Source organism: Peribacillus loiseleuriae (assembly GCF_001183985.1).
In the GTDB taxonomy this organism is placed as follows: Bacteria; Bacillota; Bacilli; order Bacillales; family DSM-1321; genus Peribacillus; species Peribacillus loiseleuriae.
This window is the reverse complement of sequence record NZ_LFZW01000001.1, coordinates 4,533,168-4,763,853: the sequence shown is the minus strand read 5'-3', so window position 1 is coordinate 4,763,853 and position 230,686 is coordinate 4,533,168. Positions and strand designations below refer to the sequence as shown.

At 38.7% G+C, this 230,686-nt stretch carries 198 protein-coding genes, 1 tRNA gene, 1 other RNA gene, 8 pseudogenes and 5 riboswitches (1 of these 213 running past the window's edge); of the genes and pseudogenes, 168 read left to right on the top strand and 40 right to left on the bottom strand.

Annotation, left to right across the window (positions count from 1 at the left end; all coding sequences use genetic code 11):
• Positions 1-220 precede the first annotated feature (220 nt).
• Complete coding sequence (locus AC625_RS22050; protein ID WP_049683230.1) at positions 221-3,631, bottom strand: chitobiase/beta-hexosaminidase C-terminal domain-containing protein; 3,411 nt, start codon at positions 3,629-3,631, stop codon at positions 221-223.
• Positions 3,632-4,143: 512 nt separating this feature from the next.
• Here AC625_RS22050 and AC625_RS22045 point away from each other — a divergent pair.
• The 6 genes from AC625_RS22045 to AC625_RS22025 all read left to right on the top strand — a co-directional run bounded on the left by AC625_RS22045 (position 4,144) and on the right by AC625_RS22025 (position 9,212).
• Positions 4,144-5,088, top strand: a complete 945-nt coding sequence (locus AC625_RS22045) for a phosphoenolpyruvate carboxykinase (ATP) (protein ID WP_049683229.1) — start codon at positions 4,144-4,146, stop codon at positions 5,086-5,088.
• Positions 5,075-5,380 carry a lasso peptide biosynthesis PqqD family chaperone gene (locus AC625_RS22040; protein WP_049683228.1) on the top strand — a complete coding sequence of 102 codons (306 nt, stop codon included), beginning with the start codon at positions 5,075-5,077 and terminating at the stop codon, positions 5,378-5,380. The genes AC625_RS22045 and AC625_RS22040 overlap by 14 nt, the downstream gene beginning before the upstream one ends.
• 22 nt (positions 5,381-5,402) lie before the next feature.
• The gene (locus AC625_RS22035; protein ID WP_049683227.1) at positions 5,403-5,882 is read left to right on the top strand and encodes a lasso peptide biosynthesis B2 protein; all 480 of its coding nucleotides are present in this window, start codon (positions 5,403-5,405) and stop codon (positions 5,880-5,882) included.
• A gap of 499 nt (positions 5,883-6,381) precedes the next feature.
• Positions 6,382-8,178: an ABC transporter ATP-binding protein gene (locus AC625_RS22030; RefSeq protein ID WP_049683226.1), complete on the top strand. Its 1,797-nt coding sequence runs from the start codon at positions 6,382-6,384 to the stop codon at positions 8,176-8,178.
• 153 nt (positions 8,179-8,331) lie between these two features.
• Entirely contained in the window at positions 8,332-8,463 is a 132-nt protein-coding gene (locus AC625_RS27060) for a paeninodin family lasso peptide (RefSeq protein WP_156187615.1), read from the top strand.
• 104 nt (positions 8,464-8,567) lie between these two features.
• A complete protein-coding gene (locus tag AC625_RS22025; RefSeq protein ID WP_156187614.1) occupies positions 8,568-9,212 on the top strand; it encodes a hypothetical protein in 645 nt (214 codons plus the stop codon).
• A gap of 145 nt (positions 9,213-9,357) precedes the next feature.
• Here AC625_RS22025 and AC625_RS22020 read toward each other — a convergent pair whose 3' ends face one another.
• Positions 9,358-10,536, bottom strand: a complete 1,179-nt coding sequence (locus tag AC625_RS22020) for a copper amine oxidase N-terminal domain-containing protein (RefSeq protein ID WP_049683224.1) — start codon at positions 10,534-10,536, stop codon at positions 9,358-9,360.
• A gap of 355 nt (positions 10,537-10,891) precedes the next feature.
• Between AC625_RS22020 and AC625_RS22015 the strand changes: the two genes are divergently transcribed.
• Positions 10,892-12,169, top strand: coding sequence for an S-layer homology domain-containing protein (locus tag AC625_RS22015; protein WP_049683223.1), 1,278 nt, complete (start codon positions 10,892-10,894; stop codon positions 12,167-12,169).
• Between the two features lie 115 nt (positions 12,170-12,284).
• Complete coding sequence (locus tag AC625_RS22010; RefSeq protein WP_049683222.1) at positions 12,285-12,470, top strand: hypothetical protein; 186 nt, start codon at positions 12,285-12,287, stop codon at positions 12,468-12,470.
• 190 nt (positions 12,471-12,660) lie between these two features.
• Here the strand turns inward: AC625_RS22010 and AC625_RS22005 are convergent, their stop codons facing one another.
• Complete coding sequence (locus AC625_RS22005; RefSeq protein ID WP_049683221.1) at positions 12,661-13,398, bottom strand: hypothetical protein; 738 nt, start codon at positions 13,396-13,398, stop codon at positions 12,661-12,663.
• Positions 13,399-13,651: 253 nt separating this feature from the next.
• Between AC625_RS22005 and AC625_RS22000 the strand changes: the two genes are divergently transcribed.
• From AC625_RS22000 to AC625_RS21985, 4 genes are all read left to right on the top strand, one after another.
• Positions 13,652-15,874 (top strand): S-layer homology domain-containing protein, encoded by a 2,223-nt coding sequence (locus AC625_RS22000; RefSeq protein WP_049683220.1) that lies wholly within the window; start codon positions 13,652-13,654, stop codon positions 15,872-15,874.
• A gap of 334 nt (positions 15,875-16,208) precedes the next feature.
• Positions 16,209-18,035, top strand: coding sequence for a bifunctional metallophosphatase/5'-nucleotidase (locus AC625_RS21995; protein ID WP_049683219.1), 1,827 nt, complete (start codon positions 16,209-16,211; stop codon positions 18,033-18,035).
• Positions 18,036-18,122: 87 nt separating this feature from the next.
• A complete protein-coding gene (locus AC625_RS21990; protein ID WP_049683218.1) occupies positions 18,123-22,907 on the top strand; it encodes an endonuclease in 4,785 nt (1,594 codons plus the stop codon).
• A gap of 133 nt (positions 22,908-23,040) precedes the next feature.
• Complete coding sequence (locus AC625_RS21985) at positions 23,041-24,564, top strand: S-layer homology domain-containing protein (RefSeq protein WP_049683217.1); 1,524 nt, start codon at positions 23,041-23,043, stop codon at positions 24,562-24,564.
• A gap of 1,080 nt (positions 24,565-25,644) precedes the next feature.
• Here the strand turns inward: AC625_RS21985 and AC625_RS21980 are convergent.
• Positions 25,645-28,143, bottom strand: coding sequence for an S-layer homology domain-containing protein (locus tag AC625_RS21980; RefSeq protein ID WP_049683216.1), 2,499 nt, complete (start codon positions 28,141-28,143; stop codon positions 25,645-25,647).
• Positions 28,144-28,627: 484 nt separating this feature from the next.
• Complete coding sequence (locus AC625_RS21975; protein ID WP_049683215.1) at positions 28,628-29,632, bottom strand: LCP family protein; 1,005 nt, start codon at positions 29,630-29,632, stop codon at positions 28,628-28,630.
• 239 nt (positions 29,633-29,871) lie between these two features.
• Between AC625_RS21975 and AC625_RS21970 the strand changes: the two genes are divergently transcribed.
• The gene (locus AC625_RS21970; RefSeq protein ID WP_049683214.1) at positions 29,872-33,393 is read left to right on the top strand and encodes a S8 family peptidase; all 3,522 of its coding nucleotides are present in this window, start codon (positions 29,872-29,874) and stop codon (positions 33,391-33,393) included.
• Between the two features lie 195 nt (positions 33,394-33,588).
• Here the strand turns inward: AC625_RS21970 and AC625_RS21965 are convergent, their stop codons facing one another.
• Together AC625_RS21965 and secA2 are read right to left on the bottom strand one after the other, a co-directional pair.
• Positions 33,589-34,473, bottom strand: coding sequence for an accessory Sec system S-layer assembly protein (locus AC625_RS21965; RefSeq protein ID WP_049683213.1), 885 nt, complete (start codon positions 34,471-34,473; stop codon positions 33,589-33,591).
• Positions 34,474-34,641: 168 nt separating this feature from the next.
• A complete protein-coding gene (secA2, locus tag AC625_RS21960; protein WP_049683212.1) occupies positions 34,642-36,996 on the bottom strand; it encodes an accessory Sec system translocase SecA2 in 2,355 nt (784 codons plus the stop codon).
• Between the two features lie 346 nt (positions 36,997-37,342).
• Here secA2 and AC625_RS21955 point away from each other — a divergent pair, with 346 nt between their 5' ends.
• Entirely contained in the window at positions 37,343-38,398 is a 1,056-nt protein-coding gene (locus AC625_RS21955; RefSeq protein WP_049683211.1) for a glycosyltransferase family 4 protein, read from the top strand.
• A gap of 202 nt (positions 38,399-38,600) precedes the next feature.
• On the opposite strand, the gene AC625_RS21950 is transcribed toward AC625_RS21955, so the two are convergent.
• Together AC625_RS21950 and AC625_RS21945 are read right to left on the bottom strand one after the other, a co-directional pair.
• Complete coding sequence (locus tag AC625_RS21950) at positions 38,601-39,605, bottom strand: LCP family protein (RefSeq protein WP_049683210.1); 1,005 nt, start codon at positions 39,603-39,605, stop codon at positions 38,601-38,603.
• 129 nt (positions 39,606-39,734) lie between these two features.
• The gene (locus AC625_RS21945; protein WP_049683209.1) at positions 39,735-40,367 is read right to left on the bottom strand and encodes a YigZ family protein; all 633 of its coding nucleotides are present in this window, start codon (positions 40,365-40,367) and stop codon (positions 39,735-39,737) included.
• Between the two features lie 675 nt (positions 40,368-41,042).
• Between AC625_RS21945 and AC625_RS21940 the strand changes: the two genes are divergently transcribed.
• From AC625_RS21940 to AC625_RS27050, 19 genes and pseudogenes are all read left to right on the top strand, one after another.
• Entirely contained in the window at positions 41,043-42,185 is a 1,143-nt protein-coding gene (locus AC625_RS21940; protein WP_049683208.1) for a sensor histidine kinase, read from the top strand.
• 53 nt (positions 42,186-42,238) lie between these two features.
• The gene (locus AC625_RS21935; protein ID WP_049683207.1) at positions 42,239-42,925 is read left to right on the top strand and encodes a response regulator; all 687 of its coding nucleotides are present in this window, start codon (positions 42,239-42,241) and stop codon (positions 42,923-42,925) included.
• A 363-nt stretch (positions 42,926-43,288) separates the two neighbouring features.
• On the top strand, positions 43,289-44,131 hold the full coding sequence (locus AC625_RS21930) for a DegV family protein (RefSeq protein ID WP_049683206.1): 843 nt from the start codon (positions 43,289-43,291) through the stop codon (positions 44,129-44,131).
• A 705-nt stretch (positions 44,132-44,836) separates the two neighbouring features.
• A riboswitch (cyclic di-GMP riboswitch) is annotated at positions 44,837-44,925 on the top strand.
• 156 nt (positions 44,926-45,081) lie between these two features.
• On the top strand, positions 45,082-46,791 hold the full coding sequence (locus AC625_RS21925; protein ID WP_049683205.1) for a methyl-accepting chemotaxis protein: 1,710 nt from the start codon (positions 45,082-45,084) through the stop codon (positions 46,789-46,791).
• Positions 46,792-47,178: 387 nt separating this feature from the next.
• Positions 47,179-49,665, top strand: coding sequence for an EAL domain-containing protein (locus AC625_RS21920; protein WP_218971227.1), 2,487 nt, complete (start codon positions 47,179-47,181; stop codon positions 49,663-49,665).
• A gap of 172 nt (positions 49,666-49,837) precedes the next feature.
• Positions 49,838-51,238 carry an ATP-dependent helicase ComFA gene (locus AC625_RS21915; RefSeq protein ID WP_156187613.1) on the top strand — a complete coding sequence of 467 codons (1,401 nt, stop codon included), beginning with the start codon at positions 49,838-49,840 and terminating at the stop codon, positions 51,236-51,238.
• Positions 51,231-51,947, top strand: a complete 717-nt coding sequence (locus tag AC625_RS21910; RefSeq protein WP_049683203.1) for a ComFC family protein — start codon at positions 51,231-51,233, stop codon at positions 51,945-51,947. The genes AC625_RS21915 and AC625_RS21910 overlap by 8 nt, the downstream gene beginning before the upstream one ends.
• Before the next feature lie 182 nt (positions 51,948-52,129).
• On the top strand, positions 52,130-52,543 hold the full coding sequence (locus AC625_RS21905; RefSeq protein ID WP_049683202.1) for a TIGR03826 family flagellar region protein: 414 nt from the start codon (positions 52,130-52,132) through the stop codon (positions 52,541-52,543).
• A gap of 153 nt (positions 52,544-52,696) precedes the next feature.
• The gene (gene flgM, locus AC625_RS21900) at positions 52,697-52,966 is read left to right on the top strand and encodes a flagellar biosynthesis anti-sigma factor FlgM (RefSeq protein ID WP_049683201.1); all 270 of its coding nucleotides are present in this window, start codon (positions 52,697-52,699) and stop codon (positions 52,964-52,966) included.
• Between the two features lie 35 nt (positions 52,967-53,001).
• The gene (locus AC625_RS21895) at positions 53,002-53,490 is read left to right on the top strand and encodes a flagellar protein FlgN (RefSeq protein ID WP_049683200.1); all 489 of its coding nucleotides are present in this window, start codon (positions 53,002-53,004) and stop codon (positions 53,488-53,490) included.
• Between the two features lie 36 nt (positions 53,491-53,526).
• Entirely contained in the window at positions 53,527-55,152 is a 1,626-nt protein-coding gene (flgK, locus tag AC625_RS21890; RefSeq protein WP_049683199.1) for a flagellar hook-associated protein FlgK, read from the top strand.
• Positions 55,153-55,165: 13 nt separating this feature from the next.
• Complete coding sequence (gene flgL, locus AC625_RS21885) at positions 55,166-56,071, top strand: flagellar hook-associated protein FlgL (RefSeq protein WP_049683198.1); 906 nt, start codon at positions 55,166-55,168, stop codon at positions 56,069-56,071.
• Positions 56,072-56,211: 140 nt separating this feature from the next.
• Positions 56,212-56,787, top strand: coding sequence for a DUF6470 family protein (locus AC625_RS21880; RefSeq protein WP_049683197.1), 576 nt, complete (start codon positions 56,212-56,214; stop codon positions 56,785-56,787).
• Between the two features lie 6 nt (positions 56,788-56,793).
• Positions 56,794-57,234 carry a flagellar assembly protein FliW gene (gene fliW, locus AC625_RS21875; RefSeq protein WP_049683196.1) on the top strand — a complete coding sequence of 147 codons (441 nt, stop codon included), beginning with the start codon at positions 56,794-56,796 and terminating at the stop codon, positions 57,232-57,234.
• A complete protein-coding gene (gene csrA / locus AC625_RS21870; RefSeq protein WP_049683195.1) occupies positions 57,234-57,464 on the top strand; it encodes a carbon storage regulator CsrA in 231 nt (76 codons plus the stop codon). Before fliW ends, csrA begins: the two co-directional genes overlap by 1 nt.
• Positions 57,465-57,615: 151 nt before the next feature.
• Positions 57,616-59,364: a flagellin N-terminal helical domain-containing protein gene (locus AC625_RS28270; protein WP_082191199.1), complete on the top strand. Its 1,749-nt coding sequence runs from the start codon at positions 57,616-57,618 to the stop codon at positions 59,362-59,364.
• A gap of 347 nt (positions 59,365-59,711) precedes the next feature.
• A pseudogene (locus AC625_RS21860) lies at positions 59,712-59,825 on the top strand (flagellin); the annotation flags it as partial.
• Positions 59,826-60,270: 445 nt separating this feature from the next.
• Entirely contained in the window at positions 60,271-60,510 is a 240-nt protein-coding gene (locus tag AC625_RS21855) for a hypothetical protein (protein ID WP_049683193.1), read from the top strand.
• A gap of 12 nt (positions 60,511-60,522) precedes the next feature.
• Positions 60,523-60,702 (top strand): hypothetical protein, encoded by a 180-nt coding sequence (locus AC625_RS27050; protein ID WP_156187612.1) that lies wholly within the window; start codon positions 60,523-60,525, stop codon positions 60,700-60,702.
• A gap of 206 nt (positions 60,703-60,908) precedes the next feature.
• Here AC625_RS27050 and AC625_RS21850 read toward each other — a convergent pair whose 3' ends face one another.
• A complete protein-coding gene (locus AC625_RS21850) occupies positions 60,909-61,760 on the bottom strand; it encodes a DNA endonuclease (protein ID WP_049683192.1) in 852 nt (283 codons plus the stop codon).
• A 209-nt stretch (positions 61,761-61,969) separates the two neighbouring features.
• Here AC625_RS21850 and AC625_RS26185 point away from each other — a divergent pair, with 209 nt between their 5' ends.
• Positions 61,970-62,185: an ATP-binding protein gene (locus AC625_RS26185; RefSeq protein WP_245645066.1), complete on the top strand. Its 216-nt coding sequence runs from the start codon at positions 61,970-61,972 to the stop codon at positions 62,183-62,185.
• A gap of 171 nt (positions 62,186-62,356) precedes the next feature.
• Here AC625_RS26185 and AC625_RS21845 read toward each other — a convergent pair whose 3' ends face one another.
• The 8 genes from AC625_RS21845 to AC625_RS21810 form a co-directional block, all read right to left on the bottom strand.
• Positions 62,357-63,283, bottom strand: coding sequence for an aminopeptidase (locus tag AC625_RS21845; protein WP_049683191.1), 927 nt, complete (start codon positions 63,281-63,283; stop codon positions 62,357-62,359).
• An 81-nt stretch (positions 63,284-63,364) separates the two neighbouring features.
• Positions 63,365-64,132 (bottom strand): IclR family transcriptional regulator, encoded by a 768-nt coding sequence (locus AC625_RS21840; RefSeq protein ID WP_049683190.1) that lies wholly within the window; start codon positions 64,130-64,132, stop codon positions 63,365-63,367.
• Between the two features lie 99 nt (positions 64,133-64,231).
• Positions 64,232-65,500 carry a M20 family metallopeptidase gene (locus tag AC625_RS21835; protein WP_049683189.1) on the bottom strand — a complete coding sequence of 423 codons (1,269 nt, stop codon included), beginning with the start codon at positions 65,498-65,500 and terminating at the stop codon, positions 64,232-64,234.
• Complete coding sequence (locus tag AC625_RS21830) at positions 65,501-66,451, bottom strand: DUF1177 domain-containing protein (protein ID WP_049683188.1); 951 nt, start codon at positions 66,449-66,451, stop codon at positions 65,501-65,503.
• Positions 66,452-66,463: 12 nt separating this feature from the next.
• Complete coding sequence (locus AC625_RS21825) at positions 66,464-67,441, bottom strand: ABC transporter ATP-binding protein (RefSeq protein WP_049683187.1); 978 nt, start codon at positions 67,439-67,441, stop codon at positions 66,464-66,466.
• The gene (locus AC625_RS21820) at positions 67,416-68,447 is read right to left on the bottom strand and encodes an ABC transporter ATP-binding protein (RefSeq protein ID WP_049683186.1); all 1,032 of its coding nucleotides are present in this window, start codon (positions 68,445-68,447) and stop codon (positions 67,416-67,418) included. Before AC625_RS21820 ends, AC625_RS21825 begins: the two co-directional genes overlap by 26 nt.
• An 18-nt stretch (positions 68,448-68,465) precedes the next feature.
• Complete coding sequence (locus AC625_RS21815; RefSeq protein ID WP_049683185.1) at positions 68,466-69,350, bottom strand: ABC transporter permease; 885 nt, start codon at positions 69,348-69,350, stop codon at positions 68,466-68,468.
• Positions 69,350-70,315 (bottom strand): ABC transporter permease, encoded by a 966-nt coding sequence (locus AC625_RS21810; protein ID WP_049683184.1) that lies wholly within the window; start codon positions 70,313-70,315, stop codon positions 69,350-69,352. Before AC625_RS21810 ends, AC625_RS21815 begins: the two co-directional genes overlap by 1 nt.
• A gap of 416 nt (positions 70,316-70,731) precedes the next feature.
• Between AC625_RS21810 and AC625_RS21805 the strand changes: the two genes are divergently transcribed.
• The 8 genes from AC625_RS21805 (at position 70,732) to fliT (ending at position 78,742) form a co-directional block, all read left to right on the top strand.
• Positions 70,732-72,324, top strand: coding sequence for an ABC transporter substrate-binding protein (locus AC625_RS21805; protein ID WP_049683871.1), 1,593 nt, complete (start codon positions 70,732-70,734; stop codon positions 72,322-72,324).
• 869 nt (positions 72,325-73,193) lie between these two features.
• Positions 73,194-75,182 carry a hypothetical protein gene (locus AC625_RS21800; protein WP_049683183.1) on the top strand — a complete coding sequence of 663 codons (1,989 nt, stop codon included), beginning with the start codon at positions 73,194-73,196 and terminating at the stop codon, positions 75,180-75,182.
• Between the two features lie 38 nt (positions 75,183-75,220).
• Positions 75,221-75,478, top strand: coding sequence for an EscU/YscU/HrcU family type III secretion system export apparatus switch protein (locus AC625_RS21795; RefSeq protein WP_425415464.1), 258 nt, complete (start codon positions 75,221-75,223; stop codon positions 75,476-75,478).
• Positions 75,479-75,517: 39 nt separating this feature from the next.
• Entirely contained in the window at positions 75,518-75,955 is a 438-nt protein-coding gene (locus AC625_RS21790) for a YaaR family protein (RefSeq protein ID WP_049683181.1), read from the top strand.
• A 116-nt stretch (positions 75,956-76,071) separates the two neighbouring features.
• Positions 76,072-76,434, top strand: a complete 363-nt coding sequence (flaG, locus tag AC625_RS21785; protein WP_049683180.1) for a flagellar protein FlaG — start codon at positions 76,072-76,074, stop codon at positions 76,432-76,434.
• A gap of 14 nt (positions 76,435-76,448) precedes the next feature.
• Positions 76,449-77,969, top strand: a complete 1,521-nt coding sequence (locus AC625_RS21780; RefSeq protein ID WP_049683179.1) for a flagellar hook-associated protein 2 — start codon at positions 76,449-76,451, stop codon at positions 77,967-77,969.
• Between the two features lie 27 nt (positions 77,970-77,996).
• Positions 77,997-78,398, top strand: a complete 402-nt coding sequence (gene fliS, locus AC625_RS21775; RefSeq protein WP_049683178.1) for a flagellar export chaperone FliS — start codon at positions 77,997-77,999, stop codon at positions 78,396-78,398.
• Positions 78,398-78,742, top strand: coding sequence for a flagellar protein FliT (gene fliT, locus AC625_RS21770; RefSeq protein WP_049683177.1), 345 nt, complete (start codon positions 78,398-78,400; stop codon positions 78,740-78,742). Before fliS ends, fliT begins: the two co-directional genes overlap by 1 nt.
• Positions 78,743-79,094: 352 nt before the next feature.
• Here fliT and AC625_RS21765 read toward each other — a convergent pair whose 3' ends face one another.
• Complete coding sequence (locus AC625_RS21765; protein WP_049683176.1) at positions 79,095-79,319, bottom strand: hypothetical protein; 225 nt, start codon at positions 79,317-79,319, stop codon at positions 79,095-79,097.
• 5 nt (positions 79,320-79,324) lie between these two features.
• Positions 79,325-79,645: a YbjQ family protein gene (locus AC625_RS21760; protein ID WP_049683175.1), complete on the bottom strand. Its 321-nt coding sequence runs from the start codon at positions 79,643-79,645 to the stop codon at positions 79,325-79,327.
• A 341-nt stretch (positions 79,646-79,986) separates the two neighbouring features.
• On the opposite strand from AC625_RS21760, the gene AC625_RS21755 reads away from it, so the two are divergent.
• Positions 79,987-80,364 carry a cytochrome-c oxidase gene (locus tag AC625_RS21755; protein WP_049683174.1) on the top strand — a complete coding sequence of 126 codons (378 nt, stop codon included), beginning with the start codon at positions 79,987-79,989 and terminating at the stop codon, positions 80,362-80,364.
• A 183-nt stretch (positions 80,365-80,547) separates the two neighbouring features.
• Here AC625_RS21755 and mscL read toward each other — a convergent pair whose 3' ends face one another.
• Complete coding sequence (gene mscL / locus AC625_RS21750) at positions 80,548-80,925, bottom strand: large conductance mechanosensitive channel protein MscL (protein ID WP_049683173.1); 378 nt, start codon at positions 80,923-80,925, stop codon at positions 80,548-80,550.
• 678 nt (positions 80,926-81,603) lie between these two features.
• Positions 81,604-81,825 carry a hypothetical protein gene (locus AC625_RS21745; protein WP_049683172.1) on the bottom strand — a complete coding sequence of 74 codons (222 nt, stop codon included), beginning with the start codon at positions 81,823-81,825 and terminating at the stop codon, positions 81,604-81,606.
• Positions 81,826-82,201: 376 nt separating this feature from the next.
• Between AC625_RS21745 and hpf the strand changes: the two genes are divergently transcribed.
• The 4 genes from hpf to AC625_RS27045 all read left to right on the top strand — a co-directional run bounded on the left by hpf (position 82,202) and on the right by AC625_RS27045 (position 85,025).
• Positions 82,202-82,756 carry a ribosome hibernation-promoting factor, HPF/YfiA family gene (hpf, locus tag AC625_RS21740; RefSeq protein WP_049683171.1) on the top strand — a complete coding sequence of 185 codons (555 nt, stop codon included), beginning with the start codon at positions 82,202-82,204 and terminating at the stop codon, positions 82,754-82,756.
• 510 nt (positions 82,757-83,266) lie between these two features.
• A complete protein-coding gene (locus AC625_RS21735; protein WP_049683870.1) occupies positions 83,267-83,836 on the top strand; it encodes a chromate transporter in 570 nt (189 codons plus the stop codon).
• The gene (locus tag AC625_RS21730) at positions 83,833-84,363 is read left to right on the top strand and encodes a chromate transporter (RefSeq protein ID WP_049683170.1); all 531 of its coding nucleotides are present in this window, start codon (positions 83,833-83,835) and stop codon (positions 84,361-84,363) included. The genes AC625_RS21735 and AC625_RS21730 overlap by 4 nt, the downstream gene beginning before the upstream one ends.
• A gap of 409 nt (positions 84,364-84,772) precedes the next feature.
• Positions 84,773-84,856, top strand: a riboswitch (cyclic di-GMP riboswitch).
• A gap of 28 nt (positions 84,857-84,884) precedes the next feature.
• Entirely contained in the window at positions 84,885-85,025 is a 141-nt protein-coding gene (locus tag AC625_RS27045) for an anti-repressor SinI family protein (protein WP_245645065.1), read from the top strand.
• Between the two features lie 300 nt (positions 85,026-85,325).
• Here AC625_RS27045 and AC625_RS21725 read toward each other — a convergent pair whose 3' ends face one another.
• Positions 85,326-85,649 carry a helix-turn-helix domain-containing protein gene (locus AC625_RS21725; protein ID WP_049683169.1) on the bottom strand — a complete coding sequence of 108 codons (324 nt, stop codon included), beginning with the start codon at positions 85,647-85,649 and terminating at the stop codon, positions 85,326-85,328.
• A gap of 262 nt (positions 85,650-85,911) precedes the next feature.
• Here AC625_RS21725 and secA point away from each other — a divergent pair, with 262 nt between their 5' ends.
• From secA to AC625_RS21640, 16 genes and pseudogenes are all read left to right on the top strand, one after another.
• Positions 85,912-88,422 carry a preprotein translocase subunit SecA gene (gene secA / locus AC625_RS21720; protein ID WP_049683168.1) on the top strand — a complete coding sequence of 837 codons (2,511 nt, stop codon included), beginning with the start codon at positions 85,912-85,914 and terminating at the stop codon, positions 88,420-88,422.
• A 171-nt stretch (positions 88,423-88,593) separates the two neighbouring features.
• A protein-coding gene (gene prfB, locus AC625_RS21715) for a peptide chain release factor 2 (RefSeq protein WP_245645064.1) occupies positions 88,594-89,692 on the top strand; the annotation gives its coding sequence in 2 pieces (ribosomal slippage) (positions 88,594-88,656 and positions 88,658-89,692; 1,098 coding nt in all).
• Positions 89,693-90,516: 824 nt separating this feature from the next.
• Positions 90,517-91,380, top strand: a complete 864-nt coding sequence (locus AC625_RS21710) for a YitT family protein (protein WP_049683166.1) — start codon at positions 90,517-90,519, stop codon at positions 91,378-91,380.
• A 49-nt stretch (positions 91,381-91,429) separates the two neighbouring features.
• Positions 91,430-91,768, top strand: coding sequence for a cytochrome c551 (gene cccB / locus AC625_RS21705; RefSeq protein WP_049683165.1), 339 nt, complete (start codon positions 91,430-91,432; stop codon positions 91,766-91,768).
• 479 nt (positions 91,769-92,247) lie between these two features.
• Positions 92,248-92,934 (top strand): cell division ATP-binding protein FtsE, encoded by a 687-nt coding sequence (gene ftsE, locus AC625_RS21700; protein WP_049683164.1) that lies wholly within the window; start codon positions 92,248-92,250, stop codon positions 92,932-92,934.
• Positions 92,924-93,817: a permease-like cell division protein FtsX gene (gene ftsX, locus AC625_RS21695; protein ID WP_049683163.1), complete on the top strand. Its 894-nt coding sequence runs from the start codon at positions 92,924-92,926 to the stop codon at positions 93,815-93,817. Before ftsE ends, ftsX begins: the two co-directional genes overlap by 11 nt.
• 218 nt (positions 93,818-94,035) lie before the next feature.
• Positions 94,036-95,364 carry a murein hydrolase activator EnvC family protein gene (locus AC625_RS21690; RefSeq protein ID WP_245645063.1) on the top strand — a complete coding sequence of 443 codons (1,329 nt, stop codon included), beginning with the start codon at positions 94,036-94,038 and terminating at the stop codon, positions 95,362-95,364.
• A 196-nt stretch (positions 95,365-95,560) separates the two neighbouring features.
• Positions 95,561-97,030 (top strand): S41 family peptidase, encoded by a 1,470-nt coding sequence (locus AC625_RS21685; RefSeq protein ID WP_245645062.1) that lies wholly within the window; start codon positions 95,561-95,563, stop codon positions 97,028-97,030.
• Between the two features lie 270 nt (positions 97,031-97,300).
• Positions 97,301-98,491 (top strand): PDZ domain-containing protein, encoded by a 1,191-nt coding sequence (locus tag AC625_RS21680; RefSeq protein WP_245645121.1) that lies wholly within the window; start codon positions 97,301-97,303, stop codon positions 98,489-98,491.
• Positions 98,492-99,090: 599 nt separating this feature from the next.
• Complete coding sequence (locus AC625_RS21675; protein ID WP_049683162.1) at positions 99,091-99,291, top strand: hypothetical protein; 201 nt, start codon at positions 99,091-99,093, stop codon at positions 99,289-99,291.
• Positions 99,292-99,310: 19 nt separating this feature from the next.
• A complete protein-coding gene (locus AC625_RS21670) occupies positions 99,311-100,528 on the top strand; it encodes an efflux RND transporter periplasmic adaptor subunit (RefSeq protein WP_053178164.1) in 1,218 nt (405 codons plus the stop codon).
• On the top strand, positions 100,528-101,256 hold the full coding sequence (locus tag AC625_RS21665) for an ABC transporter ATP-binding protein (RefSeq protein ID WP_049683161.1): 729 nt from the start codon (positions 100,528-100,530) through the stop codon (positions 101,254-101,256). The genes AC625_RS21670 and AC625_RS21665 overlap by 1 nt, the downstream gene beginning before the upstream one ends.
• A complete protein-coding gene (locus AC625_RS21660) occupies positions 101,213-102,376 on the top strand; it encodes an ABC transporter permease (RefSeq protein ID WP_425415463.1) in 1,164 nt (387 codons plus the stop codon). The genes AC625_RS21665 and AC625_RS21660 overlap by 44 nt, the downstream gene beginning before the upstream one ends.
• Positions 102,377-102,444: 68 nt before the next feature.
• On the top strand, positions 102,445-103,116 hold the full coding sequence (locus AC625_RS21655; RefSeq protein WP_049683160.1) for a response regulator transcription factor: 672 nt from the start codon (positions 102,445-102,447) through the stop codon (positions 103,114-103,116).
• A gap of 10 nt (positions 103,117-103,126) precedes the next feature.
• Positions 103,127-104,366: pseudogene (locus tag AC625_RS21645) on the top strand (sensor histidine kinase).
• 261 nt (positions 104,367-104,627) lie between these two features.
• Positions 104,628-105,368, top strand: a complete 741-nt coding sequence (locus AC625_RS21640; RefSeq protein WP_049683864.1) for a GTP pyrophosphokinase — start codon at positions 104,628-104,630, stop codon at positions 105,366-105,368.
• Positions 105,369-105,489: 121 nt separating this feature from the next.
• Here AC625_RS21640 and AC625_RS21635 read toward each other — a convergent pair.
• Positions 105,490-106,358 (bottom strand): annotated as a pseudogene (locus AC625_RS21635) (DNA-3-methyladenine glycosylase family protein).
• A 184-nt stretch (positions 106,359-106,542) separates the two neighbouring features.
• On the opposite strand from AC625_RS21635, the gene AC625_RS21630 reads away from it, so the two are divergent.
• The 3 genes from AC625_RS21630 (at position 106,543) to AC625_RS27035 (ending at position 107,963) form a co-directional block, all read left to right on the top strand.
• Positions 106,543-107,142, top strand: a complete 600-nt coding sequence (locus AC625_RS21630) for a bifunctional transcriptional activator/DNA repair enzyme AdaA (protein WP_425415492.1) — start codon at positions 106,543-106,545, stop codon at positions 107,140-107,142.
• Position 107,143: 1 nt separating this feature from the next.
• On the top strand, positions 107,144-107,677 hold the full coding sequence (locus tag AC625_RS21625) for a methylated-DNA--[protein]-cysteine S-methyltransferase (protein WP_049683156.1): 534 nt from the start codon (positions 107,144-107,146) through the stop codon (positions 107,675-107,677).
• Between the two features lie 145 nt (positions 107,678-107,822).
• Positions 107,823-107,963, top strand: a complete 141-nt coding sequence (locus tag AC625_RS27035) for a hypothetical protein (RefSeq protein WP_156187607.1) — start codon at positions 107,823-107,825, stop codon at positions 107,961-107,963.
• Positions 107,964-108,372: 409 nt separating this feature from the next.
• Here the strand turns inward: AC625_RS27035 and AC625_RS21620 are convergent, their stop codons facing one another.
• The gene (locus AC625_RS21620; RefSeq protein WP_049683155.1) at positions 108,373-109,041 is read right to left on the bottom strand and encodes an FHA domain-containing protein; all 669 of its coding nucleotides are present in this window, start codon (positions 109,039-109,041) and stop codon (positions 108,373-108,375) included.
• A 527-nt stretch (positions 109,042-109,568) separates the two neighbouring features.
• Here AC625_RS21620 and AC625_RS27030 point away from each other — a divergent pair.
• Positions 109,569-109,718, top strand: a complete 150-nt coding sequence (locus tag AC625_RS27030) for a hypothetical protein (RefSeq protein WP_180320131.1) — start codon at positions 109,569-109,571, stop codon at positions 109,716-109,718.
• Between the two features lie 403 nt (positions 109,719-110,121).
• Positions 110,122-111,936, top strand: a complete 1,815-nt coding sequence (gene pepF, locus AC625_RS21615; protein ID WP_049683154.1) for an oligoendopeptidase F — start codon at positions 110,122-110,124, stop codon at positions 111,934-111,936.
• 224 nt (positions 111,937-112,160) lie between these two features.
• Here the strand turns inward: pepF and AC625_RS21610 are convergent, their stop codons facing one another.
• Positions 112,161-112,694, bottom strand: coding sequence for a YceI family protein (locus AC625_RS21610; protein ID WP_049683153.1), 534 nt, complete (start codon positions 112,692-112,694; stop codon positions 112,161-112,163).
• A 206-nt stretch (positions 112,695-112,900) separates the two neighbouring features.
• Between AC625_RS21610 and AC625_RS21605 the strand changes: the two genes are divergently transcribed.
• From AC625_RS21605 to AC625_RS21485, 25 genes are all read left to right on the top strand, one after another.
• A complete protein-coding gene (locus AC625_RS21605; RefSeq protein WP_049683152.1) occupies positions 112,901-114,490 on the top strand; it encodes a catalase in 1,590 nt (529 codons plus the stop codon).
• 484 nt (positions 114,491-114,974) lie between these two features.
• Positions 114,975-115,193 carry a CsbA family protein gene (locus AC625_RS21600; RefSeq protein ID WP_049683151.1) on the top strand — a complete coding sequence of 73 codons (219 nt, stop codon included), beginning with the start codon at positions 114,975-114,977 and terminating at the stop codon, positions 115,191-115,193.
• A gap of 581 nt (positions 115,194-115,774) precedes the next feature.
• Positions 115,775-117,754 carry an excinuclease ABC subunit UvrB gene (gene uvrB / locus AC625_RS21595; protein WP_049683150.1) on the top strand — a complete coding sequence of 660 codons (1,980 nt, stop codon included), beginning with the start codon at positions 115,775-115,777 and terminating at the stop codon, positions 117,752-117,754.
• A 7-nt stretch (positions 117,755-117,761) separates the two neighbouring features.
• Entirely contained in the window at positions 117,762-120,635 is a 2,874-nt protein-coding gene (gene uvrA / locus AC625_RS21590) for an excinuclease ABC subunit UvrA (protein WP_049683149.1), read from the top strand.
• Positions 120,636-121,258: 623 nt separating this feature from the next.
• Complete coding sequence (locus AC625_RS21585; RefSeq protein WP_049683148.1) at positions 121,259-122,362, top strand: DUF4097 family beta strand repeat-containing protein; 1,104 nt, start codon at positions 121,259-121,261, stop codon at positions 122,360-122,362.
• 295 nt (positions 122,363-122,657) lie between these two features.
• Positions 122,658-123,593 (top strand): HPr(Ser) kinase/phosphatase, encoded by a 936-nt coding sequence (gene hprK / locus AC625_RS21580; protein WP_049683147.1) that lies wholly within the window; start codon positions 122,658-122,660, stop codon positions 123,591-123,593.
• 309 nt (positions 123,594-123,902) lie between these two features.
• Positions 123,903-124,715, top strand: a complete 813-nt coding sequence (lgt, locus tag AC625_RS21575) for a prolipoprotein diacylglyceryl transferase (protein WP_049683146.1) — start codon at positions 123,903-123,905, stop codon at positions 124,713-124,715.
• A 27-nt stretch (positions 124,716-124,742) separates the two neighbouring features.
• Positions 124,743-125,684 (top strand): nucleoside recognition domain-containing protein, encoded by a 942-nt coding sequence (locus AC625_RS21570; RefSeq protein ID WP_180320157.1) that lies wholly within the window; start codon positions 124,743-124,745, stop codon positions 125,682-125,684.
• Positions 125,674-126,318 (top strand): pyrophosphatase PpaX, encoded by a 645-nt coding sequence (gene ppaX, locus AC625_RS21565; RefSeq protein ID WP_049683144.1) that lies wholly within the window; start codon positions 125,674-125,676, stop codon positions 126,316-126,318. The genes AC625_RS21570 and ppaX overlap by 11 nt, the downstream gene beginning before the upstream one ends.
• Before the next feature lie 5 nt (positions 126,319-126,323).
• Positions 126,324-126,833 carry an acyltransferase gene (locus AC625_RS21560; RefSeq protein ID WP_049683143.1) on the top strand — a complete coding sequence of 170 codons (510 nt, stop codon included), beginning with the start codon at positions 126,324-126,326 and terminating at the stop codon, positions 126,831-126,833.
• 397 nt (positions 126,834-127,230) lie between these two features.
• On the top strand, positions 127,231-128,412 hold the full coding sequence (locus tag AC625_RS21555) for an ATP phosphoribosyltransferase regulatory subunit (protein WP_049683142.1): 1,182 nt from the start codon (positions 127,231-127,233) through the stop codon (positions 128,410-128,412).
• Positions 128,405-129,034: an ATP phosphoribosyltransferase gene (hisG, locus tag AC625_RS21550; protein WP_049683141.1), complete on the top strand. Its 630-nt coding sequence runs from the start codon at positions 128,405-128,407 to the stop codon at positions 129,032-129,034. The genes AC625_RS21555 and hisG overlap by 8 nt, the downstream gene beginning before the upstream one ends.
• Positions 129,035-129,045: 11 nt before the next feature.
• Positions 129,046-130,311 (top strand): histidinol dehydrogenase, encoded by a 1,266-nt coding sequence (gene hisD, locus AC625_RS21545; protein ID WP_049683140.1) that lies wholly within the window; start codon positions 129,046-129,048, stop codon positions 130,309-130,311.
• Between the two features lie 103 nt (positions 130,312-130,414).
• Positions 130,415-131,002: an imidazoleglycerol-phosphate dehydratase HisB gene (hisB, locus tag AC625_RS21540; protein ID WP_049683139.1), complete on the top strand. Its 588-nt coding sequence runs from the start codon at positions 130,415-130,417 to the stop codon at positions 131,000-131,002.
• Positions 131,003-131,629 (top strand): imidazole glycerol phosphate synthase subunit HisH, encoded by a 627-nt coding sequence (gene hisH / locus AC625_RS21535; protein WP_049683138.1) that lies wholly within the window; start codon positions 131,003-131,005, stop codon positions 131,627-131,629. It begins immediately after the preceding gene.
• 4 nt (positions 131,630-131,633) lie between these two features.
• On the top strand, positions 131,634-132,368 hold the full coding sequence (hisA, locus tag AC625_RS21530) for a 1-(5-phosphoribosyl)-5-[(5-phosphoribosylamino)methylideneamino]imidazole-4-carboxamide isomerase (RefSeq protein ID WP_049683137.1): 735 nt from the start codon (positions 131,634-131,636) through the stop codon (positions 132,366-132,368).
• Complete coding sequence (gene hisF, locus AC625_RS21525; RefSeq protein WP_049683136.1) at positions 132,369-133,127, top strand: imidazole glycerol phosphate synthase subunit HisF; 759 nt, start codon at positions 132,369-132,371, stop codon at positions 133,125-133,127.
• A complete protein-coding gene (gene hisIE, locus AC625_RS21520) occupies positions 133,124-133,759 on the top strand; it encodes a bifunctional phosphoribosyl-AMP cyclohydrolase/phosphoribosyl-ATP diphosphatase HisIE (RefSeq protein WP_049683135.1) in 636 nt (211 codons plus the stop codon). Before hisF ends, hisIE begins: the two co-directional genes overlap by 4 nt.
• Positions 133,760-134,074: 315 nt before the next feature.
• Positions 134,075-135,577, top strand: a complete 1,503-nt coding sequence (locus AC625_RS21515; RefSeq protein WP_049683134.1) for a tetratricopeptide repeat protein — start codon at positions 134,075-134,077, stop codon at positions 135,575-135,577.
• Positions 135,578-135,664: 87 nt separating this feature from the next.
• Positions 135,665-136,615 carry a thioredoxin-disulfide reductase gene (trxB, locus tag AC625_RS21510; RefSeq protein ID WP_049683133.1) on the top strand — a complete coding sequence of 317 codons (951 nt, stop codon included), beginning with the start codon at positions 135,665-135,667 and terminating at the stop codon, positions 136,613-136,615.
• A 352-nt stretch (positions 136,616-136,967) separates the two neighbouring features.
• Entirely contained in the window at positions 136,968-137,426 is a 459-nt protein-coding gene (locus tag AC625_RS21505; protein WP_049683863.1) for an NUDIX hydrolase, read from the top strand.
• A 28-nt stretch (positions 137,427-137,454) separates the two neighbouring features.
• Positions 137,455-138,357, top strand: coding sequence for an RNase adapter RapZ (gene rapZ / locus AC625_RS21500; RefSeq protein ID WP_049683132.1), 903 nt, complete (start codon positions 137,455-137,457; stop codon positions 138,355-138,357).
• Positions 138,347-139,333 carry a gluconeogenesis factor YvcK family protein gene (locus AC625_RS21495; RefSeq protein ID WP_049683131.1) on the top strand — a complete coding sequence of 329 codons (987 nt, stop codon included), beginning with the start codon at positions 138,347-138,349 and terminating at the stop codon, positions 139,331-139,333. The genes rapZ and AC625_RS21495 overlap by 11 nt, the downstream gene beginning before the upstream one ends.
• Before the next feature lie 128 nt (positions 139,334-139,461).
• Positions 139,462-140,418 carry a DNA-binding protein WhiA gene (whiA, locus tag AC625_RS21490; RefSeq protein ID WP_049683130.1) on the top strand — a complete coding sequence of 319 codons (957 nt, stop codon included), beginning with the start codon at positions 139,462-139,464 and terminating at the stop codon, positions 140,416-140,418.
• A 16-nt stretch (positions 140,419-140,434) separates the two neighbouring features.
• Positions 140,435-140,692: an HPr family phosphocarrier protein gene (locus AC625_RS21485; protein ID WP_049683129.1), complete on the top strand. Its 258-nt coding sequence runs from the start codon at positions 140,435-140,437 to the stop codon at positions 140,690-140,692.
• Positions 140,693-141,172: 480 nt separating this feature from the next.
• On the opposite strand, the gene clpP is transcribed toward AC625_RS21485, so the two are convergent.
• Positions 141,173-141,781 carry an ATP-dependent Clp endopeptidase proteolytic subunit ClpP gene (clpP, locus tag AC625_RS21475; RefSeq protein WP_049683127.1) on the bottom strand — a complete coding sequence of 203 codons (609 nt, stop codon included), beginning with the start codon at positions 141,779-141,781 and terminating at the stop codon, positions 141,173-141,175.
• 293 nt (positions 141,782-142,074) lie between these two features.
• Between clpP and AC625_RS21470 the strand changes: the two genes are divergently transcribed.
• The 12 genes from AC625_RS21470 to eno all read left to right on the top strand — a co-directional run bounded on the left by AC625_RS21470 (position 142,075) and on the right by eno (position 153,695).
• Positions 142,075-142,146 (top strand) — tRNA-Arg (locus AC625_RS21470).
• 341 nt (positions 142,147-142,487) lie between these two features.
• Positions 142,488-142,712 (top strand): phage integrase SAM-like domain-containing protein, encoded by a 225-nt coding sequence (locus tag AC625_RS28665; protein WP_425415462.1) that lies wholly within the window; start codon positions 142,488-142,490, stop codon positions 142,710-142,712.
• Positions 142,713-142,978: 266 nt separating this feature from the next.
• Complete coding sequence (locus AC625_RS28660; protein ID WP_049683126.1) at positions 142,979-143,257, top strand: tyrosine-type recombinase/integrase; 279 nt, start codon at positions 142,979-142,981, stop codon at positions 143,255-143,257.
• Between the two features lie 167 nt (positions 143,258-143,424).
• Positions 143,425-143,697 (top strand): hypothetical protein, encoded by a 273-nt coding sequence (locus tag AC625_RS21460; protein ID WP_049683125.1) that lies wholly within the window; start codon positions 143,425-143,427, stop codon positions 143,695-143,697.
• A gap of 685 nt (positions 143,698-144,382) precedes the next feature.
• The gene (gene rpoN / locus AC625_RS21450) at positions 144,383-145,699 is read left to right on the top strand and encodes an RNA polymerase factor sigma-54 (protein ID WP_245645119.1); all 1,317 of its coding nucleotides are present in this window, start codon (positions 144,383-144,385) and stop codon (positions 145,697-145,699) included.
• 224 nt (positions 145,700-145,923) lie between these two features.
• Entirely contained in the window at positions 145,924-146,187 is a 264-nt protein-coding gene (locus tag AC625_RS21445; protein ID WP_049683123.1) for a glutaredoxin family protein, read from the top strand.
• A gap of 317 nt (positions 146,188-146,504) precedes the next feature.
• Entirely contained in the window at positions 146,505-147,527 is a 1,023-nt protein-coding gene (locus tag AC625_RS21440; RefSeq protein ID WP_049683122.1) for a sugar-binding transcriptional regulator, read from the top strand.
• A 61-nt stretch (positions 147,528-147,588) separates the two neighbouring features.
• Positions 147,589-148,596 carry a type I glyceraldehyde-3-phosphate dehydrogenase gene (gap, locus tag AC625_RS21435; protein WP_049683121.1) on the top strand — a complete coding sequence of 336 codons (1,008 nt, stop codon included), beginning with the start codon at positions 147,589-147,591 and terminating at the stop codon, positions 148,594-148,596.
• 275 nt (positions 148,597-148,871) lie between these two features.
• Entirely contained in the window at positions 148,872-150,053 is a 1,182-nt protein-coding gene (locus AC625_RS21430; protein WP_049683120.1) for a phosphoglycerate kinase, read from the top strand.
• Between the two features lie 26 nt (positions 150,054-150,079).
• Positions 150,080-150,841 carry a triose-phosphate isomerase gene (gene tpiA / locus AC625_RS21425; RefSeq protein ID WP_049683119.1) on the top strand — a complete coding sequence of 254 codons (762 nt, stop codon included), beginning with the start codon at positions 150,080-150,082 and terminating at the stop codon, positions 150,839-150,841.
• Positions 150,834-152,369 carry a 2,3-bisphosphoglycerate-independent phosphoglycerate mutase gene (gene gpmI, locus AC625_RS21420; protein ID WP_049683118.1) on the top strand — a complete coding sequence of 512 codons (1,536 nt, stop codon included), beginning with the start codon at positions 150,834-150,836 and terminating at the stop codon, positions 152,367-152,369. Before tpiA ends, gpmI begins: the two co-directional genes overlap by 8 nt.
• 30 nt (positions 152,370-152,399) lie before the next feature.
• Positions 152,400-153,695: a phosphopyruvate hydratase gene (gene eno, locus AC625_RS21415; RefSeq protein WP_049683117.1), complete on the top strand. Its 1,296-nt coding sequence runs from the start codon at positions 152,400-152,402 to the stop codon at positions 153,693-153,695.
• A 467-nt stretch (positions 153,696-154,162) separates the two neighbouring features.
• Here the strand turns inward: eno and AC625_RS21410 are convergent, their stop codons facing one another.
• Together AC625_RS21410 and AC625_RS21405 are read right to left on the bottom strand one after the other, a co-directional pair.
• A complete protein-coding gene (locus tag AC625_RS21410; RefSeq protein ID WP_082191196.1) occupies positions 154,163-154,945 on the bottom strand; it encodes a M15 family metallopeptidase in 783 nt (260 codons plus the stop codon).
• 79 nt (positions 154,946-155,024) lie between these two features.
• The gene (locus AC625_RS21405) at positions 155,025-155,576 is read right to left on the bottom strand and encodes a hypothetical protein (RefSeq protein ID WP_049683115.1); all 552 of its coding nucleotides are present in this window, start codon (positions 155,574-155,576) and stop codon (positions 155,025-155,027) included.
• Between the two features lie 258 nt (positions 155,577-155,834).
• Between AC625_RS21405 and secG the strand changes: the two genes are divergently transcribed.
• The 15 genes from secG to AC625_RS21335 all read left to right on the top strand — a co-directional run bounded on the left by secG (position 155,835) and on the right by AC625_RS21335 (position 171,734).
• On the top strand, positions 155,835-156,068 hold the full coding sequence (gene secG / locus AC625_RS21400; protein ID WP_049683862.1) for a preprotein translocase subunit SecG: 234 nt from the start codon (positions 155,835-155,837) through the stop codon (positions 156,066-156,068).
• 438 nt (positions 156,069-156,506) lie between these two features.
• Positions 156,507-157,253: an alpha/beta hydrolase gene (locus AC625_RS21395; RefSeq protein WP_049683114.1), complete on the top strand. Its 747-nt coding sequence runs from the start codon at positions 156,507-156,509 to the stop codon at positions 157,251-157,253.
• A gap of 178 nt (positions 157,254-157,431) precedes the next feature.
• A complete protein-coding gene (gene rnr / locus AC625_RS21390; protein WP_049683113.1) occupies positions 157,432-159,822 on the top strand; it encodes a ribonuclease R in 2,391 nt (796 codons plus the stop codon).
• Positions 159,823-159,958: 136 nt separating this feature from the next.
• Positions 159,959-160,426 carry an SsrA-binding protein SmpB gene (gene smpB / locus AC625_RS21385; protein ID WP_049683112.1) on the top strand — a complete coding sequence of 156 codons (468 nt, stop codon included), beginning with the start codon at positions 159,959-159,961 and terminating at the stop codon, positions 160,424-160,426.
• 128 nt (positions 160,427-160,554) lie between these two features.
• Positions 160,555-160,916: a transfer-messenger RNA gene (ssrA, locus tag AC625_RS26175) on the top strand.
• Positions 160,917-161,523: 607 nt separating this feature from the next.
• Positions 161,524-161,994 carry a flavodoxin gene (locus AC625_RS21380; RefSeq protein ID WP_049683111.1) on the top strand — a complete coding sequence of 157 codons (471 nt, stop codon included), beginning with the start codon at positions 161,524-161,526 and terminating at the stop codon, positions 161,992-161,994.
• Positions 161,995-161,998: 4 nt separating this feature from the next.
• Positions 161,999-162,787 carry a hypothetical protein gene (locus AC625_RS21375; protein WP_049683110.1) on the top strand — a complete coding sequence of 263 codons (789 nt, stop codon included), beginning with the start codon at positions 161,999-162,001 and terminating at the stop codon, positions 162,785-162,787.
• A gap of 92 nt (positions 162,788-162,879) precedes the next feature.
• Complete coding sequence (locus AC625_RS21370) at positions 162,880-163,278, top strand: IDEAL domain-containing protein (RefSeq protein WP_049683109.1); 399 nt, start codon at positions 162,880-162,882, stop codon at positions 163,276-163,278.
• Between the two features lie 311 nt (positions 163,279-163,589).
• Entirely contained in the window at positions 163,590-163,745 is a 156-nt protein-coding gene (locus AC625_RS26170) for a DUF1540 domain-containing protein (protein WP_082191195.1), read from the top strand.
• Between the two features lie 702 nt (positions 163,746-164,447).
• Positions 164,448-165,191 (top strand): metal ABC transporter ATP-binding protein, encoded by a 744-nt coding sequence (locus tag AC625_RS21360; RefSeq protein ID WP_049683107.1) that lies wholly within the window; start codon positions 164,448-164,450, stop codon positions 165,189-165,191.
• On the top strand, positions 165,191-166,066 hold the full coding sequence (locus AC625_RS21355; RefSeq protein WP_049683106.1) for a metal ABC transporter permease: 876 nt from the start codon (positions 165,191-165,193) through the stop codon (positions 166,064-166,066). The genes AC625_RS21360 and AC625_RS21355 overlap by 1 nt, the downstream gene beginning before the upstream one ends.
• Before the next feature lie 25 nt (positions 166,067-166,091).
• Positions 166,092-167,018 carry a metal ABC transporter substrate-binding protein gene (locus AC625_RS21350; protein WP_049683105.1) on the top strand — a complete coding sequence of 309 codons (927 nt, stop codon included), beginning with the start codon at positions 166,092-166,094 and terminating at the stop codon, positions 167,016-167,018.
• 790 nt (positions 167,019-167,808) lie between these two features.
• Complete coding sequence (efeO, locus tag AC625_RS21345; protein ID WP_049683104.1) at positions 167,809-168,654, top strand: iron uptake system protein EfeO; 846 nt, start codon at positions 167,809-167,811, stop codon at positions 168,652-168,654.
• Positions 168,655-168,656: 2 nt separating this feature from the next.
• On the top strand, positions 168,657-169,958 hold the full coding sequence (gene efeB, locus AC625_RS21340; RefSeq protein WP_049683103.1) for an iron uptake transporter deferrochelatase/peroxidase subunit: 1,302 nt from the start codon (positions 168,657-168,659) through the stop codon (positions 169,956-169,958).
• Between the two features lie 30 nt (positions 169,959-169,988).
• On the top strand, positions 169,989-171,734 hold the full coding sequence (locus tag AC625_RS21335) for an FTR1 family iron permease (RefSeq protein ID WP_049683861.1): 1,746 nt from the start codon (positions 169,989-169,991) through the stop codon (positions 171,732-171,734).
• 128 nt (positions 171,735-171,862) lie between these two features.
• Here the strand turns inward: AC625_RS21335 and AC625_RS21330 are convergent, their stop codons facing one another.
• Positions 171,863-172,834, bottom strand: a complete 972-nt coding sequence (locus tag AC625_RS21330) for a YpdA family putative bacillithiol disulfide reductase (RefSeq protein WP_049683102.1) — start codon at positions 172,832-172,834, stop codon at positions 171,863-171,865.
• 929 nt (positions 172,835-173,763) lie between these two features.
• Here AC625_RS21330 and AC625_RS21325 point away from each other — a divergent pair.
• The 19 genes and pseudogenes from AC625_RS21325 to trpB all read left to right on the top strand — a co-directional run bounded on the left by AC625_RS21325 (position 173,764) and on the right by trpB (position 192,523).
• Entirely contained in the window at positions 173,764-174,732 is a 969-nt protein-coding gene (locus tag AC625_RS21325; RefSeq protein ID WP_049683101.1) for an ABC transporter permease, read from the top strand.
• Complete coding sequence (locus AC625_RS21320) at positions 174,729-175,559, top strand: ABC transporter permease (RefSeq protein WP_049683100.1); 831 nt, start codon at positions 174,729-174,731, stop codon at positions 175,557-175,559. The genes AC625_RS21325 and AC625_RS21320 overlap by 4 nt, the downstream gene beginning before the upstream one ends.
• Entirely contained in the window at positions 175,559-177,181 is a 1,623-nt protein-coding gene (gene nikE, locus AC625_RS21315; RefSeq protein WP_049683099.1) for a nickel ABC transporter ATP-binding protein NikE, read from the top strand. The genes AC625_RS21320 and nikE overlap by 1 nt, the downstream gene beginning before the upstream one ends.
• On the top strand, positions 177,162-178,754 hold the full coding sequence (locus AC625_RS21310; RefSeq protein ID WP_049683098.1) for an ABC transporter substrate-binding protein: 1,593 nt from the start codon (positions 177,162-177,164) through the stop codon (positions 178,752-178,754). The genes nikE and AC625_RS21310 overlap by 20 nt, the downstream gene beginning before the upstream one ends.
• A gap of 12 nt (positions 178,755-178,766) precedes the next feature.
• Entirely contained in the window at positions 178,767-179,186 is a 420-nt protein-coding gene (gene nikR / locus AC625_RS21305; protein WP_049683860.1) for a nickel-responsive transcriptional regulator NikR, read from the top strand.
• A 130-nt stretch (positions 179,187-179,316) separates the two neighbouring features.
• Positions 179,317-180,336: a HoxN/HupN/NixA family nickel/cobalt transporter gene (locus tag AC625_RS21300; protein WP_049683097.1), complete on the top strand. Its 1,020-nt coding sequence runs from the start codon at positions 179,317-179,319 to the stop codon at positions 180,334-180,336.
• A 389-nt stretch (positions 180,337-180,725) separates the two neighbouring features.
• Positions 180,726-181,298, top strand: a complete 573-nt coding sequence (locus AC625_RS21295) for a DeoR family transcriptional regulator (protein ID WP_049683096.1) — start codon at positions 180,726-180,728, stop codon at positions 181,296-181,298.
• Between the two features lies 1 nt (position 181,299).
• A complete protein-coding gene (locus AC625_RS21290; protein WP_049683095.1) occupies positions 181,300-182,883 on the top strand; it encodes a copper resistance CopC/CopD family protein in 1,584 nt (527 codons plus the stop codon).
• 29 nt (positions 182,884-182,912) lie between these two features.
• The gene (locus AC625_RS21285; RefSeq protein ID WP_049683094.1) at positions 182,913-183,569 is read left to right on the top strand and encodes a YcnI family copper-binding membrane protein; all 657 of its coding nucleotides are present in this window, start codon (positions 182,913-182,915) and stop codon (positions 183,567-183,569) included.
• Between the two features lie 366 nt (positions 183,570-183,935).
• A pseudogene (locus AC625_RS21280) lies at positions 183,936-184,272 on the top strand (metal-sensing transcriptional repressor).
• Positions 184,273-184,288: 16 nt separating this feature from the next.
• Positions 184,289-184,495 (top strand): copper chaperone CopZ, encoded by a 207-nt coding sequence (gene copZ / locus AC625_RS21275; protein WP_049683093.1) that lies wholly within the window; start codon positions 184,289-184,291, stop codon positions 184,493-184,495.
• Between the two features lie 304 nt (positions 184,496-184,799).
• Positions 184,800-185,414 (top strand): PH domain-containing protein, encoded by a 615-nt coding sequence (locus tag AC625_RS21265; protein ID WP_049683091.1) that lies wholly within the window; start codon positions 184,800-184,802, stop codon positions 185,412-185,414.
• Positions 185,415-185,898: 484 nt separating this feature from the next.
• The gene (gene desA, locus AC625_RS21260) at positions 185,899-186,951 is read left to right on the top strand and encodes a Delta(5) desaturase DesA (protein WP_049683090.1); all 1,053 of its coding nucleotides are present in this window, start codon (positions 185,899-185,901) and stop codon (positions 186,949-186,951) included.
• 93 nt (positions 186,952-187,044) lie between these two features.
• The gene (locus tag AC625_RS21255; RefSeq protein ID WP_049683089.1) at positions 187,045-188,178 is read left to right on the top strand and encodes a sensor histidine kinase; all 1,134 of its coding nucleotides are present in this window, start codon (positions 187,045-187,047) and stop codon (positions 188,176-188,178) included.
• The gene (locus tag AC625_RS21250) at positions 188,175-188,774 is read left to right on the top strand and encodes a response regulator transcription factor (protein ID WP_049683088.1); all 600 of its coding nucleotides are present in this window, start codon (positions 188,175-188,177) and stop codon (positions 188,772-188,774) included. The genes AC625_RS21255 and AC625_RS21250 overlap by 4 nt, the downstream gene beginning before the upstream one ends.
• Positions 188,775-188,943: 169 nt before the next feature.
• Complete coding sequence (locus tag AC625_RS21245; RefSeq protein WP_049683087.1) at positions 188,944-189,237, top strand: antibiotic biosynthesis monooxygenase family protein; 294 nt, start codon at positions 188,944-188,946, stop codon at positions 189,235-189,237.
• 108 nt (positions 189,238-189,345) lie between these two features.
• Positions 189,346-189,867: a peptide-methionine (S)-S-oxide reductase MsrA gene (msrA, locus tag AC625_RS21240; RefSeq protein WP_049683086.1), complete on the top strand. Its 522-nt coding sequence runs from the start codon at positions 189,346-189,348 to the stop codon at positions 189,865-189,867.
• Between the two features lie 287 nt (positions 189,868-190,154).
• On the top strand, positions 190,155-191,108 hold the full coding sequence (locus AC625_RS21235) for an LCP family protein (protein WP_049683085.1): 954 nt from the start codon (positions 190,155-190,157) through the stop codon (positions 191,106-191,108).
• A gap of 245 nt (positions 191,109-191,353) precedes the next feature.
• Positions 191,354-192,523, top strand: a complete 1,170-nt coding sequence (gene trpB, locus AC625_RS21230) for a tryptophan synthase subunit beta (protein WP_049683084.1) — start codon at positions 191,354-191,356, stop codon at positions 192,521-192,523.
• A gap of 127 nt (positions 192,524-192,650) precedes the next feature.
• Here trpB and shc read toward each other — a convergent pair whose 3' ends face one another.
• From shc to AC625_RS25200, 3 genes and pseudogenes are all read right to left on the bottom strand, one after another.
• On the bottom strand, positions 192,651-194,534 hold the full coding sequence (gene shc, locus AC625_RS21225) for a squalene--hopene cyclase (RefSeq protein WP_049683083.1): 1,884 nt from the start codon (positions 194,532-194,534) through the stop codon (positions 192,651-192,653).
• A gap of 332 nt (positions 194,535-194,866) precedes the next feature.
• Positions 194,867-195,145 carry a DUF1450 domain-containing protein gene (locus AC625_RS21220; protein ID WP_049683082.1) on the bottom strand — a complete coding sequence of 93 codons (279 nt, stop codon included), beginning with the start codon at positions 195,143-195,145 and terminating at the stop codon, positions 194,867-194,869.
• A gap of 180 nt (positions 195,146-195,325) precedes the next feature.
• A pseudogene (locus tag AC625_RS25200) lies at positions 195,326-195,791 on the bottom strand (iron chelate uptake ABC transporter family permease subunit); the annotation flags it as partial.
• Positions 195,792-196,272: 481 nt separating this feature from the next.
• Here AC625_RS25200 and AC625_RS21210 point away from each other — a divergent pair.
• The 5 genes from AC625_RS21210 to AC625_RS21190 all read left to right on the top strand — a co-directional run bounded on the left by AC625_RS21210 (position 196,273) and on the right by AC625_RS21190 (position 200,490).
• Positions 196,273-197,229: an ABC transporter permease gene (locus AC625_RS21210; RefSeq protein WP_049683081.1), complete on the top strand. Its 957-nt coding sequence runs from the start codon at positions 196,273-196,275 to the stop codon at positions 197,227-197,229.
• Complete coding sequence (locus tag AC625_RS21205; RefSeq protein ID WP_049683080.1) at positions 197,216-198,172, top strand: iron chelate uptake ABC transporter family permease subunit; 957 nt, start codon at positions 197,216-197,218, stop codon at positions 198,170-198,172. The genes AC625_RS21210 and AC625_RS21205 overlap by 14 nt, the downstream gene beginning before the upstream one ends.
• Positions 198,169-198,936 carry an iron ABC transporter ATP-binding protein gene (locus tag AC625_RS21200; RefSeq protein WP_049683079.1) on the top strand — a complete coding sequence of 256 codons (768 nt, stop codon included), beginning with the start codon at positions 198,169-198,171 and terminating at the stop codon, positions 198,934-198,936. Before AC625_RS21205 ends, AC625_RS21200 begins: the two co-directional genes overlap by 4 nt.
• Before the next feature lie 104 nt (positions 198,937-199,040).
• On the top strand, positions 199,041-200,075 hold the full coding sequence (locus tag AC625_RS21195; protein ID WP_049683078.1) for a siderophore ABC transporter substrate-binding protein: 1,035 nt from the start codon (positions 199,041-199,043) through the stop codon (positions 200,073-200,075).
• A gap of 82 nt (positions 200,076-200,157) precedes the next feature.
• Positions 200,158-200,490 (top strand): antibiotic biosynthesis monooxygenase family protein, encoded by a 333-nt coding sequence (locus tag AC625_RS21190; RefSeq protein ID WP_049683077.1) that lies wholly within the window; start codon positions 200,158-200,160, stop codon positions 200,488-200,490.
• Positions 200,491-200,576: 86 nt separating this feature from the next.
• Here AC625_RS21190 and AC625_RS26165 read toward each other — a convergent pair.
• The 3 genes and pseudogenes from AC625_RS26165 to AC625_RS27980 form a co-directional block, all read right to left on the bottom strand.
• A pseudogene (locus tag AC625_RS26165) lies at positions 200,577-200,880 on the bottom strand (IS4 family transposase); the annotation flags it as partial.
• A gap of 181 nt (positions 200,881-201,061) precedes the next feature.
• Positions 201,062-201,325: an NADPH-dependent FMN reductase gene (locus AC625_RS27985; protein ID WP_245645061.1), complete on the bottom strand. Its 264-nt coding sequence runs from the start codon at positions 201,323-201,325 to the stop codon at positions 201,062-201,064.
• A 9-nt stretch (positions 201,326-201,334) separates the two neighbouring features.
• Positions 201,335-201,538, bottom strand: a complete 204-nt coding sequence (locus AC625_RS27980) for a hypothetical protein (RefSeq protein ID WP_245645060.1) — start codon at positions 201,536-201,538, stop codon at positions 201,335-201,337.
• Between the two features lie 102 nt (positions 201,539-201,640).
• Here AC625_RS27980 and AC625_RS27975 point away from each other — a divergent pair.
• The 3 genes and pseudogenes from AC625_RS27975 to AC625_RS21170 form a co-directional block, all read left to right on the top strand.
• Positions 201,641-201,876: pseudogene (locus tag AC625_RS27975) on the top strand (ABC transporter); the annotation flags it as partial.
• A 927-nt stretch (positions 201,877-202,803) separates the two neighbouring features.
• Positions 202,804-204,795 carry a lipoteichoic acid synthase gene (gene ltaS, locus AC625_RS21175; protein ID WP_049683075.1) on the top strand — a complete coding sequence of 664 codons (1,992 nt, stop codon included), beginning with the start codon at positions 202,804-202,806 and terminating at the stop codon, positions 204,793-204,795.
• 337 nt (positions 204,796-205,132) lie between these two features.
• Positions 205,133-205,699 carry a YhcN/YlaJ family sporulation lipoprotein gene (locus AC625_RS21170; protein WP_049683074.1) on the top strand — a complete coding sequence of 189 codons (567 nt, stop codon included), beginning with the start codon at positions 205,133-205,135 and terminating at the stop codon, positions 205,697-205,699.
• A gap of 58 nt (positions 205,700-205,757) precedes the next feature.
• Here AC625_RS21170 and AC625_RS21165 read toward each other — a convergent pair whose 3' ends face one another.
• Positions 205,758-207,206: an amino acid permease gene (locus AC625_RS21165; protein ID WP_245645059.1), complete on the bottom strand. Its 1,449-nt coding sequence runs from the start codon at positions 207,204-207,206 to the stop codon at positions 205,758-205,760.
• A 110-nt stretch (positions 207,207-207,316) separates the two neighbouring features.
• Positions 207,317-207,495: riboswitch (Lysine riboswitch) on the bottom strand.
• 142 nt (positions 207,496-207,637) lie between these two features.
• Here AC625_RS21165 and AC625_RS26155 point away from each other — a divergent pair.
• The 3 genes and pseudogenes from AC625_RS26155 (at position 207,638) to AC625_RS21150 (ending at position 209,974) form a co-directional block, all read left to right on the top strand.
• Positions 207,638-208,273: pseudogene (locus AC625_RS26155) on the top strand (metal ABC transporter permease).
• A gap of 149 nt (positions 208,274-208,422) precedes the next feature.
• Positions 208,423-209,607 carry a rod shape-determining protein RodA gene (gene rodA, locus AC625_RS21155; protein ID WP_049683073.1) on the top strand — a complete coding sequence of 395 codons (1,185 nt, stop codon included), beginning with the start codon at positions 208,423-208,425 and terminating at the stop codon, positions 209,605-209,607.
• A 112-nt stretch (positions 209,608-209,719) separates the two neighbouring features.
• Positions 209,720-209,974 (top strand): DUF2573 family protein, encoded by a 255-nt coding sequence (locus tag AC625_RS21150; RefSeq protein ID WP_049683072.1) that lies wholly within the window; start codon positions 209,720-209,722, stop codon positions 209,972-209,974.
• A gap of 26 nt (positions 209,975-210,000) precedes the next feature.
• Here the strand turns inward: AC625_RS21150 and AC625_RS21145 are convergent, their stop codons facing one another.
• From AC625_RS21145 to AC625_RS26150, 3 genes are all read right to left on the bottom strand, one after another.
• A complete protein-coding gene (locus tag AC625_RS21145) occupies positions 210,001-210,279 on the bottom strand; it encodes a spore coat protein (RefSeq protein WP_049683858.1) in 279 nt (92 codons plus the stop codon).
• Between the two features lie 81 nt (positions 210,280-210,360).
• Entirely contained in the window at positions 210,361-210,639 is a 279-nt protein-coding gene (locus AC625_RS21140) for a hypothetical protein (RefSeq protein ID WP_049683071.1), read from the bottom strand.
• Between the two features lie 212 nt (positions 210,640-210,851).
• The gene (locus AC625_RS26150; RefSeq protein WP_082191192.1) at positions 210,852-210,983 is read right to left on the bottom strand and encodes a YuzL family protein; all 132 of its coding nucleotides are present in this window, start codon (positions 210,981-210,983) and stop codon (positions 210,852-210,854) included.
• 209 nt (positions 210,984-211,192) lie between these two features.
• Between AC625_RS26150 and AC625_RS21135 the strand changes: the two genes are divergently transcribed.
• The 18 genes from AC625_RS21135 to AC625_RS21055 all read left to right on the top strand — a co-directional run.
• Positions 211,193-213,580: a 3-hydroxyacyl-CoA dehydrogenase/enoyl-CoA hydratase family protein gene (locus tag AC625_RS21135; RefSeq protein WP_049683070.1), complete on the top strand. Its 2,388-nt coding sequence runs from the start codon at positions 211,193-211,195 to the stop codon at positions 213,578-213,580.
• A gap of 144 nt (positions 213,581-213,724) precedes the next feature.
• A complete protein-coding gene (locus AC625_RS21130; RefSeq protein WP_049683069.1) occupies positions 213,725-214,903 on the top strand; it encodes an acetyl-CoA C-acetyltransferase in 1,179 nt (392 codons plus the stop codon).
• A gap of 59 nt (positions 214,904-214,962) precedes the next feature.
• Positions 214,963-216,747 carry an acyl-CoA dehydrogenase family protein gene (locus AC625_RS21125; RefSeq protein WP_049683068.1) on the top strand — a complete coding sequence of 595 codons (1,785 nt, stop codon included), beginning with the start codon at positions 214,963-214,965 and terminating at the stop codon, positions 216,745-216,747.
• Between the two features lie 175 nt (positions 216,748-216,922).
• Positions 216,923-217,279, top strand: a complete 357-nt coding sequence (locus tag AC625_RS21120) for an arsenate reductase family protein (protein ID WP_049683067.1) — start codon at positions 216,923-216,925, stop codon at positions 217,277-217,279.
• A gap of 77 nt (positions 217,280-217,356) precedes the next feature.
• A complete protein-coding gene (gene gcvH, locus AC625_RS21115) occupies positions 217,357-217,740 on the top strand; it encodes a glycine cleavage system protein GcvH (RefSeq protein ID WP_049683066.1) in 384 nt (127 codons plus the stop codon).
• Between the two features lie 120 nt (positions 217,741-217,860).
• Complete coding sequence (locus tag AC625_RS21110) at positions 217,861-218,211, top strand: toprim domain-containing protein (RefSeq protein ID WP_425415461.1); 351 nt, start codon at positions 217,861-217,863, stop codon at positions 218,209-218,211.
• A gap of 15 nt (positions 218,212-218,226) precedes the next feature.
• A complete protein-coding gene (locus AC625_RS21105) occupies positions 218,227-218,538 on the top strand; it encodes a thioredoxin family protein (protein ID WP_049683064.1) in 312 nt (103 codons plus the stop codon).
• Positions 218,539-218,990: 452 nt separating this feature from the next.
• Positions 218,991-219,097: riboswitch (SAM riboswitch) on the top strand.
• A gap of 111 nt (positions 219,098-219,208) precedes the next feature.
• Positions 219,209-220,522 carry an O-acetylhomoserine aminocarboxypropyltransferase/cysteine synthase family protein gene (locus AC625_RS21100; protein ID WP_049683063.1) on the top strand — a complete coding sequence of 438 codons (1,314 nt, stop codon included), beginning with the start codon at positions 219,209-219,211 and terminating at the stop codon, positions 220,520-220,522.
• Positions 220,523-220,675: 153 nt separating this feature from the next.
• A riboswitch (SAM riboswitch) is annotated at positions 220,676-220,787 on the top strand.
• A 174-nt stretch (positions 220,788-220,961) separates the two neighbouring features.
• Complete coding sequence (locus AC625_RS21095; protein WP_049683062.1) at positions 220,962-221,999, top strand: methionine ABC transporter ATP-binding protein; 1,038 nt, start codon at positions 220,962-220,964, stop codon at positions 221,997-221,999.
• On the top strand, positions 221,989-222,657 hold the full coding sequence (locus AC625_RS21090) for a methionine ABC transporter permease (protein WP_049683061.1): 669 nt from the start codon (positions 221,989-221,991) through the stop codon (positions 222,655-222,657). Before AC625_RS21095 ends, AC625_RS21090 begins: the two co-directional genes overlap by 11 nt.
• Before the next feature lie 22 nt (positions 222,658-222,679).
• Entirely contained in the window at positions 222,680-223,531 is an 852-nt protein-coding gene (locus tag AC625_RS21085; protein ID WP_049683857.1) for a MetQ/NlpA family ABC transporter substrate-binding protein, read from the top strand.
• Positions 223,532-223,955: 424 nt separating this feature from the next.
• A complete protein-coding gene (locus AC625_RS28760; protein WP_483824111.1) occupies positions 223,956-224,108 on the top strand; it encodes a YuzK family famiily protein in 153 nt (50 codons plus the stop codon).
• A 783-nt stretch (positions 224,109-224,891) separates the two neighbouring features.
• Positions 224,892-225,677 (top strand): Fe-S cluster assembly ATPase SufC, encoded by a 786-nt coding sequence (gene sufC / locus AC625_RS21080; RefSeq protein WP_049683060.1) that lies wholly within the window; start codon positions 224,892-224,894, stop codon positions 225,675-225,677.
• Between the two features lie 15 nt (positions 225,678-225,692).
• Positions 225,693-227,000, top strand: a complete 1,308-nt coding sequence (gene sufD / locus AC625_RS21075) for a Fe-S cluster assembly protein SufD (RefSeq protein ID WP_049683059.1) — start codon at positions 225,693-225,695, stop codon at positions 226,998-227,000.
• The gene (locus AC625_RS21070; protein WP_049683058.1) at positions 227,000-228,229 is read left to right on the top strand and encodes a cysteine desulfurase; all 1,230 of its coding nucleotides are present in this window, start codon (positions 227,000-227,002) and stop codon (positions 228,227-228,229) included. Before sufD ends, AC625_RS21070 begins: the two co-directional genes overlap by 1 nt.
• A complete protein-coding gene (gene sufU / locus AC625_RS21065) occupies positions 228,219-228,647 on the top strand; it encodes a Fe-S cluster assembly sulfur transfer protein SufU (RefSeq protein ID WP_028393690.1) in 429 nt (142 codons plus the stop codon). Before AC625_RS21070 ends, sufU begins: the two co-directional genes overlap by 11 nt.
• Positions 228,648-228,815: 168 nt before the next feature.
• Positions 228,816-230,213: a Fe-S cluster assembly protein SufB gene (sufB, locus tag AC625_RS21060; RefSeq protein WP_049683057.1), complete on the top strand. Its 1,398-nt coding sequence runs from the start codon at positions 228,816-228,818 to the stop codon at positions 230,211-230,213.
• Between the two features lie 98 nt (positions 230,214-230,311).
• Positions 230,312-230,686 carry the beginning of a DUF72 domain-containing protein gene (locus tag AC625_RS21055; RefSeq protein WP_049683056.1) on the top strand. 474 nt of this gene lie beyond the right edge of the window, so the window shows 375 of its 849 coding nt (coding positions 1-375); its start codon is at positions 230,312-230,314; its stop codon lies off the right edge, out of view.

The following is a 230,686-nucleotide window of genomic DNA, read 5'->3' as shown; positions in this document are numbered from 1 at the left end:
TTATATTGGGGGATAGTTTTTTTGCTGTCACTTTATTGAGAGCCCTGCCTAAATTTGCACACTTGTAACAAGTTGGTGAAAAATAACCTGAATAATCATATAGATCGATTCACCTTTTATTTAAGAATTAGTGGGTGAGGTTAGGTGAAATAACTTAATATCTACAAGCCCATCATGAATGTGGATTTCCTAGTATTTTACATAGTTCCAATATTAATTGTTAATTGATAAATGTATTATCAATAGTATGAACTTTATATTTTGCGTCTGGATGCTGTATTCCTGGGGTAAACGGAGGTAGCCCTTTTAGTATGTTCCTCGCAAAGACAGAGTCACCTTGTGTAGATAAGCTTGGGCTTGTTGCTCCTGCTTTTTGGTTAAACATATTATTAAAGACCCTCCAGTTTTGTGTCCTGCCCCATACCGTTAAAGCAGACCTGTTAAACGTGTTATTACATGCAGCTAAACTACCACCTGCACTAAAGATCACGCCAATTGGAGAATTAAATGTGTTATGTTTTAATACATCGCCAACCATGTGCTCCCATCCATCTTCCCAGTCGATGTCGCACCCAGGCATTCTTCCTCTGTTATTTGAAAATGTATTATTTTCTATAAACCAACCCTGACCACCGCACATCGCAAGACCTGTACTAAAGTTATCTTCAAACGTACAGTTTTTAATAAATCCATTTCTAGGCATACCGAATGTTCTCATAAAAGCAACTGCACCGCCAAAATCTGTATCTCCTGATGTTGGTGGTGCTTCTTGGTAGATAACCATTTTTGCATATTTGGCATTAGCAGGTTTGTCATAATTATAAAACTGTAAATTAAACATTTGTGCTTCTATGAAGTGATAGTTTTCATCATAAAAGTACATGGAGTATAATCTAGATCTTAAATACGGATAACCGTGGTATCCCTGTGTATAACCAACTAGGTAATATTCACCTAATCCTGAGATGTCCATATATTGATTATATCTGTAATAATTGGCGGTAACACTATTGTCAATATTTCCGTTTTTATCGATATTTCCTAGTTCAAAATTAAATTTACTGATCGAAATACTTTTAGTCGGAGTACCCATATTCATATTTCTTCTGGTGCCAGTGATGAAATTAAACCCGGGTGATTTACTAAACGTACAGGATTCAACGCCTGTATGAAGACAATCCTCCATGAGAACAGTTATACAGCCTTCAACGGAGGCTTGAACAGTTGTTGAATCCCTTTCACCGTATACATGGGCCCTCACCAATTTAGTATGGGTTACATTATTAAAATAGAACATCTTATAACCTGTGGTTGTCAATTTACTAGGCTCAATATTAAGAATAGAGTCGCTAAAATCTATCGTCATTTCGGTTGGAGGGTAGATGGTTCTAACGGCTGGACTAATTAAATACGTGCCATATGGAAAGATAATTTTCTTATATCTATTAGCTGAAGCATAATCTAAAGCTCTTTGGATTCCATTTGTCGTGTTTTGCGAATCTGCATTATTGGATTTAATGGAATACCCATTTAAGGGGACATAGTATGTCTCCCCAGGCGTTATCGCATCTTCCGGTGGTTTTACAACCGTAAGATCGAAACTTTTAGAGTATGTTCTTGTTGCATCAAACGCAGTAAGGGTAGCATGCCCTTCCGCTACCCCTTCGACAACTCCATATTGTACTTTGGCTATACTAGGGTTAGAACTTTCCCAAAGGACAATATTATCATTGAAGATATCATAGGGAAGGGAGCTCGATAAAGCTGTAGCCATCACAACAAAATTTTCCCCTACTTTAATCGAATCTGTTTTTCGATTAATCGACATACCGTCAATGACCCTAGTAGAAGTAGGTGGAGTTGCGACTTGTCCTCCAACTTTTACATTCACGTATTCTGTAAAAGTTTGATTTTGGAAAGTAGCTGTTATAGAAATATTTGTTTCTCCATCCGCAACCCCTGATAACACTCCATTTTCATCTACAGTCACATAGCCTTCATTTCCACTTTGGAAGGTGATGTTTAATAAATCCGTATATCTATTTGGTAAAGCTTGTACGGAAAGAAATTGGCTTTCTCCAGCATTCAATTTTACAACAGAAGGATTGGTTGATATACCCACTAGTGACTCTTCATTTCTATAATAATGATAATTGCTTCTTACTTCATCGTCTGTAAGTGTTCGATTGTAGATGATAAAAGCAACCAATGTTTCGGGAGAGGAGTTGAGTACAGTGTAATCGCGTCTTAACTGAAGAGGGGACTTTGCCATGGTATTATTAAACGATGCAAAATCATTTGGAACAGGTATGCGACCATTTTCATTTATAGCATCATTAATGAATAGATTTACCGTATTTTCAGAATTGACTCTTAGTGTAAATATGTTAATGGCATTAGAGCCAATCGGATTTACAAAATCAGCATAGCTTTGTTTGTACCCTGTAGCATCAATAAACCAATATGAATTAAATCCTTTAGTACCTTCACTTTCATCACTTCTTTTATAACGAATAAATGTATCGGACTTAGCAGCAGTAAATTTACCATCCTCTGTCTTCCAATGCACACCATTCGTATCATAACTAATCATTTGAATCGTTAAACCACCATTTAAGTCAATTAGTTGATTTAAAGGACTTGTGTTCGTTGGAATCTGTACATAACCTTGTTTTTGTAATAATAGTCCTTTATTATCTACATATCCATCAGTAGTGCCATTATGGGCAACACCGACTAAAGTAGCTACAACATTGTTTACTTTATCGACAATGGTATTAGAGGTCGTTTTAGCTCTATTGGTAAAGTCATAATGTAAAATAAGTCCATCCGTAATGATTCCTGCTGTAGGCTTTATGATTTTTTTTGTATAACTTACTGTTTGAATGACGCATTCATTACCAGCTAGATCTTTCGCAAAAGCTTTTATGGTTGCTGTATCCGTTAACGTTAGCGGCGCTGAGTAAATAGGGCTTGAAGAAGTTGGATTAGTGCCATCTAACGTATAGTAGATGGTAGCTGTTTCATTTGTCGTCATGGTGACTGTTTGAGTATCGGTAAAAGTTCCGCCTGGAGTAATCGTTAATACAGGTGGTGTTGTATCTTTAATCACTGTTTCAAGGGTAGTAATTGTGAGATCTGTTCCACTTGATATATGATTGGCGCCATCTTTCGCATAAACACTAAATGTATACGCTGTTAATGGAGTTAATCCGGTAACTTCATAACTTGTATTCGCAACAGATGTTAGGAATGTCCCATTCATATATATATCATATGCTACCACGTCATTTGAATGGGAGGCTGTCCAAGATAAAGTTAAAGTGGTGGCTTTCACATTGCTTGCGGATAAATTTGTTACTTCATTTGGTGGGGGAGGTGTTATCGTCCCATCAAAAGGGGCTAAAACGGTAGCGCGATATGGAACAGTCGTGTTAATGGTAATAGACTTGAAAGGCGCAAACCTACCACTAAAGGTCTCCAAAGCCTTGACCAAAATGGTTATGCCATTTATCGTAAAGGTTAGTTTCGTTGTATCATGATCATTTGCAATTTTAAATCCAATCATGTCCTCTTGATAGGACTTTATAACATTTGAACTTCCCTCAAAATAATCCTTAATGACTAACATCAATTTGCATCCCCTTCTTTTTTACGATTAAAGAGTTTCGAATATCAAATATCTCATCCTTTTTTCAAAGTAATTATTAAATTTATAAGCTAGTATATGTTCATTTTCATCAATTTGTTAAATTGCAATTAGCACATTTTATTGCAGATTGGCGGGTGTGGAATTGCTTTAGCGAAAAAGACTTTGGCGGAAGGTGAAATTAAGGATAAACTAACTAAATCTTGTTGTGATACTTGGGGACTCGTATCATAGAACTCTGTCAAGAAGATTAAAGAACTATATTAATAAAAAAGGCATTGACAAGACATCCTTAAAATGATAATTTTTAGTCATATAGTTCTATATAAAGAATTTAATTAAAGTTTAATCGCAGGATTATTGGCTGTTTAACCTTTGTGTAAATTCTATTTTTTTACACTTATAATTCTTTATAACGAACGAAAAGCTGCTCTGCTTACAATTTAATAGATGCGATAATGAAATGAATACAACATATCATGGAGAGGTGCTAGATGACTGCAACGATGAAAAAAGTCGTATACAAAGCTTTTGGGCTACATATTTCTAGTGAAATAGACCTACCAGAAACACAGAAAATAAAGCTAGAAAATAAAGACATTGATATCGTAGTTGAAATCGCTGACCTGACAAAAAGATGGGAAGTAGAGGCTGAATCCAATAGATATTTTCTAATAAAAGAAAACGTTTGTATGTTCATGGTTCAGGGGGTAGCTATTTATTTAATTCAAGATGGCAATCGGATTATCGTTTCGCCTATGGTGAATGCCCAAGAAGATCAAATCCGTCTTTACCTCCTCGGTACATGCATGGGAGCTGCATTAATGCAAAGAAAAATCCTACCATTACACGGTAGTGCGATTGCCATAGATGGAAAGGCATATGCCATCGTAGGAGACTCTGGTGCTGGTAAATCTACTTTAGCTTCCGCCTTTTTAAACAGAGGGTATCAACTTCTTAGTGATGATGTTATTCCAGTAACCCTTTCATCAGATTGTATCCCAATTGTAACGCCAGCTTATCCGCAACAAAAACTGTGGATGGAAAGTTTAGATCAGTTTGGAATGGACTCCAGAAATTATCAGCCAATTATTAAAAGGGAAAACAAGTTTGCGATTCCTGTCGCTGCCCAATTTGCAAGTGAGCCTATGCCACTTGCAGGTATTTTTGAAATCGTTAAAGTAGAAGACCAGAAAGTCACACTTCATCCGATAAAAAAAATGGAACGATTCTTGACCTTGTACCGCCATACTTATCGCAATTTTTTTATTGGGGATTCAGGATTGATGGATTGGCACTTTAACACTTCAGCCAAAATAGTGAATAAAATGAACCTTTATCAATTAAGACGACCAATTTCCCGTTTTACCGCTCATGAATTAGCAGAGTTAATGTTAATGACTATTAAGAAGGAGGATATACTCTATGAATCAAATTGAAATAATCTCAATAAATCAAATGGTGAGCCAAGGGCAAGGGAATATTGTAAGTGATATGGACGGGGAAAAAGTAATGCTAAGTATACAAAATGGGAAGTACTATAATCTGGGTGAAATGGGAGGAGAAATTTGGGAGTTAATGAAGGAGCCTATTTCGATTCAAAGTTTGGTATCAACCCTTTGCTCTATTTACGATGTAGACCAAACGGTGTGTGAAGAACAAGTTATTGCGTTTATTGCTAAGTTGCAAGATGAAGATTTAATTCAAATGGAAGATATGGACCGTTCATGATTTTTCAATCTAGGTGGTAAAAATGAAGATGTTGAGGAAAGTTCTCTCGTTCTACCATGTCAATGGTCAAACAAAATGGATGTTGATCGAAGCTTATCTGTATTTAGCTTGGGCTCGGTATCTTAAACGTTTAGCGTTTTCAAAGGTAGCGCCATCATTAGGTGAACAGATGGTTGAAACACCCTTTATAAAGAATGAATTGAATAAGGAAATTTTACAAAGCGTGTCTGATGCAATTCATATGATGAGTCGCTATACCTTTTGGGAGAGTGAGTGCTTTGTGAAAGCAATCGCAGGAATGAAAATGTTGGAGAAGAGGAAGATTGAGAGTACATTGTACCTAGGTACTTCCAAAGATGAAACCGGGTTAATTGCCCATGCCTGGCTTCGCAGCGGAACTTTCTACATATCTGGATCAGAAGGGATGTCTAAGTTTACAGTAGTTGCTAAATTCGCCAAAGAAATGAACGATAATAAGGTGGAAGAAAAAAGTGGTGGCTAGCTTTCTATCTATTAAATTTCCAGTTGAAGTCTATTTCCTTTGAAGAAAATGGCGATCGTGTCCAAAAAAAACAAGGTATTTAATATATGGAAGATGATTGGGAATTATTTATGAAGTTTGCCATGTATTATCTTGTCTATTTGGATTTACCTGCAAAACCTAAATGGCGTTAAAACGCTACCAGTTACTATGAAGGAAATACCATTTATCACACTACACTCGCCTAATCAAAATGGTGGCGGTACGGAGCCAGAATTTCGGATGCTTTCTCGATAAAATAAGTATACCCGCTAAGTAGATTGGCTATATTAATAAGTCACGTAGACCTGTCCCCATGTCCTTCATACAAAGAAAATAGCTGGGTGAAATGTTTATTCCTTACTGAGGAAACTAGGAAATACCATTATCAAAAGCCCTTTCCTTATTTTTCTTTATGGCTTGTATGGATGGATTTAGCGAAAGACAAGGAAAACCAGCGTTACCTTAGGGGGATTCAATCTTGAAAGATATTTTATACTTTTTAAAACAAATACATTCATACGCTGGGAAAGTTCTCTATATAAACCTTGTAGCGATGACGGTGGTCGGATTATTGGATGGTATCGGCATTTTATTATTAATCCCAATGATTAGTATGAGTGGCATTGTAAATTTGGGATTAGAGGGATCATCTATTGCAAATGTGTTTGGCTTCTTGCAAGATATCCCTGCTTCCGTAGGTTTACCACTTATTCTGGGATTTTATATCTTAATCGTCATTTCTCATAATCTTGTGGAAAGGAAAATCACGATTCGAAATGCGATAATTCAAAATGGTTTTTTAAGGCATGTTCGTGTAGAAACGTATGGGGCTGTGCTTCATTCAAATTGGGATTTCTTCATTAAAAATAGAAAATCAGATCTTATTAACCTATTATTAACAGAAGTAACCCGTACGAGTGGAGGGACAAGTGCTTTTTTACAATTTATGTCTTCACTCATTTTTACTCTCATCCAGATAGGTCTCGCTTTTTGGTTATCATCTAGTATCACGGCCTTTGTTTTACTGTGTGGTGTATTTATCGTTTTTTTAAATCGTAATTTTCTAAAGAAGTCGCTAGCGCTTGGAAGCAGAAACTTTGAATTAGGTAGAAGCTATCTTGCTGGGATTACGGATCAAATAAACGGGATTAAAGATATTAAAAGCAATACGCTAGAAGAGTCAAGAGTGGGATGGTTCCAATCTATAACGAAGAAAATGGAGCAAGAGCAAGTAGAATATACGAAATTGAAGACAACCTCGCAATTATATTATAAAATCGCATCTGCTCTATTAATGGCTCTTTTCATTCTAATCGCGGTAAAGATGTTCCATGCTCAAGCTGGTCAACTAATGCTAATTATTGTAATATTCTCACGACTGTGGCCGAGAGTAGCCGGTATTCAGGCTTCCTTGGAACAAATTGCGACAACACTGCCGTCATTTAAAGCTGTGAAGTCCCTTCAAACGAAATGTTTAAATTCTACAGAATTTGAAAAGCAAGTGGATGAAATGATTAAACCGATTGAGATGGTAAAAAGCCTTGAATGTAGAAATGTCTCTTTTCGCTATAACAAAGACGGCCCAACATATGCTTTGAAAGATATCAATGTGAGCATTCCTGTGAATCAGATGACGGCCTTTGTTGGGCGATCGGGTGCAGGGAAAAGTACCTTAATTGATTTGCTTATGGGTCTGAACCAACCGGAGGAAGGTCAGGTTTTCATCGATGAAACCCCGCTAACGAAAGATAATTTACTATCATTAAGGCGGGCCATCAGCTATGTTCCACAAGATCCTTTTTTGTTTAATGCCAGTATACGTGAAAATTTGCTGTTAGTTATGCCGGATGCAAGTGAAGAAAAGATATGGGAAGCATTAGAATTTGCCTCGGCTGCCGAATTTGTAAGCAGGCTCCCTAATGGTCTCGATTCCCTTATAGGTGATCGTGGAATCAAGCTTTCTGGGGGAGAAAGACAGCGGCTCGTATTGGCAAGGGCTATCTTGAGAAAGCCGTCTATCCTTGTGCTGGATGAAGCAACTAGTGCGCTTGATACAGAAAGTGAAGGCAAAATACAAGAAGCATTAGATCGATTAAAAGGGAAGATGACCATTCTTGTCATTGCGCACCGTTTATCGACCATCCGGAATGCGGACCAAGTAATTGTTCTAGAACAAGGTGAAATCATTCAACAAGGTGGATTCAACCAGCTTTCACAGGAAAAAAGTAAGATGTTTAGTAAGCTTTTAGGGAGGCAGATGGAGGTTATTCGATGAAACCGTACTGTTTCTTTCATATCATTCATGAACTGAGGGAGGTGCTACTATTTAAATTTGAAAAGGGGATATTGATCTACGTGTAGTCAATGTGTTCCTAAAACAAATCAAAGTCAGTAAAACTAAAAATCTATAAGAGGAGATAAAGAGACTATGAAAAAAGAATGGAAAAAGCCTGAATTAGAAGTACTTACTATCAGTATGACGATGAAGGGGTGGAAGCCACCTGAACAAGAAAAACCAGGTCAGGGAGATTCAGGTCTGGGTTCAGATTTGGGGAGCTAATGAAGATAAATAAATGGCCCTTATGCGAGAAATATAGTATAGGGGTTTTCTAATAATTTCGTGAAAATTAGCAAACACATGGCAGTATAGGGTGGTCTGAAATGATGTTTAAAATAGTAAAGTCATCTCGTCAACAAAAAGAATTTGAAGATACTTGGGAATATTTTTGTGACATGTATGGGTGGTACAATGACCCGTATGCGAAAAGTGGTATCCGATACAATTTATTATTGCCTAATAAGCAAAAAAAGGTGATTGGAACAATCGAATTCATCCCATATGACCCAACAAATCCAGACAGTACCGTAGAAGGCCGTTTTCCTTTTTCATTCGACGAAGAGATAGCGGTAAACCAAAATCGAATTTGGGAAATTGATAAACTATGCCTTCATAAAGACTATCATCGCCAAGGGTATTTCGAGAACTTTATGCATGTATTCTATGACCATGCTAAAAGGCATAGTCCTAAATATTATATCGCATTAATAGAAAAGCGATTTTTCAGGATGTTACGAATTTCCTTTGGTTTAGGTGTGGAGCAAAAAGGCGAAGCACTCATCGGATCTAGTACGGCTCTTATTCCAGTTGTTTTCGATGTAGAGAAGATTATGCAAGATGACGAAAACGTAAGAAGGTTGTTAGAGGCTAAATGGGCCCCTGATGAGTATAACGCTCAATTCCCCGCGAAGGTTCCCCTATTAAAAATGAATCTTACAAGTAATATCTGCAGAAAGTTGTTTGGTCGATAGAATGCCATCAAGCCATTTGCTTTGTTTAATCGCATTTTCCCTCATTCATTAGTTATGTGGAAAATAAATTATATGTTTCAATAGATTAGAAAAAAGACAGAAGGCTAAATGAATAGCCTCCTGCCTTTCATGAACTTCCAAACTTCTATTCAAGCTCTGGGTAAATTTCCTTAAATGGAACGGCTTTATCAATGACTTCTTGTGGAATGGTAATAGCTTTTAGTTTGTTGATGTTTGAGTAGGAGTATTCTACTTCTTGAACAATGTTCATCTTCTCTCCATCAACAGCCAACGTCATATCAGACTCCATTGAACCTGACAATGGGTAAAGGGTTTTTTTATCAAGGATCGTAACCATCTCCATCTTTTTAATTGACATCTCAATGCCCGCAAAGAGGTCTTCCCCAATTCCTAATCCAGATAAGTTTAAAATTTCATTCAGTAATTCTTGGAATCCCTCGCCTGATAGAGAGGCATGCAATTCGTACGTATTGTTCTTCTCAATTACTTTCACATCTTTATAATAACGTTGCATGACTTCAAACTGTGCAGTTGGATTCATTTGATAGTCTGATAGATTGAGTAACTCATTCACCATCTGATCATCATATTTTATCCATTGATCATTAGCCGAATCATGGACATAAAATCCATCCTTTGTGAGATATGATTTTGTCGTTATTTTTTCATCACCAAGTTCATCAATCGCCATGGACATCACTTGATAGATTCCAAGAGGATCAAGAACCATATCCATATCGAGATTCATATCAGCATTGATCTTTTCACCTAAAAAGTTCATAGACTGTTTAATTTTCATGTTCGTAGATAAGCTATTGATCTTTGTTTGAGCAACTTTACTCAAGAATGCTTTTGTTGCTGCTTCCTTAGCAGAGTTTGTTGTTACATATACCGTTTGATCGGCTTGACTCCACTTTACGTTAGCTCCAGAATTCTCAATAACAAAACGGACGGGAACAAACAATCTGTTTTCCTTAATAGACACAGCTGTATCTATTTTAGTCGTTTTTCCATTGACTTGAACGTCCTTCTTACCAAGCGTCATCATAATGGTTGTATCATCACTTTTAATCGTTGCGGTCTTAGCTGATTGATTCCAGTTTACTTTCAGACCAAGTTTTTCAAATACACCGCGAATTGGAACAAGCACGCGATTATCCTTCATATATGGTGTAGCATCCAGTTTCAAAACTTCACCATCGATGACAACCTTCACCTTTTGGCTTGCTGCAGATGCCTGAAAAGGTGAAATAAGCATCAAAATACAAGCTACCAATAATGTCCATACGACTACACGTTTCAAAAAATCTCCTCCTACTATTTTGTTTACTCTACTTATATATTTCGGCAAATTTTAACAAATACCTGCAAGGAATTGACGGAAAAAAGGTTTAAGCAGAATCAGGTACCAAGCGTCGTGACTATTGTTTTTTAAGAAAATATGATTTTCTATATTTTATGTAAAAATTATCTAATTAAATATTAAAAACTTTATAGTACCCTGTCCAATTGGGTTTACTGTGGAGATTAAATAGATATACGGGGTTATTTGTTTTAAAATTCACAATTTACAAACATGTAATTTTCATATAAAGTAAAGATTTAGATTTACATATAATTTTAGATTACAAAATGAAAAGGGGAGTGAGAGTACATCGATGAAAAATTTTAAAAAGAGAGCATGGAGTTTAGTCTTTGTTTTTACTTTATTAATGGGATTGGTGGTTCCTTCGGCATCAGCAAATAGCGTTGAACCGATACAGTATTTAGCGTTAGGGGATTCATTAGCTGCTGGTATGACGCCTGAAAAAGGAATTAGTAGTGGATACGCTGATTTGACGGCCAAATATTTGAAAGAGCAAGGTTTACTTGCTGCATACTCAAAAGAATTTGCGATTCCTGGTTACACTACGCAAAATGTTTTGGGTGATCTAACAGCAAAATCAGAATTAAGAGAAGCGGTTAAACAGGCCAATCTAATCACCATATCTGCCGGAGCGAATGATTTATTGAAAATTGCGAAGGCTGACCCAGAGAACAATATTCTCATCCTAGATCCTGATGCTGCAAAGCTAACCCTTCAAACTCTTGCTAAAAACTACATGACGATTCTACAAACTATTAAAGAGCTTAACCCAAATGCAGCTGTTTATATCCTGGGTTATTATTTTCCATTCCCATACCTTTCTGATGAGCAAAAGCCACAACTTATTGAATTGACGAAAACACTTAATCAAACAATCCAATTAGCAACAGCCAAAGATGCCACATTTGTACCGCTCTATGATACATTTGGCGATGACACGAAGAAATATTTACCGAACCCTGAGAATATTCATCCGAACGAAGAGGGATATAAATTAATGAGTGATGCATTAATTGAGACAATGGCCAAATCCAAGACAAAGGCAAATGATCTTCCTAAGGGACATTGGGCTGAAAAGGAATTAAATCTGCTTTTGGCCAATAAAGCCCTACATCTAGATGAAAAGGGAAATATCTATCCTGAATGGGCAATTACAAGAGCAGAGGTGGCGGCCATTCTATATAACAGTATCCCAATGACGAAATCAATCCCTGCGAATCCTGGATATAAGGATGTACCAGAAACTCATCCAGCTTATATGGCCGTTGCAAAACTTACAGAAGCAGGGATTTTTACAAAAAGTGAATCCTTTAATCCCAATGCACCGTTAACTCGTGCTCAATTGGCTAAGGTGATTGCTACTGCATTTCAATTAAAAAGTGACGGCCCAGTACCATTTTACAAGGACATCACTGCATCCTATTGGGGAACACCGTATATCAATGCCATTACAAAGAACAAAATTATGTTGGGATATACAAATGGTAAATTCGGTGTGAATGACTCAACGACTCGAGCACAGTTTGCTGTTGTACTGGCAAGAGTTCAAGCGAATACTGCCAACAAATAATTTTAATCGTTACGTTCTGACATAAACTTTAATAAGTCAAAATGCTCTGCAAAGAAATATCTTTGCAGAGCATTTTCTGCGTTTTGGCGCCTAGTAGAGAGATGAAGACTAAATAATGGAGCAGCATGGACGAGCGAGTGACCACGACCCAGTACTCATCCAAACAGATTTAAAAGGAAAAAAAGAGTCTGTACCAGAGATTTACACGATTGCAGGTTCTAAAACGAAGAAATTTGAAGTTGGCACAGAAGACTCCTTCGTTATTGTAGAAGCGGATGCAATTGTTAAAGATGGAATCTAGATTAAGAATTCAGCGACTTTACAAGGGGATAAAATTTCATCCCCTTTCGCTCCTAAAGTAAATAAGGCGCCCATTGTCTCGAAAAGCTTCGAAAATATTGAAGTGCAAGTAGGTTCAAAAGAAGAGCCACCGCCAATTTTGGCGGTAGCTCTGTCTTCCCTATTTCCATGAACATGCTTTGTTTTTGGTGCTATAGAGCTTCTTTCACTTTGTTTAGCAGAGCTGATTCTCTTGCTTTTTTAGTTGCTTCGTATTCCTCTTTGAAACTATTAGCTTCTGACGAGCTATAGCCATTTTTTTTCAAATCATTTTGTAATGCAGAAAAAATCGTATGAAAAGCGGCGTCTGTATTTCCTTCCAATACCTTACTTGCGGAGCTATATTTTTGATAGAAATAGGGAATTGATATTGATTCACCATTTTTCTTCTTTGTTTGATATTCTCCATAAGCTTGTGAGACGAGTGCATCGACTTTTCCGTTTGCTTGACTTTGTAAATATTCAAAAGAAGGACGATACTTTTGCTTTATGCTAGCAACGGTAACCTTAGTTGATTGATTGACACTTTTCTTATCTGTCCCTGAAGTATCATTATTAGTTGTGCTGCCAATATTCGTTTTTTGAGTTGAGCCATTAGAATGATTGGTGTCATCAGTTTTGGAATGACTTTGTGTTACGTTTGTTTCTATATTGTTAGTATCTGGATTGTTAGTAGTGGAGGGCTTATTTACTTCTGTTACCATTCCTGAGGCATCGTTCTTACCAGTTTCATTTGGAAGCAAAATGTCATACTTTGCATCGGTAATTTTTTCTACCTTTTCATCAGCTACATCATACGTTTTAAGTTTTAAAAAGTAATAGGCTGTGCCACCTCCGCCAATCAAGATAATTAGGATTAATGAAATAATTATTTTCCAGGACTTTCTCATACTTTTGAGTGTTCCCCTTTCATACTCTAGTTATTATAAATTCTACTATAAACAGAAGATATATTTCTAAAAAGTAATGAGTCATTAGAAATGTTTCTAAAGTAATAGTTATTTGTATAATATTACTATTGTCATTGATTTTGCCAAATTAATCAAGTATTATTATTCTATTACTGTAGATGCCAAAATTCGTTAATATTGGCTGAATAATGACAGGGGTCATTAGAATAATACATATGAGGTGAAGTAGAAAGTGAAAAAATATCCATTAAGTAAAAAGGGTTTACAAGCTATGTTAGCCACAACGATTGCAGTTGCTCCGATTGTGACGACAGGGGTAATAGTGCAACCAACTCAGGTAAAAGCTGCTACAACCATCGATCAAGAGATTAATACTCTCGCTGAAAGGTTCTTTATCTTTTATAAAGCTGCTAATTTTACACCTAGTATTCCCACACTTACATTTGATCAGATTAATTCTGCTGCTGGTGGAGTTATTAATCTGTCTTCAGAAAAAGAGAAAACGGCATTTACAAATCTATTAAATAATACAGCTGCTCTAATTTACACAAAATACAGTTCTTCTAACGCTTTAGCACAAGCTATTAAAGATTTTAGAGGTGAAAATGCAACAGACTTTAATACTGTATTTGATAATGATGGGAATGTTGTAGCAGATCAACTCATTTCATTTGTTAAAGATTTAGAAGGAAATCTTGAGACCGCTATTATTGCAGAGGCTTTAAAGGGAAGCATGTCGTATTCAGCGGTTATCAGTAATGCTGTAAGCACGACATTAAAATCCGGACAATATTCAAAACTTCAAGGGAAATTGTCGGATATTGACCTTTCTGTAGAGAAGTTATTTTTATTACAAGAAAATTTAAATAATTCTAAGATTGATCCTAACAAAGATTACAGATCAGCAATGATGCAAAGTGCTTTCAGTGAAAAAGGGGCAACGATAAGTAATAATAACAATAAATTTACTTTAAATGTACCTGTTAATAAGGCTGGAATTAGCACTACGGTTTCATTTACCACGAGCATTAAATGGGAGACTAGCAATCCAAACATTGCTACATTCTCAGGAAATACACTTCAACCTAAAGCAAATGGTACAGTTGACGTATACGCAACAATAGATGGAATTAAACTTAGCAAGTTAACGGATGTTAATGTTAAAGTTGGAAATTCAGGCGGAGGTGGCGGTGGACCAGTAACACCACCTATCCCAGAAAAACCAGGTAAAATTGAACTTCCTGCTGGTTCAACAGAAAAGGTAACGGAAAATGGTGCCGTTATAACTAAAATTTCAGCCGATAAGGTCCAAGGTATCGTTGATCTAATCACTTCTGAAAAAAGCGTTGTACCTTTGAAACTTGAAAAGGGAGCTGCAGGTGTTGAGGTAAAGGCAAGTGTTCCAGCTTCTTTATTTACCGAATTAGCTAAGAAAAATAAAAAAGCCATTGTAGAAGTTCTGACGGACGAGGCTAGCTACAAGCTTCCTGCAACAGAAATTAATGTGGCAGTACTTGCTAAGAAACTTGGTGTAAATGAAAGTGATGTTCAAATCATTGTATCGGTTAATGTTGTCGATGCGAAGGCTGTAGCGGATACAGTTGGCAAGAATAAATTGAAGCCTGTTTCTAAAGTGATCGAATTTACAGTAGAAGCAGTTTCAGGTGATAAGAAAGAATCTGTTGCCACATTCAGTACGTATGTAGAGCGTGATATTGTGAGTGAGAATAATTTTAACGCTGGAAGATCTGTAGCGGTTAAGCTGAATGAAGATGGTACTTTTTCTTCTCTTCCAACTCTTTTTAATGGAAAAACAGCAACAATTAAATCACTAACAAACTCGAAATATACCATCGTAGAAAACGATAAAACGTTTCCTGATGTCGATAAGAAGCACTGGGCTGAAAAATATATTGACACTCTAGCTTCTAAGTACATTATTGCCGGGAATGACAATGGGAAGTATGCTCCCCAAGAGGATATGACTCGTGCTCAATTTACTGTTCTTCTTGTACGTGCACTTGGGCTACCAGCTGCAAAATACGATAACCACTTTAAAGATGTAAAAGGAAATGAGTGGTTCAATGCAAAAGACGAAGTGATGGCTGCTGTTAACTATGGCATTATCTATGGTAAGGAAAATGGGCGTTTTGCACCGAATGATAAAATTACTCGTGCTGAAGCCGCTACTATGATTCATCGTGCAATGAACTTGGACTTTATTAACTTTGACGCTACTCAATTAGATAAGAAGAAGAAAATTGGAGATTTCAAAGATGCTAGCAAAGTAGGAGCTTGGGCGAAAGAAAGCGTAGAAGCGGTTTACCAAGCAGGAATCTTTGGTGGTAAAGATAATGGAACGTTTGATCCGAATGGCAACACGAAACGTGACCAAATGGCAAAAATTCTTGCTGAATTCCTAGTTTCAGCTAAATTAATGAATGACATAAAATAATATAGGAAGCAAGATAACTATCAAGACAGGTCAAAAAAGCCTACCCTTTTACTATAATCAATAGTAAAGGGTAGGTTTTTTGATGTGGTTAATTCGCCAAATAAAAGTATCTATGTAAATAATTTCAATGGTAATATTTACGTACTTTTACAAAGCCTTAATAAGATTTCCACATAATAATGTTATATTTTGATTGGGGAAATAAAAGGAAGATAGTGCTACTGATGGCACGCCGTATGCGATGAAAGTCGCCCGTACGGTGTAGGCCCGAACCGAAAACCACAAGAATGTGGTATAAGACGGGAATAGCAAAGAAAACTTTAAATTATCATTGATGCACACGAATGATACTCATGCACACTTAGACAATGTGGCTAAAAGAGTCACGGCTGTGAAGGAGGTTAGAACTAAGAAACCCAAAGCATTGCTAATCGATGCTGGAGATGTATTCTCAGGAACATTGTATTTCAATGAGTTTAAAGGACAAGCTGATCTTCAGTTTATGAATTTAATGGAATATGACTTGATGACTTTTGGTAATCATGAATTTGATTTAGGCTCAAGTCCTGAGGGGCATAAAGCATTAGCGGACTTTATTAAAGGAGCTAAATTCCCATTTGTTAGTTCGAATGTAGACTTTACAAAAGATGCTAATCTAAAAGGGCTATTCAGTGATCTAATTTCAAGTGAACCGGAAAAAGGGAAGATTTATAATGGAATTATTAAAGAAATTGATGGTGAAAAGGTTGGGTTCTTCGGGCTAACGACTGCAGAAACAGCCGATATTTCAAGTCCTGGAGATGTGAAATTTAAGGACTACATTGAGGAAGCTAACAAAGCAGTCAAAGCATTTGAAGGACAAGGTGTTAACAAGATCGTAGCTATCACGCACATTGGATATGATGATAATCCAGTATATGACAATGATTTAGAGTTAGCTGCTCAAGTTGATGGCATTGATGTCATTGTCGGTGGGCATAGCCATACGCAATTGAACAAACCTGTTGTCATTGATAAAGATAAAAATGGGATAAAGAAAGATCCAACAGTCATTGTTCAAGCCTATCAATACAGCGATTTCTTGGGAACACTTGATGTAGAATTTGACGAAAAAGGTAAAATCGTTGGACAAGCAGGTGAATTAATCAAGGTAGCGGATAAGAAAGAAGATCCTGAAGCTGCCGAAATGCTTAAAGAATACTCTTCTAAAATTGAAGAAGTAAAAACCAAACCAACTGGCGCAACTGCAGTCAAAGCATTAGAAAACCCACGCACAAGTACAGATAATCCAGTGTCAAGTGTACGTAAAAATGAAACACCATTAGGTAACTTAATCACGGATGGTATGCTTGAGAAAGCGAAAGATTACAATCCAGAAGTTGTAATGGCGTTCCAAAACGGTGGTGGAATTCGAGAAGCGATCAACGCAGGGCCAATTACAGTTGGTGAAGTAATCGCTGTTCTTCCATTCGGCAACACATTAGCAACGATGAGAGTAACAGGTGCTGAATTAAAAGAAGCCTTTGAAATTAGTTTCAAACCATTCCCAGTTGAAAATGGTGGTTTCCTTCATGTGTCAGGTGCAAAAGTAACCTTTGATTCTTCTAAACCTGCTGGACAACGTGTCGTATCGATCAAATACAAAAATGCTGATGGTACTTATACGGAAATCAAAGATAGTGAAGCATACACGATTGCAACAAATGCATTTACAGCTAAAGGTGGAGACGGATATGATGTCTTCAAAAAGGCTTATGAAGAGGGCCGTGTTACAGATTTAGGACTTTCAGATTGGGAAAACCTTGCTGAACACATGAAAGCTTTAGAAAATGTTAATCCAGAAGTAGAAGGTCGTATTATTGACGTTGCAGGCCAAGAAAATCCAGGTACTGAGCTTCCTGGTGGAAACATTGCGGGCAATGAATTCTCTGGTACAAAGGAAGCACCTAAGGTTTATAACGGTGATGTAACGGTTAGAGTGACAAATATTGCATCTTTAGGCTATGCAGTAGTAAAAGGTAATTTAACTATTACGGGTACTCTTGCAGACAATGTTTCATTTTCGAATATCACGGTTGAAGGTGACTTGGATATGTCAGGGCTTGATGTAGACAATTTTGAAATTGAAGGTATTACTGTAACAGGAGAAACAACTCTATAATTAACTTTTGCAAAGCCTTCAGCAAGTAGGTTGAAGGCTTGCGTTTTAACTAAATTGTAAACCCTTAATAGAAGGAGAATGGCTAAAATGAGTAAAAACAAATGGAAAAAACCATTAAATACTTTTTTGTCAGCAAGTTTAGTTGCAAGTTTAGTAGCACCTGCGCTCCCATCAGTAACACAAGCTGCCACGAATGCCACGGACTTAATTATTTCTGAATATGTCGAAGGAAGTAGTAATAACAAGGCGTTAGAACTTTACAATGGTACAGGAGTAACGATTGATTTAAGTCAGTATTCATTAGAATTATATGCAAACGGAAAAACAACTCCAACAAAATTGAATTTATCAGGTACATTGGAACATGGGAAGACATATGTAATTTATCATGGAAGTGCAAATGCAGATTTAAAAAGTAAGGGGGATTTAAGTAATTCCACTGTGACTGCTTTTAATGGTAATGATGCAATTGTTCTAAAGAAATCCGGAACAATTATCGATTCTATTGGAAAAGTTGGACAAGATCCAGGTGTTTCATGGGGAACGGATGTAAAGACTATAGATTCTACACTAATTCGAAAGGGTTCTATTATAACAGGTGATGCAAATCCAGATGATGATTTCGATCCAGCTATTGAATGGACGTCCTTCCCCATAGATACATTTACGAACTTAGGTTGGCATGAAATGGATGGTGAGGCAACAACACCTGTAGAAAATAAAGCTGAATCAGTAATGGTTTCTACACCATCATCAAGTGTCCCAAAAGGTACAGAAATCACATTATCAACAAACACTGGAGGAGCAACGATCTACTATACAATGGATGGATCAGAGCCTACGACGTCTAGTACGAAGTATACAGCACCAATTGTGATTGACAAAGATATGACACTTAAAGCATTTGCAGTTGCTGACGGTCTCGCTAATAGTGACATTAAATCGTTTGATTACAAACTAGTTAGTGAATCCGGAGTCCTTTCAATCTCGGAAGCACGTAATCTAGCGCCAGGAGAAACAGTTACTGTCAAAGGAATTGTAGCGGCAAATTTGAAAAATACCATTTCCATTCAAGATGCTACAGGTGGAATTGCCGTACGCCCTACTAGTTTAGATGCAACAGTAGGAGATGAAGTAACAGTAACGGGAAAATTAGCTGATTATCGCGGATTACTTCAATTAGATAGTGCAACCATTATTAAAAAGTCTGTAAATGTAGGTGCACCAACTTCTAAAAAAGTTACAGGTGCGGATGTTAATGAACAGAACGAGTCTCTTCTAGTTCAGGCTAGTCATGTTACATTGACAAATGTAGATGCGAACAATAACTATACAGCTACTGACGGTACAACAGAATTTATCGTTCGTGATGAAAATAATCTATTAGGTTTAGTTGTTGGTAACACATACGAGTCGATTACAGGGATTGTCCAACAATTCGATAATGCTTATCAAATCATTCCACGTTCACTACAAGACATTGTAGAAGATAGTTCTGTTATCCAACCTGTTTCTGCTAATCCAGGTAGTGGTACATTTGTAGGGGGTACGACTGTTACATTAACAACGAATACTAAAAATGCAGAAATCCTTTACACGTTAGATGGGAAAGATCCAATCAAGAACGGTATAAAATATGTAGCGCCAATCGAAATTAAGAAAAATGCAACCGTCAAAGCAGTTGTGAAAGCGGAAGATGGATCGATGAGCGAAGTTAAGGAATTTGAATATTCAATCACGGATAGCCTTCAAATTCATGACATTCAAGGGGCTAGCCACGTCTCTCCATTTGCAGGGAAATCAGTTGAAAACTTGCAGGGAATTGTTACTTATTCATTTCAGTTAAGTGGATCAACTTACTATCATATTCAAACGCCAGATGCATTAGTAGACAATGATACAAAGACATCTGAAGGGATTATCCTCTATAGCGGCAAAAATAATTGGCCGATTAAAGTTGGCGATTTAGTTTCTGTTTCAGGGACTGTAAGCGAATATGCCATCGATGGGTATGATGATCGTCAACAGACGGACATGAAAGTGACACAAATCAATGTTCGTAACGATCAGGGTGGAAAGGTTACTGTTGTTAAAAATAATGTAGAATTACCAAAGCCAATCATTATTGATGAGAACAACCTTCCTACACAACATATCGATAGCGATGAATTAAAAGTATTCAACCCTGAAACAGATGCTATTGATTTCTGGGAAAGCTTAGAGGGCATGCGTGTACAAGTGGGGAACGTTAAAGCAGTAGCACCTCAAGAAAACGGTGATCTTGTTACAGCTCTTGAAAACGCGCCAACAAATACATTACACGGTGGCCTATTACTAGAAGAAAATAATCAAAATCCTAACCGAATCCAATTTCGATTAGAGCCAAATGGTCCAGCACGTGATTTCGAAGTAGCAACAGGTGATACATTTAAAGGCCCGATTACAGGCGTTGTCGGTTATTCATTCCAAAACTATAAAATCTATGTTCCGTTAGATGAAATGAAAACAGCTCGTTCAAAAGGAACTGCAAAGCCTGAAAAAACTACGATTGTAAAAGCAGATGATAAGTTAACTATTGCTTCGTATAATTTGGAAAACTTCTCTAATAATACGAAATCTACAACAGTTGATAAAGCACAAAAGTTAGCAAGGGCTTTTGCATCTGACATGCAAAGTCCGGATATTATCGGTGTTACAGAAGTTCAAGATAATAATGGGGAAGATGCAGGTGACTCAAAGGCGGACCAAAGCTATGAAAGATTAATCAATGAGATTAGTAAGGCTGGCGGAGTAAAATATAAATATGTAAATATCGACCCAGCTAATAATCAAGATGGTGGAGCACCAAATGCGAATATCCGTGTTGGCTTCTTATACAATCCAGAACGGGTCACTTTAACTGAAGGTGTTTCACCTGGGAATGCAACAACGGCTGTTGGCTATGAGAATGGAAAATTAACGTATAATCCAGGCCGGATTGATCCAACGAACAGTGCATTTACTAGCAGTCGTAAGCCTTTGGCAGCACAGTTTGATTTCCGAGGGGAAAGTGTCATTGTGATTGCGAATCATTGGAATTCAAAATCAGGAGATACACCATTATTTGGATCAACGCAACCACCTGTATATGGAAGTGAAGTGCAACGTCACAAAATTGCAAATGTTGTCCATAGCTTTGTTCAAGATATTAAAATGAAAAATCCAGAAGCCAATATTGTTTCTCTTGGTGACTTTAACGATTACCAATTCTCTGAATCTCTGAAAATTCACGAGGGAAGCCTTATGACTAATATGATTAACAAAGTGGAACGTTCTGATCGTTACACATATGTGTATCAAGGGAACTCACAAGTATTAGATCATATTTTAGTATCCAATAATCTAGCTAAACAAACTGCAATCGATATTCTACATATTAATGCAGACTTCACTGATATGGCGGGACGAGCAAGTGACCATGATCCGGTACTCGCTCAGATTGACTTATCAAAAGATCATGTAGTAGCACCAATTGAAGCGGAGAAAATTTATAATCTTAAAAACCTTAAAACGAAGAAATTGACGATTACCAAACCAAGTGTATCTATTACTCTTGACGACGAATCTGTGATCACAGAAGGCATCTTATTCACAGGAGAGTATGCAGAATTCCACGGTGTCGGATTTGAGAACACAAAAGTGACCATCAAACCAGAAAAAGATGGGGCAATTATTGATTTTAAAGGGATCAAGGCTACTGAAGTTACGATTGACGGATCACATGTAAAAGAAATTAGGGGCGCTGAAAATATTCAAACCATTAACTATGAAAATGGTGCGAGTGCCAAAGACATTAAGATTACAAGTAAGGAAGGGGAGCCTATTGGCTCTCCTTCTTATCCTGATGAAAATAGGGCACCTATTCAAAAGAAAAACTTTACCAATCAAACCATTCAAACAGGAGAAGAGCTCTCGCTTCTATTAACGGATTACTTTTCTGATCCCGATAATGATCAACTAACTTTCACATCGACAAAAGGAACGATTAATCAAAATTCATCTACACTCACACTTCAATTAGCAGAAGGCAGTCACATCATTGCAGTAACAGCAACTGACGAAAAAAAGAGTGTAACAGGAAGCTTCACTGTTACTGTTAAGGCAACTGACGCGACACCCACTGATACTTATTACAAAGATGCAATGGGCAAAGAAGGTCAAGCGTTAAAAACAGCCTTACACGATATTATTAAAGAACAGACTGTACTTAGTTACGATCAAGTATGGGAAGCTTTGGAAGAAACCGATGAAGATCCGAACAATTCTAACAATGTGCTTCTGTTTTATTCTAAAATCTCACGGCCGAAAAGCAGTAGCGGTGGGAATGTAGGCCAATGGAATCGAGAGCATGTTTGGGCAAAGTCACATGGCGATTTTGGCACAACCAAAGGTCCCGGTACAGATATTCATCATTTACGCCCGACTGATGTTCAAGTGAATAGTTCAAGAGGAAATCTAGAATTTGCTAATGGTGGAAGTCCGGTCAGTGGTTGTGTTGGTTGTTACAAAACAACAAACTCTTTTGAGCCGCCTAATAGTGTAAAAGGGGATGTGGCGAGAATGTTGTTTTATATGGCAACTCGCTATGAAAAAGGTGATCGAGTTGATCTTGAATTAAATGATAAGCTGGATAATGGCAAGAATCCATACCATGGAAAGCTTTCTGTTCTATTAGAATGGAATAAACAAGATCCAGTAGACGAATTCGAAAAGAACAGAAACAATGTAATTGAAAAATGGCAAGGAAATCGCAATCCATTTATTGACCATCCAGAATGGGTTTATGAAATATGGGGTTCTGCGAAAAATCAGGGGTTAGAGAAGGCTAGTTAAAAGTTTGGTACCTATTGAAACTATTACGTCTGAATGAAAGCTCGAGAAACATGAAAGGGGTGATGCTCACTAAAAGGGCATATTTCACATTTGGTGTGAATTTCAGAAATATAAGATAATTGGAGGTATAATTTTGAAGAATACTAAGAAAATATTTATCTCTGCTCTTGCAGTTTCACTTGCAGGAGGATCAATGGTTTCTATTCAACCGGCGCAGGCAAGTGAGAATGATGCAAAAACTTTCTCTGATGTAAAACCCGGAAGCCTGTATTATGATGCAGTTTCAAGTTTATCTAAAAGTAAAATAATAACCGGGTACCCTGATGGGACATACAGACCTTTAGAAATGTTGAATCGGGGACAGGCTGCGATCTTACTGACAAGAGCATTGGGTCTTGATACAACACAAGTGAAGAATCCTGGTTTCAAGGATGTTAAATCAGGGTCAACTTATTATAACGCAGTGGCAGCACTAGCTCAGATGAATGTAATCAATGGGTATTCAGATGGAACATTTAAACCAGAACAACCTATTACAAGAGCTCAAATGGCGAAAATCATTGCTATTAGCTACAAACTTCAAGCAGAAGATTTAGTAGATAATCCATTTAAGGATGTTCAAGTGAAGGATTGGTATGCCTCATACATACCAGCACTAATTAAAAATAAAATAACAGTTGGGACAACATCAACATCTTTTTCTCCAAATGAAACAGTAAAACGCGGACAAATGGCTTTATTTATCTACAGAAGTGAACAAATGAAGCATACCATTGGGTCTAAGATAGTAAATATTACAGACGATTCCATTACTTTGGATGATAAAGTTTATAGATTGAATGCAGAACAGAAAAAATGGCTAAATGTAAGTAATCTGAATGCATTAAAGGGAGCGATCTTAAAGGCAACCGTTAACGGTAATGAACTGTCTGCCATTCAATCTATTCAACTTAATGCTAATGGTAAGGCTAGCGAGAACAGTTCTGAATATAAGAATCATGTTGTTCTTGATGGAGCGGGAGTAACTCTTGATACTAATGTGATCATTGACAGTGACTATGTATCTCTTGAAAACTTAACTATTAAAAAGAATTTAGAGATTACGAGTAACGTGAAAAATAGTTTTTATGCAAATAATCTAAAGGTAGATGGGAAAATATCGATCACCGATTCAGGAGTTGTTTCAGCATCCTTCGTTCATTTAGCAGCTCTAGACAATCAGGCCGAAAAATCTCCAACTGTGACTTTTAACAATACATCTATTCAAGCTTTGGAATCAGCACTTAATGGGTTTCATGTTAAATTTGCAGGCTCGACATCTGTTAGACAAATGACCGTTTCTGCAAATACGAAGATTGAAGGGGCAAAAGGAATTACCCTTCCATCTATAGCGCTTGCAACTGGTGCTTTACAGGTCACGATTGATGCAGAAGTATTACTGTTAGAACTTCAAGAAGCAAAAGGAAAACTAACTCTAGGTAATAATGCGAAAATTAGCAACCTTGTAATACCTAAAGGTTCCGATATAAAAACGATCATTCAAAATTATGAGCAAATCAAAAACTTAATCACTAAAGTTGATGGAAAAGATAACCCAGACGTTAGTGTTCCTTCAACAGGTGGATCTGGCGGCGGAAGCACTCCTGAACAAAAATAAACGAAACGTTGCTTTATAAGCCAGTTAACTGGTGAAATAAGCGGAATAATAATTCTAACTGTTATTTTGAATGAGAAGGTGAAAATCCTTCTATTGCAAACAGACAACTTGCAATTGCCTAATCCTCCTGCATCCAATGCGGCGCTAACAGGCCAAAGGGGTGAAGTCAGGTGAAGTCGTACTCATATACTCTGAGGCGGGGCTCCTTAAAAGGCAGCTATGGTTAGGAGACGAATCCATGTTTAAGCAGGGTGAGGTAGTGGTTGTTACGAATCAAGCTAGGAGTTTAGCAACCATCCTTGAATCTGAAATGGTTCAATGGCGATCGGACGAATTTGTCTGTTAACCCGGTCGTTCTCACATCTGAGCAGTGGAAACCTAAGGCTGTCAAAAGAGCAGTTGAAAGTGGAGGGGTTATAGTTTATAGAGGAAGGCGAGTTCTTCGTACTGTCAACTATCACTTGTACATGGTCAACTGTGTTGAGGGATAAAAATAACGGAACGTTTGAGGTCTTGTTGGAAGAGGCGGGTTAGCGCCGGTGAAGCCAGCAAGACGGCGGCGCATCCATAGTAGTGTTGATCATCTGCCGCTTGCAGCTCTATGGCAACATAGGGTGAGGATAAAACAGATGGAGCGAAGGGATGCAGTCAGTAGTACTTATCTAACGACTAATTTCCCCAAAATGAAGTCGTAAGTGAAGTAGAATTGGATAGTTTAAATTAGGTGATATAGTAAAATGTGTATAAATAATATCTCTTGTTCTCTGTTATCTTCTATATAATAGGAATCACTTTTGTTGACACTCAATAAGTTAAGTTTGTAATAATGCTTGGTAATCTTGGAAGGTGGATTCGCCCTCCATTACAGCATGAATAAATTACTTAATAGTAATTAAATATTTACCTAAATCGTTACATAATGATTAATGATCTTGTTTCTAGCATTCTGTTTTTTGATTAGGATAAAAGTAAGTTCTTCAATGAATATAAAGAAACCCCAATAGAGCGATTATTTCACTGCTTTATCGAGGTGTTCTCTAATCTTATAAAGTATGCAAGCTATAGTTGATAGAAAAATCGTTATCTTTGTAACATTCTATCTAAGAAAGTAACAAATTCTGCACGCGATATTTGTTGGGCTGGCTTATACGTATTGTCAGGAAAACCACCCGTCAAGTTATTGGCATAAAGAGTTTGAATGTCTGAATAAGCCCAGTGTTTCGGATCAACATCTGTAAATGGCAGTTTTTTTGTTCCGTTCAACTGATAAGCTCTCACGAGAATGGCAGCCATTTCTGCTCGAGTTAATTTTCCTTCAGGATCAAATTGACCTTTCTCCCGTCCGATAATAATGCCCTTTTCAGCTACTGCTGCGATGTTGTCATAGGCATAATGACTTTTCTTTACGTCTGTAAAACCAGAATCATGTGACGACTTTAGGTTCAAAGCGCGTGCTATGATCGCTGCTGTCTCAGCACGGGTAATCGAGTTGGTAGGTTTAAACGTCCCATCTAAGAACCCGTTAATCAGTCCTGCTCGATTCAAATTATTGATTGAACTATAAGCCCAGTTAGCTTTTGTTACATCGGTATACATCAATTCTTCATAGTCTACTGAATAGACTGCTTGCAATTTATCAAAGTACACTTGACCTTTATTTTGCAAGGATGCTGCAGGCTGTGTTACATAGATACGCTCGAATTTTAACGGGAGCTCAATATTCGCTGGAACCTCTGCTTTGACGTATTTCCAGCCTGTCCAATTGATCCCTTCTTTGGATGTGAAATCAATCGTCTGCTTCGTTCCTTTTCCATCTATTAAAACACCTCTTAACCAATGTTTCTTGTTATCTCCATATACCCAAACGCCAATATTATTGGGTCGGCCAAGAATAGAAATTGGTGTTTTGGCTACAGCATAGGCGGCTTTTGTCCCAGATTCTCCTACTGTAAAATCATAATCTAATTTTAAACTAGAAGTCCCTTGACGGAATGGGTCATATTTTGTACTCGTTGTGATTGTTGCATTTGCTTTAGCGGTCTGTGCTACCCAATCATTTGTGTTGTCAAAGGAATGAAGTAAAACAGGTTTTGCTGCCATATCGACGACTTTAACTGACAGCTCTGCACGAATACCGTCATACTCGCCAATGATTTTCCCTGTGCCACCAGCAGTAGCGGTGAATGTAGTTCCTTCCATCTTACCAATTGTTCCCTCAACAGACCATTTCATAGTAGCTGGGTCGATTGTAAGAGGATTCATATATGTATCCATTGCATTGGCAACTGTAACATTGAAAGAAGAACCTAGAGGAATTTCACCTGAGACGGTGTTTAATTTAATCGTTTGTGCTTTACCAACTGGAGCGGTACTTACCGCTTGTAATATGGCTGATACTTTTCTTTCATAGCCATCAGACGGTCGATTTACCATAACAGGGAGTAAACTTCCAGGCTGTCGAACTGCCATCGTTGTTGAACCACCCCCATCTAGATTAATCGCTGCACTTGCTCCTTTAGAGATCAAATAAGAAGCTAAATCTTGTAGGTTCGTTCCGTTACTATAACCACTTTGTCGGCCATCGACTGTTACTAAAAAGACACGATTTCCAGTAGCATCGACAGCAACGGCTGTTCGGGGATTTCGGTCAGTAACAAACGAAGAAGAGGTAGGCATCGAGATATTTACTTTGCCGTCTTTCACAAGCATCGGACCAGCAGCAAGAATAAATTGAGCATCTTGCCATTTTGCATCGATTGATATTTTTACTTCAATTGGCGAGCCTTCCTCGAGTTGACTTATTTCAGAAGCAAGCTCCTTATTTTGAATCGAAATAACAAATCCATCTGCTGGTATGGCCGAATTACCTGGCTCCCCATATTGCGTAACTTTTGCAACTATTCCTGTATACCGATCTCCAAAATGCAAAACATCCGTATTCTTTGAAGCGTTCGTGACGATGATTTCTGTTCCCCATTCATTCGTTCCGGTCGTTTTCTTGGAAGAGGTGTACAATACGTTCGTATTTTCTAATCGTGTATTGTTGATACGGTCGATATTGTAGCTCTTTCCATTCACTGTGAAAGTTAAATCGGCCTGATAATAGTCAGCGATTGCTTTTCCGGATTTCGTGATTCCAAAGGCAACGGCTTTTTGTGTAGGACTGTCGAAGTTATCTCCTAAGATACCATAATTAATAATTTGATTATTAATGGCTAATAGATTAGCAGGCGAACCATTTCCTAAAAAGTAGGAAGCATTTGTTGCTCCGATGACTCTATGTCCATTATAGCTATTTTCTTTTGCTAATGAAGTCGTTGTCTTTAACGAATTGATCGGGTTAGGTATACCGATTTCCATTTTCGTATATGGATCATTCAAGTTAATATTTAACAGATTAATAGCCTCATGAATTGAGCCTGTTTGATAGGCTGCCTGTTCATGAATGACTCCAGGTGAAACTTGTACTTTTTGTTCAGAAACTTTATGATCAAAAACTGCTGCTTCCCCATGGGTAAAGGCAGCAGAAAGCTGTAGAAGCACTAATAAACCAGTAATACTGAGTATCCTTTTCGACAATTCTCTTCACTCCTATTAATTTAAAATATGGTTTCCATGGTCGAATATACCATATATTAGTCTAATAGAGTCGGATAATGATAAAGTTTTTGTTACCAATTATTACGAGAAATAACTTTCCTTAGTAGATTAGTAAAGAGGGAGGTAGTGATTAATGATTTTTATGGGGAATTAATTTTCTATCATAATAAAAAATCGTGTTCGATTCTAGTAGATGAATAAGGATCATGAGAATTCGTATAACGAGGAGGAGATAGAGTAGCTTTCACCATATAAACGTCATCAACTTTAGGGCATATACAGACGCTAACGATCATTGGACTTACTAAGTGAAGGATGGAGCACAATTAACGAAAGAATCAGATCCCGCAACCACATTATACAGTTCAAATGAAGCGTAAGTCCCACTATATATTGCTAATAGAGTGCGAGGTCAGGCCCTTTTGTAACAAACGACTTTCCACGGAAAGTCGTTTGTTTTCTATTATTGGCTGGAGTCACCAATACTTGTGCTTGTAAGTTCAAGTTGTTGTTTCAAAACCTCTTGTAGTTGTTTCAGCTTATCTTCATCGAGTTTAAAGACGTAGGCCCCATTTTCTCTGCCATCCATTCCCTCAAGTTGAAGGTTTTCAATGGTTAGGCTATCACCAGAGGTTGCATATTCGATAAATGCCTTCATTTCTGAAAAAGTTAAATTGGTTTTCATATTATCACCGACAGCTTCGATGATATCTGGGTACTTCGTTACTGCCTTAACGGTTGCTGCTTTTTTGATAATCGCTTGAAGGATTTCTTGTTGTCGTTGTCCTCTGAAAAGATCACTATCTTTCTTACGTGTCCGTGCAAGTGCTAAAGCTTCTTCACCGTCCAAGTTCTGTAGACCAGCTTTTAGATGGATTGCTTCAGCCAAGTCATGTGAATCCTGTTCTTTAAATTCATAAGGAACATCGACTTCAATTCCGCCTAAAGCATCGACAACATCGATGAATGCGTAGAAGTTCATCCGAACATAATAATCGACTGGGATATCAAGAAGGTGCTCAACTGTATCAACGGTAACCTGAGGACCACCGTATGCATGTGCATGGGTAATCTTTGTATATCGGTCCTTTTTGGGAACATATACATAAGAATCACGTGGAATGCTTACTAGCTTAATAGATTTCTCTTTCTTATTAAATGTAGCAAGGATTAAGGCATCCGATCTTGCGGATTCTTTGTAATCCCTCTTTTCGCTATCATCTACTCCTATGAATAGGATCGATGTATTATCCACATCAGGGTCAACCTGTGTTCCACGTCTAGAGGAAGGGTCAATGGCCTCATAAGAATTATCAAGAGTGGAAGCAGCTTTACTATAAAGATACGCTCCGTAGGCAGTTCCGGTAATTGCCAGTAATAAAAGCGGCACCAAGAACCATGTAAGAAGTTTTTTGCGTTTTCGCTTGCGCTCTCTTTTGGTAACCCTGTATAAGCGTTGGTTTGACATTTTTCTTTCTCCTTCACGGATATAATCCAGTCTTAATGTGCGTCTAGGAAACTATGCTCTCCAACATTCTACAATTTTTTTACTGTTTCGTAAAATGAATTAAAGCAGAAAATTGAAGTCGGTCACCATTGCTTTGCTTAAAATGTCGAAACCAATCTTATTTTTATTATAGGTACTTATTTCCATAATAGGATAAATCATATATAATCATATAGAGTACATATAAAGGGGGAAATGGGTTGAAATTACTTTATAGAAAAATAGTGGCTATGGGCTTAAGTACGGCTCTACTAGTATCAGCCGCCACACCTGCAGTATTTGCAGCAGAAAGAAACTCTATTAAACCAGCAAGTATTACTTCAATAGGCAAAAATAAAGCAGCCACTGAACAGGAAAAAAAGAATTTATTCAGTGACGACCAGTTAATTATTAAATATACCAAACCATTAACAGCGACCGAACATCGAAATGCTGGAGCAACGGTTATTCAACAATTCTCGAATTTGAACTATGCGGTTGTGAAAGTGAAAGATAAGAAAAATATCCACAAAGTCATTCAACAGTATCAAAAAAATAATAACGTGCAATTAGTTACCCCGAGTGTATTATATAAGTCTTTCGGTATCAAAGATCCGAAAGCAATTGAGCAATACCATTTGTCTTTGCTGAATGTAGCAAAAGCGCAATCACTTGCAGGAAAACAACCTGTAACTGTTGCTGTTATTGACACGGGGATTGATAGGAAGCATCCTGATTTGAAAAATACATTATTACCTGGCTACAATACTACTGATCCTTTAAGCCAGCCTTTCGTGGATTCACATGGTACACATGTTGCGGGAATTATTGCTGCGAATAAAGACAACGGAATTGGCGGTTATGGAATCGCGCCGAACGTGAAAATTCTGCCGATAGATGTGTTTGACGGATGGTTTGCTAGCGACTACTCGATCGCTGAAGGAATCCTTTACGCTGTGGACCATGGGGCAAAAGTCATCAATATGAGTCTTGGAGGGCCATTCCCTTCGCCGTTAATTGAAGATGCAGTGAATACGGCTATTAACAAAGGGGTAGTCATTGTTGCTGCGGCAGGAAATGACGGAGAGGACTTTGTAAACTATCCAGCCGGTTATGAAGGGGTAATTAGTGTAGGGGCCGTTGATAAGAAATCGGAATTAACCTACTATTCCACATATGGAGCTTCTGTCGATCTCGTAGCGCCAGGAGATGAAGTATATAGTTCAGTCTATGATTATAGCAAAGGTTCAAGTTTTACTAAAATGAGCGGAACGTCCATGGCTTCTCCAGTTGTTGCGGGAGCTGCGGCTTTGTTGCTTTCTAAATATCCAGATTTAACGCCAACACAAGTGAAATATATTTTAAAACAAACAGCAACAGACCTTGGAGATAAAGGATTTGATATTAAATATGGCAGTGGCTTGGTGAATATTGTTTCTGCTTTGCAATATAATACGAAGAACATTACGCAGATTGTGAAAGAAAATTGGACAAAGAGTGAAATTATCAAATCAGCTAAAATGATCACTGCAACTGAGGAACCACAAGTAATAAAAGGAGAAATCACCAAACCGTTTGAACAAAAATGGATCCAATTCAAAGTGGAAGAAGGAGACTATATTCAAACCGTGCTAGATGGGGCAAAACAATATGATTATAAAATGATGATTCATTTTTATGGTGATCAAAATAAAACGGAAAAAATAGAAGTGAATAAAACGGGTGCAGGAAAGACGGAAGCGAAGATGGTCAAAGCGCCATTTAGCGGTACAATAGCTATTGGTGTAAAAGATGTAAACGGTAACTATGATTCTTCAGCTTCTAAACAATCAAACTATTCCTTATCCGTGCAAACGGCAAAAACATTGCCTGAGGATGATTCATCGATTGAAAATATGATTAAAATTGATGGTTTGCCATATCAATCAAGTGGCAAGCATACATTCACTGGTGACAAGGAAGATAATGACTACTTTACATTTGAGATTGATGGCGAAAAAGCAGTGAAAATTACTTTGTCAGGTATTCCTGGAATCAACCCAAATCTGAGCGTATATAAAGTGGATGATATCTTTCCTGCAAATGAAGAAAATCCTATAGCTGAAGAGGAAAAGACAGAAATACTGAAGAACTTAATGGAAGGCAAAGAATATAACGATCCATATGCGTATTCGTACGGTAAGGCAACAAGTGAACCAGTTGTATTAAGCTTTGTTGCAACTCCAGGTACGTATGTATTAAAAGCAAGCAATAAACCTTCGAATTACTTTGGGATCTTTGAATTGATCCAAATGTTATTTATGGGTGTAACCTCTGATGACTCTACAACAATCGAGCAATCTCTTATTCCGTATCATGTGAAAATTGATACGAAGGTACTTCCTCCGGATGAAGATAATTATCCAAACTTAGGTGGAGAGGGAACCGTCGAGGGAATAATGAAAGGACAATCGAAAGAAATTGGTGAAGTTGCTAATATCCGAGCTGCAGCCGAGTCAGTAGCAGACCCATTCGATGAAGAGAGAAACGCATATGTCAAAAGCCAATTGGATGCATCCATTCCATATGAACTTGGGAAATCGACGTCTGCTTATTTACAAAATGCTAGTGATATCGACTTGTTCTTAGTGAATCCGAAACAAACGGCTATTTATGAGCTAAACCTTAAGAACAAAGAAAATAAAATACCGTTAATGGAAATTTATCAAGTAAAAGAAGATACAACAAAGGATGGAGAAAAGCATCTAGATCTAAATTATTTCGGAGATAATCTGGACTGGAGCGGTTATAGCATTGGTGTTAAAGAGAAGAATTACACAGGATTGAAAAAAGGGGAAACCTATTTATTCATCGTTCAGAACAATTTCTTTAATGACATGTCAGGTATTTCATTTGATCCATATGAAATAAGTACCAAGTTGATTGTGAGCAATCCTGAAGATCCATATGAAGACAATGATTCCTTCGAAAATGTGAAAAATCTCCCGGGTGCAACTTTTAATGCGAACTTTGCGATGCCGAATGATATCGATGTATTCTATTATCAGGCTACACAAACTGGAATAAAGGGTGTAACCGTACAAACAAATCCAGCTGAAGTGAAGCAAACGTATCCTAAAGAATTATTAGGTCAATATGCTGGTGTTGTCACGATTATTGAAGATCGAAATAATAACCGAAAACTGGATGATGAAGAATTCAATAATGCGACCTATATTCAAAAAGGGAATTACGGCTACATTTATGGATCCATTAATGTGAAAAAAGGTCATAACTACTTTATCATCACAGAAGGCTATTTTAGGGACATGCTGCCATTCTCATTGATACCGTATACCTTTACCTTTAAGGATGCACCTACTAAAGATGAAGATGCAGGTTCAATTGTGAAGAATAATGTTCCTTCTAAACCATTGAAATTGACAAAGGATAAGAATTCTGCGCTTCAAAGTGCCAAAGGTTATTTTAATGCCGGCGTTCCGAACGGCGATTCGGACTGGTATGAATACGAAGCAACGAAAGATAGCTCTGGCGTCATAAAATTGGCTGGTGGGAAAGTCACAGACGGAATGATATCTGTCTACCAAAATGGTAAATTAATCGCACAGGCTGATTATTATGGTGCTGGTGATGAGGAGATCCTATACTTGAATCTTAAAAAAGGCAAGTATCATATCGAAGTGAAAGACAGTTATGGAAATGCAAGCGTTGATCCGTATTTACTTAGAGTGAATATGCAATAAACGCCAGTATCCATCCTTGAGCCAAGCGATAAAACTTCAGATGGTCCAGTCTTTAAATCGATAAAAGATGTAAGAAACGTGCCGGATTCGTCTCTCAGTATAAGCGGGAAACTGTCAGGTAAGGAATCATTGATTCTAAACCTGATAGCAGAAAAAAGCGTAAAGAAAGAAGGATGCCCTTCTTTCTTTACGCTTTTATTGAACGGGTTGAGCAGACCATGTCGATAAGTCCATGTCTTCTTTTAGAACCATGCTTGCTGGGAAAATAAATGTCCAAGGCTTTGATGTATTGGCCTTAATTTCTAAATCGTCTAATGAAAAGCCGCCTTTTGCAACCACTTCTTGAGAAGCGTCGATAATTTCTAAAGGCAGTTTTTCAATCTTAACGTTTTTGTCATGTCCATTACGAATTAAAATGGTGACATGGAGGTCGCCTTGTTCCGTTGTCTTCGCTTGTAGGCCAAGGAAATTCATTTCACCTGCGCGTGGTGGATCGATTTTATCTACATAATTTTCCAAGTTTTTGCGTTCGGCTTCAGGCAAACCCTTTTCCCAAGATTCAGCAAGATCAAGCCTATGTTTTGTTTTAAGTTCAAAAGCGATTGTCCAGTCCTTTGTAGAGAATTCCGTTTTCGAAACAGTGTCAGCAGGGAAGACGAACATCCATGGACGGCTGCTTCTAGCAGGAAGTTCTCCTAGTAGGCTCATATCAAAGGAATGTCTAGCAATGGTTTCTTTATTCTCATCCAAAAGCAATAGTGAAACTTCTTGAAATGTGATGTCTTTATTTAAGCTGTTACGAACAAACGCAATCGCTGTTGCTTCGTTATTTTCAAAACGCAATTCAATGCCTGCTAATGAAATTTGATTCGGTTTCAAAGGTTCAAGCTCATTGTTTAGGAAACGATATACATAGTTTTGTTCGCTTGACAGATTCCACTGAGGATGGACTGATAACTCGGTCATAATCTCTTCATCTGTTTGAACTTCCGTTTCATTTAGTAGATCACTAGAAGAAATGACTGTATCTTTTCCTTCTTTTTTAAGTTTATTCTTGTTTTTATTGAAAATTGAGGCCATGAATTGCCAACTCCTTTTAGTATAAAGAAATATAGAAAAGAGGATATTTTATATAGGTCAGGCCTCGCACACTAAATTAGTATGTAATGTTCCGTACGCTTATCTTATACTAGATTTAGTTTTTGCGGGATCTGACCTTTACTGTTGTTGGGATAGTCGTATCGGTTCTTATGCTTCCACTTGGTTGTTAGCCATTTGAATGAGACGACCAATTTGTTCAGCCATTTCTGTTTCAATGGTATTAAATGTATGTGTAAATAATTCAAGTCCTTCTTTTTGGTAGAGACGTAATGGATCTTCTTGTTGATATTGGCGTAACCCAATGCCTTCTTTCAGTCGAGCCATGCTTTCTAAATGTTGAATCCATTGGATATCAATCACATTTAATAACCAGGTTTTCAATGATTGTTGCAACTCTGGGTCGGCTTCAATCCTTTTAATGTATCTGTCCAGGTTAGTCTCTATGGCTTCTTCTATTTCTTTTCTACTTTGAATCGAGTCTGGCAGAGTAATAGGGTAGCCAGGCAGAAGTTCATTTACTTTTGAAATCAGTTCATCTATCCGCCATTCTTCAGGAGAGCTCTCCACAGGGCAATATTGCTCAATGACGTTATGAATGGCACTTCGAACATGCGAAGCAATTTGACTATCAACGCTATCTGTCTCCATAATACGGTCACGCAATTGATAAATAATATTTCGTTGTTCGTTGCTGACATCATCCAGCTTTAAATTGTATTCTCGCATGGAATAGTGGGAACCTTCGACAATTCGTTGAACACGATCGACGAATTCACCAATTTTTTTATAGGTGATAAGGCCCGTACTATCTGATGTAAGCTTTTTCTCAAGCTTTTCTAGGCCCTCTGCAGCAAATCGTCTAATCATATCGTCTTCTAATGAAATATAGAATTGGGAGGAACCAGGGTCACCTTGACGCCCAGCACGTCCACGCAATTGGTTGTCTACACGCCTACTCTCATGTCTTTCCGTGCCGATGACGTATAAACCACCGAGTTCGGCTACGCCCTCTCCAAGTAAAATATCGGTTCCACGACCGGCCATATTGGTAGCAATCGTAATTTGGCCCCGTTGTCCAGCCATCGCAATCATTTCTACTTCTTGCTCCACGCTTTTTGCGTTCAATAATTTATATGGCAACTGATCTTTTTCTAAATAGGTCGCCACTTTTTCTGATTGGAGGATAGAAGTCGTCCCAATTAAGATCGGTTGTCCAGTAGCATGGATCCGTTTCACTTCTTCAGCTACTTTTTTGTATTTATCGTCCAGTGTCAGATAGATCATATCGTTATAATCAACACGAATTTTGTCACGGTTTGTTGGAATCTGAATAACGTCCATGCCGTAAACATTTTGAAATTCTTTTTCCTCCGTTTTAGCTGTACCTGTCATTCCAGAGAGCATGGAATACATTCTAAAGTAGTTCTGAATCGTAACAGAAGCTTGCGTTTTATTTTCTTCTGTAATCTCAATTCCTTCTTTGGCTTCAATCGCTTGGTGCAAACCATCGCTTAAAGACCGACCTTCCATTACTCGACCAGTAAAGATGTCGACTAACAAAATCTCCCCATCTTTAATAATATAATCGACATCTTTTTCAAACATAACATGGGCACGAACTGCTTGAATGACATAATGGAAGAGTGTTTGATGCTCTAAGTCATAAAGATTGTCGATTCCAAATGCTTTTTCGACATTCTCTACGCCTTCATCTGTCAAGCTTGTTGCTTTCGTTTCCGGATCAAATGTATAATCTTCATCTATCTTGAAGCGTTTTGCAAGGCGAGAAGCAATATGCTGCAAATCGCTATTAGATTGTGTTTTACCAGCGATAATTAATGGAGTTTTTGCTTCGTCCACAAGTACGCTGTCCACTTCATCAATGATGGCATAATGAAGAGGTCTTTGACTTTTATCTGCGATACTTACAGCCATATTATCGCGTAAGTAATCAAAACCGAATTCCGTTCCCACTCCGTACGTGATGTCAGCAAGATAGGCCGCTTTCTTTTCATCGGGCTGCATATTTGGAACATTTAAACCGACCGTTAGTCCTAGGAATTCATGAATTTGGCCAATTTTCTCGCGATCTCGTGTCGCTAAGTAATCATTGACGGTAATGACATGGACACCTTTACCTTCAAGAGCACGCAAATAGCTTGGAAGAGAAGCAACAAGTGTTTTACCTTCCCCTGTCGCCATTTCCGCAATATTTCCTTCTGTTAATACAAGCCCACCGATCATTTGCACATCAAAGTGTCTCATTCCAAGTACACGCTTGGAAGCTTCTCTGACTACAGCAAAGGCATCCAATTTTATATCATCAATCGATTGCCCATTTGTTAAATCATCTTTAAATTGGGTTGTCATGTCTTTAAGCTGCTCATCGGAATATTGGATATATTTTGGCTCTAAAGCATTGATTTCATCCACCATTTTATAATATTTAGTAAGCCTTTTTTGATTGGTATCGCCAAAGGTGTTTTTCAGAAAGGACAACATGTAAAACGCTCCTTAATTATTAGGATTTAATCTTTCTTTCAATTAATAATCTTACCAAAAATAACAGGTATTTGCTATACATAGTAAAAAACTGTAAAAATTATACAATATTTTTTTGGGAATTTCCTCTGGAAAAAGTGTATAAATGGTATATTAAATAAAAAAAGTTTGTAAGTTTATTAGAATTCTAGTAATATATGTGGTGATATCAGTTTTTGTTGATTAGACTAGGAAAAAAGAGAATAACGTCAGGTAACAATTTCATAAACTGCCAAATAAATGAAATGTTCCTATGTACTCATTCTTTAATCTAAAATTGGATAAGATATTTTTAAGGAGGTACTCCATGGTTTACCTTACCTTGCTACTATGTTTTATTGCATCGTTAATTATTACACCTTTAGTTAAAAAATTTGCATTCAAGATTGGTGCAACAGACAAGCCCAATCAACGTAAGGTCCATCAAAAGATTATGCCGCGTCTTGGCGGTTTAGCAATTTATATTAGTTTTCTCATCGGCTGGGTATTCTTGAGACCAACGGACGAGTTGACGATTCCACTGTTAATCGGAAGTTTAATTATTATCGTTACTGGGATTATCGACGATATGCGCGAGCTTTCAGCTAAGGTTAAGCTACTCGGCCAAATTATCGCAGCGTTGATTGTTGTACTTGGCGGAGCTCAAGTCCATTTTATTAACTTGCCATTTGGTGGCGTAATTGAATTCGGCATTCTAAGCATTCCATTAACAATTGTCTGGATTGTTGGTATTACTAATGCTATTAACTTGATTGATGGTCTCGATGGTCTAGCTGCTGGTGTTTCATCGATTGCATTAATCACTATTTCTGGTATGGCGTTTTTAGAGGGGGATGTTTTTGTAAGCAGCGTAGCGTTCATCCTTTTAGGAAGCACTCTTGGGTTTTTAGCTTATAATTTTCATCCTGCAAAAATATTTATGGGTGATACGGGTGCACTGTTTTTAGGATTCATGATTGCTGTTCTTTCTTTGTTAGGATTTAAGAACGTTACAGCGATTTCCTTGATTGTACCTATTATTATTCTCGGAGTACCAATTTCTGATACGTTTTTTGCGATAATTCGTCGAATTAAGCATAAAAAGCCGTTATCAGCTCCGGATAAATCGCATCTGCATCATTGTTTATTGGAAATTGGCTTTTCACATAAACAAACTGTCTTGCTTATTTATGCAATGGCTGCTTGCTGTGGACTAGCTGCCTTTATATTCTCCATGGCTACAATGTGGGGAGCGTTATTCATGATCGCAGTGTTAGTGCTTGCTATCGAGATAATTGTTGAAAAAGTTGGTTTGATCGGAAAAGAATATCAGCCAATTTTACGATTCATTAGTTCTCGAAACAATGGTATGAAAAATCGATAATAAATAACTTCTCCTGAAGCAGAATATAGCTTGTAGACAAACTCCTGAAATACGGAATGAGTCTACAAGCTTTTTTAATCGATTAATAAATTAAAAAGAAGGCTGTTTCAAGGGTGACCTCACACTCTATACACCGCTTATTTCGATATATAGTAGATGTGGGTTATGAGACAGCCTTCTGTATTTATTCTGTTTTGTTTTCTTAGCGAGAATCACTAAGGCTCGTGCTTGTAAGGCCGAGGTGTTGTTTCAATCCATTTTTCAGATCTGTTAGCTTATCTTTATCCAGTTTAAAGACATACGCACCATCTTCTCTACCGTCCACTCCCTCAAGTTGAAGGTTTTCCATGGATAAGTTATTACCAGCAGTAGCATATTCGATAAATGCCTTCATTTCTGCAAAAGTTAAGTTTGTTTTCATATTATCACCGACAGCTTCGATGATATCTGGATACTTCGTTACAGCGTGAACAGTTGTTGCTTTTTTGACAATGGCTTGAAGAATCTCTTGCTGCCGTTGTCCTCTGAAAAGATCACTATCTTTCTTACGTGTCCGTGCAAGTGCTAACGCTTCTTCACCATCCAAGTTCTGTAGACCGGCTTTTAGATGGATCGCTGCAGCCGAGTCATGTGAATCCTGTTCTTTAAATTCATAAGGAACATCGACTTCAATTCCGCCTAGAGCATCGACGACATCGATGAACGCGTAGAAGTTCATCCGAACATAATAATCAACTGGAATATCAAGCAAGTGTTCAACTGTATCAACGGTAACTTGAGGACCACCATATGCATGTGCATGGGTAATTTTCGTATACCGGTCCTTTTTGGGAACATAAACATAGGAATCACGTGGAATACTTACTAGTTTAATAGATTTCTCTTTCTTGTTAAATGTAGCAAGGATTAAAGCATCCGATCTTGCGGACTCTTTGTAATCTCTCTTTTCGCTATCATCCACACCTATGAACAGGATCGATGTATTATCCACACCAGGATCGACCTTTGCTTCACGTTTAGAGGAGGGGGCAATTGACTCATAAGAATTATCAATGGTAGCAGCAGCTTTATTGTACAGATACGCGCCATAGGCAGTGCCAGTGACTGTTAGTAATAATAGTAGTGGCACCAAGAACCATGCAACCAGTTTTTTACGCTTGCGCTTGCGCCTTCTCTTGGTAACCCTGTATAAGCGTTGGTTCGACATATTTCTTCTCCTTCATGTGTAAAGTCAAATGTATTTCGGCAAACTATACTCTACAACATTCTACAATTTTTATACTGTTTCGTAAAATGAATTATAGCAGGAAATAGGAAGGCGTTGAAAAATATAGTGCTACTTTTCTCGCTCAAGGTACAGCTGTTCCCCCTCTTCCATCCGGCTCTGGCCATTGGTCAATTCTGTCATCCAAGTCATAAATGCTTCCTTGCCAGTCTCTTCGACATATGTTTCAATGATTACATTTTCAAGATAATGAATTTCTTTTACTTTATAAATAGAGGATCGGAGTTCATTTTCAAGTTTACCAAGCCAGGTATAGTCAATAAATGTGGCAATTACACGCATGAGTTTTCTTTCAACGACTCCAGTTGCATCAATGCCTTCAGATGTTGATTTACTGTAGGCGCGAATTAGGCCGCCTGCACCAAGCTTGATTCCGCCAAAATACCGAGTAACAACGACTGTGGTGTCTTTAAGTCCCTTTTTCTTCAATACTTCAAGAATTGGAACGCCAGCTGTACCGCTTGGTTCACCATCGTCGAGTGCCTTTTGAATTTGATCATGCTCGCCGATTAAATAGGCAGAACAGTTATGTGTAGCATCTTTGTGCAATTTTTTGATATGTTGAATGAAGGCCTGAGCTTCTTCTTCTGATTCGGTACGCGCAATATGAGAAATGAAGCGGGATTTTTCAATGATGATTTCATGTTCCCCTTTGCCTTTTACTGTTAGGTAGGATTGTAGCATTGTAGCTCCTTTCTTTGCTAAAAAATAGTAGTTTGCTTTTTCTTCATTATAAGGCTTTCGTCATGGTGCTGCAATTTTCGCTGGGCATGTGATTGTACGATAATGTGAGGGGAGTAGTTCATTTTTCTTAAAAGTCATAGGATAGTAAGGTATGTAAAGAAATTTTAATATTAGGCTGTTTTCTTCGTGGTATAATAAGGTCTATTGTTCTACAGCCTTTTTTAATATCTAGATAATAAGAATATGCTTAAAAGAATATTATGTATGAAAAAGCAAGCTTTAGTTTTCTAAAGGAAAGCTTGAGGAGCTTGAAGCTTAGAACTGTAAGGGGTCCCGTTACAACTCCTTATACGGCTCACCTATTTTTAGGTATAATGGAGTCATTCATAGTTTGCTTCTATTGTATAGGATGGATTAGGATAATAGATATAGTAAATTGGTATTTTTCTTTGATACAATGGGAAAGTCAAAACTGCTGTCTGGTTTAGAGAGCATATATAGGATAAGAATGAACAAGGCTTTTGGTAGCGTTGCATGTAATTTGCATGACAATCGACCTTGGCAATTACTACTAAGTATCAGCTAACTACTATTCAATTAAGTGAAAATCCGTCAATTGGCGTTACAGTACAGGATAAACCAACCAAAAGGCTGGATGTAATCGGAGGAATCTAAATGTCCCTGAAAAAAATGGATCTAAAAGATTTGGACATGATAGTTGAAACGATGATCACGACTGTTGGAGACAGCAAAGTTGAAATATTTGAAATAAAAGAGCAATGCCTTCGTGATTTTGAAGCGATAACGACGGAGCTTGGAGAAGTGAAAATCCAGGTCGCCATCGTGATAGAAGAATGCGATGTGCTCGAAAAAAAAGCTCGATTATCAAGAAAACGCCTTTCGGAAGTGAGCAAGTATTTCAATAATTATTCTGAACAACAAGTTCGCGATGCTTATGAGGTTGCACATAAACTTCAAGCGGATTTACAGTTGAATAGTCAAATTGAGAAACAATTGCGGCTACGCAGGGATGATTTAGAAAGAAGGTTGCGCGGGCTTGAACAGACCATTGATCGGGCCGAGCATCTTGTTTCACAAATTTCTGTTGTCTTAAATTACTTAACGAGTGATTTGAAACAAGTGGGTCCAGCGCTTGAAGATGCGAAGCGTAAACAGGACTTTGGGTTAAAAATCATTGAAGCTCAGGAAGAAGAGCGCAAGAAGCTTTCTCGTGAAATTCACGATGGACCGGCACAGATGCTGGCAAACGTCATGATGCGATCCGATTTAATTGACCGTATTTATCGGGAAAGAGGCGGCGACGAGGCCATCATAGAAATTCGGAACTTGAAGGTGATGGTCAGAAATGCGCTGTATGAAGTGCGCCGAATTATTTATGATCTACGTCCAATGGCACTCGATGATCTAGGGTTAATACCTACCCTAAGAAAATACCTACAAACGACTGAAGACTACAACCAAGGTATACGCATGACATTTATAAACTCAGGTGAAGAAAAAAGACTGCCGTCTGATATGGAGGTCGCACTATTCCGCCTCGTACAAGAATCCATTCAAAATGCGTTGAAGCATGCGAAACCGAAAAGCATCCAGGTCAAGTTATTGATGACGAAAGAAATGGTCATAGTGATGGTGAAGGATGATGGAATTGGCTTCGATTCTGATGTTCAAAAAGCAGGATCATTTGGATTAATGGGGATGAGGGAACGTGTCGAGCTACTAGAAGGTGAAGTGACGATTGATTCGCATCAAGGTGTAGGAACACTTGTATCAGTAACAGTTCCATTGAATGAATGATTTTATAGAATACTAAACTTAGGTATGGTAAGAGGACAGAGGGGGAAACACGATTGAAAACAAGTATTGTCATTATAGACGACCATCAGCTTTTTCGCGAAGGTGTAAAAAAAATCCTGGAATTTGAACCGATATTTGATGTAGTTGCAGAAGGTGACGACGGTTGTGAGGCGATGAGTTTAGTAGAAACGCACCGACCAGATGTGGTGATTATGGATATTAATATGCCACAAGTAAATGGTGTGGAGGCAACCAGATTACTCATTGAGCGCTATCCAGATATGAAGATTATCATTCTATCGATTCATGATGATGAAAATTATGTAACCCATGCACTTCAGACTGGGGCACAAGGGTATTTGTTAAAAGAAATGGACGCAGATGCTTTAGTAGAAGCCGTGAAAGTAGTGGCAGACGGCGGATCGTACTTGCATCCGAAAATCACTCACAATCTAGTTAAAGAATATCGTCGAATTGCTATTGAGCAGATGACAGAGAGAGAATCTTCCCTATATATTCCGGAAATTAGAAAACCGCTTCATCTTTTAACGCGCCGGGAATGTGAAGTGCTTCAGCTTCTAGCAGATGGCCAAAGTAATCGTGGAATCGGAGAAACACTATTTATCAGTGAAAAAACCGTAAAAAACCATGTCAGCAATATTTTGCAAAAAATGAATGTCAATGACCGTACACAAGCTGTCATTTCAGCGATAAAAAACGGTTGGGTTGAAGTGAAATAAAGAAATGATTGGACGTCGACCGCTGAATTGTTGGAGGAAGACAAAGGAAATCGTCTAGCTTAATCGAAGTTACACCGATTAAGGCTGGGCGATTTTTGTTTGTGGGTCTTGCGATCTGGAACTAGGATTTACCGAGGCGGAAATGAGGTCCTGCGATCTGAAATCAGAATTTTACTGCACCGGGATTGATGTCTCGCAACCCAATTCTAAGGGTTGGTGGTCTAAATGTAAAATTGTAGGCCCACGTTTATTTTGCGACTTTCAATTCAAGATACCACAACATTATGATGCAAATCATGGTATTTTATATAAAATGGTGATTAAGTATAAACGAGAATAATGAAATAAGGATGGTAGTGGTTTATGAAAACGGCAGTTGTTACGGATAGTACCACATATATCCCGGAAAATATACGTAACCAATTTCATATACATATGGTTCCGCTTCAGGTAGTAATCGGCAACGAGGCGTATCGTGAAGAAATTGATATAACGGCGGATGCGTTTTACAATGTGGTAAAAACGGAGGACAAGCTTCCGACAACCTCTCAACCACCAACAGGTTTATTTGTCGAGAAATATGAGGAATTAGCGAAAGAGTATGATGCAGTCGTGAGTATCCATCTATCGAGCGGAATTAGTGGAACGTATCAAGGTGCGATTAGTGCAGGAGATATGGTTGAGGGTCTGGATGTGTATACCTTTGATTCTGAAATCAGCTGCTATGTTCAGGGGTTTTATGTCCTTGAAGCAGCTAAACTGGCCTTAGCTGGAAAAGGGCCAGACGAAATTCTTGCTCGATTGGAAGTCATCAAGCAATCAGTACGCGCTTATTTTATGGTGGATGACTTGGCACATTTACAGCGTGGAGGACGTTTAAGCAGTGCACAGGCATTGATTGGCAGTCTTCTTCAAGTCAAACCAATCCTTCATTTCGCAGACAAAGTGATTGTTCCTTTTGAAAAGATCCGCACTCGAAAAAAAGCCATGAAGCGCATTGCAGATTTGATCGGTCAAGACGCAGCTCAAGGTGGCACGTATAAAGCAGTGATTATCCATGCAAAACGTGAAGAGGAAGCGAAAAAGTGGAAAAAAGAACTCGAAGCGATATATGCAAATGTTGAATTCGAGATCAGCTATTTCGGACCTGCTATTGGCACGCATCTTGGTGAAGGATCGATGGCGATGGGCTGGTATAAGGTATAAGTGAGACGTCTTACCTCGGAAATGGGGTGGGCGTTTTTTTTGTTGAGTTACGACCCGTCAGATCGGATTAATTCTTAATATACATCATGATGCATCGGGAAGGTGCTTACTCCCTAAGTTCTGTGCTTTTTATAACATTCGCCGGTTTACTCTTCAACTTTAAGGAATTACTCACCACTTCGACTCTATGACTAACCACCTATCCGAAATTCTCAGCTCCTTAACACGCTTACTCACCATCTATCCATTTTCACTCCCAAAGTCCCGGACTTTTTACCAAATTCAGTGGTTTCCCCATCAACTTTATGATGTGAGCCTGGTTTTATTCCTTTTTTTATAAATGAGTACATTTACCCAGTATGATGATTTAACATCAGTTATGCTGTTATTCAAACTAGTATGAAAGTATTACTTGCAAAACTGAGAGGGGGTTCTGTCTTTATTGGTAGTGACCATGTTATAATTTCGATGCACCAATCTATATGGGAAATTTATCCCGGCTTAATAGGTTGTAATACCCCACCTCCATTTTTGTGAGAAAATCAAGAAAAAGTAAGTTGAGGCTAAACAGCTTGTAAATCCCCGACTGGTTGAACCAATCGGGTTCGTAGTGTCGCTTTATCGAAGATTTAGAGACAGTAGAACGGGACTAACCATCAGTGGGCGATGAAGAAAGCCCCACTGATGAAAGTTTCACTTTATTATTCTAGAAAATAGCAAACTTCATCGAAAGGGGAGGACGCAAAGCCGTGGGTCTAAAGTCACTTGTGGACAAGGATCGCCAGGTTGCCGAGAGAATAGCCAAATAAATAGACTGTACAGAGTTTTCGCAATATTTTTCGGATAGAATATGAGACTATCCAAAATGTGTACAGGTATAATTAGACTCTTTCTTTGCTCAAATGAATAAGAAAAATAACGTTGAAAGTTACAGAAAAGGAGTAGGAATAATGGGATTACGTAATGCTGCAATTGGTAAGAAACTTTTCGTGCTAATACTTATTTCTATCATCATCTTTGGTGTGATCGGTGGTACTGGATTTTACCATATGAACCAAATGGATAAAAAATCAGATCAAATGTATAGGGAGGCTTTGCTTCCTATAAAATGGCAAAGTCAAATTCGCACTAACACACGGGCGATTGATAATAGTACATTGGAGTTGTTACTTACATCCAATACAAAAGAGGAACAGGGATTAAAAGATCAAATTGACGCGTTAAAGAAGGATAATGAAACGTTGATTCAGGCGTTAGATAAAAGTCTTTTATCTGATATCGAGGTGAAATACCTTTCTCAATTTAAGACCGAGTATCAGAGATATTTGAACGAGGTAGAGAGTGTATACAAATTGGCACTTGCAGGCGATAAGGATTTAGGTTATACAAAATATCAACAAGATGTAAAGCCGGCACGAGAAAAATCCAATTCATTAATGAATGAAATAGGCGTGTATTTGGAGCAGTATGCGGACGAACTAGCTAAAAGCATTACGGCAAGTAGTCATGACAGTAAGAATTTTATTATCACCATAATTCTTCTTTTTATTGTGTTAAAAGGCGTGATTGGATTTATTATTACTCGTATGATCGTCAATCCAGTTAAAGAAATTCAGGGACTTATGGAAAATGCGGAAAATGGTGATTTAACCGTTGAAGGAAGCTATCGCTCCAAAGATGAGATTGGTCAATTAACGCTTTCTTTTAATAAAATGATATTGAAGTTACGCGAGTTGATGGCGCAGGTAAATATCACTTCTGAACAAGTGGCTGCTGCCTCTGAAGAATTGACTGCGAGTTCAGAAGAGTCGAGTAAAGCGAGTGAACAAATTGCAAACACCATTCAGGAAGTGGCTTCGGGAGCAGAGCAGCAGGTGAGAAGTACAGAAGAGAGTTCGAAGGTCGTACAAGAAATGGCATTAAGTATTCAACAGATTGCTTCTCGTGCTCAAGATATATCTGCCAATTCGGTAGAAACTTCACAAAAAGCTGTGGAAGGTAATGAAGCGATTCAAACGACAATCGAACAAATGAATTCGATTAACTTGACCGTTACGCAATTATCACAAATTGTAAAAGGATTAGGTGAACGTTCAAAAGAGATTGGGAATATTATAGAGGCCATTACAAATATTGCCTCGCAGACGAATTTACTTGCATTAAATGCTGCGATCGAATCGGCAAGGGCGGGTGAACATGGCAGAGGGTTTGCTGTAGTAGCTGATGAAGTACGCAAACTAGCCGAACAATCCGCTGAATCGGCCCAGAATATTTCAGGGCTTATCACATTAATCCAAGATGAGACAAACCTTGCTGTTCAATCTATGGAACAAACAACAAGTGAAGTGACTGACGGAATCGGTGTAGTGAATAAAGCCGGGGAATCCTTTGCACAAATTCGCTATTCTGTTGATGAGATATCTGCGCAATTACAGGAAGTTTCTGCAGCTTCCCAACAGCTTTCAGCAGGGTCTGAACAAGTCCTCCAATCAGAAAAGCTATTAGCTGAAATTGCCGAAGAAGCGGCATCGGGCACACAAAATGTAGCGGCGGCAACGGAGGAACAACTAGCATCGATGGAAGAAATCACATCATCCGCAGCCACCCTCTCTCTCATGGCTGAAGAATTACAAGCGCAAATTGGGAGATTTAAAGTGTAATAAAAATTTTGTCGAGAGAGGCTGTCCCATAACGAGAGGTTCAGATCCCACATCTACTATATATCGTTTATATGGCGTGTAAATGACACAATAAACCGTGTATAGAGTGTGAGGTCAGACCCTTTTGGGACATCCTCTCAATTTTGCTTTTCCCAAGGAATCATTTAGTTCAAAGATGTGGTATTATTAGCAAATAAAAACATAAAAGGTAGATTCTATTTGTTGAGATATATATGATACTAACGTTGTAGGAACGTAAGGCCAAGATTAAACTATTTTTTCATGGAAATTGACATATAACTTTATTGAAAATCGTATGTCCACCTTTTTGGGGACCTTTCTTGTGGTAATCAATAATGAAATGCAAAAATGAGAGGGATTATTGAAATGAACGAGCCTTTTCGGGGGAAAACCAAGGGAAATAGCATGAATTCAATGACCAGGGAGGAAAACTATCATTCTCTAATTATCGATCACCTGAATGCTATTATTAAATTAGATGTCAATGGGAATGTCCTAACCTATAACGAAGTATTTCAAAAGCAGTATGGCTATACGGAACAGGGCTTTCATGAATCCTTTTTAGAAAACTTCATTAAAGATTATACAGATGAACAAAAACAATATTTTAAAGAAGCTTACTTAGGTAAAACAAAAAGGTTCCATGCTTTGGTTCTTTGTAAAAATGGGGACACGAACTTTTCGAATGTTAGCCTAGTTCCAATAGCGACAGCTGATGGCATGGAAGTGTATGTAATCATAAAAAATAGTAACGATTTAAAGGAGCATGATCGAGAGTTACTCCTATTCAAAGAAAACTTTAAAACGATTGAAAAAATCGGTAATATTGGCAGTTTCCATTACGACATGAGGAGTGATCAAACGTATTGCTCGAAACAAAATCGTTTAATTTTAGGCATTAGTGAAGAGGAGAACTTTTCTCCAACGCATCAGCAAATTCGTGAGTTTGTCCATCCGGATGATCACCCGAAGCTTGAACTTGCAATCCAGCAAACGTTATTGAATAATGGTAGTGCCCATTTTGAATGTAGAATCGTGAGAAGGGATCGCGCTATCCGTCAAGTTTATGTGCAAATCGAAGTCTTTTTTGATGAACAAGGCCAACCGGTTCGTGTCATCGGATTCGTTCAAGATATCACGAACAGTAAACATATTGAGTCCAAGCTCATGGAAAAGGAAAAGCAATTTTCTCAAATTTATAATAATCTTGATGTAGGGGTTTGGTCTATTGATATGCAGACTGGACAATTTATCCTTTGTTCTCAAGGGATTGAACAAATCTGTGGGTATGCAGTAGATGAAATGGAAAACAAGAAGGCGTGGTCATCTATCATTCATCCTGAGGATTTGCAGCAATATGTGGATTTACACGATGAGTTAGCAAAAGGGAACACCATTCGCCATCCATACCGTATCATTCATAAGAATGGTGACATTAAGTGGGTACAAGATTATATGATACCTACAATAGGTGCTAGCGGGACATTTATTCAATTAGATGGCCTCATTACAGATATTACAGAGCAACATCTGTTACATGAAAAAGTGAAGCATATTTCTTATCATGATCATTTAACAAAGCTACCAAATCGAAGGAAATTTAATAAAAAATTGCAGAAACTTGCGAATGAATACGCAAATAGCGATAGAAAATTTGCCGTCATGATCATCGATGTTGATCATTTCAAATATATCAATGATACAATCGGCTACCCAAGTGGTGATGAATTATTATGTCAAATCTCTGTCCGTCTTGCTTCACTATTACCATCAAAAAATATGCTTGCTCGTCTCGGAGGCGATGAATTCGGTGTATTAGTCGCGAACTTGGAATCGATTGAATCACTTGAAATGATTTCAAATCAAATGATCGATGGCTTAATTGAACCATTTTTGATAAACGGCTATGAATTATACGTCACTATCAGTATTGGGATTAGTATGTTTCCGGATAACGGAACAGATAGCTCAGACTTATTAAGCAATGCGGATATTGCGTTAAACAAAGCTGAGAAACAAGGAGAAAGTAAGTATCACATTATATCTCGTGCTAGCAGTATCGATTCCTATAAATCTTATAGCTTGGGACGAGACATAAGAAAGGCATTGGAAAATAACGAGATGACGTTGCATTTTCAGCCTCGAGTAGACACTTGTACCGGTGAAATAATGAGTGCTGAAGCGCTTATCCGTTGGGAACATCCAGAGTGGGGACTCGTATCTCCAATGGAATTTCTCCCTATTGCTGAAGAAAACGGTTTAATTGTCCATATCGATGATTGGGTCTTGAGCGAAGTATGTAAACAACTAAAAGAATGGAAAGAAGAACAACTATTTACTGTGCCGATTTCGATTAATATTTCCGCTGTCCATTTTATGAAACAAGATTGGCTTCACACAATAGAGAAAACGATTCAAGAAGCGGGTATTTATCCACAAGATCTCGAATTCGAAATGACCGAAAGCTCTTGCTTGAATAATAAAGAAATCGCGAAAAACACAATGAACGCATTAAAGGATATGGGAATCACCATTTCTTTAGACGACTTTGGTACAGGCTATTCTTCTCTTTCTTATTTAACTCAATTCCCATTTGATGTCATTAAAATTGACAAGTCATTCATTCAAAATATGATTCATAGTGATCAAGATATGTTTATCGCAAAATCGATTATTTATTTAGCAAAAGGTTTGCAAATAAAGGTGGTTGCTGAAGGAGTAGAGACGATTCAGCAATTAGACATCCTTAAAAAAGAAGAATGCCATCAAATTCAAGGGTATTTATTTAGTCGTCCGGTTCCAAATCAGGCGTTTAAAACACTGCTGCAAAAAAGAATACTCCAGCCAAATTAATGGAAAGGGTCTGACCTCGCACTCTAAATCAGTATGAAGTGTTTTATGCCTTATCTTATACTGTCTTTCATTATTGCGGGTTCTGACCCTTGCTTTCATTTTGTTGGCAGGGATCCATTTAACGTGTAGCGAATATAAAGATGACGAAAAAATAATAGGAGGTTTTCCCCTGATGATTCCCCCTCACATTACCACCCCATATTCCCCGGAACTGCAGCACCACTTATCAGGTCGACTATTACTAGCTGCTGAAATTCCCTTTTCCCCTGAACGATTGACAGAACATATCGAAGCAGGCTATGTCACCACAAAAGCAGGTGTCAGTCGTGAAAACGGCAAATATGACTGTTCGCGCTGTAGCAATCGAAATCAACAGCTGTTTTACACGTTTCCTTGTAAGATTTGTCAAAAAAATTGCACGTATTGTCGTTCCTGCATCATGATGGGGCGTGTAAGTGAATGTTCTAAGCTTTATTTATGGATTGGACCTGAACTCCATTTTCCTATTCCCCCTAGAGTAATGGCTTGGGCTGGAACGCTTTCTGATGGGCAAAAAACAGCGTCAGATCGAGTAGTTGCCGCAGTCGAACAAAATGAAGAAGTCCTGATTTGGGCGGTTTGCGGAGCCGGAAAAACTGAGGTGTTGTTCAAAGGAATGGAGACAGCGATTTCAAGTGATAAGCGAGTTTGTATCTGCACACCGCGAACCGATGTGGTACTCGAACTTACGCCACGACTTAAACGTGCTTTTCCAAATGTGGAAGTCGCAGCTCTGTATGGGGGCAGTGAAGATAGGCATTTAGCTGCACCACTCACTGTTTCAACAACACATCAGCTTTATCGTTTCTCTAATGCTTTTGATACGATTATTATCGATGAAGTCGACGCCTTTCCGTATTCCATGGACACTTCCCTTCAACAAGCCGTACAGAAAGCAAAAAAACAAACGTCTGCCACGATCTATTTAACCGCCACACCATCACGACAAATGCAGAATGCATATCGAAAAGGGACACTTCAAGCGGTAACGATTCCAGCACGCTACCACCGAAAGCCGATTCCCGTCCCCACGATGAAATGGAGCGGCAATTGGCAAAAGCAGTTTCAGAAAAAGCAAATTCCGCCACAAATCCAATCCTGGGTTCGTGACCGGATTGAATGCAATATCCCCATTCTCTTATTTTTTCCGAGCATTAAAGTGATGAAAGAAAGCCTGCCTCTGTTTCAGGAAATCGAACCCCGTCTGCTTGCTGTCTATTCGGAAGATCCTGAGCGGAAAGAAAAGGTCACGCTGCTTCGTAATGGAGAGATTCCTGGATTGCTAACAACGACGATTTTGGAACGGGGTGTGACGATTCCTAGATTGGATGTTGCGGTAATTGGCGCGGAGCATCAAGTGTTTGTAGAAAGTGCGCTTGTTCAGATTTCCGGTAGAGTAGGAAGAAGCGTGGACCATCCAATCGGAAATATTACTTTCTTTCATTACGGAAAAAGCGAGGAAATGGTGAAAGCAATTTTGCATATTGAAAACATGAACCGTGAAGCAAGCAAGCGAGGGTTGCTTGATGTTTGATTTGTCTATCCTAACACCGTATCTCTGTCTGCTTTGTGATCAAGGAATCACACAAAAGGTATCGTGGAAGAATTTGCTGATGAAGGAACAAGAGAGGTCAATCTGTGCGGAATGTTTCAGAAAGCTTGATCCAATAAGTGGAGAGTTGTGCCAAATCTGCTCACGAGTCTTGTCAGCTGAGTTCCGAAGAGATACGCTTTGCTTAGATTGCCATCGTTGGGAACAGAATCCGAATTGGCAAGGATTTCTAACGGCGAATCGATCGCTATTTCATTATAATGACTTTATGAAAGAACAGATTGCTAAATTCAAATACCGCGGTGACTATGCCATTGCTGAAGCATTTTCCCCTTTTATCAAGGATGCGCTACTTCCATTAACCTTTGATTCGATTGTGGTCATTCCTCTCAGTCATGAACGGTTACAAGAACGTGGCTTTAATCAAGCGGAAGCGTTGGCTGTTACAGCGGGGCAAGCATGTATCCAGCCACTTACGAGAATTCATTCAGAAAAGCAATCAAAGAAATCTCGCCGCGACCGAATTAATTTGCCACAAGTCTTTCAAATAACGGACCCCGAGATTATGTCAGGTCAAAGAATTCTCCTACTTGATGATATTTACACAACCGGATCAACACTAAGACACGCAGCTAAAGCGCTCAAGCTCGCGGGTGCTGCTGACATTCACTCACTCACACTTGCTAGATAGAAGCGTTTCTGTGAGGCTTCTCTCCTTATGAAGTTGTGCAATGTGTAAATCTGACCCTTTTTCCTCGTCGGATTGTCGAGCAGACACTCATAGCTGTTTTTTTATCAACCGCTTCATATTTATCCGGCTTTGGTCGATATAAGAGTCAAAGAGTTCGGGAATCTTGAAAGGGGAGCAACAAGATGGAGTTAACCAATTGTGCAAATTGCAATACGGTGTTTGTGAAATCAGCATTTCGTGACGTATGTAATGCATGCTATAAAGAAGAAGAAGTTCAATTTGATATTGTTTATAAATATATTCGTAAAGCCGTAAACCGTACTGCAACGATGCAACAAGTTGTGGACGCAACAGGTGTGACAGAAGAGTTGCTCATTAAATTTGTCAAAAAGGGTAGATTGCGTTTGTCTCAATTCCCGAATCTTGGATATCCATGTGAAAAATGCGGAACGCTGATCAAGGAAGGAAGGCTGTGCATGAATTGTACACATTCCATTCGCGCCGATTTGGCAGCGGTTGAAAAAGAAGAACAACGCCGACAAGAAATTGCAGAACGTGATCACAAAAACGCCTATTACAGTAGAATGGATGAATAAACATTCTTCTAAATGAATAGGGTAATGGAATGAGACGTCTAAATTCGACAAATGCATGAAAAGATTGTCAATCGAAAAAAATAAAAAAACCGAAATCTGAACCGATAATAGATAAAAGAAGTTACAAATAAGGTCGAAAGCGAGGATTGCGAGATGAAGATCAATCAGTTTGGACCATCGGGAGTGAACCCGTATAATCGTCAACAGCATAAAGTAGACAGCGTAAAGATATCTTCCGCTAAAGCAACGGATAAGATTGAAATATCCGCCACAGCAAAAGAACTTCAGCAAACATCCCAGATTCCAGCTCAAAGACAAGCGAAGGTCGATGAACTGAAAGCGCAGTACGAGGCTGGCAATTATAAAATGAATGCAGAAGATACTGCGAAAAGCATACTGGACTATTATTCGAAAAATAAATAACGCCTGAAGTAAGGGAGAGAGGGGGTTCTACTACAATGTCAATCGTCCATATCACTATAGCACTGGAAAAACTCATCAAGCTTCATCAAGGATTGAATGAACGAGCAGCAAAGAAAGCGGACATCATCAAGCGAAGCGACATGGACGCCCTCACTGCCTTGCTGAATGAAGAGCAGAAATATGTGAAAGCGATTGAGATGATTGAACGGGAAAGAATTGCTGCTGTCGGGAAGTTTTTGCAAGAGGGCAATTCTGAAATGACGAAAGCGACACTGACAGATATTATCGAATTGGTGGATATCTCTGAAAAGCAGGAATTAGAACGTTTAAGAGCCGTGCTTATGTCTGAAGCTACTGCATTGAAAGAAGCAAATACACTGAACCAGCAGCTAATCTATCAATCGTTACAGTTTGTTAATTTATCACTTGATATGTTCCGGCCACGTCCACAGGAATATAATTATGAAAAGCCTGTTCAGAATAAACAACGAAACGCAAAAAGCGTATTTGATTCACAAGCATAATCGATTGATATTTTAATAGAAATGGAGGTCTAGATCATGATCTCAACCTTTATGGGTCTTGAAACGGCTAAGAGGGGTTTAAATACTTCGCAAAGCGCTTTATATACGATGTCACAAAACGTCGCCAATGCAAATACACCTGGATACACCCGGCAGCGGGTTAATTTTGCCCAAACAACAGCTTTTCCTACACCAGGTATGAACAGCCCGATGGTAGCGGGGCAATTGGGTACCGGTGTTCAAGCGGAGTCGGTGCAACGCGTGCGTGAAAGCTTTCTTGATGTACAATTCCGTAATCAAGCGAACAAAGTAGGCTATTACGGTACGCTTAGTGAGTCTCTTGTAAAGATGGAAGAAATTATGAATGAACCGACAGACAGCGGATTGCAAGCTACGCTTGATAAATTCTGGAAATCTTTACAAGACTTATCGGCGAATACAGAAAACTCAGGGGCTCGTGCAGTTGTGGCGGCAAACGGACAGATGGTAGCTGACACTTTGAATTATTACTATAATTCTTTGACGAGTGTTCAAAAGGACATCGGCCGACAAATTGACGTTAAACAAAATGAAATTAACACGATCCTTGATAACATTCATAAAGTCAATGTACAGATAAGTGAAGTGGAGCCAAACGGTTATTTGCCAAACGACTTATATGACAAACGCGATGCGCTAGTAGACAGTCTGTCACAGTTGGTAAATATTAAAGTCACGAATGTCACTCCAACTGATTATGGGAATGCGAAGCCGATTGCAGAAGGACTTTATAATATTGAAATGATTACGAAGGACGGACAATCATATATCCCACCTGTGAATCTTGTTAGTGTGAATAAGTCAGGAATTCTGGGGATTGCCAAAGTGGAAGTTACTTACGACCAAACCACAACACCGAAGATGGTTGATGGTGTGAAGTTTGGCGATAGACTTGTAAAGGACACAAGTTTTTCAGGACAGCTTGCTGGATTGATAGAGAGTTATGGTTATATAAAGACTGATGGAGTCACTACTTCTGTAGTTGGACGCTATCCAGACATGCTTCAGAAGCTAAATAATATGACGGAAGCGTTTGTAAACGAGTTTAATAAAATTCATCGTGAGGGTTTTACTTTGAATGAAAAACTCGTTCAAGATCCTATAACAGGTGAAATGATAAAAGACCCTGATCCCAAATTTGCAAATGATTTTTTTGTTTTCGAACCAGGCAATGCTGCTCAAAGCATAAAAGTGAATGATGATATACGGAAAGATCCCGGTTTAATTGCTGCTGGAGGAAAGAGTGGGGCATCAGCAGACAATGAAAATGCGCAAAAATTAGCTGCGTTAAAGAAGCTTAATTTTAGTGAATATAGTTATTATCAAATGAATGGTAATACATTACCAGATGGGCTGACTGGCAGTCTTGATTCATTCTACTCAGGCCTGATTGGGGGAATGGGGGTAGATTCACAAGGAGCAGAAAAAAACTATACGAATTCGATAATCTTAGCCAATTCAGTGGATTATAATCGCCAATCAGTCAGTGCCGTTTCACTCGATGAAGAAATGACAGACATGATTCGATTCCAACAGGCCTATAATGCATCGTCCCGAGTGATTAATATGATGGATGAAATGCTTGATAAAATTGTTAATGGCTTAGGAACTGGCGGCAGATAAGGGGGGAACAATAATGCGCGTAACACAATCCATGCTTTCTAATAATATGCTTCGTAACTTAAGCTCAAGCTATGATCGATTAGGAAAGCTTCAGGAGCAAATTTCATCGCAAAAGAAATTTACGAAACCATCCGACGATCCTGTTGCTGCAATGATGGGGATGACTTATCGTACAGATGTAAGTCAAATTGAGCAGTTTACTCGTAACATTGGTGAAGCGGAAAACTGGATTGACAGTACGGATAAAGCTTTGGATCAGGCAGTTAGCGCCCTTCAGCGAATTCGGGAATTGACAGTCAAAGCGAGTAATGGAACCTATGAAGAGAAACAACGTGAAAGCATTGCAGCCGAAATTAAAGAATTAAAGGATCATCTTATTACGATTGGTGATACGCAAATTGGCGGGAAGTATATCTTTAATGGACAGAATACCAATATTAAGCCATCAGAGAGTGACGCAACTAAGAATGATCCGATCAATAATCCTAATGGGAATATTGTATACGGAAGTGCTGCTGTGGAGGTTGAAGTATTCTCGGGCATTAAAATTCAAATTAATACAGATGCATCAAGTACATTCGGAGATGCCCTTAAAAGTGATGGAAGCATTCAAAAAATTATTGACGCACTTGAAAATAATGATTCCAATATTGGCGATTTATTAGATGGTATAGATGGAACGATCGATTCGTTCTTAACCACTCGTTCACAAGTGGGAGCCAGACAAAATCGCATTGAACTAATGACAGAACGTTTAGGCCAACAAGAAATTTTTGCGAAAAAAGTCATGTCAAAAAATGAAGACATTGACATTGAAAAAGCAATCATGGACTTAACGACACAAGAAAGCATCCATAGTGCCGCATTAAGCGTAGGCTCAAGAGTTATTCAGCCATCGTTAATTGATTTTCTAAGATAAGGATGATTATAAAGGGTCCGACCTCGCACTTCATACACAGTCTATAGTGTTACCTACACTTAAATTATACTGTATAGAGTAGTTGCGAGATCTGGCCCTTTGCTTGTGGGCCATCTTTTTTCTTTTAAGGAGTAGAGACTATGCAACTACCACAGATCAGGTTACAGTCCCATTTTATTAGGACCGGTTTAGATATCAAGCAGGCTGTCCAAAAAATTGAACAGCCTTCCGCAATCCAATCGATTGAACAACCTAAGGCGATTCTCGAAATTCAAACAACTCCTGGAAACCTTTCCATTGACCAGACAAAAGCAAGAGAAGATATGGATTTAAAGAATTTATCAAAACGTGTGGAAGAATTTGCACAGCTTGGTTATCAAGATTGGCTGGATGGAATGGCAAGAAGATCAAGCCAAGGCCAAGAACTTAGACATATTGAAAAAGGTGGCAATGTGCTTGCCTCTCTTGCAAAGGAAAACGGTTCGAAGCCTCAGAAGCAATTTAATGTTGGTTGGATTCCATCACATTTTAGTGTGCAAATCGACTATCAGCCGGCAGAAGTGAATATTGAAGCAACCCCTCAAAAACCGATTATTCAAGCAGAGACCCAAAAACCAATTCATGAATATACACCTGGAGAAGTAAATGTTGAGGTACTAGAAAAAAATTCACTGGATATTGACTTTATCAATCTATTTCCAGAAGTGAAGGGGTGAAAGTAAATGAAAATACAAACAAAATTTCATGGTGAGGTAAAAATCGAGGAAAAAGATCTTTTTACATTTGAAGGTGGGATACCGGGATTTATTGATGAAAAACAGTTTGCCTTACTTCCGTTAGAGGGGTCTCCCTTTATCGTTTTACAATCAATGAAAACAAGGGAAGTAGCTTTTATCGTGAGCAGTCCATTTGAAATATTCCAGAACTATGAAGTAAAAGTATCACAAGATGTAATATCAGACTTATATATTGATTCAGAAAAAGATGTCTCTATATATGTAATATTAACGGTAAGAGATCCATTCAACGAAACAACAGCGAACCTTCAAGCGCCGATTGTTTTGAATATGAGCAATCAATTAGGAAAGCAGTTCATTATGAATTCTAGCAACTACTCCATCCGCGAATTACTTATTCCTTCTCCTGAACAGGAGGAGAGATAATGCTCGTTTTAACTAGGAAACTTAATGAATCGATTATGATTGGCAATGACATCGAAATCACAATCTTAGCAGTTGAAGGTGAACAAATTAAACTCGGTATTAACGCTCCAAAACAAGTAGAGATTCATCGGAAGGAAATTTATCTGGCCATTCAACAGGAAAATAATGAAGCGATTAACACGAAATCAACTCTGCTTTCAAATTTAAGTGACTATTTTAAGAAAAAGTAGTAAAAAAAGTTACAAATTCTATTAACTATTAAATTTAAGTGACGATATTACTAGTAGAGCATTGGAAGGTGACACAGGCGGCCGACTTGATTACCTTTCAAAGCCAAATCCCACAAGGACGTGGAACTTAACACTCAAGGAGGAAACAAACATGATTATCAATCATAATATCGCAGCACTTAACACACATCGTCAGTTGAACACAGCTACAACTAACCAATCAAAGTCTATGGAGAAACTAGCTTCAGGTCTTCGTATTAATAAAGCTGGGGACGATGCAGCTGGTCTTGCAATTTCCGAGAAAATGCGTGGACAGATTCGTGGATTGGACCAAGCTTCTAAAAACTCGCAAGACGCTATTTCTATGATTGCAACTGCTGAAGGTGCATTAAATGAGACACATGATATTCTTCAACGTATGCGTGAACTATCTAACCAATCAGCAAACGGAACTGCAACAGATGCAGACCGTACAGCTATGCAAGATGAATTAAACAATTTAACTTCTGAAATTAACCGTATTGGTAATACTACAGAGTTCAATACACAAAAGGTATTAAACGGGGGCATTGGTTCTAATGCTGGCGACAAGATAACGAAAGCTACACAAGCTTCTGTTACTGGTGCAGCTATCACTGCTACAGGTGAGTTATCTATTGCCAATGGGGCAAAAATTACTGTAGATGGAAAAACGTTTGATGTGGGTGCCCTTACAATTGGTGCTGATAAATCAGATGACTTCGACACTGCTACAACGGCTTTATCAGATGCAGAGGGTGCGCTTGCCCTTGATGACGGATTAGATGCTGATATTACTGCTGGGTTGGAGAAAGACGTTGCTGATGCAAAGGTAGCCCTTTCTAAAGAAACAGATGCAACTACTGCACCTCAAAATGCTGCAGAGCTAGCAACTAAATTGGGTGAACTCACTTCAGGTGGAGTTAAACTGTCTGAGTTGGTTGATATCAAAGTTGATGCAAACGATAAGCTTGTATTTACGGCAAAATCTTCAGGGACAACTAGCGAAGTTGCTATATCTGGAGATGCTACTGCAGCAACCGCATTAGGATTTACTGTTGGTGCTGCTACTGCTACTTCAACTGGTCAACCGTCTACGATTGAAAGAGCTGGAATTCAAGGTAGCACTGCATTAGGTGCAACTGCATCTAATACTGTTGTTGCTAATTCAACTTTCAAATTGACAGTGGGTAACGAAAGTGCAGTTACTGTGACGTTAAAAGAAGGTAAAGTATACGATACAAAAAACGCTGATGCAAACGTAGCGAAATCCGCTATGAACGATTTAGTTAAAGATTTAAATGCTTCATTACAAGAAGCTGGTATTTCTGACAAGGTTACTGTTTCTTTATCTGCAGATAACAAAGTTCAATTTGTTTCTGAAACGGGTAAGGATATCTCTTTAACTGAGGGAACAAACAATCCACTTGCAGCTTTAGGAGTTGCAGCGGCTACTGATACTGTTGGCAACATCGAGCAAGTTACAGGTCCGGGAGCACAAGGTTCTGGATTTAACACTAAGTTCCAAATTGGTGCTAACACTGGACAATCAATGTCACTAAATATTAACGACATGCGTTCTGCAGCTCTAGGTTTAACAGGGAATGCTGGTCAAGCTGGATTTACAACTTCTACTTCGGTAACAAACGGTACAAGTGATATTAAAGCTGAAGCAGCTTTAAATATCTCCAATAAAGAAGATGCTTCAAAATCAATTGCTGTTATTGATAAAGCAATTGCTAGTGTTTCTTCTGAACGTGGTAAACTTGGTGCTGTTCAAAACCGTTTAGAGCACACAATCAACAACTTAAACACATCTTCTGAAAACCTAACTGCTGCGGAATCTCGTATCCGTGACGTAGATTATGCTTTAGCTGCTTAAGAGCAGTGACAAGCACAGTCGTCCTAGCTGGTAACGGCTAGAGATTATTATCGGGTGAATTGCTGGAAACCCCTTAGAGCTTTTCTTACCACAACGTAGTTGGAAACGACAAGCGTGAAGGTTTGAAAAAAGAAAAGATTGGGCAATCAGCAGCCAAGCTCCTGTCTCGAAAGAGTGGAGAAGGTTCAACGACTAGGATAGACCATCTAAGGCGAAAGCTATGATGATGAAATCCATAGGTGAAACAATGTACATCAGCATTGTGAATCCGAAGTGCCCGACCCCTAACAAATCAAGTTGAGGGTGAAGATATAGTCTAGTCATTTATGAAAATAAATGTTCGCACGATGGCGAAAGAAATGATGAACCAAACTAAGAATTCTATTCTTTCTCAAGCAGCACAAGCAATGTTGGCTCAATCAAATCAAATGCCTCAGGGAGTTTTACAACTCTTGAGATAATGATTTAAGGGCGTCTTATCTGGTAACGGGTAAGAGTATAACTGGGTGAATTGCTGGAACTTCCTAAAGCTTCATCAACCACAACGTAACTGGAAACGGTCAGCGTGATGGTCTGAAAATGATGAGGATGGTACAATGGATAATCAGCAGCCAAGCTCCTGTGAGGAAACTCTGGAGAAGGTTCAACGACTAGAGAACACGGTCTAAGGCGAAGGCTATGACTATGAATCTCGTAGGGTGGCGATAGCCATTCGAAGTGCCCAGCCCCAACCAGTAAAATGATGGGTGAAGATATAGTCTATTCTGTAATCGAAAGATACAGTCGCAAAGCAAGCGAACCAACAACCACAAGGAGTTTTACAACTTCTTCGTTAATTTTAGATTTGAAAGAGGCTCTAGATTTTCTAGGGTCTCTTTTCATATAAAGTTGTTTGAGGAGGAACTCATGAATAAAGAAGAGCAGGAACGTAAACAGTTTCTGGAACAACAGCTTGAATGGTGTAAAAACCAAGATCATATTTTAGAAAATATAGAAATGAAGCTTCACGAAATGAAAAAGATAGCTCAATATACTCTCGATCATGAACTTACAGAGGCAGAGGTTGATCGGTTGAATGGTCAATTGAATGAATTAAAAAGCGAAGTTCATTTTTTAGAAAAACAACTAAATTCTTGTCCAGAGTAAGGTGATATTTTCGTGGATATTGCGTTAATGTCAACGGCAGGTACAGTAACAAGCTTCAATGTCAATCATGAAGATGGCATGGATGGCACAGGATGTAGAACAACAATGAGAAACTATCCAGAAGTTAATGAGTACAAGTGCCATAGTTGCTATCAAACAGGCTGCTCAACCACACTTAGGTGGGAGTTTTGATTTGAAAATATAAGAGAATTTTTGGAGCAGAAATTCAGGGACAGGTATCTTGTCTCAGTGATACCATACAGTATTTTGTAACAAGCTGATAAATAGTAGGATTCAAGATGAATCGATTCAAACAAGCTTAGAAAAAATCCATAGAACAACAGCTTTAATGGACTGAGGGATAAGTGTGCAAAAAGCTTTACATATCGTGGGGATCTTTATTGTGATTTATTAATGTCACTCCATTTAGCAGTAACAGACCAATAGCTTCTTTGCAAAACGTCGGCAATTTTTTGTGTTGTCCATCTTCTTTCTTTTAATTCTATTAGCCTTGTAATCTCTGCTTCGGAATATGGTTTTGAGCGCTCGGAGCTGCTTGCTATTAAGTGATAATCTGGTAGTTTAGATTGCCACTTTTTCTTTTCTTCAGCAAACCGGTATTCCCAAGATGTTTTATAATACATTGAATCACATGTTGTGGTAACGGTGGGGATTATGTCGAGAAATTGATAAGTTTCTTTAACAGAGGTGGTTTTTAGAATGAATCCTTGTCCATCATTTCTCGCACTTAAGTGTAATATTACGCCGAATGTTTCCTTGAAATGTTGTTTAAGAACCGTTAACTCTTCAAGCGAATAGCACTGTAAGTATAAATAGATATGCGGAATTAGGTAGATAAGCTGCTTTTGATGGTTTATACGGTGAGAGATACTTAATGAACCATCATCCATAAAAAGTATCGCTGGGAAGTGCGGTAAATTGCAAGATTTTAATAAGGATAACGGGATTTGCTTTGTTCCTTTCTCAGTATAAAAATGTGGATATAATGTAGTAAACAATGGCAATGAAGGGGAACGAACAGAACAGCTTCTAGGAGTTAAATACAATATTTCTTCAAAAAAAGAAATTTTCCACTTACGATAATCTTCTTGAGCAACTCCGTAATGTTCACGATAACTATGATTTTTTCTACGACTGTTTTTGTAAATTTTCGTAATTTCCCCATCACCCAAGATGCTGGCTATTAGAACATTAAATTGTATATCTGTTAAGGAGTACAAAATATTCACCTCATTATATAGGAATATACGTTCTTTAATTTTATCATATTTTAATCTAAAAATGTAAAAAACAAGAAATGTTGTTCGGTGTTAACACACTACTTTAAATTACAGAAGTTTTATAGAGGAAAGTGTAATAATTGATTGATAGTTTCGGAAGATAGGATTTACTTGGTCCCCTGTCAAGTGGCCATTTCTTCAGTAGAAAAAGAATCAAAGTGTCAGTCACCTTCCAATATTTCACCAAACAATATGAAAATGGGACTACAATCTTAACATCTAATAAATCATTTATTGCAATGGGGAAAGTATTTATGGATAACGTGTTAACTACTGTAATTCTAGATCGACCCCTTCATCACTCTGTTACTTTTAATATCAAAGGAGAATTCTATCACCTCCAAGAAAAGAGAAGGGCTGGGTTTCCCCGCTAAAATAGGTGAGTAACCGAAATAAATGGGGATTTTTATTCTGATGACAGAGGGAAAAATAAATCGAAGTTGATATGCATTATGAATTATCAGACAAGAAAACCCCAGGACAAACCTTATCCCAGGGCATCAACGTACTACTAAAATAATAAAAAGTATAATTAGAAATAAGTCCTAAAAAATCTGTTTACCATCTATATAAACAACAGGGTCTTTGATGACGCAGTCAATGTGAACGCCTGCTTCTGTAACTCCGCCAAAGGATTTGTTGCTGCCAAAGGCAATATGAACAGTGCCAAACACCTTTTCATCCTCTAACACATTGCCAGTTAGTCTGGCTTTTTTGTTCGTACCAATGCCGAATTCTGCAATGGTTCTGCCAGGGCCGTCTCCTAGCAGCTCCAACAGTTGTCTGCCCTTTTCACCATGTGCATTAATGAGTCTTCCATTTTCGATTTCTAGTGTCACAGGTTCAGTTAATACACCAATTCCTGCAATGGAGCCATCAATGTTGATCGTTCCATTTGCAGAGTTTTCTAGAGGTGCAATATAGCTTTCACCGGAAGGAAGGTTGCCGGATTCGCCCTTTTCACGGAAAACGCCTGTGCTTGGAATTGCTTTTCTGCCTTTGATTGAGAAGGAGATTGTTTGATTGTCTTTCATGATTTCTACTTGCTCGCCCTTTTCAAGGATGTCACAGTATTGTGCGGTTAGCTGTTCGATCTCTGAATAATCTGCCAAAATGGCACCTTCTTCAAGCATATCCAATGTGAGGCCAGGCATGGTGGCAACACGTGCGCCATTGGCTGAAGCTTCTTTTCTCGCCTTTGTATGGGTAAGGGAGTGTTCGGTAATACAAAGGACAATATCAGCTGCTTTCATCGCTTCACTGACGATTTTCGGTGGTTCTTCACCTGATTTTGATCGAGGTGTCATTTGGATTAACATTGTTTCATTCCCTAATGCGGTTCCAGCTCGGGAGAAGATTTCGCCAATTTCATGTAAGGAAGAATCGGTTACGATTAAAATCTGTTCATCTCGTTTTATATGTAAATTGTGAAGGAGAACAGATTTGGCTACGTCAATATATGTTTGCAAGATGGATCGATCTCCTTTTCAATGATCTGTTTATGACTCTAGTAAGAAGGGTTCTTTGCTATTAGATTACGTTCTTTTAAACTGTTAAGCTCTAATTTTCAATGGGAATTTGTAGATAACATCCGCTAATTTTACTTGTGCTTCTTCCAAAAGCGAGATAAATTCACTTCTTTTCTCTTCTGTCATTCTATAAATCGGTCCGGATATTGTTAAAGAGCCTATGATTTTGTGATGTTGGTCGAACACAGGGACGGCAATAGCAATGATATCTGGTGTGTATTCACCTTCACTGACTGCCCAACCCTGTTGTCTGATTTTATTTAAGTCTCTTTTTATCTCTTCAGGATTGGTCATTGTTTTTTCTGTATACTGCTTTAACTCACTCTTTGTTAAATAGCTGTTAATAAATTCCTCCGACATAAAGGCTAGAATGGAACGGTAGGAAGCACCAACATATAAGGGAGCTCGACTGCCAACTGTAACAGAGAACTTTACTTTGTTATCAGGCTCTATCGCCTCAAAAGTAACAGCCTCATCCTTATCTAGAAGAGTAAGGAACACAGATTCTTCGGTTTGCTGGAATAGTTCTTCTAGAATGGGCTGGATGAATTCTTTTACATTTAATCGATCATACACAGCCATGCCGAGCTCCCAAGCTGCAAAACCTAAGGAGTATTTTTTGGTGGTTGGGTCTTTTTGTAAAAAATTACGTGATTCAAAGGTTTCAAGAATGCGATAAATTTTCGCATGATCCAGGTTCATTTTATGAGCGAGTTCACTGCCGCTCCATTCTGGCTCGTCCTTTGTAAACATCTGAATAACTGTTAGTGCTACGTCAACTGTTTTTAGCATGGAATCCCCCTATCAATCATGAAACTCAGAACAATATCCTTATCATACCAAATATTTCTGATAGAAAGAGATTGCCTGAGTTTCAATTAAAAAGAAATGTTAATTTGAGTAGAGAAAATCAATGATTGCCGCAACGTACACTTTGGCGCAAGTAATGATTTGTTCTGTTTTTACTCTCTCATTATAGCCATGGATGGTCGGCAAGTAAGCTGGACCGTATTGGAGTACAGGGATATTGTATTCTCTGAAGTGACGGGCATCACTGCTTGCCCATTGCATCACGCCATATGCCTCATCTCCTGTTACGAACGTAATATTTTCTGTGATCGCTTTACATACAGGATCATTTGCATCTGTGAAATTGGCTTCACTTCTAAAACCAAATCGTCTTAATTCATATTGAATGCCTAGTGCATCTAATTTTTCTGTTAAAAAGGAAGTCACTTCTTGTTGAGTAATCCCAAATGGTAAACGACAGTCCACTTGAACTTTACAACTTTCAGGGATTACATTTGCTTTCGTGCCGCCTTCAATCGTGCCAATATTGCACGTGATTCTTTCGAAAACATCGATATATTGTAATCGTTCCGTTTCCACTTCACGCATATAACGGTGCGACACCTCGATTAATGGTTTCACTTCTTCAGGAAGCTCGATTTGGATATCCCACACTTTTTGAATTTCTAAAAGTGCCTTCACCATATCACTAATCGCGTTAGGACCAGCTAACGGAGATAAGCTTCCGTGTCCCGGTTGACCGTATACTTCAAGTTCAAACCAATAAGAACCTTTTTGACCAATCGTCGGATTTCTTGGAGAGGACGGCTCAGCAATTAAACAGCCATCACCTTTCACAAGTCCTTTTTCTAACAACCACGGTACACCAAATTCCCCGCCAGTTTCTTCATCAGGGACAATGACAAGCGATAATTGCCCAGGAAGCTCAATATTCATTCGCTTAAGCAGGGTAGTAGCGAAGATTAATCCTGAAAGACCAGCCTTCATGTCACTAGCACCTCGACCTAGCATCCAGCCATCTTTGATTTCTCCGCAGAACGGATCAAAATCCCATTTAGATCGATCTCCAGCAGGAACTACGTCCGTATGACCGCAGAAGATCAAGTTTTTACCTTGATCTTGATTGCCAATTGTTGAAATGAGATTGTACATTTTATCAGCTGATTCATGCCGATCTACAGCAATATCAAATTTAGTTAAATAATCTGTAATAAATTGGCTGATCTCTGTGGAATCACCTGGTGGGTTTTCACTTGGAATTTGGATGAGAGCACTGCACAATTCCAGTAATTCATCTTTTCTCGCTTCTACTTCATCAATTAATTGTTGTTTTAGTTGGATAGTATTCAATTATTTCTCAGCCCCTTGTTTTCCTAATGTTTGTAGATGGTCCATTTTTCCGTATAAGCTTTCTAATAGATTAAAATCTTCGTGATTATAAAAAGAACATTTATTGTCTCCATAACCTTTAGCCACTTCAATCACAAATCGGACAACCTGCTCAACGTCTGTTAAGTGAGTAGCGCCCGTTCCACAACCAGCAACGGCTGTCTGGGTCGTAATCGCTACGCCGACCACTGGACTAGAGGTGGCGACAGCAGGCTGAAGGATACTGTTGATGTGAAAAACACCATTTCCATATGGCGTAATATCCTGTGTTGTAATCGGCAATGTCACAGGTGGTGTGCCAGTAGATTGTGAATAGATATGCAATAAATCATCGCTTATTTTTAAAATATATCCTTCTTTAACAGTCGGTGTAATCGCAAATCCTTTGTGATTGAGGATCGCATTTCCTTTTGTTGTGTCGATAGATAGGATCGCGTCCATTTCCTTTGTGACTTCATGTTGATTCATCGTAAAAATGTCAACTGGTGAATTCATAAATGGTACTGGATCATGCGGTAAAGTCGGTGCTGTTGGACAAATATGTGTTGTAATAATGACATCGCCGATAAGTTGATCGCCTTTTTTCGTCATGTCCAATAGTTTAGCTGCAGCAGATACAGCAGAAAGGGCGCCATCTCCATCAGAAACAAACCCGATCATTTCCGGACGTGCACCAATTCCACCAAGGCGACCAATAATACCTAAAGTAGGGGCATGGCCACCTTTTGATTTCCCATCTTTTCCAGGGACCGTAACTTTAACGAAATCAGTAGAACCGAGTTCACCATGAACAGTCTCGACTGTGATGTTTCCATCACCCCCGATATTGCTTAAATAATGTTTAACATCTTCACCTGTTACGTATTGGCTATCTAATAATTCATAAAGTTCGATGACATGTTTGAATGACATTTTTTTCTCCTCCTAGTTTTCTTCAAGTAAATGACAAGATGCGATATGACCATTGCCTGTATCCATTAACTGAGGGATCTTCGTTGAACAAATATCCATCATGTATGGGCATCGTTCGTGGAAATGACATCCTGTTGGTGGATTAATTGGGTTTGGAACAGCGTCTTTTAAAATAATACGTTCTTTGTTATCGTGTGGACTTTCTTTCGGGATTGCAGATAATAAGGCTTTTGTATAAGGGTGTTTAGGGTTCTCATAAATTTCCTTATACGTACCCATTTCGACGATTTTACCCAAATACATAACGGCAATACGATCACACATATAACGGACGACATTTAAATCGTGTGAGATAAAAATATAGGTAAGGTTATAATCCCGTTGTAATTCTTTTAATAAGTTAATCACTTGGGCTTGAACGGAAACATCCAGGGCGGAAACCGGTTCATCGCAGATAATAATATCCGGATTCAGCACTAAAGCTCTTGCGATATTGATCCTTTGCCGCTGTCCGCCTGAAAATTCATAAGGATATCGTTTAGCATGATAATGGCTTAAACCAACAACCTCTAATAATTCTAGAACACGCTTTTTTTGAGAGGCTTTGTCACCGATACGATGTATAACTAAAGGCTCCGCAATCAGCTCGCCGACCGTTTTTCTTGGGTCTAATGAGGCGTACGGATCTTGGAATACCATTTGAATGGATTTACGAGTTTCCCGTAGCTTCTTCGCATCCATACCAACTAAATTTTCTCCCCGAAACTCAACCGTGCCGCTAGAAGGGGGAATAAGCTGATTCACTAGACGAGCCATTGTTGATTTTCCGCAACCAGATTCACCTACAACACCAAGTGTTTCACCAGGCATGACATCAAAGCTAACACCGTCAACAGCTTTGACACTTTGATTAGACCTTTTAAATGGAATAGGGCTGTCTATAGGAAAATACTTTCTAAGATCTCTAACTTTTAACAACGGCTCTGACATGAGTAGATCTCTCCTTTCTATTTAATCGGTTTTCTTTCGTTTGAAAATGGCATGCAACAAAATGCTTTTCTTTTACTTCAACCATTTCAGGAGCTTTGGAAAAACAGATGTCTTGAGTATAGGAACATCGTGGTGCAAATGGACATCCTTTAATCTCTTGTCTTAGATCTGGTGGACTACCTGGAATTGTTGTCAGCATTTCATGATCTTCAATATTTTCTGTTATTTGTGAATCGAGTAGACCCCATGTGTAAGGGTGCATTGGATGATCATGAATTTCTTCTACGGTTCCGTATTCAATCACATTTCCTGCATACATAACAAGTACTTTGTGACAGATTTCCCAAACGACTCCAAGGTCGTGAGTAATCATAATAATGGACGTGTTGAATTCATCCTGCAATTTCTTCATTAATTCTAATATTTGAGCTTGAACGGTTACATCCAATGCCGTTGTAGGTTCATCAGCAATTAATAGTTTTGGATTACATGAGAGAGCAATGGCAATCATTACTCGCTGGCGCATCCCACCGGAAAACTCATGCGGGTACATATTTAATCGTTTTTCTGGGGCAGGAATGCCAACTAACTGCAACATTTGAATTGCTTTTTGTTTCGCTTCTTTTTTAGAAACTTTTTGATGGAGTTTAATCGATTCCATAATTTGATCGCCAACTGTAAAAACAGGATTAAGACTTGTTAAAGGATCTTGGAAAATCATCGAAATATCATTTCCGCGAATATCTCTCATTTCTTTATCTGATAAAGTTAATAAATCCTTGCCTTCAAAAAGAATCTTTCCTCCGGATATATGTCCAGGAGGACTTGGGATTAATCGCAGTAAGGAAGTTGCCGTAACACTTTTACCGGATCCAGATTCGCCGACAATCCCAATGTTTTCTTTTCTATTTAATGTAAAGCTGACACCATTTACGGCCTTTGTCACAGTAGATCCAGATTTGAATTGGACTTCTAAATTCTCGACTTTTAGTAATTCATTGGACATAGGGGGCACCTCCTATAATTAAACTTTCATTTTTGGATCAAGAGCATCCCTTAGCCCATCACCAAAAAGATTAATACCAACAACGGTAATTAAGATAGCTAAACCAGGAATCGTAGCCATATGTGGATTTAATACGAGAAAATTCTTTCCGTCTTGAAGCATGCTACCCCAAGAGGCTGTCGGTGGCTGAACGCCTAAACCCAAGAAGCTTAATGAGGCTTCAGAAATAATGGCACCTGCAATGCTCATTGTGGCATAGACAATTAACGGTGCAATACTATTTGGTAGTACATGGTGGAAGATAATCCGGCCATGTTTCGCTCCTAGTGATCTAGTTACTTCGATATACTCAGATTGCTTCACACTTAGCACTTGGCCGCGAACCACTCTTGCAAATCCGGGGATGTTCCCAATACCAATGGCAATAATTACGTTCAATAATCCTTGTCCAAGAACACTCATCAATGTAATAGCTAGTAAGATAAACGGAAACGCAGAGAGTCCGTCCATAATGCGCATAATAATAGAATCGAATTTTCCGCCAAAATAACCAGCAATCACACCTAATAGCGAACCGATCACAGCTCCGAATAAAACAGCTCCGAGTCCAACTAAAATGGATATTCTAGCTCCATATACTAATCGACTAAAAATATCTCTCCCATAATTATCTGTTCCTAATAGATGCCCTTCTGCCCCTATTCCTAAAAGGGTTTTCGTTACATTCATTTTGTCAGGAGAATGTGTGGCAAGAATAGGGGCAAAGATAGCAGTTAAGATGAGCAAAAGCATTATGAACAGCCCAAAGGCAGCAAAACGATTTCGAATCAATTTTTTGAATAAAGAACGTTCATTTGTTTCAACCACATCTGACGCTTGTAAAATAGCTTGGCTTTCTGCCATTATTTCGTACCTCCTTTACCGGACGAATATTTGATTCTTGGATTGACCAATTTGTATGAGATATCAACAAGCAGGTTGACGACTACATAAATCAAAGCAATGAAGATGACCATGTTTTGGACAACAACAAAGTCTCTTTTTCCAATCGCATCAATAATTAATAATCCAATGCCAGGCCAACTAAAGATCGTCTCTGTTAAGACAGCTCCACCTAACATAGAAGAAATTTGAAGGCCTAAAACGGTAAGTAATGGAGTTAAGGCATTTTTAAAAGCATGCTTGCAAATGACAAAAAATTCATGTAACCCTTTTGAGCGTGCTGTCTTTACATAATCTTGTGAAATGACTTCTAACATGCTAGATCTTGTGATTCTAGCAAACTGTGCAGTTGGGATGGTGGCTAAGGCAATACTAGGCAAGATTAAATGGCTGATAAAATCACCTATCCCTTCATCCATTGATCCCATTCCTGTAGCAGGGAACCAGCCTAAATTGACACTAAAGAATAATACAAGCATGATTCCGAGCCAGAAAATCGGCATGGAAACACCCATTAGCGAAAACGTTGTAAAAGCATAATCGAAAATTGAATTTTGCTTTCTAGCTGCAATAATGCCAGCTGGCACGCCGACTAAAATGGCAATGAGCAGGGCGCTAACAGCTAGTATGACGGTATTAGGAAAACGTTCCATAATCAAATCGATAATTGGCATATTATAAGTTAGCGAGTTTCCTAAATTCCCTTGTAGTAAATTACCTATATAATCAAAAAATTGAATATATAATGGTTCGTTTAATCCTAATTTTTCTGTTAGAACTTCTATTTCTTCTGCGCTAGCTTGAGGTCCAAGCATTACAGCTGCAGGATTCCCCGGAAGCATTCGGGTGATTAAAAAAATAATAACCGCAACAATCAATAAAGTAGGTATCATATTAAGAATTCTACCTAGAATATATTTGCCCATTCACTCTACCTCCTTTTAATTTATTCACTATTTGAAATGTTAACTTAATATTTGAATAAAAATAGTGTATCATTTGATTATTTTTTTGTAAATAAGTGCGTATTAGCAATAATTTATATTTTCTAATTAATCACAAAATAGTATTTACATGATTGTAATATTTGTGATAGATTTGTATTCAATATATGAATGAATGATTCAATATTTAAAAAGACTTTCTTCGATAGGTACCATTTGATCTCACTTGAAGGAAAGTCATATTTTGGTTAATTGATTTTTCCTCTTGCCCCAAAGTCAGAAGAAAAATCTTTTTGCACTTATCGGATTGTGTGTCCATGAAAATGGGCTTATTGTTGAGCGGTCCGTTAAGTAAAAATCAATAAAAAATCTAAGGAGGTTTTACAATCGTGAAGAAAATGAAGCATGTAGTATTAGTACTTACTCTTATTTCAATTGCATTAGTGATTAGTGCTTGTGGTGGAGCGTCACAAGATAAAGGTTCAGAAGATAGTAAAAATACTAATACTGAACCTAAAAGTGGTGGAGTCCTGAAGGTTGGCCTTGCCTCAAATCCTAATACGTTAGATCCTATTAAATATACAGGGGCGTATGAGTCACAGATTATGAGATCGGTCGGTGACACTCTTGTTGTATATAACCAAGATTTAAGTGATTTCTCACCGTCATTAGCAACGGAATGGAAGCCTTCAGATGATATGAAGTCTTATACTTTTAAGCTAAGAGATGACGTCTATTTCCAACCAGGAAAATATCAAGAAGGTCGGAAAATGACGGCTGAAGATGTGAAATATAGCTTAGAACGCTCTGCTAAAGAATCTGCTCTAGGTCGTTTAGATGGAGTTGAAAGTGTTGAAGTAACAGGGGAATCCGAAGTAGTTATCCACTTAACAGCACCAAACGCTTCTTTTTTAGCCATGTTAACAGATGTTGGGAACATTATTATTCCTAAAGAGGAAGTAGACGGTTGGGGTGACCAATTTGGGGCTAATCTAGTAGGAACGGGTCCATTCCAATTTAAAAATTGGCAAACAGACCAAAAAGTAGAATTGGTTCGTCATGATAAATACTGGGGTGAAAAACCATATCTTGATGGTGTCACATACCAAATTATCAAAGACCCGAACATGATGACAAATGCTCTTCGTTCTGGCGATATTGATATAGCGACAGACATTAAAGGTCAAAACCGTCAAGTGATTGAACAAGATCAAAACCTTGAATTATTATCAGAACCAGGATTGTCTATTGATTACCTTGATTTAAATAATATGAGCGGTCCAACAGCAGATCCAAAAGTAAGAGAAGCGATCTATAAAGCAACAAATATAGAGGAAATTGTAAAAGGTGTAAACCAATGGGGCGGCGGTACAGTCTCTTATGCTCCAATTCCAAAAGGGTCTTGGGCATATAATGAAGAATTAGAAAAACTAAAGCCAGAATATAATCCTACAGAAGCGAAGAAGATTTTAGCGGAAACCGATTATGCGAATGGATTTAAAACAGAGCTTTACGTATTAGAATCACGCGTTCCTTATGCAACGATTTTCCAAGCACAAATGAAAGAAAACTTAAATATTAACGTTGATATTAAAGTGACAGAGTGGGGAACACTTAGTGATATTGCGGCTAAAGGAAAAGCGCCAATGTATATTGGAGGCTGGTCATGGTATCCAGATCCATTCTTCTTCCTAAATAAAACATTCCATTCGAATCAAATTGGTTCACTTGGTAATGGTAAAGGATACAATAATCCAGAAGTGGATGCGTTATTAGACCAAGCTCTTTCAGACACAGTCGAACAAGAAGAAAGAGCGAAGTTATACCAAGAAGCAATCAAAATTATTATGAGCCAATATCCTCGTGTTGAGCTTGATAATCTTGATCAAACAGCTGCGGTTACGAAACAAGTTAAAGGGTTTGCGGTATCTGCTGATGGTACCATCAATATTGTTAAACCGAATGGTACAAACGTATGGTTAAATAAATAAAATTAGAGAAGAGGGTGCCCCTAAAGCCAAGGAGTCAGACCCACAAGACTATATCTAGCCGGATTTGAGTTCCAAATAATCTAGATGTAGCGCTGCGTGTGGGAGTCGGACCCTTTATGTGGCCCCTCTTTTTGTATTCATTTTTTGGTAGCAATTAGATAATCAACAGACGTGGTAAAGGATATAATAAAAAAAAGCTAGGCTTTACAAAGAAGATGATTTCTGTAATGTACAGGGTCATCTTTTTTAATTCGATTGGTATTTATATTGAGTGTAGGGAGTCAAATAGTTTTTGAATTTCAAAAGGTTTGATCAATGGTTCGTCCTTGAAATGTCAGGAAAATGATATTTGTGGGGCATTAACCTAAAAATTCCTCCATCGTTTTTAAAACTTCGGATGTATGAAAAGCCTTGATCTCAATGGAGAAAGGCAGCTTTTACTAGCCCAATTTTCGTTTGTGGAACCATCCTTAATTGTTGATAAATTTGCTTACTTACTTTCCATAAAATAAATAAGTGATGTCTGTTAGTAATACTAACTTTGAAAATTTTATTTGAATTCACGACTCAATTGATTCGGTATACGCAATGTTCCTGCTTTGCTTTCGCCATTTTACGATATGACTTGGCCTTTCGAATTGGAAAAATTAGTGGGAAATCTAATCTATACCAAATGAGAAAAATGATATTTATTGTAAATTATCAAGCGCGTGTTTGGGCGAACTAAACAGGGTTCATGCACAAAAAGTGTTTCATAGAATGAAGACTTGATTATTTTTTAGGATGTCACCTCTGTTCAATTAGAGGTACAAATATTTTAATCTCTGCCGATACAATAAGTAAGTGAATGCGAGCGGAGAGTGAAAGACGTGCAAATTCTTCAGAATACAAATCTTCTATTACAAAAGATCAGTGGTCAATCTGGACAGTTAAATATCGGGGATACTTTACAAGTGACAATAAAAGAACGGTTAAATGACAAAGAAGCTATTATCTCTATGAATGGGAAACAGTTTACTGTGAAATTTGAAGGAGAGATCCCGAGTAAAGATCGTATTTCTATTGAAATTTCCGGACAGTCTCGTGAGGGTCAATTACTTGTAAAAGTTACAGATCGACATGCAAAGGAAACGGTTAACCAGCAAGGAAAGCCCGGAAATATCCAAGAACAACCTAAACAGCCAGTGAGTGAAGCTGTCAAAGAGTTTACAAACAAAGGAATTACAGTCACGAAAGAAAATCTGACTTCTATTAAAAAATATTTGAGAAGTGACAGTGGAACGATCGAACAGAAGATGGAGACTTTAAGGACAATGGCAGAAAAACAAATCCCATTAACGGATATGAATGTGAAATCTGTTCATGAGGCATTACATGGTGCGTCTATTTCAGATACAGTATTATCAATTTTGGGTGAAATGGATGCCTCAGTGCAAGGGAAGGTGCCTCAAACCAGGAAAGAAGATGTAAAGTCAGATGCTCCTTTAGAAAAGATTCTGTCAAAATTGTTGACCGCTACTCAAATTAATTCAACGCTTAATCAGGATCTTTCATCCAACATTCCGACTTCACTAAGTGAGCAAATGGAGACTTCTAACCGTAAAAATGAGGTTGAAATGAGTACGAAGATATTTCCAGAAACGTTGGAAATAGAGACGGGCACTCAACAAATTTCTAGCTTGGAAACAGAAAAATATTTAATAAATGAAGCTGTACAGAGTTTGAAATTGGATTCGAAGAATGTCATTGTCAAAGAAATAACGGAAAAATTATCGCAAATGGCCATTGACTTTAAAAAGATGCGCCAAGAGATTAGCAGAAACTTAGATAATATCACAAAGATCGTAAATCACCGAAGTAATCAACCAACGAATATCCAACAAATTTTGGAGTCGACCATTCATAAACTGGATAAAGCGATTTTACAGAGTGATTTCCTTTTATATGCTGATATGGGTACAGAAAAGAAGTTACTATCAGCGAGCTCTCAATTATCGGAAACAAAGAAGTTTCTTGAAAAAGGTGAATTTGCTAAGGCAAATCAAATAGTTAAAGAAGTGAAGGCAAATGTTGAATCGATAATTTTCAAACCTTCTGAAGTGAAAATGAAGCATTTTATTACAGAAAAACCTCAAGGTGAAAATCTAACTTCTGCCAAACAAGTATCTACATTGATGCAGCAAACTATTCAACCGTTTACTGAAGGATCGTCATCAAGAAATGTATATGAAATGGTTCGTAAGCTTGGGTTAACGCATGAAACAGAAACGTCTGTTTCGTTGATGACCAAATCCGATAATCAAGACCAGGGTCAAAATAATGAAAATTTGAAAGCGGCCTTGTTGCGTGTCATGCGGGGAGAAGATGTCAAACCGCATATTCAGCAGCAGGCAGAGCAGGCTGTTCATCAGATTACTGGGCAACAACTGCTTAATAAACAGGATTCTTCTGGACTACAAAATTTATTTTTTCAGCTGCCCTATTTAATGGATAAGCAAGTCGAGAATGTGAAGATTTATATTAATTCACGTAAAAATGGCGAGAAGGTAGATTGGGAGAATTGCAGTTTGATTTTTTCACTTGAAACGAAGAAGCTAGGGGAAATCGGTGTTGTTTTGACAGCGGCAAATCGAAATGTCAGTCTTACTTTTAAGAGTGATCAAGAAGAACTACAAACTATTATTGGAAGTATGACGGAGATCACGAAAGAACGTTTTGGGGAAATTGGGTATCAGCTGAATTCAATCGGAGTTAAACCAACCGGACTCAAGGAAGAAAACAAAGTGGTAAACCCGATTGTTAAAACGCAAAGCCATGAAGGGTTGCAGCCAGAGAAAGGTTTTGATTTTTCGATATGAGAAATGCCCATTATTTTAATCCGAAAAAAAGTCGGACAATGAATGGCCCAACAGCTGCGGTGATTAAATATGATACCAATCAGGATGCAGCTCCAACTGTCATTGCGCAAGGATCCGGTCAGGTTGCAAAAAAAATTATGGAGCTGGCACAACAAAATAATATTCAAATACAAGAAGATGAATCATTGATCAGCACGCTGCTGAATATCGATCTTGGGGAATCCGTTCCACCACAGCTTTATGCAGCCATCGCTGAGATTTTGATTCTATTAGAAGAAATAGAGAAAAAATATTAGATAGGCTTATGATACAATTAATTGAAAAAGGTGATATGTATGGAAGTTCAACGAGTGACAAGAACCTCGCCTTCTAAGCCGATATCAACGGAGGAAGTAGCGAAAGGTTCGATTCAGTTCCAATCTGTTATGGATAAGAGACGTACTGATATGAATTATGAACGGTTAACGAAGAAAGTTGCGGAGCTTGAAGTACAAGGGCAAAAGCTCGCAGAAAATAGCACAGTTGATAATCTTCGTAAATATAAAAGGATGATTAAAGATTTCATGGAAGATGCGGTTAAGAACGGGCTGGAGCTTCAGGAGCAGCGAGGTTTTAATCATAGAGGTTCGACGAAAGTTTATAAGCTTGTTAAAGAAGTGGATAAGAAAGTGATTGAACTTACAAACGAAGTGCTTGATAAAGAGAAAAATGGATCGAATATCCTGAACCTAGTCGGTGAAATTAAAGGAATGTTAATCAATATTTATACGTAACTCTGCTTTGAATAGAGCAGGGTTTTCTTTTGTTCATTATCTATCGATAAAACCTAAATTTTCTCAAGTTCTCTCCGATATATATGATAACTATACGAATATTGGAGGCAAATGCGATGTTGGAGAGCCTTTCTACGAATGTCCTTTCCTCGCAGCTTAGAACAGCCATCTCAGAAGGAGTCAGTTCTTATTATCAAAGAGAAATAGATACGATTGCTTATAGTGAAAAAGGGGCAAAAGAAGCAAATGCCCCGTCCAAAAAACAAGTATTGGACGTTGTAGAAAGCCTGAATACATTTCTGCAACCAACTCATACTTCTGTCCGGTTTGAGTTTCATGAACAATTAAATGAGTATTACGTCAAAGTTGTGGATGATGACACAGACGAAACCGTTCGTGAAATCCCATCAAAAAAACTATTGGACTTCTATGCGGCTATGACGGAATTTGTTGGTATTATGGTAGACGAAAAAATATAAGCAGGTGATGAATAATGGTACGAGTTAGTGGACTAGCAAGTGGAATGGATATTGATGAACTCGTTAAGAGTATGATGCAGGCGGCACGTGTGCCAATGGATAAATTAACACAAAAGAAAACATATTCAGAATGGCAACGGGATGACTACCGTTCGATGAATACAGCATTGCTTGAGCTTGATACGCTTATTCGTGATGGAATTGGTAAACAAGCTTCGTTTATTAAAAAGACGGTTACGGTTTCAAACCCTAATGCGTTATCAATTAAAAACGTGAATTCCACCTCTGATTTTTCAGGTACGATTATAGTGAAAAATTTAGCAACAGCTGCAACTATGCAAAGTAATGGTGAGACTGCAATATCTGACCCAACAGCAAAGCTATTGGCTGCAGACTCTACAGAAGAAATTATTAAGATCCAGTCCATCAATAAAGATGGTGTTTTAGGGAAAGAAATTGAAGTTAAAATTACTGCTGACGATACTTTGGATAGTATCATTCAAAAGATTAACTCGACAACAGATGTTACCGCCTTTTATGACAAGAATACTCAAAGGATGTCATTTACTGCAAAGTATAGTGGCAATGTCAAGGATAAGGAGAATAATGTTGAAATAAAATTATCAAGTACGGGTAGCTTTGTTTCAACTACTTTAAAGATGGATGCGGATAATGTTACAGCGAAGGATGCATCTAGAGGGACAACTGGAGAAGATGCGAAAGTCGTATATAACGGTTTGGAGATCAATCGAAACTCCAACACCTTCACACTCAATGGTGCAGAATTTACTTTAAAAGATGCAAAACCAAGTGAGACAATAACTTTCTCATCCAAAGCCGATGTCGATGCTATCCTAGACACTGTCACGAAATTTGTTGAAAAGTACAATGAATTGATTGAAAAGATTAAAGGGAAAACAAGTGAAACGAAGTATCGCTCGTTTGCTCCTTTGACCGCTGAACAAAGGAAGGGATTGTCTGAAGATGAAATCAAGCTTTGGGAAGAAAAAGCGAAAAGTGGGACATTAAAGAATGATTCTACCCTAAAGAGCTTGTTAACTACAATGAGGTCTTCCCTTTATACATCTGTTAGCAAATTGAATGGAGTGAATTCTTTAAGCAAGCTTGGAATTACAACTACAAGTAATTATCTAGATGGTGGGAAATTAACGATTGACGAAGATAAGCTTCGCGCTGCAATTTCTGAAGATCCAAATGCCATTTATGATTTGTTTATGAAGGAAGATAGTAAAAAGGACGGTAGTGAAACAGGAGAAATGGGTTTAGCTCGTCGATTAAGAGCTAATCTTAAGGCATCTATGGCAACAATTACTGAACAAGCGGGTAAAGCAGGTTCCCTAAATAATAATTTTACTATCGGTAAGTCACTTAATAGTTTAGAAACTAGAATCTCAGCATTTGAAGCGAAATTAACGAAATTAGAAACACGTTATTATAATCAATTCACTGCCATGGAAAAAGCAATTCAAAGAGCGAATAGTCAAAGTGCTTCGTTGATGCAATATTTTAGTTAAGAGAAGTAAGAAAGGAAGTTTGTAAACATGGCCATAAATAATCCATACCAATCCTATCAACAAAATTCTGTGAATACAGCGTCTCCAGGTGAACTGACTTTAATGTTGTATAATGGCTGCTTGAAGTTCATGATGCTTGGGAAGAAGGCTATTGAAGAAGGCAATATTGAAGAAAAAAATAAGAACCTCCTTAAGGCACAAAATATCATCCATGAATTAATGGTCACATTAAATATGGATGTTGCTGTTTCCAAGGATATGATGACTCTCTACGACTTCATGAATCGTCGCCTTGTTGAAGGGAATATGAAAAATGATCTTGTGGCGATAGAAGAAGTTGAGGGACTGGTTAAGGAATTCCGTGATACGTGGAAAGAAGCTATTCAAATGAATCGAAAAAAACAATTTACGCAAAGTGGGCAGGTTTAATGTCGCTTCAGAAATTCAGTGACATCACTGTCGAGCTGCTTGACGTATTGACTAATCGAACAACGGATGAGCGTAGTGATCGTATTAATAGAATTGTGGAGCTACTTGATCAGCGTGAAGAATTACTTCCTATCATTCAGCCTCCGTTCTCTGAGGAAGAACAGAAACTAGGTCGCCAGGTTGTTGAACTCAATCAGAAGGTGGATGAATGGTTACTGTTGCAAAAGAAAGACATTCAGCGAGACATCAAACAGTTGAATGAAAAGAAGCAGACTTCGAACAAGTATACAAATCCTTATGATAAGCTCTCAATTGATGGAGTTTTTTATGATAAAAAAAATTAAGAAATTATAGAGAAAAGGTCTTCGGTTAGCCGAAGACCCTTTCATTGTATCGAGGCGTCAGGCACCATCCAGAAAAAAGTGATATGGTTTTTTTGAGTAAATAGGTAGTAACTTGATGGATAGTGGTTTTGATACTGGATCTAGAATTAGATGTGTTGAATGTAATCTCAGTAAAAAATTCAAAATAGGTAAACTTAAATATTAAGGAAGAAAGAAGAATCGTAGTATTTGCTAAACAAGAAGCAAGGATTATTGATGTAAGAGAGACTGTATTAGAGGCAATGCACAGTCATTCTACGATTTTGAAAGCACATCTGGCTCTTGCGGAAGAATAAACGAAATGTATGTATAGTCATTCTTCCTTATAAAATCGTTCCCCAGTTTCCGGATGATAGTACACGACCAGCCTTTTTTTCGTTGTTGGATCTATGGACACTTCTTTCGTGCGGATAAAGCCGTCAGGGACCTTATTTCCGTGTTTTGTTTTGAAGCGGCGATCCCAGATGAACCAGGAGCCAATAATGATAATCATGGTAATGATTAATTGCACACCATAAAAGCCGAGAACCCATTCCATTTGCTTTATTCCCGTTCTGCGATTACGGCTGTTCCGTAAGCAACAATTTCACTCATGTTTTGGCCGATTTCACCAGAATCAAAGCGCATCATAACAATGGCATTTGCCCCCATCACTTTTGCATTTTCCACCATCCGATCCATCGCCTGCTTTCGAGCATCTTCAAGCATTTCTGTATATTGGCTAATTTCTCCGCCCACGAGTCCTTTCAAAGAAGCGACGATATCTTTTCCAAGGCCTCGAGCTCTTACTGTTAATCCGAAAACAGGTCCTTTAATTTCTGTTATTTTGTAGTTAGCGATATTTTCTGTTGTTACTATAATCATATAGATTCCTCCGTTCAAGAAAATATTTATACGTAATACCCTTATTCTACATCTTTCTTCATATGCCTGCTATTTTTATGTAGGTAAGGTGGCAGTTCTTTTCGGACTCACCCCAAAAAGTTTGAAACAGGTAAATCCATTCATTTAAAATATACTACTCAACTCAATAATCAACTACTGTTGTGCCGGTGAAGAACGATATGGCATGGTACCTACTTCGCGGTTATTCGTCATAAGATAAAGCTTTGAAATACTAAAGAGTATGAAAAAGGTTTTGGATATAAAGAACTATTCAGAATATTTCCGAGATGCCCGTATATGATGTAGTAGGGGGTGGTTTTATGGGAATAAAATTGATTAAGATCGGTGTCGTGTACTTTTTGATTGGCATTTTTTTTGGATTGTACATGTCTGTAACACACGAATTTGTCTTAAAAACGGTCCATGTTCACATGAATTTATTAGGTTGGGTGTCCCTTTCATTGGTTGGAATTTTATATCATCTGTTTCCTCAGCTTGCTCAAACAACATCAGCAAAAATTCATTTCTGGATGCATAATATTGGCTTACCAATCATGATGATTAGTATTGCTTTAGCGCTTTATGAAGTAGGTGGAGAAGTATTCTTTCCGATTGCTACTATTGGGGGAGTTCTCACGGCAATAGGGATTTGCTTCTTTGGCTATAATGTGCTGAAACATTTAAAGGTGGAAGAGTAAGAAATCTATGCTTCATTTAAAAATTTACTGTCATCAAGAGGCACTTCTGTGAGAGATGTCTTTAGATAATACAATAGTTGATCAGCTTGCCAATGAAGATCAGGTCCTTTGTTGGCTTTTTGTTTTGTAAATGTCACGTAATCATCATGAGAGCCCCCTTTTGGTTTAAGGGAGCTGTAGCTATTACATCGTTTCTCTTTGATTTGCTTTGAGCAGATCACGGATTTCTGTCAAAAGTTCTTCTTCTTTTGTTAATGATGGTGAAGCTTCTTCGACTTTTTTCTTACGTGTATAGAGTTTATTGAACAGCTTAATAAATAGGAAGATCGAAAAAGCTACAATGAGAAAATCAACAATCGTTTGAATAAACATGCCATACTTTAAAACTTTAAAAGATAAGTTAGAGAAGTCGATTCCGCCAAGCAGAAGACCAATCAACGGCATGATGATGTCATTTACGAGCGAAGTAACAATTTTACCGAAAGCTGCACCGAGAATAACCCCGATTGCCAGGTCAATCACATTCCCACGCATCGCAAATTCTTTAAATTCCTTAATCATTCTAGTCAACTCCTTATTAAAAGAATAAAAAAAATATACCATGTTTCTCAGGATGAAAACATGGTAATGGTGAATTTAGTTAATAAGACTTATTTTTATTAGGTATCTTTAGTAAGAATCACACTGTTGTTTTTATAAACCGTTTTAGCGAACGTATGTTAGTTTTTAATAGGGAAAATAGAAAGAAGCCATTCAAATGAATTGAAAAAAACAGTTTATTATACAAAGCGGGTAGAAAATGTCCCTTTAAACAGTCCATGAAATTACGGTCGAGCCTCTATCCATATTAAACGGTCACGGATTAGAAGAACGGGACGATAAAATCAAGGGGGGAATGGCTTCATCATATCAAACCACCCCTCACCGAGGAAGAACGGCAATTAGGTCGCCAAGTTGTCATTCTAAATCAGCAGGTCGATGAGTTATTATTGTTGGAAAAACTAGCTATTGAGCGAGATATCAAACAGCTGAATGAAAAGAAGCACTCATCAGTTAGGTCCTTCAGAGAATCTCTTAGTTGATGGAGTTTTTCACGACAAAAAAATTAAGATATCAATAAAGAAAGGGTCTTCGATTTCATCGAGGCCCCTCTTGTTTATTGATATGTATGTCAAGAATGGTAGCTGAATGCTTTAAAGTGTCAGCTGATGATAATCATCATTTACTTACACAATACTACTAGGCTCGTACAGAAACTAAATTCGGTTCCACCGCTAATAAGGAGTCTTTACATTGTGGGCAATCAATTTTTGTGAGCGGCTTAAATTTAATTTTTCTTCTATCTTTTCGGTTTTGTTCAAAATAGCAATATTGGATATGACACTCACAATACTTCTGTGATTTAACTAGATGAACTTTACCATCTATTTCTACAGTTGGCACATATAATTGATTCATCATTTTCTTTGAAACCTCCAAGTTCGTTCCTTCCAGTGATGGGGTCATTTTTGAACAATCCATCCAATATAAGTAGATTAATAGGGATAATATGTAAGAGTATTACAATATATCCCTTTTTAGTGATAGTAGTTACTATATCCCTTATTATCATATATATCAATAGTGGTTTAAGTATGTGGAATTATCTAAAAATTTTTAATGCTCTACAGTGTTAATTTAACGTAAAGATTGTTATAATAAAGATGGATACGAACCCCGCTACTTATCCAATTTTCTAAAGTTTCTTCATGAACTTAGCAAAACTATTTGTTTGTGAAGGGAATGCATAGGGTATCGTAGAACTATATCATATAGTTTTAGAAGGAGGACTCACTTTATGGAATATATTATTCGTGGTGAAAACATTGAGGTAACTCCAGCAATACGGGAATATGTAGAGAAAAAGATTGGAAAATTGGAACGGTATTTTAGCCATGCACCAGATGCAAGGGCAATGGTGAATTTACGAGTGAATCATAATACATCTAAAGTGGAAATAACGATCCCAATGACGAATTTGGTGCTTCGCGCAGAAGAGGAAAATGCTGATATGTATGCAGCGATTGACCTGATTACTGACAAATTGGAGCGGCAAATTCGTAAACATAAAACAAAGGTAAACCGAAAATTCCGTGGTACAAATACGAATGCAACCGATGTTTTTCCGATGTTTGAGGATAATGACAATGCACCGATTGAGGAAGACGAGCTCGATTTAGAGGTTGTCCGGAATAAGCGTTTTGATTTGAAACCAATGGATAGTGAAGAAGCCATCCTGCAAATGAATATGCTTGGTCATAGTTTTTTTGTCTATACGAACTCAGATACGAACTCGACAAATGTCGTGTACCGTCGTAAGGATGGACGCTATGGTTTGATTGAACCAAGCTAAATAAATAACCTAAACAGGCCTGATTCTTTCTTAGCAGAGAATCAGGCCTTTACTGTTTATAAGATGGATAAAAGTCTCGTGATTTAGGCATCAGCTGTACGAATTTAGCATAATGGCCCAATGTTTTCCGAGATAACTGCACAAATACGTAAAAGTTTCTGTATAATATAAAGGCAAATACTAGATTAGAGAATGATGATTATGGGCTTTTTCCATTATTCGTATCTGTTATCACTGCAGATTATGAAAGGTTTTTAGACTTCTAAAGTAACGTAGTATACGGTTATTTTGGACAGAAATATGAAATCGGCGATTAAACCTTACTCAAGAATCATATCGCCCAGACAATATGCAGGAAAGAACATCAAATTGAAATTTCCCTTGATAAGTTGAAAATAAAAGAGAGTAATCATTTACCCTATTATTCCATAAATAGCGTGCCGATAGGGGATACAGCTTGGTACATGGCTATTGGAAGATAGATTAGTAGAAGCGGGTGGAGTGAAGGATATGAAGCAATTAAATATTTTTATGGCTTTTTTTAGAGTTGGTATACTTGGCTTCGGTGGAGGCCCTGCAGCGATTCCACTTGCCCATAAAGAGGTAGTCGAGAAATATAAGTGGATGAATAATGAAGATTTTGGTGATGTCATGGCACTTGGAAATGCACTGCCTGGTCCGATTGCGCCTAAGCTTGCAGGGTATATTGGGTATCGTGTTGGCGGCTTTTGGGGCTTATTGAATGGTGTATTCGCGTCGTGTGTTCCCACGATTCTTTTAATGATTTTGCTTTTGACGAGTTTGAATGCTTATAAAGATCAAGCGTGGGTCACAGGGATGTCACAAGCGGTCGTTCCAGTTGTTGCTGTGATGCTGTTAACCATGACTTTAGAGTTTTTCAAAAAATCAGGCTCATCCAGTTTGGGGTGGCTGTGGACGATTATTTTTGTTGTACTTGGACTTGTGTTCATGAAACTATTGAATGTGCATCCTGCTATTATTATTTTTTCCCTGCTAATTGGGGCATTACTTAAGAAAGATCCTGCTTCTAGTCCTAATAAGGAGGTAGGAAAATTATGATTTATTTGCAGATTTTCTGGGCATTTTTTATTTCAGGTATCCTCGGATATGGCGGTGGTCCGGCTTCGATTCCGTTAATTGAAAAGGAAGTCGTTGACCGCTACGGCTGGTTTACGGTTCATGAATTCAGTGAAATGATTGCACTTGGAAATGCATTGCCTGGCCCGATTGCTACCAAAATGGCTGGCTATATTGGCTTTGAGCAGGCTGGTATTCTTGGTGCTATTGTCGGGGTATTCGCTTCAGTAGCTCCTTCACTTATTTTAATGCTTGGTCTACTCAGCATCTTAATGCGGCACAAAGAATCCCCGCGAGTGAAAAGGATGACGGTTGTCGTACGTCCAATTATCGCCGTCTTGCTAGGGATGATGACGTATGATTTCTTTTTCACCGCCTATGAAGGAATTGGTTGGATTCAGACTTTAGTAATTGGTGCGATTAGTTATATGTTACTTGGTAAATTGAATGTGCATCCTGCCTATGTAATCGCTGGTGCTTTAGTATATGGTGCTATTTTTCTTGGATGAAAAACTCCCTTTGATATTCAGTTCAAAGGGAGTTTTCGTTATGAGCATATTAATGAATATACTTTGTATATACGTTTTTTAAAGAGAAAAAAACACGTATCACTAGAAAGAAGTGCTTCACTTAGTAGAGTGATAAAGGCCAATGGATTTGTCCCAGTTGCGTATGAAATTGAAGGTACATAATCCTAAGAGAATGGCGAAATATCTAGACTATATGTCATGAGTATAAAAGGCCGGATGACGAGAAAGATACTTTAAATTATCCCGTTTCCAACTTACTTATAGTCGGATTATGTCAGATTTTGTTGAAAAATGTAATAATTTTAGATAAAGTATTTCAATCTAATTCCATAAAGTTACATTAATAATACAAAAGATTCTGTATAATCAAGAAAATAGAAAGTGCTTACACAGAAAAAGGCAAACCTATTGAAAAATAGGGACGCAAAGTCACGGGTCTAAGGTATTGTGCTACGATGGCTGGGCTGCCTGAAATACATAGTATTTTAGGAGGGAATGGGTTGAAGGGTGTAACAGTGGATGAAGAATGGGTGGAGCTAATGAGACAAGCTAAGGAACTAGGGCTGACAAAAGAGGAAGTTCTGTATTTCTTAGAGAAAAAAGCAATCGAAGAGAAAAAGGATGACCAACTTATCATATGATTTAAAACGTATAAACCCCTTAAACAAACTGGTTTTTTACGAAAACCCAGTTCGTTTAAGGGGTTCGTTTTGTATGAAGGGCATGGGGACGGGTCTACGCGACTTACTAATATAGCCAATCCATTTAACAGGTACACTTATTTTATCGAGAAAGCATCCAAAATTCTAGCTCCGCACCGCCACCATTGTGATTAGGTAAGTGTAGTTTGATAAATAGTACATCCATCATAGTAACTGGTGGCGGTTTAAGGCCATTTAGGTTTTGTAAAGAGATAGAAATGCGAATCATCCTTATTCCAATCAATCTTCTTGCTTTAATTTCCATTTGTTAAATTCAATGAATTCACGGAATTGGTCCTTGGATACGCCAGATTTCATCGCTTCTTGAACAATGTTCAGCCACTCTGTGTCAAGGCCTTCTTTGACAGGGTCATCATGAAGGAGGGAATCAACAGGAATTTTCAGCACTAAAGCAATTTTTTCAAGAAACTGGATAGATGGATTGGTTTGTAAATTTCTTTCAAGGGAGCTTAAATAGGACTTGGCAACTCCTGCTTTTTCTGCGAGTTCTGTCATGGACATTCTATTTTCTTGTCTCAGTTTTTTTACGCGATCACCGATCATAAGTATCACACCCCAAAAACGTTTCTGAAGATATTTTTAACTCTGAAGCTGTTAGTATACATTCTAACAGTTTTCATAGTAGTTAATCTATAATTTTCATAATAACGTGAAGTTGTACCTACACTTTATACATGGTAATATTAAGAGTGCATCTATTTATTATGAAATAAAATGGGTGAAATACACGTTAATCTACTATTATTAATCCTAAAATTTATTTATTTTTTTGATAAAGACTTCTACTAAAGAGGAGCGTTATTGAATGCTTAATATTTTAAATAAAGTGTTTGACCCGAATAAACGAGAAGTGAAGCGTCTCGAGAAGTTGGCCGATCAAATTGAAATGCTAGCTGATGAAACAGCTTCATTATCAGATGAACAGCTGCGTGGGAAAACAGAAGAATTTAAAGAGCGGTACCAAAAAGGCGAAACGGTCGATGATTTGCTTGTCGAAGCATTCGCGACGATTCGTGAAGGGGCGAGACGATCTTTAGGGATGCATCCATTCCGTGTACAGTTAATGGGGGGGATCTCCCTTCATGACGGGAATATTTCCGAGATGAAAACCGGGGAAGGTAAAACGTTGACTTCCACTCTTCCTGTCTATTTGAATGCGATTACCGGGAAAGGTGTTCATGTCGTTACAGTCAATGAATACTTGGCAAGCCGTGATGCGGAAGAAATGGGCAAGCTCTATGAGTTTATGGGCTTGACGGTTGGTTTGAATTTAAATGGTATGTCTAAGGAAGAAAAACAAGAAGCGTACAATGCTGATATTACGTATAGCACGAATAATGAGCTTGGCTTCGATTATTTACGAGACAATATGGTTCTTTATAAAGAGCAAATGGTACAGCGACCTTTGCATTTTGCTGTCATTGATGAAGTGGACTCCATCCTGATTGATGAAGCCCGTACCCCATTAATCATTTCAGGCTCGGCGCAAAAGTCAGCTCAGTTATATATCCAAGCTAATGCATTCGTACGTACGCTAACGAAGGAAAAAGATTATACGTATGATGAAAAAACAAAAGGGGTTCAGCTGACGGAAGAGGGAATTAACCGTTCTGAGACGGCTTTTAATATTGAAAATTTATTCGACATTAATCATGTTGTTTTGAACCATCATATTAATCAAGCCTTAAAAGCCCATGCTAGCATGCATCTTGATGTTGACTATGTCGTGCAAGAAGGCGAAATCGTCATCGTTGACCAATTCACTGGTCGTTTAATGAAAGGACGTCGTTATAGTGATGGACTCCATCAGGCCATTGAAGCGAAAGAAGGCTTGGAGATTCAAAACGAAAGCATGACACTCGCGACGATTACGTTCCAAAATTATTTCCGGATGTATGAAAAACTTTCCGGGATGACGGGTACAGCAAAAACGGAAGAAGAAGAATTCCGTAATATTTATAATATGAATGTGATCGTGATTCCAACGAACCGTGAAATTGTTCGGGATGACCGAGCTGATTTAATTTATGCGTCAATGGACGGTAAATTCCGTGCTGTAGTCGAAGAAATTGCGGAGCGCCATACGCAAGGACAACCTGTTCTAGTTGGGACAGTAGCGATTGAAACGTCTGAAATTATTTCGAAGTATTTATCAAGAAAAGGAATTCCGCATAATGTATTGAATGCGAAAAACCATGGCCGAGAAGCTGAAATCATTGCTGGTGCCGGTGAACAGGGTGCCGTGACAATTGCAACGAACATGGCTGGTCGAGGTACAGATATCAAGCTTGGTGAAGGTGTGAAAGAACTGGGTGGTCTTGTGGTGCTTGGTACGGAGCGACATGAAAGCCGTCGGATCGATAACCAACTTCGCGGACGTTCAGGACGTCAAGGGGATCCAGGGATGACGCAATTCTATCTGTCCATGGAAGATGAATTGATGCGCCGTTTTGGATCGGATAACATGAAAGCGATGATGGCACGACTTGGGATGGATGATACACAGCCCATCCAAAGTAAGATGGTGTCTCGTGCTGTGGAATCCGCTCAGAAACGCGTTGAAGGGAATAACTTTGATGCTCGTAAACAGCTTCTTCAATATGATGATGTGCTGCGTCAACAACGTGAAATCATTTACAAGCAACGTTTTGATGTGCTAGATAGTGAGAATCTACGGGAGATCGTGGAGAATATGCTTGAATCGAGCATTCATCGTAATGTTGCTCCATTTGCATCAGGTACGGAAAGTGAAGCATGGAACTATCAGGGCTTAATCGATTATGCTCAGGGGAATCTTGTGGATGAAGGTGAATTATCAGAAGCCGAGCTAAAAGGAAAAGATGAAGCTGAAGTAGCCGATTTTATTATTGCGACAGTGAAAGAACGATATGATATAAAAGAAGAGCAATTGTCACCTGAACAAATGCGTGAGTTTGAAAAGGTGATCGTCTTACGTGCAGTTGACAGTAAATGGATGAATCATATTGATGCGATGGAACAATTGCGTCAAGGAATCCATTTACGTGCATATGGTCAAATTGATCCATTACGTGAATATCAGCAGGAAGGTTTTGCGATGTTCGAGGAAATGGTTACGGCCATTGAAGATGACGTTGCGAAATATATCATGAAATCAGAAATCCGCAATAATCTGGAGCGTCAGGAAGTCATTAAAGGACATGCTGTGAATCCAAAAGAAGGCTCAGAAAAGGTTAAGAAAAAGCCACTTCGTAAATCGCCTGAAATAGGAAGAAATGATCCTTGCCCATGCGGAAGCGGTAAAAAGTATAAAAACTGCCACGGGAATTTAGAGTAAATAGGCTACGAAAAGAGGTTGGTGAGTCCATGGTTTACCGCCTCTTTTTTTTCATCTGAATAAGTAACAAGAGAGAAATCTGAAATACAATTTGCGAAACCGTCCTTTTTTGCATATAGTTGTAGAGACTGATTACGTTTTTTTTTTGAAAATAATTAAGAGGTGAATCGCATGGAATTAGCAGAAATTAGAAATGAGCTTGAGAAAACAGCTAAGAAATTAGTGGACTTTAGGGGGTCTCTTTGACTTAGAAGAGAAGGAAGCCCGTATAGCCGAGTTAGATAATATTATGACCGATCCAGAGTTTTGGAACGATCAGCAAAAAGCACAAGTTGTTATTAATGAAGCGAATGGATTGAAGGATCAGGTCAATCAATTGGCTGAACTGAATGAATCATATGAAAATCTTGAATTGACTTATGAGCTTGTGAAAGAAGAAAACGACGAAGAGCTGCTAGCAGACCTTGAAGTGGAAATCGTCGAGCTTGTTAAACATATGAATGAATATGAACTTCAGCTGTTATTAAGTGAAGAATATGATAAACATAATGCCATCTTAGAACTTCACCCAGGAGCTGGTGGTACTGAATCTCAAGATTGGGGCTCCATGCTTCTGCGTATGTATACTCGTTGGGGTGAAAAAAAAGGCTTTAAGGTAGAAACAATCGATTATCTGCCTGGAGACGAAGCTGGTATTAAAAGTGTGACTCTTCTTTTCAAAGGACATAACGCTTATGGCTATTTGAAAGCGGAAAAAGGGGTTCACCGTCTTGTTCGTATTTCGCCTTTCGATTCATCTGGACGCCGTCACACTTCTTTCGTTTCTTGTGAAGTCATGCCGGAATTTGATGACACCATTGAAGTGGAAATTCGGACAGAAGATTTAAAAGTGGATACGTATCGTGCAACCGGAGCTGGTGGTCAGCATATTAATACGACGGACTCCGCTGTTAGGATTACCCATATCCCAACAGGTGTTGTGGTTACATGTCAATCTGAGCGTTCACAAATCAAAAACCGCGCTCAAGCGATGAACTTCCTAAAAGCAAAACTATATCAACGCGAAATCGATCAGCAACAAGCAGAATTGGATGAAATTCGCGGCGAACAAAAAGAAATCGGCTGGGGTAGCCAGATCCGATCTTACGTATTCCACCCATACTCCATGGTGAAAGATCACCGTACAAGTACGGAAACCGGAAACGTGCAAGCGGTCATGGATGGAGACATTAACGCATTTATTGATGCCTATCTGCGTTCAAAACTATAAGATTCAATAGATCATGGTTCATTGAACAGTGAGAACTGTTTAGTGGACCTGTTTTTTTTGAAGCATTAACCACCATATTGGGCATATCCCTCTTCATATTCATGTGTACTACTCGCAAAAAGGTTTTTACTTTTCACTTTCTCCAATTTACTTACCACTTTTGTGTATTTACTAGTCAGATACCCTTCTTTTCCTCACCGCTTCTCCCGCTTTTCTCTCCGATTGGGTTTTTCCATAGGCTTTTACGATTCTTGAATGATTCTGTGATTTTGGCGTGTAGTCCTGGTCTTCCATGCTGAGAATTCAGCTAGTGTTTCCGAAGCACTCATATAATTCTCCAAAAGAAGGGATAAGAGCTCAGCCCAAATAGTAAAATCCAATGATTAATTTACCTGACATTGCAAAAACTAATAAAGATCTGTAGCGAATTACCCCTTTTTTGCTTTCTCCCGCATTAACGGGTAGTAAAATACCAACCTCAAGGCTTAGGAGAATCGAAGAAGCGTAGGTGGGATTAAACTGCCCGTAAAAGCCCGATTGGTGAGATAAAATGAAACTTACTGATGTGTGAGCAGAGATTTAGTTGAACCAATCGGGTTCGTCCTGTCGATTGATCGAAGCGAAAGCGAAGATCTTAGCGAAGATCTTAGCGACAGGAGAATGGGACTAACAATCAGTGGGGGATGAAGAACCCCCCACTGATTGAAGTTTCACCTTATCCGAGTACCATTTACAGGGGATAGATCCCGGTGCTATACTACTTTGAACGATTTGTATCGTGATGAATAAGTGTGGACAAAGAGGTTGAAGGGAGTACCCGTTAAATGAGAAAAAGATATCGAGAACCGAAGCATCCGGTGATTGAGAAATTAAGTGAATATGGACTTGTAATCGTTGGGGCAGCCATCATAGCGATTACATTTAACGTCTTTCTTTTGCCGAATCAAATTGCTTCGGGTGGGGTCAGTGGAATTAGTACAATTTTGACTGGGACGTTCGGTTGGGAGCCGGCATATGTACAGTGGGCCTTCAATATTCCGTTGTTTATCAGTGGTTTGTTGTTGTTAGGCATGCAGTTTGGAGCAAAGTCATTAGTTGGAACATTGGTTTTACCCCTTATTGTTTTTCTAACAAAAGATTGGGATCCATGGACACAAGATGCACTACTCGGTTCGATTTGCGGCGGGATTGGGGTCGGTTTAGGTCTTGGTATTGTTTTTAGAGGCAAGGCTTCAACGGGCGGTACAGATCTTGCTGCACAGATTATCTATAAATATACGAATTTTTCCTTAGGTACTTGTGTAGCGCTAATTGACGGACTAATTGTGTTGAGTGCGGCCATTGTGTTTGATATTGAAAAAGGGTTGTATGCGTTAATTGGGTTGTACGTGACAAGCAAAACGATTGATTTAATTCAAGTTGGTGTTGGCCGTTCAAAAATGGCGATGATCATTACGAATCACGACGAAGAAGTGAGACATGAAATTATTCATGGACTTGACCGCGGTGTTACAAGATTATCGGGTCAAGGAGGGTATACGGATGATTCTCGACCAATCCTCATGTGTGTAATTGATCAATCCGAATTCACCAATTTGAAACAATTGGTGAAAGACGTTGATCCGAAAGCCTTTGTGATCGTAATGGATGCTTCGGAGGTGTTAGGGGAGGGTTTTAAACACGCGTAATGCTGGTATAATATAGGTGTAGTGGATAATTTAACTAGGGGGCATTATAGTGAATAAAAAATTGATTACATTATTGCTAGGAACGACGCTTGCTCTTTCGGCATGTGGTACATCCAAAGATAACGCGAGCAAACCAGCAAATGAAGGCGGAACCACAACAACATCGGCTGGTGAAGCTGATAATATTTATAAAAATAAATGTTCAAGCTGCCATGGTGCGAATCTCGAAGGAGCATTTGGTCCGGAACTTAAGAAAATTGGCTCAACACATTCTAAAGATGAAATTGAAAAGATAATTTTAGAAGGGAAAAGTGGGGGGATGCCAGCTAAGCTGATCCAAGGAGATCAGGCTGCATTGGTAGCGAAATGGCTTTCTGAAAAAAAATAAGAACATGATCAACGACGTCTTGCATAGGTGCAGGGCGTTTTGTTGTCAAAAACAATCCATTTCAGCAGATAAAGTGAAACTTCAATCAGTGGGGTTTTCTTCATCCCCACTGATTGTTAGTCCCGTTCTACTGTCGCTAAGATCTTCGCTTTCGCTTCGATCAATCGACAGTACGAACCCGATTGGTTCAACTAAACCTCTGCTCACGCATCGGTAAGTTTCACTTTATCTCACCAATCGGGCTTTTACTGCCCGTTAATGCGAGATAAAATTGGAAATTTACATTGAAATGAAACTGTAACATTTTTTTTTCGGATTTGACAAACTTTGATGGTATAATGGCTTTTGTACAGTAGCAGGGTTAATTCCTGTTATTTTTTCGGTTTTTTTCACAAAAATTGTCGAAATGAAGCGAGAGAAACACTTCCTTTGATTCTTTAGTTTTCTGGAAATAAAAAGCTAGTTAGGTGGTTATTTATATGATAGAAATGACAGACGTCTATAAAACGTATTCGAACGGCGTCGTTGCTATAAACGGGATCAACGTTAAAATAAAAACTGGTGAATTTGTGTATGTAGTAGGTCCGAGTGGTGCGGGGAAATCTACTTTTATCAAAATGATGTATCGGGAGGAGTCTCCAACAAATGGAAATATTATTGTGGATGGAGTCAGCCTGCCGAAGATTAGAAATACGAAGGTGCCGCTATTCCGTCGTAATATTGGTGTAGTGTTCCAAGATTTCAAGCTATTGCCGACATTGACGGTTTACGAAAATGTAGCGTTTGCTATGGAGGTTATTGAGAAGACTCCTGAAGAAATTAAAAAGCGAGTAATGGAAGTATTGGAGCTAGTTGGATTGAAGCACAAAGTACGGATGCTACCTACTGAACTGTCAGGTGGGGAGCAACAACGTGTCTCCATTGCTCGTTCAATCGTCAATTCGCCAAAGGTCGTTATTGCAGATGAGCCGACAGGAAACCTTGACCCGGAAACATCATGGGAAATTATGAATATTTTTGACGAAATAAATAAAAGTGGAACAACCATTGTTATGGCGACCCACAACAAAGACATTGTTAATAATATGAAACATCGTGTAATCGCCATTGAAAGTGGCAAAATTGCCCGCGATGATTTGCGAGGTGAATACGGATATGAAGCTTAATACATTGCAACGGCATTTTCGGGAGAGTGGTAAGAGTTTGGTCAGAAATGGCTGGATGACGTTTGCTTCTGTCAGTGCAGTAACGGTAACATTGCTATTAGTTGGTGTGTTTTTTGTCATTATGATGAACTTGAATCATATCGCAACAAATGTAGAAAATGATGTTGAAATACGGGTACATATTGACCCGGCTGCAACTGTAGAAAATCAAAAGACACTGGAAGCGAAAATTAAGAAAATCGCCAAAGTCGATTCTGTCGTATATTCTCCAAAAGAAAAAGAGCTGACGAATATGATTGAAGGCATGGGGGAGAACGGCGAGGCATTTAAATTATTTGAGCAAGATAATCCGCTTCGTGATGTATTGGTTGTGAAAACGAAAACTCCTCAAGATGTAGACCAGGTTTCTAAGAAGATTGAAACCTTTGAATATGTTCAGAGTGTCAAATATGGCAAAGAATATGTAGATAATTTATTTAATGTGGTAAATATTGCCCGAAATATTGGCGTCGTATTGATTATCGGATTGTTATTCACGGCGATGTTCCTTATCTCCAATACAATTAAAATTACGATTATAGCAAGAAGAAAAGAAATTGAGATTATGAGATTAGTTGGGGCAACGAATAACTTTATCCGCTGGCCGTTCTTCCTTGAAGGCTTATGGCTGGGTGTTTTGGGTGCCATCATTCCGATTGTGTTAATTGGTATTACCTACTCTAATCTATTCAAATATGTTTCACCGAAAATTAACATTCCATTTTTCGAATTGCTACCGTTAAGTCCATTTATTTATCAGATTTCAGTGATACTTATTCTATTAGGCGGACTAATTGGAATTTGGGGCAGTTTGATGTCTGTTCGTAAGTTTTTAAAGGTATAAGAGGTTGTTCAAAAACTCCGGTAAAAATAGCTTACATTTGTATCAAAGCTAGTTAATGACCTTCTGTTAAACCCGCGCACGTCCTGTGCGCAACACAGAAGTCATCCTGTGCAAGTCCGGTTTTGACCTTATCTAATACGCACCAAAACAGAGAATCCTAGCTAAATAGAGCAAAAGATATCAAAGTCTAAGGGAGAGAAGAAAGGGGAACTGGGAAAGTGCATAGAAATAAAGTCATCGCGATGAGTGCAACAGTCATACTAGGTCTTGGGAGCCTCTTGGCTGTACCAAGTGCGTATGCGGAATCATTGCAAGATATGAAGGATAAAAAAGTAATGATTCAGGAAAAACGTACGGATGTTCAATCGAATATTCTTGAAACAGAAACTAAAATTAAAAATCTACAATCACAACAGCTGACGGTTGAAGAGCAACTAGATCAACTTGAAAAGAATATGACAGTTAATGCGAATAAGATTATAGAGAAGACGGCTGAAATTAACAAAACGAATGCCGAAATTGAATCTTTAAAAGCAGAGATTGTAGTGCTAAAAGATCGAATTGCAAAGCGAAATGAGCTTTTGAAGGAACGTGCGGTTTCTTATCAAGAGGGCGGCGGCAATTTGAACTATTTAGAAGTGCTTCTTGGTGCTTCAAGCTTTAGTGAATTTATTGACAGAGTGAGTGCTGTTGCTACCATCGTCGAAGCTGATCAGGATATTATTAAACAGCATGAGCAGGATAAAAAGAGTCTGGAAGAAGCACAATCCGCTGTTGAAAAGAAGAAATTGGATTTAGAAAAAATGCTTGCTGAATTGGAAAAGGTTAAGCAGCAACTTCAAGTACAAAAGAATCAGCAAGAAGTGTTATTAGCTGAACTTCATAAACAAAAAGAGCATGCTGAGCATGATATAGTTGGTTTCGAAGAAGAAGCGGCAAATCTTAAAGCACAGGAAACAGCTGTTGCACAAGCGATTCAGCTTGAACAAAAGCGCCTTGCTGATGCTGAAGCAGCGAGAAAGAAAGCAGCAGCGGAGGCAGCAGCAGTGGCGGCTGCTAAGAAAAAGCAAGCCTCAATCTCAAGTTCAAGCTCAAGTTCAAGCTCAAGTTCAAGTTCAAACGCGACAGTAAGTGCTCCAGCCGTTTCGTCTGGCACGTTTAATCGACCGAGTGCTGGATATGTTTCATCTGGCTTTGGCGGGCGATGGGGGAAATCACATAACGGGATTGATATTGCTGCAAGTGGTACAGTGCCAGTTGTTGCAACAGCAGATGGAGTCGTAATACGTGCGTATACGTCCAGCTCATACGGCAATGTGGTCATGATCTCACATTCCATCAATGGTCAAACTTTTACAAGCGTATATGCACATCTTAACTCGATGAGTGTAAGTGCTGGACAAGTTGTTTCAAAAGGCCAGCAAGTTGGCTATATGGGAAATACCGGCCACTCATATGGGCAACATCTGCATTTCGAACTACATAAAGGGGCTTGGAACGCTGCGAAATCGAATGCTGTGAATCCATTAAACTATCTTTCTATGTAATACAGTGATAACTGAATAATGAAAGTTGAAACGAGGCTGTCCGATAACGAGAGGTCAGATCCCACATCTACTATATATCGTTTATATAGTGTGAGGTCAGACCGTGTTAAGACACCCTCGTTTTTTTGTGCGCATATCTTGTCCTTTTTTTCATAGAGTATGATATAACCTTTTTTATAGAGAGGGATTGGCTTATATGAACATGAAGATCACAAAGAAATGGACACTTCCTGTAACGGTGGTGGCATCACTAACGATTGGGGCAGTCGGGGGAGGATATGTTGCAAATCCAAACAGTGAGGTTCATCACTATTTGTGGGGGAATAAAGAGGAAGATCTAGGTGCTGAGCCGGCAGCCTATGATAGCACAGAGTGGGCCAAGGTAGAAAGGGCCCATGATTTAATTTATCAGCAATATGTAGAGGAGGTAGATGACACCCAATTGGTGGAAGGGGCGATACAGGGAATGCTTTCTACCTTGAAAGATCCGTATACCGTCTATATGGATAAGGAAACGGCAAAGCAATTCGATGAAGCGCTTGATTCATCATTTGACGGGATTGGAACTGAAATAGAAATGGAGGATCATAAGGTCATCATCGTTTCACCTTACAAAGATTCTCCTGCTGAAAAGGCTGGGTTGAGGCCAAGGGATCAGATTGTCAGCATCGATGGCGATTCGATTGAAGAGCTGGATTTAAATGCAACTCGGTTGAAAATTCGCGGTAAAAAAGGAACTGTCGTAAATCTTGAGATTAAGCGTCAAGGTGTCACAAATCCAATTAAGGTAGCCATCACTCGTGACGAAATTCCTCTTGATACAGTTTTTTCAAGCATGAAAAAAGAGAATGATAAAAATATTGGCTACATTGAAATCACTTCTTTTTCTCAAGATACAGCCGCCGATTTTAAAGAGCAGTTAAAGGAGCTTGAGAAAGAAAAAATCAATGGCTTGATTATAGATGTTCGTGGCAATCCAGGTGGTTTTTTGACAAGTGTGGAAAGCATTCTTGGTGAATTGCTTCCGAAAGACAAGCCATACTTACAAATTGAATATCGATCCGGAGAAACAAAAGAAGTGTTTAGTGGCAATGAAAAGAAAAAAGACTATCCAATTGCTGTATTGACGGACAAAGACAGTGCATCTGCAGCAGAGATTTTGGCTGGTGCTATGCAAGAAGCTGGAGGATATCCACTTATTGGTGAGACGACTTTCGGGAAAGGCACGGTGCAGAAGGCTATTCCGATGGGGGATGGCAGCAATATTAAAATTACGCTATATAAATGGCTGACGCCGAATGGAAATTGGATTCATCAAAAAGGGATTACGCCGACAATCGAAGTGCATCAACCTTCCTATTTCAATGTTCATCCATTGACTGCTGAGAAGATATTTAAACGAGATATGAACGATGAACAGATAAAAAATGCTCAAGAAATTCTAACATCATTAGGGTATTCGACGGGTAGAACGGATGGGTATTATGATGAAAAAACCGAAAGAGCTGTAAGAGCTTTTCAAAATACAAATGATTTAACTGTGAGTGGTAATATTAATAGCAAAACAGCGGCAGCCTTAGAAAAGGCGGTTGTGAAAAAGAAAAAAGATGAGAAAAATGATCTACAGCTTCGAACCGCTTTAAAATTAATGGCAAGGCACCAATAATGTAAGGTTAGCCCGGCCTCGGTCGGGTTTTTCTGTGTGATGGGGAAAAATATTGTACGGACCTATTATTGTTACAAGGCATTTTTAAAAAAATAATGGTAGGTCTAAGATGACTTTTCTCCGTATTCATAGGCAGGAAGGCAATATATTTGGTAGAATAGGAGAAAGTGTAAAAAAACTTACAAATCTGTTTTCAAATAGACATTTCAGGTGAGAAACCGTTTTTAACATATTATCAAGGAAGATAGAGAGGGTGCGGGTATATTGATAGTGGGTTGGTTAGTTGCTAGTTTGCAAGGGATTGGCATGTTTTTTTTGCATCCTGTTTTTTATGTATCGATTATTCTTAGCCTGTTCGTCGGCTACCTTCGGGTGAAAAGGGAAAGACGTGGTTTTACTATTCGAATCAATAGTTTATTTCAGGAGCTTCGTCAGCTTTTGCCAATAGGGCTATTGATAGGAGTGCTTCTTTCCATCTTAACGATAGGATCTGGGGTCGTTATTCCGTTTGCTGCCATTCTTTTAATGGGTATATTTACTATTTTATTGTCACTGACTTTCCAAGTACGCTTGCTTTCTCCAGCCTATATCGTTGGTCTTTCCTTCTTGACGATTGTTTTTCTGGCAGGAAGAGAAATTGAAATTCCTATTTTTTCAGAGGCATTTCATAGCCTTGACCAGCCCGTATATCCAAGTCTGGCTGTATTACTTGGTTTGCTGTTATTGGCTGAGGGTATATTGATTAGTAAAGGTGGCAGTAAACAACCCTCTCCGAATTTGATGGTATCGAAGCGAGGGCAAGTGGTTGGTACATACAAAGCGAGAAAAATTTGGTTACTCCCCTTATTTATCTTTGTTCCAGGAGGAGAGTTAGTAGCACCGATTGATTGGTATCCTGTATTTTCAATCGGGGAGCTTCATTTTACTCCGATTGCGATTCCAGTATTAATTGGGTTTTCCAAAACAATCCAAGGAAGCCTGCCACAAATTGCGATACAAGCACAAGCAAGAAAAGTTACTGTTCTTGCTGTCATCGTTACAACGCTTGCCGTTTTTGGAAACTGGTATTCATACTTGTCCATTGTAGCTGTTGTCCTTGCGATGCTTGGTCGCGAATTGATTCACTATTTTTCAAACATGAATGATCGTAAGCTCCCGTTCTATTTTTCCCAAAGTAAGCTTGGTGTTAAAATTCTTGGAGTGATTCCACACACACCAGCGGATAAAATGGGCTTGGAAATGGGAGAGATTATTATGAAAATGAATGGATCACAAGTGAGCAATGAACATGAATTTTACGGGGCATTACAAAAAAATCGAGCGCATTGTAAGATGGAAGTTATCGGACATAACGGGGAAATTCGTTTCGTCCAACGCGCACTGTTCGAAGGTGAACATCACGAGTTGGGGCTCCTCTTTATTGAAGAGGGGCGAAAAGAGCGTAGTCGAGCGATTTTGTAATTTGTCATATTTAATTATAATGAAGTGTGATTATGTATCTGTAAAAGACGCATCAAAATTGGGTGCGTCTTTTGTCTAGTTCTTTTGTGATTGTTAAACTACTATTCTAAGTGAAAAGATGGATCACCGGAAGCTGAATTTTAACTCGATTCGCTGTGAAAGGAATGCCATTTAGAACTTGTTCTAGAAAATGACGTGTACGTGTATCATTTTGCCGTAGTCATTTTATCTCCCCAATTATCAATCAAAAGCCTATTATCTCACTTAGAGACAATAGGCTTTTATGGTCCCCGATTAAAGAAAACATCATTTTCCGTCATACGGCATACTGGTTAGTGGCTATTTAATTGACTATTTATTACCACACGACGCTTCTCCTTCACAAAATCTACATTGTTATGGCTCCAACAGGCTCTAGCTTAAGTTTTATCAAGGGACTAGCTTTGAGACACTAGCAACGTTTTTTTTATTTCATGGCGTTAGAGCTAAAGTGAACCAAAAGTCAACAGCGTTATATAACATAGCCTATTTCTTAAGGAAAAGTTAAGGAATGAAACTCATAATGTGCTTATCCAAATGAAACAGGGAGGAATAAAAAAATGGAACAATCCAAACAAAGTTTAATAAAAATTTTGCTCATTATAAATTTGGCAATAAATACTTGTGCCGCCATTGGAGTGGGATATGTAGTATATAAACAAAGTATGCGTACAGACTTTTCCGGAAGAGGAGATGGTCAGGGATTCCCAGGGAATGGCCACTTTCAACAAAGACAAACTCAATCCGAACAAACTCAATAATAGAAAGGAGAATAGAAATTTGAAAAAGTGGATGATTATTTCGGTCATGATTGTTGTAATTGGAGGAGCGGTTGGTTGGTTTTTTTTAGGTGAAAAGGATCAAACACAAAATGTTGCGGCTGAAGTACAAACAACAACAGTACAAAAAGGAAAATTGGAGGTAAATGTTACGGGTTCGGGTTCGGTTACGGCGAGTACAGACCAAGATGTAACAGCAACAAATACAATACTTGTAGTAGATAGCGTAAGTGTAGCAACTGGAGATACCGTACATAAAGGTGACAAACTTGTAACGTTTAAAAATGGCGATATTGTTACGGCTCCATTTGATGGGGATATCACATCAGTTCGTGTAAAAAGCGGCAGTGGGGCTTCACAAGGAACGATCCTTCTTCGTATGGAAGATGAAGAAGGAAACATATCACCTGTATTAAGGGAAGATAACAGTGATAGAAGTGCTGGGGGTAGCAGCAATTGGATAGCGGATACTGTAAGTGTGAAAGTGGGTGATGTTGTAGCAGCAGGTGAAACACTTGTAACCTTTACGGATGGGAGTATTCTACAATCCCCGGTTGCTGGGACGATCACAACCCTCTCTGTTGCAAATGGAGATTCTGTCCAAAGTTCAGCAACAGTCGCACACATAACAGATTACAGCAAATTTCAAACAACAATTAGTGTAGATGAATTAGATATTACAAAAGTACAAATAGGCCAACCGGTAAAAATAACAGCAAGTGCCTTTAAAGATGAAACATTTGAAGGAAAAGTAACAAATGTAGCAACAGAAGGAACACCATCAAATGGGGTCTCTACATTTGGTGTAATCGTACAAATCACCGATCCAAAAAAAATGAAGATTGGCATGTCAACAGAAGCTAGTATTTCAGTAGCAAGTAAAGAAGACGCATTATATGTACCGGTAGAAGCTGTTTATTCCAATGAAGGTAAAAAATATGTACTTATTTCAACAGCTATAGACGATTCAATACAATCAACAAAAAAAGTACCAGTAGAAACTGGAATTTCAAATGACACGTATGTAGAAATTACCAACGGATTAACAGAAGGTGAGTCTGTTCAAATACCAAGAGTTCAATCTACGGGTAATACTTTTCAAGGAGGAATGATGATGCCTAGTAGCAATTTCTCAGGTGGCAACTTCAGAGAAAGAAATGGAGGCGATGAACCACCGGCATTTACAGGTGGAAGAGCCAGTAGACAAGGAGCAAATTAATGAATAGGACAGAGCCGATTATTCAAATTAAAAACATGAAAAAAAAGTATGAACTTGGCGGGGAAACGGTAATGGCTCTTCAAGATGTTTCCCTCGATATTCAAAAGGGCGACTTTATCTCTATCATAGGTCCATCTGGTTCTGGAAAATCAACATTTATGAACATGATCGGATGTTTAGATCGACCTAATTCAGGCAAATACATGTTAGATGGTGAAGATGTAGGGAAAATGAAGGGTTCACAACTTTCAGTTATTCGAAATAAGAAAATCGGATTTATCTTCCAAAATTTTAATCTTATATCAAGGCTAACAGCGATTGAGAATGTAGAGCTTCCTCTTATTTATCGTGGAATGAAAGCAATGGAACGAAGAGAAATTGCCCTAGAATCTTTAAAAAAAGTAGGATTGGTAGATAGAGCACCTCATTTACCAACCCAATTATCAGGGGGACAGCAGCAACGTGTAGCCATTGCACGTGCGTTGGCTGGACATCCGCCCATTTTACTAGCGGATGAACCAACTGGTGCGCTAGATAGTAAAACAAGTAGGGAAATTTTAGAGATTATGAATTCGTTAAATGAGCAGGGACATACCATTATTCTCATTACGCATGATTTAAAAGTAGCGAAGAAAGCTAGCCGCGTTGTTCGAATACACGATGGACAGTTGTATGAGAATGGAGGTGAGTGGTTTGCAGACAATCGGAATGGCACTGAAAAGCATTAAAGGGAACAAAGCGAGAGCATTTCTGACGATGCTCGGTATTATTATCGGCGTTTCTTCTGTTATTGTCATGGTTGCGATAGGACAAGGATCTACAAAAGCAGTACAAGATCAAATTGGCAGCCTAGGTACAAATGTATTAACTGTAAGTATTACTGGTTCAGATGTTACATTTAAAGAAGATGAAGCGAATCAGATTCAAGAGGTCAATGGTGTCGAAGCCATTGCTCCAACTATATCAGGAAGGGTCACCGTAAAAAATGGGCAAACAAATGTATATGTGTCAATGATCGGCACAACTTCTTCTTATTTGAATGTCCGTAATTTACAGCTGCAATCAGGGCGTTTCATTGCAGACTTAGACCATGAGAATCACTCAAAAGTAGCAGTACTTGGTGCAGATACTGCTAAAAACTTGTTCGGATTAGGTGATCCAGTTGGAGAATCTATACAAGTGAATGGAACATCCTATAAAGTGGTTGGCGTTCTTGAATCTGTTGGGAGTTCACTAGGAACAAGCGGAGACAGTACAATTATTGTCCCCCTTAGCACAGGGCAACGCTTAGCCTCTACCACTGATATCGAGTCCGTTTATGTGAAGGTAGAAAATGAAAATATAATTACTTTTACATCACGCCTTATCGAACAAAGGATGTCTACAATTGTTGGTGCTGCTGATAATTATAGTGTATCCAGTCAAAAAGATTTAATGGAAGCAGCATCATCGGTCAATAAAACCATGACATTCATGCTAGGGGGAAGTGCGGCTATCTCCCTTATCGTTGGTGGTATTGGTATTATGAATATTATGCTCGTATCTGTTTCAGAACGAACGAAGGAAATTGGCATAAGAAAAGCAATTGGCGCAAAACGCGGAAATATTCTGCTACAATTCCTCATTGAATCAGTCGTATTAAGTGCCTTGGGTGGATTAATAGGAGTGGGAATTGGAGTAATAAGTGCCCAAATCTTTACTTTAGCAACGGGAACAACCATTGCCTATTCCGTGCCAGTCATGTTGGTGTCATTTGCATTTTCTTTAGTAGTTGGCGTGATATTTGGTGTGTTTCCAGCGAATAAGGCGTCTAAACTCGATCCGATTCAAGCTCTGCGTTATGAATAAAACAAGACAAAGCGATCGTGTACAGCGACCGCTTTGTCTTGTTATTATATGGAGAAGGAGTGAAAACCATGCGTATATTGGTTGTAGAAGATAATCGTTCTTTACTGCAGTCCATTAAACAAATATTATCAGAAGAATTTGAAGTAGATTGTGCAGACAATGGAGAAGAAGGGCTCTTTATGGCCTTGCAAAATATTTGCGATTTGATCGTACTAGATGTCATGCTTCCAGAAATGGATGGTTTTGAAGTGATACAAAGAATACGGAGTGAACAAATTCAAACACCGGTTTTATTTTTGACGGCAAAAGACTCATTAGAAGATCGAGTGAGAGGATTGGACTTTGGAGGAGACGATTATTTAACTAAGCCGTTTCAAGCGCCAGAGCTGCAAGCACGGATACGGGCGCTGTTGAGAAGAGGTGGCAGTTTAACTACGAATCAAACGATTCAATATCGTGGAATAGAATTGTTTGGCAAAGAAAAGGATATTGTCGTAGACAATTATCCTATCAAGCTAACGCTAAAGCAGTATGAAATGTTGGAATTTATGATTCAAAATAAGGGTGTCATTTTAACAAAAGAGCAGCTCTATGATCGGGTATGGGGATTTGATTCTGATACAACGATAGGAATTGTAGAAGTGTTTGTTCATCATCTTCGTAAAAAGATGGAGCCGTTCGGTTATCAAAAAGATATTCAAACAGTACGCGGCATCGGATATATGCTGAAAAAACAGTAGGAGAAATCACATGTTTCAACGGACTCGTATTAGGCTCACGATTTTAAATTCATTAGTCTTTATTATTTTAATTGGTGTGATAGCAACGATTATTTACTTCTATGTTGAGTCTCGTTTAGATCAGGATGTAAATACGGATTTGATTACTGCGGTAGAGCGCATAAACCAACCAGGAAGGACCATTAGAGCGACCGGGTGGATTACCAAGGGGGCCTAGAGATCCTCGAATCGTCGTGTTAGTTTGGAACAAAAACAACGAAATGGTTACTTTGAATCGGGATTCCGCTGTTTTTGTGGATAATCAAACCGAATTTCTCCCTAAAGATTTAAATAAACTTCAAGATGTAGAAGCAGAAGGGTTTTACTTTAGGACAATAGCAGTAAAGGAGTATATAGAATCAAAAGAAATAACGGTACAGTTTGTCAGAAACATTACATCTGAAAAAGATATGCTCAGTACGTTACTTTTAATTTTGGTTATTGGCTGCAGTATCGGCAGTGTTTGTGCAGTGGGTATCGGATTTTTTTTGGCAGGAAGGGCGCTCGTTCCTATTACAGAAGCATGGCGTAAGCAGCAAGAATTCGTGTCAGATGCTTCTCACGAATTAAGGACACCTTTGGCGGTTATTCAATCTAAAACGGATTTATTATGGCGCTCTCCATTTTCGACTATACAAGAGAAGGCAGTGGATATATCTATCATATCCAAAGAATGTCGCCGTTTGTCCAAGCTCGTTTCCAATTTGCTTACATTAGCCCGATCTGATTCAGATCAACTAGAAATGGAAAAAGAGGAATTCTCGCTGAGCACCTTGCTGTATGAAATAATTGAACATTACTCTGAAATAGCTTTATATCAAGAGAAAACACTCCAATTGGACGCGGTATCTTCGATTTCCTTCCTGGGGGATAAAGAGCGTATACACCAATTGATAGTGATCCTATTGGATAATGCCCTTAAGTACACAAATGAGAATGGAGAAATTATGATTACTTGTTTTCAGTCAGCTTCTTCCATTGAGATAAAAGTACAGGATAATGGTATTGGTATAGGAGAAGAGCATATCTCGAAAATTTTTGATCGTTTTTATCAAGTATCCAAGTCGCGAGCAACGGAAGCAGGAGGTGGATTGGGGCTTTCTATTGCCCAATGGATTATTGACAAACACCACGGAAAAGTGAAAATATACAGCGAAATCGGAAAGGGGACTTCCTTTGAAATGGCGTTTCCAAAAAATCGCAAGGCATAAAGAAGCTAGAAACAGATGATCAGACCCTTTGGGACTAAACCACATTAGCGTAAGATTATGAATAAAACCAACTATTTCACACGTCTGATTAGCTGGTTTTTCTTATTTTAGTATCTTTTTACTGACCATTTAAAGATATTATTCTTGGACTCAGTATGTTGATTTTGGCTATAATGGATGTATGATAGAAGAAATGGAGGGAGTATGGTCCGTCCGTTATTCTAGCAATCCGTTTCAACATTAAAGGAGAAACAAATGGGAATGACATCTTATATGGATATTGATAAGCTGAAACAAATGAAAAATGAACTGACGAAATTTATGTTAGTGTATAAGTTCGCATTAGAAGAAATGATGACGAAAATTAATATATTGGAACAGGAGTTTCATCATACTCACGATTACAATCCAATTGAACACGTAAATTCACGAATCAAATCACCAGAAAGTATTTTTAATAAGATTAACAGGAAAAATTATCCATTTTCATTACCGGCGATACAGAATACGATTAAAGATATAGCGGGCATTCGGATCACCTGTTCTTTTGTTTCGGATATTTATAAAATTGCCGCAATGATTAGTGGTCAAGCAGATATCGAAGTGATTGACACAAAGGATTACATTAAGAATCCTAAGGGGAATGGCTACCGGAGCTTACATCTTATTATTAAAATTCCTGTGTTTATGTCTGATCGAGTAGAGAAAGTGTTTGTCGAAATTCAAATAAGAACGATTGCGATGGATTTTTGGGCCAGTTTAGAGCATAAGATCTATTACAAATATGATAAAGAAATACCGGACAGGCTCATTCGAGAATTAAAGGATGCGGCTAACTCTGCTACAGAATTAGATAAGAAAATGGAAAACCTTCATAATGAAATTAGCGGAATCAAGGCTTTAGAAAATTCTAAGGAAGAGCTTACTGAACTCCATATTAATAATGATACATTCCCGCTACCTGCTGATTTATTAAGGTTCTTGTCAGAGAAAATGATCTAGAAAAATAGCCAGCAAGACTAATTTAATGGAGAAATTCGTTAAATTAGTCTTGTTTTTTTGTGTGACTACCTTAAGACCACTCCCAGCAATAGGATTTTGGAACGGCTTCACTATCATCGACCTAATAGAGGACACGCCATAAATAAAAGGTAGCATAGGACTCTAAATTTTTCCACAGGATTGCTAATTCTAAGATTTCCTCTTTCGTAGGCTTTCGATCCATGCTCAATAATAATTTGATTGAATGAATTAGCCCCACATCATCGATAGGAAACGCAGTAGGAAGTCGGAGACAGCGCATGAGAACATAATTGGCCGTCTATGGACCAATTCCACATATCTTAATCAATCTTTTCGCTACTTCTTTAAAGGTAGCCATTTTCATTAATTTTTCCTTCGATAATTCTCCATTAGCCATTAATTGTGCAATTCGACTATAAGACGGAAACATCCAATATTTTTTTCCATTCCATTCGATGAACTCGCCAAACTTTTCAACAAATTGTTTTTTTTTGTGTAGGCAAATCCTAAATTAATTTGTTGTCCCAAGACTCCCCAGCAGAAGGCCTCAAATAAATCGGGAATACCAAGCACGCGTAGTCTATAGAAATCACAAACGAGCTGCTTTAGTAACGGATCTGCCTTTGCCATTTCATAAAACGGTTTTAAATCATAATCAAGGTCAAACCATTCCCAAATATAGCGTACAATTTCAGCTCGTGGCCATTTTTCCTCAGGTCTAGAATCGCCTAAAAAACGGATGATTAGCCCGTTTTCTTTATGCTCGCTTATTTCAATAACTAGCGTTTCAATCCCGATAGATAAGGCTTTGTATATACACTGACCTTTAACATGAAAAGTGCATTCATTCGGTGAATTTGCTAAGTAGTTTAGATTTTGCTTATAGTCAAATTCGTTAGGAACCTTTATATGGATTTCACTTCCATGATCTTCCCATGTACAAGCTGGAAGAGTAGGATGTGGAACCATTTCATTAGAATCCATCTTATTATCGATCATTGTAATCCTTCAATCCATATAAACCATACTCTTTAAGTTGTAACACAAAAAAGATGTGGTTTATTTCACTATCTTGCTTTTACATTCTGAAATCATTCGTACTGTTTTATTGAGGGGTATAATGTGAAGAGAGGTGAGGGAAATGACAAACAGAATCCATGATAGCTTACAGGATGATCATAGTGAATCTATGACAGATGAAAAATGGCAGGCCATTATTGATAATGATGCAACGTACAATGATCAATTTTTTTATGCTGTAAAGACGACTGGGATATTCTGTAGACCGTCATGCAAATCACGTGCACCCAAAAAAGAAAATGTCCGTATTTTTCAGAATACCGAGCAAGCCCTACAGGCAAACTTTCGTCCTTGCAAACGATGTAAACCGACTGGGGAGCGTTTGCCGGATAGCGAATGGGTCGCTCTAATCACAGAATACATTGACAAGAATTATATGGAAAAACTAACTCTTGGGACGTTGGCTGATACGAGCCATGGAAGCCCCTATCATATGCATCGTACTTTTAAAAAGGTGAAGGGTATCACGCCGATAGAATATATCCAACAAATTAGAATAAACAGGGCAGAAAAATATTTGCTCCATTCAGATCGAACGATTGCAGATATCGCTATGTCTGTAGGGATGCCAAACACGCCCTATTTTATAACATTATTTAAAAAGAAAACCGGACATACACCGAAAGAACATCGTAAATTAGCGAATACAGTACACAAATTGGAGGAGATGTAAAATGGCAACAAAAAATAAAACGACGATTTATTGGGCATTGCTGAAAAACAAGGGTTGGAATATTTATCTGGCTGCAACTTCGAAGGGGCTCTGTTTTGTAGGCTCGCAGAATATGCCATTTGAAGAATTATCCGTTTGGGCAGAGCGCCGTTTTCCAGGGAGTCCGCTTGTTGAAGATGGGGAAAAGCTGCAACCATATGCAGTTGAGCTAATCGAATATTTTAAAGGGAAACGAATGAGCTTTACCGTTCCATTTGATTACAATGGAACAGAGTTTCAGCTTGCTGTGTGGAACGCACTTTGTGAAATTCCGTACGGACAGACGAAGTCCTATTCTGACATCGCGAATTATATTCAAAGACCAGCCGCTGTTCGTGCGGTGGGAGCAGCTATTGGAGCAAATCCTGTGTTAATTACAGTTCCTTGCCATCGTGTGGTAGGTAAGAACGGATCCCTTACCGGCTATCGGGGCGGTTTGGACATGAAAACCCAGCTCTTAGATATGGAGCGCCAAGTCTTTGCCGACAATAAATGATTCTACGAAAATTCAAAAAATCAATTGCAACTTTAAAGAAAACTTATGTCAGAAAGGGTTTCTTTGTAAACGATCCTTAGTAACCAAGATCTAGAGTAAACCATGAAAGACCAAATGAGAAACGTGCGTAAAGATTAGAATTCAGATGTCAAATGTCGGTAACCATCATGTAATGGACAAAAAAGGAGAAGTGGACTTAACTCAAGTGAATTATCTCGCTGTCCTCATAACAACAGTCATCACAATGGTGCTCGGATTTTTTATGGGATTCACCAGTATGATTTAGAAATGTATATGATGAAACAAACAACTTTGATGTCGGGAATGATTGTTGGGCTACTAGTTGGGATTAGTATCTCCTGTTTGAGAGTAGAACACGGGGGCTATATTTCATTACGATCTATTATCTTATGACGTATCTCATTGCTGGTATCATCATTAACGCGATGCAATAACTTGTAGGAAGAGTTGAAAAAAAGCCTATTCACCTCAAGCCATTACATAGACGAATAAATAAATGAGCAGTGGGTAGTGGTATCAGACTTTTAAGTGAAATCCTCTATCCTCTATGTAAATGAGGGGGCGTATCAAAAGCAAAGGGTCAGACTCCATGACAACTAAATACAGTATGAAATTAGTGTGTGAAACACTACATAGTGATTTAGAGTACGAGTTCAGACCCTTATGAGACACCTTCACTCTATTTCTTCCAAGTAATAGCCTTTATTCGTAATGGATTTAATTGTGTAGTGATGGCCAACTTTTTTACGTACTCGATAAATCAATGAGGAAATTTCTTCATCCGTCACAGGAGAATCTGACGTGTTGTTACGTTCAGGCCAAACAGTTTGCATAATTTCTTCCTTTGTTGCAATGTCCCCAATACGATTGAATAAGAGCTTAAAACAGGCAAACTCTTTGTGGGCCATTTTAATCGACTCGTTTTTAGTTTGAATCGTTTGCATCGGATCATTGAGCACGGTTTTAACCGTTTTCGCTCGTTCTCCTACATAAAATTCAATTGTATCATCGTTATTTCTTTCTATCTGAAATTCAATCAATCCACTAATTAATGTGAGTGAATCTCCTTCTTTTACCCGATACGATTTAAATGGAGTTAGTTTCTGACCATTTAATTCAGTTCCGTGCTTGCTTTGCAAATCCTCGATAAAAATAAAACCATTTTGCAAATATATTTTACAATGTCTTCGAGAGACCAGTTTATTAAAAATAGGAAAATCAATTTTTTCTTGATGATTTGAGCGGCCTACTATCATTTCACTATTTTCTTGCAAATATTTATAATTTGCGATTGTTTCCATCCCAATCGATTTTAATAAAACTTTGTATGATTGTCTGATCATCAAATATCCCTCCTAATAAGAAACATACATGAGTATCTGCTCCCAGCCCAACGATGAAAAAGGTTCAGGTTCTCAAACCGTATTACCTTATGAAAGTGGCGATGCGGGGCCCCGCCCCTTTTCCATAGAGAAAACGCAAAGCGCGCCTGAGGCTAGACGCCAAAATTTGTTGAAAGACCAGATTAGATCTCATTTATAATAAACAGAAAATTCATTCAATTATTAGAATAATATGATGTTTGCTACATGGTGCCATACTGCGCTCCTATGTATACTTAAGTAAATTAAATCTTATTATAGTAGATTAAGACTTTCTGTGAAAGAAATAGTTAAGATAGACATTTGAAAGGGATCGATTCATATGGCGTTAAAATTCTTTAGTGAAGTAAGTGGTTTAATTCTAATATGTAGCACAATCTTCTACATTCTTGTACCGCAACCGATAACGACAATTATATTCGCTGTAACTTGTATTCTATTTTTAACTGCGACAGTTTTTTCTAAAAATTAATAAAGGTGATATCGAGATGATGGGAATGGAAGCGAAAAAAGGATTAAAGATTATCTTTATCATCGTTTGTTTTCTATTGACGCTTTTAGTAGTGAGATTAGCTTATATGCAGCTAATTATGGATGAAAAACGTTATGATACTTCTGGATTTTCAGAAATTGGCTGATATATGAGAAAAACCAGATTCTAAATAGATAGGTAAGAAGATATCTCAACCAGGTTTTGGATTTTGCTCCGTGACTATAAAATTGAAGCGTGCATCCGCCTATTGAATTATACTTTTAAAAAAAGTAATCGAACCTCCATGATACAAATTGATACTCGCAGTAATTAAGCTTGTTAAACGCACGAACATTTCGAACTACTAGCCCCTATTATGTTTACCCAACATGCTTTTTCACAAAAGATATTCACTTAGATGATAAAGTGAAACTTCCAAACATGTTCTACATTCAAGTAAATCTAATAAAATGTATATACTAGCTCAAAGAGATTCTTTATTTACAAAAATCACTAATCATATAAGACGAAAATAATTATGTTTACATACTAGTAGGGGGAGAATATGCATGGAAAATAGAGTTGAAAAACGAAGTAGACGTTCTGAAATACCTGTGGAGAAAACGTGGAATTTGGATGCTTTATTTGTGTCTGATCAGGCTTGGGAATCAGGTTTAACTACAATTGAGAGTGATATTGAGCAAGTTGTGAAGTACAAGCATACTCTACACAACGGATCACAAGTTTTATTGGATTGTTTGCTTACCCAGGAACAGCTAACTCTGAAGTTAGTAAAAGCAGGAACATATGCATCCTTATGTCAATCAACAGATGGAACAGATCCTGTTAATCAAGCGAATTCTGCTGCGTTTGCGTCTTTAGCTACAAAAGTGCATGCGGCTCTTTCATTTATTGAATCTGAAATTCTAGCATTACCTGAAGGTATAGTGGAACAATACATACAAGAAAATTTAGAGCTGGAACCGTTCCGCAAAAAATTGACGGATCTGCTTGAAACGAAGAAACATAGGCTTTCTCCAGAAACAGAAAAAGTGTTGGCGGCACTAGGTGAAGTTCATGCGGCTCCCTATAAAATTTATGGTATGAGTAAGTTAGCGGATATGCAGTTTGTAGCGATTGAAGATGAAACAGGAAATGAATGGCCTGTTTCATTTGCGTTGTTCGAAGATCGTTATGAACTTTCACCAAATACTGAGGTCCGTAGAAAAGCGTATGATTCTTTTGTCAACACGTTAGAGCAGTATAAACATACCTTTGCTGCTACGTATTCTACAGAAGTTACGAAGCAAGTGACGCTCGCTCGTTTGCGTAATTATGAATCCGTGACACATATGTTGCTAGAACCACAAGAAGTTACGCTTGATATGTATAAGCATCAACATGACACGATTTTAAAAGAACTTGCTCCACATATGCGCAGATTTGCCCGGTTGAAGAAAAAAGTATTAGGGCTAGATAAGCTACTATTTTGTGATTTAAAAGCGCCGCTTGATCCAGAGTTCAATCCAAAAACAACATATGAAGAAGCGAGTGAAGTGATTCTTGAATCACTTCAAGTGATGGGGCCAGAATATAGTGAAATTATGAAAAAGGGCTTAAAGGAAAGATGGGTCGATCTTGCTGATAATGTTGGGAAGTCAACGGGTGCGTTTTGTTCGAGTCCATACGGCGCTCATCCATATATTCTACTCACATGGCAAGATACGATGCGCGGTGCATTTATTCTTGCTCATGAATTGGGTCATGCTGGCCATTTTTATCTGGCAAATAAAAACCAAAGGGTGTTCAATACGAGACCATCTACATACTTCATTGAAGCTCCATCTACTATGAATGAATTACTGCTCGGCCAGCATTTGCTTGCTCGTACAGATGATAAGCAAATGAGACGTTGGGTTGTTCTTCAACTGCTGGGAACCTATTATCATAATTTCGTTACTCATTTACTTGAAGCAGAATTTCAACGCCGTGTGTACGGGCTTGCAGAAAACGGAAAAGCGTTGACGGCTAACGTGCTTTCTGAAACCAAAAAGTCAGTGCTCACAGACTTCTGGGGAGATTCTGTTGAGTTGGATGAAGGTGCGAGTTTAACGTGGATGAGGCAGCCGCATTATTATATGGGCTTATATCCATACACATACTCCGCAGGATTAACGGCCTCAACAGCCGTTGCCCAAAAGATTCAAGTAGAAGGAGAGCCTGTTGTTGATCGATGGCTCGATGTTTTGCGTGCAGGTGGAACAAAGAAACCGCAAGAGCTGTTAAATCATGCAGGTGTTGATATGACAAAGCCTGATGCAATTAGTAAAGCCGTTTCATACGTAGGGTCACTGATTGATGAGTTAGAACGTTTATATGAATAAGTCATTGTAAAACAGCTTGTAGATGATCTGCAGGCTGTTTTCTTATTAAGAAGAATATTGATAGAAGGAGAGCGGGATAGGAATAAATAATAAAAAAAGGGTCTGACCACACACTTCATACATAGTTCATAGTGGTATTTACGTATAATTTGAACTGTATATTGTGGTTGTGGGATCTGACCTTTTCGTTAAGGGATCACTTGTTAATCTTTAGTTTAGAATAATTAAGCTTGTTTAACAGCTTGAATCTCGAAGTTTAGTGCGATTTGGTCACCAACAAGTACGCCACCTGTTTCAAGAGCCGTATTCCAAGTTAAGCCGTAATCACTGCGTTTCACTTTACCAGAACCGCTAAATCCAGCTTTATCATTGCCCCATGGATCTTTTGCTTCACCTTCGAATGTAATTTGGAATGTTTCTTCGCGAGTAACGCCGTGTAGTGTTACATCTCCGGTCAGTGCATATTCATCATCACTAGTTTTGGTGATGCTTTTAGATTTAACTGTTAATGTTGGGTATGTTTCAACATCAAAAAAATCAGCTGAACGAAGGTGATTATCACGGTCTTCGCTTCGGGTATCAATGCTTGCAACATCGATTGTGAATGTGATATCTGCAGTTGTTAAATCGGCTGGATCGGCTTCGATTGATGCATCGAATTGATTAAAAGAACCTTTCACTTTAGAAATCATCATATGTTTAACAGAGAATGCCACTTCACTATGGCTTACGTCAATTGCCCACTTCGTTTTTGTCATGATAAAATTCCTCCCCAATATAGTATAGTGAAATTATATATTTTTAATTCGAGATAACTTAATGTAAGACAAATTATAAATTCAATGTATTGAATTGTCAACGGTATTTACAAAAAACTAACAAACCCTTTAAATCATATAATTTGGAATTAATTTCCGGTTAATGGGGAAGGTAGATAGTAGTTCAGTTTAGAGGAGTGAAGAGTGTGTCAAACAATCAATCAAATGATCCCAATCAAGAAGAAGATGTTTTAACGAACCGGCAAGGACATCCTGTAACGAATAATCAAAATATGAGAACTGTTGGCAATCGTGGACCGGCAACATTAGAAAATTATGATTTCATTGAGAAAATAAGTCACTTCGACAGGGAACGAATACCGGAACGGGTCGTACATGGTCGCGGTGCTGGTGCACATGGGTATTTTGAAGCATACGGAAAAGCGGGGGATGAGCCTGTTTCGAAGTATACACGGGCTAAGCTCTTTCAAGAGGCAGGAAAACAGACACCTGTGTTTGTTCGCTTTTCTACCGTCATTCATGGAACCCACTCGCCAGAGACATTGCGTGACCCACGCGGCTTTGCTGTGAAGTTCTATACGGAAGATGGAAACTGGGATTTGGTTGGAAATAATTTAAAAATTTTCTTTATTCGTGATGCGATTAAATTTCCCGATATGATTCATGCTTTTAAGCCAGACCCCATTACCAATTTGCAGGATAACGAACGATTTTTTGATTTTTGCTGCAATTCACCAGAATCCTTTCACATGGTCACTTTCGTCTTCTCACCTTGGGGCATTCCAGCGAATTACCGCATGATGCAAGGGTCAGGTGTTAATACATATAAATGGGTGAACAATGAAGGTGAAGCCGTTCTTGTGAAATATCATTGGGAGCCTAAACAAGGAATAAAAAATTTAGCACAAAAGGAAGCAGAAGAAATTCAAGCGACCAATTTCAACCATGCTACACAGGATCTATATGATGCAATTGAACGCGGTGAATATCCTGAATGGGAGCTACTTGTCCAAGTGATGAGTGATGGTGATCATCCTGAACTGGACTTCGATCCCTTAGATGACACGAAATTATGGCCTGAAGATCAGTTTCCATGGCTTGCAGTCGGGAAAATGGTTCTGAATAAAAATCCAGCAGATTATTTTACTGAAGTAGAGCAGGTAGCATTTGGAACAGGAGTTTTGGTTGATGGTCTTGATTTTTCGGACGATAAGATGCTTCAAGGTAGGACATTTTCCTATTCTGATACGCAGCGTCATCGTATCGGCGCAAACTATTTACAGCTGCCAATTAATGCACCTAAGAAAAAGGTAGCAACAAATCAACGCGGTGGTCAAATGCAATATCGAGTTGATCTCGGGGGAAATCAGAACCCACATATCAATTACGAGCCCTCACTCCTTGGCGGCCTGCAAGAAGCAAAGCAAGAAGGGAAAGAATTTACCCCTTATATTGAGGGAAAGCTTGTGAGGGAATCCATTGATCGCCAAAGCAATACGAAGCAAGCAGGTGAAACGTACCGAATGTTTGAAGACTGGGAGAAGGATGAGTTGATTTCTAACCTTGTTTCAGGGCTTGCACCAGTAGATAGTCGAATACAGGCCAAGATGATTGCTCTTGCAGAAGAAGCGGATGAGGAATACGGCCGCCGTCTACGAGAAGGCTTGGCAAATGCTTCAAGGGATGGATCCAGTCAAAAGCCTCTTGGAAACAAAGATGGAGATAAGGCGCCTGAAAAAGCAATTAAAAAAGGACATGACGCGGAACCCTATTAAAAAATGAAGGTTTAAAACAAGATGCCCCAAGAGAGTCTGAGCCCTAACACTCTATTTACAGTTTATAGTGCGTGTTCAAAAAGGAGGAAAAGAGCCGCGAATTCTGAGGAACGGAGCGTATGCAGTAAAACGTGAGGACCGGACTTGCACAGGATGTGCTGACTTCTGTGTTGCGCACAGGACGTGCGCGATTTTAACAGAAGGTCATTCATGAGCGACGAAGCAATTCGCAAGCTTTTTTACCGGAATTTTTGAACATCCTCTTATAGTGTGACACACACTTAGTTTGAACTGGATAGAGTGGTTATAGGGATTTGGCTCTTTTGTTTTTGGACTGAAGAACTCATGTTCCTTACGAATCGTAACTTGATATCATAAATCGTAAACAATTGGATTTTATCTGATAAATGAATTAAACTGAAACTACTTAAATAGTAAATGGGTTTTGCTGTAAAATTACAGTAGACTGTAAGGAGATGGAAGAATGGTTAAGTTTCTATGTGCTCTAATCGCTCCTGGCTTACTTGTTATATTATTTTCAAGAGTGACGTTTAATCGTTTTGTCGGTCTTGCATTGACGGTCGCATTGATAGCAGCATCGGCATATAAAGGATATACGCATACATGGTTGTTGATTATCGCTGACGCGTTTTCTTTAACAGTTGGGTTTTGGTATTCGTCGAAAATGTTAAAACGAATCTAGCATTTTATTTATATTTCTATATTAAACAAACACATAAACACATGGTGAAAATCACGCCATGTGATTTTTGCTATGGCTTACCGAGTTATATTTGACTGCTTGATTCTAGTGCAAACGGCTAACTCCTCTATTTGGTTCAACTAACCATCAGTGGGGGGAAAAGCTGGTGGAAGTTTCACTTTATCTGGCTAACATTTACCTCTTACCTCCTTGTATTGTCGAAAAGGTGTCGAATGAACGTTCGCTTATTATTGGTTTCTTAGTAGTCCATTGTGGTAGAATGTGTATAGAATGCTTCAATAAAGGGCTATAAATAGATATGAGTGATTTAGACGAAAGCCTAACGGTAAAAACAGATAAAATTCATTATAGTACGTGTTCAAAAAGGAGGATAAAAAGAGCTGAGAAGTTCGAGGAGTGATCGTCTCTAACCTTTCGCGTATGCAGCAAAACGAGAGGGCCGGAGAGACAGAGCTTTGAAGCAACTCGCAAGCTTTTTTACCTGATTTTTGAACAATCTCTTATAGACTATGCAAAATTCCGCTTATTAGAAATACGTATTTAGAATGGAGGATCGCTTAGTGAAGGATCAATTTGAGTTAGTCTCCAACTATTCGCCACAAGGAGATCAGCCTGCTGCAATTAAGGAATTAATAGCAGGAGTGGAAAGCGAGAAACGGTATCAGACGTTGCTAGGTGCAACTGGAACGGGAAAAACGTTTACTGTTTCAAATGTAATCAAAGAAATTAATAAGCCAACATTAGTCATTGCTCATAACAAGACACTTGCAGGGCAGCTGTACAATGAATTCAAAGAGTTTTTCCCGAACAATGCTGTTGGATATTTTGTCAGTTATTATGATTACTATCAACCTGAAGCATATGTTCCATCTACAGATACATATATTGAAAAGGATGCAAGCATTAATGATGAGATTGACAAACTGCGTCACTCTGCTACTTCTGCGTTATTTGAACGCCAAGATGTCATTATTGTCGCCAGTGTCTCATGCATTTTCGGTCTCGGTTCCCCAGAAGAATATCGGGAAATGATTGTATCGCTCCGCACAGGTATGGAGATTGACCGAAATAAACTGCTTCATAAATTAGTAGACATTCAATATGAACGAAATGATATCGACTTCCACCGTGGGACGTTCCGTGTACGGGGTGATGTAGTTGAGATATTTCCAGCTTCTCGTGATGAACATTGTGTTCGTGTGGAGTTTTTTGGTGATGAAATTGATCGAATACGTGAAGTAGATGCGTTAACTGGAGAAATTACGGCTGAACGGGATCATATTGCAATATTCCCAGCTTCCCATTTCGTTACCCGTGAAGAGAAAATGAAGATAGCGATTGAGAATATTGAAAAAGAACTAGAAGAATGGTTGGTAGAACTTCGTAAGGAAGACAAACTTCTCGAAGCTCAGCGCCTCGAACAACGTACAAGATATGATCTTGAAATGATGCGTGAAATGGGCTTTTGCTCAGGTATTGAGAATTATTCTAGACATTTAACATTGAAGTCTCCTGGTGAAACACCTTATACATTGATCGATTATTTCCCAAAGGATTTTCTGCTTGTTATAGATGAATCACATGTTACCTTACCGCAAATCCGAGGCATGTATAACGGGGATCAGGCGAGAAAGCAAGTGTTGGTTGATCACGGTTTCCGGTTGCCTTCCGCCAAAGATAACAGACCGCTTCGATTTGAAGAGTTTGAGGAGAAAGTTAATCAAGCTATTTTTGTATCGGCTACGCCTGGTCCGTTTGAATTGGAACATACACCAGAAATGGTCGCGCAAATTATTAGACCAACTGGTTTATTAGATCCAAATATTGAAGTGAGACCGATTGAAGGTCAAATTGATGACTTAATCGGTGAAATTCAAGACCGCATCAAACGAAACGAGCGCGTACTTGTCACAACGCTGACGAAAAAAATGTCTGAGGATCTAACGGATTATTTAAAAGAAATTGGAATTAAGGTTCAGTACCTCCATTCTGAGGTAAAGACTTTAGATCGAATTGAAATTATCCGTGAATTACGAATGGGTAAATACGATGTATTGGTAGGGATTAACTTGCTAAGAGAAGGTCTTGATATTCCTGAAGTATCTTTGGTAACGATACTGGATGCCGATAAAGAAGGATTCTTGCGTTCGGAGCGTTCGCTTATTCAAACAATCGGCCGTGCAGCGAGGAATTCGAATGGGCATGTAATTATGTATGCGGATCGCATGACGAATTCGATGGAATTGGCCATTGGTGAGACAAAGCGGCGTCGTGAAATTCAAGAAGAATACAATAAAAAACACGGGATTACTCCACAAACTATTCAAAAAGAGGTTCGTGGTTCCATTCGTGTGACTCATGCTGCGGAAGATAAAGAAACATACAATACTACTCCTAGTTTCACTAAAATGACAAAACAGGAACGAGAAAAGCTCATTATGAATACAGAGAAAGAAATGAAAGAAGCGGCTAAAGCCCTTGATTTCGAACGGGCAGCACAGCTTCGTGATCTTTTATTCGAGCTGAAAGTGGAAGGGTGACAAGACAATGGCATTGGAAAAAATAACGGTTATTGGTGCGAGAGCCAATAACCTGAAGAATATTGACGTCACAATCCCTAGAGACAAGCTTGTTGTCCTTACTGGATTGTCGGGATCAGGGAAGTCATCGCTTGCATTTGATACGATATATGCAGAAGGGCAGCGGCGCTATGTCGAGTCGCTCTCTGCTTACGCCAGACAATTTTTAGGCCAAATGGACAAGCCAGATGTGGATTCTATTGAAGGCCTTTCACCGGCGATATCTATTGATCAAAAAACAACAAGCCGTAATCCGCGGTCAACAGTAGGAACAGTGACGGAAATTTACGATTATTTACGTTTACTTTACGCACGCGTCGGTAGGCCGACATGCCCTAATCACGGCATTGAAATATCGTCACAAACGATTGAACAGATGGTAGACCGAATTTTAGAATACCCTGATCGAACAAAAATGCAAGTACTTGCGCCAGTTGTATCTGGAAGAAAAGGGGCACACGCCAAAGTTTTTGAAGACATTAAAAAGCAAGGCTATGTGAGAGTTCGGGTAGATGGCGAGATCTTAGATGTAGGGGAAGACATCACGCTTGAGAAAAATAAGAAACATTCGATTGAAGTCATTATCGACCGTATCGTTATTAAAGAAGGAATAGCAGCGCGCCTTGCCGACTCAATGGAAAGTGCTTTAAAGCTTGGAGAAGGCAAAGTATTAATTGATATTAATGGGGAAGAAGAGCTTTTGTTTAGTGAACATCACGCTTGCCCTTATTGTGGGTTCTCTGTTGAAGAGTTGGAGCCGCGCATGTTTTCTTTTAACAGCCCATTTGGCGCCTGTCCAGATTGCGACGGTCTTGGTACGAAACTTGAAGTCGATAAGCAGCTCGTCATTCCGAATGAAGAATTAACCTTAAATCAGAATGCATTTGCGCCTTGGGAACCGACAAGTTCGCAATATTATCCGCAACTACTGAAAACCATTGCTGATCATTATGGAATTGATATGGATACGCCGGTTAAAGACTTGTCGGATGATTTGCTGGATAAGATTTTATATGGCTCTGGAAAAGAAAAGATTCTTTTTCGTTACGAAAATGATTATGGCAGGTTGCACGAAAGCTATATAAACTTCGAAGGTATTTTGAATAATGTGGAACGTCGCTATAAAGAAACAAGCTCAGACTATATCCGTGATCAGATGGAAAAATATATGGCTCAACATGCTTGTCCAACTTGCAAAGGACAGAGGCTGAAAAAGGAAAGCCTCGCTGTCCTCATCCAAAACAAAACGATTAGTGAAACAACGGCTTATTCGATTGAAGAAGCTGTTCACTTTTTTGAAAACCTGGATTTAACGGAAAAAGAACAAGCGATTGCTCAGTTAATTTTGCGTGAAATTAAAGAACGCTTGGGCTTTCTTGCTAATGTCGGCTTAGAGTATTTAACTTTAAGCAGAGCGGCAGGAACACTATCAGGTGGAGAGGCACAGAGAATCAGACTGGCCACTCAGATTGGTTCACGTTTAACGGGTGTGCTTTATATTCTGGATGAACCATCCATCGGCCTTCATCAGAGAGACAATGATCGTCTGATTGAAACGCTAAAGAATATGCGTGAAATTGGCAATACGCTCATCGTTGTTGAACATGATGAAGATACAATGCTTGCTGCCGATTATTTGATTGATGTAGGACCAGGGGCAGGTGCTCATGGAGGAAAAATTGTTTCTGAAGGTACGCCACAGGAAGTAATGGATGATCCCGATTCGTTAACTGGGCAGTATTTGTCAGGGAAGAAATTTATCCCATTGCCAATAGAACGTCGCAAAAGTGATGGTCGTTATATTGAAATCAAAGGAGCGAAAGAAAACAATCTCAAAAATGTGAATGTGAAATTCCCCCTTGGTACATTTACGGCTGTTACTGGTGTTTCGGGTTCCGGGAAAAGTACGTTAGTGAATGAAATTCTTCATAAATCATTAGCGCAAAAACTGAACCGGGCAAAGGCTCGTCCTGGTTCTTTCCGAGAAATCAAGGGTGTCGATCACCTTGATAAGGTCATTGATATTGATCAGTCACCAATCGGAAGAACACCGCGTTCAAATCCTGCTACATATACAGGTGCTTTTGATGATATTCGGGATGTGTTTGCGACAACAAATGAAGCGAAAATCCGCGGCTATAAAAAAGGTCGTTTTAGTTTTAATGTCAAAGGCGGTCGCTGTGAAGCTTGCCGTGGCGATGGAATCATTAAAATCGAAATGCATTTCTTGCCTGATGTATACGTCCCTTGTGAAGTATGTCATGGAAAACGGTATAATCGTGAAACATTGGAAGTGAAATATAAAGGCAAAAATATTGCTGATATTCTAGATTTGACAGTGGAAGAAGCAGTTGGATTCTTTGAAAATATTCCAAAAATCAGTAGAAAACTGCAAACGATTCAAGATGTTGGCTTAGGTTATATTAAACTTGGACAGCCAGCAACCACTCTTTCGGGTGGAGAGGCGCAGCGGGTGAAGCTAGCTTCTGAACTCCATCGTCGTTCAAATGGTCGCTCTTTCTACATTCTTGATGAACCGACGACAGGACTTCATGTAGATGATATAGCCAGGCTTCTTGAAGTCCTTCAGCGGCTCGTTGAAAACGGGGACACCGTTCTTGTCATTGAACATAATCTAGATGTCATTAAATCAGCCGATTATTTGGTCGACCTTGGTCCTGAGGGCGGAGATAAAGGTGGAACGATTATCGCGACTGGAACACCAGAGGAGATCGCTAAGGTAGAGGGGTCTTATACAGGGAAATATCTAAAACCTATACTCGAAAGAGACCGTATCCGAATGGAGAAGAGAATCGAAGAAAAAGAGCATGAACATGTATAAGCAAGCCAATTTGGCTTGCTTGTTTCATATTAAAAGAAGAATTTTGTAGAAAAGCGCTTAATCAAATGATTGATGAAAAGGAGTGCAAACGTGTGTTTTTAGTGATACATTGTGCGAAATTCATTAATTTTTTTGTCATTTGAAATTGTCGAAGTGTAAAGGAAATGTTTGAAGACTTCTTCTTTGTCCTTCATCAAACGATTGATTAAAATGGAAGAGAGAGCGCATTTCAAAAGATATATGCGATAGAAATAGATAGGTGAATATTTTGTCGGTGTGAAAAGAAGAACTTTGCAGAAATTTACGATTATACGCTTAATCAAACGATTGATTAAAACGGATGCCAATATGCATTTTAATCGACATCCTGCTTTAGATTCGTTAATTATTATGTCGTTTAAAATTAGCGAAGTTAAATTTTGTAAGTGATGAAACTTTCATGAATAGTAGGCGTATTAATTAGTAAGCGTGTTTTTATTTTTTTGACTTAAAGCACTACCTAATTGATTCAATAATTATTTACAGGAAGAAAGAAATGCTTAGCTTATTTATCCCGGCTTATTTTTGTGAGAAAATCGAGAAAACGTGTGAAATAAATAGATTGAAATTGGAGGGGAAAGAAAATGAATGAAGAAAAAAAGCGAATTCTACAAATGGTTCAAGATGGTAAGCTATCAACGGATGAAGCTTTAAAGATTTTAGAGGAATTAGATCAGGCGAGTAAAGAATCAGAGAAGAAAGAACAAGTGTTGGTCAATGAATTATCGACCGTCGTGCTTGATAAAGAAAGTACCAATAAGCAACAAGATTATTTTAATAAAAAAATCAGCTCTTCAAAAGAGAAAATCTTTGAATTCGTAGAGAGTGCCGTGAAAAAAATCAAAGAATCGGATTTTGACTTCAATTTTGGTGCTTCACACGAGATCTCGCATATTTTTACCCATGATCAAACTCCGCTTAAAGAGATTGAGATAGATATTGCAAATGGAAAAACGAAAATTATTCCATGGTCTAACAGCGAAATTAGAATCGAATGTCAAGCGAAGGTTTATCGCGGCGCAATGCAGGATGAAGCAAGAGAAGTGCTGTTAAAAGAAGTGCATTTTACAGTAGAAGATGAAAAATTACGTTTCCATGTATTGCAGAAATCTATAAAAGCTGATGTTACTCTGTATATCCCTAATAAAGAGTATGAAGAAGTGTATATCCGTATGTTTAACGGTTCAATATCTGGAGGAGAGTCCTTAAGAGCGAATCATTTTAAAGTAAAGACTGCCAACGGAAAAATTGCTATCGAAGGCGTGACAGGGAAAACACTCGATGCTGAAACGGGGAATGGTAATATTTCTATTCGCCAAGCAACTATAGAAAAAATTGAGACAGAAACATTAAATGGCTCGATTCATGTTGATGGAGTTTATAAAAACCTTGATGCACAATCATTCGCCGGTCAAGTGACATGTCGTGTTGAAGAACCGAATTGTGAATACATTTCCGTCAAAACAGTAACCGGGAAGCTGGATGTATTCCTGCCTACGGGAATTGCGGTTGAAGGAGAGTTGAAATCGAATCTGGGTAACTTCAATGTGAACTTGGATGGCATTCAAATTATTGAAGAGAAAAATGATGTCATTCAAAAAGCGTTGAAATTCAAAACGACCAAACATAGTGTACCTGTTCTTCATTTGTTTGCCGATACGAAAACTGGTGGCATTTCAGTATCGTAAATTGGAATTTCTATTACAGATGAAAATGAAACAAGAGGGTGTTCCATAAGGGGCTGACCACGCACTCTATACACAGTTCATAGTAGTACTTGTGCTTAATTTGAACTGTATTGTGGGTGCATGGTCAACCCCTTGTGATAAGGGACATCCTCTTTAGATATTACATAGTTTGGAAAGGCTATTTTTGTATCGAGTGATTTTACAAAACCTTTGTTTGGATATTTGTAGAAAAATGCTAAAATAAAGATTACCTTTATAAGTGAAATAATTTAACTCCCAGGGAGGCTAACGATACATGGCAAAAGTACGTGTAAAAGATTTGGTAGATACGTTCAATCTTGAATTAGTCAGTGGTGAAGAAGGAATTAACCGTCCTATTATTACAAGTGATCTTTCTCGCCCTGGTTTAGAAATTGCTGGTTTTTTTGATTTTTATCCAGCCGAAAGAATTCAACTACTTGGAATGACAGAGATGTCTTTCTTTGAAAAGCTGAGTGCGTCGGAAAGAACAAGCAGAATGGAAAATCTGTGTCGGGATATTACACCTGGAATTATTATTAGCCGTGGGCATGAAGTACCGGAAGAGCTAATCCTTGCGTCTGAACAACAATCGGTCCCTGTAATGAGATCCAGTATGAAAACAACCCGACTATTTAGTCACTTGACTAATTTTCTTGAAAGTAAACTTGCTCCGACAACCGCTGTCCATGGGGTACTGATTGATATTTATGGAGTCGGCGTGATGATTACTGGGAAAAGTGGCGTTGGTAAAAGTGAGACTGCACTCGAGTTGGTAAAACGAGGACACCGTTTAATTGCGGATGATTGTGTGGAGATTCGCCAGGAAGATCAGGATACACTAGTTGGAAATGCTCCGGAGCTGATTGAGCATTTACTCGAAATTCGCGGACTGGGTATTATTAATGTGATGACATTGTTTGGTGCAGGGGCTGTGAGGAGCAATAAGAAGATTTCTCTCGTTATCAATTTGGAGCTTTGGGAAAAGAACAAGCAATATGATCGTGTCGGCCTTGATGAGGAAAAAGTGAAAATCATTGATACAGAAGTGACGAAATTAACGGTTCCTGTACGTCCAGGAAGAAACTTAGCTGTTATTATAGAAGTGGCTGCGATGAACTTCCGTTTGAAAAGAATGGGCGTCAATGCAGCTGAAATATTCTCAAGCCGGTTGAATAATACGATTTCTGGAAATGGATATGAAGAATTTTAATGTGGACCTTCGCCTCATAAGTGCGTGTTCAAAAAGGAGGATAAAAAGAGTCGGGAAGTTCTGCGAGCGTTTGTCTCAAACCTTTCGCGTGTACAATAACATTGAGGACCGGACTAGCACAGGATGTGCTGACTTCTGTGTTGCTCGTCATGACGTGTGCGATTTTAACAGAAGGTCATTCATGGGCTTTGATGCAATTCGCAGGCTTTTTAATCGGACTTTTTGAACAACCTCTATAAGTGTCATTCCAACTGATGGATTAAGGAATCTTGGATGAAAAATTTCTTGGAATAGAAAAGAGGGAATGTGATGGAGCAAGACATACAGCCGTTAAATCCTATTGCATTTGATTTAGGTTTTTTGGCAGTACATTGGTATGGAATTATCATTGGGTTTGGTGTTCTTCTAGGATTGTATATTGCAACAAGGGAAGCGGACAGAAGGGGAATTGGTAAGGAAACCTTTGTTGATATGATTCTGTTTGCCGTCCCCATTGCAATTATTAGTGCTCGAATTTATTATGTTATTTTTCAGTGGGATTATTATTCGCAAAATCCGGGTCAAATCATTCAAATCTGGAACGGCGGTATTGCGATACACGGAGCGATTATCGGTGCTGTAATAACTGCTATTGTTTTTTCAAAAGTAAGGAAATTATCGTTCTGGAAGCTTGTGGACGTAGCGGCTCCAAGTCTTTTATTAGGGCAAGCGATTGGGCGTTGGGGGAACTTTATGAATCAGGAAGCGCATGGCGGTGAGGTGACGCGTGCCTTTTTAGAAAATCTCCATTTACCTAATTTTATTATTAATCAAATGTACATAGAAGGATCTTATTATCATCCGACATTTTTATATGAATCGATTTGGAACTTGTTGGGTGTTGTGTTGTTGCTATTCTTAAGAAGGTCGAATTTGCATAGAGGGGAGATCTTTTTATCCTATGTCATTTGGTATTCAGTCGGCCGATTCTTCATTGAAGGCTTGCGGACAGATAGTTTAATGCTGACAGAAACACTCCGAATTGCCCAAGTTATTTCAATCGTATTAATTGTAGTGGCAATCGGCCTTTGGGTTTATAGAAGAGTTGGGGGATACGCCGATAAAAAATACTTAGAGGCATAATGAACGAATCGGGGGTGAGGGGAATTGATTGGTAATTCGGTGAAAAAAGGTCTATTGGTAGGGTTAAAGACTACTTGGACTTTAGGTAAAGTGATTTTCCCGGTTACGTTGATTGTATCCGTGCTTCAATATACACCGGTTTTGCAATGGATCATCGATTTCATTGCTCCTTTTATGAATATGATTGGACTGCCGGGAGAAGCTGCAATTCCTCTTGTATTAGGCAATTTTTTAAATTTGTATGCAGGAATTGCCGGGATTTTAACGCTTGATTTATCGGTGAAAGAAGTCTTTATTATTGCCATCATGTTATCGTTTAGTCACAATTTGTTTATTGAATCGGGAGTTGCAGCGAAGGTCGGTGTAAAACTTTGGACTATTTTAACGGTCAGAATTGGCTTAGCTTTATTGGCTGCTGTTATTATTAATCTCGTTTGGCAAGGTGGATCAGAGCTTGCCAAATACGGATTTGTTAGTCCGGAGACAGCGGAAATTAATGGAGTGTGGGCAATTCTACTGAATGGGTTGGAACGGGCTGCTTCTGGGGTACTGCAATTAGCTTTTATTGTTATTCCATTAATGATTATCATGCAGATTATGAAAGATTTGAATTGGCTTAATGCTATGTCAAAGGTTTTGGCACCATTTACAAAGGTTCTAGGGATGAAGCCCAATACATCGATGACGATGGTGGCAGGTCTCACAATCGGATTGGCGTATGGGGCTGGTGTCATGATCCAAGCAGCTAAAGAAGATAATGTAAGTAAAAAAGATATGACACTTGCTTTTATTTTTCTAGTGGCGTGTCATGCTGTCGTTGAGGATACATTAATATTTATTCCGCTTGGGATTCCAGTTTGGCCATTGTTGGTCATTAGGCTAACAACAGCTATTCTGTTAACGATGATTATCGGGTTTATTTGGAATCGATCGGAGTTTACGCAAAGGAAGGAAGCTTATGAACAGTAAAATTACAACTTTATTATTCGATTTAGACGGAACATTGATTAATACAAATGAATTAATTGTTGCTTCATTTTTAGATACATTAAATTATTATTATCCTGATCGTTATAAACGTGAGGATGTCATTCCTTTTAATGGTCCGCCTCTTTTTGAAACATTCCATAGTATTGATCCAGAACGTGCGGAAGAGATGGTCACGCATTATCGGAAGCATAATTTGGAACATCATGATCTGTTAGTAACGGAATTCGACGGGATTTATGAAACGTTAAAAATGTTGAAGGAGAGCGGCTATAAACTGGCGATTGTTTCAACAAAGATAAGTGCCGTTGTGATGAAGGGCTTGCAATTGACGAAGCTGGATGAGTTTTTTGAGGTGATTATTGCGTTAGATCATGTGGAAAAAGCGAAACCGGATCCTGAACCAGTTCAGAAGGCGTTGGCTTTATTGGGCTCGTCTCCTGAAGAATCCATTATGATAGGTGATAACTATCACGATATTTTATCTGGACAAAATGCTGGGACAAAAACAGCAGGAGTGGCTTGGTCGGCGAAGGGCCGGGAGCATCTTGAGCAATACAATCCGGATTATATTCTTGAGAAGATGTCAGATTTAATCACGATTTTAGAGGGGTAAGCCTTATGAGACGGACAACAAGGTACCCGGTAGAAGATGCAAACTCGCTTTGGCATGTCTATAAAACGGTTCCTTTTTGGAAAGTTGTGAAAAATTTTGGTGTAATTCAGCTTGCCAGATACACACCTTTTTTAGGAATGAAAAACTGGCTGTATCGTGTTTTTTTGAGAATGAAGGTTGGGGATCAAACGTCATTTGCCCTTATGGTCATGCTGGATTGTATGTTTCCTGAAAAAATTACAGTCGGTAGAAATACAGTCATTGGCTATAACACAACAATTTTAGCACATGAATATTTAATTAAAGAATATCGGCTTGGGGAAGTTGTGATTGGCAATGAGGTCTTAATTGGTGCCAATTCAACGATTCTACCAGGAGTTGTTATTGGCGATGGGGCTATTGTATCAGCAGGTACGCTTGTTCATAAAGATGTACCTGCTGGCGCATTTGTAGGCGGTAACCCCATGCGCATCATTTACACGAAAGACGAAAGAACGAATCAATTGGAATTTTGAATCAAATTGAACGAATAAAAGATGTCCCAATAGGGCCAGACCTTACAAGCTATACACAGTTCCGAGTGGTACAACCACTTAAATTGAACTGCCTATAGTCATTGCGAGGACTGGTCCTTTTATTATGGGAAATGGGGTCTGACCCCTGCAAGGCCTTGCGCAAACCCATGAATTATAAGGGAGTTCAGTGTATGAGAGAAGTTGGGAAATAGGGTCTGACCCCAAAATGTTGTGCTTGACGTGGTGCTATTTGGAGGGTAGAATATGAATAACTTCAACTCGGTAGTATGGTAGTGAACTAAAGTATTTTGTTTTATCTGTATATTTATGTGGTAAGTTTTGGTTGGTTTTGCGAGAATGATTAAGAGTGAAGATAATTCTTGAAGGATGTGTTGTTGTGACTAAGCCGTTTATGTTTGAAAAGCCACTAGGCATGCGAGATACGCTTCCGTTGTTATATGAAACGAAGGCATTGGTAAGAAATCGTATGAGCGTTGAGATTAAGAAGTGGGGATATCAATTTATTGAAACGCCAGCATTGGAATATTATGAAACAATCGGAGAGGCTTCAGCAATCTTAGATCAGCAATTGTTTAAATTACTTGATCAGCAAGGACACGCACTTGTTCTTCGACCGGATATGACAACGCCAATTGCCAGAGTTGCAGCATCTAAGCTACTAAAGCAACAAATTCCACTACGCCTTGCATACTCAGCCAATGTGTATCGGGCTCAGCAAAGAGAGGGTGGTCGTCCGGCAGAGTTTGAACAGATTGGAATCGAGCTCATTGGTAATCCATCCATTAGTGCTGATGCAGAAATTATTTCACTACTTGTAGATGTGCTAAAAGCGACAGGTCTTAAAGACTTTAAAATAGCAATCGGACATATAGGCTTTCTACAGGAATTATTTATTAGCATTTTAGGAAATGAAGAACGAGCAGCCGTTTTACGGAAATATTTATATGAAAAAAACTATGTAGGCTATCGTGAACATGTGAAGTCACTTCCTTTATCGTCGATTGACAAGCAACGATTAATTGATTTCGTTTCCTTAAAAGGCGAGGAGAATACATTAAGCAAGGCCGCAAACTTGCTTGAACACGAAACGGGAAGAGAAACGCTTCAAGATTTGAAAGAGTTGGCTCTGCAGCTAAAGGAATTTGGAATCGAAGAATTTATCTCGTTTGATTTAACGCTCGTCAGTCATATGAGTTATTACACGGGCACTCTTTTCGAAGTATATGCCAATCAGGTCGGTTCACCGATTGGTAACGGAGGCCGATATGACAGCCTTCTTGAAAAATTCGGTTGGAACACTCCTGCAACAGGATTTGCCATCCGAATGGATCGTCTGACCGAAGCGCTAGGAGAAATAAAAGAAACGGAAGCATCTGAATGTGTCGTCTTCAGTCCTGAACGGAGAAAAGAAGCGCTTGATTTTGCCAAGGAAAAACGTGAACGAGGGATAAACGTAACGATTCAAGAAATTAACGCATTAGAGAACGTCGATGCATTTACTAAAGCGTTTCATGAGGTTCATTTGTATATTGGAAATGGAGGTGCAAGAAGTGAATAGCTTTCTAACAATTGCGATGCCAAAAGGTAGGATTTTTGAAGAGGCGGCAGATTTATTACGAAAAGCGGACTTCCGTCTTCCTCCAGAATTTGATGATTCACGAAAACTCATTTTAGAAATAGAAGAAGAGAATTTACGATTTATTTTGGCAAAACCTATGGATGTGGTCACCTATGTGGAGCATGGCGTTGCGGATGTTGGGATTGCAGGGAAAGATGTTATGTTGGAGGAAGAACGGGATGTTTATGAATTGCTAGATTTGAAAATAAGTACTTGCTATTTAGCAGTAGCTGGACTTCCTAATACAAAAATTAGTGATATTACACCGAAAATCGCCAGTAAGTATCCAAATGTAGCCTCTAGTTATTTTCGCGAACAAGGTGAACAAGTAGAAATTATTAAGTTGAATGGATCGATTGAACTGGCACCTCTAATTGGTCTCGCAGAAAGAATTGTTGACATTGTGTCGACAGGGCAAACATTAAAGGAAAATGGACTTGTTGAATATGCAAAAATTGCCGATGTGACATCGAGATTAATTGCGAATCCGGTGAGCTATCGAATAAAAGAAAAAAGAATTACAGAAATTGTCGATCGGCTTGCAGAAATCGTCAATCAGTAGGAGGTGAAGTGATGAAGATAGAGCGTTTTACAGAAGGGACCTCATTAAAGCGTTCGGTAGATTCAGGAACGGCTGACCAGCGTAAGGCAGTACAAGATATCATCGATGAAGTGAGAAAATCTGGAGATGGGGCAGTTGCCTATTATACAGAGAAATTTGATGGGGTAAAGCTTAAGCAATTCGCTGTTTCGATGAAGGAAATAGAAGGAGCAGTTGATGAACTAAGTGAGTATGAACGATCGATCATTGAAGAAGCAGCCGCTAATATCCGCTCTTTTCATGAAAAACAGCTAAAGAATTCGTGGATTTCGACAGATGAAACAGGAACAATGCTCGGACAAAAATTAACTGCACTTGATGCGGTTGGGGTGTATGTGCCAGGTGGGACGGCTGCGTACCCGTCATCGGTATTGATGAATGTAATTCCTGCGAAGGTAGCTGGTGTGGAACGAATCGTAATGGTTTCTCCTCCTGGGAAGGATGGGAAGCTGTCTAAGTCGGTTATGGCAGCCGCGAAAATCGCTGGTGTTACAGAAATCTATCAAATCGGTGGTGCACAGGCTGTTGCGGCACTTGCATATGGAACAGACACAATTGAAAAAGTCGATAAAATTGTCGGACCTGGCAATATCTATGTAGCGTTAGCAAAAAGAGAAGTATTCGGAGACGTAGCAATCGATATGATTGCAGGGCCAAGTGAAATTGCAGTTCTCGCTGATGAAACAGCCATTGCCAAAGAAGTAGCAGCAGATTTACTGTCGCAAGCAGAGCATGATGCCAGAGCATGCAGCGTGCTGATCACCACAGAAGCAAGCTTAGCACATGAGGTGGCCAAAGAGGTGGAAAAACAGTTGACCTCGTTACCGAGACGAGAGATTGCAGAAGCTTCAATTCGGGATTATGGGAAGATTATCGTGTGCGAAGATATGAATCAGGCGATTATGGCCGTTAATACACTTGCACCAGAGCATCTTGAAATTATCACGAAAGATCCACTTGAAGTGATGGCTCAAGTACGCCATGCTGGTGCCATTTTCTTAGGGAGATACAGTACAGAGCCAGTCGGTGACTACTTTGCAGGACCAAACCATGTACTTCCGACAAACGGCACAGCCCGTTTTTCAAGCCCACTAAATGTGGACGACTTTCAGAAAAAATCAAGCATTATCATGTACAGCCAAACAGCCTTTAAGAAAAACGCAGAAAAAATTGCAACCTTTGCCAGGCTTGAAGGCCTCGAAGCCCACGCCCGAGCTGTAGAATCACGTGGGAAATAGGGTCTGACCCCTAATCGGGCGACATCAAGGCATTGATATATCAGGGTTTATGCAAGGAAAATAGATTTGGGAAATGGGGTCTGACCCCTAGGAGGAGGTTCGTATGGAGCGTGTTGGTAGTGTTGTGAGGAAGACTGGTGAAACAGATGTGAAGCTTGCGTTTACCGTGGATGGTGAGGGTGTATCTCGAATTGAGACGGGTGTGCCATTTATGACACATATGTTGGATTTATTTACGAAGCATGGTCATTTTGATCTGACGGTTGATGCTCAAGGTGATATTGAAGTGGATGCTCATCATACAACAGAGGATATTGGGATTTGTCTTGGGCAGGCATTAATCAAAGCCCTCGGTGATAAGCGTGGAATTAAACGCTACGGAAATGCATTTGTGCCTATGGATGAGGCGTTAGCACAGGTTGTCGTTGATCTTAGCAACCGTCCACACTTAGAATTTCGAGCAGAGTTTCCGTCACAGAAGGTTGGGACATTTGATACCGAGCTTGTTCATGAGTTTCTCTGGAAATTAGCACTTGAAGCCCGTATGAATCTACATGTAATTGTTCATTACGGCCAAAATACGCACCATATTATTGAAGCAATTTTTAAAGCTCTCGGAAGGGCCCTTGATGAAGCGACAACAATTGATCCCCGTGTAAAAGGTATTCCTTCTACGAAAGGATTGTTATAAATGATTGGCATTGTCGATTATGGCATGGGCAATTTGTTCAGTGTTAGTAAAGCACTCGAACGTTTAGATGTAGAGTTTTTTATTTCAGATGACCCTGCTGAACTGGAAAAAGCAGAAGGGATCATCCTACCAGGAGTCGGTTCGTTCAGAGACGCCATGATTTTACTCGAGCGTAAGGAACTAGATGTTTTTCTGAAGAAACACGTAGCCAATGGTCGGTATCTATTAGGAATTTGTCTAGGTATGCAGCTATTATTCGAGGAAAGTGAAGAAAATGGACCTGCAAAAGGTCTGTCACTTATTCCAGGGAGAGTCGCACGTTTTTCTGGTATAGACTCCAAAAACAATTCCTATAAAGTTCCGCATATGGGCTGGAACAAACTAACTTTCAACCATTCATCTCCTCTTTTAAAAGGACTTGAAGAGGATTATGTATATTTCGTTCATTCATATTTCGCAGTGACAAATGAAACTGAAGTTGTGACTGCATCTGCAAAATACGATGTGGACGTTCCGGCGATCGTCACAAAAGAAAATGTATTCGGTATGCAGTTTCACCCAGAAAAAAGCAGTGCAATCGGCATGTCCCTATTAAAAAATTACTTGTCACTAGTGAAAGGGAGGTAATGAGATGTCTAATTTCACAATCTACCCTGCCATTGATATGCGCGGTGGGAATTGTGTTCGTTTAATTCAAGGCGATTATAATCAAGAAACCGTTTATGGTGATTCTCCGTTTGACATGGCGAAAAGTTTCGCCAGTCAAGGGGCAGAGTGGATACATATGGTCGATCTCGACGGAGCGAAAGCAGGGGGCAGAATCAATGATTCGTATGTGATTCAAGCAGCGAAAGAACTCGGTGCTAACATTCAAATTGGCGGTGGAATCCGTACAGAGGCAGATGTTGTCCATTATCTCGAACGTGGCGTTGAACGAGTTATTCTCGGTAGCGCAGCTGTATCAGACCCGGGTTTCACCAAAACGATGCTTGGTAAATACGGCAAGCATATTGCAATCGGCATCGATGCAAAAGATGGGAAAGTCGCAACGCACGGCTGGCTCCAAACATCGGAAACAACGGCAATCGAGCTTGGCAAGGCCCTAGCTGACGAAGGAGCTGAAGTGTTCATCGTTACCGACATTGCAACAGATGGCATGCTTTCTGGGCCTAACGTGGAAGGAATTGTTGCAATGGCAGAAGCAACTGGCAAAGGCGTTATTGCCTCGGGTGGAATAAGCAGCCTAAAAGACCTTATCACGTTAAAGGAATATCAAAATCAGGGGGTTATTGGAGCCATTGTCGGCAAAGCAATCTATACAAATCGGTTTACAGTCAAGGAAGCCTTAGAAAAGGTGCGTGATTAAATGTTGACCAAACGAATTATTCCATGCTTGGACGTGAAAGAAGGTAGAGTTGTTAAAGGAGTTCAATTCGTATCCTTACGTGATGCAGGAGATCCAGTAGAACTTGCTGCGTTTTATGATAAAGAAGGAGCCGACGAACTGGTATTTCTTGATATTTCTGCTTCGCATGAAGGTCGGGAAACGATGGTTGATGTCGTAAAGGCAGTTGCCGGAAGTCTCGCCATCCCATTTACTGTTGGCGGCGGCATTAATTCCCTTGAGGATATGAAACAAATCCTTCGAGCAGGGGCCGATAAGGTTTCGCTAAACACATCCGCCGTCCTACGCCCAGAATTAATTACAGAAGGGGCAGATTACTTCGGTTCACAATGCATCGTAGTCGCTGTTGATGCACGGTGGGATGAGTCGCTCGGTTCATGGCGTGTCTATACGCATGGAGGCAGACGAGCAACGGATTGGGATGTCATTGCCTGGGTAAAAGAAGCGGTAAACCGAGGTGCTGGGGAAATCCTTCTTACAAGTATGGATAATGATGGTGAAAAACAAGGCTTTAATCTTGCTTTGACAAAAGCAGTGAGCGAATCGGTTTCCGTCCCGGTTATTGCATCTGGAGGAGCAGGGAGTGCCGCTCATTTTGAAGAAGCCTTTACAACAGGAAAAGCAGATGCGGCGCTTGCTGCTTCGATTTTTCACTATAAAGAAACGTCCGTTAAAGAAGTGAAAAGCTTTTTAAAACAGAAGGGTGTTGTTGTAAGATGAATCAGCGAATAAAATTTGATGATAAAGGCTTGATTCCCGCTATCGTTCAGGATGCCGTAACAGGAGAGGTGCTAACTCTAGCGTATATGAATGAAGAGTCTTTGCTGCTCTCTATGGAAAAAGGTGAAACGTGGTTCTTTAGCCGCACGCGTAATGAGCTATGGCATAAAGGAGAAACAAGCGGAAATACACAAACCATTACTGAAATAAAGTACGATTGTGATCAAGATGCACTAATCGTCAAAGTGAATCCAGCGGGTCCAGCCTGTCACACTGGTACGACCAGTTGCTTTACTGAAACGTTATTTGAAAATGGAAATACAAACTCTCAAGCGAAACCTGATGCGAACTTTTTATTAGAACTAGAAAAACTGATTGGGACTAGAAAAGAAACGATGCCAGAAGGTTCCTATACAACCTATTTATTCGAAAAAGGCGTCGATAAAATTTTGAAAAAAGTCGGAGAAGAAGCGGCTGAAGTGATTATTGCTGCAAAAAATCGAGATCATGTTGAACTTTCGCTTGAATCCGCAGATCTTTTGTATCACTTGTTCGTTTTACTACAAGAACAAGAACTGCCATTTGTAGATGTGTTAGCCGTTTTACAGCAACGACACGCTAAAAAAGAGTAAATGCAAAATGAGGAAAGTATCATGCATACTTTCCTCATTTTTTATTCAAAGTCAAACTTTTTCATGGGTTCGCTATGTAAAAAGATTTGCCAAAAGGAACATAGAACGTCTTCATGTTTACAACCTTATTTTTGGACCTGAAAATTTACTTTAGCCGACGAAGACAATATGGTAAAAGGTTTGTAGGGCATAAGTCCCTTAAATGATTTTCCTTTTTTTGGTTGTTTTTATTTTCTTTACGATTTTATCGAGATGCCAAGATTCTTCCAGTATGTTATAATACGAAGGTTAAACAACTACTAGATGGAGGATTCCATGGGCAAAGATTCTAAAATGTATAAACAAGCTAAAGTTTTCTCCTTTCATCCGACAGGAGAATATTACTTTACTAAAGGTTTAAAAGCTTATCACAGACGTGATTTATATAATGCTAAAAAATTTCTTATCCGTGCATTTGAATTGGAACCAACGGAACCGATGATTGCGTGTCAGCTTGCGGTTACGTGTACAGAAATCGGGGAATATAGTTATTCAAATATTCTACTTGAAAACATTCTTGCGGATATGGACCCATTTATGACGGAATGCCATTATTTTTTGGCAAATAATTATGCGCACCTTGGCATGTTTAAGGAAGCGTATCGCCATGCGAGTGCTTATCTGGATAAAGAAGAAGACGGAGAGTTCAGTGAAGACGCAGAAGATCTTCTGGATTTAATTACATTTGAATCCGGTGAAACCGAGGAAAGTTTGATTCATCAAGACGGCTTGATTTACCAACAGGAAAAAGCTCGTGAATGTTTAGAGGCAGGTAACTTCGAAGAAGCTGTTGAAGTGTTGAAGGAAACCATTAAAGAATACGCGGAATATTGGTCAGCGTATAATAATTTGGCGCTCGCCTATTTTTATCTTGGAGAAACAGATAAAGCCTTTGAAACATTAGAGGAAGTATTGGAAAAAAGCCCGGGGAATTTACATGCACTATGTAATCTTTTGGTTTTCTATCATTATCAACAAAGTGAAGATAAGATACATGCACTAGTCATGACGTTGGAAAAGGTCCGCCCTATTTTAACGGAGCATCGTATCAAACTTGGTTCTACATTTGCTTTGATCGGGCGATATAGCCTCGCGTATACATGGTTGAAGCATCTGCAAAAGCAAGGGCATGAAGGTGATGATACATTCTATTACTGGTTAGCTGTATCTGCCTATCAATTAGGACATGAGAGAACGGCTGAGAAAGCCTGGAAAAGAGTTTTAGAATTAAACCCTGACAAGGAAGGGTTTGAACCGTGGGGAGATATGAATGATTCTCTTAATGGGTTTGAAGATCATTTGCCTTCGATTTTGAAACGCTTCGAAAGTGATTATCTAGAGGAACGGATCTTTGCTCTTTTTTTAACTAAGCATTCGATTAAAAAGGATCATATTCTAAAGCATCCAGCTCTTTGTAATAATCCACTTCTTACGGATTTGGAAAAAGAATATATGGAGTATGTGGAACGACAGAAGTTGAATCAAGAGAACTCGGCTATTGAATTTGCCGATCGAACGGCTGAAATTTTGTATGCACACTTCCACCCAATCCAGCTTATGGAAGCAGGCCTTTATTTAACCTGGTTTTCCGTGTTTGTAGAAGCGATGAAAAGTGAAATTAAACTTGTGAATCCAACAGGTTGGGCTGCAGCAGTTGAGTATTCTTGGTATAGGTTACGTAATGAAAAGAAAAGTCAGCAGGAAATTGCCGCAAAGCACTTGATTTCAGTTTCTACTCTTGGAAAATACGTTAAATTGGTGAATAGCTTGCTTCAGTGAGCATAAATTTGGACGTATTTTTATTTGTTATATAGGATGTAAGTATATCGGAAATACTAAATGTAATGATTATCGGGAGTGAATGCTATGACTGAAGAAAAAATATATGATGTGATTATTATCGGTGCTGGACCGGCTGGGATGACTGCAGCTGTTTACACTTCTCGTGCGAATCTCGAAACATTAATGATTGAACGTGGAATTCCAGGTGGTCAAATGGCCAATACGGAAGAAGTGGAAAACTATCCAGGGTTCGAGACGATATTAGGGCCGGAACTTTCTACAAAAATGTTCGATCATGCCAAGAAATTTGGAGCCGAATATGCCTATGGTGATGTGAAGGAAATCGTCGATGGTGAAGAATACAAAACTGTTCGTGCTGGTTCTAAGGAATATAAAGCAAAAGCGATCATCTTATCATCAGGTGCAGAATATAAGAAAATTGGCGTACCAGGTGAGAAAGAATTAGGCGGACGCGGGGTTTCTTATTGTGCGGTCTGCGATGGTGCATTCTTTAAACAAAAGGAATTGTTCGTTATTGGTGGAGGAGATTCAGCGGTCGAAGAAGGCGTGTATTTAACTCGCTTTGCTTCTAAGGTTACGATTGTCCACCGTCGAGAAGAGCTTCGTGCTCAGAAAATCCTTCAAGAACGTGCATTTGCTAATGAAAAGGTTGATTTTATTTGGAATCACACCTTGAAAGAGATTCACGAAAAGGACGGAAAAGTGGGCAGTGTTACGCTTGTTTCGACTGTGGATGGAGAAGAACAGGAATTAAGTGCGGATGGTGTGTTTGTTTATATCGGCATGAACCCTCTTTCTAAACCTTTCGAAAACCTAGGTATCACAAATGCTGGTGGTTATATTTTGACAGATGATACGATGGAAACAAAAGTACCTGGTATCTTTGCGGCCGGAGATATTCGTGAAAAAACGCTACGTCAAATTGTTACGGCGACAGGTGACGGTAGCATTGCTGCACAAAGTGCCCAACATTATGTAGAAGTGCTAAATGAAAAGCTGAAAGTGAAGTCTTGAATTTTTTACAATTCGTAATTCTGTCTTAATCATGTTGTAACATGGATGCAACATCTTTTCGGTATAGTTAGGGTAGTAATTGACCCCCTTTAATAAATATAAACTTGTGGATGGCACAGATGTTTACGTCTGTGTCTTTTTTTTGTCTAGAACAAGTATGGAAAAAAATTTCCTGATTCTTGTTCATTGTAGCTCGTATCTAAAGATAGTATAATAGAAGTTAAACAAATGTATGGCAGAGCTGTATAATTTATTTCTTTTGCTACGTGTAATTTTACATAGCATGGAAGTTTTACTTTATAAATTTTTGTACAAGACAAAGACTGGATTAGAGTCGATTGAGGTGAAGAACGTGCAACGTGTCACAAATTGTGTGTTAGTAAGGGACAATAAAACACTTCTTTTAAAAAAACCGAGAAGAGGCTGGTGGGTTGCTCCAGGAGGCAAAATGGAACCTGGCGAATCTGTTCGCGATGCCTGTATTCGGGAATATCGTGAAGAAACAGGCGTATATTTAAAAAACCCAGCAATTAAAGGGATTTTTACGTTTATCATTAAAGAAGGCGAAAAAGTTTTAGAAGAGTGGATGATGTTCACCTTTTTCACTACCGAATCAGACGGGATTAACGTGGATTCATGTGAAGAAGGAGAACTAAGCTGGATTGCTATTGATGAAATGAAGAATCTTCCAATGGCTGAGGGTGACTACCATATATTAGAATATATGGTTCGCGGAAGCGGAATCATATATGCCACTTTTACGTATACACCTGAGTTCAAGCTGCTTTCATATCGACTCGATCCAGGTTGAATAAATAGAAAACTTTGGGGGGATTACATTGGGAACAGGACCAATCGGTGAAACTCAATTAGTCATAATTACAGGTATGTCTGGAGCTGGGAAAACAGTTGCCGTTCAAAGTTTTGAAGATTTAGGTTTCTTTTGTGTTGATAACTTACCACCCACGTTATTACCCAAGTTTCTTGAACTGATGAAAGAATCCGGAAATAAAATGAATAAAGTTGTGTTGGTGATGGATTTACGCGGGAGGGAATTCTTCGATCATTTATTCAAAGCATTAGATGACTTAGCTGAAACATCCTGGGTAACTCCGAAAATACTTTTCCTTGATGCTGATGATGAAGTACTTGTACGACGCTACAAAGAAACGAGGCGTACGCACCCACTATCACCATTGGGTCTTCCGCTAGAAGGAATTCAAATTGAACGTGGTTTGTTAGAAGAGTTAAAGGGACGGGCGCAGATTGTTTATCGAACATCTTCACTGAAGCCGCGAGAATTAAGAGAAAAGATCTTAACAGAGTTTTCAATTAACAAAAAAATAATTTTTACTGTCAATGTGATGTCTTTCGGATTTAAACACGGTATCCCAATTGATGCGGATCTTGTTTTCGATGTCCGTTTTCTGCCTAATCCATTTTATATCGAACATATGCGACCAAAGACTGGTTTGGAAGAAGAAGTGTCAAGTTATGTGCTGAAATGGGGAGAAACACAGAGGTTTTTAGAAAAATTGATAGATTTACTTGCGTTTATGCTCCCTCATTATAAGCGGGAAGGGAAATCGCAGCTTATCGTTGCAATAGGATGTACGGGTGGTCAGCACCGTTCCGTTGCGCTTGCTGAGCATCTAGCTAGCACATTCCGGAAGGACTATGTCACTCATGTTTCTCATCGTGACATAAAGAAGATTATTAAGGAGAAAAGTAATGCAAAATGAAACGGATCAGCCAAGAGTAGTTGTCATCGGGGGCGGTACTGGCCTTCCAGTATTACTTCGTGGACTGAAGAACTACCCAATTGATATCACGGCGATTGTTACGGTTGCGGATGATGGTGGTAGTTCTGGTAGGATTCGCGATGAAATGGATATCCCTGCCCCGGGAGATATTCGAAATGTTCTTGCTGCGTTATCAGATGTGGAGCCTCTTGTTGAAAAAATGTTCCAACATCGTTTTGCGAGCAAGAATGAACTAGCGGGGCATTCGCTCGGCAACTTATTGTTAGCCGCCATGACATCGATTACTGGAGACTTTGTCCATGCGGTCCAGGAAATGAGCAAAGTTTTGAATGTAAGAGGTAAGGTTTTGCCAGCAGCTAACCAAAGCGTAGTTCTTCACGCGGAGATGGCCGATGGAACGATTGTAAGCGGTGAGTCAAAGATTCCGTTCTCTGGAAAGAAAATTAAACGCGTGTTCCTTAGTCCTGAAAAAATTAAACCGCTCCGAGAAACAATACAGGCAATCAAGCAAGCTGATTTAATTGTCATAGGACCTGGGAGTTTATATACAAGTATTCTGCCAAACTTACTTGTACCAGGAATTGGTGAAGCAGTTTGTCAATCAAAAGCGAAGAAGGTCTATATTTGTAACCTTATGACTCAAGCAGGGGAAACGCAGGATTATACAGCAAGTGACCATATACAAGCTATATACTCCCATATGAATTGCTCATTTATCGACTGTATTCTTGTGAATAATCAAGAAATTCCACAAAATGTTCAAGATCGCTATAAAGAGGAATTTGCAAAGCCGGTTGTTTTTGATGTTGAGAGCCTAGAAAAACTTGGGGTTAAGATTGTTCAAGGACAAATTTTTAATTTTGAAGGTAACTCAATTAGGCACGATACAAAAAAAGTAGCACGTATGCTTTATCAAATGTTATTAAACGAGATTAAAGAAAGTAAACATTCTTAACAAAAGATTGCCTTTACTGTATGTCTTATGCCTGTCCGAGTGTCTTCATGGCTAATAAGAATCTGTTAAATAACTAGTTGTTGTAGCCAAGGACCGATGACGTTTTTTCTGATTGGAGGTGAGAATTCGTGTCTTTTGCTTCGGAAACAAAAAAAGAATTAACAACACTGGAAGAAAAGGATTGCTGCGGAAAAGCCGAATTATGCGCTCTAATTAGAATGAATGGATCTCTTTCATTTTCGAATAAAAAGCTCGTCGTAGATATTCAAACCGAAAATGCAGCGATTGCTAGAAGAATCTATACGCTTTTAAAGAAAAACTACGATGTGCAGATGGAATTGCTTGTCCGAAAGAAAATGAAGCTGAAGAAAAACAATGTATACATTGTTCGTATATCTTCTGGAGGGCAGGAAATTCTGTCTAACTTAAAAATTGTTGGAGAAAGATTTGAGTTTTATCATAGTATTGCACCAGAGCTTATTGCAAAGAAGTGCTGTAAACGTGCTTATTTAAGAGGAGCCTTCCTAGCAGGTGGATCTGTCAACAATCCGGAAACATCGTCGTACCATTTAGAGGTTTACTCCATTTATAAGGAGCATAATGATGCGCTTTGTGAGTTGATGAACGTATTTGATCTCAAGGCGAAGCCCCTTGAACGAAAAAAAGGATATATCACCTACTTAAAAGAAGCTGAGAAAATAGCTGAGTTTCTGAATATTATTGGTGCCCATTCAGCGTTATTGCGGTTTGAAGATGTCCGAATTGTTCGCGATATGCGCAATTCCGTGAATCGTCTTGTAAACTGTGAAACGGCGAACTTAAACAAAACAATTGGTGCCTCTTTAAGGCAGGTAGAAAACATTCGTTATATTAATGAAACGGTTGGTCTGAGTATTTTGCCGGACAAACTCCGTGAAATTGCGGAACTTAGAGTGGCTTATCAAGATGTTACGTTAAAAGAGCTTGGGGAAATGGTCTCGGGTGGAAATATTAGCAAATCGGGAATTAATCACCGCTTACGAAAAATTGATGAAATAGCTGATAAATTGAGAGGCGGAGCAGGTCTCGTAGCCCAAAAATTATAAAGGAGGAAGAAAATATATGGTTGAGAAGCAAGTGGAAGTCCGTCTAAAGACAGGTCTTCAAGCAAGACCAGCTGCCTTATTTGTACAAGAAGCAAACCGTTTTAAATCAGATGTGTTTCTTGAAAAGGATGGAAGAAAAGTAAATGCGAAAAGTATTATGGGGTTAATGAGTCTTGCGATTGGGTCTGGAACAATCATTCAGCTAATTGTGGATGGTAGAGATGAAGAAGAAGCGATTTGTGCCCTTCAACAATTTGTTGAACAAGAGGCATAAAGAATGATCAATCAAACAACGGAAATTGCTGAAGTTGTTATGATGAAGGTGCTTAGAACATGCCCGATTTACAGATAAAGAGGAGCGCATCCTTTCTTGCTGTAAATTCACATGTGCTAGGCATCTTTTTGTATGAAGGGGACGGGGCTTCGCAACTTACTAATATAGCTAATCTACTTAGCGGGTATACTGATTTTATCGACAAAGCATCCAAAATCCCGGCTTTGCACCGCCACCATTGTGATTAAGTAAGTGTAGCGTGCTATAGGATGAATCCTTCATGGTAAATGGTGGCGTTTTAATGCCATATTCGTTTGGTATGTATAATCAAACTTATTGGCATATGTGTTCTCGAAAAAAGCTAAGGTACATTTGACTACACTCACACTACCTTATTGGGGCGGTTTAGATGATTCAATATATAGGGTAGTTTCTAAAAAAAACGCCGAGCTAAATGCTTCGGCGTTTTTTTTAGTACAATTATTTATCTAGACTTTTCTTAACGTCATCTATACGAGTGATGACTTTGTCGATTAATCCGTATTCTAATGCTCGTTCAGCTGTCATGAAGTTATCGCGTTCCGTATCTTTTTGAATCACTTCTAACGGTTGACCTGTACGCTCTGAAAGAATTTGATTTAATTTGTCTCTTAAGAACAAAATGCGTCTTGCAGCAATTTCTATTTCAGTTGCCTGACCTTGTGCTCCACCTAATGGTTGGTGAATCATTACTTCGCTGTTTGGAAGAGCGAAACGTTTTCCCTTTTCACCAGCTGCTAGTAGGAAAGCGCCCATAGACGCGGCCATGCCGATACAAACTGTTGAAACTTGAGGTTTGATATATTGCATGGTGTCATAGATTGCCATTCCAGAAGTAATACTTCCTCCTGGGCTGTTGATGTACAATGTAATATCTTTATCAGGGTTTTCTGCCTCTAGGAACAATAATTGAGCTACAATTGAATTGGATACATTATCATCAATTGCACTACCGAGCATGATGATTCTGTCCTTTAATAAGCGGGAATAAATATCGTATGCACGTTCCCCGCGACTTGTTTGTTCAATAACTGTAGGAATTAAATTCATACTAATTTCCTCCTCTAAGTAAAAGTTATTTCTGGTAAGTAGATCCTTGATATATGTATGATACACTTTATGGTCAATTAAGGTCAAACAAAACAAATCGAAAGAAAGATGTTTCGTTCGACAAAAACCAAAAAGGTGTTTCTATAGCCTATATTATGATATCTGGAGCTAGGATGCTAGGTTCCATTCCTATGTTATCCATACTATCCAAATTACTTCACTTTAAACCGTATTATCTCTTGCAAACAACGTCAAACTGACTTATAATGAAATTTGTTGAAAAAATTATTCATGCCCTCGTGGTGCAACGGATAGCACGTAAGATTCCGGTTCTTGAGATGTGGGTTCGATTCCTGCCGAGGGCGTCATTATTATCGTATAGTTTACGCTGCCTCATCGCTATTTTATTTAGCGTTGGGGCGTTTTTTATTTGCGGTAAAATTCCGCGATAAATACCACGCAATACAAAGCTGTTCCCTACGATTACGTTATAAGGGAGTGGTCCGCAATCAAACGTAGAAAAGCAGTCTCTTCCATTTTAGCACGAAAAACAATCGAATCAATTTCTGAAGACGCATTAGCCGTTATTTCTTACGATGAATCCTACGATGAATTTTTAAAACACTGCCTAAAGGTCTTTCCGCGGAAACCGTTAAGTTTTACGACAAGGAGTTAAAACAGATACGCCGTGCATTCGCGGAAATAGATGCACCTTTGTCCGATGCGCGCGGTCAATGCCGGACATATCGAAAAGTTTATCGAGCATCTGCAAAATTTAGGGCGTGCTGTCAACACGATCAATTCACGCATTCGTGCTGGCAGAACGTATTTCAATTTCTGTTTGCGTAAAGGTTACATAGCCGCAAATCCTTTCGAAGGTATTCAGCAGCTTAAGAAACGTCACATAGTAGGGGCGACCTCCTCGAAGTAACAATTAAAGCGACTGCTTGATGCGCCGGATTTATCGACATTCAAGGGTCTACGGGACCTAGCAATTATGAATACTTTTGCTCATACAGGAATTCGGTTGACAGAGCTGGCATCTTTACAGGTTCAGGACGTATCTTTCGATGGCAAGGGCCACAATCAACGTACAGCGAGCAAAGAACCGTTACGGACGCCGTATACCTCTTACATACCGATTAAAGAGCGTCTTACGCGCGTATATAGAGGAGTGAGGAGTCTTAGGATATTGATGTGCTGTTCGTTAACGTAGAGAATCAACCATTAAGCGCAAGGTCCATTCAGGCGGAGATACGGAGGTATGGGAAGTCATCCGGGGTCAGCGAAAGTGTCACGGTTAGCCCGCACGCTTTTCGTCGGACGTTCTGTCGGTTAAAAGTCGAAGCTGGCACGAATATTTTTGTGCTACAACGATTAACAGGACACCAATCATTGGAGATTCTAAAACGCTATGTAGAGATATATGGAAGGGATTTAGAGGCCGCTATAGAGATGGGTTTCGAAGGTAATTAAGTCAAATAAAAAAGAGCGCCAACTACGCGAATAGTTGAACGCCCCGTCGCATTTAAAATGCAAGAAATTTGAGATCTTTAGTATACCACGAAAAAAACGTAAATTCAATACGTTTATTTAAGTATACGCTCGCGGGCTGCGCCTCTTTTGCGAAAAGGGAGCCGGGATTGATTCAAAAGTCTTTTACGACGAAACCGAAGACGAACGGCTCGCATTACCACGGACTTGCCCGCGTACCATACGACGGATACGTCGCGGAATTGCATAAAGGCGAATGCGTTCAGACAAAGGTGGAAGTCGAGCGAGGCAAGAGTGGTGGGGGGAATACGTATCAGTTTAACGTAACATTTAACGTAACAGGGTCGACGGAACGAGACGCAGAGCGGTTATTCGAATTATTCGTGAAAAAAGTAGAACATGCAGGAATCGCAGGCGCATAACCAAATAACAAAACGGCGGAGCTTTTTCGGAGGCTCCCTTTTTTTGTGTGCTGACATTCGCTCTGTGACGCAATTAACTTTGACCATTTGAGTGATTGATTGTCCGTTAAAAACATTCTATAGCGTCTAAGTTTCCGCTTGCCTCACCGGTATTTTTTCGATTGACAACGGTTACCACCTCGGATAAAATATGGATAACGTTAAGTTCGGCTTTGTAATAAATACCGCGCAGTGGGGTCGTTTCAACCACGCGTAAACAACGATATAGCTTGGTTTGTCGACGAGAGAGCCCACGAGTGGTGCAACGGGTAGCACGTAAGATTCCGGTTCTTGAGATATGGGCTCGATTCCTGCCGAGGGCGTCATTAGAGCAAGACTGTCTCATAAGGGTCTGACCTTGTCTTCTGCACACAGTATATCGTATTATACTGTATTGTGTAGATATACGGTCTGACCTTTTATTTGTTTGAATAGATATAGAATGAGGAGATTTTAAATAAATTGTAGGATTTAGCGCAAACAACCTACTCTTCTATAGTCTTGGTGGTTTTTATGGGCCCCTGTCTGGCATTAGAGGCTGATTAAGCTGCTTGTGTAACCTCGAAAGGTAAGCGTTTTCAGTTTTTTTTTACTATTCGTTTGTTAAATCATGGTGCAAAATGGTAAAGGAGGGGGATGTGTGGATATGAAGCCGGGACTCTATCAACAGCAGGTTATGAAATTGACAATGACACAGGAGTTAAGCCAGGCAATTGCGTTACTTCAGTATTCGACCCAAGAATTATTAGTGTACTTAGAGACAAAGTGGCTAGAAAATCCTTTATTAACCATTGAATTATCAACAGTCTCCCACGAGATACCAAGAGATCAATCAAAGCGAAATCGGCTAAAGAACACAGGAGTGTCTACTAATTGGATTGAACAGATTGGTGAAGAAGTACCTTCTCTTGAAAAATATTTACTCTCCCAAATCGGTACGGATGTGTTAAATAAAATGGAGTTGAAGGCGTTCATCCATCTTATTCGAAACATTGATGAAAATGGGTACTTGAGGATTAATTTGGAAGATGAAGCTACTTTGGTCGGTTCTTCTGTAAGCGTTGTATTTAAAGCCTTGGACATTCTTCAACAACTTGAACCACACGGGATTGGTGCTCGAAATCTTCAAGAATGCCTGCTTATTCAAGTCTGTCAAGTTGGAGAGAGACCACTAGCAGAAAAGCTGCTTCGTACATACTTTTTGCCGTTTGTCGATAAAAAGTGGAAAGAACTTTCGAAAGAGCTTGGAGTTTCTTTAAAAGGGATTCAAGATGAATTTGATTATATACAAACATTAAACCCGCGACCTGGCGCCATTTTCACTTCTGAGAAGCCGAGCTATATTGTGCCTGATGTTGTCGTTGAATATAAGGATGGGCAGCTTGTAGTCGGTCAGTACGAAGGGAATACACTGCAACTTCATGTGAATGAACCTTATTTGCGAAAAATGCAGAACCATCGTGATCCGAATGTAAATCGCTTTTTACAGGAAAAATGGCAAGAGTATCAATGGCTGTCTAAAGGAATTCTTCAGCGAAAAGAAACCGTTTTACAAGTCATGATAAAGATTGTTGAGAAGCAGCCTGAGTATTTTTTTCGTGGCTTGGGCTTTCTTAAACCGATGACAATGAAGGAGATTGCGGACGACCTTGAAATCCATGAGTCAACAGTTAGTCGTGCGGTTCGTGGCAAGTATGTCCAAACTTCATTTGGAACGGTTGAAATGCGCTCTTTCTTTAGCTCTGCTCTACAATCAACGGAGCAGGAAGTTGTATCAGGTACAAAGGTGAAAAATGCATTACAGACAATCCTAGAGCTTGAAAATAAACAAAAACCACATTCTGATCAAGAACTAGCAGAAATTCTCCGAGATGAGTATGGAGTCGTTCTTTCACGTAGAACTGTAGCAAAATATCGTGAACAACTGGGGATTCTTTCTTCAACCAAACGGAAAAGATATTAGTAAAAATGCGTGTTCAAAAAGGAAGATAAAAAGAGCCGAGAGATTCTGCGAGCGAGCGTCTCAAACCTTTCGGTGAGGACCGGACTTGCACAGAATGTGCTGACTTCTGTGTTGCTCGTATGACGTGCGCGATCTTAACAGAAGGTCAATCATGAGTGACGAAGAAACTCAACAGCTACTTTTACCGGACTTTTTGAACAACTTCTAAAAAGGATGAATAGTGAATGGTACAAAGTGAATGGATCTTATATACAAGAAACAACTGTCCATTATGTGATAAAGCAAAGGTGATTTTAGAGCGAATAAAACTAGATACAGGCCTAAATTATAGGGAAATGGATATCTATACTGACGATGGGCTAACTGAACGATTTGGACTAATGATTCCTGTTATAGAATGGCAAGGAGAAATTGTACAGTATGGCAAAATTGACGAAACTACATTACGTCAATTTTGGATAGTGGAAAAGGGGGCGGACATCCGATAACATAATCGTTTTTTTAATAAAAAACATCTATGAGCATCTGATCCCAGCCCTACGATGATAAAGGTAAACTAGATTTTATATGAACTGTACCACCATTTCCTGGCGTTTGGTTCCTTGATTTAAATGACTGGGTCGTGGCATTTTACCGGCCTGTTATTACTGGAAAAATAAAAAATTAGCATATAAGTTGAAGAACATTTTTTTTCCTGCTAGAATAAGCATATAGCAGGAAAGATTTTTTTTGGACCGAGTGGGACGTAAAACGTCTAGCTGGGACGAAAATAGTCCACAACTTATTCTCGAGGGGTTTTCGAACGATGTATCCATTGCTCGACATACAAAAGAAAGTATTGCCCGATTTGTTATCGGTTATGCAGAAACGATATGATATCCTGCGTTATATCAAGTTCATGCAGCCTGTAGGGCGCCGTAGCTTAGCAAACAGTCTGGATTTGACAGAAAGAACGCTTCGCAGTGAAGTAGATTTCTTGAAAAATCAAAACCTAATTGAAGTTTTCAGCTCTGGAATGCAGCTTTCTGCTGAAGGAGTAGAAATTCTCGAGCAATTAGAAGGAGTCATGCGAGAAATATCGGGTATAGACAAAATGGAGCAAAAACTTAAGCGAATATTAAACGTTAATGAAGTCATCATCGTTGCTGGAAACAGTGATCAATCATCATGGGTTAAAAGCGAACTTGGTAAAGCGGGAGCTGCCCGTATGAAAAAGGAATGGAAGGCTAAAAATATCATTGCTGTGACTGGTGGCTCGACAATGGCGGAAGTAGCCAAAACGTTAACCCCAGATTCAAACGGGAAAGATATTCTGTTTGTTCCGGCACGCGGAGGCCTTGGCGAAGAAATTCAAAACCAAGCCAATGTTATTGTTGCAAAAATGGCGGAAAAAACAAATGCTGCATACAAAGTGCTCTATCTACTCGATCAAGTCAGTGATGAAGCCTATCATTCGTTTATGAAAGAACCGATGATTAAAGATGTGATTTCATTAATCAAATCAGCGACTATTGTCCTGCATGGGATTGGTGACGCGATGGTGATGTCAGAAAGACGAAAGACTTCTCCTGAGATTATCAAGTCGCTTGAACTACAACACGCTGTAGGTGAAGCTTTCGGTTATTACTTTGATGAAAATGGGGAAGTTGTTCACAAAGTACAAACCATCGGTATTCAGCTAAAAGACCTTGACCAAGCAAAACGAGTAATCGCTGTTGCAGGTGGAGAATCAAAAGTGAAAGCAATCCGAGCCTATATGAAGAGGGCTCCGCAAACGACGGTATTAATAACGGATGAAGCAGCGGCACAACAGTTAATAAAGGGATAAATTCCCTTTACTATATAATCTAAAACATTATTTTTTCAACTATAAAGGAGGAAATTTTATTATGGCAGTAAAAGTTGGTATTAACGGATTTGGTCGTATCGGACGTAACGTATTTCGTGCAGCATTAAAAAATTCTAATGTGGAAATCGTGGCAATCAACGATTTAACGGATGCAAACATGCTTGCACACCTTCTTCAATATGATACAGTACACGGAACACTTGCTGAAACAGTAACTGTTGACGGAGATTACTTAGTAGTTGACGGACACAAAGTAAAAGTTTTAGCAGAACGTGACCCTGCTCAATTAGGATGGGGAGAACTTGGTGTTGAAGTAGTTGTTGAATCAACTGGTCGTTTCACTGCTCGTAATGATGCAGCAAAACACCTTGAAGCTGGTGCGAAAAAAGTCATTATTTCTGCTCCTGCATCTGATGAAGACATCACAATCGTTATGGGTGTTAACGAAGACAAATACGAAGCAGCTAATCACCATGTGCTTTCAAATGCATCTTGTACAACAAACTGTTTAGCTCCTTTCGCTAAAGTATTAAATGACAAATTCGGAATCAAACGCGGTATGATGACAACAATCCACTCATACACAAATGACCAACAAATTCTTGACTTGCCACACAAAGACTACCGTCGTGCACGTGCAGCAGCTGAGAACATGATTCCTACATCAACAGGTGCGGCAAAAGCAGTAGCACTTGTATTACCAGAACTTAAAGGAAAACTAAACGGTATGGCTATGCGTGTTCCTACACCAAACGTATCAATCGTTGACCTTGTAGCTGAACTTGATCAAAACGTTACAGCTGAAGAAGTAAACAATGCATTAAAAGAAGCTGCTGAAGGCGACTTAAAAGGCATTCTTGCTTATACAGAACTACCATTAGTATCTACTGACTTCAATGGTGTTCCAGTTTCTTCTACAATTGATGCATTGTCTACAATGGTTATGGAAGGTAACATGGTTAAAGTACTTTCTTGGTACGATAACGAAACTGGTTACTCAAGCCGTGTAGTTGACCTAATCGATTACATCGCTAAAAAAGGTCTTTAATCTTTACAGAAATTAAACAATATTTAATCCTGTGAATGTTTGGCTAAATAGACGAAAAACATCTATAATAACAGTAAAAAGGGGAGACGGGATTATGCCCTCTCCCTTTTTGACTGATAAAAGCAAGTGAATGGTCTAGCTCCACCGCCTAGCTTCCTGTGAAAAGGATGATTGCTCCAAGAAGATAAAGAACGCCTTCATGGTTCAATCCCTATTTTCTTTGGAAGCTAAACAAGGCGTTTACGCTTTTCATAATTAAAGGAGGTTATTTGGTCATGAACAAGAAATCCATTAAGGATATTAACGTAGCAGGTAAACGAGTTTTCTGCCGAGTTGATTTCAACGTACCGATGCAGGATGGTCAAATTACGGATGAAACAAGAATTCGTGCGGCATTACCAACAATTCAGCATCTAATTGATGCGGGAGCGAAAGTAATTCTAGCTAGTCACCTAGGACGTCCGGAAGGTCAGGTAGTGGAAGAATTGCGTTTAACTCCTGTTGCTAAGAGATTAAGCGAATTATTAGGTAAAGACGTTCGTAAAACAGACGAAGCATATGGTCCGTCCGTTTCTGCAGAAATCTCAAAAATGGAAGACGGAGACGTTCTCCTTTTAGAAAATGTCCGTTTCTATCCTGGTGAAGAGAAGAATGAGGCAGAATTGGCTAAATCCTTCGCTGAGCTTGCAGACGTATACGTAAATGATGCATTTGGCGCTGCTCACCGTGCCCATGCTTCAACAGAAGGCATTGCAAACTATATACCTGCTGTTGCTGGCTTATTAATGGAAAAAGAATTAGAAGTACTTAGTAAAGCCCTTTCTAATCCTGAACGTCCGTTTACAGCAATCATTGGTGGTGCGAAAGTTAAAGATAAAATCGGTGTGATTGAAAATCTGCTAGAAAAAGTAGACAACTTAATTATCGGTGGCGGTCTTGCTTACACATTCGTTAAGTCTGAAGGTCATGAAATCGGCAAATCTCTACTTGAAGCAGATAAAATTGAGCTTGCTCAATCTTACATCCAAAAAGCAAAAGAAAAAGGCGTTAATTTATATATGCCTGTCGATGTAATTGTAGCAGACGACTTCGGTCCGGATGTAAACAATAAGGTAGTTGCGATTGACTCAATTCCAGCTGATTGGGAAGCACTTGATATCGGACCAAAAACACGCGAGATCTACACTGATGTAATTAACAACTCTAAACTTGTTATTTGGAATGGACCGATGGGTGTATTTGAACTTGACATCTTTGCAAATGGAACAAAACAAGTTGCACAAGCTCTTGCAGATTCATCTGCTTACAGCATCATTGGTGGTGGCGACTCTGCTGCTGCAGCTGAAAAATTCAAGCTTGCTGATAAAATGTCCCATATCTCAACAGGTGGCGGTGCTTCCCTAGAGTTTATGGAAGGTAAAGAACTACCAGGAGTCGTAGCATTAAACGATAAATAAGATTTATAAGAAGGGACGGGACTAATATGCGTAAACCAATTATTGCAGGTAACTGGAAAATGAATAAAACACTTTCTGAAGCGAAAAGCTTTATAGAGGAAGTAAAAACCCTTGTACCATCTTCTGATAAAGTGGATTCCGTAGTATGTGCTCCAGCGTTATTCCTTGATCAATTAGTGACTGCAGCAAAAGGAACAGAAGTGAAAATCGGAGCTCAAAACATGCACTTTGAAGAGAATGGTGCTTTTACAGGTGAGATCAGTCCTGTTGCACTTAGTGATATCGGTGTGAATTATGTCGTGATCGGTCACTCAGAGCGTCGTGAAATGTTCAATGAAACAGACGAATCAGTGAATAAAAAAGCATTAGCAGCTTTCAAACATAATCTTGTTCCAATCGTTTGCTGTGGTGAAACATTAGAAGAGCGTGAAAGCGGTAAGACAAACGATTTAGTAGGCGATCAAATTGCAAAAGCACTTGAAGGTATGACAGAAGAACAAGTGCAAAACACGGTCATTGCTTACGAACCAATTTGGGCAATCGGTACAGGGAAATCTTCAACGGCTCAAGATGCTAATGAAGTATGTGCGCATATCCGTTCAGTTGTAGCAAGTCAATTTTCGAAAAATACAGCTGATGCAGTTCGCATTCAATACGGTGGCAGTGTGAAGCCTGAGAATATTAAAGAATATATGGCTCAATCTGATATCGATGGTGCATTAGTCGGCGGTGCAAGTCTTGAACCGAATTCGTTCTTGCAATTATTAGAAGGTGGAAAAAATGAGTAAATCTCCTGTTGCGATTATCATCTTAGATGGTTTCGGGTGCCGCACAGAAACAGTCGGAAACGCTGTGTCTGCTGCTAATAAACCCAATTTTGACCGTTATTGGAACCAATACCCTCATGCCCATTTAACGGCTAGTGGGGAAGAAGTAGGGTTACCTAAAGGCCAAATGGGGAATTCTGAAGTAGGTCATCTAAATATTGGTGCAGGCCGAACTGTTTATCAAAGCTTAACTCGCGTTAACGTGGCGATCCGTAGCGGAGAATTTGAGAAAAACGAAACATTCCTTGCTGCGATTAACGATGCGAAAACGAAGAATAAAAGCCTACACCTATTCGGTTTGCTTTCTGACGGCGGGGTACATAGCCATATTGAACATTTATTTGCTCTTCTTAAACTTGCTGCAGATGAAGGATTGACGAAAGTCTATGTTCATGCATTTTTAGACGGCCGCGATGTAGCGCCACAATCTGCATTAGGCTACATTGAAGCCGCAGAAGCAAAAATGAAAGAGCTTGGTGTTGGTCAATTTGCAACGATTTCCGGTCGTTATTACAGTATGGACCGTGATAAACGCTGGGAACGTGTCGAGAAAACATACCGATCCATGGTGTATGGAGAAGGACCTAGCTACCGTTCTGCTAAGGAATGTGTAGAGGATTCTTATAATAATGGAATTTTTGATGAATTCGTTCTTCCTTCCGTTATTATCGGTGATGATGAAAAACCGGTTGCGACGATCCAAGATGAAGATTCTGTGATCTTCTACAATTTCCGTCCAGACCGTGCGATCCAAACGTCAAATACGTTTACGAATAAAGATTTCCGTTCATTTGACCGTGGACCAGGACATCCGAAGAATCTTCATTTCGTTTGCTTAACTCTATTTTCTGAATCAGTAGACGGCTTTGTAGCGTTCAAACCGATGAATCTTGATAACACGTTAGGTGAAGTGCTTTCACAAAATAATCTGACCCAGCTGCGCATCGCAGAAACGGAAAAATATCCTCACGTTACATTCTTTATGAGTGGTGGGCGTGAAGCAGAGTTCCCAGGGGAAGAGCGGATTTTAATCAACTCACCTAAAGTTGCTACGTATGATTTGCAGCCTGAAATGAGCGCATATGAAGTAACGGATGCATTACTTGGCGAAATTGCCGCAGATAAGTTTGACGCAATCTTACTTAACTTTGCAAACCCTGATATGGTTGGCCATTCAGGGATGCTAGAGCCAACTGTTAAAGCGATTGAAGCGGTTGATGAGTGTCTTGGAAAGGTTGTTGATGCCATCCTTGCAAAAGGCGGTACGGCAATTATTACAGCGGACCATGGTAACGCTGATGAAGTGGTTACACTGGAAGGAAATCCAATGACCGCACATACAACAAACCCTGTTCCTGTCATTGTTACGAAAAATGATGTAACATTAAGAACGGACGGTATTTTGGGAGATCTAGCACCAACCATGCTTGATTTACTTAACGTTGAAAAACCTGTTGAAATGACAGGAACATCTATCATTTCAAAATAAAACGATTGTAAAAAAAAGGAGCGAATTATTATGCCATTCATTCAACACGTATACGGACGCGAAGTACTTGACTCACGTGGAAACCCAACAGTAGAAGTAGAAATTATGACGGAATCTGGATTTTTCGGACGAGCTATTGTTCCATCTGGAGCATCAACTGGTGAGCACGAAGCTGTAGAACTTCGTGACGGAGACAAATCTCGTTACCTTGGAAAAGGTGTTCAAAACGCAGTAGATAACGTAAACAACATTATCGCTGAAGCAATTATCGGTTTTGACGTAACTGACCAAGCTGGAATTGACCGTGCAATGATCGAATTAGACGGAACAGAAAACAAAGGGAAACTAGGAGCGAATGCGATTCTTGGTGTTTCTATGGCAGCGGCTCATGCAGCAGCAGAATCTGTAGGACTTTCTTTATACCGTTACCTTGGTGGTTTCAATGCGAAACAATTGCCAACTCCAATGATGAACATCATTAACGGTGGTTCTCATGCAGATAACAACGTTGACTTCCAAGAATTCATGATTCTTCCTGTTGGAGCACCAACATTCAAAGAAGCAATCCGTATGGGTGCAGAAGTCTTCCATGCATTGAAATCAGTTCTTTCTGCTAAAGGCTTGAATACAGCGGTTGGTGATGAAGGTGGATTTGCTCCAAACCTTGGTTCAAACCGTGAAGCACTTGAAGTGATTATTGAAGCAATCGAAAAAGCAGGCTATAAAGCTGGCGATGATATTTACCTTGGAATGGACGTTGCTTCTTCTGAGTTCTATAACAAAGAAACAGGCAAATACGATCTTGTTGGCGAAGGCCGTACTGGCTTAACTTCTGAAGAAATGGTTAATTTCTACGAAGAGCTAGTTAACGAATTCCCAATTCTTTCGATCGAAGACGGATTAGACGAAAATGACTGGGAAGGTCACAAACTATTGACTGACCGCATTGGTGGAAGAGTTCAATTAGTTGGGGATGACTTGTTCGTTACAAACACGAAGAAGCTTGCTGAAGGAATTGAAAAAGGAATCTCTAACTCAATCCTAATCAAAGTAAACCAAATCGGTACATTAACTGAAACATTTGATGCAATCGAAATGGCAAAACGCGCAGGCTACACAGCTGTTGTTTCTCACCGTTCTGGTGAAACAGAAGACGCAACAATCGCTGACATCGCTGTTGCAACAAACGCTGGTCAAATCAAAACTGGTTCTATGTCACGTACAGACCGTATCGCGAAATACAACCAACTTCTTCGTATCGAAGACGAACTTGGCGAATTAGCTGTATACGCTGGAATTAAATCTTTCTATAACTTGAAAAAATAATCGCTTGAATTGAAAAGATCCTGCTTCTGACGAGAAGCAGGATTTTTTTCATATTTACCGAAAATCTCGAATGCGGCGCGAATAGAGGCAAAACTGGCGCGATTGCTTCTCATTTTGGCGCGAATAGAGGTAAAACTGGCACGTAAATTTAAAATCTTGCGCACAAAATTCAGATCCAGCTCGAAAAATGTTCGATCTGATACTTTGTCAAGATAATGGACATATTAAATTAGATTTCTGTGGAGCATAAATCACGATTCGTAACGAAAAGAGCTCATTCTCGCATAATCTCAATTTCAGATCGAAATCTTAATATAGCGTGTACAGGAAGCTTCTACTTTTCGTTAGCGCTCAAGAATTCAAAAACCCGCTTGCACATCAGTAACAATGCGTAAGCGGGTTTGAATTGAGATTAAATATTTGTGTCTTGAGCAAGTAGCTTAACTCTTTGTGTAGCGGTCTCCTTATTATTTAGCAGCCAAACTAGCTTGATAATACTCTTCTAATGTTATGCCTCGATCGGTTAATTCTTGCGCTAATTTTTTGCCAACATAACGGAGATGCCATGGTTCATACTTGTAACCTGTGATGGATTCTTTGCCTTCTTCATAGCGGATGATAAATCCATAGGTTGGTGCGTTGTCAATCAGCCACTGGGCTTGGTCTGTTTCGCCAAAGCAATCTTCTGCTGCACAGGATCCATCTGAAGATGTGACATCAATAGCTAGTCCTGTTTGATGTTCACTCGTTCCAGGGGTAGCACTATAAAGCAAAGCCGCTTCTAGTCCATCTTTCTCAACATAATGATTGAATAGGCTTGTTTGTGTTTTCTGAGAGCGATAAGCGGATACGCCTGCAAGTGGTACACCTTGTTCGTCGGCAGCTTGGAATAATAACTCAAGTGCAGCAGCCGCTTCTTTTCTCATCATTCGCTTCTCAATTTTTTCGGTAAAAGTGAATCTAACATCTGGGTATACTAAGTCAGACGGCTTATAGTTATCGGGAAGAATATTCTCTTTATTCACTAATACAGGAATTTCATTAGGTTTCATAACGGTAGCGGGTACAACTGGATTCTGATTGGCACCTGTAGTGCCTTCGATTGAAGAAGTATTAGATCTTTCTGTTTGAACTGGCTTATCTTTTTCTGTTATAGGTTCTTTAACCATAGAATGGTTATCATGTGAACATCCACTAGTAACGAGTAAAAATGCTGATAAAAGCATGGTAGTCATGCCGATTTTTGACATATTTAAAGCCTCCAATTTAACTGGTCATTATACTTATATAACATAAAATTGCTTGAAATAAAATAAAAATTATCTGTTATTATCTAGAAATGTATTCGCGGACGATCGCTCTCTGGTATTTGTCAAGAAATAACCCAATCCATACAAACATGAGCAGGAATGCATAATCCTTCGAAATGGCCGTTTCAATCGTTTTCGGTGACCAGAAAGAGTCTAAAAAGCCACTTGAGTCACCTAATTGAAGGGCTTCATAAGCAACCAGACCGTGCAGTGTAAGCCAAACAATTGTTAAAGTGCTTGTCCCAAAACCAATGAAAGCAGCTATGGTACTAAAGATAATGGCTAATAAACTAATACCGACAGCAAGGAGACCGGAATGAAAAAAGTCATATTGAGTAGTGAAAAAGCTATTATACAAAATAGATAAGAAAAAGATTGAACTGCAAACATAGGCGAAAAATAATAAGGTCCGATTTCCCTTGAATTTTGAAAGAAGAAGTAGAGTGGGGGAGATCACGATAAATAGGATATTCACGATATTCATACTAACTGAGTTAAAGATGGCATACACAGCTATAATAGAAAAGAAAAGAGCGATTATATCTAATAGTCGGATAAATTTATGAAACATTGAATCCCCTCATCTCGTTAAATATTGGTATACTAGTCGTTTTCTCCGGCATTAACTGGCAGTAAGAACCCCAACCTCAAGGTTTAGAGGAATCGAAGAAGCTTAGGTGGGGGACAACTGCCAGCAAAACGGGACTAACAATCAGTGGAAAGCCCCCACTGATTAAAGTTTCACTTTATCTAATCGTTTATTGTGGAGAAGCTGACAATATGGTAAAGTAAAAGTAATGCTTAATTGTTTCGGGAGGTATAATTCATGTTGCATACCGTATTAGTAACACTTTTAATTATTGTTTCAATAGGTTTGATTGCAAGTGTTCTTCTTCAATCAGGAAAAAGTGCTGGATTATCTGGTGCGATTGCCGGTGGTGCTGAACAATTGTTTGGGAAACAAAAGGCTCGAGGTCTAGATTTAGTCTTGCATCGATTAACAATTGTGCTAGCTGTGTTATTCTTTATTTTAACACTAGCGGTTACGTACGTTGGATTATAATTCAAGATTTCAGAAATCGTCTGGCTTAATGGCCAGGCTTTTTTTACGGAATAAAACAATGGTATTTTTTTCTACAGGAATAAAAATGAGCATAATTTTACTTTACACTCTTATACTACCCAATTAGAGTCTTTCGGATAGCTTGAATTTGTTTTTTTTGTTTTAATATTTAATAGTGCGTGTTCAAAAAGGAGGATAAAAAGAGCCAAGAAAATCGAGGACCGGAGGAACAGAGCTTTGATGCAATTCGCAAGCTTTTTTACCGGACTTTTTGAACAACCTCTAACAGGACTAGTTAATCGAACGATTAGTTAAAGAGATAAAAGGGTAATACATATGAGGATAAATGGAGTTTTTCTCGTTCTATCTACATGTTAATCAATCGATTGATTAAACTAAAATGACGTGTACTGATTAAGAATAAAGGAGTTTTATACAATGAAAATGAAGTTACCTCAGCCATTTACGTTTGAAGGTGGAAAGCGTGCTGTACTTTTATTACACGGTTTTACAGGGAATTCTTCAGATGTGCGAATGCTAGGTCGCTATTTAGAAAAACGGGGTTATACAAGCCATGCTCCTCATTATAAAGGACATGGTGTCCCACCAGAAGAACTTGTTTCAACAGGTCCCTCTGATTGGTGGAAAGACGTAATGATGGGATATGATTATCTAAAAGCTAAAGGCCATGATGAAATCGCTGTTGCCGGCCTATCCTTAGGAGGGGTATTTTCACTGAAATTAGGTTACACTGTACCTGTAAAGGGTATAGTAACGATGTGTGCACCTATGTATTTAAAGAGTGAAGAAAAGATGTATCAGGGTGTTTTGGCATATGCAAAAGAGTTTAAAAAACATGAAGGAAAAACGCCTGAACAAATTGAAATGGAAATGGAACAGTTTGCGAAGACGCCGATGAATACGCTAGAAGCATTACGTGGGCTTATGGCAGATGTTCGGAATCATGTCGATCATGTGTATGCTCCAACATTCGTCGTTCAAGGTAGACATGATAAGATGATCAATACAGATAGTGCCAATATTATTTATAATGAAGTGGAATCAGATAAAAAGGAACTGAAATGGTATGAAGAATCTGGTCATATCATTACATTTGATAAAGAGAAGGAACAGCTTCATGAAGATGTATATCAGTTTTTAGAAAGCTTAGATTGGTCTGAATAACTATTAAAAACATCCATGAGCGTTCGCTCTAAAACTAAACCGATGAAAAAGGTTCAGGTTCTAAAAACTGTATCACCTTATAAAGGGGGTGGTGCGGAGCTGATTTTGCGAAGCCCCGCCCCTTTTCCACAGAAAAAGACATATTCATAATAAATTACCCTGCTAAGGAGGGATCATGATGGAAGATCAAATCCGTGATTATATGGATAAACTTCTTTCTTATATGAAAGAAGAAGCATACAAGCCTTTAACAGTACAGGAATTAGAAGAGGCACTAGCTATTGAAGATTCAGCTGACTTCAAAAACTTTGTTAAAGCACTTGTGAAAATGGAGGAAAAAGGGCTTGTCATCCGCACTCGTGCCAACCGTTATGGTTTGCCGCAGAAAATGAATTTAATCCGTGGGAAATTATCTGGACATGCGAAAGGTTTTGCGTTCGTTACACCGGATGAACCTGGAAGCGATGATATTTTCATTCCACCAAATGAAACGAAAAACGCGATGCATGGCGATATTGTTTTAGTAAGAGTCGCAACAGAAAGTTCTGGATCTAGAAAAGAAGGTACTGTTGAAAAAATTATCGAACGGGGCATTCAGGAAGTTGTCGGGACGTATTCAGAAAGCAAGAACTTTGGCTTTGTTATTCCTGATGATAAGAAAATTGCTAATGACATTTTTATTCCTAAAAATGTTTCTGGCGGTGCGGTGGAAGGTCATAAGGTCGTTGTTCGCTTAACATCGTACCCTGAAGGTAGAACGAGTGCTGAAGGAGAAGTTATTCAAATACTTGGACATAAAAATGATCCAGGTGTTGATATTCTATCCATTATTCACAAGCACGGATTACCGCTTGAATTTCCTAAGGATGTCTTGGAACAAGCCCATGCCGTGCCTGATGCCATTGACGAAAGCGAAATAGGTAATCGTCGTGATTTACGAAATGAGACACTAGTCACGATTGACGGAGCCGATGCCAAAGACTTGGACGATGCTGTTACGTTGACACAGCTTGAGAATGGCCATTATAAGCTTGGTGTACATATTGCGGATGTTAGCCATTATGTAACAGAGAATTCACCACTTGACCGTGAAGCATTTGAAAGAGGGACGAGTGTTTATTTAGTAGACCGTGTGATTCCGATGATTCCCCATCGTTTGTCAAACGGCATTTGTTCCTTGAATCCGAAAGTAGACCGTTTCACACTATCATGCGAAATGGAAATCAATGAAGCAGGTCAGGTTGTTAATCACGAGATCTTTGAAAGTGTGATTAAAACAACCGAGCGAATGACATATGATGATGTAAGAAAAATCCTTGTCGATCAAGATGAAGAATTAATGGAACGCTATGAACCGCTCGTTCCAATGTTTCAAAATATGGAAAAATTGGCTGCGATTTTGCGTAAAAAACGGATGGAACGTGGCGCAATTGATTTTGACTTTAAAGAAGCTAGAGTTCTCGTTGATGAAGATGGACATCCGAATGATGTTGTCGTTCGCGAGCGGTCTGTTGCAGAGCGCCTGATTGAAGAATTTATGCTAGCTGCAAACGAAACGGTAGCTGAGCATTTCCATTGGCTTAAAGTTCCATTCATTTATCGGATCCATGAAGATCCTAAGGAAGAAAAGCTACAACGATTCTTTGAATTTATTACAAACTTCGGGTATATTGTTCGAGGAAGTGCGAATTCGGTCCATCCAAGAGCACTACAATCGATTATTGAAGAAGTACAAGGCAAGCCTGAAGAGATGGTTATATCAACCGTCATGCTAAGATCGATGCAACAAGCAAAATATGACCCAGATAGCCTAGGACATTTTGGGCTTTCTACAGAATTCTATACACATTTTACATCGCCGATTCGACGTTACCCAGATTTAATTGTCCATCGACTCATACGGACTTATTTAATTGATGGGAAAATGGATGATGCAACACAAGCGAAATGGGATGCACAGCTTGGTGAAATTGCTGACCATACGTCAAAACGCGAGCGCCGTGCAGTAGATGCGGAACGTGAAACAGATGATTTGAAAAAGGCAGAATTCATGCTCGATAAAATTGGCGAAGAATTTGAAGGAATTATCAGTTCTGTAACGAATTTTGGTATGTTTGTTGAGCTTCCGAATACAATTGAAGGCCTCGTTCATGTAAGCGCGATGTCAGATGATTACTATCGCTTCGATGAAAGACAGCTGGCGATGATTGGGGAACGGAAAGCGAAAGTTTATCGAATCGGCGACGAAATCTCGATTCGTGTGGCGAATGTGAATAAAGATGAACGTGCGGTAGACTTTGAAATTCTTGGAATGATTAATAGCCGTCCGCGAATATCTGGAGAAAAGAAAATTTTTAAAGCTAATGCAGGTACCAGCAGACGTCGTAAAGGGGATCATCAAGACGACAGTAAAGGTGGAAACCGTAGAGGTAGTAGTCAAGGCGGCGGCAGAAAACGCAGTTCAACGAGCGATGAAGGATCTGGATCTGCACGCAAACCGAAAAAGAAGAAAAAATTCTTCGAAAACGCTCCGGCTGCTAAACGGAAGAAGAAACCGAAAAAGAGATAAAATACAGGGAAGCTGTCCCAAAAACGGTCAGAGCTTGCAACCATACATGTCAGTTGAATAACACTAAAGACTGTGTATGGAGTGCAAGGTCAGCCGCTTTTGGGACACGGACTAGTTTTCTGAAGGGGAGATCAAGATGCCAAAAGGCACAGGAAAGCAATTAGCACAAAACAAAAAAGCCTATCATGACTATTTTATAGAAGAAACATTTGAAGCGGGAATCGTGCTGCAAGGAACAGAAATTAAATCCATCCGTGCTGGCAAGGCGAATCTTAAAGATTCCTTTGCGAAAATTGAAAGAGGAGAGCTCTATTTACACAATATGCACGTCAGTCCGTATGAGCAGGGCAATCGGTATAACCATGATCCGCTCCGTACGAGAAAGCTGCTCCTTCATCGTAAAGAAATTAATAAGCTAATCGGAGAAACGAAGGAAACAGGGTACACAATCGTTCCTTTGAAAGTATATTTGAAAAATGGTTTTGCCAAAGTTTTAATTGGACTTGGTAAAGGGAAGAAGCAATATGATAAGCGTGAAGATTTGAAAAGGAAAGAAGCGAAACGAGACATTGAACGTGCATTTAGAGACCGGCAAAAGATGTAGGTCTTTACAGAACCTTACAATTGATTTTTTTGTGGAATATGCTATAATAAATCTTGTACCGATGATGACAACTGAATATCAGCAAATAAGCTGACGATTCATCTCTCGTACGCTCCATTCTTATACTTGGGGACGCTACGGATTCGACAGGGATAGTTCGAGCTTAGGTTGCGAGTCGAGGGGATCGGCCTCGTTAAAACGTCAACGCCTATAACTGGCAAACAAAACAACAACTTCGCTTTCGCTGCTTAATAACAGTCGATAGCGGTTCCTCCCTCCATGGCCCATGTGGTAGGGTAAGGGACTCACTCTAAGTGGGCTACGCCGGATTCCACCGTCTGAGGATGAAGGAAGAGACCAATCAGACTAGCTGCTCTGCCGCCTGTCGATAGGCAAATGAGTAAGCGAATCAATAATATGTCGACTACACTCGTAGAAGCTTAAGTGCCGTTATGTCTGGACGTGGGTTCGATTCCCACCGTCTCCACCAAATACATATTGTTGGTGGCTAAATACGATTATATAACATAAAGCATAAATTTTCCGTTTGGGAAGTTTATGCTTTATTTGTGTGCTTAGCATGGGTGCAGCCTTTAAGGTGAAAGCCCCAAACTGTGAAGGCGGAAATAGCATAGTTGCTTAACGCAAGAGGATACATTCAACAAATAATTTTATAGGTCCCCATTGCTTACGAAAAGCAATACTGCAAACAAGGGAAAATGAATTAATTTTTTTCTCTGTTTGTCGTGTTCAATTTCTTGATATAATACCTCGATAGGGCTGTTCTAAAAGTCGATTCTATATAAGAATCGGCTTTTTATGTTGGAATGAACAGAGTGTACAGAATTCCGAAAAATATTGGCGACCCCCACTAATTTTTAATACCTTCATCACTTGACAATGGTGATTCCTATCACTTAATATGATAATGATAATCATTATCAATTTAACATGGGTATATAAACACATATAAAAACAGTTCCCACCTTATTACTGATAAGTGTTTTAGTTATTGATCTATAAAGCGCCAAGGTGTAGTGTTGTTTTATTTTTCCATTTTATTGAGAATGAATTTCAATACCTTGGAGGAGAAATAAATGGTAAAGATAGTTCTAGTTTTTGCAAGCATGAGTGGTAATACAGAAATGATGGCAGACGCCATTGCTGAAGGTGTGCGAGAGGTAGGGGAGGACCTAGAAGTAATAGATGTTATAAACGGGTTGGAAGCGAGTGTATTAGAAGATTATGATGGGATTTTGTTAGGAGCTTATACATGGGGAGACGGCGAATTGCCTGATGATTTTTTAGATTTTTATGATGAAATGGAGAACGTTGATTTAACAGGAAAAAAAGCAGCTGTATTCGGTTCTTGTGATTCAGCCTATCCACAATATGGTGCAGCAGTAGATATCTTAATGGAAAAACTTAAAGAGCGAGGAGCAGAGGTGCATCCTCATGGGTTAAAAGTTGAATTAACACCGGAGAAGGAAGAAGAAGCCTGCCGAACGTTTGGGAAGAACTTTGTTACATCATTACAAACCCGAATTGATCAAAAAAGGGAGGATTAATTAAGTGACAAGAAGGCAGCCTATCGTCTCTGTGAAAACGATGACAGATTATTACTTAGAGTCGTTTATAAAATGTCCTTATAAATTTTATTACCAGCATGTTTTATCGTTAAATTCTAGTCAGGTAAAATGGAGACAGGTTGTCCAATTTATCATTAATCAGGTAGTACAGAACTTTTATCAACTTTCACAAGATTCACAAAACCAATTACATGTATTTAAATTAATCGATAAATATTGGAAAAACGTGAGTCCACAGTTATTCGAGTCGAAGGTACATTATTACACGGTTTTAGCAAAGACAACTAATCATTTGCTTCAATTTTTAACTGTGAAGAAAAAGCAGGAACCACCGATATTTTTGTATCAGAAAATGAATATCTATAATGAGGAACTGGAAACTCAACTTTCATTAACTTTTGAATTAGCGGAATGGTCCTCACATTCATTTACGATAAAGAAATTCCTATTGGAAGCAGATGCGGAACTGATCCAATTATATAACCATCTTGTGGTTGTAGTTTCAAATGAAGCATTTGGAAAGCTTCCTGAAAGGGTTGAAATTATTACATTATTAGAGGGCAAAAGCTATACCTATTCACCGACCATTAACAGTGTTGCGCAAGGAAACCAGTATCTAAAAAATATGAAAAAACTACTGCAACATCCAAATGATTATACAAAAACAAACTCATTGACAGAGTGCAAAAGTTGTTCTTTTATTCTTAAATGTCAAGACAGTCGCAACAGTGCTAATGAGATTGATCGTACAAATGCGAAATTTCTACATTAATCATTTTAAAAGGAGCAGACCTAGTAATATTTTTGGATACATTCAGAATCGAGATTTAATTCAACATTTTGGAATTAAAAGGAGAGAAGAAAATGCTTCAACATTTTATCGCATTAAAAACGTTTGAACATCAAATTGACTGTTTTTGTCCGGGTGGTGAACATGCAGAAATATTAATATTAAATGAAGGAGATATAATCGAAGTCACGAATGAGCGCAAATTTACGATGAGAGGGTGGTATTTTTTAGTTAGTATCAATAACAAAAATATGTTCTTTATGGCACATGATGATTTAGAGATGTATTTTATGAAAGAACAAATCTTATCTGTTTTGGATTTAGACCTACATATAAATTATTTGCAATTTAAGATAAATGAAGCGCTCGATGTAGGAGACGAAACAACCTTTCTGAATTATACAAACAAACTAATACAATCAAGTGAGCTTCAAGCGAAATTAAAGATGTATTTAGATGCCGTAGAGGTGTAAATCTACATTTACATATTTTAAGATTTTTTTAGATTTGACAGGGAAAATGCTCAATTTAAGAGTGAATTTTAAATAGTTTGTAAATTGATAAAATATGTGTTGATATTTATAGGGGCATTGTCTGTGGCAATGCTTATTTATTTGATTCAAGGAATTGCTAATTACGGTAATTCCCTTTTTTATGGAGATCCCTCCCTCCCATCAGAATTTATACAAAATGCAGGAGTTGTTGGTCCCTTTAAACATCGTTATAAATGGAGTATTAACTTTTTCGATTTTGTTAATGATAGTAAAGGAGGGGGTGTGATACTATGGCTCAAGATGTTCTATGTGAGGTAAATAATTGTCAGCATTGGAGTTCTGGAAACCAATGTAAAGCCGAATCGATTTATGTTGTAAGTCACAAAGGGAAAGAAGCATCCAATAGTGAAGAAACGGATTGCAAAACATTTGTACCTGAAGTTTAATTAATGTTTAGAAGGATGTCCTAATGGGTCGAGCCTAGCACACAACAAACAGTTTATCCACTACAGTAAATTGTTTGTCGTAGTTGCATGGGGAGGATCTATATAGGACATCCTTTTCTTTTTTATAGTATTGATAATAACTATCATTTTCATTCAATCTTTTGGAAATTTATTTTTAATGGACTTTATCGACTTTAAAAAAAGAATGAAGTATCAATACATATGAAACCAATGCCATAAAATTAGTTTTTATCCCGTATTAATGGGAGGTAGCACCCCTACCTCAAGGCTTCCTCATTAGCTTTTGAATTTAGCAACGAAAAAGTGGCTGACTCAAGATCAATCTGTGAATAAAGTAAACCCCCTTTTCAGAAACATCCGCTTTTATAATGTGAACTGTTAATAATTCCTTATGAATCATTCCGTCTTTTTGTTGAAAAATGGTTATCCAATACCCTTAAGTACGAGTTTAGAGTAAAAACGAGATGGCATAATATAATCTTTTTTTTGAAATTGTCAAATTATTGTTTACAAAATGACAAGAGCGTAATAGTATAATTAGTATAAATGTTTCCTTAGGGAAACAAATTTGTTTTAATATTAAATATTTATGCTTGGGTTAAAAAAATAACTTTAGCTATAATCTATGAGTATAGGAAAGATATGATATAGAATATTATGAAGTGGGGAGTTGTCTAAAAAATGACATATGCAATGTCTGTTCAAAATTTATTTGTTTCCTATCATGGGAATGAAGCTTTACATGATATAAACTTCACCATTGAAAAAGGAAAATTGGTTGGTATTATCGGACCAAATGGAGCGGGGAAGTCAACTTTGCTTAAATCTTTGCTGGAACTTATTCCAAAAGATCAAGGTGTAATTGAAATATTTGGTAAGTCCCTTAATGAGATGCGGAAAAAAATTGCTTACGTACCACAAAGAAGTGATATGGATTGGACCTTCCCAATATCAGTGATTGATACGGTACTACTTGGAACTTACCCAAGTTTAGGTGTATTTCGCCGTCCAAAAAAGAAACATAGAGAATGGGCATACCACTGTTTAGAAAAGGTTGGGATGGAGAAATTTAGTCAGCGTCAAATTGGTGAGCTTTCAGGTGGACAGCAGCAACGTGTTTTCCTTGCGAGAGCGTTAGCGCAGAAAGCCGATTTATTTTGCCTTGATGAGCCATTTGTGGGGATTGATATAACAAGTGAGGAAACGATCGTGAGAATATTAAAAGAATTACGTGACGAGGGAAAGTCCGTGTTTGTAGTCCATCATGATTTAAGTAAAGCAAGCACTTATTTTGATGAATTAATTTTATTAAATAAGGAGCTTATTGAGGTAGGTCCAGTTAGAGAGGTATTTCGTCCTGAAATTATGATGAAGGCTTATGAATCACAACTTACATTTATGAAACAAAATGAGGTGACAGTGTAATGGAGTTTATACATGCATTATTGGAATATACGTTTTTGCAAAAAGCCTTATTAACTTCGGTAATGGTCGGGATTATATGTGGTGTGATTGGCTGTTTTATCATTCTAAGAGGGATGGCCCTGATGGGGGATGCTATTTCACATGCCGTGTTACCTGGGGTCGCTATTTCTTACATGTTAGGGATAAATTTTTTCTTTGGAGCCGTGTTAACTGGGGTACTAACTGCCGTAGGAATCGGTTATGTCAGTCAGAATAGCCGGATCAAAAATGATGCTGCAATTGGGATTATTTTCACCGCATTTTTTGCAATTGGGATTATTCTTATTTCATTGGTCAAAAGCTCGACCGATTTATATCATATATTATTTGGTAACGTGCTGGCCGTCCGTTCTTCTGATATGTGGATCACATTAGTGATTGGGATTATCATTCTCACAGCAGTTTATGCTTTCTATAAGGAATTGCTTGTAAGTTCTTTCGATCCAACCATGTCGGCTGCGTATGGACTACCGAATCGTTTAATCCACTATTTCTTAATGACATTATTAACGTTGGTAACAGTCGCTTCATTGCAAACGGTTGGAGTCATTCTCGTCGTTGCGATGTTAATTACACCTGCCGCAACAGCCTATTTACTGACAAATCGCTTATCGGTCATGATTTTCATGTCAGCATCATTCGGAGCATTATCAGCAATTTTCGGTTTATTTTTAAGTCTTATTTATAACGTAGCTTCTGGAGCGGCAATCGTCTTGGTAAGCACATTTCTCTTTGCTTTGGCATTTTTATTCTCACCTAAACAAGGTGTGCTTTTTAGAACAATTAGAGCAAGAAAGGTGAAATCTGCACTTCGAGATAATTCCCTTAAGGGATAATAAAAAGTTAAAGGAGGAGAACGTAATGAAAAAAATCGGGTTATTATTTTTAGTTGCACTATTTGTAATCAGTGGATGCTCACCTAAAGCGAACACATCCACAAAAGAGAAGGATGATAAATTAAAAGTAGTAACGACTTACTCTATTCTTTACGATATTGTCAAAAATGTCGGTGGTGACAAAATCGACATTTACAGTATTGTGCCTGTTGGAACGGATCCGCATGAGTATGATCCATTACCAAGAGATGTTCAAAAAACAGCGGATGCTGATATCGTATTTTCTAATGGGCTGAACTTAGAAACAGGAAATGGTTGGTTTGATCGACTGCTAGAAACAACAGATAAGAATGGGAAAGATGCACCTGTATATGTATTAAGCAAGGGAGTTGAACCACAATATTTAACTTCTAAAGGAAAGGAATCAGAACAAGATCCTCATGCTTGGCTAAATATAGAAAACGGGATTAAATATGCTGAAAATGCACGTGATGTTTTAATAAAAAAAGACCCCGATAATAAAGAGTCCTATGAAAAAAATGCTGAAAATTATATTAGCGAGTTACAAAAGCTACATGATGATGCAGTTAGTCGATTTTCTGATATTCCAAAAAATCGTCGTGTTTTAGTGACAAGTGAAGGGGCGTTCAAATATTTTTCAGCTGCTTATGGACTTGACGCTCAATATATTTGGGAAATCAATACGGAAAACCAAGGAACACCAGATCAAATGAAACGGATCGTTGATATTGTGAAAGAGAAGAAAGTGCCTGGATTATTTGTTGAAACAAGTGTTGATCCACGAAGCATGGAAAGTCTTTCAGACGAAACCGGAGTTAAGATTAAAGGTAAGGTTTTTACCGATTCAACGGGAAAACCAGGTGAAGATGGCGATAGTTACCTGAAAATGATGAAATGGAATTTAGATATGATTCATGGTGGATTAGAATAATAAAGCGTGAATTAGTTCTATAGTTCAGGATCGTTGATTGCGATATAACAAAAAAATCCTCCTAGGTGTTCGAATAAATATGGTTCGCTAACCAATATTCAAACACTAGGAGGAATTTTTATGTCAAAAAATAAATTCATTTTTAGTATACACAACATGATATTGTAACTACCATATTGTTTTGGCAGCAAAGTACAGAAGGTAGATACATATGAAAAAATCAAAAAAGATATAGGCGGGATATGAAGAAGGTTATACTGCATCGTGAGTAATAAATGCAATTGTGGTTTTTCTATGAAGGACATGGGGCGGGGCTCCGCAACCTTATAATATAGCCAATCTTCTTAGCGGATATACTTTTTTATTATAGAAAGTCACCCAAAACCCAACTCCGCACCGCCACCATTGTGATTAGGCGAGTGTAGCGTGCTACAGGATGAATCCTTCATGATAAATGGTGGCGTTTTAACGCCATATTTGTTTTGTATGAAGGACATGGGGCGGGGCTCCGCAACCTTATAATATAGCTAATCTTCTTAGCGGATATACTTTTTTATTATAGAAAGTCACCCAAAACCCAACTCCGCACCGCCACCATTGTGATTAGGCGAGTGTAGCGTGCTACAGGATGAATCCTTCATGGTAAATGGTGGCGTTTTAACGCCATATTTGTTTTGTATATCTTTATAAAAGTTATGGTAATTATCAAAAAAAGTTGAAAATGAGTAACGCCGTTGTATAATATAGTGAGAATGGTTTTCAATACAAATAAAAAGGGGAATTATAGTTTATGAGAATGTTTGGATTATCTTCCGTTTTATTAATATCTACGAGTCTTTTATTTGGTTGTTCAGCGAATGAACAATCTCCAAAGAAAGATACAAAACCAAAAGAAACTGCTGCTCCAGCCGCCGATCTAGAAGATGTAACAAAGGCTTATCGAGACTTTGCAATAGGTGAAATCAGTCAGTTTGTTAAAGCAACAGAAGAGTTTACCAATGCAGTAAAAAGTGGAGATATTGAAAAAGCGAAAGAATTGTATCCAACAGCCCGTATGTATTATGAACGTTCAGAACCGATTGCCGAAGTATTTGGAGATCTCGATCCGAAAATCGATGCACGTGAAGGCGATGTTCCGGAAGAAGAATGGACCGGTTATCATCGAATCGAAAAGGGTTTGTGGGAAGAAAACACAACAAAAGGTTATGAAGAATACGCCGATCAATTGTTGAAGGATACAAAGCTGCTTCGTGCAAAAGTGGAAACGGTTGAAGTAACCCCAGATGTGCTAATTACAGGTGCTGTGGATTTATTAAATGAAGTATCTACTTCAAAAGTTACTGGTGAAGAAGATCGCTATTCACATACTGATTTATACGACTTTGCTGCTAATGTCCAAGGTGCCGAGAAAATCTATGAATTATTACAACCTGCCTTAGAAAAAAAGGATCAAGCCCTTTCGGAAAAAATTGGCGAACATTTTAACCAAGTCAATCAATTACTTGAAAAACATAAAAAAGATGATAAATATATTCTTTACACAGAATTACAGGATTCTGAGATTAAAGAGTTAAGCCAAGCGATTGATGCTTTAGCTGAACCATTATCACAACTGGGAATTGTTATGGAGGGATAAAATTGTCCGATTCATCCAAGAAACAAGATAAGGAACCCGCATTTTTGGATAAGCAAGTGACACGTAGAAATGTATTAAAATATACAGGCATAGGTGGCCTTGGGGTCCTACTTGGAGCTTCTAGTCTTGGTGGTGTCTTTGCTATGACGAAACAAGCGCCATCTGAGACTGGAAAAGCTGATAAAAATGAAACTGTTCCTTTTTATGGGAAACATCAAGCTGGGATTATAACAGAAGCGCAGAATAATGTATATTTCGTTTCCATGGACGTCATAACTACGAAGAAAGAAGAGGTAAAGCATCTATTTAAGGAATGGACAGAAGCGGTTGCGCTGATGACAGCTGGAAATCCAGTTGGAGAACTATCTCCGAATCATTACATGCCACCGAAAGATACGGGAGAAGTGATGGGTCTTTCACCTGCGAAATTAACAGTCACTTTTGGAGTAGGCCCTAGTCTGTTTGTTTTGGATGGAAAGGATCGCTTTGGTCTGAAACATAAACAGCCAAAGGAATTAGTTGATTTACCAAAATTTTCATTTGACTCTTTGGAAAAAGATTGGACCGGTGGGGATTTATGTATCCAAGCATGTGCCGATGATCCACAGGTTGCTTTTCACGCTGTGCGAAATTTAGTTCGCATTGCAAGAGGAAAGGCAACGATTCGTTGGGCACAAGAAGGGTTTCAACGATCAAAGCAATCCGATCCAAAACAAGAAACGCCACGTAATTTATTTGGCTTTAAAGATGGAATCGTAAATCCTAATGTACAGGATAAACAAGAAATGAATAAGGATATTTGGGTTCAACCCAATGACGGACCGAATTGGCTTGAAGGTGGATCCTACTTAATTATAAGAAGAATTCAAATGTATATTGAAGTATGGGATCGCTCGACTTTAAAGGACCAAGAGGAAACTTTCGGACGCTATCGAGATAGTGGGGCACCATTAGGTCAGAATTTAGAAATGGATCCCGTGGATCTTGAATTAAAGGATCAGAGTGGAAAACTTATGATTCCAGAAAACGCCCATGTGCGGCTAGCAAAAGGTGATGGAAAGCAAGTGATTCTTCGACGCCCTTATTCTTATACAAATGGAATGGATGCGAAAACAGGAAGCTTTGATGCAGGATTACTATTTATTTGTTTTCAACGCGAGCCTAGTAAACAATTCATTCCTATGCAGCAACGCCTCGCGAAAATGGATAAATTAAATGAATACACTGTCCACAAAGGAAGTGCGATTTTTGCTTGTTTACCAGGAACCTCATTAGGCGGTTTCATAGGGGAAACGTTATTCTAGAATAAAATGTCCATGGAAGAAGGAATGTCTATGCGATCGGTAACTTTTCAGAAATGCTGGATCTTACTATTTATCGTATTGCTCAGTTTTGTAAAAACACCATCGATTTTAGCGGCAGAAAATCATGATGAGTTATTTATCTCTATTGGTGATGCCTTAATGGATACTAAGGATGCCAAATGGGAGTCTGTTCGTGATTCTATGAAACAATTTGAGCAAGAGTGGAATTCTATTAAAAAGTCGGATAGTATATTTGCGGAAAAAGTTGATACCCAATTGACTACAGTAAATTCCACTTTAAAACATAAAGATCAGCAAGCGGTGAACCAGGCACTTTCTGATTTATCAAAAGCTGTTCAAGAATATGATACGGAACAAAATCCAGTAAACAATGAGAAGGAAAAAGAGAAGGTAAAACAGCTACTTCCAATAGTGGAAAACATGCGGAAAACCGTTGAAACAGGCAATTTTACCAAAGCGAAAGAGGAGTATAAAGCTTTCCTTTTTGAATGGAATTCCAATGAGCTCATTGTTCGAAATGAGAGTGTCGTCTCTTATGGAGAAATCGAAAAGCAGTCAGCATTTTTGCGGATTGCGATCACACAAGATCCTCCGAATCAGCAAAAAGCCTTGTCGGCATTGAGTGATTTAAAGATGGCGATAAGCAATTTTCTAAGTGGAAATGTTCAAAAAAAGTCAACGGATACGTATAAGTTGAATGATGGCTTACATTTATTAAGCAGTGCCGAAAAAAAAATTCAAGATCAGGAATTTAACGGAGCCATTTCGGATCTCAACGAGTTTTTAACGATATGGCCCATGATTGAAGGAGAAGTACGAACAAAGAATAACCAGTTGTACAATGACATTGAAATGAATGTTCCAATGATTATTAGTATAATTAGTTCCAAAGAGATTGATACAAATAAGGCTGAATCGATGACGAATGACCTTATTGATCGAATTGGTTTGGTTATGGAAAATACTAGTTACTCAGCATGGGATGCAGCGCTTATTTTATTAAGAGAAGGCCTTGAAGCGCTTTTAATCATTGCAACTTTAGTGGCATTCCTTAAGACTACAAATCAAGCAAATAAACAAAAGTGGGTTTGGGGAGGCGTAGCAGCTGGGGTTTTAGCAAGCGGAATTATAGCGATCATCATTAATATTATTTTTTCAAAAATAACCGCTGCTTCAAGTCGTGAATATATTGAAGGAATTACAGGGATTGTCGCCGTACTAATGATGCTAACGGTAGGAGCATGGTTACACAACAAGACGAACATCCGAAATTGGAATCAGTATCTGGATCGACAAATGAAACAAGCCATTGCAACGGGGAGCCTATTCTCTTTTAGCCTCATTAGCTTTCTATCAATTTTCAGAGAAGGGGCAGAAACCATCATTTTTTATGCCGGAATGGCACCAGAAATGAGCATGAGCCAGTTACTTCTAGGAATCGTTTCTGCTTTACTCCTATTAATTGTAATTGGATATATCATCATTCGTTATAGTGTCAAAATACCCATTCGTCTGTTCTTTATCATCGCTACATTGCTCATTTATTTCTTTGCTTTTAAAATTCTTGGTGTTAGCATTCATGCATTACAAATCTCGAATGTCATACCTACAAATCCTATCAAGTCATTTGTATTTATTCAATCGATAGGTATTTATCCTACATTTGAAACGATCATCCCACAAGCGATTTTGCTAGTCTTTATTATCGCTGCTGCGATATGGGTGAAGAAACATAATCGGGTAAAAGCGATGTAACCAGATTATCTTATGGATAATCTGGCTTTTTTATGTACTTAGAATGAAAAGAAAAAAACTATAAATTTATTTCGCATGAATCGAAGAAGTTGCGGTGCTCATTTGTTTTATTCCCTTCGTAAACGATGCTATTTTAGACGCCGTTCAATTTCCGCTGCAATTTTCAATCCATGGAAACGCCCATCTTCAATATAAACACGATTTGTAGTGCCGCCAGTTACAACGCCTGCAAGAAAGATGTTATTAACGTTTGTTTCATAAGTGTCTGGATTAAAGGTAGGTACTAATGTCTGAGAATCAATTGTAATCCCCATGTTTTGAAGCATTGTTGTATCTGGTTGATATCCAACCAGTGAGAATACATAGTCATTCGGAAGCGTGACTGTACCTTCTTGAGTATGTAAGCAAACTGTTGTTTCATTGATCTCCTCAATGCTAGAATTAGGATAAAATTTTATTTTTTCTTTTTCAACAAAATTTCGGATATCTAAAAGTAAAGATGGTTTAATTCCTTTGTAAACAGTGTCTCCACGATGGACAAGTGTGACACGTGCCCCGTTGCGATAAAGGTCAATCGCTGCTTCGACAGCAGAGTTTTTCCCCCCAACTACGGTTACGTCTTGGCCGTGAAAGGAATGGCCTTCTTTGTAATAATGCATAACCTTCGACATGTTTTCTCCTTTAACACCGATTCTTTTCGGGTGATCAAAGATTCCGGTAGCCATAACAATCATACGGGCTTGATAAGAACTATTTGTTCCCTTGCGATCAACGGTATGTATAGTAAAAGAATCTGTATCTTTCGAAACACGATGAACCTGTTGATAGCATTTAATATTAATAGCTTGTCGTTCTGTAACGAGGCGATAATATTTTAACAACTCTGTTCGTGTCGGTCGTACTTCTTGAGATAGGAAGGGGATATTACCTATTTCTAGACGATCTGAAGTACTGTAGAAGCGCATATCCAATGGACAATTAACGATTGAATTCACAATCGCTTCTTTTTCAATAATTACATAACTGATCCCTTTTTCTTGTAGGGCAAGACCGGTAGCTAAGCCGCATGGACCTCCACCGATAATGACAACATCATACATGATTTGATAATCCTCCATTTATGATTTCGCTTTTTCTTCTACCATCTTTACCCACGTTGAGTATAAAGATACTTTCGTTTGCTTTTTTTCGCTATATTCAATTGTGTTCATCCCTATTATTTTGAGAATAAGTTATATGGTTGGCCTGTCATAATTAAAAAATCCAATTTTTCCATACTGTCGCTTGGTTTACATATTGAAAAATTAGTATCACCTGAATTAGCAATGATTAGATTGTTAAGTAATTTACACACTACCAGATGATATTGTAGAATATTTTTTAAAAAAGGCTGTCATAAAACTTGCATAATGGGTATAAGGATTATAGTATAAGTATTGGTCGTTTTAAAATTCCATTCCATGTGTATGTCCGTGTTACAAATCGAAATAATCGTGTTACCCAGAATGAACTCTTTGGCATCAGGGAAGTCTCTTTACTAATTCAGAACAAAAGATTGGATGCAAACATGAATATCTAAAAAGGCCAAATTAGCTATATGTTTTGCTGAAAAGTACGATGGCATAGTAGTCATATGAATTGAGGATGACAGACAGAAAAGATAGAAGTGAAAATACAGCAGTTAGCTACTAGAATTTAAGATGAGGTTATTTAATGAAATTTTTTCGATAGTATATCTGGCTACCACCAATCCTTCTTTAATTTTTGAGTAATAGCGTTTTTTGCTTTAGTCTCTTTCGTATTCTTTCTGAGACACATCAAAAGGCAAGCGATTATCAGAGTACAGAAGAATAGCATTATAAAAGAGTACATAGGGGAATCTTCTCAGAAAATAATTTGCCCCTCAGGTACATTCGTGTTACGTATTGTTAAAAATGTGTTACTTTTATAAAAAATTGGTAATGAATTTTGTGAATGCAAGACAAAGCAGTCCGCTCTTTGAGTTGCATAAGAAAAAAAGGGAGGGCTTATGACTAGGTATATTGTTTCAAGATTATGTGAGGCGATAGTGGTGCTTCTTATTGGAAGTATTCTCTGTTTTGCATTTATTCGAGTGTTGCCAGGCGATCCTGCCGCCGCTATGTATGGGGATCAGGTCCAAAAAATGAGTCAGGCTGACAAAATCCGTATTGCTGAAAATCTTGGATTGAATGAACCGTTATATACACAATACGGCAAGTGGTTTATGGGTGTGCTACAAGGAGAATGGGGGCGGTCATACACGACGGGTGAAGACGTTAAAACCATGATTGCTCATACGATCGAACCAACTATTATCCTCATAGTGGCGTCTGCGGTTGTCACAGTAGTCCTGTCTCTTTTTTTGGGAGTCATTACTGGGCTCCGGCGCTACTCATTTTTAGATCATGCGATCACCGTTGCTTCTTTTATTTTCATGTCGATACCATCTTTTTGGTTTGCCTTAATGCTTATGTTATTTTTCTCCGTCTATTTAGGGATGTTACCAACAGCCGGTATGGGTCAAGGAGGAATAGGGGATTGGTTGAAGCATCTCATCATGCCAGCTTTTGTTCTGGGCTTATCTCATATTGGTTATTATATTCGCATATTGCGCAACCACGTCGCTGTCACGCAGGAAAAAGAGTTTGTTTGGGCTCTTAAAGCACGTGGTATTTCTGAGAAAACGATTCTTTGGAAGCACATATTTCCAAATGCTTCCCTTCCTTATCTTTCTTTTATGGGGATGTCACTTTCGCTTACACTCGCCGGATCCGTTGTAGTAGAGACGTTGTTTTCATGGCCAGGTCTTGGGAGACTTTCATTAAAATCGGCGCTTGCCCATGATTATCCCGTTTTGATGGCTGTCATCTTGCTGAGTATGAGTATCGTTATTCTTGGTAGCTTCGTGGTTGATCTCATTTGTGCATGGATCGATCCGAGAATGCGGCAACATCTGTTGAAGGAGGAAGGCAGATGAGAGAAAAGAGAAAGTGGTTTGTAAATGCTCTTCTTTGTTATTTATTATTCTTGCTTTTGGTGACTTTTTTGGCACCAGTATTAACACCATATGATCCACTTTCAATTGGATTAGCGAAAACTTTGCAATCGCCAACTAGTGTTCATTTATTTGGAACGGATGAACTTGGCCGTGATGTATTAACACGCTTACTGTACGGGGGGCGTGTATCACTCACTGTCGGAGCAGCGGCCATGATGATGGCACTTGTGATTGGCGCAGGCTTCGGGGTTGTCAGTGGATTTTTGGGTGGAGTGGCTGATCGCATTATGATGAGAATACTTGATGCACTCATCAGTATTCCAAGTATCTTGCTTATGATTGGTATTCAAGTATTGATCCCCGCCAGCTTGCTTTCAGTTGTGGTTATTATCGGCATGACAAGTTGGATGCCGATTGCCCGTTTAATCCGAACTGAAATCTTGTCTTTAAAAGGAGAGACATTCATCCAAGCTTCAGTTGTGGTTGGAGCTTCATCATCTCAACTGTTAACTCGGCATTTACTGCCACAATGTTTACCGACGATTATTGTGATGTCCATTAGTGGAGTGAGTCATGCCATTTTATCAGAGGCAACTCTGAGCTTTTTAGGGATTGGCATACCTCCTCATGAACCATCATGGGGAAATATGTTAATGGGAGCGCAAAGTTATTTATTATCAGGCGCATGGTGGATTGCCTTGTTTCCCGGCATATTAATTACTTGTACCGTTCTGGCAGTTACCTATTTAGGTGATGTGTTGCAGGACCGCTTTGCTTTACCACAATTAAAGAAAGGAGGGAGATAATGAAGGAACATGTATTAACAGTTGAAAATCTTTCTGTATGTCTTCAGTCAAACAAGGAACAGCAGCTTTTGGATAATGTTTCATTTGTTGTGCCATCAGGTGAGATTGTCGCCATTATTGGTGAAAGTGGTTCTGGAAAAAGTATCACAGCAAAAGCGATGCTTAACTTACTGCCAAAAGGAATCGCCATCTCTTCCGGCAAGATAGAATTTTTACATGAAAATGTGCTTACTATGAGTAAAAAGCAACAGCAGTTTTATCGTGGAACCCAAGTGGGATTTGTGTTTCAAGATACATATGCTACTTTTGATGCCATGCGAACGATTGGGCAGCACTTTAGAGAGTTGTTTTCCGCCCATACGAATCTTTCAAAGCAAGAAGTAAAAGAGCGAGCCATTCAATTATTGCAGGATATGCAGCTGCAAAATGCAGAGAATGTTTATGAATCGTATCCGTTTGAACTTTCTGGGGGAATGAGACAGCGTGTTCAGCTCGCACTAGCTTTAGCACTTGATCCAGTGTTGTTAATTGCGGATGAACCAACTACGGCATTAGACTTGCGTATTCAGGCAGACGTTCTTCGTCTTATTAAGGATTGGAGCACTCGCACGGGCGGGAGCGTTCTTTTTATCACGCATGATCTTGGAGTGGTTGCAGAGATGGCAGACTATGTTGTCGTTATGAAAAATGGAACGGTTATTGAGACTGCCCCAGTAATGAATTTATTTGATCATCCAGTTCATGAGCACACGAAGCAATTGCTGCACCATCACCGGGAGCTTACCAATATACAGGAACAGCTTCATATAGCCGACAGTGAGTCGCTTCTTACAGTAGAACATGTAGGGAAAGCTTATTTCAAAAAGAAATGGTTTCGCAAACATTCTGTACAAGCGGTGAGTGATGTCAGCTTTCCTATTCACAAAGGGGAGATTGTTGGGTTAATTGGTGAGAGTGGTAGTGGAAAAAGCACCCTTTCCCGCTTATTACTGCAATTAGAGTTATACGAGCAAGGTAAAATAATCTGGCACGGTACCCCTCCTTTTCGTAAAGGTGTCCAATGGGTACATCAGGATCCGCTTTCTTCATTTGATCCTCGCTGGAATGTAGAGAAGATTGTTGGAGAAGGATTGGATTATTGGAAAGAGAAAAGCGACAACAAACAGCAGAGAATTAAGGAAGTGTTGCAAAACGTCGGGCTGCATGAAAATATCCGTTCCGTTTACCCTTATGAGCTATCAGGAGGAATGAAGCAGCGGGTTGCCATTGCAAGGGCACTTCTCCTACAGCCAGAACTACTTATTTTAGACGAGCCGTTTGCCAGTCTAGATATGAGTTCTCAGGCAAGAATGCTATCGTTATTACAAGAAATAAATCAAAGGGAAAAAACAGCTATACTTTTTATCTCACATGATATTCGAGCAGCAATGGCACTTTGCCACCGTATTCTTGTGATGGAAAAGGGGAGAATTGTTGAAGAGGCAAATGCAAATGAGCTGGTCTCTTCAATAAATGTCTATACGAAAAGTTTATTAGCGTCGATGCTCACTTTGCATCCTAGTGATCGATTACAAGACAAAAACAAAATGGAGGAGAAAGAATATGCAATTCAAAAAAACTAAAGCAGTACTTATATCAACATTTGTATCAAGTATGCTGTTATTAGCAGGATGTGTTGGGGACAAATCGGCAGAAAAACCTACAGATAAATCTCATCAAGCAACCAAACAGCTCGTCTATGGAATAGAGGCGGAAATTGAACAAGTGAATCCAGTTTTAAATGAAGAAGAGCATAGTGAGCTTGATAGCTTGATATTCCGGGGCCTTACTAAACCGACAGAGAAAAATGAAATTGTTGCTGACTTGGCAACGGATTGGGAGATCTCACCCGATCAGTTGATTTACACATTTACTCTTCGTGATGATGCAAAATGGCAAGATGGAAAGCCTGTCACAGCTGAAGATGTGAAATTTACCTTAGATAAAATAAGGGATCCAAAAACAAATTCGCCGATTTCTGGTGATTTCAATGAAATAAAGGCCGTTGATGTCCTTAAAGAAAATCAAGTGCAAATCACCTTAAGCAACCCGTTCCCGCCTTTACTTGACAAGCTGAAGGTCGGTATTGTACCAAAACATGTATTGCAAGGTGAAGATATTAACACAACGGATTTTAACCAAAATCCAGTTGGGAACGGCCCTTTTAAACTGAAAGAGTGGAGCAATGATCATACAATTACAGTCGAGCGCAGCGACACCTATTATGGCGTGAAACCAAAACTTGATGAAGTCGTTTTTAAACCGATACCTGACGCTAATACACGTGCATTACAATTAAAGACTGGAGAAATAGATCTTGCACTTATGGAACCTAATCAACTTGCAAGTGTGAAAGAAAACGATAATTTTACTGTTAAGACGATTTCAACAGCAGATTACCGGGCCGTCATGTATAATTTTCGAAATCCTTTATTCAAGGATGCAAGGATTCGCCAAGCAATGAATTTAGGAATTGATCGTGATGCAATTGTAAGTGGCATGCTAGCTAATAAAGGAGAGCCAGCATACGGTCCGCTACAAAAATCATGGGCCAATGCACCACAGAAAGACATGTATTCGTATCAGCCTGAAAAAGCAAATAAATTACTTGACGAAGCAGGCTGGAAAAAAGGGAACGACGGTGTACGTGTTAAAGATGGCAAACGATTGGAGTTTGACTTGGTTTCGCCGATAAGTGATCCTGTCCGAGTGGCGCTTGCCAATGTTGTAGCAGAGCAATTGAAGCCGCTGGGTGTTTCAGTTATTTTAAAACCATTGGACTGGTCAGCGATAAAACTTGATGAAGTGGATGCTTTTGTAATTGGTTGGGGCAGTCCATTTGATCCCGATGATCACACATACCGTATTTTCCACAGCAGCCAAATTGGTGACGGTCTTAATAATTTGACTGCTTACCAAAATTCAAAAGTAGATCAGCTATTAACAGACGCGCGGATCAATCCGGATAAAGAGAAGCGAACAAAATTTTATGAGCAGTTCCAAAGAGAGTTAGCGATAGATCCCGCCTTTAATTTTCTTGTTTATTTAGATGCTTTATATGGTGTAAATAAAAAAGTGAGTGGCATTACCACCCGTACATTAGGTCATCATGGATCTGGAGTGCTATGGAATATTGAAGAATGGGATAAACAATAGGGGGAGTATATGGTGGAAGATTCTACACTAAAAAGATTTGGCGTTTCCATGGAAGGTCATTTACTTCGAAAGTTTGACCACTTAGTCCAACAGAAAGGGTATGAAAACCGTTCTGAAGCCGTTCGGGACCTTGTTCGTGATGCCCTAATTCAACAGTCGTGGGAAGAGGAAGAACAAATTGTGGCAGGAAGCATCCTTTTATTTTACAACCATCATCAAAGAAATCTTCTAGATGAACTCACAAAAGTCCAACATGATATGCATGATTTTATCCTGGCTACTACACATTTCCATTTAGATCATGCCAGTTGTCTTGAGCTCATCGTAGTAAAGGGAAAGGCGAAAGACATTCAGCAGCTCAGTAATAAATTGACCAGTCTAAAAGGCGTAGGTTATGGAAAGTTTACAGTGGCACCAGTAGAGCAAGTATAAGGGTTAATTGAAATTTTTTATCCCGGTTTAACAGGCTGTAATACCCTCACCTAAATGCTTGTATAGCGAATCAAGAAAATAGGCGGGGGATTACTGGCTAATCTAGCTGAGGGAAGGAAGTCGTTGAGAAATGAAAGGTAAAGACTGGAAGGTATTTATCTGGAATCGGTATATGTTATATGTTTTAGTGATCCATGTCGCCGGATTCATAGCGTTATTTACAGCAGTACCAACTCATCCAACCTTTATTGGCTTGGGGATCGCTGCGTATGTTTTTGGTATTCGTCATGCATTTGATATTGATCATATTGCTGCAGTCGACAACACGATTCGTAAATTAGTTGCCCAAAAGCAAGATTCAAGAGGAGTAGGATTCTACTTCTCATTAGGACATTCAACTGTTGTCTTTTTATTAGCTGTATTAACAGCTGTATCTGTAAAGTTTGTCGCAAAATACATGTCTAGCATGCAAGATATAGGTGGGATTATCGGGGTCACAGTATCAGGTGTTTTTCTAGTATTCATAGCTATCTTAAATTTAATGTTATTTATGCAACTATGGAAAATTTTCCGTCGATTGAAAGAAGAAAAAGTGTCTGAATCAGAACTAGAGAAAATGTTTGAGGCGAAAGGCTTTTTTACGCGTTATTTAAAGCCGTTATTTAAAATAGTAACGAAAAGTTGGCATATTTATCCGATTGGGTTTCTGTTTGGTCTAGGATTTGATACAGCAACAGAAATTTCATTATTGACGATGTCAGCGGGTGCAGCGAAAAGTAACCTACCTGTGCTCGGGATTATTTCACTTCCATTATTATTTGCAGCTGGTATGAGTTTATTTGACACGTTAGATGGTATTTTAATGACGAAGAGTTATGCTTGGGCACATAATAAACCGGTTCGGAAAGTTTACTACAATTTAACAGTAACAGCGATTTCTGTTGTTGCAGCATTAGCAGTTGGGATTGTTGAACTAGCACAAATTACGACCGAAAAACTTCATTTATCAGGTGGTTTGTGGAATGATCTTGCAGCAATCGATTTTGGCAATTTAGGTTATTTTTTAGTTGCTGCGTTTTTAATTATTTGGGGTGTATCCGTATTTATCTGGAAATATTACAGAATTGAAGAACGCTATACACTTAAATAACTCATTAATGTAATTGGATGTCCCATTTTTCACTATTAAGTGGAAGTAGTCTAAATAGGAATAAAGAGACGATTTCCCCTAAGGTTTGGGTGAAATCGTCTTTATTTTATGTACTGATGTTGGCAGATGAAAAAAATGACTTGAGTCTGCCCGGTAGCGAGGGGACCAGATCCTTTTGGGATACCCTCATCTGATGTATCCAGCAATAGAGGCTGTTTAATAAGGGAAAGTCATACAATTGTCATAAAGAATAAGGTTTTAATGATTGTTAGGTTCTTATCATAATTGTATACTATACATATAAATGTTAGATTTTGTTTAAAGTTGTTATATTTTGTTGAGTTCGTATAAAAGGAGTAATAAGGTTAAGAGGAGAGGTTGGTGATAAATTGTTAGCGAACGAGAGACAGAAGCAAATTAAAGAGTTAGTCTTAAGTCGCAAAAACCTTAAGATATCTGAGTTAAGCAAAAAGTTTAAGGTATCAGATATGACCATCCATAGAGATATAAAAGCAATGGTTGAGTCAGGATTTATTGTAAAAACATTCGGTGGGATAAGTCTGGCTAGTCAAGACACAAACGTATCGAATGGAAATGAATGTGTGCTTTGTTATAAAAGTATTAATTTTAGATTCTCTTGTCGCTTAATTCTAACTAAAAACAGAGTGGAAACCGCGTGTTGTATGCATTGTGGCTTCATACGTAACCAAATGCTCGGTAATGAGGTACTTGAGATATTGTGCTATGATTTTTTTACAAATACAACGATAAGTGCTATGAACGCTAACTTTGTGATGGATACAACTCTTGATCTAGGTTGCTGTCAGCCTCAATTTCTTCTCTTTAATCAAAGTGAACATGCACAAGGTTTTGTACGAGGATTTGGCGGAAACGTTGTAACATTTACAGAAGCGATGGAAAAAGTAGCGAGACAAAGGGAAAAAAGTAAAGGTTGCTGCTAGTATGAATAAGACTGTTCTAAGAAATATTTTAATAGTATGTTTGATATTTTTTATTTTTGCGGTTCCACAAGGAGTTTTTGCGCATGCATTGCTAGAAAAAGCTACACCTGCCCCAGATAGTCAGTTAAAGTCTTCTCCAAAAGAAATTGTTCTTATGTTTAATGAAAGGCTTGAAAAAGAACTTTATTCGATAAAGGTATTTAATGAAGATGGTGACATGGTTAGCAAGAGTAAAACAGAGATTGGTAAAGAACAAAAATACATAAAGCAGGCTTTGCCACCCTTACCTAACGGGAACTACGCCATATCATATAGTGTATTATCAGCAGATGGGCACCCAGTAAAAGGTTCTTATGTCATCTCAATAGGTGAGGGAACGGTACTAAGAAGCGATATGAACCAACTTGTTTTACATAAAGAAGGTAGCGAATCTGTTCTGTATAGCATTTATAATTCTGTAGTAAGGGCTCTTTATTATATTGTACTGCTTCTTGCTACTGGTTGGATTATATGGGGGACTTTGAAAAAAGTAGACATTCCAGAAATAAGGCCAAGTTATCGACAATGGGCTATCTATTTACAAATTATGCTTTTAACTACAACCATTGGCATGGGGTTTATGCAATTTATAGACCTGCTAGATAGTTGGACTCCAAGTGAAATTTGGTCCGTATTAACAGGTACGACAATAGGGATATCTTGGTTTCTTTCCATGCTATTGTCTCTCTTAGGTTTTGTACTATTACTTCGTTTTAACTGGTTGGATAGATTGTGGGTATTTATGATTCTTGCGGTAAAGAGTATGAATGGACATGCCATGGCCTTTGATCCGCCGATTCGTACAATTTCAATAGATATCATCCATTTAATCGGAGCTGCGATATGGGCAGGGGGCCTATTTTATATCCTTGTCTTTTGGAACAAGCAACGAGAGCACGTTCGACGATTTTTGCCGATGTTCTCTCAAGTAGCGTTAATAAGTATCCTTGTTCTATTCGTAACAGGAATTGCTTCAACATTAATCTTTTTACCCCAAGTTCATTATCTGTTCTATACTACATGGGGGATTATGCTCTTAATTAAAGTCGTCTTAGTCTTATTTGTCATCGTAATTGGCGTTATTCTACGGTATGCAATGAAAAAGGCGCAGGAAGATGCGATCGGGAAATTGTTGAAAATCGATTTTAGTTTGATGATTATCATTCTAATCATAGTGGGAATCTTCACGCACTTAAGTCCACTGCCGCAAAACAAACCGCTAGTGTGGCACGAACAAGAAAAGAACATAGAATTTACGACAACGATCACACCAAAGGTACCCGGTACGAATCATTTCATGGTTGAAGCAAACTCTAATAAAGAGGGTGTAACGATTAAACGGGTTGAGTTATTTTTAAAATATCAAGACAATCCTGATGTCGCTCCGATTCAAGTACCTTTTTCCGAGATAAAACAATCAATGGATGTTCAATACATGTTAGATGGTCAATATCTACCATTTGTTGGGGAATGGATCGTGGAGACGAGAATATTAGATTCAGAGGATAATGAACATGTATTCAGTCAGGATTTTATTGTGTACTAAAAGCTAATAAAAAATTGGGGGAATATACAATGAAAAAACTATTAACATTTACGGTAATCATGATTGTTGCATTTTCTTTATTTGCCGGTATGGCAAGTGCCCATGTTACTGTACAGCCAAAGGAAACATCACAAGGGCAATATGAAGTGTTTACAGTCCGAGTTCCGTCTGAAAGTGAAGAGGTTCCAACAACCAAAATTGAAGTAAAATTCCCGGCAGAGGTAAATATCACTCGTTTCGAACCAAAAGCAGGCTGGAAATATGAAGTCCAAAAAGATGCGTCTGATAAAATTACGAGTGTTACGTGGACAGCAGAAGGAGAAGGTTTAACACCGACTGACTTCGGACAGTTTAACATGCAAGGAAAAGTAGCCGATGATGCGACAGAAATCGTGTGGAAAGCGTATCAAACGTACAAAGATGGCAGTGTAGTTGAATGGATTGGAGCACCAGATGCCCAATATCCTGCCTCTGTGACTGGAGTAAAACCAGGTGATGGATCTGCCCATGATCACGGACATGGTGAAGTAACAACAGATTCTACTGCCGATGCCCATGGAGCTAAAGAACAGGCGACTGAAGAAACAACTACATCAAGCTCGAGCAATACACCCTTATACCTTTCTATTGCAGCCTTAATTGTAGGCTTATTATCACTGGGACTTACCTTTAAAAAAAGAAGCTAAATACACACTGCTAGGCAAGAGAATAGACTCTCTTGCCTCTTTTTAATTCTCTAACGTACTAATTGATAGTCTGCATTCATAGTAAGCTCACATTTTAGACAAACAAGCATATTGCATCGATCTTATTCGTCTAATGCTTGCCGATTTGTTCATTAGGTCCCATGAAAACATAATAAAAGGAGAATCATAAAAAATCCTTTTTTAAGTTTTTAGGAAATTTTTGGTTGATTTTGAATATAGTATCCTTAATAGGGGATCCTGTAATGTATAAAAAAGTAGTAAACAAACAAAGAATTATTCAATTTTATATAGGGTAGGCAGGTATGGTATTATTCATTTCGGGATGATGAGAATATGGAAGCTGTAATGAAGGAACAAGCTCATTATATTGAAGATGAATACAGTGCACTCACTTCCTATGTACGAAAGAGTCATCACTCTGAAGCGGTAAAAAGGTATCTATCAACTCGTTTAAATCGTATAGAAGGACAAATTCGTGGCATTAAAGGTCTGAGTGAGAAAGATACTTATTGCGATGATGTCATCACACAGATGGCGGCTATTCAAAGTGCGCTTAATAGTGTAGCTAAGATTTCATTAGAAGGGACATCTGAAGAAATGTGTTGTGGAGCGACTTAATAAAGGGCATATAGAAGTTATAGATGAAGTGTTCGCGACAATCCAAAAATTAATGAAAAAGTAAAGGAGATATGAATCGTATGGGAAATATAACATTGAATGTGAGTGGGATGTCTTGTGGGCATTGTGTGAATGCAGTTGAGGGGAATATAGGAAAACTAGCTGGTGTATATGAAGTGAAAGTTCACTTAGAGACTGGAAAAGTGGATGTTGCTTTCGATAGTGAAAAAGTAACGCTCGAAAAAATTAAGAATACAATCGATGATCAAGGATATGATGTTGAATAATTAGTAAGGGTACTTTTCCTTTTGTTTGTTCGTTCTTAATGAAAACGGCAAGTATTTTAACGGATTCACATGGATGAACCAATTAAAATTCAGGAAGGGACGCTTAATGTAATGGGAAAGATGCGTCAAATCGAAAAGGAGCAGACCCAAATAAATTTTGGGATCTGCTCTTTGGGTTATCAGTGTCTCATGGCCTAGAACTGCGTTCCGTATAAATCTTTCATATTCAACTGAAAAAATACACATCACTTCAATCTCCTGTTAAAATTAAACTGAATAATGATGATTGGGAGGAGTTCGTACGATGTTTAAAAAAATTGCTTCAGATGCGTTAGGTTTATCAGATATCGGAACAATTATTCACACTAAGGATTATGACAAAACAGATGCTGACGATTATATCATGCATGAAGATGATGAAAAGATCTATTTTCTAATTAAGACAAAAATGGACGAATACTGCTTTACGAATTTGGCGATTGTTCACGTAGATGGAGAAAGTGCGATTTCCTCTAAAAGAACACTGAAACGATATCCATATTCCCAATACATCATATCTGATGTGTTCCTTGAAACAGCAGGAAAAATTGATTTAGATGTTGAAATCAAATTTAAAGTAGGAAAAGAGCAATTTGATATTGACGTAAAAAAAGACCAAATTGAACAATTAAAAGATTTATATAAATCACTTTTGCGTATTTCTGAAATCACTCATGAAAATAAGATCTACATCGATATGGCATCACAAAGCTTAGATAAAGCAGTAAGTATTCTGCAAAATTCACGAACAGATGACAATAAACTAGCAGATACATACAGAGACTTAACAGACTTTGGCTTTACGTGGTTAACTTCTGTTCGTGAGCAATACCATACGAAAGACTTTGGTGAAATTTATGAAAAATATATTAACAACTAAATGCGAGACTGCAAAATTATCGACCTCAGAGGTCTTTCTTCTGGGGTCTAATATTATTAGTCGCTTATATAGAATTTACTAATTACATTGGCGAAGCAGATATAAGGTGCTAAAGTAGTTTATGATTATGAAGGAATATCTCAAAATAAAAGTTGGAAACGACAATGGACAATTAGATGAAATAAGTAGGTCTATTAACTAACTCTTCCATTTTTAATGTAAAAAAAGAATAATCGAGAATACAAGAGGGAAATCCTACTCCATATCAGAAGAATAGATTAATTAAAAAGAAAAAGTTTCGAGTTTTAGTGTCTAGCACAATTAGGTTTGTTTTCTATGAACTAGGCACTTGTGCATGAAGTATGTGACATTTGTCATATAGCTCACTTGACGTTTATGCCTATCATTACCTGATGTTATAATCTACTATAAGTATATAAGAAGGCTGTGCGTTAAGCCTAATCGAGATATGTAGGAGGACGTCATGAGTAAACAAAAGACTGCAGAACTAAGAAAAAATGTTGCCCCATTTGAGAAGTCGGATATGACGAGAAGCGTAAAGCAGCTTTTTAATACATTCCCGCCGTTTTTTTTACTTTGGTTTGTGGCTTATCAAAGCTTAGCGGTATCTTATTGGTTAACACTTGTGTTTGCCGTACTAGCATCCGGGTTTGTAGTTAGGATGTTTATCATTTTCCATGATTGTACCCACGGATCGTTTTTCAAAAGTAAGAAGGCCAATACAGTCATTGGCACAATTAGCGGGATTATCACGATGTTTCCATACGAACAATGGAAAAGAAGTCATTCCATTCACCATGCTACAAGCGGTAACTTGGACAAGCGCGGAACAGGTGATGTTTGGGTCATGACAGTAGAAGAATATGTCGCTGCTTCTCCCTGGGGCCGCTTGCAGTATAGGCTCTATCGAAATCCAATTGTCATGTTTGGACTAGGTCCGATTTATCTATTTCTCGTGTCTAATCGTTTTAATCGAAAAGATGCAAGACGCAAAGAGCGTCTGAATATGTACGTAACGAATGGTTCAATTATAGCGATTTCTGCACTTCTTTGTTGGGCTATCGGCTGGCAGGCTTTTCTTCTCGTGCAAGCTCCGGTGCTCTTCGTATCAGGGTCTCTAGGAATTTGGTTGTTCTATGTCCAGCATCAATTTGAGGATTCTTATTTTGAAAATGAATCAGAGTGGGATTATGTGAAGGCGGCAGTGGATGGAAGTTCTTATTATAAATTGCCGAAAATCTTGCAATGGGTAACAGGAAATATTGGTTTCCATCATGTTCATCACTTATCTCCAAGAGTTCCGAACTATAACTTAGAAAAAGCTCACGAATCGACACCGCCATTACAAAAGGCAACGACGATCACACTGGGGACCAGTTTAAAGTCCATTCGTTTCAGACTTTTTGATCAAAAAAATAAAGCTTTTGTTAGCTTTAAAGAAATCAAACACTTACTTGATACGACTAAATCGGGCACAAAAATAAGTCCAGACAGTCCAAGCTTGCAAGAAAAATAAGATTCACTCAAAAAACCATTCCAGATGTCACAGAATGGTTTTTTGTTAATTTTGTAGTATATACTAGAATTAAATGTCAGACAGGAGGCCTCTATGAAGAATTGGTATCATATTTTTCCAAAAAGTACCGGACTTAGTCCGTATATTTGGATCATATGTTGTATCCTTCCTTTTTACTTTATTTTTAAATCATCATCATTATTAGTCATCATCTTTGGGATTATTATGATTATCCTGTTTTTTGCTTCCTATCGTTTCGCATTTTTGTTAAAAGGATGGCCGGTGTACGTTTTTGTCGCTATTCAAATCGCCATAAGCGTGGCAATGACTGCCCTATATGGTTATATTTATTTTTCATTATTTCTATCCTTTTTTATTGGTAATGTAAAAAGTAAAGCTGGATTTCTTACACTGTATATCATTCATATTGTTTCAACAATTGCCGCTGTTAGTTTAGGGTTTATTTTTCAAAAGCAAATATTCGTATCACAGTTTCCTTTTATCGTCATTAGCGTGATTGGTGTCATCCTACTCCCGGTTAGCACATATAACAGGAACAAAACTGAAGAGCTGGAAGAAAAATTAGAAGATGCAAACAAGCGGATCTCTGAGTTGGTGAAAATTGAAGAGCGTCAGCGGATTGCTCGTGATTTACACGATACGCTGGGTCAAAAGCTTTCCCTTATTGGTTTAAAAAGCGATCTTGCCAGCAGGTTAATGGAGATTAATCCTGAATCGGCCAAAAATGAAATCAATGATATTCGTCAGACGGCCCGGACAGCACTGAATGAAGTGAGGGAAATGGTTTCCGAAATGCGAGGTACAAAACTTGAGGATGAGGTTCTGAGGATCAGACAAATTTTAAAAGCAGCTCAAATGGACTTTAGTATGGAAGGGGATACGAATTTGCCCAATACGCCTTTGTTAGTAGAGAATGTGTTAAGCATGTGTTTGAAGGAAGCTGTAAATAATGTTGTGAAGCATAGCAAAGCAACTTGGTGCAAATTGTCTATTGAGAAGCTGCGTACAGAGCTGCTTATAAAAGTACAGGATGATGGGGTTGGCATTCGAAAAACTGAGTTTTTTCATGGAAATGGCCTAAAAGGGATGAAGGAACGATTGGAATTCGTGAATGGGAGCCTAGAAATCCAATCTTCTGAGGGCACGACACTTTATATCCGGGTACCGAACGGAATTAAGCAGGCGGAACAGGAGGGGTCTATATGATACGAATTGTTATTGCAGAGGATCAGCGCATGTTACTTGGCGCACTTGGTTCTCTCCTCGATTTGGAAGAGGACATGGAAGTGGTTGGCAAAGCGAGCAATGGTGAAGAGGCACTGGCTCTTGTTCATCGTCTTTTGCCCGATATTTGCATCATGGATATTGAGATGCCTGCGAAAAGTGGGCTTGATGTAGCCGAAGAATTAAAGGGTCACTCTTGCAAAATCATCATTCTTACAACGTTTGCTCGCCCTGGCTATTTCGAACGCGCGCGGAAGGCGGGAGTTGGCGGCTATTTATTAAAGGACAGTCCTAGTGAGGATTTAGCAAGTTCGATTCGAATCATTATGGATGGGCGGCGCATATACGCGCCAGAGCTCGTTGATATGGCCTTCGAAGAGGAAAATCCATTAACAGATCGGGAGAAGCAAGTGCTTGGTCTGATTGCTGATGGGAAGAATACGAAAGAAATTGCCAAAGAATTATTTATAACAACGGGGACAGTACGTAACTATATTTCTGTTATTCTTGATAAATTAGATGTGAGTAACCGGATTGAAGCGATTTCGCGGTTTAAGGAAAAAGGTTGGTTTAAATAAGATATGATGAGCCCTTGGAACTACTCTAAAACATAATAGACCAAGATCCAAGCATGGGCTATACTTAGTGGTGAATTATCTGATTTTTTTATCTTCGATGAGTGGAATTACATATATGGATGTGCTTATGGGGGTATTGGTATAGCATCTTAAATAGGGAGCGATCGTCTTGATTCTAGAAGCGGCTTTTTTACAAGTTAAACAGGGACTGGAAGATGAATACGAAGAAACTTTTCGTAAAGCTTCCAAGATTATTTCTTCGATGGATGGATATGTTACTCACAGTTTGCAGCGTTGCTTGGAGGTAGAAGGGAAATATTTGTTGTTAGTGACGTGGGGAAGTTTAGAGGATCATACTGTGGGCTTTAGGGAATCAGCAGAATATCAGGAGTGGAAGAAGCTTTTGCATCATTATTATGATCCATTTCCTACTGTCGAGCATTTTGAAAAAGTCAGTCTCTAATTGAGGGAAGTAAAAAAATATTTCGGTCATTAGATTTCATTCTAATGGAGCGAATAAGTTATGATTATGATATATCTTGATTTGTGCAAAATTGAAAGGGGTAAAATTATGCAAAAAGCAACATTTGCAGGCGGCTGTTTTTGGTGTATGGTGACACCATTTGAAGAATTACCAGGCATTGGTGGAATTGTTTCAGGATACTCTGGCGGGCATGTTAAAAATCCTACATATGAGCAAGTAAAAACAGGTACGACCGGTCATTATGAAGTGGTTGAAATTACATACGATCCAGAGCTTTTCCCATATGAGCGTTTGTTGGAACTATTCTGGCAGCAAATTGATCCAACAGATCCAGACGGACAGTTCCAAGATCGCGGCAGTCAATATAAAGCGGCCATCTTTTATCATGACGAGAAACAATTGGTACTGGCTCAAAAATCAAAAGAAGAAATGGCAAGCAGTGGCAAGTTTAAGAAGCCGATTGTAACGGAAATCCTCCCGGCGCGAACGTTTTATGAAGCGGAGAATTATCATCAAGACTTCCATAAAAAAAATCCGAAGCATTATAAAGAAGACCGTAAACAATCTGGACGTGATGAGTTTATTGACCAGCACTGGAGTGCCAAATAAAAACTGAATCGAGGGTGTCTCATAAGGGTCTGACCTTGCACGCTAAAACAGTATGTAGTGTTTCATACGCTTATCTTACATGTATTTAGTCCTTGCGTGGTCTGACCCTTTGCTTTTGGATAAATTAAAAAAATGTAATATTAATGGAGGAATCGTGTGATAATACCCCTAATAGACGAAAAGTAAAGGTGTGAAATCGGCTACCTATTTTCTCTAGAGTTACTAACTTGGTTTGAGTTCTCTGATATATTTTTAATAAGTGAATCAAACGAAAAGGGCGTACAAACATGACAAAACCAAACAAAGGGACGAGATCAGGCGAGCACAGAAGAAAAAAAAAGAAGAAAGTCTTTTTATCGATTTTTCTATTGATTGTTCTCATTGGTCTTTCTGGAGTAGGATATTTATATTTTGATTATAAGATGGCATTACAGAAGTCTGAAGCTGAAATTGACACGAACGTAAAGTCAGATATTGAGTTCAAGGGTGTAGAAGACAAGTTGGGGCGGGTTAATATCCTGCTACTTGGAGTAGATACAAGGGGGAAAGAAAAGTCCCGTACAGATACAATTATGATTGCTCAATATAATCCAGAAACGAAAAAATCAAAGTTAGTATCTCTCATGCGGGATATCTATGTAGATATTCCTGGATATAAAAACAATAAACTGAATGCAGCATATGCATTTGGTGAAACTGAGTTATTAAGAAAGACAATAAAGGAAAACTTTGATGTGGATTTACAATATTACGCTATTATCGATTTCAAGGGATTTGCTAAAACGATTGATATAGCCTTCCCTAAAGGGGTTGAAATCGATGTGGAACAGAAAATGTCAAAAGGAATAGATATGACTCTTCAACCAGGCGTTCAACCATTAAATGGCGATCAATTACTTGGATATGTCAGATGGCGTGGTGGTCCGGATAGTGACTTTGGCCGTGTCAAACGACAACAAAAGGTTATGCAAATACTGGCTGATAAAATGGCTAGCGTTCAAGGAGTATTAAAACTACCAAGAATGATTGGAACGATTCAACCGTACATCTTAACAAATCTTAGTTACGCCAATCTATTAGCAATGGGCACTTCGTTTTTAACGGATAGTAATCAAGATATTCAAAAGCTTACAATTCCAATCAATGGTACAGCCAGAGATGCTAGGCATTCAGTAGGATTAGTCCTAGAAATCGACATGGAAAAGAATAAAGAAGCATTAAAAGCCTTTTTAAATGAGTGATACGTAAAGGATGATGAATAAGAATAACGAACCAGGTCATTAAACTGGGGAGCTTATCTTATTCGTGATCCTTTTTTATATGAAAAAAAAGTGAATCAAGTTACAAAGGATTTTGGTATATTTTCAACCATTGGAGATGGATTGAACTTATTCCTAAAATTCTGGGTATTAATAGTTAAAATATATTGAAAATTTAGTTATAATCATATTATGTCAATATATACGGAAAAGGAGATTAGATGAGGATGACGAGTATGAGCAGAGATAGCAAAGGATATTTTGGAGAATTTGGAGGTAGTTTTATTCCAGAAGATCTACAAAATGTAATGAATAAAATAGAAGAACAATTTTTACACTATAAAGATGATCCTGAATTTCAAAAGGAATATGAATTTTATTTAAAAGAATATGTAGGTCGGGAAAACCCATTAACCTATGCTGAAAATCTATCCAAACGAATGGGTGGAGCAAAAATTTATTTAAAACGTGAAGATTTAAATCATACAGGTGCTCACAAAATTAATAATGTAATTGGTCAAATTTTATTAGCGAAGCGAATGGGTGCCAAGCGAATTATTGCTGAAACAGGAGCAGGACAACATGGAGTTGCTACCGCTACAGCTTGTGCAATGTTTGATATGGAATGTGTCATCTATATGGGAAAAGTCGATACGGAAAGACAAGCCCTTAATGTTTTTAGAATGGAACTGTTAGGGGCAAAAGTAGTAGCCGTTGAAAAAGGCAGAGGACGTTTGAAAGAGGCTGTAGACGAAGCGTTACAGGATTTAATTCAAAATTATAAAAACACCTTTTATCTGATTGGTTCAGCGGTTGGGCCTCATCCTTACCCGACAATGGTTAAACACTTTCAATCCATTATTAGTAAAGAATCTAAATCTCAAATTTTAGAAAAAGAAGGGAAACTCCCAACTGCCGTTATTGCATGTACGGGCGGTGGAAGTAATGCGATCGGAGCATATGCACACTATCTGGATGAATTGAGTGTTCGTTTGATTGGTGTTGAACCAGAAGAAGCCCCAACCTTATCAGAAGGTGTACCTGCTGTTCTTCATGGATTTAAAAGTTATACATTATTAGATGAAGAAGGAAATCCCAAACCAACATTTTCGATTGCAGCAGGATTAGATTATCAAGGTGTAGGGCCCGAACATAGTTATTTGAAAGAAAGTGGCAGAGCAGAGTACGTTACGGCTAGTGGTCAAGAAGCGTTAGAAGCGTTCCAAACCCTATCAAAACTAGAAGGAATTATCCCAGCCTTGGAAAGTGCACATGCCATAGCTTATGCGATAAAGTTAGCAAAAGAATTATCCAAAGATGATATCTTGATTGTTAATTTATCCGGACGTGGCGATAAAGATGTGGAGCAAGTGTTTCAAATGATTCAAAATAAATAATCCATTTTAGAATGTGCAAAGGGTCAGACCAAGCATGATACACATTGTTCATAGTGGTACTTACGCTAAAATGAAACTGTATGTTGTAGCTGCGTGGTCTGCCCCTTTCGCTATGGGCCCTCCTCTTTTACTTATAAACATACTTACCTCGATAATGACTTAGGGCAAGAAGCGGGAAAAGAAGCCGGTAGCTGTGATAATGCATATACACATAACCAGGCAAGCCTTGACCGGCCGGATAGTCGTTGGTCCAGTTCTGACTTTGTCCTTCGCGAATAAGATAAGCGATCCCTTTTTCAATAGCGGGTGTCGGTGTTAGGGAAATGGAAATCAGCGCATCAACGGCCCAAGCAGTTTGGGTAAGCGTACTTGCACCTAAGGGAATATACTTCTTACCAATATCGCTTGTGCAAGATTCCCCCCAGCCGCCATCTTCATTTTGGATACTCATCAGCCATTTCGCTGCTTTTTGAATAAACGGATGATTGCTCACTTCGCCCGCAGCTCGAAGGCCCGTTAATGCTGCCCAAGTTCCGTAAATATAACAGATTCCCCACCTGCCATACCAAGATCCGTTTTTTTCTTGAGCGTGAAGCAACCACTTTGCTGCTTTTCTCATGGCGCTTGTGGCTTGAATCCCATTGGTAAAGTTGCCGAGAAATTCAAGTGTTCGTCCAGTTAGATCAGGAGTGGAGGGATCTGTGAGAAAAAATTCTGCTTGTTCGATCGGCAAAACTTGCAACCATTTTTTATCAACATTCTTTTCAAAGGCAGGAAATCCGCCATCATCATTCTGTGTAGAAAGCACATAGGCCAACCCACGATTATAGGCATTTTTTATAGAGGGCGAAGTAGGGGTAGTGGGATATAGGGACCTTAGTGTTGCTGCTGTATCATCGATGTCCGGATTCAGTGTGTTGCCATCTGAAAAGCCCCATCCACCGGGTAAGGCATAAGGGTTATGCAGCTGCCAATCTCCATATTTCGTCTGTTGTCGGGCGATCAAATACTGATTGGCTCTTTGGACACAAGGATCATCTGGTTCCAATCCAGCTTCTTGAAGTGCATAATTAATGAGTGATGTATTCCAAATCTCAGGCCTGGTGTATTGAATATGCAAATGCCCATCGACGATGGTTGACATAGCTTTTAATCCATCGACGGCTTTCAAAATGATGGGATCTTTCTTGGAATGACCTTGGGAGAGTAAAGCAAAAATCATAAAAAATGTAGCACTAAAAAAGTTGTAAAGAGTCCCGTCTTGCTCAATTCGTTCAAGCATATACTTTTTAATACCCTCGACTGCCATTTTATGCAGTAGGGAAGGAAGCCCGATCAGGTTTTTGACACCATAGTAAATCGTTTGAACCAAGGAACGGCCCTCCTCGCATCTGAACTCTTCCCAGAGATCGTCTGAACGGGAGGGAAGCAATGCTTTCAAATCAGGGGCTGAAGCGATATTGATTTGAAATTTATGATCAGAGCACAGAAGGAGTGGGAGAAAGTTTACCCTTGCATATATGGATAAATCGTACATGCTAATGGGAAAGGTGGGGGGGAGCAATGCAGCTTCGATTGGAACCGGGAAGATACGTGGCCATTTCAATTGACCGGTAAGTATCAGCATCATTTTTGTAATCGAGCTTGCCTTGCTTAACCCTCCGTTAGTAGATATGAATTGTCGAGCTTTTTCCATATGCTCATCATTCTCTTGATGCAGACCAGATAAAAGCAATGCATAATAGGCTTCTATTGTTAGTGAAACATTCCCGTCCTGTTCATCGTGAAATAACTTCCACGCGCCATTTTTCTCCTGGCGGCTTATGATTCTTTCTGCTAAAGCTTGATTGAGTTGATCATCCTGAATATCGAGTGCTTTTAATAAAATAATCATAAACGCATCAGGTGTAATGCCGATTTCAAATGGATAATGCCAAGACCCATCTGTTTGCTGATCTGACCGTAACTGCATGATCAGACGGTCGATTTCATTTTTTACATATTGAGTCATTACATTCGCTCCTTTAAAACTGCATGAATCCCACTATTCAACGATATGACTAGTGAGCACTTGTTATGAAAAAACTTATATTTATAATGAGTGAAAAGGAAAAGCGGTTAGGAAAAAAGAAATACTGGTTAGTAAAAGGGTCAAAGAGCTGAGTCGGGGGGAAAGAGGTTCAAAGCGACTAGCAAAATACCTAAATCGATATTCCTGAAAAGCTAACTTCATCTTTTCATCACAAAACAAAGAGCAAATGCGAGAAGGACCTAGGCATTTGCTCTTTTTGGTAATGAATCGATTATTTCAGTCTGAAAAACAGCTCTTGAAATTCTAGTTTTTTACTTGTTGGCATTCACTTTATCTTTCAGCTGAGCCAATAAATCACCAGAATCAATCCCTGTAATCATGGCACCATTCAGCTTCGCGTAAGCAGACTTCTTACACAGCTTACATTCGCTTAAACATTCATACTCTTTATAGGAAACTTGTGGACTTTTTAAAAATTCTCCATACTCTTCTGTATATTCTTCCTCTAAAAAACGATCCAGGTTCGTTTGGCAGAATTCAAGTGTGACTTTGGTTTTTTTCGTAAATAATTTGCTGATAAATGCCAACATAAAATCTCTTCCTTTATATTAAGCTTTTTCCAGGGAACGTTTACTGTAGCTTGTATTATATCATCCTAAATCTTATCGTGATACTTTGATGATTTTCCTTCAACTACTAAAAAAGGCTAAAAATTAAAAATTCATACTGTTTTGGGTTAATATAATAAAGGGAATACCAGTTTAGCTAAATGAGACTAAAAAATAGAAGATGGAGGCCGCGATAACATGTTTACGCTTATATGATTTAGTAAATTGATATGCGACATTAGCCACCATTAATCCAAAAAATGTGATAGGTCCGACAAGTGCAGTCGATACAGAAGTTAAAATAGCAACTACTATTAATACTCGCTTCATTACATAATCGTAATCGACACCTAAATTAATGGCCTGTGCACTTCCAAGCGACATCACATCTAAATATTTTACAAATCGTAGGAAATAAAGCGTTGTAATAAGCATTAAAATTGCTACTATTAAAAGCAAATCAGTTTTTATATTGTTAAGGCTTGCGAACATTTTGTTTTGAACAATTTGGTATTCGTTTGGATCTATTAATACTTACATGAAAGAAGACAAGCTTGAGAGAAGCGTCCCGAAAATCATTCCTATTAAGTAGAAGGAAGTAGATATTTCGGCCTCCTTCTTTTCTAAACGGCATTATTCCTATTTTATTAAATAGGTCCTAACATTGATTATGTTCTGCCACATAGGACTGTGAAGGTATTGGCTAAATAACGTAGCAATTACTGCGAGCACCGTTAATTTAAACTTATTATTCATATGCCTTTCTCCTCATTAATAGATAATTAAATATCACACTGCCAAATACCCCTACTACAAGGCCAATTAGAATTTCAACTGGATAAATAATCAGTCGGCCCACTATGTCGCGGAATTTTTAATAAGGCCGGATCATTTGCCAAATTCATTGGCTCTTTCATTTCTTGGCTTTTCATTCCTTACTTTAAAAAATTCTCTGTCTAATTGGGTCCATGGCTATGTCGGAAATTCAAAATGAACTTTATAATTATTGATTTTTGGCAATTTTGTGCTTATAATTTATATGTACTCGAGATTGAGAATCATTTTCATTGTTTTACATACTTGAGAATAAATAGAATATGGGGATAAAAATGAGACTGTGGATGTTAATGATCGCTGCAATCATTCTCTCGTGTATCTCGCTATTTGTTGGTGCAATTGATATTAAGCCGAGCGACCTTCTAGATTGGGATTCTGATAAAACACAAATTTTCTTAATTAGTCGGGTGCCTCGTTTAATGGCAATTATTCTAGCGGGGGCGGGGATGAGTATTGCAGGATTAATAATGCAAAGTGTAAGCCGTAATAAATTTGTATCACCAACAACGGCGGGTACGCTAGATGCAGCTAAGCTTGGTATTATTATTTCAATGCTTTTCTTTACAAATGTAACGTATTTTCAGCAAATTATATTCAGTTTTGCATTCGCTTTAGTTGGAACGCTAATTTTCATGCAATTACTTGATCGCATTAAATTTAAAGATGTAATTTTCGTACCGCTAATCGGGATTATGTACGGAAATATTTTATCGGCGATTTCGACGTTTTTAGGTTATGAAGCTGAAATTTTGCAAAACGTTCAAGCATTCTTCATGGGTAGTTTTACTTTAATCGTATCTGGACGTTATGAATTATTATATGTAGCTGTCCCAGCCATCATATTAGCTTACATATATGCGAATAAGTTTACGGTAGCTGGAATGGGTGAAGATTTTGCAAAAAATTTAGGACTAAGTTATAAAATGGTTTTAAATTTAGGTTTAGTTTTAGTAGCTATCATTTCGACTACTGTCGTACTAACTGTTGGTATTATCCCTTTCTTAGGGTTAATTGTGCCGAATATCGTGTCGCTTTATATGGGGGACAATTTACGTAAAACGATTCCACATACAATCATGCTAGGAATGGTTTTCTTGCTGGCATGTGATATTCTTAGCCGCTTAGTTGTATACCCTTATGAAATTCCAGTAAACCTAACAGTCGCAGTATTTGGTAGTGCGATCTTCTTAGTAATGTTATTTAGGGGGAAAGCATATGCGAAAAAATAGTACAAAAATAATTATATTAGCGGTAATTGCGATAATATTCATTTTGCTTTTTGCTTTTTATAATATTCGGGGCGGTTTTGATTATGCCTTCCCACGTCGTTTAGTACGAATTGGAGCAATGGTAATCACTGGGATAGCAATATCATACGCTACAATTATGTTCCAAACAATCACTCATAACCGAATTTTAACGCCTTCTATCATGGGGCTTGACTCGATGTATGAGGTCGTACAAACCGTTATTTTTTTCGCTTTAGGTTCGGCGTCTATTTTTGTTGTAGACCGTTATTTAAACTTTGGAATGGCAATTATTGCAATGATTCTTTTTGCGTTAATTCTATATCGATTCTTATTCCGAGCGGATAAATATCCGATCTTTCTATTATTACTAGCAGGAATGATTATCGGGACATTACTTGGAAGTTTAGTGAATTTCCTCCAAGTAGTGATAGATCCAGTTGAATATTTAAGTTTACAAAGCCGATTATTCGCAAGCTTTAATAACGTTAAGTCAGAGTTATTGTATCTTTCCATGGTGATATTAGGGGCAGCTTTCATCTATGGTAAAAGAATGTTAAGTGATTTAGATGTGATGTCTTTAGGTCGTGATGCGGCAATCAATCTAGGTATAAACTACGATAAAATGGTGCTAAAAGTATTAATTTTATCATCCATTTTGATTGCAACTTCAACTGCACTTGTTGGTCCTATTACATTTTTAGGATTAATCGTGTCGAACGTAGCCTATCAATTTATTAATACATATCGACATTCAGTTTTAATTGTAGCATCCAGTTTAATAAGTATTATTGCATTAGTAGGCGGACAGTTTTTGGTATTACACGTATTCCATTTAAATACGACAATTAGTGTCATTATTAACTTTATCGGTGGTATTTACTTTATTTACTTACTGCTGAAAGAAAGTAGGGCTGCAGGATGATTGAAATCAAAGGTATAACAAAGTATTTTGGCAAAAATCCTGTAGTAGAAGATGTAACAGTGACAATCCAACCAAAAATGATTACGTCATTTATCGGGCCAAATGGTGCTGGTAAATCGACGTTATTGTCCATGGTAAGTCGCTTATTAGATTCTGATACAGGTGAAGTCCTTCTAGATAAAGGTAATGTTAAAAAGATGAAGTCTGATGCATTTGCAAAACGAGTGGCCATTTTAAGACAATCCAATCATTTAAATGTTCGCTTAACAGTTCGAGAGCTAGTGTCATTTGGGCGTTATCCGTATTCAAAGGGCCGACTAAATAGTGAAGATGAAAAATTTGTTGATCAAGCATTAGAATATATGAATTTAACCGATATCCAAGATAAATATTTGGATGAATTATCTGGTGGCCAAAAACAGCGTGCGTTTATTTCGATGGTTATTGCACAAGATACAGAATATATTTTATTAGATGAACCGTTAAATAACCTGGATATGAAACATTCTGTTCAAATTATGAAAATTTTACGTAAGCTGGTTGATGAATTAGGTAAGACCGTTGTGATTGTATTGCATGATATTAACTTTGCATCAGTATATTCAGATCGTATCGTTGCTCTTAAAGATGGACGTGTTGTGAAAGATGGTCTAACAAATGAAATTATAAATACTGATGCATTGCGGGAAATATATGATATGGATATACCAGTCCAAGAACAGGACGGGTGTCGTATTTGTGTATTCTTTAATTCGCATTCGTAAACTTATAATTTAGAAAATGAGTTGACCTATAATTTTTACATGTTATAATGATAATGATTATCAATATCATTATAACAAATAAAGGGAACGGGAGAGAATAAAAAATGAATAAATGGAAAATTTTAGCTGTAACAACTATACTATCTTTAGTTTTAGCAGCATGTGGATCAAATGAAGAAGCAACAACAGATACACCTGAAACTAATACAGAAAAGACAACTGAAGGAACAGAAAAGGCTACTGAAACTTCTGCATTCCCAATGACAGTTGCATCTTTAACTGGTGAAAGAGAAGATAAAGAAGCAGGAACAAAAACAGTGTTTGAAGATGTTACTTTAGAAAAAATGCCAGAACGTATTGTTACTTTAGACTTTGGTTTCTTAGATAATCTTGACGCTTTAGGAGTGAAGGGCGTTGTTGGTCTTCCTAAATCAAATCTGCCAACAGACTTAAAAGAAAAATATTCTTCTGACGAATATGCTGACTTAGGTACTTTAAAAGAAATCGATTTCGAATTAGTAGCATCACTTAAGCCAGATGTAATTTTCATTTCTGGTCGTCAAGCTCCAATGTATGAACAATTAAAAGAAATTACTCCAAACGTAATATTCGTTGGATCTGATAATGAAAATTATATTAACGGTATTAAAGAAGGCGCAGAACTTGCAGGGCAAATTTTCGATAAAGAAGAAGAAGCTAAAGCTCTAAATGCAGATTTAGATGCAAAAGTAGCAGAACTTCAAAAAAAAGCTGCAGGCTATGAAAATGCATTAGTAGCTATGTATAATGAGAAGAAAATTGCTGGTTTCGACAATGGTCCAGATTCTCGTTTCGCTTATGTATATAATGACTTTGGATTCAAACCAGTAACTGAAGGTATTGAGTCAAGTGCACATGGTTCTGATTTCAGTTATGAGTCAATTTTATCAGCTAACCCAGAAGTGTTATTAATCATTGACCGTAATGCTAATGACGATGATGCACTTAAGACAGATATTGAAAACGACATTATTAAACAAACTCGTGCTTACAAAGAAGGCAAAATCGTTTACCTTTATGGAGGTAACTGGTACTTCGCAAGTGGTGGCGTACCAACTGAAATGGAGAAAATTCAAGAAATCTTAGACGAGTTAAAATAAGATTAACATAAATATTTGACTTCAGAAGAGCAGGCTGTCCATTAAATAGGACAGCCTTTACTATAATTAAGGGGGAAGACAGATGTTTGTTCAAATTCGTAAGTGGACAATTACTGAAGGAAATTCAGAAAAGATATTAGAACGTTTTAAAAAGAAACCCGGCCAAGGCCCATCATTAGTGGAACAAAGAGAAGGTTTTATTAGCCGTGAGCTACTTGTAAAAAATATACGTCGTGGGGAAGAAGAAGTAATTATGATTATCCGCTGGGAGTCTGAAGAGGCTTGGAAAGCTTGGGAAAAGAGCCCGGAGCATATTGCTGGTCACAAAGAGAAGATTAAACAACATGGTGGTAAACCACCAAAACCAGACTATATTATTAATATGGAGCACGGTAACTACACTATAGTAGAATAAGTACCAGACGTTCTCTAGAAGTGTTTTAACTTTTTATTAAGACTCTATAATCCGAACATATTCCCTAGACTTAAATGGTTTATATAAGCGTGATCAAAACAATGAGCAAGTAATTCTACCTTTTTCCTACGATTTCGGTCATATACAGAATCATCAACAATCAACACTTTAGGACGATTTTTATTGACGCGAAACCTTTGAATCGAGAAGAGAAAACCAATTTTCATGTTGGAAAATCAAGTGAAAGACTAGCTGGAATAAAAATGCATAACTGGAACCAAAGGATTTTTTAATTCCTTCTTGTCGTAAAAGCTTATTGATTTCAAGATCAGAAAAAACAGAATTAAGTTCTTTTGGTAGTTGATTGTTTTGATTATTTTGGTCTATCATATAGCGGGCACCTCTTCTATTTGGTAGTGTTTTCTAGTCAATTACACTCTACCAAAGAACTAGGTGTTTTTCATTTTTACTTAGGTTGTCAAGTAATATATGAGATAGACCCTTAGCTCAATACTTCCAACAATTCATTAGCTATTCCCTATACTAATTCTTCGGCTAGTGCAGCCAGTCTCTATTCCACATCGCCGTTCACAATCACGTTTTCGATATTAAAGCATTCATTGCTTACAAAGACATTTTTCGTTGTAACATGCGATTTAAAGTATGAAAGAATCGGCCGCAAATGGTTTTCTGCTACAAGCATATGTATATTGGAGCCTGCAGTAGAAACATAATCAACAATCTTTCCTTCAAAAACGATAGTTGGCAAATGATCAAACAGATTTTTTAAAGCGCCTGTTAAGGAAGACTGATAGACAGGTGTCGCAATAACCAAAAAATCAGCTTACATGATTTTGTTAATGACCGTTCGTGTGTCCTCATTGTATGCATCAAAAGGTCTCCCATCGACAAACTCCACTTTATAGTCTTTTAAATCAAGAAGCTCTGTCTCAATATGTGGATGTTGGCCTGCTTTCGTTAGCACCTTATTTACAGAAATAGATGTTTTTTCCCCGATTAATGCCCCTGATATAGCTAATAATTTCATGATGATCCTCCATGCTAATCAGTATTATTGCGTTAGTTGGGGGGCAAATGTTGGTCGAGAGAGTCCTTACCTTTTCGACAACACTGGGTATCATCATTCACTAACTTCGAATACATTGTCGAAAAAAATCCTGATTATTTATTCGTCGTGGATCGAGATGCAGTTGTAGGTGATGGAGCTGCTGCTAAAACAACGATAGAAAACGATTTAGAAAAGGTACAAAAGCTTTCAAAGAAGGGAATGTCATCTATTTAGACCCTGCATACTGGTACCTATCAGGCGGTGGACTTGAATCTGTTCAGGAAATGGTGAATGAAATTGCTGAAGGTCTTAAATAATTCTAAAAAACAAAAACTAAGAATGTCTTAAAGGGACCGACCCCGTAGCCTATAAAGGATAAAGCGTTAGTTTAACGATCTAATTCTTTATAGTAGCTGCGGGGTCTGGTCCTTTGCACGTAAGACAAACTTAGTTTATTTTTTTGTTGTGAACAGGACTTTTTTTGATACAAAGAAAACTGGAAGAAGTTTTTAAGTGGGATCCTCAATTTGCCTGTCCGTATCAAGCGTAAACAGCCATCCTCCACAAAAAACCAACTTCTAATCGAGATTCCCCATCATATACTTGTCGGTTTAGCGCAGATTGTGCCGACTTCGACGTTTACCACAGAACGTGTCGATTCTTAGTCGAAGTTCCTAATTCAGTACTTGCGCTTATGTTTAGCGCCTGTAATTTAGTGGAAAAAATAAGGAGTTTGTGATATAATGGAGAGATTCAAATAAGGAATACTGTTACATTCATCATTCTAATAGATGCTAAGTTTACTCTCTTTTCATTCGGAACTTTGTAAAGGGAGTGTAAAGGCCACTAGAATCACCATGGTATAAGGAATGGATTGTGTCTGCATTTTCACTTGGAAAATAAGGAAATGAAAAAAGGTAATATTTAATGGAAGTTCATGTGAAAGTCCGTTATAGTAGTAATTGTGGCGTTGGCAATAAGTAATAATTTGTTATTTTTTTTGGATCGTGTTCATATGATAATGAGTATTTAGCACCTTTCATTGTCTAAACTGGATTGTTACAATTTCTTTACAATAGATTATTAAAGGGAATAAATGGTTAATTGCGCACCGAATCTTGACTTATTGAATGAACGTGTTATTATGAGTTCTATGCCCAAAATGCCATTTATTTAACAAGGTAAATAATCAGGATCTGCTTCATCGGTTAAGGCTCAGATTACTAGATTAGTAGAGGTGAAACATGAATAATTTTCTTAAAAAGGGTCAAAGCATTTTACAAACTAAACTTCTTAGCTTCTTCTTAATAGCAGTTACATTATTTTGGATAAAAACATATATTGGCTATCAGATGGAATTTAATTTAGGGATTGATAACAAGCTTCAATCGTTTCTGCTGTTAATTAACCCGATTAGTTCAGCGATTCTATTCTTTGGAATAGCATTGTTAGCCAAGGGGAAAAAAACATATAAATGGGTGATTCGATTAAATTTCATTTTATCAGCCATTTTGTTCTCTAATATCGTTTATTATCGTTCTTTTACTGACTTCATTACTTTACCAACACTTACCCAAGCATCAAATTTTGGTGATTTAGGTCCAAGTGTAATGGCATTATTCAAGCCGCATGATATTTTGTATTTCTTGGATACAATCATCTTGATCGCATTATATTATTCTAAAGCAATCAAGCCAAGTGAAATTAAAATGAAACGCCGCACGGTTGCTATGGTCTTCCTTGCTGGGATTGCTATTTTCTCAGTAAACCTTGCATTAGCGGAAAAAGATCGTCCACAACTACTTACTAGAACATTCGACCGTAATTATATTGTTAAATATTTAGGTATGTACAATTATATGGTCTATGATGCTGTACAGAATACGAGAACATATGCACAGCGAGCGACAGCCAATAGTACGGATACTGCAGAGATTGTCAATTTTACAAAGGCTATGTATGCTGAGCCAAACCCTAATTATTTCGGTGTTGCAAAAGGGAAGAACGTAATCTATCTTCATTTAGAATCCATGCAGAATTTCCTGATTGATTACAAACTAAATGGAGAAGAAGTGACACCATTCTTAAATTCATTAGCACATAGTTCAGATTTTATGTATTTTGATAATTTTTTCCATCAGGTTGGTCAAGGTAAAACATCTGATGCAGAGTTTATGCTTGAAAATTCATTGTACGGTTTGCCACAAGGTTCAGCATTCACGACACATGATCAAAATACGTATCAGGCTGCACCAGCTATTTTAGGTCAAAAAGGATATACGTCTGCTGTTTTTCATGGGAACTATAAGACATTCTGGAACCGCGATAAGATTTATAAAGCACTTGGGTTTAATCGTTTTTACGATGCAAGCTATTACGATATGAATGAAGAAGATACAATGAGCTATGGCTTGATGGATAAACCATTCTTCAAAGAATCCATTCCGATGCTTGATAAGTTACCACAGCCTTTTTATACGAAATTCATAACCGTGTCACATCATTTTCCGTATTCAATCGATCAAAAGTTAACAACAATTGGACCTCATACAACGGGAGATAAGTCAGTAGATAATTACTTTCAAACTGCCAGATATGCCGATGAAGCACTTAGAGAATTCTTTACTTATTTAAAGGAATCTGGCTTATATGATAAATCCGTTATCGTGATGTACGGTGACCATTATGGAATTTCAGAAAACCATATGAGAGCGATGTCTCAAGTACTTGGAACTGAAGTTGGTGAATTTGAAAATGCGCAACTACAACGCGTACCTTTATTAATTCACGCTCCAGGTGTCCAAGGTGGCGTCAATCATACGTATGGTGGGCAAATAGACTTAATGCCGACACTTATGCATTTATTAGGCGTTGAGACGAAAGAATATGTGGAGTTTGGTTCAGATTTATTGTCTCAAGATCATCACCAGATTATTCCGTTCCGCAATGGTGATTTTGTTACACCATCTGTAACTTCTATAAAAGGAAAATACTATGATACCAAGACAGGGGAATTAATCGAAGAAACGGAAGAGATTGCTGCGGATAAACAACTTGCGCAAAAACTACTTCAGTACTCCGATAAGGTCGTGAATGGAGATTTATTGCGTTTCTATACGCCTAAGGATTTCACGCCAATCAAACCTTCTGATTATAATTATAATAACGAAGAAAATAAAGAAACTCCGGTGGATAATAAGGTGGAAGCACCTACTCAAGAAACATCTGGAGAATGAGGGAACAGGCAGGAAGATGAATCTTCTTGCCTGTTTTTTTGTGTGCAGAAGATTTACTGTAAAATACGATAACTGGGGGCTCCGGCGCGCAAATCGCAAATCTCGCTCGAAAAGTGCTAGTTCTGGCGAGAAATCCCTTCATTCTGGCGCGTAATTAGGGAAATCCGGCGCGCAAATTTGATTTTCGGATTGTAATGCTTAGAAAGAAGGTAAATGAAGGAAACAAGTCCAATGGTTTGCTTGGAAATATTTGTTTTAGGCTATTTATTTCGTTCATTACATATTTCATCTTCTCTGACGAACACTAAATTTGTAATAACTAAAAAGGAGTGATGGAATGAAGAACGCAATTATTGCAGGTGGAATAATAGCAACACTATTTGTTGGAGGGTGTACAGCCCACAATGCCAATCAGGGAACTAAAAAAACAGGTGTGAATAACCCAACAGATGTAAGTTACAACCCAACTATGAATCCTAACGGGAATTATGACGGGAACTATAATGTAAACTACAATCAGAACAATGGAAACTACAACCGGAGCTATAATGTAAGAAACAACTCTAATAATAACATCCGAGAAGGAAACTACCTTGCTATAGAAGTCGATAAATTGCCAGAAGTGAATAGCTCTTCAGTAATGGTAATGGGAAACAGTGCCTATGTTGCAGCTGAACTGTCAGACTTAGGGGGAAGAGAAAGGGCGAATATTATAGAAAAAAGAATAGCTGATAAAGTGAGATCAGTCGATTCAGGCATTGCTAATGTGTATGTGTCCTCAAATCCAGATTTTATTGATCGTATGCGAGGATATTCTAATAATGTAAGAAATGGCCATCCTATTGCTGGTTTTGCCAATGAATTTAGTGAAACCGTTAAACGTGTCTTTCCGTCTGCACACTAATGGATGCCTTGATCTAAAGAAGGTGAAAAAAGGAGCCGAAAATGCCGGCTCCTTTTCCTCATTTGTTTTCAAAATCACAGTCTTTTAAAGGGATTAATTTTGTTTTGTTTTTTACTTTATAGACGAGCCAAACGATTAAGAATAAGGGTAAGCCAATATAGGAAACGAGTACCCCATTCCAATCAACACCGCTTCCTGTAAAGGCTTGGTAGTTTTGACCTAATATAATGAAAATACATAGAAACAGTGCTAATAACGGACCGAGTGGGAACCATCTTGCCCGATATGGAAGATCTTTAATGTCGTGTCCCTGTGCGATATAGGCTCTGCGGAAGCGATAATGGCTGATGGCAATTCCAAGCCAAGTAACAAATCCAGCCATCCCTGATGCATTTAACAACCAAATATAAACCGCACCATCGCCGAAGAAAGTTGTTAAGAAAGCAAGTGACCCAACTAAAGTGGTGGCGATTAAGGCATTAACGGGTACGCCTCTTTTATCCAATTTCCCTAAGAACTTTGGTGCTTTACCATCACGTGCTAAATCCCAAAGCATACGAGTAGAGGCGTACATGCCTGAGTTACCTGCAGACAAGACGGATGTTAAAATGATGGCGTTCATGACGGATGCAGCGAAGGCAAATCCTGCGCGTTCAAAAACGAGTGTAAACGGGCTTACGGAAATCGCTTCACTCATTAATCGTTCATCTGTGTACGGAAGAATCATCCCAATGACAAAAATAGATAAAATGTAAAAAAGAAGAATTCGCCAAAATACAGTGCTAATTGCTTTTGGAATATTTTTTTCTGGCTCTTCACTTTCTCCAGCAGCTACGCCGAGTAATTCCGTACCTTGAAAAGAAAAACCAGCTGCCATGAAGATTCCAAGAATGGCGAAGAATCCGCCATTAAACGGTGCATCCTCGATTGTGAAGTTTGTAAAGCCAATTGATTCTCCGCCCATAATGCCAAAAATCATTAAAAATCCAGTAACAATAAAGATGATGACTGTTACAACTTTAATGAGTGCAAACCAAAACTCTGCTTCTCCAAAGCCCTTAACAGACAAATAGTTGAAGCCAAACATAATCGCGAGTGCAAGTGCGCTCCACATAACTGAAGGACTTTCTGGAAACCAAAATTTCATAATTAGTACAACCGCAGCAAGCTCCGCGGCAATTGTAATTGCCCAGTTATACCAATAATTCCAGCCAATAGCAAAACCAAATGCTGGATCAACAAAATTCGTTGCATACACTTTGAATGAACCAGCTACTGGCATGTAGGCGGCCATCTCGGCAAGACTGGTCATTAAGAAATAAACCATGATGCCGACAGCCGCATAGGCGAGCAGCGCTCCACCTGGACCAGCTGTATGAATAGCGCCACCACTTGCTAAAAATATCCCAGTTCCGATTGAACCTCCAAGAGAAATCATCATCAGATGGCGTGCTTTAAGAGTTCTTTTTAATTGAGTGGGGTTAGATGTTTTGGACGAATTTTCCAATTGTATTGTACACTCCTTTTTATGATGGAAGGTTACATGGTATTTTAGGACAAATAAAAAAACAGCAGTCGAAAAAGATCGACGGCTGTTTGATAAGTCCGTTAAATCCTTCCGAAGATAGCTCTCCACGTTAATAAACGTGACAGTGATGTTCCTATTCGAAAACATCGCCAGTCCGGATATTCAATGATTTATCCAAACTTCGGCAACTTATCCTTTCAAACGGAGTCGTGAATTTCATTGAATCTCGTCCGTTTTACTCTTATAAACTGCAGCCTCTATCCCATCGGTGAATGGGAATATTTAATTAAATATGATTGTAGTATAGTATATTTCAAGTGGACAAGCAATGTTTAATTTTGAAAGGGAAGTAATAATTAGACAAGAATATATGAAACGGGCTACCGATCGTATTTCTCGATTATCTGATTATGCTCCTGCTTGTTTTGGCTGTTGTGATAGGCATTCAAGTAGTAGGTGTCGTATTCACATCATTATTTGCTGTTGGAGTATTGCTCGTAAGTTTATTTACTCAGCAGATTGATTTCGATCTGGAGCATGTTTTATATGGGGAAATCGCCTATGTACCTTGGGATACATGGCAGGTGTTTGGAATGGAAGCACCGAAAGCATTTTGGATTGTTGGTAGTATTTTTTTATTAAATATTTTAGTAGTAACGCTTTTTTTTTAACAGTTTAAAATTGCAGCGATTGGAATCCCGGGCGTTTTCTTTCATTATTTATTAATGGGCATGGTGTCTGTTACGATCGTTGCTTCCTTTGATAGTGTCGGATCCATTCTTGTTGTTGGCATGTTGATTATTCCAGCAACAACTGCGTATATGCTGACGGAGAAATTAAACCGGATGATTCTCATTAGTATGGGGATTGGGGTGTTGAGCACATTAATGGGCTATTACATCGCGGTGATGCTAGATGCATCGATAGCAGGATGTATGGTCAGTGTTGCGGGTGCAATCTTTGGATTGGCTTTTCTATTTTCTCCAAATCAGGGTCTTGTAACCACCTACATGAAGAGAAGGCGCCTTAGCGCAGAAAGACGATAAGTTGGGACTGTGTGGGGAAATATCCAATATAACGATATAGTTGTGATTTTGTCTGTTTACAGTATAATGGATAGGTGTACGAAAGGGATTATTTTCGCAAAATATGCTATAGATCATAGTTCCCTTAATCCTTCTTAGGGGAGAGTTATATGGAATCAAATAATAAATTTTCATCTAGAATTGATTATACATTAGCCTTTTTACTATTTCTTCTGTTTATTACGAGCTGTATTGCGATTTACAGTGCGCAGACATCTGGGCAATATGCCAATAACTTTTTAATTCAACAAGTGTTTTGGTACGCGGTTGGTGTAGGTATTATAGCATCCATTATTACCTTTGATTCAGATCAATTAAAGAAAATAACTTGGTATGCGTATGGCTTTGGGCTTTTTCTACTTTTCTTGCTAGTGATAGCCCCAGATTCATTAGCTCCTAACATAAATGGAGCCAAGAGTTGGTTTGTCATTAAAAAGGTGGGGTCGATTCAGCCTTCTGAATTCATGAAGACGTTTTTGATTGTAGCGCTTGCCAACGTGGCGACCACTCATCATGAAAAAAATCCAATTAAGACGATTAAAACGGATTTCTGGCTGCTATTGAAGCTAGGTCTTGTAACGATGGCGCCGATTATGCTAGTTATGTTGCAACCTGACTTAGGTACTTCACTTGTATTAATTGCGATTTTAGTTGGAGTGATTTTTGTTTCAGGTGTTTCATGGAAGATACTAACACCTATTTTTGCAGGCGGGGCAGCTGTCGCTGGAACGATATTTTATTTCGTTCTATGGCAACCTGATATTTTAGAAAAATACTTAGGAGTTAAGCAATATCAATTTGGACGAATTTATTCTTGGTTAGATCCGTATAATTACGCCAGTTCAACAGGGTATCAATTAACGAAATCATTGCTGGCGATCGGATCAGGACAAACTACAGGGAAAGCATTAGAAGGTGGAATCGGTGCTAGAGAAGTATATTTGCCGGAAAGTCATTCTGATTTCATCTTTAGTGTGATTGGCGAAGAATTCGGCTTTCTTGGATCAAGTATTGTCGTTAGTCTGTTTTTCTTACTACTTTATCACATAACGAAAACAGGGATGGACACGAAAAATAACTTCTATACGTATATTTGTGTTGGGGTAATTAGTATGATTACGTTCCATGTATTTCAAAATATTGGCATGACGATTGGTGTTTTGCCGATTACAGGTATTCCGCTTCCTTTCATTAGCTATGGTGGGAGCTCGTTGATGGGGAATATGATGGCGATGGGCTTGATTTTTAGTATTAGATATCATTATAAGAAATATATGTTTTCTACGGATAAATAAGAAAGCGCTGAAGCTAGACATCAAAACTCGTTCAAAAGACTTATACATTCTTATCCTGTACGAAAATAGAGAGCTCGTTAAAACATAAAGTCACTTGCAAAGGAGTGTTGATATGAACGATCAATTTACTGAGCAATTTGATGGTTTGATTGAGAAATATACGGAGCTTCTTACTGGAGAAAATGATTTTGAGCTTCAGGAAAAGGTCCGGTATTGGGCACTTTATTCGTATATAGCTAAATCGATGCCTGCCCTTGCTAAGCATTGGAATGCTACCTATCCAGAAGCAAAACAAGACATGATTAAGCTGATTCAAGAAATAAAAAAACTGAACGACGACTATCGAGAACAAAAGGAGAAGGCTTAGCCTTCTCCTTTTGTTCGTTATGAACATTATTGTATTCCAGGACTATAAGGAAATTGGTTTTTATAGCCGTTAAATTGTTGGTAGGCTTGACCGACTTTTTGAGGTTCTTCTTTTTCAAGAGCATACCAGCCTTTTTCGAACATTAAGTAATATAGTTCCCTTTGCGCTGTTTCCACTTCGGTATTGATGGATTGAATATCCTGGTACAGAGTCTGATTGCTCAATTCATTCAATGCCACTCCATAAGAACTTTTTAAATATTTTTCCGTACTAAGCATATCATTAATGAAATCACGTTCATTCATTTGTGGTGTTTTGGGAATGGGAGCTTCAGGGTTTTGTATTTTATTTTGATTGGACAATTTGCATATCTCCTTTCAAAGTTATTATTGTAGCTGTTGATTTTGTTGAGCCGGATCAAGATGTGTAAGGATGGTATTATAATGGCGCTGATGCATTTGACCATATTTATTCAAGGCTTGCACGACTTGTTGATCTTGGCATTGAGCGGCGAAGAAATGGGCCTTTTTCATAGCTAGTAAATTCCAGGACAGCATATCTTTTAAATAAAGGCTATCTTTCGTTGAAACCATTTTTGGCGGCTGTTTCATAATTCCAACAGGTACATTACTCTGTGGCTGGTTTCCTTGTATACTTTGTTGCATCATCATGCCTCCTTAAAATTATGTTTCTTCTAAAAAAATACCGTTGTTAATTGCTTTATATACTATGGCGAGTAACGACTTTATCTCGGTTTAACAGGTTGTAGTCCTCCAACTCGCCTTTGTGAGAGCATCAAGAAAAAATAGGTAGAGATAAACAGCCTGTCAAACGGGACTGCCCATCCCTAGTGGATAAAACTTATGGAAGTTTCACTTTATTTTTTAAATTGATTATTTGTACTGTTCACTTTGTTTTGTCCATGTCCTTCTACTCCAGGACCTGCGTTTCCTTTTACGCTCGCTGCACTTACTGCAGCCTTTGATGGATTATCTTTACGTTTGACCATTTACGAATCACCTCCTACCTTGTTATTCTTTGTGGTTAGAGAAATAATATGTCACCATTTGTTGAATGAAAAAATGACGTTTTTAGCCAATAATGATTGCGGAATTTTCTGAAATCACCTATATTTAAAGTAGAAAAAAGATTGCTTATTTTTTAATGAAAAAATGAATGAGTGTTCATTCAAAGTATATGAGTAAGGGGGATATGAATTTGGTTCGACAAATCAGAAAGGCTGCTGTTCTAGGGTCTGGAGTTATGGGCTCAGGGATTGCTGCACATCTTGCTAACATAGGAATACCAACTTATCTTTTAGATATTGTGCCTCGAGAGCTTTCCGAGGATGAAAAGAAACTAGGATTATCACTTAAAGATAAAATGGTGAGAAACCGAATAAGCCTTTCATCTATTCAAAAACTCTTGAAACAAAAGCCTGCCCCACTTACTTCAAAAAGTAAACTCGCATTAATTGAAGCAGGTAACTTTGAAGATGACTTAGAGAAACTTAGCTCTGTCGATTGGATCATTGAGGTAGTTGTTGAAAATCTACATGTGAAAAAGGAAATCTTCGCAAAAGTTGACCAATATAGAAAACAAGGTAGCATTATCAGCTCCAATACATCAGGCATATCGATCGAAGCTATGGCGGATGGGCGTTCGTCAGATTTCCAAAAGAACTTTCTAGGAACCCACTTTTTTAACCCGCCACGGTATTTAAAGTTGCTTGAAGTCATCCCAACGAAATCAACTGATCCAGAAGTACTCTTATTCATGAAACAATTTGGTGAAGATATCCTCGGAAAAGGGGTTGTTGAAGCGAAAGATACACCAAACTTCATCGCTAATCGAATTGGGACATATGGCTTACTTGTAACGGTTCAGGAAATGTTAAAAGGCGGTTATAGCATCGGCGAAGTAGATTCCATTACAGGACCAATAATTGGTAGACCGAAAAGTGCAACGTTTCGTACATTAGACGTTGTTGGATTAGATACATTTGCACATGTAGCGAAAAACGTATATGAACAGGTAGATGGTAAAGAGAAGGATGTCTTTCAGATTCCTGACTTCGTAACCAAGATGATTGAAAAAGGGTGGCTGGGGAGTAAAAGCGGCCAGGGATTTTTTTTGAAAAAAGGAAAGGAAATTCTTGAACTTGATTCGCAAGCTTTGGACTACGGGCCGAGAAAGAAACTAAAAACGGCCTCTACTGAAATGAGCAAGCAGGCAAAAGGTTTTTCAAATAAAATGAAAGCACTTATATATTCGGATGATCGTGCCGGACAGCTCTTGTGGAATATTTTGACGCCAATGCTTACTTACTCTGCGCAGCAACTTGGTGAAATTGCAGACGATATCGTGGCAATCGACCAAGCGATGAAATGGGGATTCGGCTGGTCTAAAGGTCCGTTTGAAACATGGGATGCAATTGGAATAGAGAAATCCGTTACGAAATTAGAGCAAGAAGGCGTTCATGTACCAAAATGGGTAAAAGAGATGCTCGGAAATGGATTCACTCACTTTTACAAAGAAAATGAGCGAGGAGAAACGTTATACTTTCATCTAGGTGAATACAAGCCACTTATCGAAAATCCTAAAGCAATCAATTTGAAAAAGATGAAAAAGCAAAAAGGGATCATCAAAAAGAATAGTGGTGCAACATTAATCGATATCGGTGATGGTGTGGCATTGCTTGAATTCACCTCACAGAACAATGCAATTGGACTTGATATCATCCAAATGATTAACTTTACAATTGAGGAAGTAGCAGCGAATTACAAAGGTCTTGTCATTGGTAACCAAGGGAAGAACTTCTGTGTCGGAGCGAATATAGCCTTAATGCTTATGGAAGCGCAAGACGATAATATTTTCGAATTAGATATGGTGATCACTCAATTCCAAAAAGCGATGCTGAAAATTAAATACAGCTCGAAACCGGTTGTTGTAGCACCATTTAATATGACCTTAGGTGGAGGAGCTGAAGTTTGTCTTCCAGCTTCTCGTATTCAGGCATCTATGGAAACGTACATGGGTCTTGTTGAAGCGGGAGTTGGTTTAATTCCAGGCGGCGGTGGAGCGAAGGAGCTCTATTATAAGACGTTGAAGGGCTTGCCAAAAGGTGTGGGATTTGATTTGCAGCAAGTTGCAAACAAAGTATTTGAAATGGTTGCAACGGCAAAGGTTTCCACTTCAGGAGAAGAAGCACGTGAAAATAATTTCTTGAATTTCGCAGATGGAATCAGTGTAAATTCAGATCACTTAATTTATGATGCAAAACAAGCGGTTCTTGCGTTATATGAGCAAGGCTACACGGCTCCGGTAAAGACAAAAATTCCAGTTGTGGGTGAATCAGGATATGCAACTCTTCTATTAGGTGCCGAGTCTATGCGTTTAACAGGATATATCTCTGAGCATGACATGGTCATAGCGAAAAAGCTTGCCTTTGTTCTTGCAGGCGGAAGAGTTCCATATGGTACAGAAGTGGATGAACAATATTTATTGAACTTAGAAAAAGAGGCATTTTTGAGCTTAATTTCTATGCCGGAATCACAGCAGAGAATGCAACATATGCTTCTTAAAGGAAAGCCGCTGAGTAATTGATTTTTAGATGATATTGAATCGACCATTTATAAGCATCCGGCGCGTTCAAAAAGAGAATAATGAAGCGAGGATGAATCTAAAATTACCCTTTTTTTAATAGCCCCTAATAGATTGATAGCTTAAATTTGCGTAAGGAGGGTCCTCATGAGAGAAGCGGTCATAGTGGCTGGAGCAAGAACGCCAGTTGGGAAAGCGAAAAAAGGTTCTCTTGCCGAAGCGCGGCCGGATGACTTAGGTGCTCTTGTTGTGAAAGAGACATTAAAGCGTGCCAGCAATTACAAAGGAAACATTGATGATTTAATCATTGGTTGTGCCACGCCAGAAGCCGAACAAGGCTTAAACATGGCAAGGAACATCGGTGCACTTGCTGGTTTACCTTATTCTGTTCCTGCGATTACCATCAATCGCTATTGTTCAAGCGGTTTGAACAGTATTGCGTATGGTGCTGAAAGAATCATGCTCGGGTTTAGCGATACAGTCATTGCCGGTGGAGTAGAATCAATGAGTATGGTACCGATGATGGGACATGTAACTCGTCCGAATGCGAAGCTTGCAGAAACGGCTCCTGAGTATTATATGGGAATGGGACATACAGCTGAAGAAGTAGCAAAGAAATTTGGAATTTCTCGTGAGGAACAAGATGCTTTTGCCGTTCGGAGCCATCAAAAAGCTGTAAAAGCAATTGCTGAAGGGAAATTTGTTGATGAAATTGTTCCAGTTGACGTGACCATTCACTCTGTTGGTGCAGATTTAAGGCCCGAATCAAGGAGCTTTCAATTTACGACAGACGAAGGTGTGCGTGAAGGGACAACGACAGATATTCTTAGCAGACTACGGCCAGCCTTTTCGCTAACGGGAACAGTAACAGCTGGCAATGCATCACAAACAAGTGACGGGGCGGCGGCTGTTATGGTCATGGATCGTGAGAAAGCAACTTCACTTGGCTTCGTTCCAATGGGGAAATTTCGTTCATTTGCAGTAGCTGGCGTTCCTCCTGAAATCATGGGGATTGGTCCGGTGGCGGCGATTCCTAAAGCATTAAAACTAGCAGGGCTGGATCTTTCAAACATTGGTTTATTTGAATTGAATGAAGCGTTTGCCTCTCAATCGATCCAAATCGTCCGTGAGCTTGGACTAAATGAAGAAATCGTGAACGTAAACGGTGGCGCAATTGCCCTCGGTCATCCACTTGGTTGTACCGGTGCAAAATTAACACTTAGCCTGCTTCATGAAATGAAACGCAGAAATCAGCAATTTGGAGTAGTAACAATGTGCATTGGCGGCGGAATGGGAGCTGCTGGAGTATTTGAATTGATCGGATAATGGATTGTGCGGTTGGCAAGAAAGGTCTGACCTTGAATTCGATAAGGAGGCACGAGTAGATGGCTAAGCAAACTGAGAAGTTAATCAAAGGCGGCGGTTTTTTAGTAGAAGACATTACGTATGATCAAATGTTCACCCCAGAGGATTACACAGACGAGCAAAAAATGATTGCAAAAACAACGGAGGACTTCGTCATTAATAAAGTAGTACCGGAAGTTGAGTATTTAGAGAAGCACGAATTCGACCGTTCAGTAAAATTGCTTAAACAAGCTGGTGACCTTGGACTACTAGGAGCGGATGTACCTGAAGAGTACGGTGGACTTGGTCTTGATAAAATCAGCTCAGCATTAATTGCTGAAAAGATGTCTCGTGCAGGTGGTTTCGGAATTACACATGGTGCTCACGTAGGAATTGGATCTCTGCCGATTGTTCTTTTTGGGAACGAAGATCAAAAGCAAAAATACCTTCCATTGCTTGCAACTGGTGAAAAAATTGCCGCTTATGCTTTGACTGAGCCAAGTTCAGGTTCGGATGCTTTAGGAGCAAAAACTCTAGCACGACTGAATGCAAAAGGAACTCATTACGTATTAAATGGCGAAAAACAGTGGATCACCAATTCAGCTTTTGCGGATGTATTCATTGTTTATGCAAAAATTGATGGGAAAAAATTTTCAGCATTTATCATCGAGCGTGAATTTTCTGGTGTATCCGTCGGCGCTGAAGAGAAGAAAATGGGAATCAAAAGTTCGTCTACACGTACGCTGATCCTTGAAGACGCTCAAGTGCCAGTTGAGAATCTTCTTGGTGAAGCTGGTCGTGGGCACGTCATTGCTTTCAACATTTTAAATGTCGGACGTTATAAATTAGGTGTAGGTGTAGTCGGTGGGGCTAAGCGTGCTTTCGAATTGGCTGCTAGCTATACGAATCAACGCCAACAATTCAAAACGGCCATATCTTCTTTTAACTTAACAAAAGAAAAATTGGCGACAATGGCTTCGAAAATCTTTGCAGCGGAAAGTTCTGTCTACCGTACAGTTGGTCTTTTTGAACAAAGAATGAGTCAGCTATCAGATGAAGAAGTGAAAGACGGCAAGGCTGTTGCAGCATCCATTGCCGAATATGCGATTGAATGTTCATTAAATAAATTCTTTGCGACTGAAGTTTTGGATTATGTTGTAGATGAAGGCGTCCAGCTACATGGTGGTTATGGTTTCATGCAAGAATACGAAATTGAACGTGCATACCGCGATTCGCGAATCAATCGTATTTTTGAAGGAACAAATGAAATCAACCGTTTATTGGTGCCAGGAACATTCTTGAAAAAAGCGTTAACAGGCGAGCTGCCACTTCTTCAGAAAGCTCAGACTCTAAAAGAAGAATTAATGATGATGATGCCTGAGGAACCAAATGATGAGCCGTTGGCACAAGAAAAAATGCTGGTGAGAAATGCAAAGAAAATCGGTTTGCTTGTTGCAGGACTCGCAGCACAAAAATTTGGACCTAAGCTTGAAGAAGAGCAAGAAATTCTGGTAAACATTGCTGATATCGCGTCTCTTACTTATGCGGCTGAATCTGTTATTCTGCGTACAGAAAAAGCAATCGCTACAATTGGAATAGAAAAGAACCAACAAAAAGTACTTTATACAGAAATCTTCGTTCAAGAAGCGTTCAATGAAATCGAGCAGCATGCAAAAGAAACATTAATTGCTGTAGAAATAGGTGACCCATTGCGTATCATGCTTTCCTCCCTTCGTAAATTAACTAGACACACTCCGATCAATGTTATTGCAAAAAAGCGTGAAGCTTCTGTTAAATTAATTGAAGCAGGAAAATTTGTTTTATAAATTTAGAAATGAGAAAAGATTCCTATTCGGACCTAGTGCTTGAGCGACAGTAGAACGGAGCTAACCATAAGTGGGGATGAAAAACCCCACTTATGGAAGTTCCATTTTATTTTCGTTGCTGTAACTTTTGTATTGCTATTGAAAAAAGGGTATTCTATCAATAGGTGGTGAGAAAATGTCCTTAACATTTTATTGGTATCCAAAATGCGGAACCTGCCGCAATGCTAAGAAGTGGCTAGATGCACATGAATTTACATACAAAGACATCCACATCGCGGAAAATCCGCCTTCAAGTTCTGAATTGAAAGAGTTGTTTCAAAACAGTGGTCTCGATTTAAAAAAATTCTTCAACACAAGTGGCCAAAAGTATCGTGAATTGGGTTTAAAGGATCGTTTGAAAGAAGCATCTGAACAAGAAATGCTAGAGATTCTGGCTTCTGATGGGATGTTAATAAAACGCCCGATTGTTACAGATGGGACGAAAGTCACTGTAGGTTTTAAAGAAGAAGAATTTGAGAAGAACTGGATTTAAAGATTGTACTTTCCAATTAAAAACTCTACTTATATACTAGAAGAGGAATACTACTACATATTTGGAGGGATTTACTAATGACAACACCAAAAGAATTACGTTATTCAGAAGAACATGAATGGGTAAAAACAGAAGGCGAAACGGTTCGTATCGGGATTACTCACTTTGCGCAATCAGAGCTTGGTGATATCGTGTTTGTTGAGCTTCCAGAAGTAGGCGATGAAATTAAAGCGGACGAGCCATTCGGTAGCGTTGAATCTGTTAAAACAGTTTCTGAATTATATGCGCCAATCAGTGGTAAAATCGTTGCAGTGAATGAAGAGCTAAATGATAGCCCTGAGTTTGTAAACGAGTCTCCTTATGAAAAGGCTTGGATGATTGTGGTCGAGCCATCTGACAGAAGTGAAATCGAGAAATTGATGACTGCAGAGACATACGAAGAAATGATTAACGAAGGGTAACAATGTAAATGAGGAAGGCTGCAGTGACGGTCTTCCTTGTTTTTTACAGGTGATTGTTAGGCACTTGTTTCAAGTTTCTTATATATTGAAAGAAAGTAAGTAAGATGGGTGATGATGTTGTTGAGGCAGTCTGAGGTTGAAAAAATTCTCATTGTCGAAGGGACTTCTGATAAGCGTCAAGTAAAAAAGATTTTGAACGAAGATGTAGAGATTATCTGTACAAACGGGACAATCTCTTTAGTGAGATTGGATGAACTTGTGGAGGAATTGGAAGATAAGGATGTGTATATCCTTGTTGATGCAGATGAATCTGGAGAAAAGCTTCGGAAGCAGCTAAAGCGTGAAATGCCAAACGCTTCCCATATTTATATCGACAAAATGTATCGACAAGTAGCAGACGCTCCTCTAAAACACCTTTCAACGATGCTTCTTTCAGCTAAAATCGACGTGAAAGTGGAATATTTAGAATAGAGGATGAGTGTGACCATGCAAGAATGGAACGAAAAGGAACTGAACGATGCAATTTTACAGAAGGAGACGATTTGCTTATATTTGTACACACCGATGTGTGGAACATGTCAGGTCGCTTCAAAAATGCTTTCTGTTGCATTGGAACTGTTTCCTAACCTAACAAGTGGGAAGATGAATGTGAACTTTATCCCATCTATTGCTATGCAATATAAAATAGAAAGTGTACCTTGCTTACTGCTTTTTAAAGAGGGACAATTGATTGAAAAAATATATGCCTTTCAATCCGTACCCCATCTTTATATGCTCTTAAAGGAGCTAAACTCGTGAGCAATCATATCTTAACCTACTACGAATAAATACCCGAATGATGAAGTAGATTACTATTCATTACTCGGGTATTTGTTATATAGCTGAAAGGCGTGTGAAACCAAGGTTTCACACGAATGAGCCAAAAATCTTTTTAATAACCATATGGTGTAACATAGTCGAATGGAAAACCTAAATGGCGTTAAAACGCCACCATTGTGATGAGGGATCTACCATTTATCACACTACCCTCCCCTCATCACAATGGTGGCGGTGCGGAGCTAGAATTTCGAATGCTTTCTCGATAAAATAAGTATACCCGCTAAACAGATTGGTTAAATTAATAAGACGCGTAGACCTGTCCCTATGGCCTTCATAAAAAAGCAGTGATTGAAATGTAAAAATGAAGTTGACGAGCATGATTGCTCATGATATATTTATTTAAAGTTTAATTTACCGAAAATTTAATTAATTTCTTATCAAGAGTGGTGGAGGAACTGGTCCTACGAAGCCCGGCAACCGGTATGTATCGCATACACGGTGCTAATTCCAGCAGAGTTTTAGCTCTGGAAGATAAGGAGAGTTTATAAAAAACCTCTTCTTAAAGAAGGGGTTTTTTTAAATCCTCATACAACCTTTCCATGTCAGAGCTGACAGTATTATAAAAATGTAGAAGAGGGAGTGGATTTGCATGGGAGAAGAAAAAAACAATTATCGGTTTGAGACATTGAGTGTACACGGAGGCCTTGCGGCAGATCCGGTAACTGGAGCAAGATCATTACCTATTTACCAGAGTAATGCATTTGCATTCAAAAGCACAGAACATGCTGCCAATTTGTTTGGATTAAAAGAAGCTGGTTACATCTATTCAAGAATTCATAATCCGACAGTAACGACATTCGAGGAAAGAGTGGCCTTATTAGAAGGGGGAATTGGTGCCTTAGCAGTATCCAGTGGAATGGCTGCAATCACTTTAGCCATTTTAAATATTGCTAGTGCGGGAGATGAAATTGTATCAGCTTCAACCTTATATGGTGGTACATATAATTTATTTGCCAACACACTTCCGAAATATGGGATAAAGGTTCGTTTTGTATCACCTGATGATCCCGAAAACTTTAGAGATGCGATTACTTCAAGAACAAGAGCAGTCTTTGCAGAAACAATTGGCAACCCAAGTTTACGCGTGTTTGACATTGAAGCGGTGGCTGACATTGCGCATGAAGCAGGCGTTCCGCTCATTATCGATAACACGTTTGCTACTCCATATCTTTGCAGACCGATTGAATTTGGCGCGGATATTGTCGTTCATTCAGCAACAAAATGGCTGCTTGGAAATGGAACAACATTGGGCGGGATCATTGTAGACGCAGGGAAATTCGATTACAACTCACCTAATTTCCCGGGATTCACTGAACCAGATCCAAGCTATGACGGAATCGTTTACGCAGAAGCAGTTGGTCCAGCCGCCTTTATTACCAAAGCACGTGTGCAGCTACTCCGAGATCTTGGACCAGCATTAAGTCCGCAAAGTGCTTTCCAATTTGCTATTGGGTTGGAAACCTTACATGTAAGAATGAAGGAACATATTTTGAATACGAAGATTATCATCGATTATCTGCAAAAACATCCAGCGATTTCCTGGGTTTACTATCCCGGAAATGAAGATCATCCAGATAAAAACTTGGCTGACAAATATTTACCAAAAGGTGCGGGATCCATTGTTACGTTTGGTATTAAAGGTGGTAGAGAAGCAGGAGCGAAACTTATCAACTCCATCCATTTATGGTCTCATGTCGCCAATGTAGGGGATGCAAAGAGTTTAATTATCCACCCTGCGAGCACAACGCACCAACAGCTTTCAGCCAAAGAGCTTGAGAAATCGGGTGTAAGTGAGGATTTAGTACGCTTATCGGTTGGAATTGAAAATGCCAAAGACTTAATTGATGATCTTGAACAAGCGATTGAACAGGCCACAGGGATTCAGTCACTTACGGTAAAATAACTTTTCTAAGATGGTTAAGAACAAGGTTTTTTTTACAAAGTTTCAAAAAATAGAAATATAATACATTGACACTCTATCTTTTTGCATGGTATTATTCCAACGAAAACGAAATGAACTTTAATTGATGATTCATCAATTTCTTATACTTGTTTGCTCTTATCAAGAGAGGTGGAGGGATGTGCCCGATGAAGCCCGGCAACCGGCAAAGCAATTGCTTTGAAAAGGTGCCAATTCACACAAAGCGGATTGCTTTGGGAGATGAGAGAAAGGTCTTTTTTCATAATGCCTTTCTGCTCATGCGGAAAGGCATTTTTTATTTCCAATCATGCAATTAATCAATGCATGAATGGAGCGGTTCGTGAAATCTTATTTATGTAGAAGGTTTTTACAAACAACTTGAGTAGGTTCATAGGGTTTATTGCATAAAGAGGTGAGTTCAATGATAACATTGTCGAAAGTTAGTAAGGTATTTGGTACAAGATCCTTGAAGTCCCAACCGATTAAGGCGGTTGATGAAGTCAATTTAACGATTGATAAAGGTGAAATATTTGGAATTATTGGTTATAGTGGTGCTGGAAAAAGTACCCTCATTCGAATGCTGAATGGTCTGGAAACCCCGTCTACAGGGTCTGTCGTTGTTGCAGGAAATACCATTTCAAGCATTAAAGGCCGTAACTTGCGAAAGGCACGTCAAGAGATCAGCATGATTTTTCAACATTTCAACTTATTGTGGTCTCGTACTGTACACGATAATATCGCATTTCCACTTGAAATTGCCGGAGTCAAGAAAAGTGAACGCCAAAAACGAGTGAATGAATTAATTAAGTTGGTCGGCTTAGAGGGCCGAGAAAATGCCTACCCTTCCCAATTGAGCGGCGGGCAAAAGCAAAGGGTTGGAATAGCACGAGCTTTAGCGAATAACCCAAAAGTACTTCTTTGTGATGAGGCGACATCTGCGCTCGATCCGCAAACAACAGACTCGATTCTAGAACTTTTGGTGGATATTAATAAACGATTAGGATTAACCATTGTCCTAATAACTCATGAAATGCATGTAATTCGCAAAATTTGTCATCGGGTAGCCGTCATGGAAGGCGGCAGGATGGTTGAGCAAGGACCAGTTCTTGACGTATTTAAAAACCCAACTGCACAAATTACAAAGCGGTTTGTTCAACAAGTAACTGAGCCGGAGGAAACGAAGGACACTGTTGCGCATTTACTCGAGAACTATCCACAAGGCAAAGTTGTTCAATTAACGTTTGTAGGGGAAAATACGGAAAGTCCGCTGATTACAAAGCTTATCCGTAATTTTCAATTGGACGTTAATATCGTTCAAGGGAAAATTTCGCAAACTCAAAATGGATCGTATGGCACCTTGTTCATTCATATGGACGGTACTGATGAGGAAATCGCCCACGCAATTACATTCATCAAAGAACAGCAGGTTGGCGTGGAGGTGATTTCAGATGCTGAATAATTGGTTTCCGAATGTCATTTGGGAAAATATCTGGCTTGCTACGAAAGAAACATTGTATATGTCAGGCATTGCTTTACTTGCGACTTTTATATTAGGAATCGTACTAGGCTTGTTGTTATTTTTAACATCAAAAGGACAGATGTGGGAAAGTAAATTTATTAACGTGATTGTTTCTGCAGTGGTTAATATATTCCGTTCGATTCCATTTATTATTCTTCTTATCTTATTAATTCCGTTTACGATTATTGTTGTAGGTTCTATGTTAGGTGCAAAGGCGGCACTTCCTGCATTGATAATTGGCGCTGCGCCGTTTTATGCGAGAATGGTTGAGATTGGTCTTAGAGAAGTTGATAAGGGTGTCATAGAAGCTGCGAGATCCATGGGGGCTAAAACGAGCACGATTATTTTTAAAGTATTATTACCAGAATCCATGCCTGCTCTTGTTTCAGGTATCACAGTTACGGCTATCGCATTGATTGGTTATACGGCAATGGCTGGGGCAATTGGTGCGGGTGGACTAGGAGATCTTGCTTATAAAGAAGGATTCCAGAGAAGCAAAAATGATGTAACGATGTTAGCGACGATTCTTATATTACTGATTGTGTTCGTCATCCAATTTATTGGTGACTTCATAACTTCAAAATTAGACAAAAGATAAGATGGAGGGAAAGAAAATGAAAGTGAAAAAGTGGTTATCAACTTTAGCGATTACTTCTGCATTACTATTAGGTCTGACGGCATGTGGAGGTGCTACTAATGAGAAAGAAAGCGGCAATGGTTCTGCGGATGATAAAGGATTAACAAAGCTTGTAATTGGTGCTTCCAATATCCCACACGCTGAAATTCTGGAAAAAGCAAAACCAATTTTAAAGGAAAAAGGAATCGATCTTCAAGTAAAAGTATTCTCGGATTTTATTTTGCCAAATAAAGCATTGGCTGCAAAAGAAATTGATGCGAACTATTTCCAACATTTACCGTATTTAGAAGAGGCGAATGCGGATGAGGGCTATAATCTCGTTAATGCTGGCGCTGTTCACATTGAGCCGATCGGGATTTACTCTAAAAAGTATAAAAGTTTAGATGAAATCCCTGAAGGCGGAAAAATTATTATGCGTGATGCTGTATCAGATGAAGGAAGAATTCTTTCTATTTTTCAAGAACATGGTTTGATTAAGTTAAAAGAAGGCGTAAATAAAACAAAAGCAACGATCAATGATATTGTTGAAAATCCGAAGAAACTTGTATTCCAACCTAATATTGAAGCGGCATTGCTTCCACAGGTCTTTAATAATGGTGAAGGGGACGCTGTAGTAATCAATGCAAACTATGCATTAGATGCTGGACTTGATCCGATAAAAGATCCAATTGCAGTTGAGTCAGCAAAAGACAATCCGTACGTAAATATTATTGCCGTTCGTGCTGGTGACGAGAACCGTAAAGAAATTAAAACACTAATAGAAGTTCTACACTCACAAGAAATTAAAGATTTCATTACTGAAAAGTATAAGGGTGCTGTTTTACCTGCTGAATAATGATAAAGAAAGAGGATGTCTCATAAAAGTGCTTGGCACATTTAGGGACATCTTCTTTTTTGTGAATGATTATCAGCTTCACTAAGAAGATCAGACCCAATAACGATTAACACTATAGTCAGCCAGCTCCTTATAAGACACCCTATTTTTTGTAAACACCCAATTCGCTCGCTAAATAAAGAAGAAAGGGGGATCGTTTTTACTGGAAAGTGTCCTTTAATGAATGGGCGATTTATATATTGCATAGCAATGGTCCGTAATAATAAGGATATTAGTTGTATTCACCAGCTGATCATGTGTAATCGACTCTGTGCCGGGTATATGGGTTTTGAAAAGTAAATTGCTGAGATGTTACACTAAAACCCAATAAAAAATGGAAGGATGATTCATTATCAACTCTCTAGAGTTAACCGTAACGAGCGAAATGGAAAAGGCGATGCAACAATCACATGGAATAGGCTACAGTGAGTATAGCAGGCGATTGGATATTAGGCTCCAAGTCGAGGAACGAAGAGAGAGGGATTATGAGGAAAGCAACCGAATCGTGAATAATTTGCAACGGCAGATTTATTTATAATTCCATTTGTATAGCCAGGCAAAAGATCGGCCGAAGTTCATTAGAGTGAACAGCGGTCGATTTTTTTGGGGTTGCTGGGTTAAACGATATTGTAGAGAAGATGATGAGGGTGTCCCGTAATGACAGGGTCAGACCTCCTAACTACAATATATTGTTCAAAATGATGTATATATAACACTATAAATTGTGTATAGAGAATGAGCTCAAGACCTTTTGGGACATCCTTATCAACCGTCTATACCATTGTCTTTAGTATAATAATTTTAAAGAATCGAATTAACGTTTTTTTAGAGCTTGTTCAAAAAGGAGGATAAAAAGAGCCGAGAAGTTCGAGGAGTGATTGTCTCTAGAGCTGCGCGTATGCAGTAATACGTGAGGACTGGAGAGACAGAGTTTTGATGCAATTCGATAGCTATTTTTACCGGACCTTTTGAAAATCCTCTTTTATGGGGAAAATAATGAGGTGCTTGTAGGAAGATTCAAGAGACGGGCTTCACTTGCAATATAAATAGGAAAACACTATCCTTATAGTAGAAAAGCATCTATATACCGCTTTAGCGGGCAGTAAGACTCCAATCTTAAGGCTTAGAGAAATCGAAAAAGCGTGGGTGGGGGATGAAGAAAGCCCCCACTGATTGCAGTTTCACTTTATTAGTTGCTTCCAGTTTAAATTTGATATAAGATTATAATGAGAATAAAGTGAGAATCATTTTAAAGGTCATAGAAAAGAAGGTATCTTACTTTCTAGCTATAAAATAGGATTTAGATCACGGAGGTATTACTATGTCAGGTTCAACATTAACGATTAAAGATCTTCATGTTTCAATTGAAGGAAAAGAAATTTTAAAAGGTGTTAACCTTGAAGTCAAAGGTGGAGAAATCCATGCAATCATGGGACCTAATGGAACAGGTAAGTCTACTCTTTCTTCAGCAATCATGGGACACCCTAAGTATGAAGTAACTAGCGGAAGTATTACATTTGACGGCAAAGATGTTCTTGAAATGGAAGTTGACGAACGTGCCCAAGCTGGTCTTTTCCTTGCTATGCAATATCCAAGTGAAATCAGCGGTGTAACAAACGCGGACTTCCTTCGCTCAGCAATTAACGCACGCCGCGAAGAAGGCGATGAAATTTCACTTATGAAATTCATTCGCAAAATGGATGAGAAAATGGATTTCCTTGAAATGGATCAAGATATGGCTCAACGTTACTTAAATGAAGGATTCTCAGGCGGAGAGAAAAAACGTAATGAAATACTACAATTAATGATGATTGAACCAAAAGTTGCAATCCTTGATGAGATTGACTCAGGTTTGGATATTGACGCTCTTAAAGTCGTTTCAAAAGGGATCAATGATATGCGTGGCGAAGATTTCGGTTGCTTGATCATCACTCACTATCAACGTCTATTGAATTATATCACTCCTGATTTCGTTCACGTTATGATGCAAGGGCGTGTTGTTAAATCAGGCGGTCCTGAGCTTGCACAACGCCTAGAAGCAGAAGGATACGAGTGGATTAAAGATGAATTAGGCATTGAAGACGAAACTGTTGGCCAAGAAGCGTAAGTAGGAGGATTTGTCATGACTACCGAAACAAAACTACCAGTTGAACAAGAGTATATCAGCTCTTATTCGCAACAAAACAATGAACCAGCTTGGCTGACGGAACTTCGAGTTCATGCATTTGCAGGACTGGAAAATCTGCCGATGCCAAGACCTGATAAAACAAAAATAGATACATGGAATTTCACATCTTTCAAATCTCATACTGTTGAAAGTGAATCATTCACTTCATTGAATGACCTTCCTGAAGCTGTGAAATCGCTTGTTGATTTAGAAGAAAGCAAAAACTTATATATCCAGCGCAATAATACGCCTGCATTTTTTAGATTATCTGAAGAGTTGAAGGCTCAAGGAGTTATTTTTACAGATATCTTCACAGCAGCACGCGACCATGGAGAACTTGTACAAAAATACTTCATGAAAGACGGTGTAAATGCTGATGAGCATCGCCTTGTATCATTCCATGCTGCGTTAATGAACGGTGGAGCGTTTTTATATGTTCCGAAAAATGTTGAGATAAAAGAGCCGATTCAATCTATTTTCTTAGTGGATCATGCAGATACTACATTATGCAACCATGTATTAATTGTAGCGGATGACAATAGCTTAGTAACGTATGTAGAAAACTACATTTCTACGGTTGAATCAGCATCCGGAATTGCAAACATTGTGACGGAAGTTATTGCTAATGCTAATGCGAAAGTCACTTATGGAGCTGTTGATACACTTTCTTCAGGATTTACGACGTATGTGAACCGACGCGGTGTAGCAGGTCGTGATGCTCGAATTGAGTGGGCGCTTGGATTAATGAATGATGGCAATACTATTTCTGATAACACAACCTATTTAATGGGCGATGGTTCATTTGGAGATACAAAATCAGTTGTCGTTGGCCGTGGAGAACAGAAGCAGAACTTTACAACCCAAATTATTCATTATGGAAAACGTTCTGAAGGATATATTCTGAAACACGGAGTAATGAAAGATGCTGCACAGACCATTTTCAATGGTATTGGGAAAATTGAACACGGAGCGACAAAAGCGAATGCAGAGCAGGAATCACGCGTGTTGATGCTTAGTGAGAAAGCTCGTGGAGATGCGAACCCAATTTTGCTTATTGAAGAAGATGACGTAACGGCAGGACATGCTGCATCAGTCGGGCGTGTAGATCCTCTTCAGCTTTACTACTTAATGAGTCGGGGGATTCCAAAGGTTGAAGCAGAGCGCTTGGTCATCCATGGTTTCCTTGCACCAGTAGTAAATGTTCTTCCAATTGAAGGCGTAAAGAAGCAACTAGTTGAGGTAATTGAAAGGAAAGTTAGATAATGAATCCATACGAAATTCGTAAGCTTTTCCCAATTTTAGATCAAGAAGTTAATGATCAGCCTCTAGTTTATCTCGATAGTGCTGCCACTTCACAAAAGCCAAGCGCAGTTATTCAATCCATTGAAGATTACTATCGCGGCTACAACTCCAATGTACACCGCGGAGTTCATACACTTGGAACAAAAGCTACGGATGCGTATGAAGGAGCCCGTGAAAAGGTTCGCAAATTCATTAATGCCTCTGCAATGGAAGAAATTATTTTCACAAGAGGCACAACGACTTCTTTAAACATAGTAGCGAAAAGCTATGGTGGTGCCCATCTATCTGAAGGTGACGAGATTGTCATATCTTATATGGAACACCATAGCAATATCATTCCGTGGCAGCAGATTGCCAAGCAGACTGGAGCTGTCCTGAAATATGTACCGCTTCAGCCTGATGGAACAATCTCTATAGATGACGTTAAAGCAACGATCACCAATGCAACAAAGATTGTTTCGATTATGCATGTTTCGAATGTAATGGGTGTAATAAATCCAGTTAAAGAAATTGCTGCGATTGCTCATCAATATGGAGCGATTATGGTGGTAGATGGTGCCCAAAGTACACCGCATTTAAAAGTAGATGTTCAAGATTTAGATTGTGACTTTTTTGCTTTCTCAGGTCATAAGATGGTCGGGCCGACTGGTATCGGCGTATTATATGGCAAGAAAGAGCTTTTAGAAAAAATGGAACCAGTTGAATTTGGCGGAGAGATGATTGATTTTGTAGGCCTATATGAATCAACATGGAAAGAGCTCCCTTGGAAATTTGAAGGAGGTACTCCGATTATCGCTGGTGCCATTGGTCTAGGAGCAGCCATTGACTTTCTTTCTGAAATTGGCTTAGACAATATTGAGGCGCATGAGCATCACTTAGCTGCCTATGCACTAGAAAGAATGGCAGAGATTGATGGCTTAACAATTTACGGTCCGCTTGATCCAATGAAGCGAGCTGGCGTTATTACGTTTAATGTTGCTGATGTTCATCCACATGATTTAGCAACCGTGCTCGATATGGACGGAATTGCCATTCGTGCAGGACATCACTGTGCACAGCCATTAATGAAATGGCTCGATGTATCAGCAACTGCTCGTGCCAGTTTCTACCTGTATAACACCGAAGAAGATATTGATAAGCTTGTAAAAGGGCTTGTCAAAACAAAGGAGTATTTTAGTAATGTCCTTTAATAACTTAGATACACTTTATCGACAAGTCATTATGGACCATTATAAAAAACCGCGCAATAAAGGCGTTTTGGAAGATGGAAACTTAACGATTGATATGAATAACCCGACATGCGGCGACCGAATCCGTTTAACGATGAAAGTGGAAGATCAGAAAGTAGTCGATGCGAAGTTCGAAGGTGAAGGGTGTTCTATCTCAATGAGTTCAGCTTCGATGATGACTCAGGCGATAAAAGGGAAAGATATTGAAACAGCAGTCAAACTTTCAAAAACATTTTCCGAAATGATTCAAGGTAATGAATACGATGATACTCTAGACCTTGGTGATATTGAAGCCCTTCAAGGAGTTTCGAAATTCCCTGCTAGAATCAAGTGTGCAACATTAGCTTGGAAAGCGATGGAAAAAGGGTTGAAGGAGTGAAACTTTCATCAGAGGGAGACATTTCCCACTGATGGTTAGTTGAATCAATCGGGGATTTACAGCCTGTTAATCCGGAATAAATAAACACAATGTGTAAGAAGCGTCTCTGACAAGGGGTTAGACTCTAATGAGACATCCTTGCCATTTTGAAATGGAGGAAAACGAGCTATGGCTAAGAAAATGCCTGATATCGGTGATTATAAATATGGCTTTGCGGATCGAGATGTATCGATTTTTCGTTCAAAACGTGGTTTGACAAAAGAAATTGTCGAAGAAATCTCTCGTATGAAAGAAGAACCGCAATGGATGCTTGATTTCCGATTAAAGTCATTGGAAATTTTTTATAAGATGCCAATGCCTCAATGGGGCGGCGACTTAAACAGCTTGAATTTCGATGAAATTACGTATTACGTAAAACCGTCTGAGAAATCTGAGAAATCTTGGGATGAAGTTCCAGAGGAAATTAAACAAACGTTTGATAAGTTAGGAATTCCTGAAGCAGAGCAAAAGTATTTGGCTGGGGTTTCAGCTCAATATGAATCAGAGGTTGTTTACCATAACATGAAGAAAGATCTTGAAGACTTGGGAATTGTTTTTAAGGATACAGATTCAGCGCTTAAAGAAAATGAAGATATTTTCCGCGAGTATTTTGGAAAAACAATTCCACCATCTGATAATAAATTTTCTGCACTAAACTCAGCAGTATGGTCTGGTGGATCATTCATCTATGTGCCTAAAGGCATTAAAGTAGATACGCCGCTACAAGCTTATTTCCGTATCAATTCGGAAAACATGGGGCAGTTCGAACGTACGTTAATTATCGTTGATGAAGGCGCAAGCGTTCACTATGTTGAAGGCTGTACAGCACCAGTTTACACAACAAACTCACTTCATAGTGCGGTTGTTGAAATCATCATCAAGAAAGATGCATACTGTCGTTATACAACGATTCAAAACTGGGCGAACAACGTATACAACCTAGTTACGAAGCGAGCAGTATGTGATGCGAATGCGACGATGGAATGGATTGATGGTAACATCGGATCTAAATTAACGATGAAATACCCTGCTGTTATTCTTAAAGGAGAAGGCGCACGTGGTATGACATTATCGATTGCAATTGCGGGTAAAGGTCAGCATCAAGATGCAGGAGCAAAAATGTTGCACTTGGCACCGAATACATCTTCTACCATTGTATCCAAATCAATCTCGAAACAAGGCGGAAAAGTAACGTACCGCGGAATTGTTCACTTTGGACGTAAAGCGGACGGTGCTCGTTCAAACATCGAGTGTGATACGTTAATTATGGATAATAGTTCAACATCTGATACGATTCCATACAATGAAATTTTAAATGATAATATTTCTTTAGAGCATGAAGCTAAAGTTTCCAAAGTATCAGAAGAGCAATTGTTCTACCTGATGAGCCGCGGAATCTCTGAGCAAGAAGCTACAGAAATGATTGTTATGGGCTTCATTGAACCGTTCACAAAAGAACTACCAATGGAATACGCCGTAGAGATGAACCGCCTGATCAAGTTCGAAATGGAAGGTTCAATCGGATAACACACCCTAAACACCACCAAACCTGCCGATTCACTTGGCAGGTTTTTTATTGGGAAATAAATTGGGAAATGGGGTCTGACCCCTAAAGGAGGGGTTCGATGATTTATATTGGTGTGACTGGTTGGGGGGATCATGATCGTTTGTATGGGGATGGGGTTTCGAAACGTGATCGGCTACGGGAGTATGGGGCACATTTTCCGACGGTTGAGGTGGATGCGTCGTTTTATGCAGTGCAGCCAAAGCGGAATGGCGAAAAATGGGTCATAGAGACTCCTCCTTCTTTTCAGTTTGTTGTAAAGGCCTATCAAGGTATGACGGGGCATTTACGTGGGGAAAATTACTATAAAAGTAAAAAGGAAATGTTTAGTGCGTTTCATGATTCACTTGAACCCTATCAGAAAGCAAATAAACTTGGGATGGTCCTATTTCAGTTTCCTCCATGGTTTGATTGTAAGCGTGAAAATGTGGATTAT

Coding starts and splice junctions, on each gene's coding strand:
- AC625_RS21830 (WP_049683188.1), bottom strand. CDS start 66,451: ATGTCATTCAAACATGTCATCGAACTTTATGAATTATTAGATAGCCAA.
- AC625_RS21405 (WP_049683115.1), bottom strand. CDS start 155,576: ATGTTTCATAAATTTATCCGACTATTAGATATAATCGCTCTTTTCTTT.
- sufD (WP_049683059.1), top strand. CDS start 225,693: ATGACTACCGAAACAAAACTACCAGTTGAACAAGAGTATATCAGCTCT.
- hisF (WP_049683136.1), top strand. CDS start 132,369: ATGTTGACCAAACGAATTATTCCATGCTTGGACGTGAAAGAAGGTAGA.
- AC625_RS21755 (WP_049683174.1), top strand. CDS start 79,987: ATGGGAATAAAATTGATTAAGATCGGTGTCGTGTACTTTTTGATTGGC.
- AC625_RS21585 (WP_049683148.1), top strand. CDS start 121,259: ATGAATGAAGAAAAAAAGCGAATTCTACAAATGGTTCAAGATGGTAAG.
- mscL (WP_049683173.1), bottom strand. CDS start 80,925: ATGATTAAGGAATTTAAAGAATTTGCGATGCGTGGGAATGTGATTGAC.
- AC625_RS21915 (WP_156187613.1), top strand. CDS start 49,838: ATGATTCCCCCTCACATTACCACCCCATATTCCCCGGAACTGCAGCAC.
- AC625_RS21150 (WP_049683072.1), top strand. CDS start 209,720: ATGAACGATCAATTTACTGAGCAATTTGATGGTTTGATTGAGAAATAT.
- fliW (WP_049683196.1), top strand. CDS start 56,794: ATGAAAATACAAACAAAATTTCATGGTGAGGTAAAAATCGAGGAAAAA.
- AC625_RS21675 (WP_049683162.1), top strand. CDS start 99,091: ATGGAACAATCCAAACAAAGTTTAATAAAAATTTTGCTCATTATAAAT.
- AC625_RS21120 (WP_049683067.1), top strand. CDS start 216,923: ATGTCCTTAACATTTTATTGGTATCCAAAATGCGGAACCTGCCGCAAT.
- hisA (WP_049683137.1), top strand. CDS start 131,634: ATGTCTAATTTCACAATCTACCCTGCCATTGATATGCGCGGTGGGAAT.
- AC625_RS21360 (WP_049683107.1), top strand. CDS start 164,448: ATGACATATGCAATGTCTGTTCAAAATTTATTTGTTTCCTATCATGGG.
- AC625_RS21840 (WP_049683190.1), bottom strand. CDS start 64,132: ATGCTAAAAACAGTTGACGTAGCACTAACAGTTATTCAGATGTTTACA.
- hisB (WP_049683139.1), top strand. CDS start 130,415: ATGGAGCGTGTTGGTAGTGTTGTGAGGAAGACTGGTGAAACAGATGTG.
- AC625_RS21235 (WP_049683085.1), top strand. CDS start 190,155: ATGACAAAACCAAACAAAGGGACGAGATCAGGCGAGCACAGAAGAAAA.
- AC625_RS21685 (WP_245645062.1), top strand. CDS start 95,561: ATGAACATGAAGATCACAAAGAAATGGACACTTCCTGTAACGGTGGTG.
- AC625_RS21200 (WP_049683079.1), top strand. CDS start 198,169: ATGATTGAAATCAAAGGTATAACAAAGTATTTTGGCAAAAATCCTGTA.
- AC625_RS21090 (WP_049683061.1), top strand. CDS start 221,989: ATGCTGAATAATTGGTTTCCGAATGTCATTTGGGAAAATATCTGGCTT.
- hisIE (WP_049683135.1), top strand. CDS start 133,124: ATGAATCAGCGAATAAAATTTGATGATAAAGGCTTGATTCCCGCTATC.
- AC625_RS21745 (WP_049683172.1), bottom strand. CDS start 81,825: ATGATGAATCAATTATATGTGCCAACTGTAGAAATAGATGGTAAAGTT.
- AC625_RS21815 (WP_049683185.1), bottom strand. CDS start 69,350: ATGGCAGAAAGCCAAGCTATTTTACAAGCGTCAGATGTGGTTGAAACA.
- AC625_RS21300 (WP_049683097.1), top strand. CDS start 179,317: ATGAAAGGTAAAGACTGGAAGGTATTTATCTGGAATCGGTATATGTTA.
- AC625_RS21195 (WP_049683078.1), top strand. CDS start 199,041: ATGAATAAATGGAAAATTTTAGCTGTAACAACTATACTATCTTTAGTT.
- AC625_RS21940 (WP_049683208.1), top strand. CDS start 41,043: ATGTCCCTGAAAAAAATGGATCTAAAAGATTTGGACATGATAGTTGAA.
- AC625_RS21445 (WP_049683123.1), top strand. CDS start 145,924: ATGGTACAAAGTGAATGGATCTTATATACAAGAAACAACTGTCCATTA.
- AC625_RS21265 (WP_049683091.1), top strand. CDS start 184,800: ATGTTTAAAAAAATTGCTTCAGATGCGTTAGGTTTATCAGATATCGGA.
- AC625_RS21485 (WP_049683129.1), top strand. CDS start 140,435: ATGGTTGAGAAGCAAGTGGAAGTCCGTCTAAAGACAGGTCTTCAAGCA.
- eno (WP_049683117.1), top strand. CDS start 152,400: ATGCCATTCATTCAACACGTATACGGACGCGAAGTACTTGACTCACGT.
- AC625_RS26170 (WP_082191195.1), top strand. CDS start 163,590: ATGGCTCAAGATGTTCTATGTGAGGTAAATAATTGTCAGCATTGGAGT.
- sufU (WP_028393690.1), top strand. CDS start 228,219: ATGTCCTTTAATAACTTAGATACACTTTATCGACAAGTCATTATGGAC.
- smpB (WP_049683112.1), top strand. CDS start 159,959: ATGCCAAAAGGCACAGGAAAGCAATTAGCACAAAACAAAAAAGCCTAT.
- AC625_RS21790 (WP_049683181.1), top strand. CDS start 75,518: ATGGAAGTTCAACGAGTGACAAGAACCTCGCCTTCTAAGCCGATATCA.
- AC625_RS21355 (WP_049683106.1), top strand. CDS start 165,191: ATGGAGTTTATACATGCATTATTGGAATATACGTTTTTGCAAAAAGCC.
- AC625_RS21095 (WP_049683062.1), top strand. CDS start 220,962: ATGATAACATTGTCGAAAGTTAGTAAGGTATTTGGTACAAGATCCTTG.
- msrA (WP_049683086.1), top strand. CDS start 189,346: ATGCAAAAAGCAACATTTGCAGGCGGCTGTTTTTGGTGTATGGTGACA.
- flgL (WP_049683198.1), top strand. CDS start 55,166: ATGCGCGTAACACAATCCATGCTTTCTAATAATATGCTTCGTAACTTA.
- AC625_RS22010 (WP_049683222.1), top strand. CDS start 12,285: ATGGAGCAGCATGGACGAGCGAGTGACCACGACCCAGTACTCATCCAA.
- AC625_RS21290 (WP_049683095.1), top strand. CDS start 181,300: ATGAATAAGACTGTTCTAAGAAATATTTTAATAGTATGTTTGATATTT.
- AC625_RS21910 (WP_049683203.1), top strand. CDS start 51,231: ATGTTTGATTTGTCTATCCTAACACCGTATCTCTGTCTGCTTTGTGAT.
- AC625_RS21855 (WP_049683193.1), top strand. CDS start 60,271: ATGAATAAAGAAGAGCAGGAACGTAAACAGTTTCTGGAACAACAGCTT.
- desA (WP_049683090.1), top strand. CDS start 185,899: ATGAGTAAACAAAAGACTGCAGAACTAAGAAAAAATGTTGCCCCATTT.
- AC625_RS21350 (WP_049683105.1), top strand. CDS start 166,092: ATGAAAAAAATCGGGTTATTATTTTTAGTTGCACTATTTGTAATCAGT.
- AC625_RS21920 (WP_218971227.1), top strand. CDS start 47,179: ATGAACGAGCCTTTTCGGGGGAAAACCAAGGGAAATAGCATGAATTCA.
- AC625_RS21665 (WP_049683161.1), top strand. CDS start 100,528: ATGAATAGGACAGAGCCGATTATTCAAATTAAAAACATGAAAAAAAAG.
- flaG (WP_049683180.1), top strand. CDS start 76,072: ATGTTGGAGAGCCTTTCTACGAATGTCCTTTCCTCGCAGCTTAGAACA.
- shc (WP_049683083.1), bottom strand. CDS start 194,534: ATGACTCAATATGTAAAAAATGAAATCGACCGTCTGATCATGCAGTTA.
- AC625_RS27030 (WP_180320131.1), top strand. CDS start 109,569: ATGATGGGAATGGAAGCGAAAAAAGGATTAAAGATTATCTTTATCATC.
- AC625_RS21410 (WP_082191196.1), bottom strand. CDS start 154,945: ATGTCAAAAATCGGCATGACTACCATGCTTTTATCAGCATTTTTACTC.
- AC625_RS26150 (WP_082191192.1), bottom strand. CDS start 210,983: ATGGTCAAACGTAAAGATAATCCATCAAAGGCTGCAGTAAGTGCAGCG.
- AC625_RS21310 (WP_049683098.1), top strand. CDS start 177,162: ATGCAATTCAAAAAAACTAAAGCAGTACTTATATCAACATTTGTATCA.
- ftsE (WP_049683164.1), top strand. CDS start 92,248: ATGATAGAAATGACAGACGTCTATAAAACGTATTCGAACGGCGTCGTT.
- csrA (WP_049683195.1), top strand. CDS start 57,234: ATGCTCGTTTTAACTAGGAAACTTAATGAATCGATTATGATTGGCAAT.
- AC625_RS21780 (WP_049683179.1), top strand. CDS start 76,449: ATGGTACGAGTTAGTGGACTAGCAAGTGGAATGGATATTGATGAACTC.
- AC625_RS21925 (WP_049683205.1), top strand. CDS start 45,082: ATGGGATTACGTAATGCTGCAATTGGTAAGAAACTTTTCGTGCTAATA.
- AC625_RS22025 (WP_156187614.1), top strand. CDS start 8,568: ATGTTTAAAATAGTAAAGTCATCTCGTCAACAAAAAGAATTTGAAGAT.
- fliT (WP_049683177.1), top strand. CDS start 78,398: ATGTCGCTTCAGAAATTCAGTGACATCACTGTCGAGCTGCTTGACGTA.
- AC625_RS21765 (WP_049683176.1), bottom strand. CDS start 79,319: ATGGAATGGGTTCTCGGCTTTTATGGTGTGCAATTAATCATTACCATG.
- uvrA (WP_049683149.1), top strand. CDS start 117,762: ATGGCATTGGAAAAAATAACGGTTATTGGTGCGAGAGCCAATAACCTG.
- AC625_RS21250 (WP_049683088.1), top strand. CDS start 188,175: ATGATACGAATTGTTATTGCAGAGGATCAGCGCATGTTACTTGGCGCA.
- sufB (WP_049683057.1), top strand. CDS start 228,816: ATGGCTAAGAAAATGCCTGATATCGGTGATTATAAATATGGCTTTGCG.
- hprK (WP_049683147.1), top strand. CDS start 122,658: ATGGCAAAAGTACGTGTAAAAGATTTGGTAGATACGTTCAATCTTGAA.
- AC625_RS21625 (WP_049683156.1), top strand. CDS start 107,144: ATGGCAACAAAAAATAAAACGACGATTTATTGGGCATTGCTGAAAAAC.
- AC625_RS21370 (WP_049683109.1), top strand. CDS start 162,880: ATGCTTCAACATTTTATCGCATTAAAAACGTTTGAACATCAAATTGAC.
- gpmI (WP_049683118.1), top strand. CDS start 150,834: ATGAGTAAATCTCCTGTTGCGATTATCATCTTAGATGGTTTCGGGTGC.
- AC625_RS28270 (WP_082191199.1), top strand. CDS start 57,616: ATGATTATCAATCATAATATCGCAGCACTTAACACACATCGTCAGTTG.
- tpiA (WP_049683119.1), top strand. CDS start 150,080: ATGCGTAAACCAATTATTGCAGGTAACTGGAAAATGAATAAAACACTT.
- trpB (WP_049683084.1), top strand. CDS start 191,354: ATGACGAGTATGAGCAGAGATAGCAAAGGATATTTTGGAGAATTTGGA.
- AC625_RS21620 (WP_049683155.1), bottom strand. CDS start 109,041: ATGATCAGACAATCATACAAAGTTTTATTAAAATCGATTGGGATGGAA.
- AC625_RS21335 (WP_049683861.1), top strand. CDS start 169,989: ATGCGATCGGTAACTTTTCAGAAATGCTGGATCTTACTATTTATCGTA.
- AC625_RS21895 (WP_049683200.1), top strand. CDS start 53,002: ATGTCAATCGTCCATATCACTATAGCACTGGAAAAACTCATCAAGCTT.
- AC625_RS21950 (WP_049683210.1), bottom strand. CDS start 39,605: ATGTCGAACCAACGCTTATACAGGGTTACCAAGAGAAGGCGCAAGCGC.
- pepF (WP_049683154.1), top strand. CDS start 110,122: ATGGAAAATAGAGTTGAAAAACGAAGTAGACGTTCTGAAATACCTGTG.
- AC625_RS21995 (WP_049683219.1), top strand. CDS start 16,209: ATGCACACGAATGATACTCATGCACACTTAGACAATGTGGCTAAAAGA.
- AC625_RS21945 (WP_049683209.1), bottom strand. CDS start 40,367: ATGCTACAATCCTACCTAACAGTAAAAGGCAAAGGGGAACATGAAATC.
- AC625_RS21210 (WP_049683081.1), top strand. CDS start 196,273: ATGAGACTGTGGATGTTAATGATCGCTGCAATCATTCTCTCGTGTATC.
- AC625_RS21610 (WP_049683153.1), bottom strand. CDS start 112,694: ATGACAAAAACGAAGTGGGCAATTGACGTAAGCCATAGTGAAGTGGCA.
- AC625_RS22050 (WP_049683230.1), bottom strand. CDS start 3,631: ATGTTAGTCATTAAGGATTATTTTGAGGGAAGTTCAAATGTTATAAAG.
- AC625_RS21140 (WP_049683071.1), bottom strand. CDS start 210,639: ATGCAACAAAGTATACAAGGAAACCAGCCACAGAGTAATGTACCTGTT.
- AC625_RS22035 (WP_049683227.1), top strand. CDS start 5,403: ATGAAGATGTTGAGGAAAGTTCTCTCGTTCTACCATGTCAATGGTCAA.
- flgK (WP_049683199.1), top strand. CDS start 53,527: ATGATCTCAACCTTTATGGGTCTTGAAACGGCTAAGAGGGGTTTAAAT.
- rpoN (WP_245645119.1), top strand. CDS start 144,383: ATGAAGCCGGGACTCTATCAACAGCAGGTTATGAAATTGACAATGACA.
- AC625_RS21825 (WP_049683187.1), bottom strand. CDS start 67,441: ATGTCAGAGCCGTTGTTAAAAGTTAGAGATCTTAGAAAGTATTTTCCT.
- rodA (WP_049683073.1), top strand. CDS start 208,423: ATGGAATCAAATAATAAATTTTCATCTAGAATTGATTATACATTAGCC.
- AC625_RS21730 (WP_049683170.1), top strand. CDS start 83,833: ATGATTTATTTGCAGATTTTCTGGGCATTTTTTATTTCAGGTATCCTC.
- gcvH (WP_049683066.1), top strand. CDS start 217,357: ATGACAACACCAAAAGAATTACGTTATTCAGAAGAACATGAATGGGTA.
- AC625_RS21640 (WP_049683864.1), top strand. CDS start 104,628: ATGACATCTTATATGGATATTGATAAGCTGAAACAAATGAAAAATGAA.
- AC625_RS21145 (WP_049683858.1), bottom strand. CDS start 210,279: ATGAATGAACGTGATTTCATTAATGATATGCTTAGTACGGAAAAATAT.
- AC625_RS21070 (WP_049683058.1), top strand. CDS start 227,000: ATGAATCCATACGAAATTCGTAAGCTTTTCCCAATTTTAGATCAAGAA.
- AC625_RS21170 (WP_049683074.1), top strand. CDS start 205,133: ATGAAGAACGCAATTATTGCAGGTGGAATAATAGCAACACTATTTGTT.
- AC625_RS21515 (WP_049683134.1), top strand. CDS start 134,075: ATGGGCAAAGATTCTAAAATGTATAAACAAGCTAAAGTTTTCTCCTTT.
- copZ (WP_049683093.1), top strand. CDS start 184,289: ATGGGAAATATAACATTGAATGTGAGTGGGATGTCTTGTGGGCATTGT.
- AC625_RS21325 (WP_049683101.1), top strand. CDS start 173,764: ATGACTAGGTATATTGTTTCAAGATTATGTGAGGCGATAGTGGTGCTT.
- clpP (WP_049683127.1), bottom strand. CDS start 141,781: ATGAATTTAATTCCTACAGTTATTGAACAAACAAGTCGCGGGGAACGT.
- AC625_RS21600 (WP_049683151.1), top strand. CDS start 114,975: ATGGTTAAGTTTCTATGTGCTCTAATCGCTCCTGGCTTACTTGTTATA.
- sufC (WP_049683060.1), top strand. CDS start 224,892: ATGTCAGGTTCAACATTAACGATTAAAGATCTTCATGTTTCAATTGAA.
- AC625_RS21255 (WP_049683089.1), top strand. CDS start 187,045: ATGAAGAATTGGTATCATATTTTTCCAAAAAGTACCGGACTTAGTCCG.
- AC625_RS22045 (WP_049683229.1), top strand. CDS start 4,144: ATGACTGCAACGATGAAAAAAGTCGTATACAAAGCTTTTGGGCTACAT.
- nikE (WP_049683099.1), top strand. CDS start 175,559: ATGAAGGAACATGTATTAACAGTTGAAAATCTTTCTGTATGTCTTCAG.
- secA2 (WP_049683212.1), bottom strand. CDS start 36,996: ATGTTGTCCTTTCTGAAAAACACCTTTGGCGATACCAATCAAAAAAGG.
- AC625_RS21125 (WP_049683068.1), top strand. CDS start 214,963: ATGGCTAAGCAAACTGAGAAGTTAATCAAAGGCGGCGGTTTTTTAGTA.
- hpf (WP_049683171.1), top strand. CDS start 82,202: ATGGAATATATTATTCGTGGTGAAAACATTGAGGTAACTCCAGCAATA.
- AC625_RS21430 (WP_049683120.1), top strand. CDS start 148,872: ATGAACAAGAAATCCATTAAGGATATTAACGTAGCAGGTAAACGAGTT.
- efeO (WP_049683104.1), top strand. CDS start 167,809: ATGAGAATGTTTGGATTATCTTCCGTTTTATTAATATCTACGAGTCTT.
- AC625_RS21965 (WP_049683213.1), bottom strand. CDS start 34,473: ATGGCCTCAATTTTCAATAAAAACAAGAATAAACTTAAAAAAGAAGGA.
- AC625_RS21220 (WP_049683082.1), bottom strand. CDS start 195,145: ATGTTGGCATTTATCAGCAAATTATTTACGAAAAAAACCAAAGTCACA.
- AC625_RS21190 (WP_049683077.1), top strand. CDS start 200,158: ATGTTTGTTCAAATTCGTAAGTGGACAATTACTGAAGGAAATTCAGAA.
- AC625_RS21440 (WP_049683122.1), top strand. CDS start 146,505: ATGTATCCATTGCTCGACATACAAAAGAAAGTATTGCCCGATTTGTTA.
- gap (WP_049683121.1), top strand. CDS start 147,589: ATGGCAGTAAAAGTTGGTATTAACGGATTTGGTCGTATCGGACGTAAC.
- AC625_RS21810 (WP_049683184.1), bottom strand. CDS start 70,315: ATGGGCAAATATATTCTAGGTAGAATTCTTAATATGATACCTACTTTA.
- ppaX (WP_049683144.1), top strand. CDS start 125,674: ATGAACAGTAAAATTACAACTTTATTATTCGATTTAGACGGAACATTG.
- lgt (WP_049683146.1), top strand. CDS start 123,903: ATGGAGCAAGACATACAGCCGTTAAATCCTATTGCATTTGATTTAGGT.
- AC625_RS21205 (WP_049683080.1), top strand. CDS start 197,216: ATGCGAAAAAATAGTACAAAAATAATTATATTAGCGGTAATTGCGATA.
- AC625_RS21560 (WP_049683143.1), top strand. CDS start 126,324: ATGAGACGGACAACAAGGTACCCGGTAGAAGATGCAAACTCGCTTTGG.
- AC625_RS21990 (WP_049683218.1), top strand. CDS start 18,123: ATGAGTAAAAACAAATGGAAAAAACCATTAAATACTTTTTTGTCAGCA.
- hisH (WP_049683138.1), top strand. CDS start 131,003: ATGATTGGCATTGTCGATTATGGCATGGGCAATTTGTTCAGTGTTAGT.
- AC625_RS27035 (WP_156187607.1), top strand. CDS start 107,823: ATGTCAAATGTCGGTAACCATCATGTAATGGACAAAAAAGGAGAAGTG.
- AC625_RS21795 (WP_425415464.1), top strand. CDS start 75,221: ATGAATGGCCCAACAGCTGCGGTGATTAAATATGATACCAATCAGGAT.
- AC625_RS21880 (WP_049683197.1), top strand. CDS start 56,212: ATGCAACTACCACAGATCAGGTTACAGTCCCATTTTATTAGGACCGGT.
- AC625_RS27060 (WP_156187615.1), top strand. CDS start 8,332: ATGAAAAAAGAATGGAAAAAGCCTGAATTAGAAGTACTTACTATCAGT.
- AC625_RS28665 (WP_425415462.1), top strand. CDS start 142,488: ATGCACCTTTGTCCGATGCGCGCGGTCAATGCCGGACATATCGAAAAG.
- secA (WP_049683168.1), top strand. CDS start 85,912: ATGCTTAATATTTTAAATAAAGTGTTTGACCCGAATAAACGAGAAGTG.
- AC625_RS21285 (WP_049683094.1), top strand. CDS start 182,913: ATGAAAAAACTATTAACATTTACGGTAATCATGATTGTTGCATTTTCT.
- AC625_RS21130 (WP_049683069.1), top strand. CDS start 213,725: ATGAGAGAAGCGGTCATAGTGGCTGGAGCAAGAACGCCAGTTGGGAAA.
- hisD (WP_049683140.1), top strand. CDS start 129,046: ATGAAGATAGAGCGTTTTACAGAAGGGACCTCATTAAAGCGTTCGGTA.
- ltaS (WP_049683075.1), top strand. CDS start 202,804: ATGAATAATTTTCTTAAAAAGGGTCAAAGCATTTTACAAACTAAACTT.
- AC625_RS21380 (WP_049683111.1), top strand. CDS start 161,524: ATGGTAAAGATAGTTCTAGTTTTTGCAAGCATGAGTGGTAATACAGAA.
- AC625_RS22005 (WP_049683221.1), bottom strand. CDS start 13,398: ATGAGAAAGTCCTGGAAAATAATTATTTCATTAATCCTAATTATCTTG.
- trxB (WP_049683133.1), top strand. CDS start 135,665: ATGACTGAAGAAAAAATATATGATGTGATTATTATCGGTGCTGGACCG.
- AC625_RS21975 (WP_049683215.1), bottom strand. CDS start 29,632: ATGTCAAACCAACGCTTATACAGGGTTACCAAAAGAGAGCGCAAGCGA.
- AC625_RS21930 (WP_049683206.1), top strand. CDS start 43,289: ATGAAAACGGCAGTTGTTACGGATAGTACCACATATATCCCGGAAAAT.
- AC625_RS21495 (WP_049683131.1), top strand. CDS start 138,347: ATGCAAAATGAAACGGATCAGCCAAGAGTAGTTGTCATCGGGGGCGGT.
- ftsX (WP_049683163.1), top strand. CDS start 92,924: ATGAAGCTTAATACATTGCAACGGCATTTTCGGGAGAGTGGTAAGAGT.
- AC625_RS21735 (WP_049683870.1), top strand. CDS start 83,267: ATGAAGCAATTAAATATTTTTATGGCTTTTTTTAGAGTTGGTATACTT.
- AC625_RS22015 (WP_049683223.1), top strand. CDS start 10,892: ATGAAAAATTTTAAAAAGAGAGCATGGAGTTTAGTCTTTGTTTTTACT.
- fliS (WP_049683178.1), top strand. CDS start 77,997: ATGGCCATAAATAATCCATACCAATCCTATCAACAAAATTCTGTGAAT.
- AC625_RS28760 (WP_483824111.1), top strand. CDS start 223,956: ATGGAAAAGGCGATGCAACAATCACATGGAATAGGCTACAGTGAGTAT.
- AC625_RS21760 (WP_049683175.1), bottom strand. CDS start 79,645: ATGATTATAGTAACAACAGAAAATATCGCTAACTACAAAATAACAGAA.
- AC625_RS21655 (WP_049683160.1), top strand. CDS start 102,445: ATGCGTATATTGGTTGTAGAAGATAATCGTTCTTTACTGCAGTCCATT.
- AC625_RS21100 (WP_049683063.1), top strand. CDS start 219,209: ATGGGAGAAGAAAAAAACAATTATCGGTTTGAGACATTGAGTGTACAC.
- AC625_RS21105 (WP_049683064.1), top strand. CDS start 218,227: ATGCAAGAATGGAACGAAAAGGAACTGAACGATGCAATTTTACAGAAG.
- AC625_RS21330 (WP_049683102.1), bottom strand. CDS start 172,834: ATGTATGATGTTGTCATTATCGGTGGAGGTCCATGCGGCTTAGCTACC.
- AC625_RS27980 (WP_245645060.1), bottom strand. CDS start 201,538: ATGAAATTATTAGCTATATCAGGGGCATTAATCGGGGAAAAAACATCT.
- AC625_RS21905 (WP_049683202.1), top strand. CDS start 52,130: ATGGAGTTAACCAATTGTGCAAATTGCAATACGGTGTTTGTGAAATCA.
- AC625_RS21320 (WP_049683100.1), top strand. CDS start 174,729: ATGAGAGAAAAGAGAAAGTGGTTTGTAAATGCTCTTCTTTGTTATTTA.
- AC625_RS21710 (WP_049683166.1), top strand. CDS start 90,517: ATGAGAAAAAGATATCGAGAACCGAAGCATCCGGTGATTGAGAAATTA.
- flgM (WP_049683201.1), top strand. CDS start 52,697: ATGAAGATCAATCAGTTTGGACCATCGGGAGTGAACCCGTATAATCGT.
- AC625_RS21805 (WP_049683871.1), top strand. CDS start 70,732: ATGAAGCATGTAGTATTAGTACTTACTCTTATTTCAATTGCATTAGTG.
- rnr (WP_049683113.1), top strand. CDS start 157,432: ATGGAAGATCAAATCCGTGATTATATGGATAAACTTCTTTCTTATATG.
- AC625_RS21955 (WP_049683211.1), top strand. CDS start 37,343: ATGGTTTACCTTACCTTGCTACTATGTTTTATTGCATCGTTAATTATT.
- AC625_RS22040 (WP_049683228.1), top strand. CDS start 5,075: ATGAATCAAATTGAAATAATCTCAATAAATCAAATGGTGAGCCAAGGG.
- AC625_RS21725 (WP_049683169.1), bottom strand. CDS start 85,649: ATGATCGGTGATCGCGTAAAAAAACTGAGACAAGAAAATAGAATGTCC.
- AC625_RS21395 (WP_049683114.1), top strand. CDS start 156,507: ATGAAAATGAAGTTACCTCAGCCATTTACGTTTGAAGGTGGAAAGCGT.
- AC625_RS21820 (WP_049683186.1), bottom strand. CDS start 68,447: ATGTCCAATGAATTACTAAAAGTCGAGAATTTAGAAGTCCAATTCAAA.